At 45.4% G+C, this 230,686-nt stretch carries 209 protein-coding genes, 2 tRNA genes and 1 riboswitch (1 of these 212 cut by a window edge); of the genes, 94 read left to right on the top strand and 117 right to left on the bottom strand.

What is annotated here, in order from left to right:
• A protein-coding gene (locus AC1DCV_RS19145) for an RNA polymerase sigma-70 factor (RefSeq protein WP_477024655.1) crosses the window boundary here: on the bottom strand, window positions 1-183 show its 5' end (the start). The gene continues 378 nt to the left of window position 1, outside the view; 183 of the gene's 561 nt are visible here — the first part of the coding sequence; the start codon lies at window positions 181-183; the stop codon falls past the left edge of the window.
• Window positions 184-539: 356 nt separating this feature from the next.
• Here AC1DCV_RS19145 and AC1DCV_RS19140 point away from each other — a divergent pair, with 356 nt between their 5' ends.
• From AC1DCV_RS19140 to AC1DCV_RS19110, 7 genes are all read left to right on the top strand, one after another.
• Window positions 540-2,957 (top strand): glycoside hydrolase family 3 C-terminal domain-containing protein, encoded by a 2,418-nt coding sequence (locus AC1DCV_RS19140; RefSeq protein WP_477024654.1) that lies wholly within the window; start codon window positions 540-542, stop codon window positions 2,955-2,957.
• 54 nt (window positions 2,958-3,011) lie between these two features.
• The gene (locus AC1DCV_RS19135) at window positions 3,012-4,370 is read left to right on the top strand and encodes an acyl-CoA dehydrogenase family protein (protein ID WP_477024653.1); all 1,359 of its coding nucleotides are present in this window, start codon (window positions 3,012-3,014) and stop codon (window positions 4,368-4,370) included.
• Window positions 4,371-4,448: 78 nt separating this feature from the next.
• A complete protein-coding gene (locus AC1DCV_RS19130; protein WP_477024652.1) occupies window positions 4,449-5,204 on the top strand; it encodes an SGNH/GDSL hydrolase family protein in 756 nt (251 codons plus the stop codon).
• Window positions 5,205-5,621: 417 nt separating this feature from the next.
• Complete coding sequence (locus AC1DCV_RS19125) at window positions 5,622-6,467, top strand: alpha/beta hydrolase (protein WP_477024651.1); 846 nt, start codon at window positions 5,622-5,624, stop codon at window positions 6,465-6,467.
• 82 nt (window positions 6,468-6,549) lie between these two features.
• The gene (locus AC1DCV_RS19120) at window positions 6,550-7,662 is read left to right on the top strand and encodes an SPFH domain-containing protein (RefSeq protein WP_477024650.1); all 1,113 of its coding nucleotides are present in this window, start codon (window positions 6,550-6,552) and stop codon (window positions 7,660-7,662) included.
• An 86-nt stretch (window positions 7,663-7,748) separates the two neighbouring features.
• The gene (locus AC1DCV_RS19115; RefSeq protein WP_477024649.1) at window positions 7,749-8,873 is read left to right on the top strand and encodes a TFIIB-type zinc ribbon-containing protein; all 1,125 of its coding nucleotides are present in this window, start codon (window positions 7,749-7,751) and stop codon (window positions 8,871-8,873) included.
• A gap of 243 nt (window positions 8,874-9,116) precedes the next feature.
• Window positions 9,117-9,689 (top strand): DUF4142 domain-containing protein, encoded by a 573-nt coding sequence (locus AC1DCV_RS19110; protein WP_477024648.1) that lies wholly within the window; start codon window positions 9,117-9,119, stop codon window positions 9,687-9,689.
• A gap of 71 nt (window positions 9,690-9,760) precedes the next feature.
• On the opposite strand, the gene AC1DCV_RS19105 is transcribed toward AC1DCV_RS19110, so the two are convergent.
• The 8 genes from AC1DCV_RS19105 to AC1DCV_RS19070 all read right to left on the bottom strand — a co-directional run bounded on the left by AC1DCV_RS19105 (window position 9,761) and on the right by AC1DCV_RS19070 (window position 14,264).
• On the bottom strand, window positions 9,761-10,171 hold the full coding sequence (locus AC1DCV_RS19105) for a DUF6691 family protein (protein WP_477024647.1): 411 nt from the start codon (window positions 10,169-10,171) through the stop codon (window positions 9,761-9,763).
• Window position 10,172: 1 nt separating this feature from the next.
• Window positions 10,173-10,748 carry a YeeE/YedE family protein gene (locus AC1DCV_RS19100; RefSeq protein ID WP_477024646.1) on the bottom strand — a complete coding sequence of 192 codons (576 nt, stop codon included), beginning with the start codon at window positions 10,746-10,748 and terminating at the stop codon, window positions 10,173-10,175.
• Between the two features lie 174 nt (window positions 10,749-10,922).
• A complete protein-coding gene (locus AC1DCV_RS19095) occupies window positions 10,923-11,195 on the bottom strand; it encodes a GNAT family N-acetyltransferase (protein ID WP_441574999.1) in 273 nt (90 codons plus the stop codon).
• A 10-nt stretch (window positions 11,196-11,205) separates the two neighbouring features.
• A complete protein-coding gene (locus tag AC1DCV_RS19090) occupies window positions 11,206-11,649 on the bottom strand; it encodes a (4Fe-4S)-binding protein (RefSeq protein ID WP_477024645.1) in 444 nt (147 codons plus the stop codon).
• A gap of 2 nt (window positions 11,650-11,651) precedes the next feature.
• On the bottom strand, window positions 11,652-12,053 hold the full coding sequence (locus AC1DCV_RS19085) for an OsmC family protein (protein ID WP_441575001.1): 402 nt from the start codon (window positions 12,051-12,053) through the stop codon (window positions 11,652-11,654).
• Window positions 12,054-12,062: 9 nt separating this feature from the next.
• Window positions 12,063-12,692 carry an alpha/beta hydrolase gene (locus AC1DCV_RS19080; protein WP_477024644.1) on the bottom strand — a complete coding sequence of 210 codons (630 nt, stop codon included), beginning with the start codon at window positions 12,690-12,692 and terminating at the stop codon, window positions 12,063-12,065.
• 1 nt (window position 12,693) lies between these two features.
• Entirely contained in the window at window positions 12,694-13,626 is a 933-nt protein-coding gene (locus tag AC1DCV_RS19075; protein WP_477024643.1) for a ring-cleaving dioxygenase, read from the bottom strand.
• Window positions 13,627-13,730: 104 nt separating this feature from the next.
• The gene (locus tag AC1DCV_RS19070; protein WP_477024642.1) at window positions 13,731-14,264 is read right to left on the bottom strand and encodes a YceI family protein; all 534 of its coding nucleotides are present in this window, start codon (window positions 14,262-14,264) and stop codon (window positions 13,731-13,733) included.
• A gap of 324 nt (window positions 14,265-14,588) precedes the next feature.
• Here AC1DCV_RS19070 and AC1DCV_RS19065 point away from each other — a divergent pair, with 324 nt between their 5' ends.
• The 9 genes from AC1DCV_RS19065 to AC1DCV_RS19025 all read left to right on the top strand — a co-directional run bounded on the left by AC1DCV_RS19065 (window position 14,589) and on the right by AC1DCV_RS19025 (window position 24,992).
• Window positions 14,589-16,043 carry a TolC family protein gene (locus tag AC1DCV_RS19065; RefSeq protein WP_477024641.1) on the top strand — a complete coding sequence of 485 codons (1,455 nt, stop codon included), beginning with the start codon at window positions 14,589-14,591 and terminating at the stop codon, window positions 16,041-16,043.
• Window positions 16,044-16,056: 13 nt separating this feature from the next.
• Window positions 16,057-17,046: an HlyD family secretion protein gene (locus tag AC1DCV_RS19060; RefSeq protein WP_477024640.1), complete on the top strand. Its 990-nt coding sequence runs from the start codon at window positions 16,057-16,059 to the stop codon at window positions 17,044-17,046.
• Window positions 17,043-18,215 carry an ABC transporter permease gene (locus AC1DCV_RS19055; RefSeq protein ID WP_477024639.1) on the top strand — a complete coding sequence of 391 codons (1,173 nt, stop codon included), beginning with the start codon at window positions 17,043-17,045 and terminating at the stop codon, window positions 18,213-18,215. The genes AC1DCV_RS19060 and AC1DCV_RS19055 overlap by 4 nt, the downstream gene beginning before the upstream one ends.
• A complete protein-coding gene (locus AC1DCV_RS19050; protein WP_477024638.1) occupies window positions 18,208-19,383 on the top strand; it encodes an ABC transporter permease in 1,176 nt (391 codons plus the stop codon). The genes AC1DCV_RS19055 and AC1DCV_RS19050 overlap by 8 nt, the downstream gene beginning before the upstream one ends.
• A 3-nt stretch (window positions 19,384-19,386) precedes the next feature.
• Complete coding sequence (locus AC1DCV_RS19045) at window positions 19,387-20,754, top strand: exonuclease domain-containing protein (RefSeq protein ID WP_477024637.1); 1,368 nt, start codon at window positions 19,387-19,389, stop codon at window positions 20,752-20,754.
• Between the two features lie 123 nt (window positions 20,755-20,877).
• Window positions 20,878-21,807 (top strand): phosphoribosylaminoimidazolesuccinocarboxamide synthase, encoded by a 930-nt coding sequence (locus AC1DCV_RS19040; protein WP_477024636.1) that lies wholly within the window; start codon window positions 20,878-20,880, stop codon window positions 21,805-21,807.
• A gap of 59 nt (window positions 21,808-21,866) precedes the next feature.
• Complete coding sequence (locus tag AC1DCV_RS19035; RefSeq protein WP_477024635.1) at window positions 21,867-22,442, top strand: DcrB-related protein; 576 nt, start codon at window positions 21,867-21,869, stop codon at window positions 22,440-22,442.
• 155 nt (window positions 22,443-22,597) lie between these two features.
• Window positions 22,598-24,394, top strand: a complete 1,797-nt coding sequence (locus tag AC1DCV_RS19030; RefSeq protein WP_477024634.1) for an ABC transporter ATP-binding protein — start codon at window positions 22,598-22,600, stop codon at window positions 24,392-24,394.
• Window positions 24,395-24,551: 157 nt separating this feature from the next.
• Window positions 24,552-24,992 carry a DUF3276 family protein gene (locus tag AC1DCV_RS19025; RefSeq protein ID WP_133809646.1) on the top strand — a complete coding sequence of 147 codons (441 nt, stop codon included), beginning with the start codon at window positions 24,552-24,554 and terminating at the stop codon, window positions 24,990-24,992.
• 135 nt (window positions 24,993-25,127) lie between these two features.
• On the opposite strand, the gene pgi is transcribed toward AC1DCV_RS19025, so the two are convergent.
• A complete protein-coding gene (pgi, locus tag AC1DCV_RS19020) occupies window positions 25,128-26,786 on the bottom strand; it encodes a glucose-6-phosphate isomerase (protein ID WP_477024633.1) in 1,659 nt (552 codons plus the stop codon).
• A gap of 44 nt (window positions 26,787-26,830) precedes the next feature.
• Window positions 26,831-27,634 (bottom strand): hypothetical protein, encoded by an 804-nt coding sequence (locus tag AC1DCV_RS19015; RefSeq protein ID WP_477024632.1) that lies wholly within the window; start codon window positions 27,632-27,634, stop codon window positions 26,831-26,833.
• 134 nt (window positions 27,635-27,768) lie between these two features.
• Between AC1DCV_RS19015 and prfB the strand changes: the two genes are divergently transcribed.
• The 3 genes from prfB to AC1DCV_RS19000 all read left to right on the top strand — a co-directional run bounded on the left by prfB (window position 27,769) and on the right by AC1DCV_RS19000 (window position 31,119).
• A protein-coding gene (prfB, locus tag AC1DCV_RS19010) for a peptide chain release factor 2 (RefSeq protein WP_441575015.1) occupies window positions 27,769-28,864 on the top strand; the annotation gives its coding sequence in 2 pieces (ribosomal slippage) (window positions 27,769-27,828 and window positions 27,830-28,864; 1,095 coding nt in all).
• Window positions 28,865-29,024: 160 nt separating this feature from the next.
• Complete coding sequence (gene pruA, locus AC1DCV_RS19005) at window positions 29,025-30,656, top strand: L-glutamate gamma-semialdehyde dehydrogenase (RefSeq protein ID WP_477024631.1); 1,632 nt, start codon at window positions 29,025-29,027, stop codon at window positions 30,654-30,656.
• Window positions 30,657-30,744: 88 nt separating this feature from the next.
• Window positions 30,745-31,119 carry a hypothetical protein gene (locus AC1DCV_RS19000; RefSeq protein ID WP_477024630.1) on the top strand — a complete coding sequence of 125 codons (375 nt, stop codon included), beginning with the start codon at window positions 30,745-30,747 and terminating at the stop codon, window positions 31,117-31,119.
• A gap of 27 nt (window positions 31,120-31,146) precedes the next feature.
• Here the strand turns inward: AC1DCV_RS19000 and AC1DCV_RS18995 are convergent, their stop codons facing one another.
• Window positions 31,147-31,665 (bottom strand): peroxiredoxin, encoded by a 519-nt coding sequence (locus tag AC1DCV_RS18995; RefSeq protein ID WP_477024629.1) that lies wholly within the window; start codon window positions 31,663-31,665, stop codon window positions 31,147-31,149.
• A gap of 203 nt (window positions 31,666-31,868) precedes the next feature.
• Here AC1DCV_RS18995 and pyrR point away from each other — a divergent pair, with 203 nt between their 5' ends.
• Window positions 31,869-32,399, top strand: a complete 531-nt coding sequence (pyrR, locus tag AC1DCV_RS18990; protein ID WP_441575019.1) for a bifunctional pyr operon transcriptional regulator/uracil phosphoribosyltransferase PyrR — start codon at window positions 31,869-31,871, stop codon at window positions 32,397-32,399.
• Window positions 32,400-32,450: 51 nt separating this feature from the next.
• On the top strand, window positions 32,451-33,380 hold the full coding sequence (locus AC1DCV_RS18985; RefSeq protein ID WP_477024628.1) for an aspartate carbamoyltransferase catalytic subunit: 930 nt from the start codon (window positions 32,451-32,453) through the stop codon (window positions 33,378-33,380).
• 173 nt (window positions 33,381-33,553) lie between these two features.
• Here AC1DCV_RS18985 and AC1DCV_RS18980 read toward each other — a convergent pair whose 3' ends face one another.
• The 3 genes from AC1DCV_RS18980 to AC1DCV_RS18970 all read right to left on the bottom strand — a co-directional run bounded on the left by AC1DCV_RS18980 (window position 33,554) and on the right by AC1DCV_RS18970 (window position 38,553).
• Entirely contained in the window at window positions 33,554-36,937 is a 3,384-nt protein-coding gene (locus AC1DCV_RS18980; protein WP_477024627.1) for a SusC/RagA family TonB-linked outer membrane protein, read from the bottom strand.
• Window positions 36,938-36,958: 21 nt separating this feature from the next.
• A complete protein-coding gene (locus tag AC1DCV_RS18975) occupies window positions 36,959-37,939 on the bottom strand; it encodes a FecR family protein (RefSeq protein ID WP_477024626.1) in 981 nt (326 codons plus the stop codon).
• A 71-nt stretch (window positions 37,940-38,010) separates the two neighbouring features.
• Window positions 38,011-38,553, bottom strand: a complete 543-nt coding sequence (locus tag AC1DCV_RS18970; RefSeq protein WP_441575022.1) for an RNA polymerase sigma-70 factor — start codon at window positions 38,551-38,553, stop codon at window positions 38,011-38,013.
• A gap of 255 nt (window positions 38,554-38,808) precedes the next feature.
• Between AC1DCV_RS18970 and AC1DCV_RS18965 the strand changes: the two genes are divergently transcribed.
• From AC1DCV_RS18965 to AC1DCV_RS18925, 9 genes are all read left to right on the top strand, one after another.
• Window positions 38,809-39,363, top strand: coding sequence for a carboxypeptidase-like regulatory domain-containing protein (locus AC1DCV_RS18965; protein WP_477024625.1), 555 nt, complete (start codon window positions 38,809-38,811; stop codon window positions 39,361-39,363).
• Between the two features lie 180 nt (window positions 39,364-39,543).
• Entirely contained in the window at window positions 39,544-39,873 is a 330-nt protein-coding gene (locus AC1DCV_RS18960) for a DMT family protein (RefSeq protein ID WP_106531455.1), read from the top strand.
• Window positions 39,874-40,020: 147 nt separating this feature from the next.
• Window positions 40,021-40,587: an RNA polymerase sigma factor gene (locus AC1DCV_RS18955; RefSeq protein WP_477024624.1), complete on the top strand. Its 567-nt coding sequence runs from the start codon at window positions 40,021-40,023 to the stop codon at window positions 40,585-40,587.
• Window positions 40,588-40,695: 108 nt separating this feature from the next.
• Entirely contained in the window at window positions 40,696-41,724 is a 1,029-nt protein-coding gene (locus AC1DCV_RS18950) for a FecR family protein (RefSeq protein ID WP_477024623.1), read from the top strand.
• A 220-nt stretch (window positions 41,725-41,944) separates the two neighbouring features.
• Window positions 41,945-45,187, top strand: coding sequence for a SusC/RagA family TonB-linked outer membrane protein (locus AC1DCV_RS18945; protein ID WP_477024622.1), 3,243 nt, complete (start codon window positions 41,945-41,947; stop codon window positions 45,185-45,187).
• A 7-nt stretch (window positions 45,188-45,194) separates the two neighbouring features.
• Window positions 45,195-46,640 (top strand): RagB/SusD family nutrient uptake outer membrane protein, encoded by a 1,446-nt coding sequence (locus AC1DCV_RS18940; RefSeq protein ID WP_477024621.1) that lies wholly within the window; start codon window positions 45,195-45,197, stop codon window positions 46,638-46,640.
• A 193-nt stretch (window positions 46,641-46,833) separates the two neighbouring features.
• Complete coding sequence (locus AC1DCV_RS18935) at window positions 46,834-49,314, top strand: PIG-L family deacetylase (RefSeq protein WP_477024620.1); 2,481 nt, start codon at window positions 46,834-46,836, stop codon at window positions 49,312-49,314.
• Between the two features lie 13 nt (window positions 49,315-49,327).
• On the top strand, window positions 49,328-49,504 hold the full coding sequence (locus AC1DCV_RS18930) for a hypothetical protein (RefSeq protein WP_477024619.1): 177 nt from the start codon (window positions 49,328-49,330) through the stop codon (window positions 49,502-49,504).
• 133 nt (window positions 49,505-49,637) lie between these two features.
• Window positions 49,638-51,341: a sodium:solute symporter family protein gene (locus AC1DCV_RS18925; protein ID WP_477024618.1), complete on the top strand. Its 1,704-nt coding sequence runs from the start codon at window positions 49,638-49,640 to the stop codon at window positions 51,339-51,341.
• Window positions 51,342-51,427: 86 nt separating this feature from the next.
• Here the strand turns inward: AC1DCV_RS18925 and AC1DCV_RS18920 are convergent, their stop codons facing one another.
• Genes AC1DCV_RS18920 through AC1DCV_RS18905 form a run of 4 tightly spaced genes read right to left on the bottom strand, consistent with a single transcriptional unit; the run spans window position 51,428 to window position 54,990 of the window.
• Window positions 51,428-52,015, bottom strand: coding sequence for an HAD family hydrolase (locus tag AC1DCV_RS18920; protein ID WP_477024617.1), 588 nt, complete (start codon window positions 52,013-52,015; stop codon window positions 51,428-51,430).
• Complete coding sequence (locus AC1DCV_RS18915) at window positions 52,012-52,743, bottom strand: SDR family oxidoreductase (protein ID WP_477024616.1); 732 nt, start codon at window positions 52,741-52,743, stop codon at window positions 52,012-52,014. The genes AC1DCV_RS18920 and AC1DCV_RS18915 overlap by 4 nt, the downstream gene beginning before the upstream one ends.
• Window positions 52,744-52,771: 28 nt before the next feature.
• On the bottom strand, window positions 52,772-54,103 hold the full coding sequence (locus tag AC1DCV_RS18910; RefSeq protein ID WP_477024615.1) for an FAD-binding oxidoreductase: 1,332 nt from the start codon (window positions 54,101-54,103) through the stop codon (window positions 52,772-52,774).
• Window positions 54,103-54,990, bottom strand: a complete 888-nt coding sequence (locus tag AC1DCV_RS18905) for a decaprenyl-phosphate phosphoribosyltransferase (RefSeq protein WP_477024614.1) — start codon at window positions 54,988-54,990, stop codon at window positions 54,103-54,105. Before AC1DCV_RS18905 ends, AC1DCV_RS18910 begins: the two co-directional genes overlap by 1 nt.
• Window positions 54,991-55,098: 108 nt before the next feature.
• On the opposite strand from AC1DCV_RS18905, the gene AC1DCV_RS18900 reads away from it, so the two are divergent.
• From AC1DCV_RS18900 to AC1DCV_RS18885, 4 genes are all read left to right on the top strand, one after another.
• Complete coding sequence (locus tag AC1DCV_RS18900; RefSeq protein ID WP_477024613.1) at window positions 55,099-56,730, top strand: hypothetical protein; 1,632 nt, start codon at window positions 55,099-55,101, stop codon at window positions 56,728-56,730.
• Between the two features lie 278 nt (window positions 56,731-57,008).
• The gene (locus AC1DCV_RS18895; RefSeq protein WP_477024612.1) at window positions 57,009-57,626 is read left to right on the top strand and encodes a CGNR zinc finger domain-containing protein; all 618 of its coding nucleotides are present in this window, start codon (window positions 57,009-57,011) and stop codon (window positions 57,624-57,626) included.
• The gene (locus tag AC1DCV_RS18890) at window positions 57,619-58,518 is read left to right on the top strand and encodes an EamA family transporter (RefSeq protein ID WP_477024611.1); all 900 of its coding nucleotides are present in this window, start codon (window positions 57,619-57,621) and stop codon (window positions 58,516-58,518) included. Before AC1DCV_RS18895 ends, AC1DCV_RS18890 begins: the two co-directional genes overlap by 8 nt.
• Before the next feature lie 226 nt (window positions 58,519-58,744).
• The gene (locus tag AC1DCV_RS18885) at window positions 58,745-60,931 is read left to right on the top strand and encodes a bifunctional alpha,alpha-trehalose-phosphate synthase (UDP-forming)/trehalose-phosphatase (protein WP_477024610.1); all 2,187 of its coding nucleotides are present in this window, start codon (window positions 58,745-58,747) and stop codon (window positions 60,929-60,931) included.
• A 101-nt stretch (window positions 60,932-61,032) separates the two neighbouring features.
• On the opposite strand, the gene AC1DCV_RS18880 is transcribed toward AC1DCV_RS18885, so the two are convergent.
• The gene (locus tag AC1DCV_RS18880) at window positions 61,033-62,814 is read right to left on the bottom strand and encodes a glycoside hydrolase family 15 protein (protein WP_477024609.1); all 1,782 of its coding nucleotides are present in this window, start codon (window positions 62,812-62,814) and stop codon (window positions 61,033-61,035) included.
• Between the two features lie 168 nt (window positions 62,815-62,982).
• On the opposite strand from AC1DCV_RS18880, the gene glk reads away from it, so the two are divergent.
• The 4 genes from glk (at window position 62,983) to AC1DCV_RS18860 (ending at window position 66,273) form a co-directional block, all read left to right on the top strand.
• Window positions 62,983-64,038, top strand: a complete 1,056-nt coding sequence (gene glk / locus AC1DCV_RS18875) for a glucokinase (RefSeq protein WP_477024608.1) — start codon at window positions 62,983-62,985, stop codon at window positions 64,036-64,038.
• Window positions 64,039-64,050: 12 nt separating this feature from the next.
• A riboswitch (Fluoride riboswitch) is annotated at window positions 64,051-64,122 on the top strand.
• Between the two features lie 43 nt (window positions 64,123-64,165).
• Window positions 64,166-65,452 (top strand): voltage-gated chloride channel family protein, encoded by a 1,287-nt coding sequence (locus AC1DCV_RS18870; RefSeq protein ID WP_477024607.1) that lies wholly within the window; start codon window positions 64,166-64,168, stop codon window positions 65,450-65,452.
• A gap of 50 nt (window positions 65,453-65,502) precedes the next feature.
• On the top strand, window positions 65,503-65,877 hold the full coding sequence (locus AC1DCV_RS18865; protein ID WP_477024606.1) for a VOC family protein: 375 nt from the start codon (window positions 65,503-65,505) through the stop codon (window positions 65,875-65,877).
• Between the two features lie 90 nt (window positions 65,878-65,967).
• Entirely contained in the window at window positions 65,968-66,273 is a 306-nt protein-coding gene (locus AC1DCV_RS18860) for a RidA family protein (RefSeq protein ID WP_477024989.1), read from the top strand.
• 653 nt (window positions 66,274-66,926) lie between these two features.
• Here the strand turns inward: AC1DCV_RS18860 and AC1DCV_RS18855 are convergent.
• The 4 genes from AC1DCV_RS18855 to AC1DCV_RS18840 all read right to left on the bottom strand — a co-directional run bounded on the left by AC1DCV_RS18855 (window position 66,927) and on the right by AC1DCV_RS18840 (window position 72,267).
• Entirely contained in the window at window positions 66,927-67,733 is an 807-nt protein-coding gene (locus tag AC1DCV_RS18855; RefSeq protein WP_477024605.1) for a quinone oxidoreductase family protein, read from the bottom strand.
• Window positions 67,734-68,257: 524 nt separating this feature from the next.
• Window positions 68,258-69,856, bottom strand: coding sequence for an MFS transporter (locus AC1DCV_RS18850; protein ID WP_477024604.1), 1,599 nt, complete (start codon window positions 69,854-69,856; stop codon window positions 68,258-68,260).
• Between the two features lie 2 nt (window positions 69,857-69,858).
• Entirely contained in the window at window positions 69,859-70,929 is a 1,071-nt protein-coding gene (locus AC1DCV_RS18845) for an HlyD family secretion protein (protein WP_477024603.1), read from the bottom strand.
• Window positions 70,930-70,932: 3 nt separating this feature from the next.
• A complete protein-coding gene (locus AC1DCV_RS18840; protein WP_477024602.1) occupies window positions 70,933-72,267 on the bottom strand; it encodes a TolC family protein in 1,335 nt (444 codons plus the stop codon).
• 86 nt (window positions 72,268-72,353) lie between these two features.
• Between AC1DCV_RS18840 and AC1DCV_RS18835 the strand changes: the two genes are divergently transcribed.
• Both AC1DCV_RS18835 and AC1DCV_RS18830 read left to right on the top strand, forming a co-directional pair.
• The gene (locus AC1DCV_RS18835) at window positions 72,354-73,172 is read left to right on the top strand and encodes a helix-turn-helix transcriptional regulator (protein WP_477024601.1); all 819 of its coding nucleotides are present in this window, start codon (window positions 72,354-72,356) and stop codon (window positions 73,170-73,172) included.
• Between the two features lie 72 nt (window positions 73,173-73,244).
• Entirely contained in the window at window positions 73,245-74,768 is a 1,524-nt protein-coding gene (locus AC1DCV_RS18830) for a S10 family peptidase (protein ID WP_477024600.1), read from the top strand.
• Window positions 74,769-74,866: 98 nt separating this feature from the next.
• Here AC1DCV_RS18830 and AC1DCV_RS18825 read toward each other — a convergent pair whose 3' ends face one another.
• The 3 genes from AC1DCV_RS18825 to AC1DCV_RS18815 form a co-directional block, all read right to left on the bottom strand.
• Entirely contained in the window at window positions 74,867-75,637 is a 771-nt protein-coding gene (locus AC1DCV_RS18825; RefSeq protein WP_477024599.1) for a porin family protein, read from the bottom strand.
• 17 nt (window positions 75,638-75,654) lie between these two features.
• Window positions 75,655-76,734, bottom strand: a complete 1,080-nt coding sequence (locus tag AC1DCV_RS18820; RefSeq protein WP_477024598.1) for a PCMD domain-containing protein — start codon at window positions 76,732-76,734, stop codon at window positions 75,655-75,657.
• Window positions 76,735-76,813: 79 nt separating this feature from the next.
• Window positions 76,814-77,890 (bottom strand): PCMD domain-containing protein, encoded by a 1,077-nt coding sequence (locus tag AC1DCV_RS18815; protein ID WP_477024597.1) that lies wholly within the window; start codon window positions 77,888-77,890, stop codon window positions 76,814-76,816.
• Window positions 77,891-77,987: 97 nt separating this feature from the next.
• Between AC1DCV_RS18815 and AC1DCV_RS18810 the strand changes: the two genes are divergently transcribed.
• The 3 genes from AC1DCV_RS18810 to AC1DCV_RS18800 all read left to right on the top strand — a co-directional run bounded on the left by AC1DCV_RS18810 (window position 77,988) and on the right by AC1DCV_RS18800 (window position 80,734).
• Window positions 77,988-78,503 (top strand): FUSC family protein, encoded by a 516-nt coding sequence (locus AC1DCV_RS18810; RefSeq protein WP_477024596.1) that lies wholly within the window; start codon window positions 77,988-77,990, stop codon window positions 78,501-78,503.
• Between the two features lie 56 nt (window positions 78,504-78,559).
• Entirely contained in the window at window positions 78,560-79,393 is an 834-nt protein-coding gene (locus tag AC1DCV_RS18805) for a phosphatase PAP2 family protein (RefSeq protein WP_477024595.1), read from the top strand.
• 852 nt (window positions 79,394-80,245) lie between these two features.
• Window positions 80,246-80,734, top strand: a complete 489-nt coding sequence (locus AC1DCV_RS18800) for a hypothetical protein (RefSeq protein WP_477024594.1) — start codon at window positions 80,246-80,248, stop codon at window positions 80,732-80,734.
• Here AC1DCV_RS18800 and AC1DCV_RS18795 read toward each other — a convergent pair.
• From AC1DCV_RS18795 to AC1DCV_RS18785, 3 genes are read right to left on the bottom strand one after another with little or no spacing between them, the layout of a single operon-like run.
• Entirely contained in the window at window positions 80,723-81,370 is a 648-nt protein-coding gene (locus tag AC1DCV_RS18795; RefSeq protein WP_477024988.1) for a phosphatase PAP2 family protein, read from the bottom strand. The two genes, AC1DCV_RS18800 and AC1DCV_RS18795, sit on opposite strands and share 12 nt — an antisense overlap.
• 7 nt (window positions 81,371-81,377) lie before the next feature.
• Window positions 81,378-81,821 (bottom strand): DinB family protein, encoded by a 444-nt coding sequence (locus AC1DCV_RS18790; RefSeq protein WP_477024593.1) that lies wholly within the window; start codon window positions 81,819-81,821, stop codon window positions 81,378-81,380.
• 28 nt (window positions 81,822-81,849) lie between these two features.
• A complete protein-coding gene (locus AC1DCV_RS18785; RefSeq protein WP_477024592.1) occupies window positions 81,850-82,302 on the bottom strand; it encodes a MarR family winged helix-turn-helix transcriptional regulator in 453 nt (150 codons plus the stop codon).
• 137 nt (window positions 82,303-82,439) lie between these two features.
• On the opposite strand from AC1DCV_RS18785, the gene AC1DCV_RS18780 reads away from it, so the two are divergent.
• Window positions 82,440-83,270 (top strand): ion transporter, encoded by an 831-nt coding sequence (locus tag AC1DCV_RS18780; protein ID WP_477024591.1) that lies wholly within the window; start codon window positions 82,440-82,442, stop codon window positions 83,268-83,270.
• Between the two features lie 4 nt (window positions 83,271-83,274).
• On the opposite strand, the gene AC1DCV_RS18775 is transcribed toward AC1DCV_RS18780, so the two are convergent.
• Window positions 83,275-83,697 (bottom strand): hypothetical protein, encoded by a 423-nt coding sequence (locus AC1DCV_RS18775; RefSeq protein ID WP_477024590.1) that lies wholly within the window; start codon window positions 83,695-83,697, stop codon window positions 83,275-83,277.
• A gap of 35 nt (window positions 83,698-83,732) precedes the next feature.
• Here AC1DCV_RS18775 and pncB point away from each other — a divergent pair, with 35 nt between their 5' ends.
• Window positions 83,733-84,899, top strand: a complete 1,167-nt coding sequence (gene pncB / locus AC1DCV_RS18770; protein WP_477024589.1) for a nicotinate phosphoribosyltransferase — start codon at window positions 83,733-83,735, stop codon at window positions 84,897-84,899.
• A gap of 94 nt (window positions 84,900-84,993) precedes the next feature.
• Here the strand turns inward: pncB and ypfJ are convergent, their stop codons facing one another.
• Window positions 84,994-85,860 carry a KPN_02809 family neutral zinc metallopeptidase gene (gene ypfJ / locus AC1DCV_RS18765; protein WP_441575070.1) on the bottom strand — a complete coding sequence of 289 codons (867 nt, stop codon included), beginning with the start codon at window positions 85,858-85,860 and terminating at the stop codon, window positions 84,994-84,996.
• Between the two features lie 149 nt (window positions 85,861-86,009).
• Between ypfJ and AC1DCV_RS18760 the strand changes: the two genes are divergently transcribed.
• Genes AC1DCV_RS18760 through AC1DCV_RS18745 form a run of 4 tightly spaced genes read left to right on the top strand, consistent with a single transcriptional unit; the run spans window position 86,010 to window position 90,719 of the window.
• Window positions 86,010-87,020: an NADP-dependent oxidoreductase gene (locus tag AC1DCV_RS18760; protein ID WP_477024588.1), complete on the top strand. Its 1,011-nt coding sequence runs from the start codon at window positions 86,010-86,012 to the stop codon at window positions 87,018-87,020.
• 8 nt (window positions 87,021-87,028) lie between these two features.
• On the top strand, window positions 87,029-87,877 hold the full coding sequence (gene fdhD, locus AC1DCV_RS18755; protein WP_477024587.1) for a formate dehydrogenase accessory sulfurtransferase FdhD: 849 nt from the start codon (window positions 87,029-87,031) through the stop codon (window positions 87,875-87,877).
• Entirely contained in the window at window positions 87,870-90,164 is a 2,295-nt protein-coding gene (locus AC1DCV_RS18750; protein ID WP_477024586.1) for an FdhF/YdeP family oxidoreductase, read from the top strand. The genes fdhD and AC1DCV_RS18750 overlap by 8 nt, the downstream gene beginning before the upstream one ends.
• Window positions 90,165-90,167: 3 nt before the next feature.
• A complete protein-coding gene (locus AC1DCV_RS18745; protein ID WP_477024585.1) occupies window positions 90,168-90,719 on the top strand; it encodes a putative glycolipid-binding domain-containing protein in 552 nt (183 codons plus the stop codon).
• Here the strand turns inward: AC1DCV_RS18745 and AC1DCV_RS18740 are convergent.
• Window positions 90,716-91,780, bottom strand: coding sequence for an NAD(P)H-dependent flavin oxidoreductase (locus tag AC1DCV_RS18740; RefSeq protein WP_477024584.1), 1,065 nt, complete (start codon window positions 91,778-91,780; stop codon window positions 90,716-90,718). The genes AC1DCV_RS18745 and AC1DCV_RS18740 overlap by 4 nt on opposite strands.
• Window positions 91,781-91,819: 39 nt before the next feature.
• Window positions 91,820-93,736 (bottom strand): hypothetical protein, encoded by a 1,917-nt coding sequence (locus AC1DCV_RS18735; protein ID WP_477024583.1) that lies wholly within the window; start codon window positions 93,734-93,736, stop codon window positions 91,820-91,822.
• A gap of 155 nt (window positions 93,737-93,891) precedes the next feature.
• On the opposite strand from AC1DCV_RS18735, the gene AC1DCV_RS18730 reads away from it, so the two are divergent.
• Window positions 93,892-94,053, top strand: coding sequence for a DUF1328 domain-containing protein (locus tag AC1DCV_RS18730; RefSeq protein ID WP_477024582.1), 162 nt, complete (start codon window positions 93,892-93,894; stop codon window positions 94,051-94,053).
• A gap of 262 nt (window positions 94,054-94,315) precedes the next feature.
• Here AC1DCV_RS18730 and AC1DCV_RS18725 read toward each other — a convergent pair whose 3' ends face one another.
• Window positions 94,316-95,074, bottom strand: a complete 759-nt coding sequence (locus tag AC1DCV_RS18725; RefSeq protein ID WP_477024581.1) for a DUF695 domain-containing protein — start codon at window positions 95,072-95,074, stop codon at window positions 94,316-94,318.
• A 348-nt stretch (window positions 95,075-95,422) separates the two neighbouring features.
• Between AC1DCV_RS18725 and AC1DCV_RS18720 the strand changes: the two genes are divergently transcribed.
• Both AC1DCV_RS18720 and AC1DCV_RS18715 read left to right on the top strand, forming a co-directional pair.
• Complete coding sequence (locus AC1DCV_RS18720; RefSeq protein WP_477024580.1) at window positions 95,423-97,912, top strand: TonB-dependent receptor; 2,490 nt, start codon at window positions 95,423-95,425, stop codon at window positions 97,910-97,912.
• A gap of 30 nt (window positions 97,913-97,942) precedes the next feature.
• Window positions 97,943-98,416: an acyl-CoA thioesterase gene (locus AC1DCV_RS18715; RefSeq protein WP_477024579.1), complete on the top strand. Its 474-nt coding sequence runs from the start codon at window positions 97,943-97,945 to the stop codon at window positions 98,414-98,416.
• 165 nt (window positions 98,417-98,581) lie between these two features.
• Here AC1DCV_RS18715 and AC1DCV_RS18710 read toward each other — a convergent pair whose 3' ends face one another.
• The 3 genes from AC1DCV_RS18710 to AC1DCV_RS18700 all read right to left on the bottom strand — a co-directional run bounded on the left by AC1DCV_RS18710 (window position 98,582) and on the right by AC1DCV_RS18700 (window position 101,010).
• Window positions 98,582-100,354, bottom strand: coding sequence for an ABC transporter ATP-binding protein (locus AC1DCV_RS18710; protein WP_477024578.1), 1,773 nt, complete (start codon window positions 100,352-100,354; stop codon window positions 98,582-98,584).
• Window positions 100,355-100,495: 141 nt separating this feature from the next.
• Window positions 100,496-100,738, bottom strand: coding sequence for a hypothetical protein (locus tag AC1DCV_RS18705; RefSeq protein ID WP_477024577.1), 243 nt, complete (start codon window positions 100,736-100,738; stop codon window positions 100,496-100,498).
• Between the two features lie 74 nt (window positions 100,739-100,812).
• Complete coding sequence (locus AC1DCV_RS18700) at window positions 100,813-101,010, bottom strand: hypothetical protein (RefSeq protein WP_477024576.1); 198 nt, start codon at window positions 101,008-101,010, stop codon at window positions 100,813-100,815.
• Window positions 101,011-101,142: 132 nt separating this feature from the next.
• On the opposite strand from AC1DCV_RS18700, the gene AC1DCV_RS18695 reads away from it, so the two are divergent.
• The 3 genes from AC1DCV_RS18695 to nfi are packed head-to-tail and all read left to right on the top strand — an operon-like array spanning window position 101,143 to window position 103,753.
• Window positions 101,143-101,808, top strand: a complete 666-nt coding sequence (locus AC1DCV_RS18695) for an MgtC/SapB family protein (RefSeq protein WP_477024575.1) — start codon at window positions 101,143-101,145, stop codon at window positions 101,806-101,808.
• A gap of 22 nt (window positions 101,809-101,830) precedes the next feature.
• Window positions 101,831-103,039, top strand: a complete 1,209-nt coding sequence (locus AC1DCV_RS18690) for a DUF763 domain-containing protein (protein WP_477024574.1) — start codon at window positions 101,831-101,833, stop codon at window positions 103,037-103,039.
• Window positions 103,040-103,063: 24 nt separating this feature from the next.
• Window positions 103,064-103,753 (top strand): deoxyribonuclease V, encoded by a 690-nt coding sequence (nfi, locus tag AC1DCV_RS18685; protein WP_477024573.1) that lies wholly within the window; start codon window positions 103,064-103,066, stop codon window positions 103,751-103,753.
• 1 nt (window position 103,754) lies between these two features.
• On the opposite strand, the gene AC1DCV_RS18680 is transcribed toward nfi, so the two are convergent.
• The 5 genes from AC1DCV_RS18680 to AC1DCV_RS18660 form a co-directional block, all read right to left on the bottom strand.
• Complete coding sequence (locus AC1DCV_RS18680) at window positions 103,755-105,383, bottom strand: hypothetical protein (protein ID WP_477024572.1); 1,629 nt, start codon at window positions 105,381-105,383, stop codon at window positions 103,755-103,757.
• Window positions 105,384-105,513: 130 nt separating this feature from the next.
• Window positions 105,514-106,692 carry an efflux RND transporter periplasmic adaptor subunit gene (locus AC1DCV_RS18675; RefSeq protein ID WP_477024571.1) on the bottom strand — a complete coding sequence of 393 codons (1,179 nt, stop codon included), beginning with the start codon at window positions 106,690-106,692 and terminating at the stop codon, window positions 105,514-105,516.
• A gap of 73 nt (window positions 106,693-106,765) precedes the next feature.
• Complete coding sequence (locus tag AC1DCV_RS18670; RefSeq protein WP_477024570.1) at window positions 106,766-107,998, bottom strand: TolC family protein; 1,233 nt, start codon at window positions 107,996-107,998, stop codon at window positions 106,766-106,768.
• Window positions 107,995-111,126, bottom strand: coding sequence for an efflux RND transporter permease subunit (locus AC1DCV_RS18665; RefSeq protein WP_477024569.1), 3,132 nt, complete (start codon window positions 111,124-111,126; stop codon window positions 107,995-107,997). The genes AC1DCV_RS18670 and AC1DCV_RS18665 overlap by 4 nt, the downstream gene beginning before the upstream one ends.
• A gap of 98 nt (window positions 111,127-111,224) precedes the next feature.
• Window positions 111,225-111,539 carry a DUF6660 family protein gene (locus AC1DCV_RS18660; protein WP_477024568.1) on the bottom strand — a complete coding sequence of 105 codons (315 nt, stop codon included), beginning with the start codon at window positions 111,537-111,539 and terminating at the stop codon, window positions 111,225-111,227.
• Window positions 111,540-111,642: 103 nt separating this feature from the next.
• Between AC1DCV_RS18660 and AC1DCV_RS18655 the strand changes: the two genes are divergently transcribed.
• From AC1DCV_RS18655 to AC1DCV_RS18640, 4 genes are all read left to right on the top strand, one after another.
• Window positions 111,643-112,338 (top strand): LytR/AlgR family response regulator transcription factor, encoded by a 696-nt coding sequence (locus AC1DCV_RS18655; protein WP_477024567.1) that lies wholly within the window; start codon window positions 111,643-111,645, stop codon window positions 112,336-112,338.
• A gap of 127 nt (window positions 112,339-112,465) precedes the next feature.
• A complete protein-coding gene (locus AC1DCV_RS18650) occupies window positions 112,466-112,660 on the top strand; it encodes a hypothetical protein (RefSeq protein WP_477024566.1) in 195 nt (64 codons plus the stop codon).
• A 144-nt stretch (window positions 112,661-112,804) separates the two neighbouring features.
• On the top strand, window positions 112,805-115,009 hold the full coding sequence (locus AC1DCV_RS18645; RefSeq protein ID WP_477024565.1) for a hybrid sensor histidine kinase/response regulator: 2,205 nt from the start codon (window positions 112,805-112,807) through the stop codon (window positions 115,007-115,009).
• Between the two features lie 155 nt (window positions 115,010-115,164).
• Complete coding sequence (locus AC1DCV_RS18640; protein ID WP_441575095.1) at window positions 115,165-115,362, top strand: hypothetical protein; 198 nt, start codon at window positions 115,165-115,167, stop codon at window positions 115,360-115,362.
• A gap of 148 nt (window positions 115,363-115,510) precedes the next feature.
• Here the strand turns inward: AC1DCV_RS18640 and AC1DCV_RS18635 are convergent, their stop codons facing one another.
• Both AC1DCV_RS18635 and gyrA read right to left on the bottom strand, forming a co-directional pair.
• The gene (locus AC1DCV_RS18635; protein ID WP_441575096.1) at window positions 115,511-116,764 is read right to left on the bottom strand and encodes a tetratricopeptide repeat protein; all 1,254 of its coding nucleotides are present in this window, start codon (window positions 116,762-116,764) and stop codon (window positions 115,511-115,513) included.
• A gap of 160 nt (window positions 116,765-116,924) precedes the next feature.
• Complete coding sequence (gyrA, locus tag AC1DCV_RS18630) at window positions 116,925-119,531, bottom strand: DNA gyrase subunit A (RefSeq protein ID WP_477024564.1); 2,607 nt, start codon at window positions 119,529-119,531, stop codon at window positions 116,925-116,927.
• 422 nt (window positions 119,532-119,953) lie between these two features.
• Between gyrA and AC1DCV_RS18625 the strand changes: the two genes are divergently transcribed.
• Window positions 119,954-121,276: a saccharopine dehydrogenase C-terminal domain-containing protein gene (locus tag AC1DCV_RS18625; RefSeq protein WP_477024563.1), complete on the top strand. Its 1,323-nt coding sequence runs from the start codon at window positions 119,954-119,956 to the stop codon at window positions 121,274-121,276.
• Window positions 121,277-121,473: 197 nt separating this feature from the next.
• Here AC1DCV_RS18625 and AC1DCV_RS18620 read toward each other — a convergent pair whose 3' ends face one another.
• The 7 genes from AC1DCV_RS18620 to pdhA form a co-directional block, all read right to left on the bottom strand.
• A complete protein-coding gene (locus AC1DCV_RS18620) occupies window positions 121,474-122,151 on the bottom strand; it encodes an SIR2 family NAD-dependent protein deacylase (RefSeq protein ID WP_441575099.1) in 678 nt (225 codons plus the stop codon).
• Between the two features lie 10 nt (window positions 122,152-122,161).
• Entirely contained in the window at window positions 122,162-123,082 is a 921-nt protein-coding gene (locus tag AC1DCV_RS18615; protein ID WP_477024562.1) for a DUF4349 domain-containing protein, read from the bottom strand.
• A 140-nt stretch (window positions 123,083-123,222) separates the two neighbouring features.
• Window positions 123,223-123,636: an EVE domain-containing protein gene (locus AC1DCV_RS18610; RefSeq protein WP_477024561.1), complete on the bottom strand. Its 414-nt coding sequence runs from the start codon at window positions 123,634-123,636 to the stop codon at window positions 123,223-123,225.
• A 34-nt stretch (window positions 123,637-123,670) separates the two neighbouring features.
• A complete protein-coding gene (locus AC1DCV_RS18605; RefSeq protein ID WP_477024560.1) occupies window positions 123,671-124,390 on the bottom strand; it encodes a (Fe-S)-binding protein in 720 nt (239 codons plus the stop codon).
• A 96-nt stretch (window positions 124,391-124,486) separates the two neighbouring features.
• Window positions 124,487-124,987, bottom strand: coding sequence for a 6,7-dimethyl-8-ribityllumazine synthase (gene ribH / locus AC1DCV_RS18600; protein ID WP_441575103.1), 501 nt, complete (start codon window positions 124,985-124,987; stop codon window positions 124,487-124,489).
• 65 nt (window positions 124,988-125,052) lie between these two features.
• Window positions 125,053-125,754, bottom strand: coding sequence for a tetratricopeptide repeat protein (locus AC1DCV_RS18595; protein ID WP_477024559.1), 702 nt, complete (start codon window positions 125,752-125,754; stop codon window positions 125,053-125,055).
• A gap of 157 nt (window positions 125,755-125,911) precedes the next feature.
• Entirely contained in the window at window positions 125,912-126,904 is a 993-nt protein-coding gene (gene pdhA / locus AC1DCV_RS18590; RefSeq protein ID WP_441575105.1) for a pyruvate dehydrogenase (acetyl-transferring) E1 component subunit alpha, read from the bottom strand.
• Window positions 126,905-127,132: 228 nt separating this feature from the next.
• On the opposite strand from pdhA, the gene recF reads away from it, so the two are divergent.
• Window positions 127,133-128,212, top strand: a complete 1,080-nt coding sequence (recF, locus tag AC1DCV_RS18585; RefSeq protein ID WP_477024558.1) for a DNA replication/repair protein RecF — start codon at window positions 127,133-127,135, stop codon at window positions 128,210-128,212.
• A gap of 19 nt (window positions 128,213-128,231) precedes the next feature.
• Window positions 128,232-128,519, top strand: a complete 288-nt coding sequence (locus tag AC1DCV_RS18580; RefSeq protein WP_441575107.1) for a DciA family protein — start codon at window positions 128,232-128,234, stop codon at window positions 128,517-128,519.
• 7 nt (window positions 128,520-128,526) lie between these two features.
• On the opposite strand, the gene AC1DCV_RS18575 is transcribed toward AC1DCV_RS18580, so the two are convergent.
• The 6 genes from AC1DCV_RS18575 to AC1DCV_RS18550 form a co-directional block, all read right to left on the bottom strand.
• Entirely contained in the window at window positions 128,527-129,036 is a 510-nt protein-coding gene (locus tag AC1DCV_RS18575) for a DUF4252 domain-containing protein (RefSeq protein ID WP_477024557.1), read from the bottom strand.
• A gap of 15 nt (window positions 129,037-129,051) precedes the next feature.
• Entirely contained in the window at window positions 129,052-129,573 is a 522-nt protein-coding gene (locus AC1DCV_RS18570) for a DUF4252 domain-containing protein (protein ID WP_477024556.1), read from the bottom strand.
• A 35-nt stretch (window positions 129,574-129,608) separates the two neighbouring features.
• Window positions 129,609-130,079: a hypothetical protein gene (locus AC1DCV_RS18565; protein ID WP_477024555.1), complete on the bottom strand. Its 471-nt coding sequence runs from the start codon at window positions 130,077-130,079 to the stop codon at window positions 129,609-129,611.
• Window positions 130,069-130,584: an RNA polymerase sigma factor gene (locus AC1DCV_RS18560; RefSeq protein WP_477024554.1), complete on the bottom strand. Its 516-nt coding sequence runs from the start codon at window positions 130,582-130,584 to the stop codon at window positions 130,069-130,071. The genes AC1DCV_RS18565 and AC1DCV_RS18560 overlap by 11 nt, the downstream gene beginning before the upstream one ends.
• 92 nt (window positions 130,585-130,676) lie before the next feature.
• Window positions 130,677-131,732 (bottom strand): ABC transporter permease, encoded by a 1,056-nt coding sequence (locus AC1DCV_RS18555; protein ID WP_477024553.1) that lies wholly within the window; start codon window positions 131,730-131,732, stop codon window positions 130,677-130,679.
• Between the two features lie 169 nt (window positions 131,733-131,901).
• Window positions 131,902-132,981 (bottom strand): BT_3928 family protein, encoded by a 1,080-nt coding sequence (locus tag AC1DCV_RS18550; RefSeq protein WP_477024552.1) that lies wholly within the window; start codon window positions 132,979-132,981, stop codon window positions 131,902-131,904.
• A gap of 259 nt (window positions 132,982-133,240) precedes the next feature.
• Between AC1DCV_RS18550 and folP the strand changes: the two genes are divergently transcribed.
• Both folP and AC1DCV_RS18540 read left to right on the top strand, forming a co-directional pair.
• Complete coding sequence (gene folP / locus AC1DCV_RS18545) at window positions 133,241-134,101, top strand: dihydropteroate synthase (protein WP_477024551.1); 861 nt, start codon at window positions 133,241-133,243, stop codon at window positions 134,099-134,101.
• A gap of 24 nt (window positions 134,102-134,125) precedes the next feature.
• Window positions 134,126-134,938: a diadenylate cyclase gene (locus AC1DCV_RS18540; protein ID WP_133809738.1), complete on the top strand. Its 813-nt coding sequence runs from the start codon at window positions 134,126-134,128 to the stop codon at window positions 134,936-134,938.
• Between the two features lie 706 nt (window positions 134,939-135,644).
• Here the strand turns inward: AC1DCV_RS18540 and AC1DCV_RS18535 are convergent.
• Window positions 135,645-136,538 (bottom strand): FKBP-type peptidyl-prolyl cis-trans isomerase, encoded by an 894-nt coding sequence (locus tag AC1DCV_RS18535; RefSeq protein WP_477024550.1) that lies wholly within the window; start codon window positions 136,536-136,538, stop codon window positions 135,645-135,647.
• 36 nt (window positions 136,539-136,574) lie between these two features.
• A complete protein-coding gene (locus AC1DCV_RS18530) occupies window positions 136,575-137,579 on the bottom strand; it encodes a DHH family phosphoesterase (protein ID WP_477024549.1) in 1,005 nt (334 codons plus the stop codon).
• Window positions 137,580-137,744: 165 nt separating this feature from the next.
• Between AC1DCV_RS18530 and AC1DCV_RS18525 the strand changes: the two genes are divergently transcribed.
• Both AC1DCV_RS18525 and xerD read left to right on the top strand, forming a co-directional pair.
• Window positions 137,745-138,161 (top strand): nucleoside-diphosphate kinase, encoded by a 417-nt coding sequence (locus tag AC1DCV_RS18525; RefSeq protein ID WP_079471943.1) that lies wholly within the window; start codon window positions 137,745-137,747, stop codon window positions 138,159-138,161.
• A 402-nt stretch (window positions 138,162-138,563) separates the two neighbouring features.
• Window positions 138,564-139,463 carry a site-specific tyrosine recombinase XerD gene (gene xerD, locus AC1DCV_RS18520; protein ID WP_477024548.1) on the top strand — a complete coding sequence of 300 codons (900 nt, stop codon included), beginning with the start codon at window positions 138,564-138,566 and terminating at the stop codon, window positions 139,461-139,463.
• A 133-nt stretch (window positions 139,464-139,596) separates the two neighbouring features.
• Here xerD and AC1DCV_RS18515 read toward each other — a convergent pair whose 3' ends face one another.
• Window positions 139,597-140,493 (bottom strand): hypothetical protein, encoded by an 897-nt coding sequence (locus tag AC1DCV_RS18515; protein WP_477024547.1) that lies wholly within the window; start codon window positions 140,491-140,493, stop codon window positions 139,597-139,599.
• A gap of 421 nt (window positions 140,494-140,914) precedes the next feature.
• On the opposite strand from AC1DCV_RS18515, the gene AC1DCV_RS18510 reads away from it, so the two are divergent.
• Window positions 140,915-143,356: an ABC transporter permease gene (locus AC1DCV_RS18510; protein WP_477024546.1), complete on the top strand. Its 2,442-nt coding sequence runs from the start codon at window positions 140,915-140,917 to the stop codon at window positions 143,354-143,356.
• Window positions 143,357-143,599: 243 nt separating this feature from the next.
• Here AC1DCV_RS18510 and AC1DCV_RS18505 read toward each other — a convergent pair whose 3' ends face one another.
• Window positions 143,600-143,815, bottom strand: a complete 216-nt coding sequence (locus AC1DCV_RS18505; RefSeq protein ID WP_477024545.1) for a helix-turn-helix transcriptional regulator — start codon at window positions 143,813-143,815, stop codon at window positions 143,600-143,602.
• Between the two features lie 674 nt (window positions 143,816-144,489).
• Here AC1DCV_RS18505 and AC1DCV_RS18500 point away from each other — a divergent pair.
• The 5 genes from AC1DCV_RS18500 (at window position 144,490) to AC1DCV_RS18480 (ending at window position 148,815) form a co-directional block, all read left to right on the top strand.
• Complete coding sequence (locus AC1DCV_RS18500) at window positions 144,490-144,897, top strand: hypothetical protein (protein WP_477024544.1); 408 nt, start codon at window positions 144,490-144,492, stop codon at window positions 144,895-144,897.
• A gap of 367 nt (window positions 144,898-145,264) precedes the next feature.
• Entirely contained in the window at window positions 145,265-145,672 is a 408-nt protein-coding gene (locus AC1DCV_RS18495) for a hypothetical protein (protein ID WP_441575123.1), read from the top strand.
• A gap of 694 nt (window positions 145,673-146,366) precedes the next feature.
• A complete protein-coding gene (locus AC1DCV_RS18490; RefSeq protein ID WP_477024543.1) occupies window positions 146,367-147,176 on the top strand; it encodes a sensor histidine kinase in 810 nt (269 codons plus the stop codon).
• A gap of 109 nt (window positions 147,177-147,285) precedes the next feature.
• Window positions 147,286-147,942, top strand: coding sequence for a response regulator (locus AC1DCV_RS18485; RefSeq protein ID WP_477024542.1), 657 nt, complete (start codon window positions 147,286-147,288; stop codon window positions 147,940-147,942).
• 21 nt (window positions 147,943-147,963) lie between these two features.
• Window positions 147,964-148,815: a DUF2911 domain-containing protein gene (locus AC1DCV_RS18480; RefSeq protein WP_477024541.1), complete on the top strand. Its 852-nt coding sequence runs from the start codon at window positions 147,964-147,966 to the stop codon at window positions 148,813-148,815.
• Between the two features lie 77 nt (window positions 148,816-148,892).
• Here the strand turns inward: AC1DCV_RS18480 and AC1DCV_RS18475 are convergent, their stop codons facing one another.
• The 3 genes from AC1DCV_RS18475 to AC1DCV_RS18465 all read right to left on the bottom strand — a co-directional run bounded on the left by AC1DCV_RS18475 (window position 148,893) and on the right by AC1DCV_RS18465 (window position 152,333).
• A complete protein-coding gene (locus AC1DCV_RS18475) occupies window positions 148,893-149,585 on the bottom strand; it encodes an Imm43 family immunity protein (protein ID WP_477024540.1) in 693 nt (230 codons plus the stop codon).
• A 213-nt stretch (window positions 149,586-149,798) separates the two neighbouring features.
• Window positions 149,799-150,578: an acyl-CoA desaturase gene (locus AC1DCV_RS18470; RefSeq protein ID WP_477024539.1), complete on the bottom strand. Its 780-nt coding sequence runs from the start codon at window positions 150,576-150,578 to the stop codon at window positions 149,799-149,801.
• 111 nt (window positions 150,579-150,689) lie between these two features.
• Window positions 150,690-152,333 carry an ABC transporter substrate-binding protein gene (locus AC1DCV_RS18465; protein WP_477024538.1) on the bottom strand — a complete coding sequence of 548 codons (1,644 nt, stop codon included), beginning with the start codon at window positions 152,331-152,333 and terminating at the stop codon, window positions 150,690-150,692.
• 45 nt (window positions 152,334-152,378) lie between these two features.
• On the opposite strand from AC1DCV_RS18465, the gene AC1DCV_RS18460 reads away from it, so the two are divergent.
• Entirely contained in the window at window positions 152,379-154,013 is a 1,635-nt protein-coding gene (locus AC1DCV_RS18460) for a M1 family metallopeptidase (protein WP_477024537.1), read from the top strand.
• Window positions 154,014-154,129: 116 nt separating this feature from the next.
• On the opposite strand, the gene AC1DCV_RS18455 is transcribed toward AC1DCV_RS18460, so the two are convergent.
• Window positions 154,130-154,789 (bottom strand): NADPH-dependent F420 reductase, encoded by a 660-nt coding sequence (locus AC1DCV_RS18455; RefSeq protein ID WP_477024536.1) that lies wholly within the window; start codon window positions 154,787-154,789, stop codon window positions 154,130-154,132.
• Window positions 154,790-154,958: 169 nt separating this feature from the next.
• Window positions 154,959-155,711 (bottom strand): menaquinone biosynthetic enzyme MqnA/MqnD family protein, encoded by a 753-nt coding sequence (locus tag AC1DCV_RS18450; RefSeq protein WP_477024535.1) that lies wholly within the window; start codon window positions 155,709-155,711, stop codon window positions 154,959-154,961.
• A 142-nt stretch (window positions 155,712-155,853) separates the two neighbouring features.
• Here AC1DCV_RS18450 and purB point away from each other — a divergent pair, with 142 nt between their 5' ends.
• Complete coding sequence (purB, locus tag AC1DCV_RS18445) at window positions 155,854-157,191, top strand: adenylosuccinate lyase (RefSeq protein ID WP_477024534.1); 1,338 nt, start codon at window positions 155,854-155,856, stop codon at window positions 157,189-157,191.
• Between the two features lie 48 nt (window positions 157,192-157,239).
• On the opposite strand, the gene AC1DCV_RS18440 is transcribed toward purB, so the two are convergent.
• Together AC1DCV_RS18440 and AC1DCV_RS18435 are read right to left on the bottom strand one after the other, a co-directional pair.
• Window positions 157,240-157,872, bottom strand: a complete 633-nt coding sequence (locus tag AC1DCV_RS18440; RefSeq protein WP_477024533.1) for a response regulator — start codon at window positions 157,870-157,872, stop codon at window positions 157,240-157,242.
• Window positions 157,859-159,778 carry a tetratricopeptide repeat-containing sensor histidine kinase gene (locus AC1DCV_RS18435; protein WP_477024532.1) on the bottom strand — a complete coding sequence of 640 codons (1,920 nt, stop codon included), beginning with the start codon at window positions 159,776-159,778 and terminating at the stop codon, window positions 157,859-157,861. The genes AC1DCV_RS18440 and AC1DCV_RS18435 overlap by 14 nt, the downstream gene beginning before the upstream one ends.
• A 251-nt stretch (window positions 159,779-160,029) precedes the next feature.
• Here AC1DCV_RS18435 and AC1DCV_RS18430 point away from each other — a divergent pair, with 251 nt between their 5' ends.
• The gene (locus AC1DCV_RS18430) at window positions 160,030-160,458 is read left to right on the top strand and encodes a hypothetical protein (protein WP_477024531.1); all 429 of its coding nucleotides are present in this window, start codon (window positions 160,030-160,032) and stop codon (window positions 160,456-160,458) included.
• A gap of 87 nt (window positions 160,459-160,545) precedes the next feature.
• Window positions 160,546-161,529 carry a TolB family protein gene (locus tag AC1DCV_RS18425; protein WP_477024530.1) on the top strand — a complete coding sequence of 328 codons (984 nt, stop codon included), beginning with the start codon at window positions 160,546-160,548 and terminating at the stop codon, window positions 161,527-161,529.
• 584 nt (window positions 161,530-162,113) lie between these two features.
• Here AC1DCV_RS18425 and AC1DCV_RS18420 read toward each other — a convergent pair.
• The gene (locus AC1DCV_RS18420; protein WP_477024529.1) at window positions 162,114-162,464 is read right to left on the bottom strand and encodes a YraN family protein; all 351 of its coding nucleotides are present in this window, start codon (window positions 162,462-162,464) and stop codon (window positions 162,114-162,116) included.
• 156 nt (window positions 162,465-162,620) lie between these two features.
• Here AC1DCV_RS18420 and manA point away from each other — a divergent pair, with 156 nt between their 5' ends.
• The gene (gene manA / locus AC1DCV_RS18415) at window positions 162,621-163,829 is read left to right on the top strand and encodes a mannose-6-phosphate isomerase, class I (protein WP_477024528.1); all 1,209 of its coding nucleotides are present in this window, start codon (window positions 162,621-162,623) and stop codon (window positions 163,827-163,829) included.
• An 89-nt stretch (window positions 163,830-163,918) separates the two neighbouring features.
• Here the strand turns inward: manA and AC1DCV_RS18410 are convergent, their stop codons facing one another.
• The gene (locus AC1DCV_RS18410) at window positions 163,919-164,869 is read right to left on the bottom strand and encodes an NADP-dependent oxidoreductase (RefSeq protein WP_477024527.1); all 951 of its coding nucleotides are present in this window, start codon (window positions 164,867-164,869) and stop codon (window positions 163,919-163,921) included.
• 372 nt (window positions 164,870-165,241) lie between these two features.
• Between AC1DCV_RS18410 and AC1DCV_RS18405 the strand changes: the two genes are divergently transcribed.
• Window positions 165,242-166,042 carry a hypothetical protein gene (locus AC1DCV_RS18405; RefSeq protein WP_477024526.1) on the top strand — a complete coding sequence of 267 codons (801 nt, stop codon included), beginning with the start codon at window positions 165,242-165,244 and terminating at the stop codon, window positions 166,040-166,042.
• 163 nt (window positions 166,043-166,205) lie between these two features.
• Here the strand turns inward: AC1DCV_RS18405 and AC1DCV_RS18400 are convergent, their stop codons facing one another.
• From AC1DCV_RS18400 to AC1DCV_RS18385, 4 genes are read right to left on the bottom strand one after another with little or no spacing between them, the layout of a single operon-like run.
• Window positions 166,206-168,809, bottom strand: coding sequence for a polynucleotide kinase-phosphatase (locus AC1DCV_RS18400; RefSeq protein WP_477024525.1), 2,604 nt, complete (start codon window positions 168,807-168,809; stop codon window positions 166,206-166,208).
• Window positions 168,790-169,869 (bottom strand): DNA polymerase beta superfamily protein, encoded by a 1,080-nt coding sequence (locus AC1DCV_RS18395; protein ID WP_477024524.1) that lies wholly within the window; start codon window positions 169,867-169,869, stop codon window positions 168,790-168,792. The genes AC1DCV_RS18400 and AC1DCV_RS18395 overlap by 20 nt, the downstream gene beginning before the upstream one ends.
• Window positions 169,859-170,620, bottom strand: a complete 762-nt coding sequence (locus AC1DCV_RS18390) for a nucleotidyltransferase domain-containing protein (RefSeq protein ID WP_477024523.1) — start codon at window positions 170,618-170,620, stop codon at window positions 169,859-169,861. The genes AC1DCV_RS18395 and AC1DCV_RS18390 overlap by 11 nt, the downstream gene beginning before the upstream one ends.
• Before the next feature lie 3 nt (window positions 170,621-170,623).
• On the bottom strand, window positions 170,624-171,991 hold the full coding sequence (locus tag AC1DCV_RS18385; protein ID WP_477024522.1) for a 3' terminal RNA ribose 2'-O-methyltransferase Hen1: 1,368 nt from the start codon (window positions 171,989-171,991) through the stop codon (window positions 170,624-170,626).
• A gap of 261 nt (window positions 171,992-172,252) precedes the next feature.
• Here AC1DCV_RS18385 and AC1DCV_RS18380 point away from each other — a divergent pair, with 261 nt between their 5' ends.
• Window positions 172,253-173,167, top strand: coding sequence for an O-acetylhomoserine aminocarboxypropyltransferase/cysteine synthase family protein (locus AC1DCV_RS18380; protein ID WP_477024521.1), 915 nt, complete (start codon window positions 172,253-172,255; stop codon window positions 173,165-173,167).
• Window positions 173,083-173,562 carry a PLP-dependent transferase gene (locus tag AC1DCV_RS18375; RefSeq protein ID WP_477024987.1) on the top strand — a complete coding sequence of 160 codons (480 nt, stop codon included), beginning with the start codon at window positions 173,083-173,085 and terminating at the stop codon, window positions 173,560-173,562. Before AC1DCV_RS18380 ends, AC1DCV_RS18375 begins: the two co-directional genes overlap by 85 nt.
• A gap of 79 nt (window positions 173,563-173,641) precedes the next feature.
• On the opposite strand, the gene AC1DCV_RS18370 is transcribed toward AC1DCV_RS18375, so the two are convergent.
• The 11 genes from AC1DCV_RS18370 to lepA all read right to left on the bottom strand — a co-directional run bounded on the left by AC1DCV_RS18370 (window position 173,642) and on the right by lepA (window position 184,657).
• Window positions 173,642-176,113, bottom strand: a complete 2,472-nt coding sequence (locus AC1DCV_RS18370; RefSeq protein ID WP_477024520.1) for an AsmA family protein — start codon at window positions 176,111-176,113, stop codon at window positions 173,642-173,644.
• 44 nt (window positions 176,114-176,157) lie between these two features.
• Complete coding sequence (locus tag AC1DCV_RS18365; protein ID WP_477024519.1) at window positions 176,158-176,862, bottom strand: hypothetical protein; 705 nt, start codon at window positions 176,860-176,862, stop codon at window positions 176,158-176,160.
• A gap of 9 nt (window positions 176,863-176,871) precedes the next feature.
• On the bottom strand, window positions 176,872-177,651 hold the full coding sequence (locus AC1DCV_RS18360) for an urease accessory protein UreD (protein WP_477024518.1): 780 nt from the start codon (window positions 177,649-177,651) through the stop codon (window positions 176,872-176,874).
• Window positions 177,648-178,283, bottom strand: a complete 636-nt coding sequence (ureG, locus tag AC1DCV_RS18355) for an urease accessory protein UreG (protein ID WP_477024517.1) — start codon at window positions 178,281-178,283, stop codon at window positions 177,648-177,650. Before ureG ends, AC1DCV_RS18360 begins: the two co-directional genes overlap by 4 nt.
• Window positions 178,284-178,329: 46 nt before the next feature.
• Window positions 178,330-179,010, bottom strand: coding sequence for an urease accessory protein UreF (locus AC1DCV_RS18350; RefSeq protein ID WP_477024516.1), 681 nt, complete (start codon window positions 179,008-179,010; stop codon window positions 178,330-178,332).
• Between the two features lie 38 nt (window positions 179,011-179,048).
• Window positions 179,049-179,552, bottom strand: coding sequence for an urease accessory protein UreE (gene ureE, locus AC1DCV_RS18345; RefSeq protein WP_477024515.1), 504 nt, complete (start codon window positions 179,550-179,552; stop codon window positions 179,049-179,051).
• Between the two features lie 12 nt (window positions 179,553-179,564).
• Complete coding sequence (ureC, locus tag AC1DCV_RS18340; protein ID WP_477024514.1) at window positions 179,565-181,286, bottom strand: urease subunit alpha; 1,722 nt, start codon at window positions 181,284-181,286, stop codon at window positions 179,565-179,567.
• Complete coding sequence (gene ureB, locus AC1DCV_RS18335; RefSeq protein WP_477024513.1) at window positions 181,283-181,657, bottom strand: urease subunit beta; 375 nt, start codon at window positions 181,655-181,657, stop codon at window positions 181,283-181,285. Before ureB ends, ureC begins: the two co-directional genes overlap by 4 nt.
• A gap of 18 nt (window positions 181,658-181,675) precedes the next feature.
• The gene (ureA, locus tag AC1DCV_RS18330) at window positions 181,676-181,978 is read right to left on the bottom strand and encodes an urease subunit gamma (protein ID WP_133809771.1); all 303 of its coding nucleotides are present in this window, start codon (window positions 181,976-181,978) and stop codon (window positions 181,676-181,678) included.
• 225 nt (window positions 181,979-182,203) lie between these two features.
• Entirely contained in the window at window positions 182,204-182,758 is a 555-nt protein-coding gene (locus AC1DCV_RS18325; protein WP_477024512.1) for a thioredoxin family protein, read from the bottom strand.
• 105 nt (window positions 182,759-182,863) lie between these two features.
• A complete protein-coding gene (lepA, locus tag AC1DCV_RS18320; RefSeq protein ID WP_477024511.1) occupies window positions 182,864-184,657 on the bottom strand; it encodes a translation elongation factor 4 in 1,794 nt (597 codons plus the stop codon).
• Window positions 184,658-184,907: 250 nt separating this feature from the next.
• Between lepA and AC1DCV_RS18315 the strand changes: the two genes are divergently transcribed.
• The 3 genes from AC1DCV_RS18315 (at window position 184,908) to AC1DCV_RS18305 (ending at window position 187,203) form a co-directional block, all read left to right on the top strand.
• On the top strand, window positions 184,908-185,165 hold the full coding sequence (locus AC1DCV_RS18315; RefSeq protein WP_477024510.1) for an acyl-CoA-binding protein: 258 nt from the start codon (window positions 184,908-184,910) through the stop codon (window positions 185,163-185,165).
• Window positions 185,166-185,308: 143 nt separating this feature from the next.
• A complete protein-coding gene (gene rocD, locus AC1DCV_RS18310) occupies window positions 185,309-186,547 on the top strand; it encodes an ornithine--oxo-acid transaminase (protein ID WP_477024509.1) in 1,239 nt (412 codons plus the stop codon).
• 11 nt (window positions 186,548-186,558) lie between these two features.
• Complete coding sequence (locus AC1DCV_RS18305) at window positions 186,559-187,203, top strand: VIT1/CCC1 transporter family protein (RefSeq protein ID WP_477024508.1); 645 nt, start codon at window positions 186,559-186,561, stop codon at window positions 187,201-187,203.
• Between the two features lie 108 nt (window positions 187,204-187,311).
• Here the strand turns inward: AC1DCV_RS18305 and AC1DCV_RS18300 are convergent, their stop codons facing one another.
• The gene (locus AC1DCV_RS18300; protein WP_477024507.1) at window positions 187,312-187,710 is read right to left on the bottom strand and encodes a hypothetical protein; all 399 of its coding nucleotides are present in this window, start codon (window positions 187,708-187,710) and stop codon (window positions 187,312-187,314) included.
• A gap of 126 nt (window positions 187,711-187,836) precedes the next feature.
• A complete protein-coding gene (locus tag AC1DCV_RS18295) occupies window positions 187,837-189,999 on the bottom strand; it encodes a S9 family peptidase (protein ID WP_477024506.1) in 2,163 nt (720 codons plus the stop codon).
• 274 nt (window positions 190,000-190,273) lie between these two features.
• Between AC1DCV_RS18295 and AC1DCV_RS18290 the strand changes: the two genes are divergently transcribed.
• The 3 genes from AC1DCV_RS18290 to AC1DCV_RS18280 all read left to right on the top strand — a co-directional run bounded on the left by AC1DCV_RS18290 (window position 190,274) and on the right by AC1DCV_RS18280 (window position 191,916).
• Window positions 190,274-190,531, top strand: coding sequence for a hypothetical protein (locus AC1DCV_RS18290; protein ID WP_477024505.1), 258 nt, complete (start codon window positions 190,274-190,276; stop codon window positions 190,529-190,531).
• 69 nt (window positions 190,532-190,600) lie between these two features.
• Complete coding sequence (locus AC1DCV_RS18285) at window positions 190,601-191,215, top strand: trimeric intracellular cation channel family protein (RefSeq protein WP_477024504.1); 615 nt, start codon at window positions 190,601-190,603, stop codon at window positions 191,213-191,215.
• Between the two features lie 53 nt (window positions 191,216-191,268).
• Window positions 191,269-191,916 carry a MarC family protein gene (locus tag AC1DCV_RS18280; protein WP_441578454.1) on the top strand — a complete coding sequence of 216 codons (648 nt, stop codon included), beginning with the start codon at window positions 191,269-191,271 and terminating at the stop codon, window positions 191,914-191,916.
• A gap of 370 nt (window positions 191,917-192,286) precedes the next feature.
• Here AC1DCV_RS18280 and AC1DCV_RS18275 read toward each other — a convergent pair whose 3' ends face one another.
• From AC1DCV_RS18275 to AC1DCV_RS18235, 9 genes are all read right to left on the bottom strand, one after another.
• A complete protein-coding gene (locus AC1DCV_RS18275; RefSeq protein WP_477024503.1) occupies window positions 192,287-192,481 on the bottom strand; it encodes a hypothetical protein in 195 nt (64 codons plus the stop codon).
• 42 nt (window positions 192,482-192,523) lie between these two features.
• Window positions 192,524-193,609 carry an efflux RND transporter periplasmic adaptor subunit gene (locus AC1DCV_RS18270; RefSeq protein ID WP_477024502.1) on the bottom strand — a complete coding sequence of 362 codons (1,086 nt, stop codon included), beginning with the start codon at window positions 193,607-193,609 and terminating at the stop codon, window positions 192,524-192,526.
• Between the two features lie 11 nt (window positions 193,610-193,620).
• On the bottom strand, window positions 193,621-196,827 hold the full coding sequence (locus AC1DCV_RS18265) for an efflux RND transporter permease subunit (protein WP_477024501.1): 3,207 nt from the start codon (window positions 196,825-196,827) through the stop codon (window positions 193,621-193,623).
• 11 nt (window positions 196,828-196,838) lie between these two features.
• Window positions 196,839-198,236 (bottom strand): TolC family protein, encoded by a 1,398-nt coding sequence (locus tag AC1DCV_RS18260; protein WP_477024500.1) that lies wholly within the window; start codon window positions 198,234-198,236, stop codon window positions 196,839-196,841.
• Window positions 198,237-198,284: 48 nt separating this feature from the next.
• Entirely contained in the window at window positions 198,285-198,641 is a 357-nt protein-coding gene (locus AC1DCV_RS18255) for a hypothetical protein (RefSeq protein WP_477024499.1), read from the bottom strand.
• An 88-nt stretch (window positions 198,642-198,729) separates the two neighbouring features.
• Entirely contained in the window at window positions 198,730-199,548 is an 819-nt protein-coding gene (locus AC1DCV_RS18250) for a DUF6630 family protein (RefSeq protein ID WP_477024498.1), read from the bottom strand.
• A 243-nt stretch (window positions 199,549-199,791) separates the two neighbouring features.
• Window positions 199,792-200,826, bottom strand: coding sequence for an outer membrane beta-barrel protein (locus AC1DCV_RS18245; RefSeq protein WP_477024497.1), 1,035 nt, complete (start codon window positions 200,824-200,826; stop codon window positions 199,792-199,794).
• Between the two features lie 81 nt (window positions 200,827-200,907).
• Entirely contained in the window at window positions 200,908-202,092 is a 1,185-nt protein-coding gene (locus tag AC1DCV_RS18240) for a BamA/TamA family outer membrane protein (RefSeq protein ID WP_477024496.1), read from the bottom strand.
• An 82-nt stretch (window positions 202,093-202,174) separates the two neighbouring features.
• A complete protein-coding gene (locus tag AC1DCV_RS18235) occupies window positions 202,175-202,453 on the bottom strand; it encodes an Rdx family protein (protein ID WP_477024495.1) in 279 nt (92 codons plus the stop codon).
• Window positions 202,454-202,734: 281 nt separating this feature from the next.
• Here AC1DCV_RS18235 and AC1DCV_RS18230 point away from each other — a divergent pair, with 281 nt between their 5' ends.
• Window positions 202,735-204,705, top strand: coding sequence for a tetratricopeptide repeat-containing sensor histidine kinase (locus tag AC1DCV_RS18230; RefSeq protein ID WP_477024494.1), 1,971 nt, complete (start codon window positions 202,735-202,737; stop codon window positions 204,703-204,705).
• Here the strand turns inward: AC1DCV_RS18230 and AC1DCV_RS18225 are convergent, their stop codons facing one another.
• On the bottom strand, window positions 204,706-205,170 hold the full coding sequence (locus tag AC1DCV_RS18225) for an Lrp/AsnC family transcriptional regulator (RefSeq protein WP_133809790.1): 465 nt from the start codon (window positions 205,168-205,170) through the stop codon (window positions 204,706-204,708). It abuts the gene before it with no gap.
• Between the two features lie 166 nt (window positions 205,171-205,336).
• Between AC1DCV_RS18225 and AC1DCV_RS18220 the strand changes: the two genes are divergently transcribed.
• Window positions 205,337-206,467: a histidine decarboxylase gene (locus tag AC1DCV_RS18220; protein WP_477024493.1), complete on the top strand. Its 1,131-nt coding sequence runs from the start codon at window positions 205,337-205,339 to the stop codon at window positions 206,465-206,467.
• Here the strand turns inward: AC1DCV_RS18220 and AC1DCV_RS18215 are convergent.
• The 3 genes from AC1DCV_RS18215 to AC1DCV_RS18205 all read right to left on the bottom strand — a co-directional run bounded on the left by AC1DCV_RS18215 (window position 206,464) and on the right by AC1DCV_RS18205 (window position 208,207).
• On the bottom strand, window positions 206,464-207,345 hold the full coding sequence (locus tag AC1DCV_RS18215) for a mechanosensitive ion channel family protein (RefSeq protein ID WP_477024492.1): 882 nt from the start codon (window positions 207,343-207,345) through the stop codon (window positions 206,464-206,466). The genes AC1DCV_RS18220 and AC1DCV_RS18215 overlap by 4 nt on opposite strands.
• A 65-nt stretch (window positions 207,346-207,410) precedes the next feature.
• On the bottom strand, window positions 207,411-207,665 hold the full coding sequence (locus tag AC1DCV_RS18210; protein ID WP_477024491.1) for a hypothetical protein: 255 nt from the start codon (window positions 207,663-207,665) through the stop codon (window positions 207,411-207,413).
• Window positions 207,666-207,772: 107 nt separating this feature from the next.
• A complete protein-coding gene (locus AC1DCV_RS18205; protein ID WP_477024490.1) occupies window positions 207,773-208,207 on the bottom strand; it encodes a DUF6496 domain-containing protein in 435 nt (144 codons plus the stop codon).
• A 293-nt stretch (window positions 208,208-208,500) separates the two neighbouring features.
• Between AC1DCV_RS18205 and AC1DCV_RS18200 the strand changes: the two genes are divergently transcribed.
• From AC1DCV_RS18200 to AC1DCV_RS18185, 4 genes are all read left to right on the top strand, one after another.
• On the top strand, window positions 208,501-208,821 hold the full coding sequence (locus AC1DCV_RS18200) for a KGG domain-containing protein (RefSeq protein ID WP_477024489.1): 321 nt from the start codon (window positions 208,501-208,503) through the stop codon (window positions 208,819-208,821).
• Window positions 208,822-208,935: 114 nt separating this feature from the next.
• The gene (locus AC1DCV_RS18195; RefSeq protein WP_477024488.1) at window positions 208,936-209,319 is read left to right on the top strand and encodes a ribosomal maturation YjgA family protein; all 384 of its coding nucleotides are present in this window, start codon (window positions 208,936-208,938) and stop codon (window positions 209,317-209,319) included.
• A gap of 34 nt (window positions 209,320-209,353) precedes the next feature.
• Window positions 209,354-209,716 (top strand): DUF1304 domain-containing protein, encoded by a 363-nt coding sequence (locus tag AC1DCV_RS18190; protein WP_477024487.1) that lies wholly within the window; start codon window positions 209,354-209,356, stop codon window positions 209,714-209,716.
• 10 nt (window positions 209,717-209,726) lie between these two features.
• Window positions 209,727-210,140 carry a hypothetical protein gene (locus AC1DCV_RS18185; protein WP_441578436.1) on the top strand — a complete coding sequence of 138 codons (414 nt, stop codon included), beginning with the start codon at window positions 209,727-209,729 and terminating at the stop codon, window positions 210,138-210,140.
• A 1-nt stretch (window position 210,141) separates the two neighbouring features.
• On the opposite strand, the gene soxC is transcribed toward AC1DCV_RS18185, so the two are convergent.
• From soxC to AC1DCV_RS18155, 6 genes are read right to left on the bottom strand one after another with little or no spacing between them, the layout of a single operon-like run.
• Window positions 210,142-211,419 carry a sulfite dehydrogenase gene (soxC, locus tag AC1DCV_RS18180; protein WP_477024486.1) on the bottom strand — a complete coding sequence of 426 codons (1,278 nt, stop codon included), beginning with the start codon at window positions 211,417-211,419 and terminating at the stop codon, window positions 210,142-210,144.
• A gap of 6 nt (window positions 211,420-211,425) precedes the next feature.
• Window positions 211,426-211,992 (bottom strand): c-type cytochrome, encoded by a 567-nt coding sequence (locus AC1DCV_RS18175; RefSeq protein WP_477024485.1) that lies wholly within the window; start codon window positions 211,990-211,992, stop codon window positions 211,426-211,428.
• 8 nt (window positions 211,993-212,000) lie between these two features.
• Window positions 212,001-213,662: a hypothetical protein gene (locus AC1DCV_RS18170; protein ID WP_477024484.1), complete on the bottom strand. Its 1,662-nt coding sequence runs from the start codon at window positions 213,660-213,662 to the stop codon at window positions 212,001-212,003.
• 10 nt (window positions 213,663-213,672) lie between these two features.
• Window positions 213,673-215,058, bottom strand: a complete 1,386-nt coding sequence (locus tag AC1DCV_RS18165) for a DoxX family protein (protein ID WP_477024483.1) — start codon at window positions 215,056-215,058, stop codon at window positions 213,673-213,675.
• Window positions 215,048-216,412: a RagB/SusD family nutrient uptake outer membrane protein gene (locus AC1DCV_RS18160; RefSeq protein WP_477024482.1), complete on the bottom strand. Its 1,365-nt coding sequence runs from the start codon at window positions 216,410-216,412 to the stop codon at window positions 215,048-215,050. Before AC1DCV_RS18160 ends, AC1DCV_RS18165 begins: the two co-directional genes overlap by 11 nt.
• An 18-nt stretch (window positions 216,413-216,430) precedes the next feature.
• Window positions 216,431-219,562 carry a SusC/RagA family TonB-linked outer membrane protein gene (locus AC1DCV_RS18155; protein WP_477024481.1) on the bottom strand — a complete coding sequence of 1,044 codons (3,132 nt, stop codon included), beginning with the start codon at window positions 219,560-219,562 and terminating at the stop codon, window positions 216,431-216,433.
• A 416-nt stretch (window positions 219,563-219,978) separates the two neighbouring features.
• On the opposite strand from AC1DCV_RS18155, the gene tkt reads away from it, so the two are divergent.
• Window positions 219,979-222,051 carry a transketolase gene (gene tkt / locus AC1DCV_RS18150; protein ID WP_477024480.1) on the top strand — a complete coding sequence of 691 codons (2,073 nt, stop codon included), beginning with the start codon at window positions 219,979-219,981 and terminating at the stop codon, window positions 222,049-222,051.
• Between the two features lie 9 nt (window positions 222,052-222,060).
• Complete coding sequence (locus AC1DCV_RS18145; RefSeq protein ID WP_477024479.1) at window positions 222,061-222,810, top strand: HAD-IIB family hydrolase; 750 nt, start codon at window positions 222,061-222,063, stop codon at window positions 222,808-222,810.
• Here the strand turns inward: AC1DCV_RS18145 and AC1DCV_RS18140 are convergent.
• The 10 genes from AC1DCV_RS18140 to AC1DCV_RS18095 form a co-directional block, all read right to left on the bottom strand.
• Entirely contained in the window at window positions 222,795-223,802 is a 1,008-nt protein-coding gene (locus AC1DCV_RS18140) for a glycoside hydrolase family 130 protein (protein WP_477024478.1), read from the bottom strand. The two genes, AC1DCV_RS18145 and AC1DCV_RS18140, sit on opposite strands and share 16 nt — an antisense overlap.
• A 29-nt stretch (window positions 223,803-223,831) precedes the next feature.
• Window positions 223,832-224,464: an FEKKY domain-containing protein gene (locus AC1DCV_RS18135; RefSeq protein WP_477024477.1), complete on the bottom strand. Its 633-nt coding sequence runs from the start codon at window positions 224,462-224,464 to the stop codon at window positions 223,832-223,834.
• A 448-nt stretch (window positions 224,465-224,912) separates the two neighbouring features.
• Window positions 224,913-224,989 (bottom strand) — tRNA-Arg (locus tag AC1DCV_RS18130).
• Between the two features lie 144 nt (window positions 224,990-225,133).
• Window positions 225,134-225,207: transfer RNA gene (locus tag AC1DCV_RS18125), tRNA-Arg, on the bottom strand.
• A 199-nt stretch (window positions 225,208-225,406) separates the two neighbouring features.
• The gene (locus tag AC1DCV_RS18120; RefSeq protein ID WP_477024476.1) at window positions 225,407-226,525 is read right to left on the bottom strand and encodes an acyltransferase family protein; all 1,119 of its coding nucleotides are present in this window, start codon (window positions 226,523-226,525) and stop codon (window positions 225,407-225,409) included.
• Between the two features lie 68 nt (window positions 226,526-226,593).
• Complete coding sequence (locus tag AC1DCV_RS18115; RefSeq protein ID WP_477024475.1) at window positions 226,594-227,685, bottom strand: DegT/DnrJ/EryC1/StrS family aminotransferase; 1,092 nt, start codon at window positions 227,683-227,685, stop codon at window positions 226,594-226,596.
• Window positions 227,672-228,043, bottom strand: coding sequence for a sugar 3,4-ketoisomerase (locus AC1DCV_RS18110; protein ID WP_477024474.1), 372 nt, complete (start codon window positions 228,041-228,043; stop codon window positions 227,672-227,674). Before AC1DCV_RS18110 ends, AC1DCV_RS18115 begins: the two co-directional genes overlap by 14 nt.
• Window positions 228,036-228,884 (bottom strand): beta-1,6-N-acetylglucosaminyltransferase, encoded by an 849-nt coding sequence (locus AC1DCV_RS18105; RefSeq protein WP_477024473.1) that lies wholly within the window; start codon window positions 228,882-228,884, stop codon window positions 228,036-228,038. The genes AC1DCV_RS18110 and AC1DCV_RS18105 overlap by 8 nt, the downstream gene beginning before the upstream one ends.
• A 149-nt stretch (window positions 228,885-229,033) precedes the next feature.
• Complete coding sequence (locus AC1DCV_RS18100; protein WP_477024472.1) at window positions 229,034-230,362, bottom strand: PQQ-dependent sugar dehydrogenase; 1,329 nt, start codon at window positions 230,360-230,362, stop codon at window positions 229,034-229,036.
• A gap of 109 nt (window positions 230,363-230,471) precedes the next feature.
• Window positions 230,472-230,686, bottom strand: a 215-nt coding sequence (locus AC1DCV_RS18095; protein WP_477024471.1) for a hypothetical protein, incomplete at its 5' end; no start/stop codon positions are given.

Here is a 230,686-nt window from a genome sequence, read left to right as displayed (position 1 = left end):
TGCTTTTATATTAGGTATACCTATCAGCTCCTGGTGTTTTTCCCATAGCTTGATAAAAGTTTCCTGTACCACATCTTCCGCCGCAGCATCGTCCTTTAGGAAGCTATAGGCATAGTTACATAAGTCATTATACTGTGAATGAAATAATTCTTTATATGCCTGGTAAGAAGGTGATGTAATCATTTAACCTTCACGATATTTTAAATATATGAAATGATCGCTGCGAAAGTAACTATCTTTTTGAAAATTACGAATTCGTAATTCGTAATTCCAAATTCGTAATTTTTTTTTGAAAAAAGATAGAGGGAAATGCATTTCCCTGCGTTATCAGAACATAACAGCCATGCCTATATGTTTGTGGAAGTTCTCGTTTTTTTTAGTTGTGTTTTTTTTAAAACCAGGGTTGCATGAGGTTCTATGCAACCCTTTTTTATGCCCCTGTATCATTTTAGCCGATCCTGATATTGTTTGAAATTATTTTTGCAATCCATTGCAATGACGTGTAATTTGGGCGTTGTTACTTAAAAACAACGCCTGGAATGCACATATACCGGACTAAACACCTTTCCACGGGTATACTACTGGCTGCACTTTCTGTGTCAGTAGCCACCGCTCAGCAACCAGCTTCCATCTACCATGATGGCTGGATCGACTTTAATAAAAATGGTCAGAAAGATATTTTTGAAGATGCCCGACAACCTATAGACCAACGGATACAGGATCTGCTGTCGCAGATGACTATAGAAGAGAAGACTTGTCAGATGGCCACCCTATACGGTTATGGCCGTGTACTGAAAGATGAAATGCCCACCCCGGCATGGAAACTACAGGTTTGGAAAGATGGTATCGCCAATATTGACGAGGAGTTAAATAGTCTGCCATATAACAAAAAAGCACAATCCGAGTATTCCTTTCCCTACAGTAAACATGCTACCGCCATCAATACAGTGCAACGCTGGTTTATTGAAGAAACCCGCCTGGGCATCCCGGTAGACTTTACCAACGAAGGGATACACGGATTATGTCATGACCGTGCTACACCACTGTGTGCACCCATTGGGATTGGCAGCACCTGGAATAAGGAACTGGTCAGCCGTGCCGGACACATCGTGGGCAGAGAGGCTAAACTGCTTGGCTATACGAATGTTTATGTACCTATACTGGACCCTGCCCGTGATCCACGCTGGGGTAGAGTCGTGGAATGTTACGGGGAAGATCCTTTCCTGATAGCAGAACTGGGTAAACAAATGACGCTGGGTGTGCAGCAGGAAGGCGTAGCCGCTACCCTGAAACATTTTGCCGTGTACAGCGTCCCTAAAGGTGGTCGTGACGGAGAAGCCCGTACCGATCCACATGTGGCCCCCCGCGAAATGCACCAGATATACCTGTACCCGTTTCGCCGCGTGATCACAGAAGCCCATCCTATGGGCGTAATGAGCAGTTACAATGACTGGGACGGTGTGCCCATCACAGGTAGCTATTACTTTTTAACACAACTGCTGCGACAAGTATATGGCTTCACCGGTTATGTAGTATCGGACAGCGAAGCCGTGGAATATCTTTTCAGCAAACACCATGTGGCGGCAGACTATAAAGATGCGGTAAGACAATCGGTGGAAGCTGGTTTGAACGTGCGCACCAACTTCACTCCGCCGGAACAATTCATTATGCCCCTGCGCGAACTGGTAAAGGAAGGGAAGGTGTCAATGAAAACCATCGATAGCCGCGTAGCCGATGTGCTAAGGGTGAAATTCCGCCTGGGCTTATTTGATCATCCTTATGCAGATGCAAAACTGGCGGACAAAGGCGTACATACCGCTGCCGATGAGGCCTTTGCGCTGCAATTGAACAGGGAGTCGCTGGTATTGTTGAAAAATGAACAACAAACGCTACCCCTCGATAAACAGAAGATCCACCGTATCCTCGTTACAGGTCCGCTGGCAGCAGCCACCACGCATGCTGTGAGCCGCTACGGTCCTTCTAATAATAAAGTAACCTCTGTACTCGAAGGGATCACACAATATGCGGGTAAGCATATCACCGTTCAATATGCCAAAGGCTGCGATGTTATTAATCCGGGCTGGCCTGGCACAGAGCTGGTGCCCACACCGCTGGACTCCACAGAAAAAGCCGGTATAGCCGATGCTGTTAGTAAGGCTGCCAATGCAGACGTCATCATAGCCGTAGTGGGAGAAGATGAAAAGAGAGTAGGAGAAAGCCTTTCCCGTACCGACTTATCATTGCCAGGCAGACAACTGCAATTGCTACAGGCGCTGCACGCCACCGGTAAACCGGTGATTGCCGTGCTGATCAACGGACAGCCGCTTACCATCAACTGGGAACAACAAAATCTTCCTGCTATCCTGGAAGCCTGGTTCCCCGGCCCACAGGGAGGTACTGCCATTGCAGAAACACTCTTCGGCGACTATAATCCTGGTGGACGCCTGTCTGTGACCTTCCCGAAATCAACCGGACAAATCGAACTGAACTTTCCCTTTAAGCCCGGATCCCATGCTGGTCAACCATCTTCAGGGAATAACGGTTACGGTAATACGAGCGTAAATGGCGCCCTGTTTCCTTTCGGATTTGGACTCAGCTATACTTCATTTACCTACAGCAACCTGGTGGTAACACCCGCAAAACAAGCTGCCCAGGGCGATATACATATCAGCGTGGATATCACTAATACGGGTAAACGAAAAGGGGATGAGGTGGTACAGCTCTATCTGAAAGATAAAGTCAGCAGTGTGACTACCTATGTGATGCAGCTCCGTGGCTTTGAAAGGGTAGGGCTCGAACCAGGAGAAAAGAAGACGGTGTCATTCATATTGCGCCCGGATGATCTGGCTATCCTGGATCGTAATATGAACCGGACTGTGGAACCTGGTGAGTTTGAAGTATGGATGGGCGCGTCTTCGGAGGATATCAGGCTAAAGCAGGGTTTCCTAATAGAGTAGTGGGAGTAAGACAAACTCCCTGTGATTCCGTATTTTTATATAAAACCATGCAAGATGTCCGGAACTTTCTCAAAGCTGAAAAACGCTTATCATCTGTTGAAGAGTATTGATTTTGCGATGCTGGCGAAACTCTCCGAAAAAGTGGACCTGCCCAAAGTAATGGAATCCGTAGCACATATGGATGATGCGCAGTTGAACGGGCTGATGAAAATGCTCCGCAGTCGCGGTGCTAAAAAAGCATTGCCGCCTGTTGAAGGCGACTTTTATGATCTGGGAAGCAAGCTGAATGCAGAAGACCGGGCATTGCAGCTAAAGGTGAGGGCTTTCATGGAAAAGGAAATAAAGCCCATTGTGAATGAGTACTGGCTGAAAGCAGAATTTCCATTTGAGATCATTCCTAAATTCAGGGAGCTGAATATCTGTGGTGTTACTTATGAAGGATATGGTTGTCCTAACCGGTCTTTCCTGATGGAAGGGATTATTGCGATGGAAATGGCCAGGATAGACGCTTCTGTGGCCACCTTTTTTGGGGTGCAGAGCGGACTGGCCATGGGATCAATTTATATGCTGGGCTCTGAAGCGCAGAAACAGGAGTGGCTGCCCGGTATGCAGCAACTGACTACGATAGGCGCGTTTGGCTTAACAGAACCAGAAGTAGGCTCCGGTACAGCCGGAGGATTAACGACTACGGCTAAACGAACAGGTGATACCTGGGTGCTGAACGGACAAAAGAAATGGATTGGCAACGCCACCTTTGCAGATGTGATCGTGATATGGGCACGTGACGTGGATGATAACCAGGTGAAAGGCTTTCTGCTGCGGAAAGATACACCTGGCTTCAGCGTGGAAAAGATCCATGATAAGATGGCCCTGCGTATTGTGCAAAACGGACTGATTACCTTAGCAGACTGTCAGATTGCGGAGGCAGACCGTCTGCAGCACGCCAACTCTTTTAAAGATACCGCCAAGGTACTGCGCATGACCCGCGCCGGTGTTGCCTGGGAAGCCGTAGGTTGTGCCCGAGGCGCCTATGAAAATGCGCTGGCGTATACCCGTACCCGTGAGCAATTTGGAAAACCGATTGCCGCATTTCAATTGATACAGGGGCACCTGGTAGAAATGTTATCCAATCTCACTGCCATGCAAACTATGGTCTACCGTCTCTCTGAAATTCAGGATGCCGGCGCATTAAAAGATGAACATGCCTCTCTGGCAAAAGTATTCTGTACCATGCGTACCCGTGATGTGGTCAGTCGCGCCCGCGAAGTGATGGGAGGTAACGGCATATTGCTGGAATACAATGTAGCCCGTTTTGTGGCTGATGCGGAAGCCATTTACTCCTATGAAGGCACCAAAGAAATTAATTCCCTGATAGTGGGAAGGGCCATTACCGGATTTAGTGCTTTTGTCTGAAAAATATAAATTCTTTTTTATAGTTTAACGGCACAATTGCGGATAATGCCGCAGTGCATCACTTAATTAAGATCCGTTATGAATTCATCTAACCGTCGTAATTTTCTCAGAAACATATCGCTGGGAAGTATTGCCGCCATCAGCATTCCTGGTATTGTGTCAGCAGCGGTATCCGCAGAAAAACACAAAAAGATCACACTTAAAAAAGAAGGGGTGGTGTTATTTCAGGGCGACTCTATTACTGATGCGGGGCGTAAAAGAGATAATGACCAGCCCAATACCGGTGCCGCATTAGGCGGAGGTTATGCACTGATGGCCGCATCTGACCTGTTACTTAAGAATGMCGATAAAAATCTGAAAGTATACAACAAGGGGATCAGCGGAAATAAAGTATTTCAGCTGGCCGACCGCTGGGATATCGACTGTCTGGTTATTAAGCCGGATGTACTCAGTATCCTTGTGGGCGTAAATGATTTCTGGCATACGCTGAATGGTAACTACAAAGGCACGGTCCAGACCTACAAAGAAGATTACGATAAATTACTGACGCGTACCAAAGAGCAATTGCCGGATGTACAGTTGATCATTGGAGAGCCTTTTGCGGTAACTGGTGTGAAAGCCGTAGACGAAAAATGGTATCCTGCATTTGATGAGTACCGTGCAGCAGCCCGTGCTTTGGCCGACAAATACCAGGCTATCTTCATCCCTTATCAATCCGTTTTTGATAAAGCACAGAAATCCGCTCCGGGAGCTTACTGGACCGGTGATGGCGTACATCCGAGCGTAGCCGGCGCCCAGCTGATGGCCGAAGCCTGGCTGCAATGTGTAAAATAAATATATGATCACCCTTGCAGGTGTGTAATAAATAACGACTATTTATTTTCAGCACCGGGCGCGGAAGCCCGGTGCAATTATTCTTCCTCCGCAGCCTGTTTCCCATATTTGTCCGGTCGAACATTGATTTTTATACATTACTACTACTTCTCGCATACTTCTCCGATACTTAGGACTCGTCTATGCATCGTATTACCATTACTGTCCTACTACACTCTTACTACTGTCCTACTACTCTCTTACTACTCTCTTACTACTCTTTCACTACTCTTTCACCGCACTATGTGCCTTCCTGGTGTCTGAAGTTATACAGATCCTGTTGGTTTGACTGGCACCACAACTTCCTGTTAAGGAAGGGGGGCTTTTATCTGGGCATAACATTTATTACATTTGTTTTTATCACATGAAATTCCAGTTATGAAACAATTAGGTATCTTATTCATTATGTTAGGACTTAATACCGCTATCAGCGCACAACAGCAAACCATTCATCTGTGGCCGGGAACAGTACCGGGAGAACCTGCTGCCAAACAGATGGCGCAGGTAACAGCAGATGGCAGCAACAATGTAAAACGGTTGACGGATGTAACTGATCCTTTACTGGAAGTGTTTCCAGCGCCTGCAAATAATAATAATGGGGTAGGCGTTATCATTTGCCCAGGCGGCGGCTACAACATCCTCGCTATTAACCTGGAAGGGTACGAAATTGCTGCGTGGCTGAATAAACTGGGTTATACTGCGTTTGTTTTGCAATACCGGGTGCCTAAGAAAGAAGCCGGTGCGCTCCAGGATGCGCAACGGGCTATCCGGGTAGTGCGCAGTCGTGCTGCGGAATGGAGGTTGCAGCCTGACAAGATAGGTTTAATGGGCTTTTCTGCAGGTGGTAGTCTCACCGCCAGAGCTGCCACACTATATAACGTAAATGCTTACACGCCGTTTGACAAAGCCGATAGTTTGTCCGCCCGGCCTGCATTTGGCATCCTCATATACCCGGCTTACCTGGATAAGGGGGAAAACAGAACCCTGACACCGGAGCTGAAACCAGACAGCCAGACACCTCCCATGTTCCTTTTTGCTACAGCCGATGATTCCTATGGCAATAGTGCCCTGGTAATGGCGGGCGCCCTCCGCGATGCCAAAGCCGCCGCAGAACTTCATTTTTACGCCAAAGGTGGCCATGGATACGGTTTACGTCCGGGTAACCCTGCAGCAGAGGTATGGCCTGGTCTCCTGGAAAAATGGCTGAAAACAACCGTGAAGTAAGTTTTGGGAAATTATAACTTTTCAGAAGTAGCTTTTCGAATAAATAATTCTCTAAATTTGACGGACTATAAAACCTGTTACTATGGGAATTTTTGATAAGCTCAGGAACGAATTTATTGATATTATTGAGTGGACAGACTCGTCCACGGATACAATTGTGTGGAAGTTTCCCCGCTACCAGAATGAAATAAAAATGAACGCCAAACTTACCGTGAGGGAGTCGCAGGTGGCTGTTTTTATGAATGAAGGTAAGATTGCAGACGTTTTTCAGCCCGGAATGTATACACTTACTACTCAGAATATGCCTATACTGAGTACATTACAGGGATGGAAATACGGCTTTAACAGCCCTTTTAAAGCAGATGTGTTCTTTGTGAGCATGCGTCAGTTTACTAACCAGAAATGGGGAACCAAGAACCCGGTAATGCTCCGCGATGCAGAGTTCGGGCCATTGAGAATCCGGGCTTTTGGTAGTTATGCTTTCCGCGTAAAAGATGCAGGCGCCTTTCTGAAAGAAGTAGCTGCTACCAACCCCGAATTTACCGTGGAAGGGATCAACGAGCAGTTACGTAACCTGGCGGTGTCCCGCGGTATGGAAGCCATTGCTGAAGCCAAAATCCCAGTACTGGACCTGGCAGCTAACTACGAAGAGGTATCTACTGCCATCACTGGTAAAATTGGTACTGAGTTTAATGAGCTGGGGCTGGAGCTGACCAAGTTCCTCATTGAAAATATCTCCCTGCCACCTGAAGTAGAAGCCGCACTGGATAAGCGCAGCAGCATCGGCATTGTAGGGAATTTGGGCGCATATTCTCAGTTCCAGGCAGCAAATGCTATGGAGAAGGCAGCGGAAAATCCTTCCGGTGGCGGACTCGCAGCGGCCGGACTAGGCGCCGGCATGGGCGCAGCCATGATGGGACAGGTAGGTAATATCTTCCAGAATAATAATCAACAACAGGCAAACGCCGGTGGTGGTGCACCTCCACCATTGCCAACCGCTGCTCCTTTCTTTGTTGCAGTAGATGGTAAACAAAGTGGTCCTTTTGACCAGGAACAACTCCGTCAACTGGCAGCAGCAGGCAACCTGAATGCACAAACACTGGTGTGGAAAACCGGTATGGCCGCCTGGTCTGCCGCTGGCACCGTACCTGAACTGGCACCGGTATTAGCTACCGTACCTCCACCATTACCATAAAAAAACTAATGATCCGGTGATGAAGTGATGGATTGTTTTGAAAAAAGTAATCCATCACCTCCCTAACCCGGGACCAAAATATTCCTATGTCTTTTGAGGAAAAAACAAGCGAAACAGTTAACTCGCTAAAATGCCAGAACTGTGGATCGATCCTGCATTATGCACCAGGTACCAACAGCCTGAAATGCGAATACTGCGGCACCGTGAATCAGATCGAAGAGGAAACACTGCCTGCGGCTATTCAACCTGTCAACTATGATCAGTTTATTGCATCACAGCAAAACCATACTGAAGCTACCCAACAGGCCGTAGTGGTGAAATGTGTAAGCTGCGGCGCCTCCACTACCATGTTGCCCAATGTAACGGCAGATTCCTGTCCGTTCTGCGCTTCCCCACTGGTGATAGATACCACTCAAACCACCGCCATTCTGCAACCGCATTATGTATTGCCATTCGCAGTGAAAGACAGCGAAGCATTACAATATTTCCGGACCTGGATGAGTAAACTCTGGTTTGCTCCTTCAGACATGGTAAAGAAGGTGAAAGATGGCTCTTCCCAACAATTGAAAGGTATCTACATCCCTCACTGGAGCTATGATACGGATACAGACACTGAGTATACCGGACAACGCGGTGAATATTACTACACCACCGAAAGCTATACCACAGAGGAAGATGGGAAAACGGTAACCCGGACGAGAGAGGTACGGCATACTGCCTGGTATCCCGCTTCCGGTCGCGTGAATAACAACTTCCGTGATGTATTGGTATCAGCCAGTCCTTCTTTACCGCTTAAAATGGCGGAGATCCTGGAACCCTGGCTACTGGATCAGCTTAAAAAGTATGATGGCCGTTATCTGAGCGGCTTCCGCGCAGAGCTCTATCAAACTGATGCTGAACAGGCACTGGTTATCGCCAAGAAAAGAATGGATCCCGTTATCAGGGAAGAAATCCGGGACGATATTGGCGGTGATGAACAGAGTATCGATAACTACGATGTGGATTACAATAACCTCGGCTTAAAATACCTGTTACTTCCCGTTTGGATCAGCGCCTACCGTTACAATGGAAAGCTGTACCATTTTGTAGTAAATGCCTGCACCGGTGAAGTAACCGGCGATCGTCCATATAGCTGGATAAAGATTGTCGGCCTTATCCTGGGTATTATTTTAGCGATCGTTGTTATATACTCGTTAGCGCAGTCGAAATAATCAATCATCTCTCGTTACAGATAGCTGGTTATTCAGTTTTCATTCAAATGAAAGCTGAATAACCAGTTTTTTTTCGCGCTCTGGGGAAAACAATCTACATCATTTTGTGTCCGCTATTTTTTCAGCTATCCTCAAAACCCTTTGCCTCATTACGTTTAAGAGGCATCCCATCTTCCGGGTACCGTTTTTGCAAAGTTAACCCTGTAAATAAGCACACCTATTACAAACCCAAAACAATAAGCAATGAAGAAGTTAGTGATTTTATCAGCAACATTTTTAGCAGTATGGATGACGCAGTCATGCGGCGATAGTGCTAAGAATCCACAATCGGAAAAGCCGGTAGACAGCGCACAGAGTATTAATGAAACAGTGAAGCCTGTAGATGAAAAATCATCCCAGTTCGCAGTGGATGCAGCTAATGCTGGTATGAAAGAAGTTGCTATGGGGAAACTGGCACAAGAGAAAGCACAGAGCGAAAGAGTGAAAGCCTTTGGTACCATGATGGTCAACGATCATACCAAAGCAGGTGATGAACTGAAAGCGCTGGCGCAAAAGAAGAATATCACGTTGCCGGCTGAATTATCTACCGATGATAAAAAGCATATCGATGATATGTCTAAGAAAACAGGAAAGGACTTCGACAAGCACTACATAGATATGATGGTAGACGGCCACGAAAATGTAGTAAGTGAATTTGAAAAGGCATCCGATAATGTAACAGACGATGAGCTGAAAACATGGGCCCGTAATACGTTGCCTACTTTAAAGGCACACCTGGACTCTGCAAAAGCAATTAAAGACAGTTGGAAAAAATAAACTGAAGAATATTAGTGAATCCAGAGAATTGCAATCATAGCTTCAAGGGCCAGCTCCTTGAAGCTTTCTTTTTAATGAGGTAATTTTGATTTCAACGCACCATATACCCAGGTGCCCGCAATCGCGCTCAATAAAGTAATCGCTACTACTGTAAAACCAGTGCCGATCTGTGCGAAGAGTGGTCCCGGACAAGCCCCGGTGATAGCCCATCCCAGTCCGAATATCAGGCCACCGAAAACCTGCCCTTTGTTAAATGTTTTTGGTGCTACCATGATAGGATCACCAGCAATTGTTTTTATATTGAATCGTTTAATCAGTTGCAGCGAAATAATACCCGTTATCACCGCTGTACCAATAACACCATACATATGAAAAGAAGTCAGCTGAAACATTTCCTGTATCCGGAACCAGCTGATCACCTGCGCTTTCACCAGCACTATACCAAAGAAAATACCTGCTATCAGAAATTTTATATTCTTCATCTTAATTAAAGCATTTAAAGATAAAAGGGATCAATACATTGGCGCTGAAAAATCCTCCGGCCATAAAGCAGCAGGTGGCTACCAGCGAAGGCCATTGCAGATTAGACATACCCATAATAGAATGCCCTGAAGTACAACCACCGGCATAACGGGTACCAAAGCCTACCAGGAAGCCACCGAATACAAAGAAGATCAATCCTTTCCAGGTAAACAGATTGGACCAGCTGAATATTTCCGGCGGCAGGAGGGCACTATAGTCGTGCACACCGTAAGTGGCCAGCCGTTCCTGTGTGGCGGTAGCTATCTGTATGTCATTGCCATCCTGCAGGAAATGCCCCGCCAGGAAACCACCCAGTACTATACCTGCTACAAAAAAGAGATTCCAGGATTCCTTTTTCCAGTCGTATTTGAAAAATGAAATATTGGCAGGGAAACAGGCAGCGCAGATGTGCCGCAGCGATGAAGAAATACCAAAGGCCTTATTGCCCAGTATCAGCAGTACCGGCACCGTAAGCCCTATTAACAGCCCCGACACCGACCAATGCCAGGGTTGCTGGATAAACTTTAATAATTGCATAGAGATGAATTAAGGTATGAAAGTACGAATTATGAATGATGCATTTGTGGGTAGATAGTAAATGGAAAATGTATTCCCGTTTACTATCTACCCACAAATCCCTAACTGCTAACTGCTAAAAGCTATCTCCCCACAAATCCCTAAAAGCTGGCAGCTAACAGCTAACAGCTATTCCTACAGCAGATCATTATACTCCGGATGTCTTTTCATATAGGCATTTACGTAAGGACAATAAGGCTTTACCTTCAGGTGATTTTCCCTTGCATATTCCAGTACATATTTAGCCAGTTGCCCGGCAATACCTTTGCCCTCCAGTTCCGGAGGTACTTCAGTGTGAACATAGGCGATACCACCCGGAAACAGTGTATAGGCAATCAGTGCAGTATGTCCATCCACCACCGTTTCAAACTGATGTTTGGCAGTATTGTTTTGAATAGTGAGCTCCATATCGGGTGCTTTAAGATTTGTCAGAGAAATTGATTTTAGTGTGGGTGCCATCGCAGTAAGGTTTGTTGGAAGATCCTCCACAACGGCAAAAAGCGGTGACTTTGTTTTTATGTGTTTCTTTGCCGTTGGCATCTCTCACCACAATATTACCATACACCAGTAGTGGGCCGTTGGGCGTGGGCTCCACGATGCTTTCCGCAGAAATTTGTGGTTCCGTGCCTCCCTGCGCGGCTACTTCCGCATTCATGAAATAGGTAAGCGCACCAGAAGGGCAATGCTTTATCTGCGTAACAATTTGTTCTGTAGTGGCAGCTGCTGCATCGATCCAGGGTTTCTGGTTTGGGTTAAATACTGCCGGAAGACCGTGAAAGCAAACCTCTGAATGGATACATACATTTGGCTTCCATACAATTGTAACGGCGCCATTGGTGTAGTGTTTGGTAATGTCTTTCATGGTTAAACAGCTTTTGTATTCACTATAATAGGATTGCTCAGTATTTTATGAACAGGGCAGGAGTGGGCTATCTGTAATAGCCTGGCCAGCTGTTCTTCAGTCAGGTTGCCGGTAAAGTGAACTTCCATATCTATCACCGTTGTGAGTGGATCCGGTTTCCCTTCACTATTAAATCGCAGCTCAACTTCCACATTATCCAGCGGCCATTTTTTCCGGTTAGCATACATCTTTACCGTTACTGCGGTGCAGGCGCCCAAACTGCTCAATAACAGTTCTCCGGGTTGAGGACCGGTGTCACCGCCACCTGCTTCTTCTGGTTCGTCTGCCAGCCAGCGATGATCCCTTGCTTCTATTGATACCTGGTAGGGATGCCCGGATAAATTTATTTTAACTTCCTGATCCATGTGTTTTTTTTACTGAAAATGATTGGCCATCCATTCGGCGGCTAATGTAATATCCTGGTGTACCAGGTTATGGCCCGTATTGATATCGTAGGAGCTTACCTGGAATCCATTTGCGCTTAACAGTGCTGCATAGGCTGCTGTAGCGGCCGGGTCTACCATACCGTCTTCTGCGCCGGAACTCATGAACACGGGCTGCTGCCGCTGCGTTTCAAAAGAGTCTTCCAGGCCACTGAGTGGCTGCATAGGGCGAAATAGCACCGCACCGGCCAGCAACTCAGGATATAAAATAAGTGCGGCGCCGGCAATGTTGGCGCCGTTGGAATAGCCCACTGCAATTAGTTTGTTGATATCAAAACCTTCTGTTGCAGCCAACTCTTTCAGAAAATGCACCATCTCATGTGTTCTGAAATGTACATCTTCTTCATCAAATACGCCCAGGCCTAAACGACGAAAGAAACGGGGCATACCATTTTCTTCTACATTGCCTCTCAGACTCACTACGTTGAATCCTTTTCCCAGCGATCCGGCCAGCGGTAACAAATCACGCTCATCTCCGCCGGTACCGTGTAATAACAGCAACGTATAGGCGGACTCGTTACCAACCGGCTGGTATACATATTGCATTGGTCTGAAATCCATATTAATCCAGTTTAATCAGTCTTTTTACAATCTCTTCCCGCTGTGCTTCATACTGAGGTGGCAGCATCAGGTGAGTACCCAGTTCTGCTACTGGTTCATCTACCGTGAACCCCGGCACGTCTGTGGCCAGCTCAAATAAAACACCGCCTGGTTCTCTGAAATAAACAGAACGGAAATATTTGCGATCCAGCTGCGGCGTGGCATCTAAACCACGTGCCTCCAGTAATTCCCGGTAATGCATTTGCATGGCATCATCTTTCATCCGGAAGGCAATATGATGTACACTTCCACCCGCTACATGACCACGGGGTTCGCCTTTGGCTTCTACCAGATCGATATAGTTGGCTGTATCACCGGCAGGGCTGGCGAAACGGTAACGGTTGGTGTGGTTTTTTTCAAGTTTATATCCAAATACAGATACCAGCAGATCGGCGGTAGGCTGCACGTCCTCCAGCGTGAGCGTTGCATGGTGGAAGCCACGTGTAGCATTTTCTTCATCTACTTCGGTAGTCACCCAGGGCTGTCTGTTATCTGGTTTTTCCGGTACTGTTAATTCTACTTTCAAACCATCAGGATCTATAAAAGTCAGGTATATTTCCCCGAATTTGGAAGAAGGTTTATTGTAAATAATATTCTCTTTCTCCAGTCTTTTTAGCCAGAAATCAATACTGCCTTCCGGTATAGAATACCCTATTTCAGTGGCCATATGTGTACCCCTGCGTCCTGCCGTAATATCTTCCCAGGGGAAAAAAGTAAGGATAGTACCGGGAGTACCGGTTTCATCTCCATAATAAAAATGATAAGTATGCGGGTCATCAAAATTCACGGTCTTCTTGACAAAACGCAAGCCCATTACCCGGGTATAAAAATCATAGTTTTTTTTAGCATTGCCGGAGATAGCAGTAATGTGATGGAGTCCTGTTATTTCGTTCATAATTCCTCGTTTTTGGAGCTTTTAGCTATTAGCTTTTAGCTGTTAGTAAATGCAGCGGTGAGCATGTTATGTTAATCTTTGCTGCATTTACTAACAGCTAACAGCTATTTTTTAATCAACTGCACTTCGCAGTATATCTTCACATCGTCGCCCACCAGTACGCCGCCTGTTTCAGTGGCTGCATTCCAGTTAAGGCCAAAATCTTTACGGTTAATTTTTCCATTGATGGTAAAACCCGCTTTGGTATTGCCCCAGGGATCTTTTACCACGCCACCGAATTCTACGGCCAGCTTGATGTTTTTGGTGACATCACGGATAGTCAGATCTCCATATAATTCATAAGAGCCATCATTGTCCACATTTTCATACTTAGTAGCTTCGAATGTGATATTCCGGTATTTATTTACATCAAAGAAATCCGGCGCACGAAGGTGCTTATCACGGTCGGCACTACCAGTAGAAATAGAATCTACATCTATCGTTACTTTCACCTTTGCCGTCATAAAATCCTCTTCTTCCGTTTCTGCTTCCACCGTAAAGTTGTGGAACTTACCATTGATGTTGGTGATCATCAGGTGGCGGATTTTGAATCCAAGTTCACTGTGGTCAGCATCTATTGCCCATTGTTGTTTTGCCATAAGTAAATGTAGTTTTAAAATGATTCAATGAAAATTATTGTTGCCTCTAAAGTCGCTGCAGGGCTATATCTTAACAAGCATCTATACTTATTGTTCAATGTTTTTGTAATACAAATATCGGGTGATAATGTCAGGGTTTAAATGGATCAAATACTGTAATTGATGTACTATTTACAGCAGTCGCTAAAGATAAGGATTTTAAGGTAAGTACTTTATTATCAAATTATGTATAATTTTTTTCAAATACTTCAAACATTATTCATGAAATATTGTTTTGAGGTGTTAAGGTCATTTTGGCGACCTGCCTGATGAAAAGAAAACCGTATGAGATATTACTTGTTTTTATTGCCTTTACTGACCGTACTGTATGTACAGGCACAGCAAAATGGGCAACAGCTGACTTTAAAGCAATGTTATCAACTCGCAAAGCAGGGAAATACTTTAGTCCAGCAGGCACAACGCTCCCTGCAGGCCCGGGAATATACGCTGCAGGCTGAAAACAGGTTATACTATCCGAAAGTAGATTTACTTGCAGGATATAATTACCTGGGTAAACCACTGGAGATAAATCTGCAACAGGTTAAAGACGGCGTGGTAAACGGTTCTTCCGCTCAGAGTGTAAATACTGCCAATACCGTTTTTCAGCAGGTCACCGGGCAACCCCTTCCACAAAGCGTTAAAGATGTTATCTATAATGCTACCAAAGGAATCATCAATACATTCTATCCGGATTATAATCCTGAGCTCACCAAACAATCTTATTTTACCGCTGCCCTGGCACTCCGGCAGCCGATATACCTTGGCGGAAAAATTGCCGCCGCCCAGCAGCTGGCACGTACACAGGTAGCTGCCGGACAATTTAATCAGCAGGTAGTGGAGAAAGGATTGTATTTCGCCATCAGTGCGCAGTACCTCCGCATCCTTTACCTGAATACCATCATGGCACATGAGGAGGTGATTGTGGAATCATTTAAGAAAAACAGGGACTACGCTACCTCCCTGAAAGATAACCAGATATTGCCGCCCTACCTGCTCAACTGGGCCAGGGTAGCCTATGTACAGGCCACTAACCGCTATAGTAACCTGGGACTTGAAAAAGAGAATGCCCTCCTGGAGATGAACAACCTGCTGGGGCAACCACTGGAAACCCCCATCTTCATTGACGATACGCTGCAATATGAATTGAAACCAGTCACCGAATCAGGCCAGCTGGAGCAACTACGTAACAATCCCACTTACCGCCTGGTAGAAAACAAAACAGACCTGGCCAATGTAGGGTTGAAAGCTTCCCGCTCGCTGGCATTACCCAACATATTTGCGATTGGCAGTTTGAATCTTTATCAGAAAGATTTACCTGTTACCATCCCACCATGGCTGATTGGCGTGGAAATGCAATGGAACCTCTTCGATGGATTCCAGAAGTTCAAACGTACAAAGGCGTCTAAAATGCTGGTGGAAGAAGCCCAACTGGCGGCAGCCAATATTAAAACAACACTGGAGCTGAGGTTGCGTATCGCCATGAATAAAATGAAGGCGCTGCAAAATGATGTGGCTTCACTCGATAGTGCCAGGCAACAGGCACATACCACCACGACCCTGGTAACGGACCGGATGCAGAACCAGTTGTCATCCGTAAAAGATGTAAACGATGCACTCCTGCAGGAAGAAGAAATGCAGAAGATCTATTATACCGCCGTGATGGGCTATTACCTGGCACTGGCAGAATACTGGAATGTAATTGGTACACCGGAACAATTTGCTACTTACGTTGACAGATAAACAGATATAATTCATGAGAGCTGTATTAAAAAATTACTGGGCCCTGTTAATTCCCATTGCCATATTAATTATAGCACTGATCTTTTTTGTAAAGAAGCCTGCTGCGCCGGATAAATCAGTGATAGGTATGGTAGACGCAGATTATGTAGATGTAGCGGCGGAATTTCCCGGAAGACTGGATAGCCTGTTGGTAAAGCAGGGGGACACCATCCGTAAAGGACAACTACTGGGTGTGCTCAGATCTACCGAAATAAATGCGATCCGTAACCAGGCGGAAGCTGCCATAGATGCCGCCAAAGGACAACTTACCCTGCTGCAGAAAGGTGCCAGGCCGGAAGCCATCAAAGCAGCGGACAACCTGTATAACATTACCCAGCAACAATATGAGCTGATGCAGAAAACATATCAGCGTATGCAGAACCTTTTTAATGATGATGTCATTTCCGGACAGGAAAAGGACCTGGTATATTTTAAACTGCAGGCCGCCAAAAAGGAAATGGAGACAGCCAAGCTAAATATGGATATGCTGCAACAGGGCAGCAGGCCCGAACTCATCACCACAGCGGCTGCCATCGTGCGACAGGCAGAGCAGGGCTATGAACTCACCAAAGCATTATCGGATAACACTTATATCCACGCGCCCTCAGATGGGATCATTACCTCCATGGTGATAGAAGAAGGAGAAATCGTTTCCATCGGTTATCCGCTGATGACCATACAGAAACCTGCCACTTATCATATTACCTATAACATCCGGCAGGATGATATGAAAGAATTTCCCATCGGCACTAAATTTAAGATGCGGGTACCGGGCTGTGAACCGGAAAGCTTTGACGCGGAAGTGTCCAAGGTATCACCATCCCTTACATTCGCTAACTGGGTACCGGTAAAAGATCAGGGCAAGTTTGAACTGCGTACTTTCACCGTTGACCTGAAACCCATCAATCAAGCCGATATCAGGGGACTGCGCCCAGGTATGACGGCCTCTATGATTCTGCCATGATGCTGCGTTCCATTATTAATATCACGATCAGGGAATGGAAGCGCATACTTACCCTCCCGGAGCATTACCTGGTATTGCTGGTATTACCGGCATTGGTATGCTTTCTATACGGATATATCTACCACAACCAGTTTGCCCGTGAGATGCCTGTCGCCATCTGGGATGAAGCCAACTCGCCCTTATCGCGCAAGTTTAGTTTCCTGCTGGAACAAACGGAAAGTATTCACATCACGCAACAGGTACATAATGAAGCTACCATTGAGGAAATGATGCAGCGGGGTGTGATTCAGGGAGCTATTCACTTCCCTGCCCGGATGGATGATCATATCAAGAGCCGGCAACCGGTATACATCACTCTGTATACTAACACTGCCGCGGTGGTAACGGGTAAGCTGATTTATAAAGATGCCGCGAAAGTATTGATCACCGCCGGTTCCGGGGTGACGTTGCAAAAATTTATGAAAACGGGTATGCCGGCAGGAAAGGCCATGGCGCTGGTACAACCCATCAAACTCAATTCCTATCTGCTCTATAATCCGCAATTCAGCTACCTGCAGTACCTGGTACCCGGTCTCATTGCGGTAGCACTGCAAATGATGATGATCATGGTGACGGTACTGGCCATCAACCTGGAAGGCCAGAGAGGTACGTTTGGGGAGCTGAAGGAAGTAGCCAACGGGTCCGCGTCTAATATCCTGTTGGGAAAAGGACTCGCATTTTTAAGTGTAAGCTGGTTGCATTATATCCTGGTCACCTGTATTGTGTATCCTGTTTTTGCCAGTGGGCGGATTGGTGGGTCCTGGGCGCTTTTCACCATCTTTACTCTCCTCATCCTGGGATGTATCAGTATAGGGTTTATGGTGTCTGCTATTGTCAGTGATGTAATGGTGTCCTGTGATCTTGGCCTGTTCTATACTTCCCCGGCTTTCGTATTCAGCGGGTTTACTTTTCCCCGCTGGGCCATGCCCTGGTACGACCAGTACTATGCCTGGCTGATGCCTTTTACCCCGTTTCTCGACGGATTTTTTAAAGTGTACTTTATGCAATTACCGTTGCATTACGTGCATAAGGAAATAGGGCAGTTGCTGATCTATATTATTGTCACATTCCCGGTGGCGCTGTTGTTTCTGCAGCGCAGATTGAATAAACTCCAATTGCAGCATGCGTGATTTTTTTCGTCATATTACCCGGTTGTTCCTGCGGGAAGTGAAGCTGGTAGCCAAAGACCATAGCCTGTTACTCACTTTGCTGATAGCTCCGCTCCTGTATGCATTTTTCTATGGCAGTATATATAGTTATAAGGTAGAAGAAAAAGTATTACTGGCCGTAGCAGATGATGATAAAAGTGAGTTGTCGCGCACTTTTCTGCAGCAGCTCACTAAAATGCAGATTGTAGAAGTGGTGGGGGCATTAGATTTAAAGGATGCCCAGGAGAAAATGTATTACGGGGAATGCCAGGGCTTTCTCTATATTCCTAATGGGGTGCAAAAGAAAGTACTGGCTTTGCAACAGGGAGATATTGTACTGGCCGTAAATGCTGCGCGGTTCCTGCCTTCCAGCGAACTGGCCGGCGCCATTACCACATTGGCACTCACAGTAGGGGCGGGCGTGCGATTAAAATACAATGAAAGGCAGGGACTGAATTCGCAAATGGCGATGCGGGAAACCCAGCCGGTGAATCTCGACTACCGCCCTATGTATAATCCCCGGTCCAGCTACGGAGCTTTCCTGTTGCCCGGTTTGCTGGCGCTGATCCTGCAACAGACTTTACTTATCGGCCTGGCGGAAAGCATGGCGCTTGATAAAGAGCGGTTGCAGATTCCCCAAATGGTAGGCGCCGGTGGAGGTGGGTTGTCTGCCACCCTCTGGGGCAAAGGACTTTTTTACATGATCCTTTTTTGTTGCTACGCCTTTTTCTTTATGACAGTTAATTATAGCACACTGGATATCCCTTTCCGGGGTCATGCCTTCGATGTGGCCGTAGTATTTTTCATCTTCTTTTTCACACTCATACCGCTGGGAATATGGCTGGGTAGCATGTTTCCGAGTCAGCTGATGGCCGCACAGATGATGGTTTTTTCTACCTACCCGGTATTTCTTATTGCCGGCTATGCCTGGCCTTATGAATCGTTGCCGGTGCCGTTGCAATGGCTCTCGTCTATGGTACCTACAACTCCGTTCCTCCGGGTGTACCAGTCTATAGTACAAACCGGCGGTACCCTGGCCGATAATATGCCGTCTGTACTGCATTTGCTGGGGCTATGCACTTTTTATACGTTGCTGGCGCTGCTGGGATTAAGACGTTTGAATAAGCAACAACAATCCCTATCTTTGTAACGGATGTATGCAATTGTAGATATAGAAACGACAGGCGGCCATGCCAGCGCCAATGGTATTACGGAAATCGCCGTTTTCCTGTATGACGGGAAGGAAATCACGCAGCATTACCAAACCCTGGTAAACCCCGGTATCCCCATTCCTTATTACATAGAATCACTGACTGGTATCAGTAATAGTATGGTAGCGGAGGCGCCGCCCTTTGAGGCGATTGCACCCCTGTTATATGATTTGCTGAAAGACCGGATCTTTGTGGCACATAATGTAAACTTCGACTACTCCTTTATAAAGCACCAGCTGGGCAACGCAGGCTACGACCTGCAATGCAAAAAGCTGTGTACGGTAAGACTGGGACGTAAAATATTTCCCGGTCTGAAATCCTATAGTCTCGGCAACATCTGCCGGCACTTTAGTATTCCGGTCAATGGCCGTCACCGTGCCGGTGGAGATGCAGAAGCCACCACACAGCTCTTCGGGCTGCTGCTGGCCAACGACAAAGAAAAGGTGATCGCCGCTGCCTTAAAGGTTGGATCCAAGGAACAGTTCCTGCCACCTAATCTGCCACCGGAACAGGTGAAGTCCCTGCCAGACCGACCGGGCGTATACTATTTCCATGACCAGAAAGGAAAGATCGTATATGTGGGCAAAGCCAAAGATCTGAAGAAGCGCGTCAATAGCCATTTTACAGGTAATAGCACCAGCCGGCAACGACAGAACTTTCTACGTGTTATTCATAGCATTACCCACCAGGAAACAGCTACGGAGCTAATGGCCTGTATATTGGAGTCGGTAGAGATCAAGCGCCTGTGGCCTGTTTTTAACTATTCCCAGAAAAGAGTAGAGTTCAGATACGGGTTCTACCTGTTCGAAGACCAGCAAGGTTACCTGAGACTGGCCATAGAAAAGAAACGGAAGTACTCACATCCGGTGCACAGCTTTAACCTGTTAATAGACGGACACCGGCTGTTACGCTCGCTCATCAAAGAATTCGAGCTATGCCCCAAATTGTGTTTCCTGCAGAAAGGCAATGGCACCTGTGCCGGCATTACCGCCGCTACCTGTAAGGGCGCCTGTGAAAAAACAGAAGCCCCGGCCACCTATAATGAACGTATGAAAGCGGCTATCGCCTTCTTACAGGAACAACAACCGTCTGTGATCATTGTAGACAAGGGCCGCCACAGCAACGAGAAAAGCTGCATCCTCATGGAGAAAGGCCGCTTTTACGGAATGGGCTATGTGCCTGCAGAAGTGAATACCGCCGAAGTAGAACAGCTCCGGGAATACCTGACCCCATACGCCGAAAATGAGGTGATCATCAGTCTGCTCAGACCATATGCCAGCAACAGCCGGCAGCTGGCGGGCATGAGCTAAATGATCTGTTTTACCGGCGACAGGAAAAAAAATTCTGTAATCGCAAAAAATCATGTGAATCCTGATTACTTTTGCAACTCGTAACCGTGATTTTCATCTTTAATTATTAATATTTTTTTATTCATGTTAGAGTCAAGTTTCAAATTGCCAGGTCAAACTGCCTTTTACAAAGGAAAAGTACGCGATGTTTACACCATTGAAGACAGGCTGATGGTAATGGTAGTAAGTGATCGTATCTCTGCATTTGATGTAGTATTGCCCCGCCCGATTCCATTCAAAGGTCAGGTGTTGAACCAGGTAGCCGCCATTATGCTGGAAGCTACTAAGGACATCGTTCCTAACTGGGTAAAATCATCACCACTGCCAAATGTAACGATCGGACTGAAATGTGAAACTTTCCCGGTGGAAATGGTGGTACGTGGAAACCTTACCGGCCACGCCTGGAGAACTTACAAATCCGGCGAGCGTGTACTGTGTGGTGTTACCATGCCGGAAGGACTGAAGGAAAACGACTTCTTCCCAACACCAATCATTACCCCAACTACCAAAGCGCACGAAGGACATGATGAAGATATTTCCCGTGAAGAAATCATTGCGCAGGGATTGGTAAGCAAAGAAGACTACGAGCAACTGGAAAAGTATACCCTTGCATTGTTTGAAAGAGGTAAGGAAATGGCCAAAGCACGTGGACTGATCCTGGTAGATACCAAATACGAATTTGGTAAAATCGGTGATACCATCTATGTGATTGATGAAATTCATACACCAGATTCTTCCCGTTACTTCTATGCCGAAGGCTACGAAGAAAACCAGAAAAATGGTGCACAGCAGAAACAGCTCAGCAAAGAGTTTGTTCGCGAGTGGCTGATGGCAAATGGTTTCCAGGGTAAAGACGGACAACAGGTACCGGTAATGACAGATGAATTTGTAAGCAGCGTAAGTGAGCGTTACATTGAACTGTTTGAAAATATTACTGGTCAGAAATTTGTGAAAGAAGAAGTAGCGGCTGCGGATGCAGAATCCAGAATAATAGCTGCACTGAAAAGTTTATAATCATTTAATCGCTCCGGTGTTGCGTGAATGCCGGAGCGATTTTATCCCTTATGTGCACGATGAAACTACAATTACTCTCCGCGGCATTTTGTTTGTTAAGCATTACCGCTTGTAACAATGGCACCAAATCTCCCAAAGAATTAAGCTCCGCTGAAATACTGGAACACGCTGGAAAAGCTCCAGGCATGAATGCCGGCAACGGCACCTTCACCGTGCAAACACCTGAAGGCTGGACCAAGAAAGATACGGTGATCAGCCGGGTAGAATATACCTTCATGATGGCGCCATTGCAGCCAGGCAACGCATTTCAGGCCAATGTAAATATCATTACCCAGGAGCTGAAAAGTGGCTCTACGCTGGATAAATACATGGCTACCACCCAACAGGAAATGCAAAACTACTTCGACAACTACCAAAAGCTCGACGATGGAGAACGCACCGTGACCGATGTGAAAGCGAAATGGATGAAATGCCAGTATGTTCACAAGGAAACGGGAACAAAACTGAATATAGTCGTAACGATACTGGTAAAGAATAATATTGCTTACGCCATTACGCTGACTACCCTTGCCGATGAACTTGAAAAATATGCGCCACAACTGGATGGAATACTGAATTCCTTCGCAGCGAAATAAGCGAAGAGCTTAAGGCAGAAAGCAAAAAGCTATTGTAGCGAAGACTTAAGCGTATTGGTATATAATCGCTTCTATCTTGGCTACAATAGCTTTTTGCTTTCTGCCTTCCGCTTTCTGCTACTTATACCTTAATTTTGTTCCTAAAGCATTCACCATTGAAACACCTTGCTGCACTTAATAAATATTTTCTCTCTAATAAATGGCGACTGATCCTGGGATTGTTGTTTACGGCGATATCCATTGTGTTCAGCGTTTTTCAGCCTATTATGGTCAGACAGATTTTTGATCTGCTCTCCCACAATATTGATGAATACAGACTGTTGAGCGATACACCGCTGAAAGGTGCGTTCCGGGCGGATTTTACCCATGTACTGGCATTTTATGGCGTCAGTATTCTGATCTTTGCATTACTCAGTGGATTCTTTCTTTTTCTGCAAAGACAAACACTGATCGTGATGAGCCGCCATATAGAGTACGACCTGAAGAACGAAGTATATCAGCACTATCAGAAGCTGGACCTGAATTTTTTCAAGATGCATCGTACCGGTGACCTGATGAGCCGTATTACGGAAGACGTATCACGTGTACGCATGTACGTAGGACCGGCTATCATGTATGCTTCCCGTACCTTGTTTCTCATTGTGATCATTGTGTACCTGATGCTGGAAGTAAATCCTTTACTGACGCTATACACCTTGTCACCGCTGCCTTTGCTGGCATTGACCATCTACTACGTTAACCGGATCATTCACCGGAAAAGCGAAAGGATACAGTCACAGTTGTCTAATATCACTTCCATTGCACAGGAATCATACAGCGGCATCCGGGTGATAAAATCCTACATACAGGAAGATGCCAGTGCGAAACATTTTGAAGAAGCCAGCGAAGCGTATAAAGACAGCTCTATTAGTCTCGCGAAGACGGATGCCCTGTTTCAGCCTACCATGGCCTTAATGATTGGTTTAAGCGTTATACTCACCATTTTCATTGGTGGTATCCAGGTGATTCATGGCAACATCACTGTGGGCAACCTGGCAGAGTTTGTGATTTATGTGAACATGCTGATGTTTCCCTTCTTCTCCATTGGAATGGTGGCGTCTATGATACAACGTGCGGCTGCCTCACAGCAACGTATAAACGAATTTTTACAGATGGAGCCGGTTATTAAGGATGCGCCCAATGCCAAAGCTGCGAAGCTGCAGGGAGGAGTACGACTGGAAAATGTAACCTTTACTTATCCGCATACCGGTATTACCGCCATCAGTAATTTCAATCTGCACATTGCACCCGGGCAGAAAGTGGCGATTATCGGGCGGACAGGTTCAGGCAAGAGTACGCTGGCCCAATTGCTCATCCGTATGTACGATCCGCAGAAAGGAAAGGTAATGGTAGATGAGCATGATGTACGTTACCTGGAACTGTCTAGCCTGCGTGGTCAGGTCAGTTATGTACCACAGGACGTGTTCCTGTTTTCCGACAGCATTGCCAATAACATTCGGTTCGGAGATCCTTCTGCTAATTTGCAGACCGTACAAACGGCCGCCAGACAGGCATCTGTAGAAAAGGATATTCTCGGTTTCAATGAAGGGTTTGATACGGAAATAGGAGAGCGGGGTGTAACACTCAGCGGCGGACAGAAGCAGCGTATTTCCATCGCCCGCGCCCTCATCAAGGATCCGCATATTCTCATCTTTGATGATTGTTTGTCTGCCGTAGATGCACGTACTGAAAAAGAGATCATAGGCAACCTGTACGCCTATCTGAAAAATAAAACTGCTATCATCATTACCCACCGCATCTTTGCGTTATTTGAATTCGATAAAATCATTGTGCTGGATGAAGGAAAGATAGTAGAAGAAGGTACGCATAATGATTTATTATCATTGAATGGATATTACGCAGAGTTATACGCGCGCCAGCAATCCGGAGAAGACGAAAGCGTAACTGAATAACAATCATGTTCTTGTATATCCCCTACGGAGGCCGGTTACACGCGGCTTTTATGATTTTTCAAAATCATTTAAAAATATTTTGATATTTGTAAAACAATAGTATATTTGTCTCTTATTGTAACAGGATTTGATTCGTTAACACTTAAATCTATCAACTGTGGCGTACGAAAACAACAATCAACAGGAAAGAAACAATGATAGCATCTTTTCTAAACGATTGAAAGCGGGCAAAAGAAGAACGTACTTCTTTGATGTAAAGACCACTCGGGGAAACGACTATTTTCTTACTATAACAGAAAGTAAGAAACGTTTTAATGACAACGGTTATGACAGGCACAAAGTATTCCTGTACAAGGAAGACTTTAACAAGTTCCTGAACGCACTAACCGAAACCATCAACTATGTTAAGACTGAGTTGATGCCCGATTTCGACTTTGATGCCTACAACCATGATTATGTGCAGGAAGAACAGGACGAAACAGAAGCAGATGGATCTGAAGTACGCGCTTCAGCCGCTGTGGAAGAAGAAGTTGTTCCTGTTGAGGCGTCAGTAGCCGCCCCGGCTTCACATAGCTCAGATGAGGTAGACAAATGGTAAGATTTTTTACTTAAATTTTTTACTTAAAAATAATAGGCAACCCCCGGATTTCTCCGGGGGTTTTTCTTTGTAGTATAAAGAAAAAAAGGGGAAGGCTTTCGCTTTCCCCTTTCTCTTTATGTATGGTACAAAGTTCTATGCTTTGGTCCGCATCCCTTTCCAGGCATTGATCAAACCATTGGTACTCGCATCATGATTTAACACAATGTCATTATTCTCCAGCTCCGGCAGTATTTTGCTGGCTAATTGTTTACCCAGTTCAACACCCCATTGATCAAAGCTATAGATATTCCAGATCACGCCCTGCACGAAGATCTTATGTTCGTATAGGGCTATCAGTGAGCCCAATGAGCGGGGAGTAATTTTCTTTAGCAGGAATGAGTTGGTAGGACGGTTGCCACTGAATATTTTTGAAGGTAATATCTTGGCAATTTCATCTGCCGGTACATTATCCTTTTCCAGTTTGGCACGTACTTCCGCTTCGGTTTGGCCGTTCATCAGTGCTTCCGTTTGTGCAAAGAAGTTGGACAACAGTTTAACATGATGATCACCGATAGGGTTATGACTGATAGCCGGTGCGATAAAGTCGCAGGGGATCAGGCGTGTACCCTGGTGAATGAGTTGGTAGAAGGCATGTTGTCCGTTGGTACCTGGTTCACCCCATACAATAGGGCCGGTTTCATAACTAACGGGCTTGCCTGAACGATCTGCTGATTTACCGTTGCTTTCCATATTTCCCTGCTGGAAATACGCAGCAAAGCGGTGCATGTACTGGTCGTAAGGAAGGATTGCTTCTGTAGCGCTGCCAAAGAAGTTACCATACCAGATACCTATCAGCGCCATGATGGCGGGAATATTCTGTTCCAGTGGTGTACGGGAGAAGTGATTATCTGCCGCATGTGCACCATCCAGTAATTCGGTGAAGTTTTCGAAGCCAATAGTCAGCGCTATAGACAAGCCAATAGCGGACCAGAGGGAGTAACGGCCACCTACCCAATCCCAGAATTCAAACATGTTGGTTGGATCAATACCAAAAGCAGTTACTGCTTTTTCGTTGGTAGATAATGCCGCAAAATGTTTGGCTACAAACTTTTCGTCTTTTGCATGTTCCAGGAACCAGCTGCGCGCAGTATGTGCGTTAGTCATGGTTTCCTGTGTGGTAAAGGTTTTGGAGGCTATCAGAAACAGCGTTTCATCCGGTGTTATTTTCTTCAACGTTTCAGCAATGTGGGTGCCGTCTACGTTTGAAACAAAGTAAGTCTGAATATTTGGTTTCCAGTAAGGCTTCAGTGCCTCTGTTACCATTACCGGGCCGAGGTCGGAGCCACCGATACCGATGTTTACAATATAACGTATAGGCTTGCCCGTATATCCTTTCCATTCACCGGAATGTATCTGGCGGCAGATGTGATCCATTTTGTTCAGTACTGCTTTTACATCCGGCATTACATCGCGGCCATCCAGTAAAACGGGTTTATCCGAAGTGTTACGCAAAGCAGTATGCAGTACAGCACGGTTTTCCGTTACATTGATTTTCTCTGCACCAAACATAGCTTTGATAGCATCCGCTACGCCGCATTCTTCGGCGAGGCTTAACAGCAGGCTGCGTGTATCTTCAGTGATGATATTCTTGGAATAATCAAAAAGGATGTCTTCAAATTGTAGAGAGAACTCACCGAAGCGTTCTTTATTTTCCATAAACAAGGCGCGCATATGCACCTTTTTCATTTCTTCGGCGTGCTTCTTTAAAGCATCCCACGATTTAGTGGTAGTTGGATTGGTAGATGGAAACATAGTATTGTATATATTAAATGCGCATCAAAAATAATCTTTTAGTATCAGGATTTCTGTTTCCTGTAGAATTGCCAGGAAATTGTTATAGCAATAATTCCAATGGCAATGATGCAGGTATGGATAATAGAATTCTCATCCATCACGTCTGCCGCTTTTCTTTTTACCAGGATGCCATAAAATGCCCATACACTAACAAGCGCGTAAACAATATTGTTGCGTAGTAGTATCATGGCCATACTGGCGAGTGTGCCTATGCCTATCATGATAATCGTCCATATAATCTGGTTGTGCAGGTTGCCTTCCCAGCCGGCATACACCAGCAGCGTGGTCAGGTTGGCGATAGTGGCAATAGCGATCCATCCAAGGTAAAGACTGAAAGGAAAATGAATGAATATTTTTTCGGGCAGGGTAGCAGGGGTGGTACCTATACCAAAGTTCAGCTGGATAATCACCAGAGAGATCAGCAGCATCAACATAATAACCATACTCACAGGTATCAGGTGATAGTGCCACGCAAATAGCCAGCAGGCATTGGTTACTGATGAAATGAGAAACCAGTCTTTCATTTTTTGCATCAGTCGTGAGAGTGCTTCAGGATGTTTATCAGAGAATGCCAGCCATAGTTGATAAATAATAAATGCAAGTAGTGAAAGATAGATAATGCTCCATATAAAAAACGTGAAACCTGCCGGTACAAAAAGGTTGGGATATTCCTCCGAGATCTGTGCAGTAGTTTTGCCGTTAATGGGAAGTGCCACTGCCAGTACGTTTGCAGCTATCGTTATAATATACCCTAGTGTGTTGAATATGGATTTATTTTTGAAGTGGAGGGTTTCATGGCTTACCATAATAAATAGGTACTTTTTATAATATTAGCGACATGGTTACCATGTTGTCACGCAAATATTATGCTAAAATGGACAATAAAACAAAGTTCTGAGACATTAGCAGATATCTATATTTTTACATACATTTGCCAGCTATGACAGCTGAGCAACTTAAAGCTATGAGGGACCGTTTATATGTCCTGGGAGGTTTTCTTTAACGTACCTGACCGATTAGCTAAAATTGAAAACGACAAACAACTAAGCCTGGCGCCCGGATTCTGGGATGACAACGTCAGAGCCACTTCGATTCTGAAGGAAATTAAGGTAAACAAATATTGGGTTGACCTTTACGATCATGTAAACGCTGCTATCGATGATAGTGCCGTATTGAATGATTTTTTCAAAGAAGGAGAAGCTTCCGAGGAAGAAGTAGAACAGGCCTATGGTGCTGCTGTAGCGGCATTGGATGATCTGGAATTTAAATCTACTTTGAACCAGCCGGAAGATGAAATGCCTGCAGTATTAACCATTAACTCTGGTGCAGGCGGCACGGAAAGCCAGGATTGGGCTGAAATGCTGCTGCGTATGTACCGCATGTATGGTGAAAAACAAGGTTGGAAAGTATCAGAAATTGATACACAATATGGTGATGGTGCCGGGATTAAATCCGCTACACTGGAGTTTGATGGTGACTTTGCTTACGGTCACCTGAAAGCAGAAAGCGGTGTACATCGTTTGGTACGTATTTCACCATTTGATTCCAATGCCCGCCGGCACACGTCTTTTGCCTCCGTATATGTGTATCCGTTAGTAGACAATACTATCGAGATTGCTGTCAACCCCGCAGACCTGGAATGGGAGTTTTACCGTTCAGGTGGTAAGGGCGGACAGAACGTAAACAAGGTAGAAACAGCCGTACGTTTGAAGCACGTTCCTTCAGGTATCATCATCGAATGTCAGCAGGCACGTACACAGGGAGAGAACCGTGAAAAGGCACTCACCATGTTAAAGTCACGCCTGTATGAAGAAGAGATCCGTAAAAGAGAAGAGCTGAAAAATGCAGCCAACGCCAACAAGCGCAAAATCGAATGGGGCTCACAGATCAGGTCATACGTATTCCATCCGTATAAAATGATCAAAGACCACCGTACAGATTTTGAAGTAGGTAACGTAGGTCCTGTTATGGACGGCGAACTGAACGGATTTGTCAAAGCATATCTGATGATGCAGAAGGAAGAGGACAATAATTAATAAGTATCTACTAATAATTAATAAGCGCGTAGGCATTGTAACCATTAATTTTGCAGCGGAAACAAAACACGTAATCATTTGTTTATTTGGTTGTTTGTTGCCTGGATGTTTCATTCAGCAGACAAATAACCAAATAAACGAATATTAAAATCAGGTTACAATGAATACAGGATACTTTGAGTACGCAGCGCCAGCTAATGAGCCTGTGTTGTCTTATGCGCCCGGTTCCGCTGAGAGAATTGCACTAAAGAAACAATTAGCCGCATTTAAGGGAGAAGTAGCTGATATACCAATGTACATCGGCGGTAAAGAAGTTCGTACAGGTAATACCGTAGACCTGCGTCCCCCGCATGAAACCAAACACAAATTAGGTCAATTCCATATGGGTGATGCCACTCACGTGAAATCCGCCATCGCAGCAGCTTTGGAAGCACGTGAAAAATGGGCTGATATGGATTGGGAACAACGTGCCGGCATCTTCCTGCGTGCCGCAGAACTCCTCGCCACCAAATACCGCTACCACATCAACGCTGCTACTATGCTCGGACAAAGCAAGAATGCTTACCAGGCTGAAATAGACAGTGCTTGTGAACTGATCGACTTCCTTCGTTATAATGTACACTTCCTGAGCGAGATTTACCGTCAGCAGCCGGTATGTGCGCCTGGTATCCATAACAGGGTAGAATACCGTCCACTGGAAGGTTTCGTACTGGCCGTAACACCGTTTAACTTTACCGCTATTGCCGGTAACCTTCCTGCCTCTGCTGCCATGTGCGGCAACGTGGTAGTATGGAAACCCGCCAATACCCAGGTATTTGCTGCACAGGTATTCATGAAGGTAATGATCGAAGCAGGTTTACCTGATGGCGTTATCAACCTGGTATACGCCGGCGGCCCGCTTATCGGCGAGATCTGCTTTGCAGATCCTCACTTCGCAGGTATCCATTTCACCGGTTCTACAGGTGTATTCCAGACCATGTGGAAGACCATCGGCGAAAACATCCATAAATACAAAACTTATCCGCGCATCGTGGGTGAAACAGGTGGTAAAGATTTCGTGCTCATTCACAAATCAGCCGATGTAGATATTGCCGTTACGGCTTTAGCCCGCGGCGCATTCGAATACCAGGGCCAGAAATGTTCTGCTGCCTCCCGTGCATACATACCAAACAATCTTGCTGACGATATAAAATCAAAATTAGTAGCTGAACTGAAAACCATGAAAATGGGGACTACAGAAGATTTCAGCAACTTTATCAACGCAGTGATCGATGAACGTTCTTTCGATAAAATCGCGAAGTACATCGATAATGCGAAACAAGATCCTGCAGCGAAAATCATTGCAGGCGGTAACTACAATAAATCAGAAGGTTACTTTATTGAACCTACTGTCATTGAAACCACCGATCCTAAGTATGTAACCATGTGTGAGGAAATCTTCGGACCAGTGCTGACTATCCATGTATACGAAGCAGATAAATTCGAAGAGATCATGCAGATCGTAGATACCACTTCCGAATACGCATTAACCGGTGCTATCATTGCACAGGATCGTTATGCAGTGGAACTGGCTACCCGCAAACTGGTTAACAGTGCAGGTAACTTCTACATCAATGACAAGCCAACCGGCGCCGTAGTAGGACAGCAGCCATTCGGCGGTGCCCGCGCATCCGGTACCAACGATAAAGCAGGTTCTATGTTGAACCTCTACCGTTGGTTGAGTGCAAGAAGCATCAAAGAAACTTTTGTACCAGCTACCGATTACCGGTATCCGTTCCTGAAAGAAGCTTAGTAAATGTTCATGATTTATATGAAGGCGGTGGATCTATATCCATCGCCTTTTTTGTACCTTGCAGCCTCAATTGACAATCACGGAAATTATGCAGGCAGATATCATTAAAACGTACTTCACTGAACATCATAAACAACGCCGGGTAGCGGACCTGGAGCAACGTCTCCTCGCCGACGGGACTCCAGACCCGGAAGCCAGCATCGCTGCTGCCAAAGGATTTGATGAATATTTCAGGAAGCAAATGCGTACCACCGGCGTCAAAGCAGGTATCTTTCTCGTAGTTGCCTTCATCATGCTGATCCGCGTAATTACCCTCACCAACCGTGAAGAAGGCAGCTTTATGCAGGTATCTTTTTCCCTTGCCCTGGTAGCTTTTGCGCTGGTGCGCGGATTGATATGGGGCATTCAGCTATTTGCGCTGAAAGAAGAGATCAGCACGTTTAAAGACTTAAGACGTTTATAGTATCTCAACTTCCCGGATAGCCTGGCACTATTGCATTTTCTGCAAGGCAGCCAGTGACTCCGTTACATGTTTTTCTCCATCACGCATTGAGTTAAACTCATGTACCACCACGCCTTTCTTATCTACTATATAAGTAACACGACCCGGAATCACAAAAGTTTTAGGCACACCAAATAATTTGCGCACTTCATTTTTAGGATCGCTCAACAGGGTGAAAGGAAGGTTATGATGCGTGGCAAAGCTTTTATGAGAAGCTACATCATCAGAACTGATACCTATTACCATGGCACCGTATTTCTGAAAATCCTGGAAGGAGTCACGGAATGAACATGCTTCTTTGGTACATACACTGGTTTCATCTTTTGGATAAAAATAAATGACCAGGGGCTGTTTACCCAGCACGGTATTGATATCAAAAGTTTTTCCATTCTGATCCTGTAAGGAGAAGGCGGGTATTTTATCTCCTGTTTTAATTTGCGCCTGGGAATTGGTGCCCCAGAGCTGGAAGAAAGCGGCCATAGTTATAATTGACTTAATAAGTTTCATATCTGAATATTGATACCGCTAAAGTACGAAGAGAAGGGGAGTCCGGCATCTTCTTTTCTTACACTATCTGTTATTTAAAATTAATATATAATATAAGAATAGTATCAAAAAGGAAATATTCCATTGTTTATCAAGCTTTTCTCATATTCAGCTTTTTATCTGTTGCATTTAATCATTATTTTTGGCGCCTAAAACGTTGTGTTTTGAAAACCATACTAAACGGCAAGCAGATGGCTATCACGATAGACAGGCTTTGTCACCAGTTGATAGAAAATCATTTACAGTTTGAACAAACCGTGCTGATTGGACTGCAGCCGAGGGGAATTTATTTAGCCGGCAGAATTCATCAGACCTTGTTGAAATTGGTACCAGGTGCGCATATCGACTACGGTAAACTGGATATTACTTTTTACCGGGACGACTTTAATCAAAGCAAAACGTTGCATGTACCCAGTGAAACGAGTATTGATTTTTCCGTAGAAAATAAAAAGGTGGTGTTGATAGATGATGTGTTGTATACAGGTCGCACGATCCGCTCTGCCCTGGATGCAATGCTGGATTTCGGCCGGCCTGCCTCTGTGGAGCTGCTCACGTTGATCGACAGACGTTTCAGCAGACAGCTACCCATTCAGCCCGACTATACCGGACGTACCATTGATGCCCTCATTTCCCAGAAAGTAAGGGTATTATGGAACGAAAGAGATGGTAATGACGAAGTAATTCTAATTGACTAAAATGAATCCGGATTTCAGAATTCAGATTTCACCCTTTATATTTGCACATTAATGTCACTTTCTGTAAAACACTTACTCGGAATTCGCGATCTGCAGCGCCAGGATATAGAGCTTATTTTTCAAACAGCCGACCAGTTTAAGGAGGTTTTACAAAGGCCTATTAAAAAGGTTCCTACGCTACGCGATACAACAATTGTTAATTTATTTTTTGAGAATTCTACCCGCACACGTATCTCTTTTGAGTTAGCGGAAAAGCGTCTGGGTGCAGATACCGTTAATTTCTCTGCCTCCGGATCTTCTGTATCCAAAGGAGAAACGCTGATAGACACCGTCAATAACATCCTGTCCATGAAAGTGGATATGGTGGTGATGCGACACTCTGCCAGCGGTGCGCCGCATTTCCTGGCCAAGCACATCCATGTGCCGATCCTCAATGCAGGCGATGGTATTAATGAACATCCCACGCAGGCATTGCTGGATGCTTTCTCTATCCGCGAAAGACTGGGTAGTGTAGAAGGCAAAAAGGTAGCCATCTGTGGCGATATCATGCACTCCAGGGTAGCGCTCTCCAACATCTACTGCCTCAAGAAACTGGGCGCAGAAGTAACCGTGGTAGGTCCGCCCACGCTGATCCCCAAATACATGGCCGCCGCACTCGGTGTAAACGTTAGCTACAACATCCGCGAAGCGTTGCAATGGTGCGATGTAGCCAATGTGTTGCGTATTCAGCTGGAAAGACAAAACACACCTTTGTTCTCTTCCCTCCGGGAATACTCCCTGGCTTACGGTGTAAACCGCCAGCTGCTGGATAGTCTGAATAAAGAAATTGTCATTATGCACCCCGGACCCATTAACCGTGGTGTGGAAATAAATTCTGATGTGGCAGACTCTGGTCAGTCCATCATCCTGGACCAGGTAGAAAATGGCGTGGCTATTCGTATGGCAGCGTTGTATTTGCTGGCAGGTAAGAAGACCGAATAGTATTTTGTCTTTGTCCAGGATTATAATGATTACACTGATTTTTATTTTGAGTTATAAAAGTAAAAGATGAGGGGAAATATAAGCAGATAATCGCTTATGTCTCCCCTCATCTTCTATCTTCAAAAAAAGGAATCAGTGTAATCATTATAATCCCGGACAAAGATAAAATCCGCTTAAAAACTTACCCCCAGCCCGATTGTATAGGAGCGAAAAAACGGATATACATTCCCGTTATACCCACCTGCCTGTTCCGGATCATAATATTTTATCTTCATCTTCGTCGTTTCCCATAAGTCCTGCCCTGAGAAATAAATACGCAAACTGCTTACGCGGATTTTCTGTAGCCACTCTTTCGGTATGGTATAACCCAGTTGAAGGTTTTTAAGCCTGATATAAGCCCCATTCATTACCCAGTGGGAAGATGGCACCGTATTATGTTGATCGTTGAGATATAAGCGTGGAAAGAGTGCATCAGGATGTTCCGGTGTCCAATAGTCCTGGTTAATATCCCAGGGTTGCTGCGACGTACCGGTAAACGGTATATTATAACGGGGATCGGGCATTACTTTGCGGTTAGACACCCCCTGGAAGAAAACAGAAAAATCAAATCCTTTCCAGGCAAACCCGGCATCTATACCATAGGAAAACTGCGGATCCGTACTGCCCAGGTATACCAGGTCGGCGTTATCTATTTTGTTATCACCGTTGATATCTTTATAACGGAGGTCACCGGGACCCGTTTGCGCGCTCTGGTAGGCATGTTGCTGTACATCGCCGGCTGTCTGGAAATAACCGTCGGACTGGTAGCCGAACAGTGAAGAGTAAGGATAACCGGCTATTCCCTGGTTCCAGCCTGCCTGAGGGGCAACGTTGTCATTACGCAATACTTTATTCTGGCTGTTAAACAAATTGGCGTTGATATACCAGGTAAATGGTCCACGGTCATCTCTCCAGCCTGCATTAATTTCCCAGCCCCAGGTTTTCATTTCTCCCCGGTGGAAGGCCATGGGCCACGCGCCTTCTGTAGAAGCAGTCAGCACCGGGATTTGCATATCCCTGTTTCGTTTAACAAAATAATCTGCAGCCAATGTTAGCCGGCCACGGAAAAGCGTGGCATCCCATCCGTAGTTATTTGTAGAGATATTTTCCCAGCCATGTGCCTGTATAACCGGATTCTTATAAACGAATGGAAGCATACGCCAGGAGTTATTAAAAGTAAAGGTCTGTAACCGCTCGTCATTAGGGATGCTGTTCCAGCTGTTCACATTCCCCAGTCTGCCCCAGGACCATCTCAGTTTAAACTCGTTAAAAAAGGGAAGCGCACGATTGAACCAGGTTTCATTATTTAAGCGCCATCCCGCAGAAAAAGAAGGGAATGCCTGCCATTGTTTGCCACCCTGAAAGGAGGTACTGTATTGTGTTAAACGGGCGCCTATCAGGTTTGCTTCGAGCAGGTAACGATTATCGTAATTGTAATTCAGCTTGCCGAAGAAAGATTGCAGAGAACCGGTGGCAGCTAATAACTGCGTGTATTCGGGAGCGTTAGTAAAATTGTTGTTGCTGATATCGGCTGGCGCAACATTGTATGAGGCATCCGTATGCTGTGTTGTTTTATAGGTCTCCTGCGTATAGCCCCCCAACAGATGAACATTGTGTTTTTCTTTTTTAACATCATAGTCGGCCAACACCTGCAGGTTACCGCCTTTGGCTACCAGCCTGCTTTTCTGGAGCAGGTTATCGGGTTGTACCAGGAAAGCCGTATCTACACGATTCCATAAAGCAATCGTATTTCTTCCGAGATTATCCTGCAGCGTGTGTTGCTGCGGGCTATAAATAACCCGCAGGGTAAGGCCTTTGGCAAGACTATCGGCCCGCAGGGTAAATACGGCATCGGCGTAGTTGTTTTTTTCATCCCGCTCGCCACCATCTGCCAGTACCGGGTAGGTAGGTGCTGCACCATAGGCATAATGATTAGTATTGGGCACGTATACCGGTACATTACCAGGTCCGCGGTAAAGCCCGGCCAGTAAGCCTTTGGGGCCTTCTACTGCCTGCGAGGGAGAAAAGGTATTTGTTTGTGCGTAGGATAAACGTGTTTCCAGGCTGAAGTGTTTATTGAAACGATTGTTCATGCTAGCGCGTGCGTTCACGCGGTGGGTTCTGTCGGGGCCAACAGCGAAAAGCCCTTGTCTGCCGAAATAACCTACAGATGCGGCAAACTGGTTGGAACTATCCCCTCCTTTAACCGACACATTATAATTCTGAATAGCCGTTTTACTTTTTGTGAGTACGGGTATAGGATCAAAATTGTAGTAGTATTTATAATTATCCGGATGCTGGTAATCTATTGCATAATGGTTGCCGGATTGCATCAGCGCAATTTCAGCGGGATCCCATGGGGCTGACTCACCGGCATTTACAGCGGCTTCGTTTTGCATGGTGGCGGCTTTCCAGGATGGCAAACGGTTGGGTAAACGAATAGGTGTTTCAAATCCGGCGAGGGTATTGAAATCAACTTTGAGTTTACCGGGTTTGCCGGTGCGGGTGGTCACCAGCACTACGCCACCAGCGCCGCGAGCGCCATAAATGGAGGCGGCTGAAGCATCTTTCAGGATAGACACTGATTCAATGTCATCCGGATTTAATACGGCTAGGGAACCAGGTACACCGTCTACTATAATAGGGGTATTGCCAGAAGCTGAGCTCACACCCCTTACCTGGATATTGAATCCTTCGCGTCCGGGTTGTCCGTTGCTGCGGGTCACTACCAGGCCGGTGGCAGTGCCTTGTAATGCAGCCATCACGTTGGCTACGGGTCTGCTTCTGAGGCGTACACCATCTACCTGTGCAATGGAGCCGGTGATATTGGCCCGTTTTTGTAAGCCGTATCCCAATACGACCAACTCATTGAGTTTTCGAAGATCGGGTTGCAGGAGGACGGAAATATTTCTGCGTTCGCGGACATAAATTTCTTTTGTTTCAAAGCCAATCAGGGACACTTGTAACGCGGCCTGACCATTGACGACCTCCAGTTTAAACGTACCATTCTCTGAGGTGGCCGTACCGTTGGTGCTGCCTTTCTCCCGGATAGATACTCCGCTCAGTGGTTGCATACCATCGCTGACAGTGCCCGTAATGGTCCATTTGTTACTGTCGGAATTTCTATTATTAGGAGGTGTGATGTCTAATGCGGCAGTGTTAAGGGGGATGACGATGATCTGCCCGTCTTTTATTTCTACTTTATATTTGGCAGAAGGGAAGATACTGGGTAGTACTTCCTGCAAGGTAGCATTATGCACATGTAAGCTAACGCCGTGGCGGGTTTCCAGTTCTTCTGAAGATATAGCAAAAGTGTATTTGGTTTGTTTTTCTATTTCCCGGATTACTGTTTTGAGACTGGCATTGCTAAACTGGAGGGAAATTCTTTTGGGTTGGGCAACAGGATTCTGAGCCATAGCTACAGCATTGGCCAATACCAGGATAACAACGAAAATAAAATCAGGCACGCACCCAAACCTGGTATTGGAGCAACGCGCCTGTAGCAATAAATGCTGCATAAGCAAGAGGTCAGGCGCGTATTAGTAGATGTCTACCAGGTCGTTTTTATGCGTAATATTAATTTGCAGGGTTTTTCTCATAATGTCCAGTACCTCATCCAGCGACATATTCGGGAAGGTAGCCAGCAGCTTTTTATCAGCCAGTTGCTGATTGCTGATCTTTATCTGCACATTATAAAAATCTTCCAATGACGCCGCTACTTCATTCAGCGGGGTATCATCGAAGGTCAGGGTCCGGGTTTTCCAGGCCAGGATGTTATTATTCTTTTTGTGTATGCGGGTGTCAATTGTATTGCCATTATGCTTCAGAGAGGCTTCTACACCGGGGGTGAGAATAACTTTTTTCTCTGTGCCTTTGTAGGCAGCACTTACTTTTCCGGACTGCACGAATACTTTTACGCCACTGTTGGCGGCTTTCACGTTAAAGGCGGTACCCAGTACCTGTACTTCTACTTCAGGGGCATTTACAATGAAGGGGAGTGCATCATTCTTTGTCACATCAAAAAAAGCTTCTCCCTTATCTATTTTAATCAGTCTGTTTTCCTTTCCAAATCCGCGCGCATAGCGTATTTGCGTATGTGCGTTCAGATACATCATAGAACCGTCCGGCAGGCGCAGGCTATCCTGTTGTTGTGTGGTGGCATATGTTTTATAACCACCAGGTCCGAGCCAGGTCCATGTGCCGGCTATAACCAGTACTGCAGCGGCTGCCCACCAGTATCTCCGGTTCATTTTAATGACACGGGTGTTGGTGATGGCCGGAGATGTAGTAGATACCGGCACCTTGTCCAGCGTGGCGTTGAGCTCCTGCCATTTTCCATGTGTATCGAAAGTGGAGGCGGCAGGGAGCGGATCGCCATGCCACATCGCTTTCATATCCAGGAAAATATCCAGGTTACCAGCGTCCTGTTGAATCCATTCGTTGAGCAATTTTTTGGACTGCTCATTTTCCGGATCCTCCAGGTAACGGACTACTATATCTATGTCAGTTTGATTATTCATGGCTACTTATTAGTAATACAACCAGGGAACGTTATACCATTAAGCGGTAAGAAAAAAAATTTTGGCTGGGATCATGATTTATTAATCAGATCCACCCGTAATCGTTTTAAAGCTGTGGTAAGATGGGCGTATACCGTATTAATAGAGATGTTTAATTGTTCTGCGATTTCGGCCGGTGACAATCCTTTAAGACGGCTCATTTCAAAAACACGGCGACATTGATCCGGTAATTTCTCGAGCGCGGTACGATATTGTGCTTCCAGTTCTTTATGTTCCAGCAGGGAGTGATTATTTGCTGCCTGGTTGGCATGGAGCATTTGTTCTTTAGTATACACTTCCTGGCGTTGTTCTTTTTTTATACGGTTTAAACAGGTGTTCACCGTAGCTCTCGCCAGGTAATGATTAATAGGGGCTCTTTCATCCAGATTTTCCGCACCTTTCCACAAATTGAGGAAAACATCCTGTACCATATCGTTAGCATCATCTTCGTTCTTCACATACCTCACAGCAATATTATACATAGAAGGGGCGAACTGTTTATAAACAGCTTCAAATACATCTTTGTTTCTGCTCCGGATGCCTTTTACTATTTCGTCATTACTCAATTGCAACATGCTTTTGATCTTTTGTATTTGTTTCCGTAGTGCGAAGATAATTTTTAAAATTACTAATTACGAACGCTTACCTGTTTCCCGCTCCGTATTCTTTTTTTCACTTTAACATTTCTTTGACTAATGGTAAGTGAATATCTGGATGTATTGTTAGTATACGGCAGCCAACGATGAGGGCATATATCAAAAACCATGCACATCTATCAGGGCCGGATAAAAGTCATCATTAAATATTAACCATACAAAAAATTGAATGCCATGAAAAAATCAATTGTAGGAATGCTCGCATTAGCAACAATGGTAGTAGGAATGTCCGCTTTTAAAAGTGCAGACGTAGCCGCAGTAAAGTCAGTAGACAGCACCGCCGCAATGGTGGATTCAATCGCAGGCGTAGACTCTCTTGTTCGCCTGGACTCCATGAAAGTTTATGGACTCGATTCTTTGCAGAGTGTAGATTCTTTACAAAGTCTTGACTCCTTAAAAGGTACAGACTCATTAATGAGATTTGATTCCTTACAACGTGTAGATTCTTTACAAGGTCTCGATACACTGAAAAGTGTAGCCGTAGAAGGTGGTTCTATCACCGGTAAAATTACACCTGCTGACGGTGCTACTGAAGTAGAAGCCGTAAATGGTGCAGATAAGCTGAAAGGCGCTATCTCCCAGGGTGCATTTACCATCCCTGCTGCAAAAGCCGGTGCTTATACTATTACCATTCTCGGTAAAAGCCCATACAAAAATGCCGTGATCAAAGATGTAAAAGTAGAAGACGGAAAGGCTACTGACCTGGGCGAAATTAAACTGGAGCAATAGTCTGAATTAAAATTGAAATAGCAACCAACAACACAACATCATGCAATGTGGAAACCCATTTTGTTTGATCCAGGGGGACCCGATACGGTCCCTCTTTTTTTGCCCCGTAACGAAATCTGAAAATGATTTTTGGGATCTTGGGCAGACGCATCTATATTAGATGCTGATAAAAATCGATTCATGCGTACCATCATCCTTCTCACCATTTCCAATACTTTTATGACTTTTGCCTGGTATGGCCACCTTAAACACCAGGACGTAGCCCTCTGGAAGGTGATCCTCATCAGCTGGGGCATCGCTTTCTTTGAGTACTGCTTCATGGTGCCGGCCAACCGCTATGGCGCCCAGGAAGGGTTCAGCGGCTTCCAACTGAAAACCATACAGGAAGTCATCACCCTTACCGTTTTCAGCATTTTTGCAGTCACCTTTCTGAAAGAACCCCTCCGCTGGAACTACCTGGTGTCCTTTTTCTTCCTGATAGGAGCAGTTTATTTTATGTTTAAAAAGTAGGGAGGAGAAATGACTGCCATCTCAATGCAGCAGCGTCCGCTATATTGGCCAGATAATACATTACATAAAAAAAGATGTAAAACAATATTAATTTAATATTAATCCGTATTATCTTTAGGGATCAACTTTCAACCAAAAACGAAATCATTGAGGGAAGAAGCTAATATACAGCTACTGGTGGAACGGGTGGCATCTTTAGGGGATGAGCAGGCTTACAAAGCGTTGTTCAGGTTGTTTTACAAACCATTGAGTCAGTTTGCCTATTCCATCATCAAATCCTGGGAGTCTGCAGAAGAAATCGCATCAGATGTATTTATGAACGTCTGGAATCACAGGGAGCGGTTACTTCAGGTAGAGAACCTCCGGGTATACCTCTATGTTTCCACTAAAAATATTGCCCTCAATTATCTAAATAAAGCCGCACGTACCCAACATTTCAGTCTGGACGAACTGGCCGTGGATTTCAGCGTAAGCTACGCTACCCCGGAACAGATCTTCATTTCCGGTGAAATGGTTAAAAGAATAGAAGCGGCCGTGAATGGCCTCCCTCCAAAAAGAAAAATGATCTTTAAGCTCATCCGGGAAGATGGTCTGAAGTATAAAGAGGTAGCCCAAATCCTCGATATCTCTGTGAATACCATTGATGTACACATGGCCCAGGCTCTCAAAAAAATCAGCGAGGTCATTAACCTCTCCTTTATCAAAACAAAATAATTTTAATTTTTTTTTAGATGGAGTAGTAGATTTTCAAAATTTACTTGTCCTTCTATATAATCATGCTTTTGTATCATACACATGGAACAGGAAAGAATATGGCTTTTGATGGGAAGAAAGGTATCGGGCGAAGCCACGATGGGAGAGTTGCGTGAGCTGGAAGAGCTGTTGCAGAAGGATCCGGACCTGAGATATAAACTTTCCGTTTTAAGCAGCTGGCCACAACCAGCCAATAGTGAAGAATGGGATCATAAAATAGATAATGCCCTGGAAAGGCATCTTCATAAAATGGAGATGACGCTTCCATCGGCAGAACTGCCCGTAAAAAGAGAAGGCAGGAATATCCGCAAAGTCGTATCCGTATTATCGGTACTGGTACTGTTACTGGGAAGCTATTGCGTTTACCTGCTAGCAAGCAAAGCCCCGCTGAAAGGCGACAAGAAGGCGATGGCCGCTATTTTTACCCGTGATGGTTCCCGCTCTAAAGCACAACTACCGGATGGGACAGAAGTATGGCTCAATGGAGGCAGCCGTTTAACCTATAATCCTGATATGAACAACCTGGACGACCGGGAAGTGACGCTGGAAGGGGAAGCTTTTTTTGATGTTGCAAAGAATGCCGGGAAACCATTTTATATCCATACCACTAAGATGGGCATAAAAGTATTGGGTACTTCTTTTAACGTCAAAGCCTATACGCAGGATCAGACAACGGAAGCTACTCTTATCACTGGTGCGGTGGAAGTAACCCTGAATGATGGACTGGAACGGAATGTGAAATTGTTGCCGAATCAAAAAATTATCCTGCAGCACAGCAACGGAAGCAAATTAACCAAACCCAACCTGGTAGCAGGTTATAGAGTAGAAACGATTCGCAGTAATCAACCCGATAGCATGGTGGTGGAAACCGCCTGGCGTGATAATTTCCTCATATTTGATAACGATAAGTTCGATGATATTGCCCTTAAAATGGAACGCTGGTATGGAATTAAGATACATCTCGGCGACAGTTTAAAGAGCTACCATTTTACAGGCACATTTAAAGATGAATCGTTTCCGGAAGTATTGGAAGCGCTGAAGGTTACAACAACATTTCATTTCCGGATAGTGAGTAATGAAGTATTTATTACCCAATAAGGGGTAGAAAAAAAACTAAAAATCGATACCGCTCATATAAAAAAAGGGCAAATGCTGCAAACATTTACCCCCTTTGTTGAGATCAAACGGCAGTTAGCTTCACTTGGCAATGTAGTCCTGTCGTAGTTTTATGACCTTTTACAACCTAAATGTATGGAAAAAATTCATACATTATGCAATCCTTTTGCGTCTAAAAACATTGGGAAAAGTTGTATTGATAATGAAACTGGTGTCCTTTATTATTCTTATTACCTGTTTGCAAATAGCAGGAGATGCCTTCGGTCAACAGGACCGTCGCATCTCTATCAAAGCTGAATCATTGCCATTGACCAAGCTGCTAAAGCTGATTGAAAAGAAAAGCGGTTACCGTTTTGTGTACCGCAATGATTTGATCCCGGCTAGCAGCAAGGTTTCTATTGATGTGAATAATGCTTTGACAGAAGATATTTTACGAAAGATATTGAAGAATACCGGTCTCACTTTTAAGCAGCTTTCTGCTAACCTGGTCGCCATAGCGCCGGAAGACAAAGTGATCACAGGGATCAATATCAACGGAACGGTAACAGATGTTTTCGGACATCCGCTGCCAGGTGTGAGTTTGCGTATTGCGGGCCTTAACAAAGGCACCACTACAGATGAGAATGGTCTATTCCATATGGAAGTACCTTCTTTCGCTACATTGATCTGTTCATTCATAGGCTATGAAGAACAAAAAGTGCAGGTAAGTAACAATACGCACTTCAACATTGTGCTGAAAGACGACTCCAAAGGATTGAATGAAGTGGTGGTAGTCGCTTATAGTGTGCAAACAAGAAGTTCTTTGACAGGATCAGCTACTATGGTAAATGCTTCATTGTATGATAAAGCACCCCGTAGCAGCTTCCAGGAAAGCTTACAAGGCAATGTAACCGGCTTACAATCTACCAACGGTTCCGGTCAACCCGGCTCCGTACCGAGTATTCATATTCGTGGTATAGGTTCCATTACAGCAGGTAGCTCGCCGCTCTACGTAGTAGACGGCGTACCCGTTGTAACGGATAATCTTACAGATTACAATGTTAATTCCCTGGCAGGAATCAACAGCGCAGATATCGCCTCCATCTCTATTTTGAAAGATGCCGCATCTGCCTCGATCTATGGCTCCCGCGCTGCCAACGGGGTAATTTTAATTACCACCAAAACCGGCAGCCAGGGCAGAACAAAGATCAGTGCCTCCATACAAAGAGGTAGCAACCAACTCACCATTCCGCAGGCAAACTATCCGCTCAATACAAAAGAGATGATGGCGCTGTTGCGGGAAGGTTGGATCAACAAGGCAGATGGCACCGGGGAAGCAGGCTTCCAGCAGGAAATCCGCGCACGTGGTGTGGACACAACTGTAAATACCAACTGGATCGATGTGCTGACCCGCCATGGAAGCTATACACAGGCGAATCTGTCTGCCGCAGGCGGAAGTAATAAAACAAAATTTTACGTCTCCGGAGGGTTATATGATTCTAAATCAGCCCTGAAAGGAGTGGACTATAAACGTATGACAGGTAAGCTGAATCTGAGTAACCAGGCCACCAATCGTTTATCGTTTGATGTAAACCTGTCTTTATCCTACCAGCGTGCAAATGCAGTAGCAGATATGGGACTCATGGGAAACCCTGTACGTTCATTAGTCCGGATACAGCCCTGGCTGAAGGTTTACAACAATGATGGCAGCTATGATTTTAGTTATAATAATAGCTTTAACCCGGTAGCTGTGATGAATGGGAACTCCCGGACAGGCAGCACATATGGCTTGCTGGGAGGCGCCGCCGCTAAATACGCATTTACAGATTTCCTTTCTTTTGAAACAAAAATCAGCCTTGACCTGAACTATGCCCGCAGCAATTTATTTTTTGCACCGGGCTTTGCAGATGGCAGAAATACCAATGGCTGGGTATCGGTAAATAATAGTTTATGGAACAACTGGGTATCTACTAATATCCTGCGTTTCAACAGACGTTGGGGTTATCATGGCATCAGTACTTTCATCGGTTATGAAGCACAAAAAACCACCAACACCAGCAATGCTTCTGAAGCATCTAACCTGCTTCCGGGAATGGAGTCACTGGCGGATGCATCAAAACCGGAAAAAGTAACTTCTGTGTCTAATGCCAATTCTTTAACAGGCGTGTTCCTGAACAACAGCTACGATTACAAACAAAAATATTATTTCACTGCCTCTATCAGAAGAGATGCCTCTTCCAGGTTTGGCAGTCAAAAGAGAAGCGCCGCATTCTGGTCACTGGGAACTGCCTGGAACATTTACAGGGAGCCCTTTTTGCAGAATATATCCGGCATCAACGAATTAAAAATAAGAGCGAGCTACGGCAGCAACGGAAACCAGGCTATTGATAACTATGCATCTTTATCGCTGTATAGTCCCGGTAATGATTATAATGGGAAACCGGGGTACGTGCTCACGCAATACCCCAATGCTTTCCTTACCTGGGAACAGAACAGGCCATTCAACATAGGACTCGATTTCGCGGTGTTGAAGAATCGCTTATCTGGTACCATTGAATACTATAACAGGACTACCTCACGGTTACTGTTGAATGTACCGGTATCTTCTGCTAATGGTATTACCACCGTTTTCAGGAATAACGGAGAGATGAAAAACAGCGGCATGGAGATAGCACTTTCTTCCCGCAATATCATCGCTAAAAATGAACATGAATTTTCATGGCGTACAGATGCCAATTTCTCTACGCTGAAAAATACAATTACCAGGCTGGATAACCAGATCACCTACCTTAACTACAGAAGGGAAGTAGGCAGGGATTTCTACCAGTTTTACCTGGTTGGATTTGCAGGAGCAGATCCGCAAACCGGAGAAGCGCTCTGGTATAAAGATGCTTCTAAAACCAGTACCACTAAGTCTTACGGCGAAGCACAACGATTTTATCAGGGTAGTGCCTTACCCCAATTTTATGGTGGTATCACCAACTTTTTCAGCTATAAGGGCTTTGAACTGAGCTTCCAGTTCTTCTATAACTGGGGAAATAAAGTGTTCGATAACTGGGGCCCCTTCACGGAATCAGATGGTAGCGGCGGATTTGGCGGCGGTGCAAAAATGTCTCGTCTTACTTACGAAAATCGCTGGCAACATCCGGGAGATATCACCTCTGTGCCAAAAGTAGTCTTTGGCGGTACACAGTCGGGGCTTAGCAACCAGGTATCTTCCCGCTTCCTCTACGATGGCAGCTTTATCCGGCTCAGAGATCTGATGCTGGCCTATAGCCTGCCACAAACCTGGCTAAAGAAAGCCAGTATCAACGAAGTGAAGGTATATGTACGCGGTAATAATTTATGGACGTACGTAAAAGATAAACGTCTCACAATGGATCCGGAAGTACCGGTAACAGGAGATTACGATCAAAGACCGCCAGTATTCAAAACATTTTTGGTTGGACTGGATGTAAATTTTTAAAGTATTCATGCAGAAGAAATATACATATGGTATCATGCTGTTGCTGACAGGTTTGTTAGGTGCCTGTAGCAAAGACTTTCTGGAATTAAAACCGGACCAGTCTACCGAAACCGGTCGTGCTATCAAAGATCTTCCCGGTCTGCAGGCAGCCATCAGCGGTGTGTATTCGCTGATGCAGAGTGCAAACTATTATGGACGCACCATGCCACTGCTCCCGGATCTGAGGGCTGATAATAGTTTTGTCAGTGTGATCAATACCAACCGCTATCGCAACCAGGACCAGTATATCGTTACCGCTAATGACGTGTATACGACTGACTCCTGGAATCAATTATACAGTGTGGTAGCGAATGCGAATATGGTCATTTCTAAAGGACCGGCTATTTCGCTGCTACCATCGGCAGCAGATAGTATCGAAGCAAAACAGATAGTGGCAGAAGCATATGCAATAAGGGCACAGGTATTTTTTGATCTGTCCCGCATGTATGCACAACCTTATAATTTTACGGCAAACGCTTCACATATGGGGATTCCCATTGTAACGATCACGAATGTTGACTCTGTGCAGGCGCCCTCCCGCAGTAGTATGAAAGATACTTATGCGCAGATTATCAACGACCTGAGAACCGCCATCCGCAAATTTGAAGAAAGTAACAGTACTGCTTTCTCCTCAGCAAGACTTAATGTGTATTCCGCAAAAGCACTGTTGGCGAGGGTATTATTGTACAAAGAAGATTGGGAGGACGCAGCGGCGCTAGCCAATGCGGTGATCAAAAGCAATAGATATTCGCTGCTGACCGGCGATAAACTGGTCAGTGATTTTAAAATTACAGGTAACGGCGAAACGATTTTTGAAATCATCAATACCCCGGTAGACAATCCCGGCACAGATGGGCTGGGCTATATGTTCAACCAGGACGGCTATGGAGATGTACTGGCAACAAATAATGTATTTAATATTTATACTTCCGGCGATGTACGGCGGAATTTTCTGAAGAAAAGTAAACGCGCAGGCAATGGCGGAGAAAGCCCCGCCAATGTGATTTCGAAGTACAGTGATGTAACTACTTTCTCAGAAGGCATAAAAGTGATGCGGCTGGCAGAATTGTACCTGATCCGTGCAGAAGCACTGGCTCACCTTGGAAAAGCACCGGAAGCGCAGGCTGATCTGAATGTAGTGGCACAACGTGCCGATCGAAACGCCTTACCGGTAACCGTTACCGGGCAAGCACTCCTGGATGCTATACTGTTGGAAAGACGCAAGGAGCTTGCTTTTGAAGGACATCGCTTATTTGATTTAATACGAACAAAACAATCATTCACCAAATACCTGGCGAGTGACAAAACAATACAGGTGGCCTGGCCCAGTACAAAAGTGATACTGCCCATCCCACAGAGAGAACTGGATGCTAACCCCAATATTCGCAACCAGCAGAACGAAGGGTACAATTAAATCTAAACCGCCTTTGTTAATAATTGGTTTTTGCTTTAAGCTGGTTGGTTTTTGCTTATGAAGAAATAAAGTCCCGGTGGTCCAACCGGGACTTTTATTTTTTAGAGATGATTTCCGCCACTCAACCAATTTATCCTTTCCTCCCACCAATTAATTACTACTTTTGGCAATCTGTAAATTCACGTACCACCAAATGTTTATAAGACGTTACACCGCCCTGGTTATAATTTTATTGACAGCAATGGGTTTGCCTGCTATGGCACAACCTTCTCCCGTATGGAATGCTGCTGACATTAAACTTCAACTGAAAAAGCTAGATACGCTCGGTAGCGTATTGTATATTGCCGCCCATCCCGATGACGAAAATACCCGTCTGTTAGGCTATCTGGCGAAAGAGAAATTGTACCGTACCGGCTACCTGTCGCTGACCCGTGGTGATGGCGGACAAAATCTTGTTGGTAACGAACAGTCCGAATTGCTGGGATTGATCCGCACCCAGGAACTGCTGGCCGCCCGCCGCATCGATGGGGCTGAGCAGTTCTTTACCCGTGCACAGGACTTTGGCTTCTCCAAAAATCCACAGGAAACATTTACTATCTGGGACCGGGAAAGGATTTTGGGAGATGTAGTATATATGATCCGCAAATTTCAACCGGACGTGATCATCTGCCGTTTCCCGGCGGATAGTCGTGCCGGTCACGGTCATCATACTGCTTCGGCCATGCTGGCGGAGGAAGCTTACACCGCCGCAGCAGATCCCAAACGCTTTCCGGAACAACTCGCACTGGTGAAACCCTGGCAAGCCAAACGCATCCTGTGGAACACCTTTAACTTCGGCAATGTCAACACTACGGCAGACGACCAGTTCAAAATGGACGTAGGCACCTTTAACCCATTGCTCGGTAAAGGCTTCGGTGAAATAGCCGCCGAAAGCCGCTCCCAGCACAAAAGCCAGGGATTTGGCGTGCCGGCCTCCCGCGGCAGCTCCCAGGAATATTTTCTCACGATAAAAGGGAATACGCCTAAAAACAGCCTGCTCGATGATGTAAATACCAGTTGGTCAAGGATTCCAGGTGGTAACAAAGTAGGAGCGCTGGTGGATGCCGCACTCGCAGCCTACAACATGGAAGATCCTACCGCCTCCGTTCCGGCATTGCTGGAAATACGCCGTGCTATCCAGGTATTACCCGATGGCTACTGGCGCAATCTGAAGCTAAAAGAAACAGAACAACTCATATACGCTTGCGCAGGTTTGTGGGCAGAAGCCTACAGCACTTCTCCCACTGTAGTGCCGGGCAATAACATGGAAGCCACTGTGCAACTGATCAACAGAGGCAATGTTAAAGTAATCCTGCAACAGATCGACCTGCCAGGTAAACCTAACGCCTCCGGTAAACAGGACCTGGTATTCAATAAATTTACCAGCATTTCCCAAATCCTGCCAGTGCCGGCTAATACACCGGAATCGCAGCCCTACTGGCTGGCGGATGCACATCCTGTGGGCATGTACATCATTAAAGATCCTTTACTGGTGGGTAATCCCGAAAATGTACCCGTGCTGCAGGCACAAATTCACCTGCGCATCGGTGACCAGGACTTTACCATCAGCCGCCCATTACAATACAAATACACCGATCCGGTTAAAGGAGAGATCTACCAGCCACTGGTCATTGCACCTCCGGTAGTAGCTGACCTCAACAGCCAGGTATATATATTTACCGATACCAAACCTCAAGCTGTACCGGTGAAAATAAAAGCAATGGCAGATAATGTGAAAGGTACTGTACATCTGCAATTACCTGCCGGCTTCACTGCCGCCAACAATAGTATTGCCTATACGCTCGCTCAGAAAGGGGATGAAGTAGAGCTGCGTTTTAATATTAATCCTGTTAAGGGAGTGAGTGATAATCACGTAGATACGTTCACGGTAGTAATGGAGTGTAACGGTAAAGAATACACGCAAAGCTTGCAACAGATCCGCTATGACCATATTCCGCTCATTACTTTATTTCCTGCAGCGCAGGCCCGGTTGGTATCTGTGAACCTGAAACATAACGGCAACCGCCTGGGATATATTCCCGGCGCCGGTGATATGGTGGCAGCCTCGCTTCGCCAGGTAGGTTACGATGTAACTGAGCTGGGAGAAAAAGATATCATGAGCGGCAACCTGCAACAATATGATGCGATTATTGCCGGTGTGCGTGCATATAACGTAAACGCACGTATGAAATACTGGCAGCCTAAGCTGATGGAGTACGTAAATAAAGGTGGCAAGCTGGTTATCCAGTATAATGTAAACGGGCCACTGGTCATCAATGATATGGGACCTTATCCATTCGGGCTTTCCCGCGACAGGGTCACAGATGAAAATGCCCCTGTGCATTTCATCGATCCAAAAGATCCCGTATTCCATTATCCCAATGAAATTACCACTGCTGATTTCAATGGCTGGGTTCAGGAAAGGGGATTGTATTACACGGTAAACGCTGATAAGGCTTATGATAAGCTCTTTACCATGAATGATAAAGGAGAATCTCCACTGGATGGTTCTACATTGGTGGCACATTATGGTAAAGGAAGCTATGTATATACCGGCTTATCATTTTTCAGGCAGTTGCCTGCTGGTGTTCCAGGTGCATACCGGTTATTTGTAAACCTGATTTCTGTTAAATAGGGATTGAACGAAAATGAGCAATAAACACCAACAACATCGGCCCAGATTGAGAATAGCGGCTATCTTCTGTATTATACTCGGCTTGCTGATAGGCTTTACTATCAAACGGGTACAGGTAGGTTTAGTGATAGGAATTGCACTGGGACTGTTGACAGGAAGTATGTGGAGTAAAAGTAATTCAAACGATTAATGTCTATGGCAGCTGACAACCTGCATGAAGAGAAACCGCCGATTTTTCCTACATGGAATTATTGGTACGTACTGGTAATAGCCTGGTTGGTGTTACTGATCGTACTCTTCTACTTATTCACCAAAACCTTTTCATGAGCCCTTTAGATTGGATTGTACTGATAAGTACACTCACAATAATTATATTTTATGGTGTCTGGAAAAGCCGTGGCCAGCGAAACATGGAAAGCTATTTCCTGGATAACCAGTCTATGCCCTGGTATATTGTACTGTTGTCTATCATCGGTACCCAGGCCAGCGCCATTACCTTCATATCTGCACCAGGTCAGGCTTATACAGACGGGATGCGGTTTGTCCAGTACTATTTCGGGCTGCCTTTGGCCATGGTTGTGCTTTGTATCACTTTTGTACCCATCTTTCACCGGCTAAAAGTATATACTGCTTACGAGTTCCTGGAAAAGCGGTTTGATCTGAAAACACGTACGCTGACATCCTCGCTCTTCCTGATACAACGTGGTTTATCTACCGGTATCAGTATCTGCGCGCCCTCCATTATCTTATCTTCTTTGCTCGGCTGGAACCTTTACTGGACGAATATGATTATGGGTGGCTTGCTCATCATCTATACCGTAGTGGGAGGCACCCGGGCGGTAGCCTATACGCAAACCTTTCAGCTGGTGATTATTTTCGGGGGCATGTTCCTCGCAGGCTGGATGGTAGTACATCTGCTGCCGGAGAATATCGGTTTCAAGCAGGCGTTACAGGTATCCGGAAAAATGGATAAACTGAATGTGATTGTTACAAAATTTAACTGGAAAGACAAATACAATATATGGAGTGGGATCATCGGGGGATTTTTTCTCGCCTTGTCCTATTTTGGTACGGACCAATCCCAGGTAGGCCGTTACCTGACTGCCAAGTCGGTGAAGGAAAGCAGGTTGGGGTTGCTGATGAACGGCCTGGTGAAAGTACCCATGCAGTTTCTGATTCTGTTGATTGGCGCCCTGGTGTTTGTGTTTTATCTGTACTTCAAAGCGCCGATCTTCTTTAATGAAGCACAGTTGGCCAGGGTGCACAAAACAGAACAGGGGCCGGCACTGGTAAAACTCGAGGATAGGTACAGTGAGTTAGGGCAGTTGAAGCAGCAGCAGGTAAGACAATTGGCTGCTGCATTGGAAACGGACAACAGCGCACAGGTAGCCATCGCCAAAAAGGCGCTGCAACAAACAGATGATAAATCGCAACAGATAAGAACAGAGGCATTGTCGCTGATCAAAGCATCTGATCCCACTGCAGATACGAACGATACCAATTATATATTCCTGCATTTTGTGGTGAACAGTTTGCCGAAAGGTCTGGTAGGTTTGCTGATAGCTATTATCTTCCTGGCTGCCTGGGGGAGTATTGCTGCTGCACTGAATTCGCTGGCTTCCACCACGGTGATCGACGTGTACAAACGGTTGTATAATGAGCATGCCTCAGAAGATCACTATCTCAAAATGTCTAAACTCTGGACCTTGATATGGGGCGTGTTTTGTATTGTGGTAGCGCAGTTTGCAGGCAGCCTGGGTAGTTTGATAGAAGTAGTAAACGTGCTGGGATCCTGGTTTTATGGGGTTACCCTGGGGATTTTCATGGTAGCTTTTTACTTAAAGAAGGTAGGAGGAACTGCTACTTTCTGGTCAGCTATCATTGCGGAAATCGCGGTGTTGGTTATTTATTGGACGGGCAGCGTTTCATTTCTCTGGCTGAATGCCATTGGTTGCCTGCTGGTGGTTATACTGGCATTGCTCTTTCATTATGTTTTTCCGCCTGCGGCGAGACAGGAACCTAATTAAGTAATTTCCAATATAAGATCATAAAAAAAGCCATTGAAGTAGCAACTACTTCAATGGCTTTTTAGTATTACGTATACTGCGTAATTTTACTGAAAGGGCTTAAAGTGGGCATATTGGGCCAGCGCCAGCATAGGGCGATCGCCTTCACTGTCGCCGTAGGCGTATATCTCCCGGAAGTTTTCCAGCCGGTATGCCTGATGGATACGATTTACCTTTTCTTCTCCATTACAGTTGATACCCTGAATCTTACCCGTGATCTGTTTGTTTTTTACTTCCAGCCGGGTACCCAAACATACAATGTTTTCCTTTCGACACCAGGGCGCTACCCAGTCCTGCGCAGAGGCGGTAACAACCACTACATGATGTCCCTGCTGCTGATGTTTTCGTATAGCCGTTAACGCAAGGGGCCGGATAAGGGAAGGCAAACGTTCCCGACAAAAGTCTTCGCAGCCTGCGGCAAAATCCGAGGCAGACATCTCTCCAAAAAAATAATCCAACACCTGCTCCTTCATTTCCTGTGCCGGCGTCATTTTCAATTTGAACCGCAGCAATGCCGGCAGCAGTTGTACTATACCGGCATACATGGCAGCCCTGCCCCTGTGGAAACGGATGATTTCCCAGAGGGTGTCCTTGTTGGTAATGGTACCGTCAAAGTCAAAAAAGGCAATCGTCACAGTGAAAGTTTTTTGAAAATACCTTCTGGTATTAATTTGATAATGAGCATAATGTATTTCCAATGCCACTTTACATACAACACATTTTTTCTTTTCTTCATTGCATTAAATATTGCATCGGCTACTGCTTCCGGCTGCGCAGTGAGCAGGGGAGGAAGTGTCAGATGCTGTGTCATGCGGGTATTTACAAAGCCAGGTTGTACGCTCATCACGTGTACGCCAGTACGAAAAAGTCGGTTACGCAGTCCACTGAGGTAAGCAGTAAAACCGGCTTTCGCGCTACCATATATATAGTTGCTTTGCCGGCCTCTTTCACCCGCTACGGAGCTGATACCAATAATGAGGCCCTGCTTTTTTTCTGCATAGCTTTCTGCCACTACATTTAATATAGAGACAGCGCCAGTATAGTTGGTATTAATAATAGCAGCGGATTCCACCCAATTTTGTTGGGCTTTCTCCTGATCCCCCAGGTAGCCAAATACACAAATGGTAATATCTGGCTGCACCGGCAGACTGGTATAGAAACCAGTATGAGCGTTAAAGTCGTTGGCATCAAATGTATGTGCAGTGGCAGTAATGCCATAACGTACCTGCAAGTCCTGTTGCTGCAGTTGTAGCGCAGCCATCTGACGACCTGCTAATTGAATATCATATTTCTCGGACGCAAATTTTCTGGCAATGGCTACTGCCATGTCCGAACCTGCGCCTAGTAGTAAAACTGTTGGCATGAGAGGTGTTTGGTTAATCAGAGGAAAACTATTTTATCAATGACAATCTTTCGGATTGCAGGGATTCAAACCGGGCCTCGCTGTTGTACTGTTTTACAATATCGGCAAACCTGCCCGCATTCGGATAGCTGTTCCAATATATTTCGGGCTTCATCCTGGCATCTTTAGACAGGTATAAACGGCCTCCATATTGCAGTACAATTTTATCCAGTTCATCCAGGAATTCAAAGAGTCCCTTGCGGATAGGGAAGTCCAACGCAAGCGTATAGCCCTCCATCGGAAAGGAAATAAGGCTATCCTGTTTGCCAAACACTTTGAGTACAGCCAGAAAAGATCCCCAACCTTTGTCACTGATCCTTTTGAGAATAGCTATCAGACCATCTTTTTGTTCCAACGATACTACAAACTGATACTGTACAAATCCGGCTTTGCCATAACCGCGGTTCCAGTGCAGGATGGCGTCCAGTGGATAGAAGAAGGGCTCATAAGGGATTACCTTGTGCATCACCTTTTTATAATTCTTTCCGTAGTATAACCAGTTGAAAGCCTTCACAGTAAAAGTATTCAGTGCGAAGGAAGGCAGATTAAAGGGGAGTGTCAGCTTTCGTTTAACCGGCAGGGTGAGTGGCGCCTTCTTTTGCTGTTCACTCAGTTCTTCCGGGGTGGCATGTTCGCCTACTATCAGGATACTCCGGCCAAAGGAATCCCCTTTCTGCAGACAATCAATCCAGGCCATGGAGTAGGTGTAGTGTTTATATTCGTCAAACAGGCGGATTACTTCTTCCAGGTTCCTGGCTTTCAGCTGCGTTTGTTTGATGTAAGCAGTTTCCACTTTTTTAAGACTGAATTTTACCCGGGTAATCACCCCGGTCAGGCCCATGCCTCCGCAGGTAGCCCAGAACAAATCATCATGGGTGCCCGCTGCGCAGCAGATCGTTTCACCGGAGGCGGTTAATACGTCCATATCAATGATGTGGCCAGAGAAGGCGCCATCGACATGGTGATTTTTGCCATGTACATCGGAAGCCACGGCGCCACCTACAGTAATATACTTGGTACCGGGGGTAACAGGTAAGAACCATCCTTTAGGGACAATGATAGCCAGTATCTGGTCCAGTGTTACACCAGCTTGTAAATCAATAATGCCATTTGTCGCATCGAAAGAAAGCATCTTATCATACTTCAGCATGGAAATACTATGCTGGCCTAAAGAGGCATCACCATAACACCGACCGTTGCCCCTGGCAATCATGTGGGAGTGCGCTACCACATATTTGCGGAGCTGATCTTCCTGTGTAAATACGCTTTCTTCACTGGCAACAGCGGGGTAGTTTCCCCAGTTCGCTAACCGTTTTTGCATTATTCAAAAAATGTTTTATCTGTCGGTAAATAAATTAATACATAAAAACTAAGTACCCACAGGAGTATGGTCAATTGAATAAAACGGTCTTTATATAGGATTTTGGTGGGAGAACCTGTATTGTTCTCCACGTAGGTTACTTGCAAATATCGTAATAATCCGCCAATTACAAAGAGGGTAGTGTAATATAGCCGGTAAGTATGAAACCGGGCTTGAGTTTCAGGCGAAATGGTATACATTAGATAACATACGATGATCACTGCAGAAACGAGTGCCAGCATTACATTCAGGAAATCCATATTGTATCCGCTGACAGCCTTCCTCATTTCTTTACCGGAATCCAGTTTAATCAGGATGTCATCTCTGCGTTTCGCGATAGCCATAAAGAGTGCCAATAGGAAGATCATAATCATCAACCACTCAGACATGGCTACATCGGCCGCAACACCACCTGATTTTACCCGTAACACAAATCCGGTAGACAGGATCATGATGTCCAGTATAGATATATTCTTTAAACCGAAGCAATAGAGCAGATTGAGGACGAAGTAAATGCCCAGCACAAATGCGAACTTGACACCCAGAAAAGTGGCAATGCCAGCTCCACCCAGCACACATAATGCAAAAAGGAGAAGGGCGGTTGATTTGGATATGGCGCCGGAAGCCAGCGGGCGCTTACATTTAACCGGATGCTGTTTATCCGCCTCAATATCTTTGTAATCATTAATAATATAAATGCTGCTCGCGATGAGACTGAAGGCAATAAAGCCTATCAGTAAATGCAGCAACTTGGCAGTGTTGAATATTTCTCCTGCAAAAAAAAGTGGAATGAACAGGAATGCATTTTTTACCCAATGTTTTGGCCTAAGTAATTTGATGTATTTCATGGGGAACTAAAAAGTTGATTCTGACGGGTCAAGATACAATTTATTCGATTACTTTTGCCCCCATTCATATTAGCGGATTATTACAATTACAGCAAATCCCAATCTTCTATGTCAATTTATTCCCTGAAAGGTCGCAAATGGACCATTACCGAAAGTTTAATTATTGTTTTGCTGGCGCTCGTGCCATTATTTGTTACATTTCCATACCGCGTGAATATTTTCCTTTCCTGGGAAGGAGCTTATCGCATCTCTTCAGGTCAGATTCCATTTAAGGATTTTGGATCGCCATTGGGTTATGGATTCTGGATCATCCCTGCACTCTTCTTTAAAATTTTCGGGCCAGAGATGGTTTCCCTGGTCAAAGCTCAGGTACTTATTAATATCATGGCAGGTTTTGCTTTCCGTTCCATCCTTAAAAGTTTGGACATACGGCCGGGAATCAGGTTGCTCTCCCTGTTGGTGTTTGTATTGTCTTATTCCTTCTTCAATTTCTGGCCCTGGTACAATCATACCGTGATCGTGTTTGAGCTAATAGGGATCAGTTTCCTGTTTAAATCTTTCTTTTCTGATAATCGTACCCGTAGTTACCTATGGATGGCGGCAGCGGCGCTTTTTATCTTCCTGTCAGTTTTTACCAAACAAGACGGAGGAGGTATGGCCTTTATGCTTTGCCTGTTGTTCCTGGCATATAACTGTTACCAGACCCGCCGCTGGGTGGACTTCCCCATCTTTATTGGGATGTTTGGACTGGTAGCGGTATTCTTTATTGTTCCACTGATGCCGGGATTCGGCTATTGGTTTAACCACGGACAACCCCCGCATAGCTCACGGTTAGCCCTAAACGATTTTACGGATGAAATTTTCGGTAACTCCAATTGGATCAAGGCATATGTGGTGTTAGTGGTGTTTTGTATTGTTGCCAAAGTGAAACAATGGAATACCTGGTTACAACGGCGCCGGGAAGTATTATTTGTGTTACTGACATTGGGTATTTTAGGAGAAGCAGCTATTTTCCAGGTAACCAGTTACACCCCGCCAGACAATAACATCTTTTTCCACAGTTTCGCTTTTGCTTTCGTGGCCACTTATTTATGTGAGCTGCTACATGTGTATGTAGACAGTCCCAGGTCATTGCTCGTAGGGACCTTGCTGGTGCTGTTCTGGTGGTCAGGTACCTGGTGGAAGTATATTGGACGTTTTACTGACCGTCTTTTTCCTGCACAGGAAATGGTGGATGCCCATAATCCGAATCATGAAAATGTAGTAAACAGGCGAAACTATATGATCAATGAAGACACAACGGATGTTCCGGTTTCATCCTGGATATTTTCAGATCTGAAGCCTTTCCGTAAAATATATATGCCACCTTCCACTGTAAAAGGGATGGATCGGATCATGGCTTTACCCGTAGTAAAGGACAATAAGTCAGATTTAAAGGTGCTGAATATGTCCGAGTTGACGCCCTTGGCAGTAGTAATTCCTTACAAACCGGAAACCGGACCGGACTGTCCGTTATGGTATCATTTGGGAGTAGGGATGTTTAACAGGCAGTTGGCGATCTATAAACAGAAGGTACAGGATCACCATTATGACCTCATTTTATTTGAATATGCGCCAGGCTTAAATAACTTTTTCCCTTTCGCACTGAGAGATGAATTGAAGTTGCATTACCACCAGGTAGATAGTTTTCTTGCACCAAGAAGGCCGACAAATGCAATTATTGAAGTATACGTTAAATAAATAATGTATCTTTAACAAGACATTTCCTGAATCAGGGAACGTTTCTCATTTCCAGATATTAAAATACTATCAAAAGTCTATAAAAAGCAGCCCTTCGGTGGGCTGTTTTTGTTTTTGTAAATGATTGATTTTTATTTAGTTAATAAACAAATGTTTAAGCATTGTTTTAGGTATGTAAAACAAGGTTTTACACACCCTTTTTTATTAACCAGTAAAATAAGTTTTGCCGGTTAATAAATAAATTTACCTTTGTTGGGAGGACTTAAAAAGAAGGAGATATGTCTGTTCCCAAATCCATTTCTACACTCAGGCTCGATGGCGGAATTTTGTGCCTTGATTTCGTCAATACGGTTGACAACCGCAAGAAACAAACGACCTGTGACTACCTTTCGGGATTCAAAGAATTACTGCAATGGTATACACACACCAGGGCTTTATCTCCTAAAATTATTCATACCCTGGAACGGCTTGCAAAAGACTATCCGCAAAAAGCAGCGATTGTTTTTGAAAAAAGTCTGTTGTTGCGGGAATTGTTGCACCGGCTATTTACTGACATGATTGCAGGCAAAAATCCAGCGGCGAGTGACCTGGTGCAGTTCAATACTTACCTTGGGGAAGCATATGCTAACATAGAAATCAGTTGGTCAGCAGGCGCCGGAAAGTTACAGTTTAATGCACCAGCACTGGAGCAGGTATATTGGTGGTTGGTAAAATCGGCAGTAGAATTATATACAGGAGACAAACCCGCACAGATAAAAGAATGCCCCGCCTGTGGATGGCTCTTTCTCGATAAGAGTCGTAACGGCTCCCGAAAATGGTGCAGTATGAGTACCTGTGGAGATGTAGATAAAGTAACCCGGAATTATCAGCGTACTAAAAGAAAGAAAAATGGATAAGAAGACAGGCAGTTTATCATCCAAGATGATCCTATGCCTTTTAGCCGTATATATTATTTGGGGTTCCACCTACCTCGGTATGAAGATCGCCACCAAAGTGGTGCCTCCGTTCTTTCTGTCATCTATGCGCTTTTTGGTTGCAGGTTCCCTGTTGCTGGTCATAGGATGCCTGCGGGAAAAGACGTGGCCCAACCGTCAGCAGTTTTTATCTGCCTGCTTCGTGGGCATTGCCCTTATTGGTATCGGTAATACAACCGTCGCCCTGGCAGTACATCATATGCCCTCCGGACTAGTAGCACTCATGGTAGCTGCCATGCCTGCCTGGATCATGGGAATGGACTGGGCCTTTTTCAGTAAACAGCGTCCCTCCGGATTAACATTGCTGGGTATTGCCATCGGCTTTGGAGGTCTTTTCCTATTGTTTAATCCCTTTGCACATCATGAGGCCCGCACCTTTCCTTTATGGCCGGTGGCAGTAGTGGTGGCAGGTAATATCTGCTGGGCGGCAGGTACCTTATTTGTGCAACGCTTACCCATGCCTACGCAAATTACCAGTACCGCTATTCAAATGCTGGCAGGAGGCGTTTTCTCTTTCTTTGTCAGCCTGATCTTTGAACCCGGCGCCATCAATACCCTGCCCGCCATGACGACGGAAGCCTGGCAGGCTTATGTTTACCTGGTACTCATCGGCTCCCTGGTAGGATATACCTCCTATAGCTGGCTGTCTAAAAATGCGCCACCTGGACTCACCGCCACTTATGCCTATGTAAATCCTATTGTCGCCTTATTTCTCGGCTGGGCTATCGGCAATGAAGCGATTACTGGGATGGTGGGACTATCTGCAGCCATCGTTATCAGCGGTGTTGTGATGATGACCCTGGGTCGTAAATAAGCTTTTTACTTTCTGTTCCCCTTGATAATGATTATATTGTGGTTTCACACTTGTACAGGTATAGCCCTTATCCCTCTCGGGATAAACCCTGTTGAAGAACCATAGCCATTGTAGCAGCATTGTATTTATTTATATATGTAGGTTCCGCTCTTTTGGGTGCATTTTTTGTTTTTGTTGGTGCTATTCCGATTGGACGTAATTAGATAATAGATTATATAAACTGACTATGCGAAAGACCATTATTGTATCGAACAGGCTACCAGTAAAGATTTCAGAAACAAACGGTGATTATACGCTACAGCCCAGCGAAGGCGGCCTGGCAACAGGTTTGGGATCTATTTACAGAGAAGGTAATAATATCTGGATAGGCTGGCCGGGACAGGAAATCACCGATCCGAAGGAACAGGAAAAAATGACGAAGCAGTTGCGTAAAATGAACCTGATGCCGGTTTACCTGACACAGGATGAAATTAACAACTTTTACGAGGGCTTTTCAAATGAAACATTGTGGCCTGTTTTCCACTATATGGCCGTATATGCACACTATGAACAGGAACATTGGGATTCCTATTACCAGGTAAATAAAAAATTCAGAGATATCATTATGAAGGTAGCAGAACCCGGAGACATTATCTGGGTACACGACTATCAACTGTTATTATTACCAGGAATGATCAGGGCCGAAATGCCGGAGATCTCCATCGGTTTCTTTCAACATATCCCATTTCCATCTTACGAATTATTCCGCCTGATCCCCTGGCGCACAGAGATACTGGAAGGTATGCTGGGCGCAGACCTGATGGGCTTCCATACTTTTGATGATACCCGTCATTTCCTGAATGCGGCCAGCCGCCTGCTGCCTGTCAACACTTCCGCGAATGTGGTGTCTTATAATGACAGGGCCATTGTGGTGGAAACATTTCCAATGGGCATTGATTTTAATAAGTATGCCGACATGGGCAAAGACCCTGATGTATTGCTACAGATGCAGCAACTGAAGGAAAATTTCCAGGCAGAGGACCGGTTAATATTATCTATTGACCGCCTTGATTACAGCAAAGGGATCCTGCAGCGACTGGAAGCATTTGAATTGCTATTACAACTGCACCCGGAATACATTGGTAAAGTAGTGCTGTATATGATTGTTGTGCCCTCCCGTGATACCGTGTCACAATATAAGGAGCTGCGTGATCAGATAGATAAATATGTAGGGAATGTCAATGCCCGCTTCCGTACCCTGGCCTGGCATCCTATCCAGTATTTCTATCGTTCGTTCCCGTTGGAAACCTTATCGGCCCTCTATAATTTTGCAGACATCTGCCTCGTAACACCTATGCGAGATGGTATGAACCTGGTGAGCAAAGAGTATGTAGCCAGTCGTAATAACAACGATGGAGTCTTGATTTTGAGTGAGATGGCTGGTGCATCTAAAGAATTAATAGACGCCATCATCGTAAATCCTAATAACATTGGCGCCATTACCCGTGCTATCGTAGATGCACTTAACATGCCGCTCCCAGAGCAGCAACGCCGCATGAAACAAATGCGATCCATAGTTGCCAAGTTCAATATTAATCACTGGGTAAAATTGTTCATGACACGGCTGGATGAAGTAAATGAAATGCAAAAGAATATGCTGGCCCGCCGCGTGAACCAGGAAACGGCCGTATTAATAAGGCAGCAATACTTCAGTACTAAAAAGCGGATCATCTTCCTGGACTACGATGGTACACTGGTGGGTTTTCAACCCAACATCGATATGGCATCGCCGGATCCGGATCTGTACCAACTGCTCCGGGAGCTGGCCAGCATACCAGGTAACGACCTGGTAATGATCAGTGGCAGAAACCATGAAACATTAGGGGAGTGGTTCGGTCATCTGAAACTGGACCTCATCGCGGAACATGGCGCCTGGCAGAAAACCAAGGAAGGAGAGTGGTACCAGCTGCCGGGTTTAACGGACAAGTGGAAGAAGGAAATACAGCCTATCATGGAATTGGCTACAGACCGTACTCCGGGCTCTTTTATAGAAGAGAAAAGCTATTCTCTCGTATGGCATTACCGCAAAGTAGAATCCGGCCTGGGCGAACTACGCGCTAATGAACTGATGAATACCCTTCGCTATTACACTGTGGAAAAAGGACTTCAGGTATTGCCCGGCGATAAAGTGATTGAAGTAAAAAACGTAGAGATCAACAAAGGTAAAGCAGCACTCAGCTGGCTGAATCATAAAAAGTACGATTTCATTATGGCTATGGGAGATGATGTAACGGATGAAGATATCTTTAAAGCCCTTCCGCCAAAAGCCATTACTATTAAAGTCGGCAGCCAGGTATCCGCCGCCCAGTATTACTTAAGAAGTTATCATGAGGTAAGACACCTGTTGAGGACCCTGAGAAACAGGGAAGCGTAAATAGCTTTTAGCCATTAGCTTTTAGCTTTTAGCAAAATGCAGCGGAGATAGACATATATTATGTTCTCCGCTGCATTTTGCTAAAAGCTAAAAGCTAAAAGCTATAAAAATATCGGCATATCCAGTTTCATTGATATTCTGTAGGCGGCATTCATCAAACCTACATGGCTATACGCTTGTGGGAAGTTACCCCACTGACTGCCGGTTTCGGCTTCTACGTCTTCACTAAAAAGCAATAGGTGGTTGGAATATTGCAGCAGCTTACCGAATTCGCGCTGGGCATCATCCAAACGGCCCACACAGGCAAGCGCTTCTACATACCAGAACGCACATACGAGAAATGTAGTTTTAGGTTTACCAAAATCGTCGGAGTGACGATAACGGTAAAACAAGCCTTCCGGAGTTTTGAGTTCTTTCTCCAGTGCAATGAGGTGATCACGAGCACGTTCGGAAGCCGGATCCAGGTAGTTCATCATGATCAGTTGTAACGTGCTGGCATCCAAGTGTTGGCTGCCGGCAGCATTAGTATATACTTTTCTTACCGGATCATAGCAGCTTTCAATATGTTCGGCAGCACGATTTTTGAGTTCCACTGCCTTTTGCAGGAGAGGCTCATTGCCGATGGTCCGGGCCATCTTCTCTGCTGCGGCGCAGCCTGCCCATTGGAAGAGATTCGTATAGCAATGAATGTTAGCCATGTTTCTGAACTCCCAGATGCCTGCATCTTTTTCATCGATTGTTTTTTCAATCTTCTTCAACAGCAGTTCTATCCAGCGGTCGGAATCTTTTCTCTCTGAAAAAACAAAACGATGATCTGTATATAAAGGAAGCATCGATATCAGTACTTGCCCATATATATCATTCTGAATATGCTCATAGGCCTGGTTGCCGATTCGTACGGGCTTATTACCCAGGTAACCATCCAGATGGGGGAGGATGGTTTCGGATAAAGTCTTTTGACCGGTGATGCCGTACAATGGCTGGTAACGGAAATCGCCGGAGAAGGAGATATCTGTTATATAACCAAAGTAGCGTTCCATTTCTTCAAAATGCCCGATATGGTTTAAGGCCGTGATCACATAATAGGTATCACGCATCCAGCAGTAACGATAGTCCCAGTTGCGCCCACTTTCCGGGAATTCCGGTAAGCTGGTGGTGCTGGCAGCAATAATAGCGCCGGTATCTTCATACTGGTGTATTTTCAACGTTAACGCCGACCGGATAACATATGGTTGAAAGTAGTTGGCAATAGAAGAGTGTTTGATCCAGGTTCTCCAATAGGAAATGGTTTCCCGGAGGAACCGTTCTGCCGTACTCGCCAATGGGGCTTCCAGCGGATGCCCATAGGTAAGAATGAGGTAACGGGTATCATTCAGCACAAAATATTCTTCTTCAAAAAGATAACTGACAGCGATATTGGTGGTAAGACGGATGTTTTCATCACAGCCGCCAAATTCAATATGACTGCTGCCCCGTAGCCGTTTCAGTTTCTCGGCGCCATAATCACAAACAGGCTCACATTTTACCCGGATGCGTGGCGAGCCCTCCAGCGGTTCTATTTTCCGGATAAGCATCAGCGGTTTAAAGAAGCGTTCGTACTGCAGGAAACGAGGGGAGAAGTCGGTAATGCGATAGCTACCTTCAGTTGTCGTAATTTCAGTACAGAGTACATTTGTATTTTCAAGGTAGTATTGATGAGAAGCGTAATCGGCCTCAGGGAGGATGGAGAATTCGCCCCCTTTCTTTTTATCCAGCAGTCCGCCGAAAACGAAGGAGCTATCCATGCGGGGCCAGCAAAGCCAATCAATATTAGTATTCCTGTTTACATGCGCCAGAAAAGCGCAGTTGCCAATAATTCCTGTCTGATAAGTATGTCTTTCCATGAGGCCTGCGATTTGTTAGAATTACACTTTACACTTAAAATTGTTCATCCCGGAACAAAAGCTGTTCCAAGAATGCCCTGCTGGATTTCTATCTTCATTTATTAACAAAACATATCATTCTGAAGTCTTACCAGAATCCCTTATTTTTAAGTATAAAGTTCCACAACGATGCAAACATTGAAAAAGCAGCATTACCTGCCACAGTTTATTGCGCCAACCCATGGTGGGGATACCAAAACCTATCTGCTGGCTGGTGATCTGGGCGGTACCAAAACAAATCTTGCGCTGTTCAGTACTGTTGACGGGGAGTTGGATATGATACGGGAGCAGAAATATGCGTCCCGTGATTATGCTAATTTTTCTGAGATCATCCAGCACTTTATCAGTGAAAGCAGGGACACGCCACCGCAGCGTATATGCATTGGCGTAGCAGGTCCGGTAGTAAAAGGAAAAGTGGAGCTGACTAATTTATCCAGGGAGCTGAGTGAAGATGAAATCAGGCAGAGCACCGGGATCACGGCAGTAGCCCTGATCAATGACCTGGAAGCTACCGCTTACGGATTGGCGACCCTGGCACCGCAACAACTGACAACACTTCACCGTGGCGCATCTGAGCATACTGGCAATATAGCCATCATTGCACCGGGTACAGGTTTGGGTATGGCCGGACTCTACTGGGACGGGGAGCATCATCATCCATTTCCTACAGAAGGCGGACATACCGATTTTGCACCGAGAACAGATCTTGACATTTTGTTGCTGAGATACCTGCAGGAGAAATATGATGTGGTGAGCTGGGAACGGGTAATCAGTGGGCCTGGACTGTATGATATCTACCAGTTTTTAAGAGATATAAAAGGAATGGAAGAACCTGCGGAACTACGGGCTGCTATGAATGCGGGAGATCCTTCGGCAGAAATAAGTAAAGCGGCTATTGCAGGCAGAATACCGGTATGTGTGAAAACAATGGAGTTGTTTGTACGTTACCTGGCCCGTGAATCCTGCAACCTGGTATTGAAAATGAAAGCCACTGGCGGATTGTTTCTTGGTGGGGGAATTCCGCCCAAGATAGCGGTCCTGCTGGAAACCGGAGAATTCTATCATCATTATATGCAGGGAGATCGGATGGCGGAGTTATTGGCGAGTGTACCCATTCATATYGTCAATAATGATAAGTCAGCGCTATGGGGCGCAGCATTTTATGCTGGATTATTAAAAGATTAAAGTTATTTTTGCGACATAACAGGAAATGGTGTCTTCCTGACCCAAACCGTCAGCCCAGAGCTGTCTGATGGCGCCTACAAATATTAGAATGGTATGTACTACCATTTAACACTGCTATTTGTAGGATATGAATAAACTGAAAACTTCGTTGGAGCAATTGACAGTGGCTTATCAGCTGCTGCGCTGGACTGTATTGGTAACTCCCGTTGCTATCGTGGTCGGATCATTGGTGGCATTATTTCTTTGGTTGCTGGACCTGGTAACGCACATACGCTGGGAGCATGAGTGGTTATTATTTGGATTGCCGCTGGCTGGCCTCCTGATTTACTGGTTATACCGCCTTGGCGGCAAACAGGCTGATAAGGGCAACAACCTTATCATGGAAGAGATTCATCAACCCGGAGGTGGCGTGCCTGCCCGTATGGCTCCATTGGTATTACTGACCACCATTATTACTCATTTATTTGGAGGTTCCGCCGGACGTGAAGGAACAGCAGTACAGATCGGCGGTAGTATGGCCGGACTGATCGGGAAGAAACTGGGACTATCGCCTGCGGATATACGAATTTTACTGATGACGGGAATCGCGGCTGGTTTCGGGGCAGTATTTGGTACACCTCTTACCGGGGCGGTGTTTGCGTTGGAGGTACTGGCAATAGGTGTGATGCGTTATGAGGCATTGGTACCTTGTTTGATTGCTTCAGTTTTTGCAGACATCGTATGCAGTGCCTGGGGCATTCATCACACACATTACGGCATTACCTATATTGGCCAACCTTTCATGGAGGCGATGCCCTTTATTCACTTGGATCTCTGGTTGTTAGGGAAAGTAATTGTTTGCGGCGTAGCCTTTGGGCTGAGTAGTTTTTTGTTCTCGAAACTCATGCATAGCATTAAATATAACGCTAACGCATATATTAAAATACCCTGGTTGATTCCTGTTGTCGGTGGTGTAGTCATCATATTATTGAGTTATGTGGCTGGTACAATGGATTACCTGGGTTTAGGTGTCAGCAGTAAATCACCGGATGGTATCAGCATATTGGCTGCATTTGACGCAAATAGCAGCGTAAACGATTGGAGTTGGCTCTGGAAGCTGGTTTTCACGGCAATTACACTTGGAATGGGATTCAAAGGGGGAGAGGTCACGCCTCTTTTTTTCATAGGTGCAGCATTGGGGCATACGCTGGCTTTGCTGTTAGGCGCTCCTGTAGACCTTTTTGCGGGACTTGGATTCATTGCTGTTTTTGCAGGCGCTACAAATACCCCGATTGCCTGTACGTTAATGGGGGTTGAATTATTTGGCACCACGCACGTTCTATATTTTGCTATCGCTTGCTTCACCGCTTATTATTTCAGCGGACATTCAGGCATCTACGGTGCACAGCGACTGGAAGTGAGGAAGTTGCGCTAACAATTTTGTTAGTATCTTTTTCTTTTCCATACTGCTTTTACCTTTGGTGTATGACGAACATTACAGGTATGCATCATATCGCCATACGGGCTAAAGACTACAAAGCAACGATAAAATTTTATGAAGCCCTGGGGCTAACCTTGTATCACAACTGGGTTTTACCGGAATTCAATATCGAGTACGCCGCGCTGCTGAACATACCAGGTACGGCTTCTTATATAGAAGTATTTGATAAGGACGCCAATGTAGCTACTCAGGGACGCAAGGCTACCGCAGGAGAAACACCGGTAGCAGGTGCGCTATTACATTTTGCACTTACCGTAAAAGACGCCACCCTGGCTTATAATGAGGCAATTGCTTTAGGAGCATCCAGCTGTGTTCCGCCATCAGTGCTGTTTCTGGGGGAACCACCGCTTACGGATTGATTCTGTGTGGGTTTCGCTGCTGATATTTCCTTTTATTTTGTAGGATAAAATCAAAAGAATGGAAAAAGGAACAAGTGCTCCACAACTCATATATCCGGGCAAGGCGGCGAAACGGTTGACGGCAACCTAGTGAATGATTTCCGGACACAATTAAAACAGGCTTTCAGTAATCTGGCAACGGCATTAGCTTCTCAGGGATTAACCTTCCAGGATGTAGTAAAACAAACCACGCTGGTGGTTGACCATAATGAAGACAAATTAAAAGCGCTCGGCGAAGAAACCTCGCTGATCTGGACAGACAAAAAGTTTCCTGTCAACACATTAATTCCGGTACCGCGCCTGGCACTGGATGGAATGCTGATCGAAATTGAAATGCTGGCGGTAAAACGTTCGTAGGAATCATCCGGGAACGCCAGTGCCTGATCATTATTTAATCCGTTTAAAATGGGAGTGAGTATTTCACAGCCATTTTAAACGGATTTTTTCATGTTTAAGCAAGGCGCTGAGAATGAAATAAACCGGGGGACACCCCGGATATTTATTTTTACGTAAACCTCAGCGTGTTCAATTTCAATGAATTATATCGATTTAGAGAGGCACTCTAATAGAATCAACTTTCATCGATGAGCACCAACAAAAACTCAAGGATCGTCCCAGTAGATTAAAAACAATTAAGATCATTTAAATTGAATCTTGTTATTCCTATAATTTATATTATGTTAAATATAAAACATTCTCTTTAGATATCATTAATTAATAAGCTCAGATCCTACCCGGCGAGTGCTTGTTGAATTTTGACGTTTTACCCACAACAAATCAGCCGTCTGATAAATGGATGATTGGTGTTCGCCCTTCAGCTAAACCATATCATCCATTCTCAGCGTGTGCAATTTAAAATTCTATGATTGTTGGCGATTAAATTTCCGCCAGGCCGATGTTAGATAATCTGTGGCCCCTACCGACCTGACGAAGTGTCCGAAGGTTTAAGAAATTCGAATCTCTCTCTCGTTTATTTTTTTTGAAAATTAAGTTCGCCCGGGAATTCAATATTAAATCGTTACCACCAACCGCCGCCCGTCCGGAATATCTAAATTCCAAAGCTCAGCGATATCCTCCATTTTAACGGTGATCGTTTCTACTTTAAGCTTTCCTTCGGCTGCCAATACAAACATTTCAGGAAGTATTTCTTTAAACAGATCGGTCACTTGCTGTTTTGACCAGGCGCCAAGCCCGGATCCTGTTAACTGGAGATCCACGCTACGCAGGTTTGCGGCTGACAGTTGAATGAGATCCCCGGTTACCGCACCCACAGAAACATACCTTACTTTATTGGTGAAAGAACCATCTCCTTTTAAACACGCAAATATCATCTCCGCCGTGTGTCCCCAGAGATAATCAATGATCACATCAATCGGCGTTTGTGTGTGAAAACCTGTGGCGCCATTGATGAGTACTACATCACCCGGTTGAATGGCCGCTTTAAACCGTAACCCCATTGCAGCCCCTATCACGGCATTGGGTATAGCCGCCGCAGTGGCGTCATCCAGGCCATCAGGCAATCTGACAACCCGGTCTTTATCGATAACCGCTTTTTCTGCCAGCATGCCGCTTATGCCCATGGCGTATACTTTGGTTCCGTCTTCCAATAAGCAAACACCATCACCACCAATCACCTTGCCGCCTTCCCCGGGCACATCACTGGAGTAATGCTTTCCAGCAGCGCGCCCTTTATCAAAGTGTTTAATGGCGACTGCCTTCACACGCACTAATAATTCATTATTTTTTTGAGCGGTTGGCTCGGGAAAATCAACATACTGAGGCAATGCTCCTTCGGGATACATAACTGCTGCTTTCATTTTTTTCTTTTTGTTACAACAAAAGTAGATCAGGATGTACCACCCGAACGATAACATATGTTATCAAGTTCAGAAATGCAATTTGCCTTTTGCCAATTTGTTTTTAATCCGGCTCAGGTGCACCGTACTCACGCCCAGGTAAGACGCAATATAATGTTGTGGAACCCGCTGAATAATATGCGGCCTTTCGCTCAGTAATTTTTGATACCGCTGTTCTGGAGTATCACGTATAAAAGAAACAAATTCATTGATATAATGTGTTTGCCTCTGGGCGGAAACCTGCAGGAGCATTTGTACAAAGTCAGGCTCACGACTCAACTCCTCCATCAATTGGGTCACATATTGCCTGGGGAGCAAATAAATAACTGAGGGTGCTATGGTTTCAATCGCAAACTGGCTCGGCGCGCTGTTGACGAAACTTTCGAAAGAAGTCAGCCCTTCATTTCATTGATATGCTAAGATAAGCATCTCAACATTCAAAGAATAAGCGCTGGGATAAAATAAAATTCTCCTGAGCCCCTTCCTTATACTGTAGCTGCCGCCGGCTGTTTGGCTTTCACGTTAATGACTGTACGATTTATAATATACGGCGTCATCACAATCAGTAACATCAATACCAATATCAGGATGGCCACCAACTCGTAGTAGTCCATTGCATATTTTAAAAATGCCTGTTTCTGAATAGCTTTGTCCAATAGTCCCGGCGCCAGTTTCGCCGCCTGATCTGCCATCAGCCCCCGCGCTTGTAAGGCTGACTGGTAAGTATGCAGGCGCTCCGCCAATCCGTTGTCCACTCCTGATATGCCATCACTCAACCGCATCGCATGCGTTTTGGTAAAGTACAGGGAGAAATAATTAATCAACGCGGTACTCGTGGCGAAAAAAGTAAATCGTATAAATACCCCGGCTGTAGAAGCAGATACACTGATACTCTCCGGTACAGACGAGATGATAAACAGTACGATAGGCGTTAGCAACATGCCTGCCCCCCAGCCCTGGATGATCAGTGGGAATATAAAAGTAGACTGGTCGGCCTCAGAAGCAAACAGAAAGTACATAGAACAATGAAACACCAGCAACCCGAAAAAGCCTACCAACCAGATGAATTGTAGCGGTCTTTTCCTGATCACCAACCGCGCTGAGATAACGGCGCCAATCACAATCCCCACCAGGTTGTACGACAATAACTCATAGGTGTGTAGCGGATCCATTCCCAAAACCGTAGAGAAAAAGCTGGTCGTTACATTAAACGATCCCCGGATCAGGTAAAGCCCGCCCAATAAGAGAATACCAAATAGAAATGCTCTCGATTTAAATACATCCATATTAATAAAAGGCCGCTTACGATGCAACTGCCTTACCACAAAAGTGGCGGCCAGGAATACTACACCGATCATGCATCCCACTATCCTGGCATCCTGCAGCCAGTAATATTGCTGCCCGTAAATCAGGATATATCCCAGCATAATCAACATGGGCGCATATAGAAAGAAACTGGTCCAATCCAGCTGGTATAGCGGCATGCGGCGTACCAGGTGCACTTTGTTCATTAACAGGAGTAGTAATACCGCCCCAGGAACAAATGCATAAATGATCATTTTATACAACACGTTATATTCAAAATCATCTACCAGCGGTGCGGTCACCAATGAGGTCAATGAGCCTGAACAGAGGATCATTCCATAAAAGATGGCGTATCCTACTTCCCTTGCGTGTTCTGACTGCAGCCTGCTGAACAGCAGGGTTAAACAAATGCTGGTTACACCACAGTTCAGTATTCCCTGCAGAAAACGACAGATGAAAAGAACGGGAATCTCCCGGGTGTGATAGCACCAGTAAGTCACCATTACCTGTAGTACCAGGCAGATCAAAAAATATTCTTTTGTAGCAATGCGACTGAAAAAACGTTTCTCTAATGGCGTAAAAGCCACTAAGGACGCGTAATACACCAGCATAGAAAATTGTATATCCTGCGGTTCTGCTCCATAAAATCCCGTAGCTGCGTTCACGTTAGCTGTAGACAAAGCAAACAACATCACCGTGGGAAACAATACCAGGAAGATAGTCAGTCTGATCAGCCATTCGGGCACCCATGAGCGGAATATCTGTTTACCTTGCCCCATGATTATTTACGTTCTTTTACAATAGATACATTCACATTCATACCGGCAGATAATAATTTCAATTCCTCAGGTGTACCATCCAGTCGGATACGCACCGGAATACGCTGCGCAATTTTTACGAAGTTACCAGTAGCATTATCTGGCGGCAACAACGAAAAGCGGCTGCCAGTGGCGCCTGACAGCGATTCAATTTTGCCGGTCAGTTTCTTCCCGGGAAAAGCATCCACGGCTATTTGCGCAGTTTCGCCCACCGCCATGTGACGGATCTGCGTTTCTTTAAAGTTGGCGACCACCCATTTACCGGCTTCCCAGTCTACGATATATGCCAGTACTTGTCCTGCCTGCACAAGCTGCTTAGGTTGAATCGTGCGGCGACCCATTTTACCATTGTAAGGGGCGGTGATAATGGTATAAGAAACGTTGAGATCATTCTTTATCACTACAGCCATTCGCCGCTTGATTTCTGCTTCCAGGGCGCTCTGCTGCACTTTGGCATCGTTGATCTTTGCCAGGGAAGCCTGATAGGCATCTATGGCAGTGCTGTAATCTGAACGGGCTATCGCCAGTGCTGCCTCTACCCTTTCCAGTTGTTGTTTGGTGGCAGATTCTACATCAAATAACTTTTTGTACCGATCATATTCCTGTTCCTGGTGTGTCAATTTTGCTTTGGCAGCGGCAATCTGTGACTGATATACTTTCGATGACTGAGCGGTGGTGCTGACATTACTTTCCAGTATGCCCACCTGTGCTTTCGCATTTAACAGGGAGGCTTCTGCTTCCTGTTGTTGTGCAGCATACTCGCTGTTATCAATGATAATCAGTGTGTCACCTTTTTTTACTTCCTGATTTTCTTCATACCGGATCTCTGCTATATAGCCCGTCACCTTTGCTACTACCGGGTTAATGTATTCATCCACCTGGGCGTCATTGGTTTCTTCAAATTTCATTTGATGGAGTAACGTTCTTATTCCCCAGATAGCCAGGCACACCACTACAATAGATGCGATGATCGTGGTGATACGTGAAATGAGTCTGTCAGTTCTATTGGTTTTCGTGTTGGTATTCGTCTTCATATATTAAAGGTTGCCTGTTGCTTTCAGTAGTTGATAGTATTGTAATTGTGCGGTGACTTGCGCCGTGGTAAGGTCAAAGCGGGATTGCAGCAATTGCGTTTCTGCATCCAGCAGGTCGGTCAATAAAGACAGCTGATTAAAATAGGTATTATTGACAATCCGGAAATTCTCTTTGGCCTGTGTGATATTATCATTAGCAACGCTTATGCGGGTAAGCGCTTCGGTGTAGCGCAGGTAGGCAGCTTTCACTTCCTGCCTTACCTGGTCCTTCGTATCCGCGTGTTCAATTTCCTGGCGCTCCAGGTTTATCTTTGCTTCCTGTTTCTTGTGTTTGTTCTGATAAAATGCAGAGATGGGAACTCCCGCTTTGACGCCTACCTGCCCTAATCCGTACAGGGCGATAGAATAAGGATAAAAGAGGATCTGTGGGTACGTATAGGCGTACTCGGCATATAGTCCTACTTTAGGAAGGATGTTACTTTTCACATCCTTCAGTTTCAATTCACTCAGCGCCGTTTCCTTTTCTGAAATCTTAAATGCAAAGGAATGTTCGTAAGCATCTGCCACATAATCTTCGTAGGTACGTGCAGGTGTTTGGGGAGCAATCAGGGTGTCTATCGAGAGCTGGTTCTCTATGCTGTCGGCCTGACCTATCATAATATTCAGCCGCTGGTTGGCGATGGCGATGCCATTCCTTATTTCCAGCAGTGTCATCTTTTGTTTGGACAACTTCAGTTCTGCGCGGAGCAGGTCACTTTTAAGAACTACGCCATTCCTATGCAGCTGCCGGATCTCTTCCAGTTCTTTCTCTCTTTCATGGATATCCTGCAACATTACTTTTTCATACATCCGTCCCCGGTAGATGTCCAGGTAAAGAGCGGCCGCTTTATAGCGGATTTCAGTGGTAGAAAGGTTTTGCTGCTCTTTCGCCAGTTCGGCTTCTGTTTGCCTGACTTTGATTTCCCGGTTGGTTTTGCCACCGTTGTATACATTGAGATAAGCATCTGCACCAAACTGGTAATAGCCGTGTACAACAGGATACTGTGTGGGCGCGTTAAGCAGGCCGTCTTCGTAGATGGCCAGATTGGAAACACGGGCATACACGCCATTTGCTTTTACTTCCGGTAAGCGCTCATCTTTGGCTGCTTTGGTGCGTTCGTCCATACTTTGTACACGGAGGTATTGCATTTGCAACTGGCGGTTGTAGACATCTGCTTTTTTCCATACATCCGTTAACGTTAGGGTATTCTTCTCAGGGTCCTGACTAAAGACTGTTTGGGTGCTGAATAGTGTGATAAACACCGCTCCTGCCAGCCACTTATTAGTAATTGTAGACATATCTATTGTGATGAAGATGCAAAGTTCCAACCCTATTGGTTAATTTATTTTCTATAAATTGCCATAAAATTGTTAGATCCGGCCAAATGAAAGATATTAATCCACAACTCATATTGGAAGATGTTGATGCCATCCCGGAATCCGCATATGTATGGCACTGGAAAACGGAGCATCATTTTTCCTACCATAAGCATAACAAAGGACAGCTGACGTATGTTGAGGGCGGGGTGGCTTTTTTATACACAAAAGATAAAACCTACTTCCTTCCTGCCCGCCATTATATGTGGGTGCCTGCAGGTGTGGAACATTACTTCCAGCACAGGTATCCGGCCAATTATGTACGCACGGTTTACTTTTTCAGTGAACCCGGAGATCAGGACGATCCTTTCTATACGAAAACAGGTATTTATCCAGTCAGCAATCTGTTACTGGAAATGATTCTTCATACTGCTTCCTGGGATGGTGATGTGTTGCCCGATGACAAGCGCTTTATATTCATTAAAGCCATGAAGAACATGCTGCCGGAAATCAGCTCCGTGCCATTGCCCATTACATTACCTACCACTGACAATCCACGGCTGAAGCCTGTTTTAAAATACATACAGGAAAATCTCGGAGAGCCATTATCGCTGGAAAGTGTAGGACACGAATTCAGCTACAGTGAACGTACGCTGACACGGTTATTCCGCTCCACCATGGATATTTCCTTCTTTCAATACCTGAAACTGGCCAGGATGATTAAAGCCATGGGCTACCTCCTGGAAACGGAGAAAACCATCAACGAAATCGCCTGGGATACCGGGTATAACAGCGTTTCCGCCTTCAGCAATACCTTCTATAAACTGGTGGGGAAAAGACCCAGTGACTTTCAACCAAAGGGAAACCGTCCATCCCAAAGTGTTTGAATTTATCGGGCTTTTACACAATCTTTAAAGTCAATCAAGATCTGCTTCATGAACTTAATGAGAAAGCCAATCATGCTACCCTTGCTAATGGCGGGCATGGTGAGCCTGACAACTGTACAGGCCCAACAAAAAAAGAGTCTGCCGGCACCTTCCTTAAAAGAAGATCTGCCATCACATTGGTCGGTGACGCTTAATCCGGATACTACCGTTACTACCTATCACGATGTAACAGTGAAGGGCAAGAAGATTCCGTATAAAGCGATTGCCGGCACGCAGCCCGTTTGGGACCAGGACGGCAAAGTATTGGCAGGGCTCTTCTACACCTATTACGAAAGAACTGATGTGAAAGACCGCAATACAAGGCCGTTGGTCATCTCTTTCAATGGCGGACCAGGTACGCCCTCCGTATGGATGCAAATCGCCTATACCGGCCCCCGGTTGCTGAACATTGATGAGGAAGGGTATCCTGTACAACCTTATGGCATACACGAAAATCCTGAGTCCATTCTTGATATTGCGGATATCATTTATATAGATCCCGCCAACACCGGTTTCTCCAGGGTACTTGGGAAGGACGTGCCCAGGGAAAAGTTCTTTGGTGTTAATGCAGACATCCGGTATCTCGCTGAGTGGATCAATACTTTCGTGTCCCGGCAGAACAGATGGGCATCTCCCAAATACCTGATAGGCGAAAGCTATGGTACCACCCGTGTATCCGGACTGGCACTGGAATTACAGAATGCACAATGGATGTATCTGAACGGCGTTATCCTGGTCTCCCCCACTGAACTTGGAATTAAGCGCAACGGGCCTGTGGACGCTGCTTTGCGGCTCCCCTATTTTACCGCTACCGCCTGGTATCACAAAGCCTTACCAGCCGATCTGCAACAGAAAGACCTGACCGCTGTTTTACCGGAGGTAGAAGCATTTACCATTCATGAACTGATCCCTGCTATCAGTCAGGGTGGATTTCTGGAAGAACAGCAACGTAAAAATATAGCCGCTAAAATGGCCCGCTACTCCGGCTTATCGGAGAAAGTAATCCTGCAGCATAACCTGAATGTGCCTCCCAGCTTTTTCTGGAAAGAGTTACTGAGAGATAAAGGATATACGGTAGGTAGATTGGATTCCCGCTACAGGGGTATCGATCGGGAAGATGCGGGGAACGGTCCGGACTATAATGCAGAGCTTACCTCCTGGCTACACGCGTTTACGCCTGCTATTAATATTTATCTCAGGGAAGAGTTGAAATTCCATACTGATTTGAAGTACATGATGTTTGGCCCGGTGCATCCATGGGATAACAACGGCGACAATACCGGTGAAAACCTGCGCGATGCGATGGCGGCTAATCCTTACCTTCATGTAATGATCCAATCCGGCTATTATGATGGCGCCTGTGATTACTTCAACGCGAAATACAGTATGTGGCAAATGGATCCGGGTGGGCGTTTGAAAGACCGTCTTTCCTGGCGTGGCTACCGCAGTGGTCATATGATGTACCTGCGCAAAGATGATCTGGCAACAGGTAATGATGATATCCGGGCATTTATAAATGCCTCTCTGCCTAAAACAGGACAGGCGGCGAAGTACTGAACCGGCTTTTAGCATTTAGCGTTTAGGCATTAGCGTAGATCAAACGCTAATGCCTAAACGCTAAATGGGGTTAGTCGCAATACTTTAACAGAAAGTCCTTATATTTTATACGCCACTCCCAGTGTGAAGTAGATATTATATAAAGGGAAAGACATACCCTTGAAATCACTTGGGAAGATAGGACGCAGGCCCCAGTCCAGGTTACCATTGATACTGAGTTTTTTACCAACCCGATAGGACGCACCGCCCTGTAAACCAGCATCGAAAGACCGCACTTCTGTACCAAAATCAAAGGTAGCTTCTGAGATGATCACCTTTTCACCTGTAGGGCCTCCATTGCGGATATAGCCATCAGAAACAGTTCCATGGAAATTAGAACTGAATAACCAGGCTACGTAACCACCCAGGTTAAAGCGCCATTTGTCGTTTGGTGTAAAGACAGCACTTATTGGAAAAGATACATATGCATTACGTACAATGGTTTTATTTTTACCACTGAAATCGCCTTCAAAACGACCTCCATCACTGGTGGTGATGATAGTAGGAAAATACTGTACTACATCTTTCGTACCCATTCCTTTGTAATCGAGTTTAACGGCTACTGCAGCGCCCCATTTACGGGTAGCGCGGTAAGATAATTCATAACCCAATGAAGGGCTGAATTCCGGCCAGAAGCCTTCTATTTTGCGAATCGTATTGGGAAAGCCCACCGGCGCAGTTCCTCCGAAATTAAATCCTGCCAGGATACGATGTTCCAGCATCGGTTTAAATCCACTGTTCTTCGTTTGTTCGTTTCCGTTATCCTGTGCAAATAAGGTAGTAGCTGCCATCAGCATCCCCAGCATCAGTCCTGATATTTTTATATTCATATGCTCAGATATAGTCTTTATTCGTGTACAATTTCCAAATTATCCAATACCAGTTTGCTGCCCACAGCACCTCTGTAATGGTCACCTTCCGCGCTGGAAGAGGCGATGATCGCCAACATCAATGGCTCACCCGGAATGACCGATTTACCCGCAACAGGTGTGAACGAAATATCGAAATGAGTCCAGTTGTTCTTTGCGGTTCCATCTCCTAATATAGCGGTGGCGATCACCCTGTCGGAAGTAAGGATATTGGTCGCGTCCAGCCTGGTGGTACCACTGTATAATACCGCGTAGATGGAGCATTTATCGATTTGTCCCGGCACCGGATTCGCCTCTTTATCTATGAACTGGGCACCTGGCTGGTACTTATAATTCCCGGTAAAGCTTTTAGGCATGATGCCCCTGTAAGGTTGTCCGAATTGGGTACACTTCAGCGGATTTTCCATCAGGTAGTCGGTTACGAAATTGCCGAGGAACATAGATCCGGCAAACAGGTGAATACCCATCCATCCGGACAGTGCATTACCTGGCATGGTTTCCATTTCTGCTGCGTACTTACCTTCAAAAGCATTGGTGCTGACATGCAAAGGGAAATCATTGATTTCTGTTACGCCTGTGATGGCGATCCCAATATTACCGGAAGCCCAGATATTACGGCCATCTTCGGCCAATGGGTTTACATATTTCCAGGAGCCACCGGATGGAGCCACCAACGTATCCCATCTTTCAAAACCAAATTTCCAGATACCTGTCTGCACTACCTCTACGGTATATGCTCTTTCCGTTCCTGTTGCAGAAGTAACTACATACTTTTTAATCCCGGTATTGTCAAACCGCAGTGTATCGCCGGATGCAGGTGACACATGGCCACCGGCACTCACCTTGATCACAGGCGCAATTCCTTTTTCAAAAGCTTCCTCTGTCAGATACAAGCGGATTTGAGATTTTGTCTGATCAATAAAAACATCTCCTGTCAATTGATTCTGTGCTACAGTGAAAGTTTCGATGTCTGCTTCAGGATTGAGAGGCGCATCCTTAATACACGACTGTAGCAGGCCCACCGAGGCCGCTATGCAACATAGTTTCCGTACATTCATTTTCCGTTCGATTTGTTAAAACTTCGCAAAGGTACGAAAGATGAATGTAGGCACCACATCAATAGCTGTCATGAAAGATTTATTGCGGAACTATCTTCACGCTATCCAGCACCAAACGACTGCCTATAGCGCCTTTATAAGTATCCCCATCTTTACTCGAAGAAGCTACAATCGCCATCATCATTTTATCATTGCCTGTGTATGATTGTAATTCTACAAACGGAACATCAAATTTTGTCCAGGCTCCCCTGGGGCCACCATCAGGTATAGTAGCACGGGCAAGGATCCTGTCTGACGTGTTAATGTTAGTGGCATCAAGACGAACGGTTCCTCTGTACAGTACCGCGTAAATCGAACAGCTATCTTTCATGCCCGCAATAATATTCCCGGCTTTATCCTGGTATTTTTCTCCCGGCTGATATTTATAATAACCTGTAAAACGGGAAGGCTTACCCAGGTAGGGCTGTCCGAATTGCGTAGCTTTCAACGGCGCCACAAATGCATTTGTGGGATCAAATACACCAAGAAAAAGAGAACCCGCAAATAATTTAATACCTACCAGGTTTGATAATGCCGTACCACCGCGTGTTACTAATTCCGCAGCATATTTTCCGTGATAAGCATCTGTGGTAGCCCGCAACGGATATTCCAGCGGATCTTTCTTTACACCGGATAACGCCACCCCGGGATTACCGGATGACCATAACATATTGGTATCCGCTATACTACTATCTATTTCTACCACATACTGATACTTATCTTTTTCATTCACCAGCCAATGCTCAAAATCCCATGCAAATACGCCTAAGTTGGCGACTACAATTGTATATGTTTTCTTATTGGCACCATTCGCAGAAGTAACTACATATTGCCTCGTACCTGTTCCATTAAATTTCAGCGAGTCGCCTGATGCAGGCACCACAGATGCTCCAGAAGAAACAGTAATCGTTGGAGCTACGCCACTATCAAAAGCTTCCGGTGTGAGCGACAAAACAATTCTGGCATTTGCCTGATCTATGAAAACGTCTCCGGTTAAATATTTGCGGTCTATCTTAAAAGTTTCAATATCTGCTTCCGGGTTGATGGGGGCATCTTTTATACAGGCGTGAAACGATGACATCAGTGTGGCCAGGTAGCATAGTTTCCTTATATTCATTCGCTTATTGGTTGAATAATTACAACACCCCCTAACGGTCAAAAGTTCATTTTTATTTCCTTCGCTGCATATTTCCATAAATTATTATCATTGCAACATGGTTGATCAACAGCGAATAAAGCGGCTATTAATTTATGCGGCGAAATGCGTAACAGGTGTGCTGGTAGTACTTGGCCTGTCATGGGCCTTTAATTATAAAGACATCATATGGGTATTAATTTCTGTGATGCTGGTGTTGTCTCCCGATGGATCTGATGCAGTAACGTTAGCGGTTACACGGATTAAAGCCAATGTAGTAGGTGGCATTTCCGGCTTCCTTTTAATCCTGTTGCATCCCAATATGATCCTGATGATGTGTACGGCTGTTTTCATTACAGTGATCATCTGTAACCTGCTCAACCTTGAAGCGGCCACCCGCACTGCGCTCGCAGCTACCATTATTGTGATGACACATGAAGCAGGGGCGCATGTATGGGATACCGCAGTAGAAAGAGTGCTGTCTGTACTGGCCGGTTGCCTCCTGGGATTACTCATTACATTTATCTTCCATAACAAGTATACGAAGCAAACAGCGGAAATGATCCTGCCTAAAGCGGATCGGGGTGGTGAATAGGGATTCAGAATTCCTCCAGAATTAGCCTATACATTTGGCTGATTAAGGAGTGATGCATGAAGAAAATGATATTCTCAGCAGGACTGGCATTGAGCGCCATTACCTGCTCCAGTAACGTAGCAATAGCCCAGGATACCGATTCCCTGCCTTCCGGAAAAGATTCCATTCGTATGGTAACGGCCATCCCTAAATACCCGCTTACCCACACCCGGACATCCGGATTTCACGTAACGGTAGCTGGAATTGCTGTTCCCGCAGCGATGATAGGCTATGGCTTAATTGCCCTGAATAATCCAACCCTCCGGGATCTCAACGCCACCACTAAAGCAGAACTGAAAGAGGATCATCCCACCTTCCGGACACATATCGACAACTACCTGCAATATGCGCCCGTAGCCGCAGTATATATACTGAATGCTGCTGGTGTACATGGTAAGCACAATTTGCGCGACCGGACCATTATCCTGGGTATTTCCGCTATCCTGACCGCTGGTACCGTAGAAGGTGTGAAACACTGGTCGCATGAGGAACGCCCCGATGGATCCGATTTCCTCTCCTTCCCTTCCGGCCATACCGCAACTGCTTTTGCCGCAGCGGAATTCCTCCGGCAGGAATATAAGGACGTGTCGCCCTGGTATGGGGTAGCCGGCTATCTGGCAGCTACTACCACAGGAGCCCTTAGAATGTACAATAATAAACACTGGCTGAGCGACGTAGTGGCTGGTGCTGGTGTGGGTATATTAAGCACCAAAGCGGCTTACTGGATGTATCCCTGGATACAACGGACACTATTTAAAGACAACTCCCGGAAAGCCGACAAGGTAATCATGCCGTTCTATAATCCCCAGTTTCACAGCGCCGGACTTAGTTTTATCTTCTTCCCACGGTAATCCCGGATCAGGTTGAAAAGTGCATTAGAACACCCATCATATAGTCAGCATTACCTTTTCCTTATGTAGGCACCGTCGAGGCTATGCCTGACACCCGCTTTGTACCTATAGTAACAGTGCAGTAAAGGTGGACTTGATGCGGGGGTGAGCTGCGGATGTTATGCCTGACACCGGCTATATACCTACAGTAACAGTGCAGTAAAGGTGGACTTGATGCGGGGGTGAGCTGCGGATGTTATGCCTGACACCGGCTATATACTTACAGTAACAGTGCAGCAGAGGTGGACTTGATGCGGGGGTGAGTGCCCGATATATAACCGGGATGAAATTGAATCAAAAGTCGGAAATGGCCATAGCAGGGCTGCTTCAGTACCAGACTGTAACTTTATTTCCAACTTGATCCGTCATCTACCAATCATGATAAAAATATTTCATACCGGCAACCGGATGAGGTTATTGACATGCAAATGTCCTGCTAACGTATATTAAAAAAAATTGGGGAGTATTAAGCGAAGAATAGATGGGGGTTAACCCCTAAAGCTGACCTGGTTACAAACACCTGTTTTTGGCAATGGGGCAAAGTTGCAGGATTCTATCGAGAAATTTTGTGATTTAATTGTTAACGTCAAAAAAAAATACCCATTTTTACGAAAAGCTACCTTAAAGAGGTAATATAATCTTACTTTCTTTAACGTTGGGTTTACAATTCCATGAATGATTCCCGTTATTTTAGCACTATCAAAATGATAATTAAAATCCCGCTGACCCGCTGTAGCCTAGTTATGATTTAACAAATCCCGTCCTCAAAAGCCATTAATTATGTATGTTCCGGTAATTATTTTCTTTTTTTTCATGATGTGGTATATCCATTTCAGAACCCAAAGCTTCCGCAGTGCTAATTTTAAGGAAAAAAAACTAAAGCCTGTTGCAGGGGAAGATGCCATGCAGGCCGCCAGGATAGTAGGTGTTTCCAACAGTGTTTTCAGTGTCTCCAAATATTTACGGAGTGTTAAAAACCTGTCAGACAAAAGATTTATGACAGTAGCCATTGACCAGGTCATCACTACTACGATGGGCACCACCCATCAGGCACGCCTGATTGAAAACCTGGCTCCCGGGGAGGAAAGACGCCTTGGCCACACGGATAATGTAAGGGAAGGCAAATACCAGATCTATATCGGCTATGAAATATTGTGGGCAAGATATACGCCTACACCTGTATGGTATAAGGAAAGAACACCCGAACCAACAAACCCTGCCAGGCTATACAACGACATGCTGAAACAACACCAGGATTCCCTTATACAGGAAATAGAACAGAAAAAAGATTTACTGTCCTGATAGTTGCGCTTCTTTACGGCCGAAGAAACTAAGCCATACCATCGTAAAAAATACACCCACCAGAGATCCGGCAGTTACATCTTCCAGGAAATGCTGGCTCATGTACATACGGGAGTAAGCCACCAGCATTGCCAACACAAGATAAAGCAGCCCCAGGTATCTGTTTTTGGCATAGTAGGCCAGCACCGTTGCCGCGGTGAATGCACATACACTGTGTCCGGAAGGGAAACTTCTGAAATTATCAAGTACAACAACGCCGGGTACAAAATAGATGTCATGTAACCGACCTGTAAAATAGCGGTGCGGGCGGGGAAAGCCTACCAGTGCTTTAATCGTGAAACTAATTGTAGCGGTAAACAGGTAGGCCGTAGCCATAACAGCGCCCATACGTTTCCGGATCAGTAACAATAACAGGGAAATCAATACGGCGGCAGATGTACTTCCCAGTTCTGTAATATAGGGAAACAGGAAATCTCCTGCCGGCGTATGCAACCCGTTGATAAAAAAGTAGGTGTCTACCCGGTTAGTGAGCAACAAACGGATAAAGAGCACTACAAATACAACGGCTGCATATGGCCATATAAAGTATTTCAGCTGCTGAGATACTTTGATAAATTTCTGCAGAAAAGCATTCATCAAATAACTACTGGGTTAAACGGCGGTGATAATTAATCTGCCCGAGATGATAACTAAGATGTGTACTCAGATGCACCAGGAAATGCCCGGTGGTCATGGAGTCAAACAACACCTTTTCAGGGTAAATTTTTTCCAGGTCTTCCTCTGTTAAACCGGCTATAACGGTGAGGATTATACGCCGTGTGCTGCTGATCAATACCAGCAAGTCTTCTGTTGGCACGTTCCTGTCGCTGAATTCCAGCTCCCTGTTACGTACATACCCCGTTTTTCCCAGCACGGCACCCACAAAATGTTGCAGATTACCACATAAGTGTAAACACAGATTGCCTGCAGCATTGGTGATACCAGGAGGAACCCGCCATATAGCTGCTGAGGTTTCATACGCGGCGATCTCCTGTTCCAGTTTACTGAGATCCCGCTCAAATAAATTAATTAATATACCGGTAAGCATAATCTAAAGATAGGAAAAGCTTTGATGATCATCTCTTAATATTATTATAAATACATTCCAATACTCCCTGCACCTGCTGCAGTTCATTCCTGGAAATCCCCGTCTCCGCCATCTCTACTACAGATAACGCCAACGGGTATACTTTTTCCTTTAATTTCTTACCGGCCGCAGTCAACCAAATCCGTTTACTCCGCCCGTCTGTTTCGTCAGCGGTACGTTTCACCAGGTTCCGCTTTTCAAGGTTGTCCAATAGCTTGGTAAGACTGGCTTTATCTTTGTCTGTTTTATCAGCCAGTTCCTGTTGACGGCTCCCATCCTGCTCGCCCCACAGGTAACGCAAAATAAAATACATGTCGGGCGTAATATCCAGTCCGGCCTGCATAAAAACATTCAGTAATCTCAGCCGGTAGGCAGTATGTGTTCTAATAACCGCGCTCGCAATGTTCATACGCAGTTTCGCACTGATATCTGGTTTCGCCATAATATGGTTAAAGGATTAAACAATTCATCATGCATGGAGTATACAAAGTTAAAAAACGGTTGCACCCTCAGCTAATTAATAATTTTTCACTAAACATAAATAAACAAGTTTTTGTTTAAACATCATAACTCAGCAGGATGACTAACGATTCAAAGCGGCAACTAAGTCCCTTTCAGGAGAAGTGGCACAGCATCATCTTTGAGGCTGACACTACTGCCGGAAGGGTATTTGACATCATACTGCTCATCGCCATACTTATCAGCGTAGTAGTGGTAATGATGGAAAGTGTAGTACCACTGCAGGCACGATACGGTGATCTTTTTCATTTACTGGAATGGGTATTCACCATCATCTTCACCATTGAATACCTGTTCAGGATATGGTGTAGTTACAGGCCCAGAGCCTATATGAGCAGTTTTTACGGCATAGTGGATTTACTGTGTATCCTGCCAACTTATGTGGAAGCTTTTTATGGTGGCGCCCATTTCCTGCTCACCATCCGTATCCTGCGCCTGATGCGTATTTTCAGGATATTTAAACTGGTACCGTTTCTCAATGAAAGCAAACAATTATCGCTGGCACTGGAAAAAAGTAAAAGAAAAATATTTGTGTTCCTGTTCTTTATTGGATTGTTAACCGTTGTACTGGGCGCTGTCATGTATGTTATAGAATCCGAACATAATTCCGGCTTCACCAGCATTCCTGTGAGTGTATACTGGGCAGTAGTAACCCTTACCACCGTTGGTTATGGAGATATAGCCCCCATCACCCCGCTGGGACAAACATTTTCAGCCATCATCATGATTATGGGATATGCTATTATTGCAGTACCTACCGGCATAGTTACGGTAGAAATGAGCAGAATACGTAACAAAGAAGAAGTAGATCACAGAATTTGTCCGCATTGTATGCGTGAAGGGCACGACACCAATGCGGACTATTGTAAATATTGCGGTACTAAACTCTAAGCGGTTATTTCACACTGAAAAGCGGTTGTACATCCAATATGGCTTTCTGGTAAGCGAGATCAAAATCTTCCCATTTACCGGTAAGTCCAAAACGATACTTCTTACCGTCAATCAGGTCAAATTCGGCTACCTTCTTGTTGAATCCTTGTTTACCTCTTTGGAAATTGGTAATATCAGATAGTTGAAATTCATCGGTTTTTTTGTTCCTTGTGAGCAACCAACCAATAATGCCGAATGCCAAATACATCAGTATGGGTTTTGTTTCAAACACAATCCTTTCGTTGGTGAGGCATATGGCGCCTTGTTTGGCCTGCCAGGTACTTTTGAGATAAACGGCGTTTACTTTGTACAGTACGGTTTCATGTGGGTTAAGGGGCCACTTTACTTTAATATTCTGCATGGTAACTAACAATATGATTAAAGACAAAAATATAATTTTATTGTGAATCTAAACAGCAAATAATGATTCTGACATCTATCCTCGATAATGACTTTTATAAATTCACCATGCAACATGGTGTTATAAAATTATTCCCGAAGGCCCGTGCCCGTTATACTTTTATTAACCGCGGTAAGCATTCCTTTCCTCCCGGTTTTGCAGAAGCATTAAGAGCGGCAGTGGATAATATGCAACACCTGCAGCTGACTGCCGAAGAAAAGCAATACCTCGCAGTTACCTGCCCTTACCTGGACCCTACCTACCTGGACTTCCTGCAGGGCTATCGCTATAATCCCGCAGAAGTGCATATTACACAACATGGAGAAGAACTGGAGGTACATGCAGATGGTTACTGGTATAGAACCATTTTATGGGAAGTGCCGTTGATGTCTCTTATCTGCGAACTGTATTACCAGCTAACCGGACAACAACGGGTAGCCGATGAAGAAGTGATCCGGATTACCCGTGAAAAAATTGAGAAATACAAACAAATGGGTATTACTATTGCCGATTTCGGCACACGACGGAGACATTCGCTGGCCGTGCATAAACTGGTAGTTAAAACGCTGCGGGACTATGGGCAGGGTTGTTTTATCGGCAGCAGTAATATTCACCTGTCTATGCGCAACGGTGTAAAGCCGGTGGGTACACATGCGCACGAATGGTTTATGTTCCATGCCGCCAAATACGGTTTTAAGATGGCGAATATGCTCGGACTGGAAAATTGGGTACAGGTATACCGGGGCGACCTGGGTATTGCCTTATCCGACACATATACCACGCCTGTTTTCTTCGAGCAGTTCGACAAAAAATTCGCCAAACTGTTTGATGGCGTGCGTCACGACAGTGGAGACCCGATCCTGTTTGCAGACCGCACCATCACCCATTATAAAGGAAAGGGAGTAGATCCGCTCACCAAAACCATTATTTTCTCAGACGGCCTGGACTATGAAAAGGTAGCCAACATCGCCAACTATTGCCGGGGGAAAATAGGCATGTCATTCGGTATTGGCACCAATTTCACCAATGATGTGGGGTTACCGGCCCTGAATATTGTGATTAAAATGTATGAAGCCCTACCGGAAGATGCGCCCAGATGGACGCCGGTAGTAAAGTTATCAGATGTGAGCGGGAAATATACCGGGGACGAAAAAATGATTGAACAGGCGATTGAGACGCTGCAGGCATAAAGCAAAAGGCATAAAGCAAAAAGCCATTGAAGCGAAGATATTAGCGGAATCCCTGTTTATCTTCGCTTCAATGGCTTTTTGCTTTATGCATTTCTTACCAGCTCCCCAATCCAATACCGGTATCCCCCTGGGAAACATCCCCGGATTCAAAACCTTTTTTAAACCAGAACATCCGTTGTGCGGAAGTGCCGTGTGTAAAGGCATCTGGTACGACCTGCCCGGTGCTCGCCTGTTGCAGACGGTCATCCCCTACGGCGCTGGCAGCATTCAAACCGGATTCAATATCACCCGGATCCAGGAATGGCTTGATCTGGTTGGCACGGTAAGCCCATACCCCGGCGAGGAAATCGGCCTGCAGTTCCAGCATCACGGACAACTTATTATATTCCTTCTCACTCAACCGGGAGCGCATCGCCTGCATTCTTCCGCTGATTCCCAACAGATTCTGTACGTGATGGCCCACCTCGTGTGCGATAACATATGCTTTGGCAAAGTCGCCTTTTACACCGAATTGTTGTTCCAGTTCGTTAAAGAACGAAACATCCAGGTATACCCGATGATCTGCAGGACAGTAAAACGGTCCCATGGCAGATTCCGCGAAACCACAACCGGATTCGGTACCTTTTTCAAAAGACACCATGCGGGGTACTTCATAAGTCTTGTTCTTTTGCTGGAACTCCAACTTCCAGACCCTTTCCGTACTGCGCAACACTTTGGAAGACATCACCTCAAAGGGCGATGCATTTTCTTTAGTGAGCTTTTCGGCAGTACCGCCCTGCCCCTCTCCGGAGCCCTGTACCTGTTGTACCGCCTGCATTACCTGTTGAGGGTCCTGTTTAAAGAGCATCGCCAGCACTATAATGATAATGCCGCCAATACCACCGCCGATACCAATGTTGCGCATGCCGCCACCGGAACGTTTCTCGACGTTGTCGCTCATTTCTTCATCATCAAGACGCATAAATAGATTTTAAAATTAAGTGGTGAAGTTTCTCAACCCGAATGTACATTTTTCATATGTATTCACCCACTTTTCCCTTCTCCTAAACAAAAGCATTTTTTGCCTGTTAATTATTCATTGCTTTTCTTTACGTCTAAATACCTCTGTGTATGAAAATAAAACAAATCCTGCTCGCTGCCCGCCCCAAAGGATTACCCCAGGCTGCTGATTTCAAAACAGTGGAAACTACCCTCCCGGAACTTATGCCTGGTGAGGTATTGGTAAAACCGCTCTATTTTTCAGTAGACCCGTATATGCGTGGCCGTATGAACGATGCCAAATCATATATCCCTCCGTTCCAGGTGGGCGAACCCATTGAAAGCGGTGGTGTAGCAGAAGTAGCCGAAAGCAAAGATGACCGCTTCAAAGCTGGCGAAACAGTGATGAGTAGCGGGCCACGTCCTTTTCTGCCCTGGGCAACCGCCGCTATTTTCCCGGCTGATCATCTCCGGAAAATAGATAACAGTATTCCCCTCACCTACTACCTTGGACTATTGGGTGTTCCCGGTTTAACCGCTTACTTTGGTATGGCGGATATAGGTAAGCCCAAAGCAGGAGAAACGGTGGTGGTTTCCGGTGCTGCCGGCGCCGTGGGCATTATAGTAGGGCAAATAGCCAAAATAATGGGATGCCGCGCAGTAGGCATTGCCGGCGGAACAGAGAAAATCAAACTGCTGACAGATACCTTTGGCTTTGATGCGGCCATTGACTATAAAGGCAATGCAGACATGGACGCCGCCGTAGCTGCGGCTTGTCCAAATGGCGTAGATATCTACTTTGATAACGTAGGCGGAGATATTTCAGATGCTGTTATCAGGCATCTCAACTTCTTTGCACGGGTACCCCTATGCGGTCAGATTGCATTGTATAATACAACAGAAGTACCGGTAGGTCCTCGTATCCAGCCTATTATGGTTACCCGTAGCATATTGATGCAAGGCTTCACTATTGGTAACTATGCCACCCGTTTCGGGGAAGGAGTAAAACAACTATCTGAATGGGTGAAGGCGGGCAAGATAAAATACACGGAAACCGTAGAAGAAGGATTTGATCGGCTACCCGATGCACTATTGGGATTATTTTCAGGCAAGAACAGTGGTAAGATGGTAGTGAAAGTGTAATTTTGAGTATGACAAATGCAATTGTTCATACCCGCGTTAGAAAAGTAGCCGTAGAAAGTATCACCGACACAAGTGATACACTGGCTGCAGAAGAACCACTCGAAATAAGACTGGTGCATGGACCTTCTCATAACCGCCGGCAGCAAAACATATCCGTCACCATGCGTACGCCCGGGGAAGATATGGAACTGGCTGCCGGCTTTCTCTTTACAGAAGGCATAATTTCCGGTCAGGAAGATATCCAGGAAATAATTTTGTCGGAAGATAAGGAAGACCATATTGCTACCGTACACCTGAAACCTGGCGTAGCTGCGCAATTAGGCAATACTGCCCGCAACTTTACGACTACTGCCGCCTGCGGCGTTTGCGGCAAAACGGCCATCTCCGCTATTCATACAGCCGTTTCCGTTAATGACAACGATATTCGTTTTTCTGCAGACAGCTTATTCGGTCTCCCTGCCCTGTTAAGAAATGAACAGGCGCTATTTGATACCACCGGCGGATTGCATGCTGCCGCGCTCTTCGATACCAACGGTCAACTGCTGATACTGCGGGAAGATATAGGCCGCCATAATGCGGTAGATAAAATTATAGGTGCTGCCATGGCGCAGCATTTAATGCCTTTAAAAAATCACTTACTGTTATTAAGTGGCCGCGCCGGATTTGAGCTGATTCAAAAAGCAGCGATGGCGAAAATCCCTGTAATAGCCGCCATAGGCGCTCCTTCCAGCATGGCCGTAAAAATGGCGGCGCAATGGAACATCACCTTGTTGGGCTTCTTAAAAGAACAACGGTTCAATATTTACAGCGGCCCGGAAAGAATTGATTTCAAATTAAATATCACCACTCATGGATAGTGCAGAAAATCCGGTACGGTTTACCGGTATTAAACTGGGACCTCCGAAAACAGTAGCGGCGGGCATTCCTGCCGTGGTATCCAGCATGCGGCATATCCTGGAAGAAATGAATGCCTTCCGTGGTATGAAAGCCTTACTGGAACTGAATCAGAAAGATGGATTTGACTGCCCGGGCTGTGCCTGGCCTGATCCGGATGATGAAAGATCCGGCATTGCAGAATACTGCGAAAATGGCGCTAAAGCCGTAGCCGAAGAGGCTACTACCAAAAAGCTAACACCCGACTTCTTCGCGCAATATAGTATCGATGAACTGGGATTATTAACGGATTATGAGATAGGCAAAAAAGGCAGGATTGCTCAACCCATGTACCTGGCACCAGATGCCACTCATTATGCACCCATCTCCTGGGAAGATGCCTATCAATTGATTGCCCGGCATCTTCATCAGCTGGCTTCGCCGGATGAAGCCATTTTTTATACCTCCGGCAGAACCAGTAATGAAGCGGCTTTCCTGTACCAGCTCATGGTAAGGGAATACGGTACCAACAACCTCCCCGACTGTTCCAACATGTGTCATGAATCCAGCGGTGTAGCCCTGGGTGAATCTCTCGGAATTGGTAAAGGATCTGTGACACTGGAAGATATTTACGAAGCAGAGGTGATTATTATCCTGGGACAAAATCCAGGTACCAATCATCCCCGCATGCTTACCGCGTTACAGAAGGCAAAGGCAAACGGCGCTACCATCATTTCCGTTAACCCGTTACGGGAAACCGGCCTGCTGAATTTCTTAAATCCACAAACCGTAAAAGGGGTACTGAATATAAAAACGCACCTGACAGATATTTTCCTTCAGGTAAAGATCAACGGTGACATGGCCTTGCTGAAAGCCCTGGCGCTGTTGCTGTTACAGCAGGAAGAACGCGCACCGGGCACCGTATTTGATCAGCCGTTTATTGGCGCCAATACACAGGGATTTGATGCTTATATCGCGCACCTGAAAACACAACAGCTGTCGCAACTGATGACAGATAGTGGCGTCGAACCGGAACTGATACAACAGGCGGCACAGGCACTTTTTCATAAAAAGAAGATCATTGCCTGTTGGGCCATGGGGCTCACCCAGCATAAAAACGCAGTGGACACCATCCGGGAAGTGGTTAACCTCTTACTGCTGAAAGGCAGTATAGGCAAGCCTGGCGCCGGCACCTGCCCGGTACGTGGCCATAGCAATGTACAGGGCGACAGGACCATGGGCATATACGAGCAACCCTCTGCTGCTTTGCTCGAAAAGATTCAATCTGTTTACGGTTTTCAGCCCCCTCAGCAGCATGGCTATGATGTGGTAAAAGCCATTAATGCCATGCACCGTGGCGATGCAAAAGTATTTATGGCCATGGGCGGCAACTTCCTCTCCGCCACACCGGACACCCTGTACACTGCGCAGGCACTGCGCAATTGCGACCTTACCGTACACGTATCTACGAAATTAAACCGCAGTCATGTAGTGCATGGTAAAGAGGCACTTATACTGCCCTGCCTGGGACGCAGCGATAAAGATATGCAGCAAAACGAGCAACAGTTTGTTACCTGCGAAAACTCCATGGGCGTGATACAGATGTCCAAAGGCAATCTGCAGCCGGTATCTTCCGCCTTAAAAAGTGAACCGGCGATTGTCTGTGAACTGGCGACGGCCTTGTTTGGCGAGGAATCACCTGTTCCCTGGGCAACGTATGCCCTTCACTACGATGCCATACGTGATGCTATCGAAAAAGTGATTCCCGGCTTCGATGATTATAATAAAAGAGTAAGACATCCCGGCGGTTTCTATCTTCCAAATGGCGCACGCAAAGGACAGTTCAATACCTCTACCGGAAAAGCTAATTTCAACGTAGCGGCGGTACTGACAACGCCATTGGCCATCGATGAATACATGATGATGACCATCCGTAGCCACGACCAGTTCAATACAACGATCTACGGTTTAGATGACCGCTATCGGGGTGTATACCACGAAAGACGCGTAATATTTATGAATCCTGCGGATATCGCTGCAGCGGGCTTTCATCCGGGAGACATCGTAGATTTATATAACTATCACGGTCAAACGGAACGTGTAGCTTATGGCTTCATTATTGTATCATTTGACATACCGGAAAAGTGCACAGCTACTTACTTTCCGGAAACGAATGTGCTGGTGCCGGTAGACAGTGTGGCTGCAAAAAGCAATACGCCGACATCCAAACTCGTGATCATTAAAATAAAATCTTCGAATATAAAAAATTAGCGCATGCAACCCATCATATGGCAGGCGATACAATGGCCGGCTACGGAATATTTCACCCTGCAGGACAACGCACAGGGCAAGCTGGCTTCCGGCTGCATCAACGGAGTTAGAGAGGAACAACCATTTTGTATTCATTATGAAATAGCGATTACCCCAACCTGGCAGGTCTCATCTTTTTATATCCGGCAAAACGGCTTATCACCTACAGAGCTTCGGCTTACGTCTGACCTCCATGGTCATTGGTTTGATAAAGACAATAACCATATTGATGCTTTTGATAACTGCATCGATATTGATATTTCACTTACACCGTTTACCAATACCTTACCTGTAAAACGACTGCAGCTTGAAACCACCGAAAGCGTGCTGCTGGACATTCTCTATATCAAATTGCCTGAGTTTGAATTACAGAAAGTACAACAGCGCTACACAAGACTTGGCCAACAGGAATACCAATACGATAATGTAACTACTGACTTCAAGGCAGACCTGCCTTTCGATGAAAACGGTATTGTGAAAGATTATCCGGGGATCTTTAAACGTATCTATTACTAAGGCAGCAACAATTCCGTTTCCCGCACCAGTTCTGCAAAAATATCTGTCGTACTCCAGGCCCTGGCTTTGCCGGCCGCCTGTCCTGCCCACATATTTATAAACGCCGTATTATCCAGCTCCCTGGCCAGTTTGCGAATGGGCTGCGTGAGCACGTTCTGATAAGGATATCCACTGATAGGCAGGCCTGAGGCCTCTACTTCTGTAATGAAGGTGTTTCGGACTCCTCTGGCCCAACGACCGGAGAATGCGCGTGTAAGTAGTGTATCCGTATCCGTTATACCAGCCAGGGCGGCTTTATGCGCGGGTGTAGCGGCACTTTCGTGGGCACGTAGATAAATACTGCCGGTTTGTACGGCCGCAGCACCCAACATTTTTGCAGCAGCAACTCCCCTTCCATCCATAATACCTCCGGCAGCAATAACGGGCATGCGTACACGATCAATCACCTGTGGTACCAGCGCCATTGTACCGGTCTTTGGCAACTCCCCGGGCAGGAAAGAACCACGGTGACCACCCGCTTCTATCCCCTGGGCAATGATGGCATCTGCCCCCGCGGTTTTCAGGGCAATTGCTTCTTCCACGCTGGTGGCCGTTCCCATGAGCCAGATTTTATGCTCCTTCAACAACGCAAATCCTTCAGCATCCGGCATTCCAAAAGTAAAGCTCACGTATTTAACACCCGCAGCTATCAGCGCAGGCAGCTGCACTTTCCATGAATAATAGGGCACCTTGTCAAAGTTCACTGGTGGCGCTGCCAAACCATTGGCCCCACAAAGGAACTGGAGGAAATCCTGCATGTCATCAAAAACTTTCCGGTCATGCCAGGAGGCAGGTTCGTAGGTAAACAGGTTGACAGCAAACGGTTGCTGCGTAAGTGCTTTTACCTCGCGGATCAATGCGGTCACTTTTTCCGGAGGCAAACCTCCCACCGGCAAAGACCCCAGGCCACCACTATTGCTCACAGCTGCTACCATTGCAGGAGTCGTGATACCCAGCATTGGTGCCTGTATCAATGGATAAGTAATACCCAACAGGCGGGTTAATTCATTCTTCCATTCCATGACCAACAATTTAGTACTATAAAAATACGGAAGTTTCGCTTACCGGAAATTCAGGACAGTAGGTGCCCGCAATGCAGAAACATCGAAACGGAAATCCACGATGGTGGTGATTTCCAGCATCAGTTTCTTCATAGGATCCGGTGCATTCGGATAGTAGTAACCGGATACTTTAATCGTATTCAGAGAGAGGTTTTCGTTACGTACCCTGAAACCACCGCCTATACCAAGATACATGGGATTTCTCAGCAGGTCATCGTTATTATTGGTAAGCACAGACGCCTGCAGGGCCGTGAAGAAATTAAATTTGAAACCGAGTAGTTTAAGCGGGCTATAATATACCGTTTCTGAACCCAGGTTTAGTCGTTGGAAACCATTCAGGGTAGTGTTCTTGTAGCCCCATATGCCGTATTCCATATTGATGTTAAGCGGCTTATTAAAGAATGGATTAGGAGTACCCAGATAATCAACATTAAAAAACTGCCGGAAACGTGCTTTGCGGAGATTGATCAAACGACTATAATACTCCAGCCTGGCGTGTATAACAGCATCTTCTGTTGTGGATTTCAACCAATAAGTACCCAATCCCACGGTGGTATTAAAAAGCCCATAATGCCTGGTGGTCCAGAATTTCTGTGCTTCCAATCCTGTATATAGCCGCCTGCGGCCCTTCCAGCTTTCCCAGCCGCTGGTGCCGCTGATATTGTAACCAAGGGGAATATCCTCCGTACGGCCAAAACCAAAGAAATAGTGTGCTTTGAAATAATCAATCCGATATGCCTGTAACTCCAGGAGATAAAGACGATGATCGTTATAAAGGGGATCGTCTTTATACCTCAGCTGATCCGGCTTTCGCTGGAAAGCTAAATTGTAGTGCCTGGCCAGCACGGCGAAGTTGGGCTTACTGCCGATGGTGCCATCATGTTTATAGTGATTAATGAAGTTATAACCAATCCAACCATCTATGATAGTGTAGTTATAATCCCTGAAAATGCTGTCTCCTTCTGAAGGTATAGCTCCCCTGATATTGATAGACCAGTTTTTAGACATGGCGAAACCTCCTACCAGCTTGGCTGCATTGCGGTACAGGGGTCTGTTTAAATTAATAAAGACGGCACCTTCAAAGGAATTGGTGTCCAGCTGGGCATAATTGTTCAGGGTAGTATACCCTACGGTCATGTCGACGAAGGATCCGAGAAAATTATATTTTGTGTAGCGTACTTCGGTATTCCAGGTAGGAGAATAATCTGAACGCCATTGCATGCCTACTTTAAGGCCCTGGCCTGCCCCGAACAGATCGTTGTTGGACACACTTGCCCGGATATCTTTTGCGCTGAATTGTGACAGATCAACGCCATATTCAAAGAGGTCTTTTGTTACGACTTCCACATCCAGGGAGTCTCCATCCATGTTTCGGATATACAAGCGGGCATCCTGGATAAAAGGTCTGTTACGAAGATAGCGTTCATTATCTGCCATCTCAAAAGGATCCAGCATTTGATTCTCCCTGAAAAACAATGATTGCCTGATTACCCATTCTCTGGAGTCATAATGCAGGCGGTTGGCCAGGTGAATTAATTTCATGCTGGTGGAGAAGGTGGTATCATTGATGTTGCTGGGACCAAATACTTTTACCTTCCTATAGTAGATATTTCTGATCACTTTGCCCGCAAAGGGGGTAAAATATGCCTCACTTTTAATAATAGTACTGTCATTATTGTTGGAGCGCACAGGTTCATCCTGCCTGGTAATACGCTTAATCAGTGTTTGGCGGTACTCCTTGTTGCGCATGGAATCGCGGTATTCACCGATTTTTTTAAACAGGCCACTACCTTTATGCGGGATCGTATCCCCTGAATGCGGGGACTGTAGTCCTTCTGCAGATACCAATGCAGGAAAATGCAGGCTAATAAGCCAGCAGAAGACAGTTATTGTAGGCCATATTTTAAAATAATTCATCAAGGCTAGCAGCAGTCAACAATTATATTGAAAAAAACTGGAATTGCAACTACTGCAAATATTGTTCTTGCGGAATGATAATTGTATAAAAAATTGAACGAATGACTTGTAAGAAAGTTACAGATACCAATTGTTCACCATAAAAGCATCTACTTATGTTACGCTGGGCACTCATCTTTTTTATCGTAGCCATCATTGCCGCCGTATTTGGGTTTGGTGGTATTGCAGCAGGTGCGGCCTCTATTGCCAAGATCCTGTTCTTTATTTTCCTAGTGTTGTTTGCAATTTCTTTACTGGCAGGAATGCTGAGAAAATAGTTTTAACAGCTTTTAGCAGTTAGCTTTTAGCTTTTAGCAAATGTTATGTTGGATAACAGCTTTTAGCAGTTAGCTTTTAGCTTTTAGCAAATGTTATGTTGGATAACAGCTTTTAGCAGTTAGCTTTTAGCTTTTAGCAAATGTTATGTTGGACAACAGCTTTTAGCAGTTAGCTTTTAGCTTTTAGCAAATGTTATGTTGAGGATCATATGCCGATGTCCAACATAACATTTGCTAAAAGCTAAAAGCTAACTGCTAAAAGCTATTTCATTATACTGGTTTCCCAGCCATCATATTCTGCATTTACTTGTTGTGCCAGTTCCCAAAGACTCATCACTACACTATCTATCGTTGCCTCGCTGGCTTTGTCCGGGCGGGAAATACATAGTTTATAAGGAAACTCCGGGTTATCGGTTTTATCTTCTCTGGCGAGTGTAAAGCCATTTTCTTTAATATGTTCCCAGTAGGCGATCTTATCTTCCTCTGTTCTGAAATGAATCCAGTGTTCAATTGGACGTTCTTTTTCAGAAGCATCACCATGCTGCCGGAGCATACGTAAAACTTTCCTGTTTTGTATACGTTGAAATTCGTATACGTCAGGAAAGAGGAAATCGAAATATAACTCCCAGTTATTATCTTCCTTCACACCGTAATCATACCTGTAATCCGGGAAACTAATCATTGCATCTGCAATGAATTTATCATGCAGCAATGTAGTACCCGCATAGAAGTAAAAGTCGCGTACACCATTGGAAAAAGTACGGCCTACAAAATGCGCATCCAGCCTGGTTTGCAACTGCTCTACCAAACTGTCCTCAATTTCACCCATGATGGCAAATTCATCGTTCTGCGGGAATCCGTCCTCACGTGGATTGTTAAGATATACTGTTATATATATGGCATTCGGCTTTTCCTTTAATGGCGCAAATCGTCTCAGATCAAGGTCAAGGCCTATTACTGCTGGACTTTCTTCAATATGGCACGTATAAATATCCCAGTCCGGGCGGTAATCCTTATGCATATAAAAAAATTAAAATAACGCAACAGCTGGCTGTAAAGATACGTTGCTCTCCGTTACAACGGAAAAGATAAACTTGTATTGAACCCTTTTTTATCCACAAAATTTAGCGTATGCTTTACGTTGGCCTCCATACAATTACGCCGGATATAAGGAGGGCTTAACACTAATTAACACTTGGGGTATTTTTACCCATTCTTTCGGCAACCTGCTACCACAAAGAATCCTGCTCAATTCTGTAGTTGAAACAGCGGACTGCAAAGGGTTCCATTCGACCTTTCATCCCAAAAACGGGTGTTTCCTCATTCATAAAAACTAATTTTACAGGGCTATAAATTGTTGGAAGCTATTATGAGAAAAATTGTATCGTTATTTACAGGCTGGCTATTGTTATGTTGTTTTACCGCTATGGCGCAACAGCCCGGAGGGAAGGCTGCCTCCACCAGCACCGGTGTTATTTATGGTAAACTCCTGGATGCACAAACCGGCAAACCTATTGAGTACGCATCTGTGGCATTGTTACGTCCGGATTCTTCCGTGCAGACAGGAATGCTCTCCAAAACAAACGGAGATTTCAGTTTCGAAAATATTGCCCTCAGCAAATATATCCTCAAGTTTAATTTTATCGGATATGAAACGATTTATAAAGTCGCTGCCCTTTCTGCCAAAACCGGCAGCATTGATATCGGTAATGTAAAGCTGAAAGCAAATGTAAAATCACTGGCTGCAGTAAATGTAGTAGGCGAAAGACCTGCCTTTACCATGGCGATAGATAAAAGGGTATTTAATGTAGATAAAAACCTATCGAGCATTGGTGGTACTGCCACAGATGTATTAAAACAGGTACCTTCTGTAAACGTGGACATTGACGGCAACGTTACTGTTCGCAATGGTACACCTACCATCTTTATTGATGGCCGCCCTTCTACCCTCACGCTGGATCAGATCCCTGCAGATGCTATTCAGAATATTGAAGTAGTCACGAATCCCTCTGCCAAATATGACGCAGAAGGTATGAGCGGTATATTAAACATCGTGCTGAAAAAAAATAAAAAAGCGGGCATTAACGGTGTAATCAGCGCGGGTGCCACCTCCCTCGGCAGCACCAATGGTGGCATTGATTTCAACCTGCGTCAGGAGAAATTTAATTTCTTCATCAACTACAATGTCCGCAACCGTAAATCACCGATGACCAGCCGCCTGTATAGAAAAAATATAGGCGCTGATACCACTACCTACACCGAACAACTGGAAGACGGTGACTTCTATCGCAAATTTCAGACTGGCCGCATAGGATTCGATTGGTTCATTGATAACCGCAATACCATTACTGTTTCAGAGAATATTACCGGTGGTAACTTTAATAAATACAATGAGCAAACAGTGAATGAACTGGATGCCAAACAACAGAAAGTGCGTTATGGAACCGGTATCGACAATACATTGAACGGCTTCCGTAACTACACCACCCAGCTGGGATACAAACATACTTTTGCCAGAGAAGGTGAAGAACTGACCGCCGATTTCACTTATAACTATGCCACAGGCGATAATAGTTCTAACTATTCACTGCAATATTTCGACTTGTCCGGCAAGCCGATCTATGATCCGAAGAAGCCTGAATTACGCAATGGCAGCGGCGAAGGAAAAACGACCTATCTTACCGCACAGTTGGATTATGTGAGACCACTGACTGAAAAATCCAAAATTGAAATGGGATTGCGCAGCAACACCCGCAAGTTTGATAATTTCACGAATACCTACGGACAGAACTATCCTTCCGGTACATTCATCCTGGACTCAGCCCTCTCCAATAACTATCATTACCAGGAACAGATCAATGCAGGCTACATAAGCTATACCGGCGCCAAAGATAATTTCGGCTACCAGGTGGGCTTAAGAGCAGAGCAGTCCAACTACGATGGTGAAACAAGACTGGGACAAAAATCTTCCTATAAGATCAGTTACCCGGTAAGCTTCTTCCCCAGCATTTTCCTCTCTCAGAAATTCAAGGGGGATAACGAAGTACAACTGAATTACAGCCGCCGTATACGCCGGCCCTGGTTCAGAGACCTGCTGCCAACGATTGACTATAGCGGCCAAAGTGCCAGCACCGGCAATCCGGATCTGAAGCCTGAATTCACCAATTCCTTTGAGCTGTCATACCTGAAAGATTTTGCGCATAAGCACAACCTGCTGGTATCTTTATACTATCGTAATACCACCAATGCCATCACAGATTTTTATGTAGATACCACCCTTAATCTGAACGGACAGGTGCAGCATGTATTACTCCAGTACCCTATCAACGCCAGCACAAGGAACTCCTACGGAGCAGAATTTACCCTGAGAAGTCAGCTGACGAAGAGCTGGGATCTGACTACCAACATCAACCTCGCTCAGACAAAGATCGATGCCACCAGCAATGGTAATAACTTATCCAATCAGGGAATTACCTGGTTCGGTAAATTAAACAGCAATACTAAACTGCCATGGAACCTCACGTTCCAGGTAAGTGCGGAATATGAGTCCAAACAAATTATGCCACAGGGAGAAAGAGAGCCGAAATGGTCTGCAGATGCGGCGATCAAAAAAGATATGCTGAAAAACAAAGCACTGTCTATTTCGCTTGGTATCAGTGACATTTTCAATACCGACCGAAATCTTTCTTATACTACCACCCCTTTTTCAGAGCAGGAAAACTACCGTAAACGCCTTACCCGTGAGCTGAAACTGAATGCTACCTGGCGTTTCGGCAAAATGGACACCAACCTGTTCAAAAGGAAGAATAACAAGTCCAAAGAAAACAATGGTGAAATGGGCGGAGGTGATAATTTTTAATTCGTAATTTGTAGTCCGTAAACAACACTTATGGATTCTATTTATCACACTATCACCCTACGTTTCCTGGCCGAGCCATCAGACGTAAACTTCGGCGGAAAGGTACATGGAGGCTCCGTTATGAAGTGGATTGACCAGGCAGGTTATACCTGTGCGGCCAACTGGAGCGGACAGTATGCTGTTACGATTTATGTGGGAGGTATTCGTTTTTTTAAGCCTATTTCTATTGGGGACCTGGTAGAAATCAATGCTAAAATTATTTATACCGGCAACACCAGCATGCATATTTCCATTGATGTATTTGCCGGCAATCCGCGACAACAGCAGAAAACAAAAACGACTCACTGCGTGATGGTTTTTGCAGCCGTAGATGATACCGGTAAAACGGTGCCAGTGCCTAAGTGGATCCCGCAAACCGCCAGTGAAATCAGCATGGAAGGCTATGCGAAAAAGCTAATGGATTTACGTAAAGATATTGATGAAGAAATGAAGCCGTATATGTGAGGAATAGCTGTTAGCCATTAGCTGTTAGCTTTTAGTAAATGCAGCGGAGAGGAAGATATATTTTAATAGGAGAAGCCCTTCCGGTATACGGAAGGGCTTCTTTGTTGATATTATATAATTTTATCCGCTGCATTTGCTAAAAGCTAACAGCTAATGGCTAAAAGCTTAACTCGCAAACTGCATATCGCTCAGTGTTCTGTACAATCCATCCAGTCCTATCAATTCGCTGTGTGTACCTTCTTCTACGATATGCCCCTTGTCCAGCACAATAATTTTATCGGCTTGTCTTACGGTGGCGAGTCTATGTGCGATAACGATAGAGGTGCGTCCTTCCATCAATTTATCTAATGCATCCTGCACGAGTTTTTCTGATTCGGAGTCCAGTGCAGATGTAGCTTCGTCCAGGATCAGGATACGGGGATTCTTCAATACTGCTCTCGCTATGGCGATGCGTTGCCGCTGTCCGCCGGAAAGTTGTATGCCTCTTTCCCCCACTACTGTGTTTAGTCCTAACGGGAACCGCTGTATGAATTCCCAGGCATTGGCCTGTCTCGCTGCTGCTTCCATTTCCTCAAAGCTGGCACCAGGTTTACCATAGGCGATATTTTCAGCAATCGTACCACCAAAAAGGAATACATCCTGCGGCACCACTGCCATTTGTGAACGCAGCTGTGATAAAGGGAAAGATGTACTTTCTTTACCATCGAACAGGATGCTGCCGCTTACCGGATCGTACAGGCGTAACAGTAAGGATACAATGGTGCTTTTACCGGCGCCACTAGGTCCTACCAATGCAACCTTCTGATCAGCATATACATCAAATGATACGTTATTCATGATGGAAAGATCCGGACGGGAAGGATAATGAAAAGAGATATTGCGGAAACTGATTTGCCCATCCAGCTGATTTTCCCGTGCAATTTCCGTTACCGGTGTGATGGGTTCTGCTGGTTCATCAAGTATTTCCAGCAAATGTTCTGTTGCCCCGATGCTCTTTTGCAGGTTGGTATATACCTCCGCCAGGCCAGCAATAGAGCCGCCTATGAAAAGAGAATACAGCACAAAAGATAACAGGGAAGATGTGGGCATGCCAATGGCTACCCCTCTCCAGATCACTGCTACCAGCGCACCAAAAATGCCCATGATGATAAAAGAAGAAAAAGCGCCACGATACTTACCACTTTTTATCCCAATGGTGGCGGCTTCATTGGTTCGTAGCCGATAACGGGCTATTTCAAAAAATTCGTTAGCGAATGCTTTTACATTCAGGATTCCCTGCAGCGTTTCTTCTACTACGGTATTGGAGGCAGCTACCTTTTCCTGTACTTCTTTGGAAAAACGGCGGATGAATTTTCCAAAAAATACGGCGCCTACCATCATTACTGGTAAAATGGCCAGCATAAAGGCGGTCAGCTGAGGAGAGGTAATCAATAATATGACTACGCCTCCAATGATGATAATCATTTGCCGGATAAATTCAGCCAGGGTGGTGGTGAATGTTTCCTGCAACAGGGAAATATCAGATGAGATGCGGCTGCTCAGCTCTCCCACCCTTCTTTCCAGGAAAAATTTCATTGGCAGCCGGATCAGGTGACTGTAAATGGTTTGGCGGAGTGTGGCCAGCGTTTTCTCTGTTACATTTACAAATAATACAATACGAAAAAAGGAGAAAATGGCTTGCCCTATCAGTACGGCAATCATCATGACGCCGGCCTTATTCATGCCATTAATCAGATGCGTATTACTGCCAGGATCTACCAGGTTGCCCAATAATTTCRGAAAAGCTAGTCCGGCCAGGCTGGAAATAAAGAGAAAAAGCAGGCCCAGTGCAAATTCTGGCCAGTAGGGTTTAACATAACGAAACAGGCGGAATGTTTTTTTCAGGGACGCCACTTTAATGGGCTTTTTGGGTGACGTGGCTGTAAGGTCGTTTTGCATTTCGGATATAAGTCTTTGTTAATAGAGGTAGACGAAGTGTATCCAAATATATTGCAAAAAGCGGTATAAAATTTATAACGCCTCCGGTGTTTGTTTCTCTTTTTGCAGAAAAACAAACGCCGGAGGCGTCATGCTGCGAATTTAACGCCGCGGTCTGTTTTTGGAAGAGTCCCCGGCACCAGTGCCGAAACGGGATGAATCTTCCCCGGGATTGATAGCCCCGGGTGGTGCTTGCGCTGCCGGAACGGTGTCTGGATTTATCAGGCCTGCTGTATCTTCAACAGTGACCGTTGAATCTGATGCCGGCTTATTGCCGTTGCCGCATGCTCCAAGGAATAACGCTACTACTCCTGCCAGCATGAACATGTTCGTGACTTTTTTCATAATACCGTTGTTTAAGGGTGAAGTAAATCAGGTTTGTATAGTTAACAAAGTCACACCTTAAACAGGATCATTGGTTATAACCGGGCGGTATCGGGCCTGGTCCTGGTGGTATCAACGGGAATCACACTGGTGCTATCAACTTTAGGGATAGACACCGCAGCAGAATCAGCTTCCCTGCCGGCTTCTTTAGAGCCGCTACAGGCAAAAAGAAAAATGCTGAGCATTCCGGCTATACATAATACCACACAAGTCTTGTAAAAAAAGGGTTCCATTATGAAATAAATTTATGGTTAGTAACTGTAGCCATAACACTCGTCAGGACAAACAGTTTAAATGGCTGTCACTTTTTCTTACAGGAAAGAATTGTGCCAACGCGTACATTTGTAATAATATATTTTCACCGTATGAAGCATGTTTTGCAGGTCATAGAAGAAGATCAGATCCTGAAAGTGCTGATAGCACTGGTTATGGGAGCATTACTGGGACTGGAAAGAGAATATAAACGCAAGGCCGCAGGGATGCGTACCATGACGTTGATATGTATGAGCAGTGCGGTATTCACGATACTTTCTGCGGAACTGGGATTCCCCAATTCTCCGGATCGTGTAGCCTCCAACATCCTTACAGGCGTGGGTTTCATCGGTGCAGGTGTAATTTTTAAAGGAGATTATACGATCGATGGTATTACCACTGCGGCCGCTATCTGGATCGCTGCCGCGATAGGGATGGCGGTTGGTATGAGCCAGTACTGGCTGGCTATAGCCGCGCTGGTGGGCTCGTTGATCGTACTGGTGACACTTGAAATAGTGGAACGAAAAATTGCGGAAGTAAATGATAAGCGTCTCTACACACTTTACTTTTATGAAGAGAAATTTCCACACATGGATGTTGACAATATCCTACAGGGCTTCCACCTGAAATATAGAAAACTGATGGTAGTGCGGAAGGAAAATATCATAGAAGTAAATTACGTTGTGCGGGGCCACCGCAGCAAAATGGAAAAGTTAGATGAGTTTTTGCTACAGAATGCAAATATCTTTCAGTACCAGGTGCAGGCGAATCCATCGTAACCATCTTCTTAATTAATTTGATATGCCATCACATGCAGATCTGCCTTTACACTATGGACAGGTACCACCCTGGCTGGCAAAGCGCATGAGCCTTTTGGGCGGCGCCATTGTAGAGGCCATTGTGACCGACTACGGTAAAGGGGAAGTGATAAAGCGGCTTAGCGATCCCTGTTGGTTTCAGGCACTGGGTTGTGTGTTGGGTATGGACTGGCACTCTTCAGGAATAACCACCAGCGTAATGGGCGCTTTAAAGAAAGCCATTAATCCCCGCTCGGCTGAACTGGGTATTTATATCTGTGGTGGCAAAGGTCGCCACAGCAAACAAACGCCGGCGGAACTGACTGCCATTGCACATAAAACCGGCCTGCCGGGAGATCAACTGGTATATAGCAGTAAGCTCACCGCCAAAGTAGACAATACCGCCATCCAGGACGGCTTCCAGTTATACCTGCATTCTTTTATCCTCTCTGATGAAGGCGAATGGGCTGTGGTACAACAGGGAATGAATGATGCCAGCAGTATGGCCAGGCGTTACCACTGGCATTCTTCTGCCTTTAAGTCGTTTACAGAAGCACCTCATACTTTTATCTACGGACGTAACCAGGGACAGATCCTGAACCTGACCGATCTGCAGGCCAACGTTACCAAATCAGGTATTCTCCAACTGACAAAGGAAAAGCCCGTACACCTGTTGCCGGAGATACGCAACCTGTTGATGCCTTCTCACCACGATGTGAGAGCAGAAAATGTGAACCTGAAAAGACTGGGCAGTGTACTTGCACTGGCGCATGATACCCATCCTGCCGACTTTGAAGCCCTGTTGATGCTGGAAGGCGTAGGTCCGAGGACGTTACAGTCACTCACGCTGGTAAGCGAAGTAATACACGGCACTCCCTCCCGGTTTGAAGACCCGGCCCGGTTTTCGTTTGCCCATGGAGGTAAGGATGGTCATCCCTTCCCGGTACCTACCAGGATATACGATGAAACCATTCATACGCTCAAAGAAGCTCTGCATAAGGCTAAAATAGGTGAGTCGGATAAGAAGGATGCCATACGCAAACTGTCTGCCCTCTCCCAGCAAATAGAAAAGGACTTTGAGCCTAATACCAATTTTGATAACGTCATAGAACAGGAACGACAAGACTCCTGGCGATACGGCGGCAGAACTGTTTTTGGGAAAGCTGTAAAACCAGCCCCGCCAAAGAACGGTGATCAGCTGAAGCTTTTCTGAATGGAATCATAAACAGCGGAATTCATGATCAACTATAATGAGCTAACGGTACCAGAAGCCACCCGTATTCAGCGGGAAATGCAATCTGAAATCCAGATCATTCCCTATCAAGGTCCGGTAAATTACATAGCAGGCGCTGATATTTCGTTTAATAAATTCAGCACCACCGTATATGCGGGCATTGTATTACTAAAGTTTCCATCGCTTACGCCCGTTGGTTATAGCCTCGTAAAAAAGGAAGTATTGTTTCCTTATGTACCTGGCTTCCTTGCTTTCCGGGAAGTGCCCGCCCTGCTGGATGCCTGGGAGCAGCTTCCTGTAAAACCAGATATTCTAGTAGTAGATGGTCATGGTATTGCGCATCCGCGGCGCATGGGCATTGCCACACATTTTGGTGTACTGACCAACCAGCCCACGATAGGCAGTGCCAAGAAAAAGCTGTTCGGTAATTATGAAGAACCTGCACCGGAGAAAGGCAGCCATACACCACTCACAGATAAACAGGGGCAGGTATTGGGTCATGTACTGCGCAGCAAAAATAAAGTCAAACCGATTTTTGTATCTCCGGGTCACCTGACGGATGTTGCCGGTAGCCTCGATATCTTACAACAATGCATTCAAGGGTACCGGCTGCCAGAACCTACGCGCCTGGCGCATAATGCGGTGAATCAGTTCAGGCTGGGAGAAATTCCAGCAGGGTGGACTGAGCTATAACTTAGAATTTTATCCAGGCAATGTTTGCTTTCTTATCCAATCCTTTACGGGAAATCAATACCGTAGCATATACGCCGTTTTGTGCATCGTAATCTGCTGCGCCCATCATACATGCATATCCTTTTGTTACTTCAGGAGCGCCAAACAAAAACATTCTTTCCATCTTTCCTTTATAGAAACGGTAGCAAACGAAATTAGCGTCTGTAGCGAATTTCAACGGCTTACGTACTTTGTCGGAGCCACCGGTATCCAGGTATTGCAGGTAATCATTGAATAATACAAAAGAAACATCCGGGCGCGGAATATAATCGTAGGAGAGCCAGGTGTTGGTATTGAGCGCTGCAATTTTGTTGCGGAACATCCATTCACTTTTAGTGCGGCGTTGCAACTGGAAGGGCTCACAGATGCCTGTAATCACCTGGTATTTGGAAACAGCCATGGTGGTATTTTCTCTCCCAATAGTGTCCAGCAGGGCAATACCAATATCTCCCAGGTTAGTATGGAGTTTATTGATCTGCGAATTCCCTTGCTTAAAGAAAGAGAGGTTTTCCATTAACAAAGTACTGMTGCCATCTTCGTTTAGTAGTAACCGTTGTGGTGTTCCTTTGTAGGGATCTTTATACCCCAGGTTCACTTCCACATTGCGGGCCAGTTCCGGAAATACCAGTTGTACATGCTTCTTTAACTTGCCGGTAGCCGCCTGAAAAGTATTCATGATAATACCGCTGCCACCTTCCTTTTGCTTTGCGGGTATATACAATACCATGCGTACCTGCCCCACTGCCGGTGCTGCCTGAATATAACCACCTACATTACCTGCGCCGGCGGTATAATCCAACACATGGTGGGCGAACGTAGCCGAATCTGCCGACAGCATGGAAAAGAGTACCTTGGGACCTGCATCCCCTTCTGCACGTTTAGCATTGAATGCTACGGTACCAAGGTATACCTTCGCTTTACCCGCTACCGCCATACTGATATAACTGAAATAGTTATACGAAGTATCTGCTATGTAAAACCAACCCTTATTTATGATGTCATGCGTGGGTGAAAAATGCAGGATTTGTATGCGTTCATGAATGCTGTCATTTTTTTGAATAGCAGCCCCGGAAAATAACGCCACGGCGTAATAGTCGCTGTTAGGATCTTTCTCTACAAAAATATCATGCGATGCCAGGTTATCTTCTACAAACACGCTGCGATGCTGAATAGATGGCAATTCCCCGAGTTTATCCTCCCGCAATAATTTACCTGTTTCGCTATCCAGTACCAACCGGTATAACACCGGGTTATATTTTACCAGTTGTTGCAGGAAGATGACCGGCTGCCCGTTTATTTCATAAATACCATCTATTTCCGTGGACTCCAGATCGCTGCTGTTCCATTGTTGTGTATGGAGTGTATCCGTTACCGTTAATTCATGCGCCGCATTATACACTGATACCGACAGCCCCTCTTTTTTTGAAAAATGCAGGTAGAAGGTATTACCATTCTTTAACTGCATCAGTTTATCCCAACCATCTCCCGGCTCCCCGAAATCGGGCCCTAGTGTTACAACAGGTACCTGGGCAAATGCCAGGGTACTGAAAAGTAATGCCCCTAAAAGGGCCGGCCATCTTAAATAACTCATTGCTTTATTAATTAATAATTTCAAATATATGAAATTATTTAAATTCTAAAGCATTGGAACGTTATGGTGGAATCCGGGTTAAAGTCTTCAGGCAGCTGTAGCCGCCTGAAGATCATCTTATAAAAAATGTCTAATGGCCTTCATGCTCTCCACTGTTCTTTAGCTTGGCCAGCAGATCGTATGCACCCGTCACTACGATATCAGCATCCGGCGCATCTTTGGGAAAGGTCACCTCTGTGTATCCCTGTTCACTGTTGCCCTTTTGCACTTCCACCATGTTAAAATGGAAACTACTATCTGTGGCTGGCTTTTTCATAAACACATACGCCTTGTTTTCAAAATTAACAACGGCTGCATCGGGCAACGCTTTCACGTTGCCGGCGCCGGTTTCAATCATGGCCTGTAAATAGGTGCCCGGCAGCAATTGTGTGTCTTCCTGCTCCAGGTGGCAATGTACCCTTACCGTTCTTTCCGGGCTGATTTCGCGGCCTATCAGGTGCACGGTGGCCGTACGCTGGCTAGTTTCATTCGCCAAGGTAAAACGCACCAGCTGCCCGAGTTTCAGCTTTGGAATATCTTTTTCAAATACGGTTAGCTCGGCATGCAAATGCTCTGTATTCACAATACGAAACAGGATATCCGCCGGCGTTACAAACTGTCCCAGGTTAACATTTACCTGTGTAACGTACCCACTGATAGGCGTAGTGATGTTTACGGTGCGCTGTATATTCCCTTTTTCCAAAGAAGCGAGATTGATGTTCAACACCGCCAATTTCTGTTTCAGCCCATTCTCTTTAGCCTGCAGGGTTTGCCAGGTGGCCTTGGCCTGTTGCAGCGTTTTCAGGGCGTTTACGTTTTCCCTGGCCAACTCCTGCTGACGCTCATATTCTTTCGTGGCATATTCCAGCTGACTTCTTACTTCCAGGTAGTCCTGTTGCATTTGTATGTAGTCGAGGTTTTCCAGGACGGCTATTACCTGTCCCTGCTTTACCCGCATCCCTTGCAGTAAACTCGTTTGTTTTACAAAACCACCCATCGGTACCGCAATGCTTACCTGCTGCTGCGGAGGCACATCCAGCAGTCCGTTTACTTTTACAGCGCCGCTGATCTGCCGGTTTTCCGGTTTACCATAGGCGATGCCCACTGTTTTAAATTGCTCGGCGGTGAGTTCTACTACTCCGGCTTCTTCTTCATGGTCGTGGGCCTCCGTAGCTTTATTGGCGTCCGGCTTATTACCGCAGGAAACCACCAACACGGCAGCAGCCATTGCTATAACAGGAAGAAGGATATATTTTTTTAATTGTTGCATGATGAATCGTTTTATGAATGTGACTGCCGGCCGGTTAAGACGAGGTAGCCGGTTTATTACTAACAGCGCTACATTACGGTTGTCCTGCCAGGAAAGCCATATATAACTCCGCCTGTTTTACATCGTTGCGCACCAGCAAATAGCCCTGCTGGGCTGCCAGCGCATGTTCCAGGTTCAGGAAGTATTCTGCATAACCAATGTCGCCGCTACTGTATGATTTCTCGGATTGCTTCAATAACAATTCTACATTGGGCAACGAGGTACGCTGGTAAAACTCCAGGCTGTTGCGGTTTTTAATAAACTGTTGAACGGCCTGTTCGTATTGCGATTGCAACTGAATCACGTTATTATCGTAATGCAGGCTAGCGGCTTGTTGCTGCTTTTCTTCCGCCCTCACTTTTGCTTTGAGGGGTCCCATCCAGAGTGGTAACGCCAGTCCTACCTGGAATCCCTGGAACCGGTTACTATTAGTAGCCAGCGGCGATCCGGAGGCATTTAACGGGTTACCTATAAATGACTGGTTAAAATAGCCCACCGTGATATCCGGCAGTATGGCGGCTTTGAATACCTTCTGCTGTTTCTCTGCAATATTGATTTGTTGTTTCAGGTATTGCAGTTGCGGATTCGCCGCTACGGCCATGGAGTCACTGCTCAGAGGCATATTGGCTTCCGGGATCACAGACTCTGAAATAGTCACTGGTGCGGTGGTACCCAACAGGGCCTGCAGGCGCGCGGTATATATCTTAATATCCGCTTCATTTTGCCGCAGGGAATTACGCACTTCATTTAACCTGCCTTCTGCTGCTGTTTTTTCCAGCATCCTGCTTTCGCCGGTTCTGTAGCGCAGATCAGCGCTGCGGGCAAAATTGGTAAACAGGCTATCCTGGTGAATGATCAGCGCCCTCACTTCCTGCAGGTACAGCAATTGTACATATATCTGTTTCACCTGGTAAATGAGTTCATTTTTTGTAGCAGCCTTCAGCCAAACAGCTTTCTCTACCTGGGCATTATTCAGTTGCTTTTTTGCGCCAAATAAAGACGGAAAGGGAATCGTCTGGGAAACACTATAGTTGTTATCATTGGATACATAACTATTCGTTTGCCCATATTGCAGACTCAATTCCGTTTTGGGAAGTTCTGCACTGGTACCTACCAGTTTCCGGTAATAATCGATAGACGCGTCTGCCGATTTGAGTCCTTTGTTTTGCTGCAAGGCCTGTTGTACAGCGGTTTCCATGGTGAGTGGCTGCGTTTGCGCCAATACCGAAAATGGAAACATTAAAAAGATGAATATCCTGATGCTCATAATTTTTGTTTTGAAAAGCCTTTTTCAAAATAGATGTATAAACAGGGTAATACCAATAGTGTCAGCAATGTGGAAGTAATCAATCCTCCGATCACTACGGTAGCTAACGGCCGTTGTACTTCCGCGCCTGCGCTGGTGGCCAGCGCCATTGGCAAAAATCCAAGCGACGCAACAAATGCTGTCATCAGCACAGGACGTAAGCGTGTAGCCGTTCCATTTAGTACTATACTATTCAGATCACGAAGGCCTGATTGTTTTAAACGGTTAAATTCTCCTATCAGCACGATACCATTCAATACCGCTACGCCAAACAGGGCAATGAATCCTACGCCGGCAGAGATACTGAAAGGCAGTCCTCTTATTAACAGGGCGAACACCCCTCCTATGGCCGACATGGGGATGGCGGTGAAAATCAGCAACGACTGTTTTACAGAACGGAAAGTGAAATACAACAGTCCGAAAATGAGTAACAACGCAATGGGCACAGCCACGGATAAACGCTGATTGGCTTCTTTCAGGTTTTCAAACTGACCGCCGTATCGTATAAAATAGCCGGCCGGTAATTTCACTTCTTTATCTATTGCTTTTTCAATGTCGGTAACAACGCTGGCAATATCACGTCCGCGTACGTTGAAGCCTACAATGGTGCGGCGTTTGGCATCTTCCCGTTGCACCTGGTTAGGCCCGATCGTCATACTTACGTTGGCCACTTCTGCCAGCGGTACCTGGTTGCCCGAGGGAGTAGTAATGTATAGGTTTTGTACATCCGCCAGGCTCTGACGGCTCTGTTGATCGAGCCGGAGTACCAGGTCGAAACGCTTCTCGCCTTCATATACCAGTCCGGCGCTTTGTCCGGCGAAGGCAGTGTTGATTGCCTGGTTAATAGTGGCAATATCCAGTCCGTAACGGGCTATCTTATCCCGATCAGCTGTTACCACTATTTGTGGCAGACCGCCTGTTTGTTCTACGTAAAGGTCTTTGGCGCCGGCAGTGCGGTTTACAATGCCGCCAATCTTATCAGCCAGCCCGGCCAGCGTGGCCAGGTCTTCCCCGAAGATCTTGATCCCAACATCCTGTCTCACGCCGGAGATCAGTTCATTAAACCGAAGCTGTATAGGCTGACTAAAGCCGAAGCTGACGCCTGGTATAGCTTCCAGCGCTTCCTGCATTTTGTTGGCCAGCTCTTCGCGGCTGCGGGCACTGGTCCATTCCTTTTTAGGTTTCAATAAAATGGTCAGATCGCAGGCCTCCATGGGCATTGGATCCGTGGGGATTTCCGCGGCGCCTATTTTGCCGATCACCTCTTTTACTTCCGGAAATTGCGTCATCAATATACCGGAAGCCAGACTTACTTTGTCAATGGTTTCGGACAATGAACTCCCGGTGAGTAATCGGGTTTCCACGGCGAAGTCGCCCTCTTCCAGGGTAGGAATAAATTCTCCCCCCATCTTGCCAAATAAAAATAATGCTATTACAAAAAGCAGGATGGCAGTTCCCGTTACCAGGGCTTTTGCCCGTAGTGCCCCCTTTATAACGGGATCGTATATACGCTGAAAGAAGCGCATCATACGATCTGAGATCGTGATTTTATTATCCAGGTTTTTGCTTAATAGTAAGGCCGAAATCATCGGCACATAGGTGAGTGATAGTATAAACGCACCCAGGATGGCAAAAGAAACTGTTTGCGCCATCGGGCGGAACATCTTCCCTTCAATACCGGTAAGTGCCAGGATAGGCAGGTAAACGATCAGGATGATGATTTCACCAAAAGCAGCGGTGCTGCGTATTTTGCTGGCAGCGTCATATACTTCCGTATCCATTTCCGCCTGCGATAACCGCAGCAGACCTTCAGATCTATTTCTACCGGCCAGGTGGTGTAAAGTGGCTTCCACAATGATCACCGCCCCATCTACAATGAGCCCGAAGTCGATCGCTCCCAGGCTCATGAGGTTACCGGACACCCCAAACAGGTACATCATGGAAATGGCAAACAACATGGATAAAGGAATCACCGAGGCTACAATCAGCCCGGCGCGCAGGTTACCGAGGAACAGCACCAATACAAAAATAACGATCAGCGCCCCTTCTATGAGGTTCTTCTGTACCGTCCCTACTGCCCTGCCAACAAACTCGCTGCGGTCCAGGAAAGGCTCTACTACTACACCCGGAGGCAATGTCTTCTGGATCTGTGCAATCCGGGCTTTTACCGCCCTTACCACCTCATTGGAGTTTTTCCCTTTCAGCATCATCACGATGCCACCTACGGCTTCACCGCTGGCATTGCGGGTCAATGCCCCGTAACGTACAGCATCACCTATCTGTACTGTCGCCACATCTCGTACCAGCACGGGCAGGCCGTTCGGGATATTCTTCACCACAATCTTCTCTATATCCGCCAGGTTACCAATCAGGCCTTCGCTGCGAATAAAATAAGCATTAGGCTTTTTATCTATATATGCACCGCCTGTATTCTGGTTATTTCTTTCCAATGCATTAAACACATCTGCAATACTCAGCTGGTAACTGCGCAGTTTATCAGGATTCAGGGTTACCTGGTATTGCTTCAGCAAACCACCAAAGCTGTTGACTTCCGCCACACCGGGTGTACCCAGCAGCTGTCGTCTTACGTACCAATCCTGAACAGTACGCAGTTCACGTGCATTAAACTTGTCTTCATATCCTTTCTGAGGATGCAGTACATACTGATATACTTCTCCCAGTCCACTGGAGATGGGTGACATCTCCGGTGTTCCTATTCCTGGTGGGATATTGGTTTTAGCTTCTCCGAGCTTTTCGTTTACCTGTTGCCGTGCCCAATAAATATCTACATCGTCATGAAATACGATAGTCACCACAGACAATCCAAACCTGGATATAGAGCGGACTTCCGCCAGTTCGGGAATAACCGCCATGGTTTGTTCTATCGGAAAGGTAATGAGCCTTTCTACTTCCTGTGCAGCGAGCGAAGGTGACTGTGTGATCACCTGTACCTGGTTATTGGTGATATCAGGCACCGCATCTACGGGTAGGCGTAACAGTGAGTAGGTACCACAAGCCACCAGCACGAGTGTAAGGATACCAATAACTAATTTGTTCCTCACAGAGAAACGAATGATCTTATCCAGCATGATTGATTCAATAAGTAATAAAATGATGTACCTGAACCATATCTGTACCCTTTAAAGGCACTGATACGCTCATAGCAAAAACATCCCATAAAACATTATTAAACCAGCTGTGGGGGCTGCCAGATATTATCTGAAGAAGAAGGGAGCGGATTAACCGGCAAAACAGGATAATCAAGGATTACCTGCTGCATGTAGAAATAAACGATCACGGGAGTAACAGGGGTTACCTGCACATTACAACAACTGCATACACATAAAGGAGAGCAGAAGTCTGGTTGTGATTCATGGTTATGTGAAGGGGTCAGCAGTGCATAAGACACTCCCGGGCTACTGCTCACCGCATTGTTATCCGTGCATGGGATGCAGGACAACAGCAGTATATAACAGCTTAATATATAAAGTAGCCACTTCATGATTACAAATGTAAAAATTAAAAGTATAAGTCTCCCGGAAAAAACTGCATCGTAGTTGCGGCTGAGATGATTTTATATTATGATTTGTCCTTAAATTAGCCGCATGAATTGCCTGATAGTAGATGATAATAAGCTGGCCCGGACCGCCATGAAGCAACTGGCCAGCCATGTAGAGCATCTTCACGTTGTTGGCGAGTGCAGCAGCGCGATGGAAGCTTATAATCTTTTACAGAAAGAGAAAATAGATCTCCTCCTGCTGGACATAGAAATGCCCGGCATGAGCGGATTGGAGTTAACCCGTAACCTGGGTAAAAAACGTCCAGTGATCATTTTTACCACGGTAAAAAAAGAATACGCGGTAGAAGCATTTGAGCTGAACGTAGCCGATTACCTTATCAAGCCGGTACAACCTGCCCGTTTTATACAGTCTATTGAAAAGGCCAAAGAAATTTTTGACAGCAATAACCGGGAACTGCAGGTATCTGATACGGAGTTTGTTTTTATACGTGATAATGGCATATTAAAAAGAATACGTACGGAAGATATTCTTTTCCTGGAAGCGATGGGTGACTATGTTAAACTAAATACCCCTCAGAAATTTCACGCTATACACACTACTTTGAAAGCACTGGAAGAAAAGCTCCCTACCGGTAAGTTTATGCGTGTACACCGCTCTTATATCGTAGCGCTTGACAAAATTGAGTCCATAGAAGACGGTACTATCCTCATTCAGAAGAATGCTATACCCATAGCGGATGCATACCGCTCTGCGCTGAATAATAAACTGAATCTCCTGTAGCTCAACGACACTTTATCCTTTTTGACCGATAGCTGCTGCCTGTTGGGCCATAAGTTATGCAACTGCCTTTGAAGTGGATGTATCTTTAGGTCGTCAAACAATTGATCACTAACTAAAATATACAACCATGAAAAAGTTTGGTATTATCATCGCTGCAGCTATGTTGTTTATCAGTGCATCATCTTTTGCACAAGCAATAACACCTAAAAAAGAAGTTAAGAAAGAAGCGACAGCGAAAGCTCCTGCTCATAAAAAGCATGCAAAGCATCATCATAAAGCAGCCAAACCAGCTGCTGCTCCTGCTGCACCGAAAGCGAAATAATTACAATTCATTATTGATTTTTTCTATTATTTAGCCTCAGAGTAATTGTGCTCTGAGGCTAAATAACTAGAGAACTAAGGAATAATTTCCTACTTTTAATGAACTGGCGTTCCTATATCAGCGTTTACTATGTACTAAACTGTCATGCAGCCAAAAAGAATCAAATATTACCTCCTCGGCCTGTTCATTTCCGGAATGGTGTTATTTGTTGTGCTGCAGTTTAATTCTTCCAACAATATCCGCAAGCTGATCAAAGGCAATGAGCAACTACTGCAGGAGCTGAATGTAAAAAATGAGCTGCAGAAGTTGCAAACCAATATGGCCAAAACCGATAGCAAAGTGCGCGGGGCGGTCATTTCCCAGGATACTACCCACATCACCGGCATCGAAGCTGAAATTGCCATCATCAAAGCCGACCTCAAAGAGATTAATAAAATCATCAAAAACGATAGTACAGAAAAGCTCCTCACCCAGCTCAATTACCTGGTGGATGAGAAGAACAACTTTAACCTGATGGTATTGGATACCTTTTACAGCAATGGCAAATGGGCCGCTGAAAAGATGATCAATAATCAGAAAGGAAAACGGCTCGGAGAAGCCATTACCAGCATTATCCGGCAACTGGATACTACCCGGCAATCAGAGGTAAACCGCACTACTCACCTGATTGACAGCAGCGGGCAAAAAGCACAAAGCTGGGGAACCGTGCTGGTATTCTTTGCCTGCTTAACCAGCTTACTGGCATTCCTTTATATTACCAGCCGTATCCACCGGCAGGAACAACTCATAGAAGCCCTGGATGAATCACAGCAACAGGAGAAAAGGCTGGCAGCAGTAAAAGACCAGTTCCTCGCTAATATGAGCCATGAAATCCGTACGCCCATGAATGCTGTGCTGGGCTTTACTCATCTGTTAAAAGCGCAGCCGCTCAACGATAAGTCAAAAGAATATGTAGGCGTTATTGAAAATGCCGGGCAAAGTTTGCTCGAGATCATCAATGATATACTGGATATCTCTAAAATAGAATCCGGTATGATGCGCATAGAAGCCACTGCTTTTAGCCTGCGCAGTGTGTTACATGGTGTGAACACCATGTTCAAACCCAAGGCAGAAGAAAAGCAACTGCAGTTGTCCGTTACCATTGATGAAGAAGTACCGGATATTTTATATGGAGATGTGATGCGGCTGACACAGGTGCTCATAAACCTTACGAGCAATGCGGTTAAATTCACCAACGAAGGTGAAGTGCGCATTCACGTAACAAAGGTATGGTCGGAAGAAAAGGCTGTTCGTATATTGTTTACCGTTAGTGATACCGGCATTGGCATAGATGCCTCTAAACTACATAGTATATTCGATCGCTTTAACCAGGCAGAAGCCTCTACCACACGCAAGTTCGGAGGAACAGGATTGGGGTTAACCATTGTAAAACAACTGATAGAACTGCAGAATGGTTTTATTTCCGTGGAAAGTAAAGCCGGTGAAGGCGCTACTTTCAAAGTAGAATTACCTTATACTTTGGGAGAATCGCTTTCTGAAGAAGGTAATACTTATTTTAGCGAGAATGATCAGTTACCGTTGCATCCGGATGTACGTTTGCTGGTGGCAGAAGATAATAAAATGAACCAGAACCTGCTTCGTCATCTGCTGAGTAGCTGGCAGTTGCAATATAAGATTGTCAATAATGGCAAAGAGGTATTACAGGCGCTGGATAAACAACATTACGACCTGGTGCTGATGGATATACAAATGCCTGAAATGGACGGCTATTCTGCCGTACAGGCGATCCGCAATGAGTTGCACTCCACGATTCCGGTGATTGCTATGACAGCACATGCCATGGCTGGAGAACGGGAAAAATGTTTACAGATGGGCATGAATGAGTATATTTCAAAGCCTATTATTGAAGAGGAACTCTATAAAATGATCCAGGTATACATTGGCAAATTGCCGCCCCGGGAATTGCCGGCAGCCTGGTATCATCCGCATGAAAATGGTAACGCTCCGCAACAGCTGATTAACATGCACTACCTCCACGATCTTTCCAAGGGCAATCTGCACTTCGAAAAAACGATGCTGGAGCAATTCATTGCACAACTGCCTGAAGAGCTGTCTCTTCTGAAAAAAGCAGTGGTAGCAGAAGACATTACCGCGATCCGTGCCAACGCTCATAACTTAAAAACAACCGTTTCATTTATAGGGCTGGAAGCACATCTCTATCCTATACTGGAGCCACTGGAAAAACTGCAGGAAAATAACTACCATCCCAATGTAGTAGCCGGGCAGTTCAATACCCTGAAACAACTGTGTATACAGGCCGTACAGGAAGCGATCAATATTTTATTATAGTTCGCAGCGTACATTACCGTACATTTTTCCTTGTTCAACGACAGTAATTCCCTTTTCACCGAAACCTAGCCTAAAAGCCTTCTCTCCTGCTGTATTTTTACTGTAGAAATTTTAACAACACATTCATCATCTAATCATTTTAAAAGACAATTATCATGAAAAAAAGCCTGATCGCCGCTGTAGTAGTAATGAGCATTTCTGCTGCTTCTTTCGCACAAGCACCAGCTGCTAAACCAGCTAAGAAAGAAAAAGCTAAAACTGAAGCTGCAAAGCCTGCTGCTGATTCTACTAAAAAAGCTGCAAAACCTGCTAAGAAAGCTGAAGCAAAACCTGCTGCTGCTAAGAAAGCATAATTTAAGCTATAAAGCGTTTGAGTTAATAAGTCCCGTCTACCTCAGGTTGACGGGATTTTTTTGTGCCCTCAGGTTGCTGAAAAAGGAGCATAAAAAAAGAGTCCACCGCGAGGTGGACTCTTTTCAATGATATGTATAGTAGCTGCTATTATTTCAAACCGTCCAGTTTCTTTTTCACTTCTTCTACTTTAGCAGTGTTGTTTTTGATTGCATAGATCTTCTGTAAAGCATATAAGCAGCTTTCGTAGGTTTGTTTGTCGCTTTGATCCAGGCTGCTGGCTTTAGCGGTAAAACCTGCATCAGCTTTTTCAAAGAAAGGTAATGCCTGGTTCATCAGACCTTCCACTTTACCTTGTAATTCTTTTGCTTTAGGAGAAGATTGTTGTTTGCTATCCAGACCGTTCAGTTCTTTGTTAAAAACAACAGCTCGGTTAAAATACAGAGCACCTAACTGGAAGTTAGCGGTAGCATCTGCGGCATTCATTTCGATCGCTTTTTTGTAAGCTGCTTCCGCTTTACCGATCAGTTCTTCGTAATTAGCTGGTTTAGGAGCGTCATTACCTTTATCATCACGGGGATTAGCCAGGTTGTCTACACGGATAGCGTAGTCCAGTACTGCAGCTTCATCGCTTGGGTTGTCAGCAATTTTCTTTTCCAGCATACCGAGTAATTCGTTTGTCTTACCGGTTTTGCTGTAGAAAGCCATTTCCATGTCGTTAAAGCGTTTATCCTTAGGGAATAAAACTTTAGCTTGTTCAATGGTTTTCAGCCAGTTTGCCTGATCGCCTTTTTCTTCGTAGAGCTGACCCAGGATTACATAGAGTGCTGGTTCACCTTTGAATTGCAGATCTGCTGCTTTTTTCAGGTAAGTGAAAGCGTCATCTTTTTTACCTGCCTGGTTAGCAGCGTAACCAACGTAAAAAGTCAGGGCAGTATCTGTAGGAATGGAACCACCTAAATTTTTACCATTGTAGAATTCAGCTACTTCGAAAGCTTTTTTGAAGTTGATCAGAGAGGAATCCCATTTCTGTTCGTTCAGGTTAGCATAACCAGCATTAGCAATGGTAGCGTATACATTGAACAAAGGCTGGTTCATTTCCAGAACTGCCTCTTTCATTTTAGGATCTATTTCCAATGCTTTCTTGAAAGCGGCAAAAGCATCTCCGGCTAAAGCGGAGTTCTTTTGTTTGGTGCCCATTGCTTCGAGGATTTTACCATCTACCAGCCAGGTTTTAGCTTCGTTTTTGGTTTTATCGTTCTGTAATGCTGCGTCAATGTCCGCTTTGGCTTTTTCCAGATCTTGCTTCTTCAGGTTCTCATCCGCACTGCTAACTTTTGCCCGTTGCGCCATAACCGATACACCGGCCGTGCAAAAGAGAAGAGATACCAATAATTTTTTCATGCTTTTGTTTTTTTTAGTTGCTGATTACAATAAGAGTATGGTGCTCTAATAAATAATAATACAACCAGCAATCCCGTTACCACTAAGAGCTGGCTGTATTTTTTATCAGGAACAGGCAACAGTTCTTCCTAAAGGAGCTGTTGCCTGTTTTTTAACTAAGTTATTCGTTTGTTGGTGCTGCTTCGCCGGCGGTTTCTTCCGGAGGAGCATCATTGCTTTCAGCAGTTGGCGTCTCGTCAGTGGCTACAGCTGGTGTTTCGCTACCCTCTACACCTTCTTCATCAGGGATGGCTTCTACTACTTCCTGTTCGTCCAGACGTGCTACGGCAGCAATTTCATCGCTGTCATCCAGGCGGATCAATCTAACACCTTGTGTGGCGCGACCTGCTTCGCGGATATCTGCAACGGCCATACGAATGGTGATACCTGATTTACAAGTGATCATCAGATCGTGTTTCTCTGTTACATCGAGTATTGCGATCAGATTACCGGTTTTTTCAGTGATGTTAATGGTTTTCACCCCTTTACCACCGCGGTTGGTAATACGATACTCTTCAATATTGGTACGTTTACCGAAACCTTTCTCGGAAACCACCAGGATTGTTTTCTGATCGTCGTCTTTATTAACACAAACCATACCAACCACTTCATCGTTCTCGCTGTCTACCTCAATTCCTCTTACACCGATAGCGCCACGACCTGTGTCACGTACGGTTGCTTCAGGGAATCTGATAGCGCGTCCACTCTGAATGGCCATCATGATCTGGCTGTCACCGGTGGTCAGTTTAGCTTCCAGCAGTTCATCGCCTTCATTGATGGTAATAGCATTTACACCGTTCTGACGAGGGCGGGAGAATTCTTCCACCATGGTCTTCTTGATGATACCCTTCTTGGTACAAAGTACAATATAATGGTTATTGATAAAATCTTTGTCGCCCAGGTCTTTGATATCAATGATGGCGCGGATTTTATCATCGCCTGGTAATTGAATCATATTCTGGATGGCACGTCCTTTACCGCTCTTTTCTCCGTCCGGAATTTCGTAAACCTTCAGCCAGTAGCAGCGGCCTTTTTCCGTGAAGAACAACATGGTATGGTGCGTAGAGGCCACAAACAGGTGTTCTATATAATCCTCATCACGTGTTTTTCCGCCGATGGCGCCACGTCCGCCGCGTTTCTGCTGACGGTAATCGTAAGCAGAGGTGCGTTTGATATAACCCAGGTGAGAAATGGTAATTACCACGTCTTCTTCTGCGATGATATCTTCAATTCTCATTTCGCTGGCGAGGTACTGAATCTCTGTTTTACGTTCGTCACCGAATTTCTTTTTCACTTCTTCCAGTTCTTCGCGGATGATTTTCATACGTAATCCTTCATCGTCCAGTACTTCTTTCAGATAAGTGATCAGCTTCATGATATCATCGTATTCAGCACGGATCTTGTCGCGTTCCATACCGGTCAGACGTTGTAAACGCAGTTCCAGTATAGCTTTGGACTGTAATTCAGACAAACCGAATTCGCTCATCAGGCCATCTTTCGCGATTTCCGGTGTAGCAGCCGCGCGGATCAGGGCAATTACCTGATCCAGGTGATCCAGTGCGATGAGGTAACCAGCGAGGATATGCGCTTTTTCTTCTGCTTTACGCAGGTCAAAGCGGGTTCTCCTGATCACTACTTCATGACGGAAGTCGATGAACTCACCGATCATATCTTTCAGGTTCAGGATACGTGGACGGCCTTTTACCAGCGCCACGTTATTGATACCGTAAGATGTCTGCAGTTCGGAATATTTAAATAACTGGTTGATGATCACATTAGAGATAGCTTCTCTTTTCAGATCAATTACCAGGCGCATTCCTTCACGGTCACTTTCGTCACGTACATCGGAAATGCCTTCAATAATTTTATCATTTACCAGCTGCGCAATTTTCTGATGCAGAACGGCCTTGTTGATCTGGTAAGGCAATTCATAAATGATCAGTTTTTCGCGGCCGTTTTTAGCCGTTTCTGAGGTAATTTTACCTCTTACCACTACTCTGCCCCTTCCGGTTTCAAATCCCTGCTTAACGCCCTCAAAACCATAAATAACACCGCCTGTTGGGAAGTCAGGTGCTTTTACGTGTTTAATCAGTTCCTCAATGGTGATCTCTTTGTTTTCGATATAGGCGATGGCACCATCCACTACCTCGTTGAGGTTATGGGGCATAATATTGGTGGCCATACCTACGGCGATACCGGAGGCACCGTTTACGAGCAGGTTTGGAATACGGGTTGGCAGTACAGTAGGTTCTTCGAGGGTATCATCGAAGTTGTTGGTAAAGTCTACCGTTTCTTTTTCAATGTCTTCCAGCATGGCCTCTGCGATCTTCTGCAGACGGATCTCCGTGTAACGCATCGCTGCCGGCATGTCTCCATCTACCGAACCGAAGTTACCCTGACCATCCACCATTGGATAACGCATGCTCCAGGGCTGCGCCAGACGTACAATGGTGTCATAAATGGAAGCATCACCATGTGGGTGATATTTACCCATTACCTCACCCACAATACGCGCTGATTTCTTGTAGGCTTTGTTACTGTGATTCCCCAGTTCATTCATTCCGAATAAAACGCGGCGGTGCACAGGCTTCAAACCATCTCTCACATCGGGTAAGGCGCGGCCTACGATCACGGACATAGAGTAATCTATGTAGGCCGTTTTCATTTGCTCCTCGATATTTATCTGGACAATTCTCCCTTCCTGATGATTTTCCGTATGCTCTGTCATTTTGTGTGTTGATTTACAGTTTTTTCTGCTCAAAACAGATAAAGGCAAATATAGCCATTTCAGCCCTTATTACGAGCTAAATATCAGAAAATGTGAATAAAAAGGGCTATAGGGATAAACGATTATATTGCAATATCGATATATGATTGATTTAAACAATGAATGACAACCATTTATAGGTGCTTTATGTTATAGGTAAATAACCCTGTTTTTGATTTATCTGCAATATGTTAAGCTGCTTTAATATATTAGAATATAAATATTGGCAAAGTATTTGTTTCTAACCAACTGATAATCAATATGTCGAATCAACGGAAAACATATATATAAGAAGAATAAATCCGAATTTGCCTTTAAATTCGAACATTAGTATCAAAAGAGCTGTTATTCCCCTGATTCTTAATCACTTTCTAAAGAAGACTATGAAGAACATACTGTTGTTTGGCGCCGGAAAATCGGCCACCAGTCTGATCGACTATCTGTTAACAAATGCGCCGAGACAAAAATGGCATTTAACCGTAGCTGATCACGACCTGTCGCTTATTAAGTCCAAAACAGGAAAATCTTATTATGCAACGCCTACGGCGCTTGATATTAAAGACCATAACGCCAGACTGCAACTCATCCGGGAAACGGATCTGGTTATTTCCTTATTACCGGCCCAACTACATATACTGGTAGCAAAAGATTGCCTGGAAGCGAAGAAAAACCTGCTCACCGCTTCCTACATTGATCCTGAAGTACGTAAGCTACAGGATGAAATAGAAAAAGCTGGTTTGCTTTTTATGTACGAAATGGGCCTGGATCCAGGCATCGACCATATGTCCGCCATGAAACTCATTCATTCTATTGAGAAAAAAGGCGGCCAGATATTTTCCTTTAAATCGTACTGTGGCGGCCTTATTTCGCCGGACAGTAACGATAATCCATGGCAGTACAAAGTGTCATGGAATGCCCGGAACATCGTGCTGGCAGGCAGTTCCGGGGCTACTTACAAAGAAAAAGGAAAGGTAAAGGAACTGAATCATGAACAGCTGTTTGACCACACCAAAACCATACAGGTCCCGGGTTTGGGCAAGCTGGCCTTCTACCCTAACCGCGACTCCCTCGGCTACATGGCGGCCTACAAGCTGGAAGAACTGGCCACATTTATGCGTGCCACCCTCCGCTACCCCGACTTCTGCGAAGGCTGGAATGCCCTGATAAAGCTGGGCTTGACGGAAGACACCACTAAAATTGCCACCGGGCAATTAACCTATTCCAGCTGGGCCAGCGCCCTGGTGACAGAGCAACCAGGCACCGCGGAAGAGAATATCGCCCAGTATCTTGGCGTCAGTACAAAGTCCAAAGTCATCCGCCAGCTAAAATTTCTGGGATTATTAAGCACAGATGTCATAAATTTAGGTGAGCAAACCAATGCGGACATCCTCCAGTTCCTTGTGGAGAACAAACTGAAAATGGAACCGGCAGACAAGGACATGATTGTAATGATGCATGAAATTGAATTCGAGCGCCGTAACATGGCCACCAGGATGCACAGTTACATGATCGCCCAGGGCGAAGACAACATACACACAGCAATGGCCAAAACAGTGGGCCTCCCACTGGGTATCATGGCAAAACTCATACTACAGGATAAAGTAACGCTAACAGGTTTACAGATACCGGTCATGCCGGAAATTTACAACCCCGTTTTAAAAGAATTAGAAGAGTACGATATCAGATTTGAGGAAAGCTTTGAATAAAGCTAACATTATTGTTTTCCTATGATGGACTCTATCGGGCACCAAGGACTTGTGATACCTCCCCAGAGCGGGGAGGTTTTTTATTAGTTGAAAGCTTAAGGCAAAAAGCCATTGAAGCGGATGATCTGTGCGGATATTATCTCCGCTTAAATCAATCGCTTCAATGGCTTTTTGCTTTCACCTTTATGCTTTATGCCTTAGAGCAATTGTATCAGTTCTGCCACGCCTTCTGTAGCGGGTTTCTCAATAGTAAACTGATTCGGCATGGATTCAAATGATGGGATCTTACGGTCAATGATATACGTAGGTGTTCTGAACTTCACATACTGCAGCAGATTAGCCGCCGGATATACCTGCAGAGAGGTTCCGATGACTACAAAAATATCTGCCGCCTGTACTTCCATTACGGCTTTTTCAATCATCGTCACTGCTTCTCCGAACCATACGATGTGTGGGCGCAGCTGTCCGCCGTCTTCTGCCAGGTCTCCCATTTTAATATCGTCCCGGATATCGTAGATTACGTGATCATTATTGACACTACGCATCTTGAATATTTCCCCGTGCAAATGCAGCACATTAGTAGATCCACCACGTTCGTGCAGGTCGTCAATATTCTGGGTAATAATCCGCACATCGAATTTTTCTTCGAGTTTTGCAAGCCCTGTGTGGGCTGCATTGGGCTGTGCCGCCTGTACATCTTTGCGGCGGCCATTGTAGAAATCCTGTACCAGGGCAGGATTTTGTTGCCAGCCTTTTGGTGAGGCTACTTCGTATACATTATAGCCTTCCCATAATCCGTCTGAGTCGCGGAAGGTTCGGAGCCCGCTTTCTGCGCTGATGCCGGCTCCGGTCAGCACCACCAATCTTGGTTTCATGTTGATTCGTTTATAGATTTACGTTAGTTGGGGTTTGGGCAATGGCCCTTTTTAATTTCCATTTCCTTATTCCTCGTCTTATAAAAATAAAGATAAAAACAATACCAAGTAACAAAGGCCATGCACTTAATACGCCCAGTGAGAAAGCTAAAAAGCTGTTCCAGCCCTCTGCAAATGATAACCAGGAACGTTTGAAAAATCCCGGCGCCTGCGGATCTGTATTGGCAAAGGTCTGATAATAGGTAAGGTGAATTCCGCTATACGCGACATGATGATCCATGTATTGGAGACGGCCTTTCGCGGATTCAATTTCTTCCCGTATACTTTTCAACTGCGCCTCCACAGCCAGTATTTCCTCTACTTTTTTTGCCTGCTGCAATATCTGCAGGTAACGTTGTTCCACAGCCATACGTGCTTTCATACGCGCATCCAGGTCTACATATTCTGCCGTCACATCGGTAGATGTCATACTTTTTTCCTCTACCCGTGTGGCGCCACCAGCCAGTGCTTCCATACATTTATCAAATGTGGCGGAGGGCACTTTTATTTCCAGTTCATTACGCCATTCCATGCTGTTATTTGTCTGGCTTTCATTAGCGATATAGCCGCCGTATTTTTTAACGGTATCGGCTACACGATTCCGGCATGCGTCAAAATCGGAAGTAGAAAAACGGAGGATCCCGTTTTTTATAATTTTCTGGGAGATGGGTAACGGGTCGCTGTTATCCGGAGCATCAAGGGCAGTGGGAGACGTCTCATCTTCCTTCGCTGATTCCGATAAAAACCCTTTCGCTGCTGCCTGTTCTTCCGGCAAAGTTGCAGCAGGAGCCGGCGCTACTAATAATTGTTTCGCAACCGAAGAGCTGTTGCTGCTACAAGCAGATAATATTAATATAGCGGTGCTGAGTGTCAGGAAAATGGAATGTTTCATATGACGCAATTTCCTGTATGATGTTCACGCGCTGCAAATTCCATAACCAATAAAAAAAACCTTCCCTCCTTTCTTAAAACACCGAAGGTTATCTTCCGGTAAGAAAGATAACCTTCGCGTTTATAATCTCTGTAAAATATTTACTTTTTCATACCACCCATTTCCATAATGGCTTCAAACTCCTCCGGTTTCACATCGCATACAGACAGGCGTCCCTGGCGGATCAGCGACAGATCAGCCAGTCTCTTTTCTGCTTTCATTTGTGCAAGCGTAACGAATTTTTTGAAGGGTTTCAGTGGCTTCAGTTCCACTACTACCCAATTAGGATCAGGTGTGGTAGGATCCTGGTAAAACTCTTTAGACACGGTAGCCAGACCAACGATTTCCATTCCTTCATTACTATGATAGAACAGTACCTGGTCGCCCTTTTTCATGCCTTTAAGATTGTTGCGCGCCTGGTAGTTACGTACCCCATCCCAGAAAGTAACTTTATCTTTTACAAACTGGTCCCAGGAGTACTTAAACGGTTCAGACTTCACCAGCCAATAGTTCATATTGTATAAAATTTTCGGATTTTAATATGGCGATCTACCAGCCGCTGGCCAGTACATCTGCAATGTGCATTACTTTGATATTGGAGCCATGCTTACGGATATAACCATCCAGGTGCATCAGGCAGGACAGGTCAGTAGAAATCAGGTAGTCTGCACCGCTGGTCAGGGCGTTGTTGACCTTCTGTTCTCCCATACCCATAGAAATCGGTTCAAACTTCACGGCAAACGTACCGCCAAATCCGCAACACACTTCGCTGTCGTTCATCTCTTTCAGTTCCAGCCCTTTTACTTTTTCGAGCAGTTTGCGTGGACCTTCTTTGATGCCGCATTCCCGGAGTGCACCACAGGCATCATGATAGGTACCTACCCCGTTGAGGGTGGCGCCGAGATCAGTTACATGCAATACATCTGTGAGGAATTCTGTAAACTCGTAGAGGTTCTTTTTAAGTAGTTTCACATCGTTATGTGCGGCAGAATTATCGAATAATTTGCCATAGTAATTACGTACAAAACCGGTGCAGGAACCGCTGGGAGCAACAATGTAGTCGAAGGTTTTAAAATCCTTTACAAACTTGGTAGCGATTGTACGACATTCATCCTGATACCCCGCATTGTAGGCGGGTTGGCCGCAACAGGTTTGTTCCGTGTTATACATCACATTACATCCCAGTTTCTCCAGCACTTTCACCATATTAAAAGCGGTTTCAGGAAACAACTGGTCTACAAAACACGGTATAAATAACTGTACATTCATCTATATAGCTTTTAGCTGTTAGCCGTTAGTCTGCAGCTAACCTTTGTTGTTTAGCTGTTAGCTACTGGCTGTTAGCTATCCTTTTTCGTTTAGCTGCTAGCTCTTAGCTAACTTTCTTTGCAATGCAATCATCTTCAAAGCAGTGATGGCAGCCTCTTCTCCTTTGTGGCCGTGCGCTCCTCCGAGCCTGTCCAACGCCTGTTGTTCGTTATCTACCGTCAATATTCCAAATATAACAGGAACAGGTAACTGAAGGTTCAATTGAAGAATACCTTCTGTTACAGCTTTACACACATAATCAAAATGAGGTGTTTCGCCACGGATCACGCAACCGAAAGCAATAATAGCGCCAGGCTGTTTGCCGGTGCCTTTGGTAGCTTCCCAGTATTGTTTACAGGCGTAAGGTAATTCGAAAGCACCAGGTACGAGTACTTTATCTGTTTTGGTGATTCGATACTGGTTCAGGGCTTTATCGCAACCTGCTACCAGTTCGTTCACAATGGCATCGTTCCATTCGGTATACACCATAACAACACTGGCATCCTCCAGGTTGAGAATGCCAGCGTCATTTAGTAAGCTCTTATTATGCTCGGACATATTCTTTTAGCTTTTGGCCATTAGCAGTTAGCTGTTAGCTAAACCCAACAGCTAACTGCCACTAGCTAGTTCTTTACATCACCCAGTCTAGCCAGGTACTTGTCCATTTCACGACCTTCGTTGGTCTGTGGAAACTTCTCTTTAATTTCTTTATAGATGGTGATTGCATCCTGGGATTTACCAGCTTTTTCCAGGGCCAGACCGGCACGGAACAGGTAAACAGGAGCAGTCAGTTCGTTATCATTGTAATGACCAGCTTTTTTGTAAGATTCAATACCGTCATCTGTTTTGTTCAGTTCCATGTAAGCGTCACCGATCAAACCGTAAGCAGTAGGCTGGAGCAACAGATCGTTGGAGCTAAAGGATTTCAGCATGTCGATACCTTTCTGGAAATCACCCAGGCGGATATAGCAAACACCTGCACTGTATTTAGCCAGGTTACCGGCTTGTGTGCTACCGTATTTTTCAGCTACCTGTAAAAAACCATAATTATTACCATCACCATTCAGTGCCAGTTTGAATGAATCTACTGCGAAGTAGTTTTGCGCATGAAAAACCATTTCCTGTGCTTTGTTTTCATTCGGCTGTTTAACAAAACGGTTATAGGCGAAGAAACCGCCTACCACTGCTACTACTGCGATTACTGCAATAGAAATAACGTTTTTGTTTTTATAGAAGAAGTCTTCTGCTTTGTGCATGGATTTCTCCAGGTCAAAATCATTTTTTGTAGGTTGAGGCACGGTGGCTTTATCTTTAGTTTCTGCCATTGTAAGGTGTAATTGTGATTGCTTGGTTATTTAATAGGTAACGAAAAAGCTTTTAGCAGTTAGCTTTTAGCTTTTAGGAAATGCAGCGAAGATTAATATATGATATATGATGGTCTTTGCTGCATTTCCTAAAAGCTAAAAGCTAATGGCTAACTGCTTAGTCAACGATGAAAGGATAATCTTCCTGAACGTAAACGTCTTTCAACAATTCATCATCGTCAGGCCATGGAGATTCTTCTGCGAAAGTTACGCACTCTTCAACTTCCACTTTCACGCGTTCGTTGATGGCTTCGATTTCAGCTTCAGTAGCCCATTTATTTTTCTGAATTACTTTCAGCACTTCGTTGATTGGATCTTTCTCCTTGTACTCTTCCAGTTCTTCTTTAGTACGATATTTAGCCGGATCGCTCATGGAGTGACCGCGGTAACGGTAAGTCTTGATTTCCAGCAAGGTTGGACCGCCTTTTTCACGGCTGCGTTTCACAGCTCTTTCGATACCGTCGTGCACCGCTTCGCAACTCATACCGTCGATAGAATCGGCAGGCATTTCGTAAGCGTCAGCCAACTTATAGATATCCAGTACGTTGGAGGTACGTTCTACAGAAGTACCCATGGCGTACATGTTATTTTCACAAATGAAAATTACCGGGAGTTTCCAGGTCATCGCCATATTAAAGGTTTCATGCAGGATACCCTGACGGGCAGCGCCATCACCAAAGAAACACAACACTACGTTGTCTGTTCCTTTGTATTGCTCTGCAAGCGCCAGTCCGGCACCTGTACCTATCTGAGCTCCAACAATACCATGGCCACCGAAGAACCCATGTTCTTTGGAGAAAAAGTGCATACTGCCTCCCTTTCCTTTCGAACAACCGGTTGCTTTACCATACAGTTCTGCCATACAAGCTTTAGCGGAAATTCCTTTCGCAATTGCCAGCGCATGATCACGATAAGCAGTGATGAATTTATCCTCCGGCTTGGTAGCTGTCATCGCACCAGCAGCAATTGCTTCCTGTCCTATGTACAAATGACAAAAGCCACGGATCTTCTGCATCCCATACAATTGGCCTGTCTTTTCTTCAAAGCGGCGCAGCAAAAGCATCAATTCATACCAGTACAGATATGTCTCTTTGGTGAATTTCGTCTTCACGTMTGTTTTAGTTTGCACTCTTTCTAAATTTGTTCGCAAATATAACAGGAAAATCCTAAAATATAAATATCAATTCTAATTCCCATTAAATTATGCAAATTCATCAATTTCAAACAGTTTTGCATTTATTTGCACGGGAATCTCAGGGAACTTCCCATTAGTGCGGTTTTTTATCACTTATACAATTGAGAATTTTCGCATATTATTAATTACGAATAACTTTTTTCTTTGCTTTATATTAATAAAATATCACTCGTTCAGTTCAAAAATTACACGCAGGAGACCTTTTCCTTCCAGCACCGGATCGTGGGGATTACCGGCAGAAACGGCGCCGGCAAGACTAACCTGCTCGACGCCATCTACTATTTGTGCTTTACCCGCAGCTATTTTACCAGCAGCGAAAGCCAGAATACCCAATACCAAACCAACGGATTCCGCCTCGAAGGCTACCTTGAAAAGAATAAACAGCCGGAAAAGATCATTTGCACGGTCAAAGACGGCAGGAAAGAGATCACCCTGAACGATGATAAGTACGACCGCTTCTCCCGGCATATCGGCCAGTTTCCGGCCGTAATGATTGCCCCAGATGATGCTGAGATCATCCTGGGTGGCAGCGAGGAAAGACGCAAATGGCTCGATAGCCTCTTGTCCCAACTGTATCCCGAGTACCTCGACCACCTCATCATCTACCAAAAAATACTCTTACAACGGAATACCCTCCTGAAAAATATGGCGGCCACCGGACAAAACCAGGATAGCCTGCTCGATGTATTCGATCTGCAACTGGTAATGCACGGCGTGCCCGTATACGAAACCAGGAAGGCTTTCCTCCAAACCTTTATCCCGAAAGTCCAGGAACTGTATGATTATATTTCCGGTACGCATGAAGTGGTGAATATACAATACCAGTGTACCCTGCAGGAGGAAGACTACGCTGCACAGCTGAATACCGCCCGTTACCGTGATATGCAGCTGCAACGCACCACCACCGGCATTCACAGAGATGACCTGCTCTTTTTACTGAATGATCATCTCATGAAAACCAGCGCCTCCCAGGGACAACGTAAAAGCTTTTTATTCGCGCTCAAACTGGCACAGTTTGAAGTGATCCGTCAAAATAAAAAGTTCCCTCCGCTCCTGCTGCTCGATGATGTATTTGAAAAGCTTGACCAGGAGCGCGTTACCCGCCTAATTGCATTGGTGGCCAGCGATAGTTATGGTCAGGTGTTTATTACAGATACGCACGCAGACCGCCTGCAACAAGCCTTTGCGGGAACTACCGCTGAAATACAGCTGATAAAGATCTAAATTTTAGTACCTTCGCACCATGCGCCACGGAACTACCAGTATCGGAGATGCCCTTCGGGAATTTATGAACAAAAGCAGGATGAAACCCCGTCTCATGGAGGTGCGCATCCAGGATAACTGGGAGAAGCTAATGGGTAAAACCATTGCCCGCTACACACAGAGTATCCAGCTGATCGATAATAAATTGATCGTAACTACAACAGTGGCGCCACTAAAACAGGAATTGACTTATTCTAAAGACAAGATCATCAAGCTGGTGAATGAAATGCTCGGAGAGAACATTGTAAAAGAGGTGATGATCAGGTAAACAGGGATCAGTTGGAGGCAAACTGACGAATCAGGCTGTTAACTTCGGAGATTTTCATGGTGGTTTGCAGATTTACAATCACGAAATCTGACGCGTCCTGGATCAACATCACCACATTACCCAGCTCATCATCTTTTCCTTTGTTGAGTATATGCACCAGGCTTCCCTTATCTCTTACTTCCATCAGCATATCAAAATGCTCATTGCGTTCCAGGTTGCTTTTTAAATCCGCAATCTCGTCTCCGCTTACCGTACTACCGTTCACGTTAGAGATGGTATATATTTTTACACGACGTACATTATTCAAAGCACGCTTCACACTTTTGGCATCGGCGTCATCGTCGGCAAATGACAGGCACCAACCCGCCAGTTTCATGCTGAAACCGCCCAGAGACACGGTGTGTACTTCTGCATTCGCCCGGTGTTTGTTGCGGAATTCACGCAGGCATCTGTCTTGTGCAGTAACTGCTGAAGCAGACAATAAAAAACAACCGGCAGCAATAATGAATGATTTCATGGGAGTTTTTTTGAATTATTTCTTCTTGATGTTTTTCAGCTTATCCATTCCCTGGATGTTGACAGATCCGGCAATGAGCGAAATTTCGTTGAGGTCAATATCGCCCACCAGGCTCATGGCCATGAACTCATTGGAGCTGCCTACCAGCATAATCAGTTCGCTGATAGCCCCTTTAGCGTTTTCCTTGACCATAAATTTCAGGTCACTGTCTTTATCCCGCAGTGTCATCAGCTCTTCGAAATCGCTGCTGAGAAAAGCGGCTGCTTCCTTGTACAGGCGTGGACCTTCGCGGGTATCTTCTTTAGCAAGGATCCGCAGTCCTTTCAATTTCTGAATTACTTTCATCATGTTTTTGGCATCTGCATCGCCCGTTTCTACTTTGGCGAACATGCTGAACATTTTGGGTGTAATACTGACCAGCGTAAAGCTCCTGTCACTTTCGTACTTCTGGAAAAACCGGTCTATGACGCTCCCCTGCTGTGCAGAGAGGTGGAAACTGGCAAAGACCGCCATCAATAATAATAGGTATCGTTTCATCTTTCTATATTTAGTATCGGTTTTTGAATGGCTGATTAATCTTTTCCTTCTACAATGGCCGTAGCCTCATTGAAATAAGAGAGCTTCTGCATTTTGGACGTCCCTTTGTTCAGGTTTTTCGCCAGCAGCTGTAATGCTTTCTTGGTTTCTGCCAGTGCGCGCTGCGGATCATTCATTTCCTGCTGCTTCAGGGCAATGATCGCTTCCTGCTGCCGGTGGCCCTGTTGCTGAAGCGCATAGCCGATGCCAACGGCTACCAGCAATACTGCTGCATACTTCATCCAGTGGCGGAACGGCGACAGCTTCACTACTTTTGCCGGGGGCGCTTCCCATACTTTTGTTGCCTCCACATGAAAGTACTGGAACATAGGAGCCGCCTCCTGCAACGCTTCCGGTAAATCAGGGTGAGGAGTACTGAAAAATTCACGCAACMCCGCTTCTTCTTCCAGGGAAGTTTCCCCTTCCCAATACTTCTCCAGCAATGCACTGATCCTGTTATAATCCATATACCTGCAGATTTTGTAGTTTCTCCCGAACCGTTTTACGGGCCCGGTGCAAATTCACTTTAACATCATTCATATCTATATCCAGTATGTCGGCAATCTCCTGGTAGGAATGCCCGTCTATGTCCCGCAGTTGCAGGATGGTACGGTATTTTTCCGGCAGGGCATTGATCGCCACATGCACTTTTTGCATTACATCGTTCTGTTCCGCAGCTGCATGCGGACTTTGCTGTTGTACAGCAGGCAGCTCTCCTGCCCTGTCCAGGTCGTCAGACATACGGTACTTCCTGGACTTGATTTTGTCCAGCGCCAGGTTGCGGGTAATACGCATGCACCAGGCTTCCATATTCTGTAGCTCCACCATCTTCTCCTGCATACCCCATACTTTCATAAGGGCATCCTGGGTGATATCCTGCGCGTCTTCCTCATTACCTAACAGGCGGAATGCAAAGCGGTAAAGCTTTTGCCTGACTGGGACCACCTGTGTAAGAAATCGTTCTAATGACATGCAGAATAGTGCGTTTGAAAAGAAGACGACTGTAAAAAGCGGATGTTACAAAAAGTTGAAAAAATTTTTAGTGTAGGGAGATGTCCTTTGCGTTAATCCAGTTTAATTCTCGGATCTATGAGCGTGTAGAGCAGATCCGCCAGCAGGTTTACGAGCACGAAGATGCCTGCGGTGAGTAAGATAGCCCCCATTACAACGGGGAAGTCGAATTTGTCGAGGGCATCTACGGTGACTTTACCGATGCCTTTCCAGCCAAAAATGTATTCTACGAAGAAGGCGCCTGCCAGCAGTTCGGCAAACCAGCCTGTGATAGCGGTGATAACGGGGTTGAGTGCATTGGGCAGCGCATGGCGCCAGATGACCCTGGATTTGGAGAGCCCTTTGGCGTAGGCGGTGCGGATATAGTCCTGGTGGAGTACATCCAGCATGGCACTGCGGGTGAGCTGCACAATAATTGCCAGCGGACGGATGCCCAGGGTAATGGCCGGCAACACCAGGTTGCGCAGGTTGAGTACCCGGCCTTTGAAAGGATCTACATCAAACAGACTGCCGCTCATATGCAGCCCGGTATAATCACTGAGTACAAAGCCAAAGAGATAAGCCAGTACAATACCTGCAAAAAAGGATGGAGCGGAAATACCGGCTACGCTGGCAAATACAGCGCCGGTATCCATCCAGGTGTTTTGCTTTACGGCAGAGAGCACGCCCATGGCGATGCCGGTGATGGTAGCAAACAACATGGCGGCTACCGCCAACAGCAAAGTGCCAGGCAAGGCTTCCATTAAAATATCCCATACCTGCTTTTTGCCCTGGTATGAGCGTCTGAGGTAAGGTGTTTTCAGCACCAGTATTTTCTCTTTTGATATATGCGCTACCGTTATGTAGTGCAGATTCTCCTTTGCCTGTTCGGGTGTATGCACCCCTATCGGCAACAGGTCATTCAGATAATATAGAAACTGCACCCCGACCGGCTGATCGAGATGCAGTTCCTTGCGTACGTTTTCCAGCGAGGCCACGTCTGCCCGCTGTCCCAGGGTAAGCCTGGCCGGATCGCCAGGCAATACATTGAACAAGAAGAACACCAGCACCACTACGCCGAGTAGTACCAATATACCATAACCTGTTTTGCGAAGCAGAAAACGAAGCATAGATAGCTGTTGGCTTTTAGCTTTTAGCTGTTAGCAGTTAGTCTTTAGCGATTGGCCTTTAGCGATTGGCCTTTAGCGATTGGCTATTAGCTGCTAGTAAATGTACTAAAAATCAACAGGTGATCTTCGCTGCATTTACTAACAGCTAAAAGCTAATGGCTAAAAGCTGTTACGGAATATCATTATAGTGCCATTTGCCTTTGATGGTACCTTTATCCAGCAGTATCAGGCAGGGATTACTTCTGCCGGCTGTTTTAATGGCTACACCATCCATTTGTACAAACGGAAACTCCAGGCCATGTTGTTGTTTAAAGGCAGCTATTTCTTCTTTGGTGGAAGCTGTCACTCCATATATTAATATACCCTGATTTTTCCACTTGTCTTGCAGCACTTTCATTTTCACGTCCCAGCCGCTACCAGCCTTCTGTACATTTTGTACGAGGAAGAGGTATACGGGTTTGGTTTCTGCTAAAATGGCCTGGGTTTGATTTACCCCATCCTGATCGGTGAGGATGAAATCTTTAATGGCTGGTTCTGCATTTCCTTTCTTCACCAGTTTATCTTTACGGTCTACAAACTTCCAGGTGCTGTCTGACCATGGGTAGTTGTCTGCTGTAAATTCTTTCTTCTGACCATCCTTTTCATAAATAAACATCATTTCGTACACGTCCGGAGTAGCGCCTGGAGGCAGTTTCATTTTCTCCGGAATATTATTACCTACTTTATAAGGCAGGCAGTCAACAAAAGGCAGGTGTTTTAAAGTATACCATTGAATACCAAAAGACAGGATCGTTGCTATCACCAGGGCAATACCTGCTCCCTTGACAGGTTGTATTTGTTTGCGGTAGAAGAAAATCACGAGGATCATCACTAACAGGGCCACATCTTTCCAGAATGTTTCTACTGCGGTGAGCTTGATACAGTCGCCGAAACAGCCGCATTCACGGATGGTGCCGCTGAACAGTGCGTAACCGGTGAGGAAGGTAAAGAAGATGATGAGCAGTAACAGCAGCACAGAGAAGATACGCATGCGGTATCCTACCAGCACGGCCACCCCTGCAATGATTTCGAAGGCATTCATCAATATGGAGTATGCCAGGGAATAGGGAGAAAGAAATGTCAGATGCAACACTTCAAAAAATTCCTCCATTTTATAGCTGAGCCCTAACGGGTCATTGGCCTTAATAAGACCGGAGAAAATGAATAACACCCCAACGATTATACGCAACAGGTTAAGGATAATCTTCATAAAATAGTTTAATGGTTAATGTGATCCGTGAAGATAAGGACAATCATGATTTACCTTTCTTTAAAATTGATGAGCGCAACATTTTGTTGACACCGCTGGTAAATCTGTTGCTGAATTAAAGCACTAAATCCCTAAATTCGGAAATGATTGATTTTCCTTCTTAGATTTGCAGGCAAAATAAAGAATTTCGGGTAAAAGGCCAGAACTATATGAAAATCAGGCAACAGGCGCCTGCATGCTAACTACTTAACGCATTCAAATGAAACCAGACCATATCCAAATATTATCCTCACCAGCTATTAATTGCAGGGGACAATTATTGTCGCTGTCTACGCCGGCGGTGATGGGTATTATTAATGTAACCACAGATTCTTTTTATGAAGGCAACCGTATGCATGAGTTGCACCAGGTGATGGAAAAGGCGAAGCAGCACCTGGAAGAAGGCGCTACCATCCTGGATCTGGGTGCACAAAGCACACGTCCCGGTGCAGATGTGATTGGTGCAGAAGAAGAACTACATCGTTTATTACCAGCTATTCACGCTATACTCAACCGTTATCCGACTGCTATTATTTCTATAGATACCTGGTATGCCGCCGTAGCTGAAAAAGCAGTACATGCCGGTGCCGCTATTATTAATGATGTGAGTGCAGGTGATATGGATGCCAACATGATTCCGGTTGTTGGGCAGTTGCAGGTACCTTATATTGCGATGCACATGCAGGGCAAGCCTGCTACCATGCAGCAGCGTCCTCAATATGAAAATGTAGTGACCGAGGTGCTGGACTATCTGAAACAAAAGCTGGCGGAGTGCCGCGCAGCGGGCATCAAAGACTTTATTGCGGATCCCGGCTTTGGCTTCGGGAAAACCATTGAACATAATTATGCCCTGCTGAAAGAGCTGCATCTGTTTAAAGACATCCTGGGAGTTCCGGTGCTGACAGGCATTTCCCGCAAGTCGATGATTTATAAGCTACTGGACATTACGCCGGTGGAGGCATTGAATGGCACAACAGTATTGAATACCATTGCCCTTCAACAGGGCACGCATATATTAAGGGTACATGACGTTAAAGCCGCTGTAGAAGCGGTAAGGATTATGGAGAAAATGAAAGGCTAATTAAATCTTGCTATTTTTACAACTATGAAGGAAGTAATACAATTTTATGGAGTTGAGTTTCGCTGGCTGAATGTTTTGGACCTGCTGATTGTTGTTTTTTTAATCATTCAATTATATCGTTTATTAAAAGGTAGTCTTGCTTTCAATATTTTCGTTGGGTTGTTGATGGTATATGCAGCCTATTTCCTGGTCAGGGCTTTACAGATGCCTATTCTGACCATTATCCTGCAGAACTTTATTAATGTGGGTATCATCGCCATCATTATTATTTTTCAGCCGGAGATCCGGAAGTTTTTGCTGGTATTGGGAAAGAAGACACCACTGAGCAAGGATAGTTTTTTGACCAAGTTATTCCTGCCTGATAAGTTTAAGAGTTATAAGGAAGAAGAAAATATTATCAATGAACTCATTGTTGCGGTAAGCAGAATGCAGAGTACTTCCACCGGTGCGTTGATGGTAATTGCCACTACCTATCGTTTAAAATTCGATTCGGCGTCCAGTATTCCTATTGATGGCAACGTGAGTGCCAAGCTGATAGAAAGCATTTTTGAAAAGCACAGTCCCCTGCATGATGGTGCATTGATTATAGTAGGTAATAAGATCCTGGCGGCCAAAGTGATATTGCCGGTGTCCGAAAATCCGAATCTGCCTACACGTATCGGCTTACGTCACCGTTCGGCAGTAGGCATCACCGAGCATAGTGATAACCTGGCCATTATCGTGTCTGAGGAAAGAGGTACCGTTTCCTACGCCATGGACGGGGTGCTGACACAGGATGTATCTCTGGAAGATCTGAAAGTGAAGTTATATGAAGTGCTGATTGACGGATATGCATGATGAAACAGCTGTTAGCTGTTAGCTTTTAGCTGTTAGCAAATGCAGCGGAGATTGRCAGGGAAGATTAATAACCTCATAATATAAAGGAGATCAGGTATTGTACCTGGTCTCCTTTTATACTTAAATATCTCCGCTGCATTTACTAACAGCTAAAAGCTAATAGCTAATAGCTACGGCGATCGACAGGGAAGATTAACAACCCCCATAAAAGAGAAAGGAGACCAGGTACAATACCTGATCTCCTTTCTTTTTATACTTAAATATCTCCGCTGCATTTACTAACAGCTAATAGCTAATAGCTAATAGCTACGGCGATCGACAGGGAGATTAACAACCCTCATAAAAGAGAAAGGAGACCAGGTACAATACCTGATCTCCTTTCTTTTTATACTTAAATATCTCCGCTGCATTTACTAACAGCTAAAAGCTAATAGCTAACAGCTACGGCGATCGACAGCGAAATTAACAACCTCATAAAAGAGAAAGGAGATCAGGTACAATACCTGATCTCCTTTTATACTTAAATATCTCCGCTGCATTTACTAACAGCTAATAGCTAATAGCTACGGCGATCGACAGGGAAGATTAACAACCTCATAAAAGAGAAAGGAGACCAGGTGCAATACCAGATCTCCTTTCTTTTTATACTTAAATATCTCCGCTGCATTTACTAACAGCTAACAGCTAATAGCTAACAGCTGTTTCACTATTTCCCTGGTGCTGGAGCTGGCGTCGGCATTGCTGGAGCTGCTGCTTCAGGACCACCTGCTTTAATGTCTACCAGTTGTACGTCAAATACCAGGATAGAGTTACCAGGAATTACTGGAGGACTGCCCTGTAAGCCGTAAGCTAAGCCAGAAGGAATCACCAGTGTTGCTTTGGAACCTTTTTTCAGGCCGCTTAAACCAGCATCCCAACCTCTGATCACGAAACCACGACCGATAGGGAATTTAATTGGTTCTAAAGGCATACCTGGGCGCATAGTTGAATCCTGGCTGGAATCAAATACTTTACCGGTGGTCAGTTTACCAGTGTAGTGTACATAAACGGTATCACCTGGGTTAGGTGTAGCGCCGGTACCTTCCTGGTTAACGGCTACGTATACGCCTGCAGCGTTTTTAGTAGCTTTGATTTTGTTTTTGTCGAGGTACTCAGTGATGAGTTTCTCGTCTTTTTCTCTCTGGGCAGCAGCAGAGTATATACCTTCTACAGCGAAAGTGATTTTCAGCTTGTCACCTTTTTTACCAAACGGAGGACGCTCCTGAGCTGGTAATGAATCCCAGGGAATGATAAAAGTAGCGCTATCGCCTGCGTGCAGGAGCGCAATACCTTCCATCAGGTCAAACTTGTTTGAAGGCTTCTGTAACACTACCGGAACGGCAGCTCCAACCATTTTACGGGACTCGCCCAACAGGGAATCATTGATGCGTTGGGTTACATTCAGAAGGGCAGTATCACCCAATTTCAGTTGTGCTCCGCTGCCAGATTTGTGAACGATATACTCAATACCGCTCGGTGTTTTTTTAACACCCGTTCCGCAACTGGCTATCAGAAAGCCTAAAGCTGCAGTTGCAACTAATAACTGATTGTTTTTTTTCATTTGTTTGTATTAGTAGGTTGAAATACTTTATTTAATTTATTGCAGCAGATCCTCGTTTTCCTCGACAGCTTTAATGAAACGGTCAACGGTTTTTTCTAAAGGATCTACGCTGCGGCCGCCGGAAGCGTTAAAGTGTCCACCACCATCGAAGTATTTGCGGGCGAAAGTATTCACATCGAAATCTCCTTTGGAGCGGAAAGACAATTTAACTTCTGAGTTTCTGTCAATGATCAGTGCAGCCATTTTAATGCCCTGTATGGATAACAGGAAATTTACCAGGCCTTCCGTATCCCCTGTTTGCAGGTCAAACCTTTTCAGGTCGGAATAAGGAATGGCCAGCATGGCGGTGTTGTATTCATAGAATACTTCCATGCGGTTCAGCAGACTATGTCCGAGGAAGCGCAGGCGGTTTTCCAGGAAATTGTCGTAGATCGCCTGATGTATTACCTCGTGGCGCAGGCCTCTGTCCATCAGATCGGCCACCATGCGGTGCACGGCAGCAGAAGTAGATGCAAAGCGGAAAGAACCTGTATCAGTAACAGTACCGGCATAGATGCACTGTGCAATTTCGAGGTTAATATACTGCTCATCTCCCAATTTATATATAGTTTCATAAACTAATTGGGCAGTTGAGCTGGCTTTGGTATCACTAATGCCGTATTCGAAATTGGGCTGAGGCTCCAGGTGATGGTCTATAAGGATTTTGATACAATCCAGTTTTTCCAGGTGAGGCGCCAGATTTTTGGTGCGGTACAAAGCGTTGAAATCCAGGCAAAACAGGAGTTCTATGCCTTTCAGTGCCTCGATAGCCCGGTCCATGGAAGATTCGTAGTCAATAACCAAATCAGCTCCTGGCATCCATTTCAGGAAATCCGGAAAGTTAGTGGGTGATATTACAGTTACCTGGTGTCCTTTCTGCACTAAGTAGTGGTACATTGCTAAGGAAGATCCCATGGCATCCGCATCTGGCTTCTGATGCATCGTGATGACCACTTTCTTAGGGCTTTCCAGCAAAGGCTTAATTTCCTCGATCGGCTTCATTAAAAAACTGTAATGTTAAGAGTTGATTTCCAATCACAACAAGTGGTTGAAACAGAAAACGAAGTGCGAAGATCTTTATTTGAGCCAGAATTTCAAAATTTTTTACCACTAAAGAAAATGTAATTACTTTTGCGGCCTAATCTGTAATTCGGAATTAAACATTATATGAGCAACAGAACATTTACTATGATCAAGCCTGATGCAGTAGCAAACGGGCACATTGGCGGCATTTTAAACATGATCAACGCTGCAGGTTTCCGCATCGTAGCCATGAAAATGACGCAGTTATCTACTGCTAAAGCAGGTGAGTTTTATGCAGTACATGCGGAAAGACCTTTTTACGGTGAACTGGTAGAATTCATGAGCAGCGGCCATATCGTAGCGGCTATCCTGGAGAAAGACAACGCCGTAGAAGATTTTCGTAAACTGATTGGTGCTACCAATCCTGCTAATGCAGAAGAAGGTACCATCCGTAAAAAATACGCAGAGTCTATCGGCCGTAACGCAGTTCACGGTTCCGACTCTGATGAGAACGCTGCAATTGAAGGCAACTTCTTCTTCAGCGGTCTGGAAAAATTCTAGTACTACAACGCACATTCATTGCAAAAAGGGCTGGCACTTCAAAACGCCAGCCCTTTTTATTTTTATTCTATCTAATTTATTCATTTTTAATTATTTACAACCAATCACCTAAAGCAATCTACTCAACAAACATCACTGCCTGCCAAATCGGCGTAAACACATGATTTTTAATGAAAATGTGATGCTTAAATATGCCTCTAAAACAGGCTTTTTTCATGCAAAATCATCATAATTTTTATCTCCTTAAAAAATTCATTATCAGATATTTATAATTACCCAACGAAAGCCAGACTTTAAACAAACGCCCCTCTCCTCTTTTTGACCCAAAAAAACTGGTATAATATTACCATTTCGGGTAGCCGTTCACGTTGTTTCCCCTAAAACGTTTTAACTTGCCCTTCTATGTGGCAATCATTCCGGAAACTGTTTAAAGGGTATTTAAGATTAGAGCGGTCCATGTCCGACCACTCCGTAGAAGCATATGTGCGTGATGTAGAAAAGCTGGAGCAATACCTGATGTCTGTCGGAAAAGATAAACTCCGCCCCCAGGATGTGACCCTGGAAGACCTGCAAGGTTGCGTACAATGGATTGCCAAACTGGGAATGACCGCTACCTCTCAGGCCAGAACGATTTCGGGATTGAAAGCATTTTATAAATTCCTGTTGCTGGAAGACATGGCCAAGGAAGATCCTACCCAACTACTGGAAGCACCCAAAGTGTTACGTAAACTACCAGACGTACTCACCTTTGAAGAGATAGAACAAATCATTGCCCAGATATCCCTGGACACGGCCGAAGGACATCGCAACAAAGCGATCCTGGAAACAATGTACAGCTGCGGACTGCGTGTGAGTGAAGTCATCAACTTACAGATTACCCAGCTGCATATGGACGTAGGATTTATCCGCGTAATAGGTAAAGGCAATAAAGAAAGGATGGTGCCCATTGGCAAAGACGCCGTGCGCCAGATAGATATTTACAGGAGAAATGTTCGTATACAGTTGCCCGTTAAATATGGAGAAGAAGACACCCTCTTTCTGAACCGCCGGGGCGGCGCCCTGAGCCGGGTCATGATTTTCCTGGTGATTAAGGAACTGACGAAGAAAGCGGGCATTCATAAAAACGTGTCGCCACATACCTTCCGGCACTCTTTTGCTACCCACCTGGTGGAAGGCGGCGCCGACCTGCGTGCCGTACAGGAAATGCTGGGACATGAAAGCATTACCACAACAGAAATTTACACGCACCTGGACCGGGAGTATTTAAGAGATACACTCCTGCGTTTTCATCCGAGGTTCTAAGGGCTATAAAAAGAAACAGCTACCCGGGGAAAGGTAGCTGCTCTTTTGCCATTAAGATGGGTCAACATTCGGGGAACGTCGTATTGATGACGGAGTTGACTAACAGATGGAAGACTTCGAACTTTCTTTTCTTTTACAATAAGCTGTAGTGGGTTAGCAAACGATCGGTATCACTCTTCTTTTTTCGTGGGCCCGTTAGCGTGATCATATCACTTAACCAGCTACCGATTTGACGGGACGCCCTTTTGACTCTCGAACGCTTATAAATTATATTCAGGTTGCTACAGGGGGCTATATCCCGGCGGTCTCTGGATTGAGACATCCTTTCATCTTCTGCCCACAGCAGTTGTTCATTTTTATAAATCTTAAAATATACATCTGGTCCCAGGTTTTTCCGGTCCGGTATAATCGACTTCATCAGCCCTGACCGCACATGTTGCCGGGAGAAATGAAGGAAATACCGGCCCACCTCATCTGTTTTCGTCTGTCCGATTACCTGACCGGTTTGCGCATTATATGCTTCTACTTTCAAATGAGGCTGTCCTGCCGCTCCCAGATGGGGCTTTACCACTCCTGTAATTACCCATGCCCCTGCATTAGCATAAATGTTATGCCAGATGGTGGCAGGTATTACGTAAGCATAGGCACCTACATAACCATTGCTATTTCGTTTCCAGTGCAACACAATACTGCTCAGATGAAAGTTGCGCGACTGCTGGCTACCATTTTTACCGGGTAACTGATCCAGGCAAAGGTCCAGTTCCAGTGGTTCGGTAAAAAGATGTACTTCGTCCCAGCTAAGACTAAAGTTTCCTTTTTCATCCAGCGTAGTGTGAGCCAGTAACCTGTCGGCCTTCATCAGCACTTCTTTGGCAGACAAAGGCTTCATGTCATTAAAAATGCCTGATGCCTGATTCTCTGTCCGGTTCCTTATATCCGGCAGATAAATACGAATGCGTGCATTTGCCAGCGGCTCAATACAATCATTACAAATAAGTGCAGAGATGTTTCCGATTAATAGGTAACTCATAATTTTATTTTTTTAACGAAAAAAAAAAGGGGTTAACGAGCATCACCTGATGAATTGTTTCTGCATATACTAAATCAAAGACAAACAAGGTAGAAAGGCCAATTACTATTAAACTTTTCTGAGGACAATAGATTACTAAGCCAGTTGACAATACAAAGATTAGGAAGTTTAGAAGAGGAGTCAAGCGTTTAACAACTGAAAAAAATGAATACGTATAAGTACGCATATCAGCATGAGAGTTACGTGGCGAGATTGATTGGCAAAATGTTATGAAGGAAAATGGGGAATGCAATCGCCCATATCCGGACTGTTCGTGTTCGGATACGGACAACAAAGCAGCTTTGCTCATCTGATTATCAGATGGATATGAAAAGGCATGTTTTTGGGCAATGTAGTTACCTGCAAAAAGCCAATTGAAAGCATGCTTAGAAACTACCTGAAAATCGCCTGGAGAAATCTGCTGAGAAACAGGACCTTCTCCTTTATCAACATCACCGGTCTGGCAGTAGGACTTGGCTGCTTTCTGCTGATTGCACTGTATGTGCTGGACGAACTGAGCTTCGACCGTTACTACAATAAAACAGAAAATATCTATCGTATTAACGGGGATGCCCGTTGGGGCGGTCAGGAGCTTCACGTCGCCGAAACTTCGGATATGATGGGCCCCATCCTTAAAGAGGATTATCCACAGGTGGAGGAATACACGAGAATTTATTCGCACAGCGGTGACGTAAAACTGATCAGGAAAGACAATGAGTATATCACAGAAACACGTACCGCTTATGTTGATTCCACCTTCTTCAATGTCTTTGCATTCCCGGCCCTGGAAGGCAATACCCTGACTGCATTGAATGTTCCCCATACCGTGGTGATAACGGCATCCACTGCGGCCCGCTATTTCGGATCGGCCGGCAGCGCCATCGGCAAAATGCTCGAAGTGCAGGAAGGCGGCAAGGACATACCTTATAAAGTGAGCGCCGTGATAGCCGATATTCCCGGCAATACCCATTTCCATTTTGACCTGCTGTTCTCTATGAAAAGCCTGGATTACAAATGGGGACAACTGGGCAACGCCAATTTCCACACCTACCTCGTTCTCAGGCCTGGCACCAACTATAAGGCTTTTGAAAAAAAGTTTCCCGACTATATTAATAAACATCTAATCCCCATCATGAAGGATTTCCAGATCTACAGCATGGCAGACCTGGAAAAATCGGGGAACCGGTTTAGCTTTTCGCTCATTCCTGTAACACAAATACATCTGTATTCCGACAGGCAGGGTGGAGAAGAACTCAGCCCGCCCGGCAGTGTGCAATATGTTGCCATTTTTTCTGCCGTGGCCCTGTTCATCCTGCTCATTGCCTGTGTCAACTTCATGAACCTGACAACGGCCCGATCTATCGGCAGGGCACGGGAAGTAGGCGTCCGTAAAGTATTGGGGACCGATCGCAGAGAACTGGTGATGCAGTTCCTCATTGAATCTATCCTGATGGTATTCCTGTCCTTATTAATCGGCATCGGTATCACCTTTCTGGCGTTGCCATTTTTCAATTCACTGTCCGGCAAAACAATGACCCTGGCAAGTCTTTTTTCTCCGGTGATCCTGCCACTCATGATCGCATTGCCTTTTGCAGTAGGACTGTTGGCGGGAAGCTATCCGGCTTTCTTCCTCTCCGGTTTTAAGCCTATCGAAGTATTGAAAGGCCGGCTTAAAGCAGGAACAAAAAGTGGAGGGCTTCGGAGTGCACTGGTCATCGTCCAGTTTACCATTTCAATTGTGCTGATCATAGGGACAATCGTTGTATTCAGGCAACTGCATTACATTCAGACACGCGACCTTGGGTTTAACAAGGAGCAGGTGTTGATTGTGGATGGTGCTGATGCGCTGGGCAGTAACGCGGATGCATTTAAGAAGGAAGTGACGCAATTGTCTGGTGTAAAAGCCGGAACACTGAGTGCCTTTCTACCGGTATCCAAATCGGCCCGTAATGTATATAACATCTTCAAAGACCCTGTCCAAACTGCATCCAACAGTTTCAATATAGCCACCTGGGCGATTGACGATGGGTACTTTTCTACAATAGGTATCAAAGTGCTAAAGGGAAGGAATTTTTCTCCCGGTTTCAGAACGGATTCCTCCTCGGTGATCATCAACGAAGCCGCTGCCAGGATTTTAGGCTATGCCGATCCGATAGGAAAGAATGTATATACCTTCAATGACGCCGGAAAGCCAACCGCTTATCCGATCGTTGGCGTGGTGAAGGATTTTAATTTTGAAACCCTGCACCACGAGGTGGGTCCTCTTATGTTCACCTTGCAGAGAAGCACAGGGCTTGCCTCTTTTAAAGTGAATACCTCCGTCATCGCCCCGCTGATCACACAGGTCAGGAACAAATGGGCAGCGCTGGCACCTGGTGCACCTTTCAGCTTCCGGTTCCTCGATGATTCTTTTAACGAGATGTATCAATCCGAGCAACAGGTTGGAAAGATTGCCACTATCTTTTCGGTTTTAGCGATATTGATCTCCTGCCTGGGTATGTTCGGCTTGGCAACATTTGTTGCGGAACAAAGAACAAAAGAGATGGGAATCCGCAAAGTACTGGGCGCAAGTGTACAAGGGATCGTTGGTTTGCTTTCGGCAGATTTTATAAAGCTGGTGGTCATCGCCTTCTTCATCGCCACCCCTTTGGCCTGGTGGATCATGAATAAATGGTTGCAGGACTTTGTTTACCGGGTAAATTTCAGTTGGTGGATCATCCCCGCATCGGGTCTGGCTGCCTTGCTGATTGCGCTGGTCACGGTAAGCTTTCAGGCGATTCGCGCAGCGGTGGCCAATCCTGTCAGGAGCCTCAGAATGGAATAAATTTTATCGGATAGCTACTTCAGGACGAGACAACCTGTATAGCCAGGTCAGGACGAGACACATAGTGCGGTGAAAGAGTAGTGAAAGAGTAGTAAGAGTGTAGTAAAAGAGTAATCTAACAGTAGTAAGAGTGCGGTGGAACAGTAGTAGAAGTATAGTGGGAATGTAATAGATAGACGAGCCCTAAGTACCGGAGAAGTACCGGAGAAGTAATCAGAGTACCATCCGAGGGGGTAATTCCCTCTACCCGTTTTTCTTCGTACTAATCAGCAATTCCCGTACATCTACATCCAATGCCTCCGCAATAGCAAACAGAGATTCTATTCCCGGCTGCACGCTGTTTGTACACCACTTGGAAACCGTTCCTACAGTTACCTCTAGCCTCTCCGCCAGCCAGTTATTTGTCCGTCTTTTTTCTACAATAACTATCTTAATCCTATTATATATCTTCTTAGCCATATAATGTATGCTTCCAGAATTATTTATAGCAAAATAAGAATTATTTATGAATTGAATAACTACAATATAGATATTATTATAATTTATATTAGTACTATTAAAACCAATTTTAGTGAAATTACAACCAAATTGATATCTTTATTCAAACATCATCCATATGCAACCCCACGCACGCAATATACGCTTTCACGCAAAACCCTTTACGCCTGACAGATGAAGAACTCCTCCATCCGGAAGCTGTTTTGAAAAACTTCTTCGAGCTATTCGGTCCGGGTGAAACCAGCTATATTCTTTCTTCAGTACAAACCGAAGCGCTGACTAATCCTGATAGCCCTTACCATTCTGTAAAAGAGCGAATGAAAGTCCTCTCCTGTTTTACAGAATTACATCGGGTTATAGAAGCGGCGTTTGTTATCTCCCAAAAAAAATAAATTTTCAAATTCCATACTACCGTCATCATTGATAATATAAAAGAATGCGTAGAATTACGCATTCTGCGGTTAGGCTTACGTAATTACTTCACCTTCAACCAGTAGCTAAAATCAACAAAACGCAATAGCACGCTGAATCAGCGCCGATGATAATATATCTACGTTTTTTAGTTTACATCTTAATGCCTGCTTGTATATGTGATAATTTATAATAATTTTACTCCAAACTAAAACTTACCCACAATGAGCGATTCTTACAAGAGGCCTATCCCATCGGATGCAGGCGGTTTCATTTCGCTTGACGAAATGAACGAACTCACCAAAAATCATGATGATGATCATGTAAACCAAAAATCCTTTGGTACTCATGTTAAGGCTATGTGCTATGGCAAAGACAAAGTATTGGAATTGTTGGATCAACCGGGCGCAGTAGCCTTAAGGATATACTACGGAATAAAAGTAGATACAGATGGAGATGGAAGAAAAGAAAGGAAAATGATTCTTGTAGCAGTAAACGAAGCAGGTGATGATATTCTGCCAACACCTATTACTGAAACAGATAAGACTGTCGCTGTTGCCAAAACTCTGGAGGCGAAAATATTAGATTCTGGTGTTCCATGCCCTGAATATTGTTCCGGGAAATTACCTTAACACCACCTTCAGTCGTATTTTAAAACACGCCATAATATAATATTATCAATCTTGTTGTTTGCAGCCAGGTACACAAACGCCTGCATATGCTTATTATTAATGGCGTTAAATAATGGTGAACTCCATTAACCAAAAAACCATTTGATGTTTTTTGATAAAATAAAAGAATGCGTACTTCTACGCATTCTACGGATAAGTCTACGTAATCAATTCACCTTTATCCATTAGCTAAAATAGACAAAACACAATAGCACACTGAATCAGCGCCGATGATAATATATCTACGTTTTTTAATTTACATCTTAACGCCTGCTTGTATATGTGATAATTTATAATAATTTTACCCCCAAACTAAAACTTACCCACAATGAGCGATTCTTACAAGAGGCCTATTCCATCGGATGCTGGCGGTTTCATTTCGCTTGATGAAATGAACGAACTCACCAAAAATCATGATGATGATCATGTAAACCAAAAATCCTTTGGTACTCATGTTAAGGCTATGTGCTATGGCAAAGACAAAGTATTGGAATTGTTGGATCAACCGGGCGCAGTAGCCTTAAGGATATATTACGGAATAAAAATAGATACTGATGGAGATGGAATAAAAGAAAAGAAAATGATTCTCGTAGCAGTAAACGAAGAAGGTGATGATATTCTGCCAACACCTATTACTGAAACAGATAAGACTATCGCTGTTGCCAAAACTTTGCAGGCGAAAATATTAGATTCTGGCGTTCCATGCCCTGAATATTGTTCCGGGAAAAGGCCGTAATTATAAAGCAATCAAGTGAATATAACATTCTTCTGGATTATCTACTATTGCATGATGGGGGTCGAATTTTTGGTTCTGATCCCCTTCATCCTGCAATATAAATTACTTGATAAGGCATCAAAGTGCATGTTTTATTACATATTGAGTTGTACCGTTTTTGCCGGAGGATCTTATATTCTTCAGAAGTTTTATGGCAATAACATGTGGTTTTTCAACTTAATGTACTTTATCCAATTTGTTATCCTATCCGTATTTTATTACATCTCCATTAAAAACCCCACCGTACGCACCATTGTTCGATATATGCCGCTTTTAATCCTGGCAATATTTGTTTTTGATTTATTCTTTATTGAAGGGGTGCGGGCTTTCAACTCTATTTCATCAGGAGTAAAGAACCTGGTTTTACTTGTTTATGGTGTTTACTACTTCCTCCAGATGATTAAGGATAAGGAGCTGATTGAAAAAGCCATTTATATTGATTCGCTACCCGTCTTCTGGTATAGTGCCGCAATATTCATTTTCTCCTGTACCGAATTTCTCTTCTGTATCAGTTATAATCATCTACAGGCATTGCAAACTTCAGGAGTTGCCAGAATGGGAATGACGATAACAATATTTACTATCAATTATATTGTTGGCATAATATCCATGATTCTTCTTTATATTGGTCTCTCAAAGAATAAAAAACTGAGATATGCAGACAGTTGATATTATTGTAATTGGCACTACAGTAATGTTAATGCTTGGAGTAATTGTGATCATATTAGTGATGTTGCAACAGAAACAGGTAATCCAACATAAGCTTGTCATTCGTGATAAAGACCTCCAACTCCAACGTGAACGACTCGTCGCCGTACTCCAGGGCCAGGAGCAGGAACGTAAACGTATTGCAGAAGACCTTCATGATGAGGTGGGTGCCCAACTCTCTGTACTAAAACTTAATCTCGGCGGGCTTCAACCCCTGCTGAAAACAGGTAATGGCGAAACAGAACGCCTGAAAGAAACCAAAGACTTTGCGGACATCATTATCCAGCAACTGCGGTTCATTTCCCAGAGCCTCCACCCCCAGGCACTGGAAAACCTTGGCCTGGCGCATGCATTGGACTCGTTCTGTAACCTGATGAACAAAAATAAACAGGTAAATATAACGTTCAAAACCGCCGGCAACGGGCAAACGGTAGACAGGGAAAAAGCATTAAACGTATACCGCGTGGTGCAGGAACTGCTGAATAATATCCTGAAACATGCCGAGGCGACCGAAGTACTGATCACTTACCAAACTACTCCTTCCCTGTTAACCATTAACGTGGAAGACAATGGTAACGGAGCATTACTCCCGTCCCTGGCCGATTCCCGTAAGAAAACCGGCAGCCTGGGGCTTAAAAATATTGAAAGCCGTCTTAATATTATCGGTGGAAATATTACCTTCACTTCCAGAACACCACAAGGAACTATTGCTTCGATTAGTGTAGAGAATTATCAGGCGCCCACACAGAATAGTTGATACTTATGTTGTTTTATTACTAAATTGCCGTCCGGTTGTGTTTGTAACGGCATGACTTATAGTAATTTATTCTCAATAAAATAATAGCAAATCTTCTAACTGTCCATTTATGGCACACATAAAAGTGGCCATTGCGGATGATCATAAGATCTTTCGCAGTGGGGTGATAAACACTCTGATTCCATACGAAAATATCCGCTTCATATTTGAAGCCGACGACGGGCTGCATCTTTTACAGATGATGGAATCACAACAACCGGATGTGATCCTCATGGATCTCAAAATGCCTAACATGGATGGCATTGAAGCCACCGTCAAAGTAAAAGAAAAATATCCTGACGTAAAGATCATCATACTCACCATGTATGAAGATGACAACTTTATTGTCCATCTCGTGGAAAACGGCGCTAACGCCTATTTACTCAAAAATGCAGAACCGGAAGAAATCTATGAAGCCATCTGTACTACTTACGAAAAAGGATTTTATTTCAATGAAAATGTAAACCTGGCGCTGCTTAAAAAGGTATTACATAAAAACAAGCAACAGTTTAAGCCTACACTCAAAAACGAAATACAACTGAACGACCGGGAACAGGAAGTACTGAAGTTGATCTGTAATGAACTCACCACCCAGGAGATTTCTGAACAGATTTTTCTGAGTCCCCGTACTGTAGAAGGCATCCGTCAAAAATTATTAGAAAAAATCAACGTTAAAAACAGCGTTGGACTGGTACTGTACGCATTCCGAAACGGATTAATAGAATAGATTTTAAATACCCACCTAATCATGAGAACTATCAGAACCTTTGCTGCTACAGCTGGCGCTATGCTATTGCTGTATGCCGGCACTACCCTTGCACAGGGAATTAAAATGCCTGCGCCAAGCCCTACTCAAACGATCAAACAGGACTTTGCTTTATCCAACATAGAGCTGAGCTACTCCCGTCCGCTGAAAAACGGCAGGGTGATCATGGGCGACCTGGTGCCTTACGGCAAAGTATGGAGAACCGGCGCTAACAGTGCTACGACCATTACTTTCGGAGAAGATGTAAAATTTGGCGGCGTACCTGTGAAAGCAGGTAAATACGGCTTGCTCACCATCCCCGGTGCTCAGTCCTGGACCGTGATCCTGACCAGCAGCCTGGATGTAACCAGCCCGTCTGCTTACAAACAAGAAAATGATATCGCCCGCGTACAGGTAAAACCTGTAGCAGCTCCTTTCAGCCAGGAAAGCTTTACTATCGGCCTTGAAAACGTACGTTCCAACTCCGTAGTACTGACCCTCAGCTGGGATAAAACAAAAGTACCAGTAGTTATTGGTGCTGATATCGATGATAAAATCACTGCACAGATCAACGATGCGATGCAGTCTGCCGACAAAAAGCCTTACTACCAGGCAGCAGTATATTACTATGAAAGTGGTAAAGACCTCACCAAAGCAGTAGAGTGGATCAACGAAGCTGCTACACAAAGCCCTGACGCATTTTGGGTATGGTACCAGAAAGCACGTATCAACGCAAAAGCGAAGAACGTGAAAGTAGCAAAAGAAGCTGCACAGAAATCAATCGAACTGGCTACCACCGCTAAGAACGATGACTATGTAACGCTGAACAAAAAGTTACTGGCTACTTTAAAATAAGCTGATCACCATCTGCCCGAAACAGGTAGATGAATAAAGTATATGTCCCGGTTATCGAATGATAACCGGGACTTTTTTTAACCTTCCTGAATTTTGTCCTCCACTCTCTGGGAGATCCGGTATCCGGGAAAGTCCATCAGATCAATATCTACGGTTGGCGGCAAATGTAATCCCAAAAGATGCTCCTGCCTGGCTTTCATCAAAAAATGTTCTGATGCGAGTAGTCTCGCTGGCAATTGATTTGGCCGGAATAAATCATATCCATCTGTTTTTTGAGCATCGACAAGATACTTGTATATATATTTTAATTGGGGATCCTTTCTTTCCTCATCCTGATAAATAATACCTCCATCTGCTGCTCTCTCCAGTCTGTATTCAGAAGTATGTAAATCAATGGCATCCAGCTCAGTGCAAATGGCGCATACAAAATATGATTTATGGGTAATTCTTATAGTCTTCTGTTTGCTGCCAGTAACAAAGGCATTCAACTTTGCAAATGAATAGTCAATCTTCAGCCCGGTCAGCATCTTAAGAAAATCATCAGACACTATTTTAATATCCTTGTGTTGATCAAAGAAATCGAAATTGATATTGCTTTCATTGAAAATAATATCCTGCCCCTCTACTAATCGCAACGATGCACTATCACCGCTCAATAGCTTTTTGTCAAGTCCTGGCGTTTCATCAACAATCGGAAATCTCGTTTCCAGCCATATCGGTAATCCACTCCCTTTGATTTCGTTTCCTTTGTATTTCAGATAAAAATGCATGTGCCTGGCGTTTTGGGTAATGATAGATCATCCTATAATTAGTATCAGCACCTACAAAGCATATAGCCTGTGCGCTAAAGGTAGGACATTTTACAGCTTTGTTTTATCGTTCTGATTCTTCGGGAAGTCCGGTACATACCTTCATAAAAAATGCCTCACCATTACGGCAAGGCACTTTCTATTATTGTAACAGATTGATTGTACGGTGTACTATTATGCAGCTTTCGCTTTCTTCAGCTGTGCAGGCGTAATCATGGCTGGTTTCAGCTTGATGATACCTACAAAGTTCAGCAGCTTCATTACCTGGTAGCTTGGATCAAACTCATACCACTTCTTAGCGAAGTTAGGGCTGTCCTTAAATTTGTGGTGGTTGTTCTGGAACAGCTCTCCCATCAGTATAATACCCCATGGAGAAGTATTTCTGGAGTGATCACTGTTGTCAAAATTCTGGTAACCATATTTATGACCACACCAGTTCACGATAGCGCCTTGTACAGGTCCCATCAGGAAATGGATAGGCAACAGAAAATAAAGATACCACATGCCAGCCGGAACAAATACTACGTAAAAAGCTACATAGATAGCCATCCAGGCGAAACGGGTAATGTTGCTGTCGCCGAATTTATCCATAGCATCCCATTCTGGTAATGGCTCTGCAGTGAATTTAGGATCAACGCTGCTGGTACGGGTAGCAAAACCATTATAGAGTTTGCGGGTCTGTACCATCATACCCCAAACATCTTTAAAGAAGTGTGGAGAATGCGGATCGTGCTCGGTATCGCTGAATTCATGGTGCATGCGGTGCATAACGCCATAAGCTCTTGGAATCAGGTATGATGAACCCTGGAAAAACCAGGTACTGAAATAAAAGAAACGTTCCCAGAACTTGCTGGTAGTATACATCTGGTGAGATGCATACCTGTGTAAATAGAATGTGTGAAAGAACAATGAAAAGAACCAATGCACACAAAAGAATATCAGGATCGCCGTCATTTCTATAAAATGTAAAGTGACAAATAAGGGGCAAAGGTAAGATAAATAGCCGGGAAAAATGCCAAAGAAGACCGCCCTATGGTCACCAAAATGTTAAAATAATTTTAAATTTTATTTTTTCTTTACCCAACGTAACTCCAACAGGTTCATGCCGTTACCGGGAAATCCCGATACATTTGGCTGCACCAGCCGCACCACTTCGTCATAGAACAAAGGCACTACGGCCGCGTCCGAAATAATCATGTTATCCATGGCCTGGTACTGTGTGTAACGGATGCTGTCGTTGTTTTCTTCCAGCGACTTTTCATATAATATATCAAATGCCGGGTTCTGATAACGGGTATAATTAGGCGGGGCCGGATTCTTACTGTAAAACATGGCCAGGTAACTTTCCGCATCCGGGTAATCTGCGATCCAGCTACCGCGGAAAAACAACGCCTGTGATTTAGCCGTTTGCTCCATCAGCAAGCCTTTCTGTATCACCTCCACCTGTATACGAATGCCGGTTTCCTGCAATTGGTTGGCCACATAGTTGGCCAGGTCCGCATAAATAGGAATAGACAGTAACTTAATCACCGGCAGCCCCTGTCCATCAGGATAACCGGCTTCCCGTAGCAGCTGTCTGCTCATAGCCGGATTATAAGGATAGCCTCTTACTTTGGCGCTATCAAAAGACGGAAGTCCTGCTGGCACAAAACCCGCCATGGCAGCGGAGCCAATGCCGTTACGCAGATAGGTCATCATTTTCGTACGGTCGATACCGTAGTTAATGGCCTGTCGTATTTTCTTTAAGCGCGTAGGCGATGTTTTCACCAGCGCATTTTCGGGGTCTGTCAGGAAGCCCAGGTATTCTGTATTCAGATAAGGATGCTTGTTCAATACCATCTTTCCCTCCCACTCCTTCCGGAGCTTGCCCTGCTTAGTCAGCACTTCATCTTTAAAAGAGGCGTCAATATCATTCATGAAATCCAGTTGCCCCTGTCGGAACAACAGGAACTCGGAGGCCTTGCTGTCCAGGAAGCCTACCTGCACGGCTTCCATATAAGGCAAACGATGCCCGGTGCTGTCTTTTTCGAAATAGTCAGGATTGCGGTGCAACACCAGCGCCTGACCTTCGTCCCAGAGGAAAAAGCGGAATGGCCCGGTGCCACAGGGATGATTGCGGAAGTCCTTTCCATATTTTTCGATGGCTTCATGTGGCACTATAGAGCAGTATTGCATGCTCAGGATGCCCAGCACCGGGTGAAAAGGACGATATAACGTTAATTCAAAAGTAGAGTCATTGAGCGCCCGGAAGCCACTGTCGGCGCTGAGTTTACCGTTAAAGATCCAGGCGCCCGGCGAAGCGGTTACCGGGTCCATAATACGATGCAGACTGTACACTACGTCCTGCGCAGTCATGCGCCGGCCTTTGCCCCCGGGAAAAATATCGCTGTCGTGGAAGTATACGTCTGTTCTCAGGTCAAAGGTATAGGTACGGTGATCCGCTGATACGCGCCATTGCTTCGCCAGCGAAGGCCGTATCACCAGGTTGCTGTCTGGTTCCACGAGGGTATTGTACAACTGTTTTACCGCCCATATCACCTCCTGGCTTTTGGCAAAAGCCGGATCAAGGGAAGCAATGGCGTTGGTACTATTGTACCGGAACACGGACAAACGCTGTTTCTCCGGGCTACCGCACGCCCCTGACAACAGGCTACAGAACCCTATAAAGCACCATCTGATGATAACCGCCTGACAATAACAACTTTTCATTTGGCAGTAAATTAATATCTTTCAGTCTAAAATATACGAATAAATATGCGCGGCATACCAATGCTTTGTATAGCCCTGATGGCAACCCTTACCGCAGCGGCACAGCAAAAATTCAGCAGGGCGGACACGCTGAGAGGCAGCATTACTCCTCCACGCGCCTGGTGGGATGTGATCAACTACGACCTGCATGTACAGGTAAATACCGATGACAGCACCTTCCAGGGCTTTAACACCATTACCTACAAGGTGCTGAAACCAGATACCCTCATGCAGATAGATCTGCAGTTCCCCATGGTGATAGACAGTGTAATACAGGATAAAAAATCCCTGTCGTTTACCCGTGACAGTAATGCCTGGTTTATAAAAATAAAAACGCCACAGGTAACAGATAAAAAGAAACAGATCACCATTTTTTACAGCGGTAAACCACACCGCGCAAAGAATGCGCCCTGGGATGGCGGCATCGTATGGTCTAAAGATGAAAAGGGCCGCCCGTGGATAGCCACGGCAGTACAGGGCTTGGGCGCCAGCGTATGGTGGCCGAATAAAGATACCCAAAGCGATGAACCGGAAAACATGACCATTAACGTAACCGTACCTGCGGAGCTGACAGACGTTTCCAACGGACGCCTGAAGAAAACCATCGACAACCCCGATGGCACCCACTCCTTCATATGGTATGTGAGCAACCCGATTAACAACTATGATGTAGCGCTGAACATAGGTAATTATACAGAGATAAAAGACAGCTACTCCGGCGAAGGCGGCAAGCTGGATCTGGGCTACTGGGTACTGGATTATAACGAAGAAAAAGCCAGGGAACATTTCAAAGTAGTAAAGCCTATGCTGAAATGCTTTGAATACTGGTTTGGGAAATATCCTTTTTATAAAGACAGCTACAAGCTGGTAGAGACCCCGTTCCTGGGCATGGAGCATCAGAGCGCGGTGGCCTATGGCAACAAATTCCAGATGGGCTATAAAGGCACTGACCTTTCCGGCACTGGCTGGGGGCTGAAATGGGATTTCCTGGTTATACATGAAAGCGGTCATGAATGGTTTGGTAACAGCATCACCAGCAAAGACCTGGCGGATATGTGGATTCATGAATCCTTTACCAACTACTCTGAAACCTTATTTACAGAATGTGCGTATGGACCTAAAGCCGCGCAGGAATATGTACAGGGCATCCGTAAAAATGTCAAGAATGATGAGCCTATCATAGCGCCCTATGGCGTGAATGCAGAAGGCAGCGGTGACATGTATTATAAGGGCGCCAACATGATCCATAATATCCGTCAGATCATGGAAAACGATGAAGCTTTCCGGCAGATGCTGAGAGGCATGAACAAAACGTTCTACCATCAAACCGTTACCACGCAACAGGTAGAAGAGTATATGAGCCAGGCAGTGGGTATGAATCTGAATAAAATATTTGATCAATACCTGCGCCACACTACTATTCCAACACTGGAATACCGTTTCGCAGGGCAGCAACTGCAATACCGCTGGGTGACTGATGTAAAGGACTTTAATATGCCGGTAAGAGTGAAGTTGAGCGATAATGGTTATAAGCTGATCTATCCTGGTACATTATGGCATAGCTCCAATATTACGCTGAGTGATCATAAGAATTTTGAAGTAGACAAGAATTTCTTCATAAAAATAAGAGAAGCGAAGTAAGCTTTTAGCAGTTAGCTTTTAGCTTTTAGCAAAATGCAGMGAAGACGTAAGCAGTATATGCCGGTCTTCGCTGCATTTTGCTAAAAGCTAAAAGCTAACTGCTAAAAGCTTACTCGCTATTTCTTAAGCAACTTAAATGCGTGGGCGGTGCTATCATTTAAAAAGCCGTAGGCGGCCCATAAAATAGAGAGTGGTTCTATGCTCCGGCTCATTTCTATATTGCCCATATCCGCTACATCATTCCATCCTATCTGGTGCAGGAGGTTAATGACTTGTCTTTTTGCATCGGCGTTATTACCGGCGATAAACATGGTAGGTGAGCCTTCCTGGAATTCGGGGAGGAGCATTCTTTCATGACCAATACAGCTGAGCGCCTTTACTACATTAGCATCTGGCGGCAACCAGGCCTGTATTTGTTCTCCTGCAGAATTATTATGGCCGATGGTAAAAGTGAGTCTTCCGCTTTCATCGGGACCTTTGCCATCAAGTGGATTGGTTACATCTACCACTGTTTTGGTTTTGAAATTCCAGATGCCTGCTGCTTCAATGGCTTTTTTGGTACCTATCCAGCTGGTGCAGATCAGGAGTAGTTCCCCGAATTCTGCCGCCTGCCTGAAAGTTCCTACCATCGCTTGTTTACCTTGTTTCTTTATCCATTGCTGCAATGATTCTTTGGAAGGATTACGGGTGCCGATAGTAACATGATGCCCTGTTTGAATAAGACCTTTGCCAAGGGTTAGCCCTACCGGACCGCTTCCCAGGATACCGATTTTCATGAGCGTAGATTAATATTAAGCAGATGATGGTGCGAAACATGAAGATACTTAAAAAAGCAGAAAGGATAAAGCTTAAAGCAAAAAGCTACTACCCCACAGATAAAAGCGATCAATGATGTTTTCCGCTTATATCTGTGTAGTAGTAGCCTGATATCTTATCTACTCTGTATTATCCCTGCTGCTCTTCCTGCAAATATCCCAGGAACTTCTGCATCCCCTGCCGTTTGGCGGGGGTGAAAGGATAGCTGATGTTATGGATATAGTAAGTAGTCAGATCGTAGATGTCGTAAGGGTTTTCGGCTACCACGGCAGGAATATTTTTAATGCCGATACTGGTGGCCTCGTTAAATTCCTTTGTAAACTCGGCTGGCAGCGGTTTATTGCTGATCCAGGCGGCAAATACAAATGGCAAACTGGTAAATCGTACCCAATTTTCGGCAAGGTCATATATATATGGCGATACTTTGCGTTGTGCCAAAGCACGGTCGCCGATCACCAGTCCTGCGTCTGTTCCTTTGATTTTATCCTGGTAATCGCCGCTGGTGTCAACAAATTCCATGTCCAGCTTCCAATACTCACGTACCAATACCTTGAGCAAGGCAACAGAAGTCCGGCTCTGGTAGTCCAGGTAAATGCGTTTAATCTCATTTAAGGGTACATCGCTATACAAACAAACAGATGCCACAGGTCCTTCGGCACCAATACAATAATCTGCTATAATATGATACTCCTTTAATTTAGGGATAATTGCAACTGGCACCAATGCCACGTCTACATCTCCATCTATCAGCTGCTGGGCTATTTTAGCCGGATAATCCATCGATAATTCCATCATCTCCATCACCGGATGATTCCTGAATCCATACAATAAAGGCTTCGTATTCAAATAACTTACAGCCGCAACTTTTACTTTCCGTTCCAATTTCAGTAATTTTGAAGCTGCAAAAGTAACTAAATCCCGGTTAACAAGTTCCAAATGAATAATTGTCATCCTGTAAATCAGGGTTCAGAGAGAACTTGTAGCCCACTAAACATGTTAATTGTAATACTGGAATACATACATTATGCAACTACAACCATTAACTGCCATTTCTCCGCTGGACGGGCGCTATCGCAAGCAACTGGACGAGCTGGCCAATTATTTTTCTGAATTTGCGTTGATCCGTTACCGTGTGATGGTAGAGGTGGAATATTTTATTGCGCTCTCTGAGCAAAAGCTGTTTACCCTGCCCAAAGCCAAGTTCCCTGCCCTGCGTAAAATTTACCAGGAATTCACCATCGAGAACGCGCAACTGATCAAAGACACAGAAAAAATTACCAACCACGATGTGAAGGCAGTGGAATATTTTCTGAAGAATGAAATGAAAAACCTCGGTTTGGAAGACAAACTGGAATGGGTGCATTTCGGTCTTACTTCACAGGACGTCAACAATACCGCTACCCCCCTCCTTTGGAAAGATGCAGTAGAACATGTGTACATGCCCGCGTTGGCCAATATGATCCTGGAGCTGAAAAAACTCGGTCTCGGCTGGATGAAAGTGCCTATGCTGGCCCGTACCCACGGACAGCCCGCTTCTCCTACCATTCTTGGTAAAGAAATACTGGTGTTCGTAGAGCGCCTGGAAGGACAGGTAAACCTGCTGGGACAAATTCCTTTTGCTGCAAAATTTGGCGGTGCTACCGGTAACTTCAATGCCCACCACGTAGCTTTCCCTAAAATCAACTGGGAAAAATTCGGCGAAAAATTCGTGAATACCACACTGGGCCTGCAACGTATGAAATATACCACGCAGATTGAGCATTACGATAACATCTCCGCTCAGTTTGATGCACTGAAACGTATCAATACCATCCTGCTGGACTTCTGCCGCGATATCTGGACGTACATCTCCATGGATTACTTCAAACAGAAGATTAAAAAGAATGAAGTAGGATCTTCTGCGATGCCGCATAAAGTAAATCCTATTGACTTTGAAAATGCAGAAGGTAACCTGGGCCTGGCTAATGCACTGTTTGAACACCTGAGTGCTAAACTGCCCGTATCCCGCCTGCAGCGCGATCTAACCGATTCTACAGTATTACGTAACCTGGGTGTACCATTTGGTCATACCCTGCTGGCAACTAAGTCTATCCAGAAAGGATTAGGTAAACTGATCCTGAACGAAGCCAAGTTACATGCCGATCTGGAAAACAACTGGGCCGTAGTAGCAGAAGCCATTCAGACCGTTTTACGCCGTGAAAACTATCCACAGCCATACGAAGCCCTGAAAGAGCTGACCCGTGGCGGTGAACAGATCACCCAGAAGAGCATGCACAAATTTGTGGATGGCCTGAAAATCAGCGCTGCCCTCAAAAAAGAACTGAAAGCCATCACTCCACACAACTATACCGGTTTGTGGTAATCGTATAAAAAATTAAAAGAGGCCATCACAAAAGTGATGGCCTCTTTGCTATAGTACTCCCAGTTCTGTTGCCTTTCGTACCAGTGAGGCTGAATTATTGACTTCAAACTTTTGCATCAGGTTTCTCCGATGTGTTTCAACGGTTTGCCGGCTTATAAAAAGCTGGCTGGCAATGTTGCCGGTGGTTACTCCCTGGCTGACCAATTGCAGGATTTCCTTTTCTCTTGTTGTAAGACGTGGTGTACTGCTTTCTTCAGCAGTTGCTGCAAACAGTATTTTCTGTAATTCGGATTGCATTACAAACTGACCATTCATTACCTGAAAAATAGCGGTGACCAGGTCCTGTTTAGCAATATTTTTGAGCAGATATCCGTCTGCACCATTCGTCAACATTCCCTCCACAATGTTTTTCTCTGTGTGATTGGAAAGTGCGATGACCTTTGTGGCTCCGTATACTTTTTTTACAATCCTGCAGAATTCCGTCCCCTGCATTATGGGCAGACTGATATCCAGTAATATCAGGTCAACAATGTTGCTCTTCAGAAATGTCAGCCCATCCTCAGCATTGGTAAATACGCCATCAAGGCTTATTCCCGGCGTATTTTTCAGGATAGTACCAAGGCCTTCGAGAATAATGGAATGATCTTCAATAATGATAATAGACAGGTTATCTTTTTTCATCTGTATTCAGTTCGATGTTTACAATGGTCCCTTTCCCTGGTCCTCCGGAGATATCCATCTTCCCCTTTAAAAAATCTACGCGGCTTCTTATGTTTTCAAGGCCCTGACCTTTTCCCGTAGACTGATCTTTCTGCAGGTATCCCCGGCCGTTATCTTCTATTGTAAGATACAAAGTATGTTCATCCTGGCTGCATTGCAAGAAGGCTTCGGTGGCAGCCGAGTGTTTGACTACATTGGCCAGCAGCTCCTGTGCAATACGGTAAATGATCAACTGAACCGGCATGGAAATGTCCCTGCGTAGATTCATGAATTTGTAATAGATGTGTAGCCGGTCATTTGTTGCAGATGCACAAAGCTCTGTCAGCGCCATTTCAAGACCGGCATGTAAAAGCGCTTTGGGCGTCATATTGCGGGCAATACGCCGCAGCTCAGTGACTGAATTGTCCAGTTGCCCGATCACGCGGTCTATTTCGGCAGAGGTATTGTCCTGTAAGGCATGCGTCAGATTGATCTTCACGCCGGCCAGCATACCTCCCAGGCCGTCGTGCAGATCCCGGGCGAGCCGTATCCGTTCTTTTTCTTCTCCGGCCAACAGCGCACGGGCCACGTCAATTTGTTGCTGCTGCTGCAGGGATTGCAACGCCTGCTTTGCCTTGGCCTTGTGTAGCCGGTATAAGATCAAAAAGAAGATAACAGCACCCAGCAAACCTACAATGCTCGCCCACATGATCAAACGTTGATTTTTTGCTTTACCTGTTGCCAGCAGCAGTTCCTTCTCCTGTTGTACATAATTATAACGGGTTTCCAGATCCGTTATCTTCAGCCTGGTCTCCTTCTCATAAATGCTGTCTGCAAGGTTGCTGTACCGTGTCATCCAGTCGTAGGCGGCGCTCTTATTACCCAACTCCGATTCTATATAGGCCAGGTCATGGAAAATTTGTTTTTTATCCTGATCTAATGTGGCGTACCCTTCATTCAGTAGCTTTAAGAGGATCTTTTTTACCGCTGCCGGATCATGCCTGTAATCATACAACCTTGCTTTCTGGTAAAGCAGCATATGAACGTCATGCCGGCTTTTCAGTGTTTCCGCAACAGCAAGCCCTTTATCAATACTTACCTCTGCCTTGTCCCAATCCTTCCGCTTAATGTAATACATGCCTTCTGTGGTATAGTAGTAGGGAGCATACAATGATTGCGCATGTCCGGCAAGTAAATGAGCGCCACTGTCGAGACAATTTTTTGCGGCGGGCAAATCATTGATGCGCATATATATCCTGGCCAGGTTGGTATAATTATCGACCTGTCGCAGATCTGCAGGGGCAACGCGTCTGAATATGCTGATAGATTTATTCAGGTAGTAAATAGTTTTATTATTGTCTTCAAGGTTCATGAAAGGAAGGGCAACGTTGGTATATCCCTCCGCAATGCGAATACTGTCGCCCGCTTTCGCGGCCAGTGGGATCGTTTTGTTTAACATCCATTCAATAAACTGCTTATTGTCGCCATTCCATTGTGCAATGACTGCTTTGTTGCTCCAGGACCGGCTTTGATAGAGCCAGGATATCTGCGTGGGGTAAAGTTCAAAAAAGCTGATCGCACTGTCAAATGCTTCCAGTGCTTTGGGCCGGTCATAGTCCATGCGGATCCTGCCCAGGTAAAAATACCCTATACCCTGGTAGAAAGGATATTTCTCTGAAAGGTGCAATCCTTTTTGCAGATAAGGTAAGGCTTTGGCGGTATCCTGTGAAGACCATTCATCACCCAATTGGTATAACAGCATCGCTTTGGTAGTATCTGTCCCGGCGGTCGCCAGCAATTTCGTTAAACTGTCTGTTATGGCAGTACTTTGTGCCATCAGGCAAACGGCGTACAACTGGGCGGCGATCCATAAAGCAATTTTTTTCATATCAAAAGCAAAACGGGGACAACTTTTCAATAGATACAACCCGGGCTGTCATATCCTTTTATCTTAACAAAAATAGGGTTTATCCCCAGGACGGTCAATACCTGAAATCCCTATTTCGCTCTAAGGGTTTTACCTGGTMAAAAATGACGGTTTTTACCGATTGTTTCCGTGGGCGTTTTGCCTCAACTTAGCTATAATTTTTAGTGAGGCGAATGAAACAAAACCTACAACTATAAAGTAAATACTCTAACATGCGAATGATAAAAATAAATATCCTGTTGCTTTTATTGTTACTGCTAAACGGGATTGCGTATGCCCAAAGTGATGCTTCGAGAAACCATAAGGTATTTGTGACATCTGCCAACAAAAGCGAACATGCTGCCGATGTTAATGATGAATTGGTGAAGCAGTTGAAAGACTGGAACTACTGGGTAGTAACAGATAAAAAAAACGATGCGGATCTGCTCCTGTATGTAAACATACAAACCCATCGTGGTATGACAGCCTGGTCGTGGGGAGGCGTAACTGTGCGTGCATCAGCATCCCTGCAAAACCTTGCTGGTGAAGATCTCTGGACGTCAAAGGAGTATAAGGCCCCCCCTAACGGAACAAATGGTTTTAATACCGCGCGTGCTACTGCCGGAAAAATTATAAAAGAAATGCAGAAAAGATTTCGCTGAACAGGCCAGTCCGCCTTTATCTGAAAATGGAATATTACTATAGCTGGTTTACCCAAAAATTGTATAACCCGAGTAAAAATTCTGACCATGCGTATGTTCTCTCTTTTTACGACTGCCACAATAGGTTTGAGCCTGATGCTCTGTTCCTGTAAAAAGAACAGTGATGCGGGGCCGGGTGGTGGCAATAATGGAAACTATAACTACGGTCCTGGAAATATCTATATCAAACAGGGAACCGAAGGCATTACCCGGCTTAATATGTCTACCGGCATATTATCAAATGTGATGGCCAACTGGATAGGAGCCGGATGGGATATCAGTTGGGACGGTACAACGGGTGTTAAGGAAACAACGCCTGCTGGCCCGGTTACAAAATATATACTGTTCAATACAGGTAATGGTGCTACGATCAGGGAAATAAATTATGAAGCCACCAATGAGGCAAATGGTGGCCTGCCTTATTTTTCGCCGGATGGTACCCGGCTGGCATTGAGGCCCACTTTAGACGAAGGTCTTGTCATACTGGACAGGAATGGTAATGTATTAAGGCATATCAGCGGTTATGGCAGTGATCATACTTTTGAATACCTGGACCCCGTTAACTGGGCCGCCGATGGAACGATCCTGTTTAAAAAAGGTAGCAGTCTTTATCGCACTACGGCGGATTTCAGCCGGGCTTCAAAGGTAAAAGGTATTCCGTTCACCGATTGGCGGGGAGAAGCTGCTGCAAGTCCGGACGGCAAAAAAATAGCCCTGAGTGCAGGGGGCCACATCTGGCTGATGAATACGGATGGAAGCGACTTTCACCAGGTAACCGAAAGTGATCAGGAGGAAGTGAGTCCCGGGTTCTCACCCGACAGTAAGTGGATAGCTATAAAAGCCAATTCACGGGCAGGCGTCCCGGGGTCGGGCACCACAGCAGAACATTTATGCATTTTTCCGGCAGATGGCCAGGTGTACAAGGTTTATCCCGGGGAGGACAAGCGTGTGCTCCAGGTGGCGGTGAAAGGACAGCCAGCCGATTCCCGCGGACTGGGCATGACTATCGTAGGGGATTTTGTATGGCGGTAATATTCTCTCCCGGTGCTACCGCCCCGATTTAAACAAAAGAGGTTGTATCAAATGATACAACCTCTTTTTAAAATGTTGACTCCCGAAAGCAATTCTCTGCGATCAATGCGTTAGTAGCCGTGAGGCCCTGGTTTAACAAACGCTATACTGTGTATTAATTTTTATTCCCGCTGCACTTCATTTGTTACTGGTATCGCCGGCATTTCATCTTCTGTTCCCGAAATAAATAAACCCGCTACATTGGTGGTCAGCACCAGTGCATTAATTCCTTCAGAGAAAAATGATTTGCTTGAATGCTACCGGAATACCGGGGGTATATAACAACTCAGGGGGTAGTTTCTAAAAGCTGTGCAAAGATATAAAAGTATGATAGTATTACAGAATAAATACAAGCATTTTTTTGTTAATAACTGGTTAACGTTAAAACGGGGAAAAGTAGATGCATTTTGCGTTTGCGCGAATTTTGTCCCCGGGCAGGATGATACTGATTCTGATGATTAGGGATTTTTACTTTTGATGATATCATTTAAAAGATAACGGTAATCACCAAAATCAGTATCATCCTGCCCAGGACAAAAAAACGCTTAGAACACATCTCTCAGATGCATCAGTTCATATGCATCTCCCAAAAAAGTAATAGCAATAATATCAAACCGGATAGCCACCGGATGTAAATGGTAATGCAACAAATAATCGTCGGCTACGCTCCGGATATGTTCTTCCTTACGAAAATTAACGGCTTCTTCCGGCCAGCCAAAGCGCGCGCTGCTTCTTGTTTTTACTTCAATAAAATAAATGATGTGCTCTTTAGTCGCGATGATATCAATTTCCCGGCGCCCGGATTTCCAGTTGAGATGCAGCAACGTGCAGTGCCGGCAAACATATGCCTGCGCAATGGCCTCGCCCCGCTGCCCCAGGGTTAAATGGTTCAGCATATGATATGGTTTAGGTTAAACAAACAATCTGTGAAATTAATCACCGGAAATATTTACTTTTCTGAGGGAAGATAAATATTCCACTTAACACCTATTTTTGCAGGCATATAAAATTATCAATTCTCTGCTATTTAACAAGTAAACAGATAACCATATATGAACTTATTCAGACTGGAAGGAAAAGTACAGCATTATGCATGGGGCGGATTTAAATACATTCCTGAACTGTTAGGCATTGCGCCAACGGATCAACCCAGTGCGGAATACTGGATGGGTGCGCATCCGAGTGCCCCTTCCCTCATTACTACTGCTGGCGGAACATTGCCACTGAATCAGCTGATACAGCAGGATCCAGCCAATATCACCGGCCCGGCAGTATGGGAAAAATTCAAAGAGCTGCCTTTTCTTTTTAAGATACTGGATGTAAAAGATATGTTGTCCATTCAGGTACATCCTACGAAAAGTGAAGCAGAGAAAGGCTTTGCGAGAGAAAATGCAGAAGGCATTCCCTTAAATGCACCTAACCGTAATTATAAAGATGATAACCATAAGCCGGAGATTATGGTGGCATTGAGTGAGTTTTATCTCCTGCACGGTTTCCTGCCACATGCACAACTGCAGCAGKTATTAACCTCCACGCCTGAGTTTACCTCACTGGTAAGTATATACGAAAAAGAAGGTTACTATGGTCTCTATAAAAATGTAATGGAAATGCCGCAGTCGCTGGTGAACATCATTCTCCGCCCGCTGACAGACCGCATGATTCCTGACTATAAAGCGAATCGCTTAGCTAAAACAAATCCTGGTTTCTGGGCAGCACGCGCTGTATTAAATGATCCGGGCAGCATCGACAAAATTGATCGTGGTATCTTCTCTATCTACTTCTTTAACATCATGCAGGTACAAGCCGGTGATGCAGTATTCCAGGATGCAGGCATTCCACACGCTTACCTGGAAGGCCAGAACGTAGAGCTGATGGCTAATTCAGACAATGTGCTGCGTGGCGGTCTTACCCCTAAACATGTGGATGTACCGGAACTACTGAAGCATACCCGCTTTGAAGGTGTAGTACCTAACATCATTAAAGGAAATGTGAGTGCAGATGGACTGGAAAGAATTTATCCTTCTCCGGCACCTGATTTTGAAGTAAGCAAAATAGATATTCCGGCAGGAAAGGTATACCAACATACCGCCAAAGCGGCGGAAATACTGATTGTAATAAGCGGTACCGCCACCGTAAAAGGAGATGATACCCTGGCCTTACAAAAAGGCCAATGCGTATTTACCGCATATAATGCATCTTATGAAATCAGCACCGATAGCGGCGTTGAGCTGTTTAAAGCCACGGTAGCTACTAGCCATTAGCTTTTAGCTTTTAGTAAATGCAGCGAAGATCAACAAATGATATTCTCCGCTGCATTTACTAAAAGCTAAAAGCTAACGGCTAAAAGCTGTTATAGTACTATAACTGTTTTTCCTTTTCCTTTTGCCTGACGGCTTAATGCTACTGCTGCAGGTGCATCTTCCAGCTTAATTTTATTTTCCACCGGAATGATTAATACACCTCTGTCTATTACCAACGACAAGGTGTCCAGAGAGGCGGCACTGCCCTGGGTTTCAAAATTGCCTCCGTGAATCTTTCTTGACTTCAACGCTTCTTCATCTGCCACAAATACGGTGGTTAGTGCGCCCGCGCCTGATTTCAACAGGTCCAGGTTGGCGGTAAAGCCGGCGCCATCGCTTACCAGGTCTATCAGGCCATCTATCCCATCGGGATATTTAGCTTTCACCTGGGTAGTTAATGGTGCTTCGTGGTAATTAACCGTATCTGCTGCCCCCAGCTTTTTCATACGTTCTGCAGATTCGGCATCAGGTACTGTGGCGATCACTGCGATCCCTTGTGCCGCAGCCAGTTGGGTGGCAAAAGAGCCTACACCGCCGGTAGCGCCATTAATGAGCAGGATATCTCCCTCCTGCAGGTCCAGTTTGTCCAGGAGTTGCTGGGCAGTCATGCCTGCTGTGGGCACTGCTGCTGCTTCTATGGCAGAAATACTGGCAGGTGCATGAGTTATCCCTGATTTCTCCGGCACAATCGCATATTCAGCATAGGAGCCTTCACCGATAGGTGCATGAATAAACTGTCCGTATACTTTGTCGCCCTTCTTAAACCGGGTAACGCCCTCTCCTACTTCTTCCACTGTACCGGCGCCATCAACGCCCATGATCAGTGGGAACTGATGTGGCATTTTTCCGTCGTCCATAATACCATCAATCATTTTCCAGTCGAAGGGGTTCATGCCGGCAGCGGCTACCTTGATCAGGACAGTGCCTGGTCTCACAGTGGGTTTCGGCAGATCCATTACAACGGGAATGTCTTTGAATTTTGATACGGCTACGGCTTTCATAGTTATGTTTTTAAATCAGTATTGTCCGATTAAAATAAATCAATAAGGCATAAAAAAGGGAGCTAAGTCCCCGGTAGCTTCTATGTTTGGGTTCTCACACCTTAAACGTAGATGCCTGAATAAAGATAGAAAATTTCCCGGACAGCCGGTTCTTCTCTCAAATATTATCAGTGAACCGGTTACCGCCATAATTCCCCGCCGGCTCACCCACTTCCGCCATCGGCTAAACAGCATTTCTTCCATTCCCTTTTGTATTGGAATTTTAATCCGGCATAATCATCACTCAACTGTTCACAAAGATGCAAAACTGCTGGCTGCATCATATTATCATCATCCAAAAAAAACAATTATTACCATTCAAAATATAATATCATGAAGATTAAATTCCTTCTTCCGTGTACCCTGCTCCTATCGGCCTTTATCATGGCAGGCTGCAGTAAGGACAAAAACAGTCCGGCGCCTCCCGATACTAACTGCCGCATTGCGACCATTGCAACAAAGTCCGGCAATGTAACTATCACCTATACGCTGAGCTATGACAACGATGGCAGGGTAAGTAAAATCAGTGCAAATGACTTTTCCGAGACCCACATCCATTTCAACTATGCACCGGGTTTACTTACACGCAATGAATACTCCGACCACTGGAACGGGCAATTAACGAGCGAGATGCGGGCAGAACTAAACAGTATGGGGCTGCCTGTTAATGTGATCCAAAAGCGATACGACTACACCCCAACCGGCCAACCGCTCAAGCTTTCTTCTACCCTTACCAATACTTATGAATATAATGGACAGGGTGAGCTGCAACTGACTATCATGAAAACTGAGTACGTGGCTATGCCAGCCAATAATTCCACCCTGACCACTACCTACACCTGGTCCAATGGCAATATCATAAAGGAGGAAGCAACAGGTGGCCTGGTGACAAATTATGATTATTATACTGATAAGCCTGTTCAAAAAGGAGATGCAGTAGGTGTTAATAGCATAATAAACATTGGTATCAATCCGGTTAAAAATAAGAACCTGGTCAAGTCAGCCTCTAATGCCTCACTAGTCCTTAATATAAACTATGAATATGATGAAACGGGAAAGATCAAAACGGTAGCGATTTCGGGTAACACGGTAGCAAATAACCGCGAGCAGCGATACCAGTATTCTTGTAATTGATCCTACTACGTATTAATTGCTCAGTTATTGATGGTGATGATAAGAAAGAAATTTAAAAATCGGGTGTAAGCCATATCTGGTATGGCTCACACCCGAACAAATATATTTCTAACCGGACAGCAATACTTTTAAATGTAGAAAGATGTTTAACAGTGATTGCTTTTTATAACCGGGGATCTACCGGTTCACTCTCTAACGCTAAAATACCAAATACGCATTGATGCACTAGCTGTAAAGGATCTTTATTTACAAACCTTTCGAGTCCTTCCAGTCCCAGCGCGAATTCGCGCAATGCCAGCGAACGTTTGCCGGTCAGCTTGCGATTGCGCAGGCGTTCCAGGTTTTCGGCGGCATCGTATTCAGGACCATAGATGATACGCAGGTATTCTGCTCCACGGATCTTGATAGCTGGCTGTATAAGGCCTTTATCGCCTTTGCTGAGGAAGGTATATGGCTTTATGACCATTCCTTCACCACCGGCAGCAGTTAGCTCTTTCCACCAGTCGATGGCTCCCTGCTCACTTTCTGCATTTCCTATTTCCACTAAGAGATAAGGAGTAGCCAGGAGTATTTGTTCATCGCCTGCACAAATATTTTTTATGGCAGACATATGCCATTCATGGTCTTTATCAAACCACGTTTTCCCTTCTGTAGCCATGATATGAAACGGCGCCAGCTTATAGTCGTCCAGTGAGTTCACGGACCAGCAGTACTGTCTGTAGGCTTTCACATAATTGGTGGTTTGCTCCAGGCGTTGTGTATATTTCTCCAGCAATGCCTCTGCAGGTGCACCATTACTGATGGCCTGCTGTAAAGCCGTTACTACCGCCGGCAATGCTTTGCCCGCAGCGGTACCTACCGCTGCATATTGCGTTTGCAACAGGGCCTGTGCCTTGGCACTCCAGGGCATCAGCTCTGCATCCAGGCATACCCAGTCTGTATCAAAGGTTTCATAGAACCCAGTACTGATCAGGGCTGCATTGATACGTGCAATGAAATCCTGTTCGGTTTGTTTGTCAGTAAAGAAAGAACGGCCCGTCCTGGTATAGATCACGCCATTACCTTCCCCGGTAACACCGAACCGGCGCTCCGCCACCGCTTCATCTCTGCAAACAATTACCACAGCGCGGGAGCCCATATGTTTCTCTTCACAGATTACCTTCTCCACGCCTGCTTCTTTGTAGTACTGTAATCCTTCCGCAGGATGTTCCAAAAAGCCTTGTGCCTGGCTGGTTTCAGCCGGCGACATAGTAGGTGGCAAATAGATCAGCCACTTGGGATTAATCGTAAAACGACTCATCACTTCCAGCGCAGCAATATTGTTTTCTTCACGGATGGTGATATTATTGCTATAACGGGTTTGCAGGATTTGCTTGCCGGTAAAGTCTTCTATGTTCAAAACACTATCATACTGCTGCTGTACGCTCAGCACACTGTCGGCGCTGTAGCCGATAGGTCTTGCCGGTACGGCGTATTGTTCCAGCGCTGGTACCGATACCAGCTCTCTTTCCGGATAACGCAAGGCGGTGAGTGAAGCACCAAATACGCAACCGGTATCAATGTCGATGGTGTTATTCAGCCACTGTGCAGCAGGTACGGGTGTATGTCCGTATACTACCATGGCGCGGCCTTTATATTCCAGGGCCCAGTTATAACGCACCGGTAGTCCGAATTCATCTGTTTCGCCGGTAGTTTCACCGTATAAACAAAATTCTCTTACTGCGCCGGAGCCACGCCCCTGCATACTTTCCTTTAAGCCGGCGTGCGCCACAACCAGTTTACCATCATCAAGTACATAGTGACTGATGAGGCCATCAATAAATGATTTTACAGATTCCAGGAACTCTGGAGTTTCGCTGGTCAGCTGTGCTACCGTTTGTTCCAGGCCATGTCTGAGCTGCACATTTTTTCCATTCAGGTACCGCAGCAACTTGGCATCGTGGTTCCCCGGCACACATAGTGCGAGACCATTGCTGACCATATTCATTACCAAACGCAGTACCTGCGGGGACTTGGGCCCACGGTCTACCAGGTCGCCCACGAAAACGGGTTTGCGAAAACGCGTATATCCTTCGGCGTTAGTAGTCATGGGAGCGCTGATCAACGATGCATTTTCTCTGTCTACCTGGTAACCCAGTACTTCCAATAAGTTGCACAGCTCATCGTAGCATCCGTGTACATCTCCGATGATATCGAAAGGTCCGTGTTCGTCTTTCTTATTATTATAGAGCGGGCTACGGGTAATAGTTTCCAGCAGCGCCACATCTTCCGGTGAGCGCATTTCAAAAATCTGGCGGAAGCCTTCCTCCCGCAAATCACGAAGCCCACGCTTCAACTGGCTGATCTGCTGCGGAATCACGTGTGTGCCAAAATTGCGATCGCTACGCAATGTATTGCGCTCCTGGCATACCTGCTCCGGTATGTTCAACACGATAGCTACCGGCAGCACATGATATTCTCTGGCCAGCCGCACCCATTCCCTGCGGGATTCGGGTTGTACGTTGGTGGCATCAATCACTGTAAGCAAACCTAACTTTAAGCGTTTGGCTGCAATGAACCGCACCAACTCAAAAGCATCTGTCGACACAGTCTGGTTGTTTTCATCATCGCTGATTAAGCCGCGGCAAACATCAGATGAAATAATTTCTGTCGGCTTAAAAAACTGACGGGCAAACGTAGACTTACCGGCGCCGGAAGGGCCGATTAATAATACCAATGATAATTCTGGTATAGAGATATGTGATAATTTAGTATTTCTTCGGGACATAAAATTCGTCTCTTATTCTTCTTAACAGCGCTTCTGCCAGCTCGGGGTCCGGGTGTTCCGGCAGGTCTGACGCAGCATACAGCTGTTGCATGTGATGTAATTTCTGGGTAGCCATGTCCACCAGGGTATCATAACTGAATTCACCGTTACGGATACGCAGGAGGAAATCGCGGTCGTGCCTATGCACACGTACTTCTTTATATAAGGCTATTTCTTCTGCCATGGTTAACAAACGGAAAGTATGCATCATGTGCTTACTATCGTAGTCGGCGCCCAGCTCTTTGTTATGATTATAACGCGCGTCATTGCGGAGTGCTACCCATTCGTGATAGGCGGCGAAGTCCTTGCAATACACCGTATAGCCATCTTTGTTAAACTGCATAATTGCCAGAGGACCTTCTCCTTTAGGGACGGCGCTCAACTGCACATCGTTGGCATCTGCTCCGGAGAAAATACCTTTAAAGGCGGTCTCCTTATCAAACTGTCCGATATGGTATAAGGCATATATATCCCGGAAATGATCGATGCGCGATAGCCCACAGTCTTCCTGCTGCAATTGTTTTTCGTTTAGCCAATCGCGTAACGGTACACTCTGTCCACCAACAATGACGTAGCAAAATTCAAAAACGGATTTCCTTTCTGCGGGGTACGACTGGTTGATCTTTTTATTTAATMCCTTCGCCTTCTTCATCTGCGTGTTCGCGAAACCGGCAAAGGTTTCCATGCATAAGCGGGATAGAAAGTCCGCCGGCTTTATCAGGTCCATCAATGGGTGACGGAACAATTGATTGCCGGCAGTAGTACTTAACAGTTCCAGTATGTTGGGATTATTTTTCTCCAGCAATTCCAGGAAACGCTTTATTTCAAAGTATACTTCATCGTTGCTCTGGTTGGCTACCTGCGGAGTATAGGTCAAGCCGTATAACTCCTGTTGCGGCAATATGAACACGCCTTTGATGTCGGTATCTGAAGTAGGCACCTGCAGGTTATACGCTCTGCTGCCGCTGATGCATTCCAGCAGGATATACTGCCTGTTTTGTTGCAGTGCTTCAAAAGTCATAGGCAATATATTTCCGGAATAGTACGTCCAGTTCGGCGGTGTCATTCCTTACGGCAGGTAACTCAGCTGATAATTGTTTGCATTGTTCCAGGGTGCCGGCGATCCATTGATGCAATGTCAATACAGGAGCAATAGTAGTATGCTCATCGGCATTCACTTTTACTTCCAGCAAATGATCTATTTCCTTTTGAATCGCTTCATCGGTGATTAATGTACGCAGGGTGGCAAACTCCATGGGGGGCACGCCTTTACCGGCCAGTATCCACTGACATGCCAGCATAGGCCGCAACACGTAAAAGTACTTTTTCACTTTCACCACGTCTCCTTCCAGTTCATTGGTGAACGTGTTATATGCCATAGACAGGTAGTGATGACAACCCGATCTTGGTGAAAAATATTTTTCCATCAAACCTGTGAGGGTTTGTTTAAAGTCGGTTTCTTCCTGGTAAACAATGGGCGACTGCAACCATTCATACAGGGGCGCATTGGATTTCAGGAACAGCTGTAATCCTTTACGGATATCCCATCCGCTTACGTCCAGCACTTCGTCTACCGGAGGTTCAATCACGTCCCGTTGTTCGGTGATACTCAGGTAGGTATCTTTATGCCGCGTGTAAATAAAGCGGATATCAAAGTCGCTGTCGGGCGATGGAAAGCCCCAGGCACGGCTGCCGGACTCACATGCGTAAAGTATTTTAACCTGGTGTGATTTTTCCAGTTCTTTTATTTTCTGTAGTATTACGTCTTCCATAAATTATCTTTTAAAAAGGGCCAGTTGGCTGGGACCACCTAATACTTCATCTGTTTCTCCCAAAGGCCTATAAGTTACAATATAACCAAATTGTGCGGCTACCCCGTTACCCCATGCTTCAAATTCGGCTCTTGTCCACTCAAAACGGTGGTCATTATGCCGGAAATTCCCGCTGCTAAGGGCTTCATACAGGATGTTATATTCTGCGTTTACCGTGGTAATAATCACATATTGTGGCCGCGCGTATTCAAAAACCACTTTTTCCAGGGCATTCAGGCGGGGCAGGTCCAGGTGCTCAATAACCTCTACCAGCACCCCGGCATCAAAGCCTGATAAGCGTTTATCCCTATACGTTAGAGAGCCCTGTATCAGTTGTATGCGGTTTTTCTGCATTTCAGGCAGTCGGTCGAGCTTCAGTTTCGCCTGGGCTATCTCCAGCGAATGATAGCTGACATCCATGCCCAGTATGTTTTTGAAGGCAGATTTCTCCATGAGCAAACGTAACAGTTTGCCTTCACCACAACCCATATCTGCCACCGAGGACACATTCAGTTCCAGGAGCAGGTCTCTTACCGTTTGGAGCCTGACATCATGCAGGCGTACTTTCTCTTTGGGCTGTTTTACTTCCTCCGGAAGTACTTCGTCCTTCATGATCATGCCCAACGCTTCTTTTGCCAGTGGCCCGATATTCCGGAGATAGCGGCGGGTAATCAGTTCCTTCGCCGGATGGGTATCCAGCCAGCCCTGCCCCTTTTCCATGAGCTTTTCAATTTCATGTCCGCCTACGAAATAGTGCTTATCGTTATCGCAAACCGGGATCAGGATATATAACTGGCTCAGAATTGTTTTCAGTGGCAGCGTATGCTGCAGCGTTACATTGTAGTAGCGGCTCTGCCCCCATTCCGGGAACTGTTCATCCAGCACATAGGATTCCAGCGATATTTTATAACCCAGGGGTTCAAAAAATTGTCGTAATAAATGTTCTCCACCTTTTACAGGCAATACCGACAAGGTAATTTCAAAAGGAATCGCTTCGTCTGTCAGGTGCGGCTTGTCTTTGCAACGGCCATTCATCGCAGAAGAATAAGCTTGTGCAATAGCAGCGCTCATGAAAGACGAGGCCACATAAGGGCGGTCATTCACGTATTGTTCCAGCGCGAAATCATTGCGGGACCCGTTACGGCGAACCAGTCTTACCGGATCAATATCGAGCAGTAAAGCGGCTGTGCAGGAATCATCGGTGGCTTCGGGATAAAAAATGTGCGCACTACCGGCGGTCAGTTCAACAGTTTGTACTTTAGCGGGATGTTTGTGCAGCAGATAGCCAAGGTCTGTGGCGGGGTAACGTTTAGTCGTAATAGTTAATAACATCGGTCAACTGTGCTTCTTCACGGAAGCACTCTTTTTATAAATTATGAATCGAAGATATTATTTTTTAGCATATGCCACAAATTTCCGGTGGATAAAATCGTTGTCATTCATCTTATCTACCTGCAGCCATTCCTTTATTTAAACAACAAATTATCGTTTAATCTCTATACCTTCTCCCGCTACCACATAAAAATATTTTGTTTTTACGATTAGTCTACTATATTTGTAGACTTTTATTTTCCACCTTTAAATCTTCCGGTTATGTCCGATAAGCCATTACATTTTGACACACTCCAGGTACACGCAGGCTACCAGCCAGAAGGCACTACACATGCAGCAGCAGTGCCTATTTACCAAACCTCCTCTTTTACTTTCGACAGTGCAGAACATGCCACAGATCTATTCCAGCTGAAGCAGTTTGGTAACATCTACACCCGTATCATGAATCCGACTACGGACGTATTTGAAAAAAGAGTGGCAGCACTGGAAGGTGGTGTAGCTGCACTCGCAGTGGGTTCCGGACAGGCCGCGCAGTTCATTGCCCTGCATAATATATTGTTACCGGGAGATAACTTCGTAACGTCTTCTTACCTGTATGGTGGCACCTTTAACCAATTCAAAGTAAGCTTCAAGCGTATTGGTGTGGAGGCCCGTTTTGCGGATCTTGATAACCCTGAAAGCTTTGAAGCGCTGATAGATGAAAATACCAAAGCCATTTATGTGGAAACGATCGGTAATCCCGGATTTTCCATTCCTGACTTTGAAAAAATAAGCGCCATTGCGCGTAAACATGACTTGCCTTTGGTGGTAGACAATACTTTTGGTGCTGCCGGCTACTTAGCCCGTCCGCTGGAGCATGGCGCCAACGTGGTAGTAGAATCAGCTACCAAATGGATCGGTGGACATGGCACCAGCATAGGCGGTATCATTGTAGATGGTGGCAACTATAACTGGGGTAATGGTAAATTCAAACAGTTCAGCGAACCGGATGAAGCATACCATGGCATGAAGTTCTGGGAGGTATTTGGTGACCAGAGTCCATTTGGCAACATTGCCTACATCATCCGTGCACGGGTGGCAGGTTTACGTAGCTGGGGCCTGCCCTGGCGCCGCAGAACTCCTTCCTGTTCCTGCAGGGACTGGAAACGCTGTCGCTCCGCGTACAACGCACCGTAGACAATGCGCTGGCACTGGCACAGTGGTTACAGCAGCATCCACAGGTAGAATCCGTCAACTATCCTGGTTTACCGGATAATAAATACCATGCACTGGCGCAAAAATACCTGCAAAATGGCTTTGGTGGCGTATTAAGCTTTAAGATCAAAGGTGGTAAAGAAACAGCAGATAAATTCGTACAGTCGTTGAAGTTAATTTATCACCTGGCGAATGTAGGAGATTCAAAAACCCTCATCATCCACCCGGCTACGACTACGCACCAGCAGTTGAGTGAGGAAGAACAAAAGAAAGCAGGTGTTGCTCCAGGCGTATTACGCATTTCACTGGGAATAGAACATATCGGAGATATCCAGAGTGACATCGCACAGGCATTTGAAACAGCTTTTAGCAGTTAGCTTTTAGCTTTTAGAAAATGCAGCGAAGATCAGCATATTATGTTCTTCGCTGCATTTTCTAAAAGCTAAAAGCTAACTGCTAAAAGCTCGTATCGATATCCGCTGCATCGCCGCTCACGTCCTTGTCTTTATCTCCTTTCCCAAGTTTGATCTTTACCTTCCCATCCTTTTCCGATACTGCACGCAGATGAATGACAATTCCTTTTTTACTGCGCCTGCGTTTTTCTTCTTTATCAGTAATAGCAGAATCTTTAGCCGGGTTACGTAAGGGAATATCCAGATTAATATTAGTCGGCGCATCTATACCATATACGCCTTGTACATCTATATTAATGGCACTGGAGGCGATCCGCATGGGCGGAATAATGATTTTATTTCCCTGCACCTGGAAAGTATTATTCAGGTTTTCAAATGTAATGCTGTCGAGATGCCTTTTGCGGAAAGCAAAGTTGCCGATATCGGCCAATGGGCCAAAGTTGACGAGTGCACCATTCTTCAGGCTAAAGTTAATGGTGCCATACAGAGAGTTCTTTCCCAACGAGCCATTATCCAGTACATTCCCTTTCAGGTTTACTTTTGCTGATACATTCCCTTTCAGATTACTGGAGGTAAGAGAAGTAAGCCCGAAGTTATTAAACGCATAAAACAGTTGCCCGATATGCACATTGTTTACAGTAGCATTCATGTTGAAGTTATTGTTAACTCCCTGCTGCGCCATCGTTCCGGTCAGCTGCATATTTCCTCCTGCATGGTCCAGGGCAATCTGTTTTAACAGGATACCCGAATTCGTTAGTTCGAGGGCGGCCTTTACATTTTGCGCCGTAAAGCGCTGATAAGTTACCTTGTCCAGTTGAACATTCATGGTTACATCGCTGGAGGCCAATACTACGTCCAGTTGTCGCGATACGCGCCCCATTTTGGCCTTCTGCTGGCTCTTGGAAGGCTTGGCCTTCTGTCGTGGTGCAAGGAAGCTTTTGAACTCGTTGAGGTCCACCAACTGACTGCGTATATTCCAGGTCAACGCTATTTTCTCCGGCGTAGTAAAATAGAGGTTCAAAAGGTTCTTTACCACACCATCCATTTGCAGATTACTCTTATCCGTTTGTACGTGTATGTTTTCCAGCAACAGATCCTGCCCGGTGAAACGCAGGGTGGCGTTGGCATCATGAAAGGATAAATTACGGGGCGTATAAGTGAACGCTCCTTGTTTCACCGTTACCACACCCTGCAGCGAGGAAGGGGTGTTATCATCCGCCAGCACCGGCCCGGTATAATACAGGTCAGCGTTGGCTTCCCCTGCCTTAAATACAATCGGTGCATCTGTTGAAGCCTCATTCAGATTAGCTAATGGGAATTCCGAACGGAAATGTCCGTGTAACAATGGCTGTTTCAAATTCACCACCCGGATGGTGTCTGCTTTAAGGGGAATACCAGATAGCGAGGCACTCAGCTGGAAAATATTAACAGCAGAATTTTCATCGGTATGTCCCTGTCCGGGTAATACTTCATTATTAAATCTTCCGGTGAAATTACAATTGCTCCACTCTCCCATGCTGCTCACCAATACGTTGTTGGTCGTTTTCCAGGTAATCACCACTTTGGGCGTGTCCCGGAATTTCATATGCCCGTCCAGGTTAGCCTCTGCATCCAGTGGTTTTGTCAGGGTAATGCTACTCAGTTTTGTATTGATATTGGGAGGCAGCCAGCTGGCGGCATCTTTCAAAAGCACCTGGTTAGCATTGATCTTTAACTGAAAGGGCGGCGGCTTCTCTCCAAAACCAAACTGCCCTGCAATCAGTAACGGATGGTCATCTATCCGGATCTCCTGTTGCGGTATGGTGAGTATTTTTGTGCGCTTATTGAAGATGACCGAAAGATTCAATTGCATTTTTTTATCCTTCAGATAGCTTCCTTTGTTGGTATTGAAGGCGAAGCTTTTCGACATAATATCCGATAGCATGGTGAACTGTATACTACTGTCTGTCGCCTTCATCTTCCCGTCCAGCTGGCGAATGTCCAGGTCGAATAACTTAAACTTCTGCTGGTTGTCTATCACGAAGTTGATATTCCTGAGTGTCAGCTGCTCCACATTGGCATCTTTGGAACTGTTGCTTTTCTTTTTCTCTGAAGATGGCCGTTGCAAGACGTAAGTATTGGAATACCCGGCCGTATCGGTATACAGGTAAATTTTACCGTCCTGCAGGGTTACTTCATTCACATCTACGTGCTTGCGTAACAGTGATAACGTATTCACCCGTACGAAGATATAATTTACATCCAGCAAGGCATGGTGATGTTGTTGCCAGAGGCTATCCTGCAGCACTACTTTTTTCAGGCCGATAGATACGTTGGGAAAGCTCTTCCACAGAGAGGGCTCCATGTCCTCAATGGTGATACTGCCATTCAGGCGGTCGTTCAGTTGCCCGGTAATCTGTTTGAGGAAAGTGGCTTTATTGGCACGTATGTACCAGGTCATACCCAGGAATAACAACAACAGTAGGGCTATCAATACACCGCCGGTAATAAGGATGATCCTGAGCCATTTTCGCATGTGGTAAAGGTTTATTTGCTATAACAGATGATCTGTTAAACAGTTCACCAACCCATAAAAACCATGCCTGCTCCGCAAACGGTAACTGCGGCCCCGCTGATCGCCGCCATATACCGCTCTGTGGCTACCGGTTTCATCAAAGAAAAACCATAGTAACCTAATAAAACCATGACGATCATGGTAAGAATGGTGAACGTTGTAAACGTAGCTATCAACATAATAATGCCAGGTACTGATTGTTGCGCAGCCGGATAAAACAACAAGGGTAATAATGGCTCTGATGGCCCCATAACAAATATAACAAACAAGATCCACGGGGTAACCCGGATCCTTTTCTGTGGCGCCACATACGCCTCATTATGACGATGTTGATACACATACATGTCGCCATCGTCGTACACATCAAAATGTTTATGCGGCCGGTTCGCAACAGCCTTATAGATTCCCCATATGAGGTAAAAAAGCCCCAATATCAGCAACGCCCATCCCGCAATGCCACCCCGCACTTCTGTTATCGCGGTGAAGCGCGACAACTGCCAGCCTAATACTACACCAATCATCCCTATAACCAGGGAACTCATGACATGTCCCAGCCCGCAGAGGGCCGTCCAGCCAATGGTTTTAGCGATGGACCATTTCCGGGTACGGGAAAAAACGATGAAGGGCACATAATGATCCGGCCCCGATGCGGTATGCAGACAACTGATGGTAACTGCGGTTAATAATAAACTGTTATCGATAAATGTCATGCGATTTTTTTATGCAGATAAAAGCCTGGCCAGCTGCTGCTGGCATTCATACAGTTGTTCCCCGCTGTGACCGAGGAGTCTTACCATTACGCCGCTACCCTGTGTGCGTGTTACTCCTGCCAGCATCCGGGGCTGTTCTTCCAGGTAACGGTGAAGGCTGTCCGCGGTTTCATTCATGGCGGCATTTTCATGGGTATCAAAAAACAGGAAGGTAGCCTGGTGGGTATATCCTTCCATCCAGCCCATAGCGGTAAAGTCAGTAAGACCAGGCTGCATCAGCAGATTATCCCGCAATAGCAGCCGCTCACCGGCATATACCTGGGTAATGCTGTGTAGTTTGGTAAACATAAATACCTCGCCGTTCAGTTTACGGCCACAGGTAATAATCTCGCCCCATATCAACCGGCAATTGCCTGCCAGGTGAATATTCGTGTAGCCGGTATAGGTAGCCCTTTCATGGGGCACCAGCGGATGTGGCAAAAAGGTAAAGGTACTACCGGTTTGCAGCCGTACCGTCGTCTCCTGTCTGGCGCCGGTTTCCATATTAAACAGCCGCTGATAGGCCTGGGTTTGCAGGTGCAGGGCGGTTCCAGCCGCCACGGTAATATCGAGCCGGTAATGATCTTTGTCCAGCATGCCGGGGGAAGAACTCATCATCATGAGGCGCAATACCGGGTCGCTGCGCTCTTCCCGTATGTTGGCAATTTTAAAAGGCCGCGTACAATAGCATTCTTTCAGGTAAGTACCTGCCTCTCTTTTACCCGTCAATATCTTCAGTTCACTTATCATGTCAGGAGGTTCGGTGCAGCTACGTCTTCGAGTAAAGCAAATCGTTTAATCCAGTTGATCACGTCTTCCAGTCCTTTGCCACTCATCAGGTCTGTGAACACGAAAGGTTGTCCCTGCCTCATTTTGCGGGCATCGCGTTCCATAACGCCGAGGTCCGCATGCACATAAGGCGCCAGGTCAATTTTATTGATGACGAGCAAATTAGAGCGGGTAATACCCGGCCCTCCTTTGCGGGGGATTTTATCTCCCTCTGCCACATCAATCACAAAGATGGTGACATCTGCCAGGTCAGGGCTAAAAGTGGCGGAGAGGTTATCGCCACCGCTTTCTATAAAAATGATTTCAATGTCTGGAAAGCGGCGCACCATTTCTTCCACGGCTTCCAGGTTCATGCTGGCATCTTCCCGGATGGCCGTATGCGGGCAGCCACCAGTTTCTACACCGATGATCTTTTCCGGTGGCAACAGACTGTTCTGCGTCAGAAATTCGGCGTCTTCTTTTGTATAAATATCGTTGGTGATCACCGCCACATGATAATCTTGGGCCATCTGCCTGGTGAGTCGTTCTATGAGCGCTGTTTTGCCGGAACCTACCGGGCCAGCCACTCCTATCTTGATGTATTCTCTGGTCATTGATGTAGAATTAAAAATTACGACATATACAAACACTTCTTACCTGCTACGACATATACAAACGGCTATACAACCGTTCGTGCTGCATGCTGCGGATATCGAATCCGGCGTTGCAAAGGCCCAGCAAGGTTTTGTCGGGCTGCATGGTAGCAGTGGTCAGCTCCTGCAACAACGGTTGCAAATCAAAGATGATATCCTGTCCATCCATTTGCCCTAACGGCACCAGCTTAACGCAATTCGTTACCATGGCTGCTGCTGCATTGTAATAAAAAGCATACAAGGCAGCGGAAAGCGGGATGCCTAACAGGCAGGCATAAACGCCAAATACGAGGCAGTAATGCGTACCGGTTCCTGCTGTTGCCTCATATTGCGTCATCAACGGATCTGTATACCTGCGGCTGAAAATGCGGGTGAGCCGGGCACCCAGCTTGTGGCTGGCTTCCCGGAGCTCCCGTGGCGCCTTCACCGCAGAGCACAGCTCCTGAAGCTCCAGCAATGCAGCGATGTTTTGTGCCGCCGCCGCCGTGTAAGCAAGACTCATAAAAGCAGCATCGTTATACTGCAAATTGTTCTGCAGCATATTGCGGACAAAAGCTGCTGCAGTCGTACGGTTGTTGACCAAACCCTGTTGCACAAATGTTTCCAGGCCGGCGGAATGCGTATAGCTGCCAATAGGTAGCGTACTGTCTGCCAGGTGCAATAAGCTGCCGAGATAATGCTGTTCCATATATTTCAATTGCACGTTTTGCTGCTGATGAGGAATAGTTATTTCGATGCCAGTTCCAGGATCTTTTCAAAAAACGAAGGGCCGCCGTTACCATGGGCATGTGGCTGCACATTGGTACGCAGTATATGCAACAGCTGCCGCTTTTCCTTTACCACCGGGTATCCTGCGGTATGTAGCCAGCGAAATAAAGGCTCGTCTGCCGGAATCAGCAACTGCTCTCCTTCCAGGAAAAGCGGTAAATGCTTATTCCCGATTTCGTAACAAACCCTGGCCATTTCTGCCATGTTACGCGGACTGATTACGATGGCATCGCAGGGAAGAATATTCACTACAATCATCAGGTCATCGTCCTGGTAAAGAATATCGTGCTGCTGCAGCTGCTGCCCTTCCTTTGTAAATTTCAGCGCTACTTCACGGCCGCCGGCAGTGTGTTTGCGCTGAATACGCCGGGTGGTTTCAAACCACTCCAGCGGCAGCAGATCTGTTTCTTTACTGCTACGTGTATGCGTAGCCGTGTTTCCTATGATTTCTCTTACCAACATATCGTCCGCTTCTTAAAATAAAAAATAACGCTGTGCCATAGCCAGTTCTTTCAGTGGCTCACAGGTGATCTTTTCGCCGTCTACCCGTACTTCGTAAGTTTCAGGATTCACGGTGATATCCGGTGTTTTGTCGTTATGGATCAGGTCTTTCTTGGAAATGTTGCGGCAGTTGCGTACCGGCAACAGTTGTTTCTGCAAACCATATTCTTCCTTGATACCCTTCTCTAGCGACAACGCAGATACGAAAAGCACGCAGGTATTCAGCAGGGCTTTTCCGTGGGCGCCAAACATATGGCGGTATACTACCGGTTGCGGCGTAGGAATGGAAGCATTGGGATCCCCCATCCTGCTGGCATTGATCATCCCCCCTTTAATGATCATCTCTGGTTTTACGCCAAAGAAAGCGGGCTTCCATAACACCAGGTCGGCCATCTTACCGGGTTCCAGGGAACCTACGTGTGCTGAAATGCCATGGGCAATAGCCGGGTTGATGGTGTATTTGGCGATATATCTTTTCACCCGGAAATTATCGTTGTCGTGATTTTTATCTTCTTCAAGGAAGCTGCGTTGCTTCTTCATTTTGTCGGCCGTTTGCCAGGTACGTATCACTACTTCGCCTATACGTCCCATGGCCTGTGAGTCGGAGCTCATGATGCTGAATACGCCCATATCGTGCAGGATATCCTCTGCAGCAATGGTTTCCGGACGAATACGGGAATCGGCAAAGGCCACATCTTCCGGTACTTTCTTATCCAGGTGATGACATACCATCAGCATATCCAGGTGTTCATCAATCGTGTTCACCGTATAAGGACGGGTAGGATTGGTAGACGCGGGCAATACGTTGGGGAAAGATGCGGCGCGGATAATATCCGGTGCATGGCCGCCCCCGGCGCCTTCCGTGTGGAAGGTATGAATCACCCGGCCATTGATGGCGTTGAGCGTATCTTCCAGGAATCCTGCTTCATTGAGGGTATCGGTATGTATGGCTATCTGCACATCCAGTTCATCGGCCACTTTGAGGGCAGCGTCAATTACGGCTGGAGTGGAGCCCCAGTCTTCATGTATTTTCAATCCCAAGGCACCGGCAGCAATTTGTTCTACCATCGGTGCTGTGGTGGCGCAATTGCCTTTACCAAAAAATCCCAGGTTCACGGGGTAGGCTTCTGCTGCCTGCAGCATGCGCTGGATATTCCATTTGCCGGGGGTTACGGTGGTTGCGCTGGTGCCGTCTGCCGGTCCAGTACCACCGCCTATAAGGGTGGTTACACCGCTGAAAAGGGCATGATCTATCTGCTGTGGACAGATAAAGTGAATATGTGTATCAATACCACCAGCGGTAGCAATCAGGTTGGCGCCGTTGTGAATTTCTGTAGACGCGCCAATGATTAGCTCTGGGTGGACTCCATCCATAGTGTCCGGGTTGCCTGCCTGTCCAATGGCGACTATTTTACCGTCTTTAATACCGATGTCGCCCTTTACAATGCCCCAGTGATCAATGACGATCACGTTGGTGATGACAAAATCGAGTACACCTTCGCTACGCAGTGCAGTGGCGGATTGCGCCATGCCATCTCTTACACTTTTCCCTCCACCAAATTTGCTCTCATCCCCGTATACGTTGTAGTCTTTTTCTATTTCAATGATCAGGTCTGTATCTGCCAGCCGCACGCGATCGCCGGTGGTAGGACCATACATGTTTACATATTTTGTTTTGCTGATATGCAGACTCATAATTGTTCGGATTTAAAGTTCAGCAATGCGGCCTTTGCAATGGCAGCGGCCTTTACGGCCGGATCAGTGGTATCGCCATTGACGAGGTTGTTTATACCTATCACCCGTTTATGGCCACCCAGTTCCACCAGCTCTACTTCTTTGGCTTCTCCGGGCTCAAACCTCACTGCGTTGCCGGAAGGAATGTTCAGGCGCATACCAAATGCTGCTTCACGGGGAAATGACATCATGCGGTTGACTTCAAAAAAATGGCAGTGGGAGCCGATCTGTACGGGCCTGTCGCCGGTATTGACTACGCTTACCTTTACCGTTTTCCGGCCAGCGTTAGCGATGATATCTTCTTTCTTTAAAAAATATTCTCCTGGGATCATTGCGGGAAAATTTAATGGTTAGCGGATAGGATCATGTACAGTGACCAGTTTGGTACCATCCGGAAAAGTGGCTTCGATCTGTACTTCGTGGATCATTTCCGGAATGCCTTCCATCACGTCTTCACGGGTAAGAATAGTAGCGCCGTAGTGCATCAGCTCTGCTACAGTTTTCCCATCGCGGGCAGCCTCCATGAGGTGACTGCTGATCAGTGCAATTGCTTCCGGATAGTTGAGGCGCAGTCCTCTTGCCTTTCTTTTTTCGGCCAGCTCACCAGCCAGGTGCAGTAATAGTTTCTCGGTTTCCCGTGCAGTCAGGTGCATATGAATAGATTGTTGTAAAAAATGGTTGACCGGAGATTGGTTGGTGTATGAAAGGAATGGTAAAGTACGAATTTTCCGGATTACCCGAAAATTACTGTGCAGGGATGCTGACGTGGAAGATTTATAATGGCAAGAGGGTCATGGGGAGTAGGTTTCCGGCAGCAGACAGGTAATAATAGTAACACATCCTGCTATAGTATTACCTGCCTGCTGTGGAAAATATATTTAATGTGCAGCTTGCGGCGCTATCTTAGCGAACCGGGTACGTACCGCTTCCAGTTCTCCACGTTTCATTTTAGATGTTTTTTCCAGCAGGCCTACAAAGTAGTCGACTTCTTCTTTCTGCGCAGGACAACCTACATTCTGCAGTTTACCGGTGGCATCTTTCATCCGGCTATCCGCGATCAGTGTACCATCGGCATTTAATATCAGCCAAAAAGGAATGCCTTCCTGATCGCCGTGATATTTAGCCAGCAACTCCGCACCACCGGGGTTTTCCTGTGCTTTGTTGGCGCCATTTTCCAATACCGTAATGTGGCGGATTTCATAATTGTCCACGAATGCCTTTTTAATGCTGGCATCATTCATAGCTGTATCCATTTTATGGCACCAGCCACACCAGGACGCATGAAACAGCACAAATACTTTCTTGTGGCTTTTGGTGGCCTGTGTGCAGGCTTCTTTTACAATCTCGTCTGCAGCAGGAGGCGTTTGCTGTGCCTTTGCGGAGAAAGATAACACAGTACATACAACTGTTAATGTAAGAACTAAAGAACGCATGGGTGATTGGTTTTGATCAAAAATATGTCTTAAAAAACATTAGCGAAGACAAAAGCAAATATATATGCTTTCATCTTCGCTAATAAAATATAATTAAGAACGGTATTAATCATCCAGTTTCAACACCGCCAGGAATGCTTCCTGTGGTATTTCTACGTTACCGATCTGGCGCATACGTTTTTTACCTTCTTTCTGTTTCTCAAGTAATTTACGTTTACGGGAGATATCACCACCATAACATTTCGCGGTCACATCTTTACGCATGGCGCTGATGTTTTCACGGGCTACGATTTTAGCACCGATAGCCGCCTGAATAGCAATGAGGAATTGCTGACGTGGCAACAGTTCTTTCAGTTTCTCGGTGAGCTTACGGCCAAATTCCTGTGCACGGCTTCTATGGATCAGGGCACTCAGCGCATCCACCTTTTCATTATTAAGGAGGATATCCATTTTCACGATATCACTGTCACGGAAACCGATCGGTGAATAATCGAAGGAAGCGTAACCACGGGTCTGGCTTTTCAGCTTATCGTAAAAGTCGAATACGATTTCTGTCAGCGGTATTTCAAATATCAGCTCTACGCGGGTGGTGGTGAGGTAGCTCTGGTTAAGGAGGTTACCACGTTTACCCAGGCAAAGGGTCATGATGTTCCCGATATATTCGGGCTTGGTAATGATCTGTGCACGGATGAAAGGCTCCTCAATCCTGTCCAGTTTGGTAGGATCGGGCATTTCACTCGGGTTATTTACAATCAGTATCCCATCCCGGGTAGTATGTGCAATGAAGCTTACGTTGGGAACGGTGGTAATTACGGTTTGATTAAACTCTCTTTCCAGTCGTTCCTGGATAATTTCCATGTGCAGCATGCCCAGGAATCCGCAACGGAAGCCGAAGCCCAGTGCCTGTGAGGTTTCCAGCTCATAGGTCAGGGAGGCGTCATTCAGCTGCAGCTTATCCATACACTCGCGCAGTTCCTCGAAATCTTCGGTGTTTACCGGGTAAATACCGGCAAATACCATTGGTTTTACTTCCTGGAAACCGTTGATCCCGGCTTCACAAGGGTTATTGGACAGGGTGATGGTATCACCCACTTTCACTTCTTTGGCACTTTTGATACCGGTTATAATATATCCCACATCGCCGGTAAAGACTTCCTTCCTCGGTGCCAGTCCCAGTTTCAGGATACCTACTTCATCAGCAAAGTATTCTTCTCCACTGTTGAAGAAGCGGATTTTGTCGCCTTTCTTAATGGTACCGTTGAAAACGCGGAAATAAGCGATAATACCGCGGAAAGAGTTGAATACGCTGTCGAAGATAAGTGCCTGCAGCGGTGCATCGTTGCTGCCTTTCGGAGCAGGAATGCGTGTTACAATGGCTTCGAGAATATCTTCGATACCAATACCTGTTTTGCCGGAGGCCAGCAGGATATCTTCTCCTTTTACGCCGATCAGTTCAATAATCTGGTCTTTTACTTCTTCGATCATGGCGCCCTGCATATCAATTTTATTGATAACGGGGATAATTTCCAGGTCGTTTTCCAGTGCCAGGTAGAGATTAGAGATCGTTTGCGCCTGAATACCCTGTGCGGCATCTACCAGCAACAGTGCGCCTTCACAGGCGGCCAGTGCACGGGATACCTCATAGGAGAAATCTACGTGACCCGGGGTGTCGATCAGGTTAAAAATATATTGTTCACCGTTTTTAGCGGTGTAGTCCATCTGAATCGCGTGACTCTTAATGGTGATACCTTTTTCACGTTCAAGATCCATGTCATCCAGCACCTGCGCCTGCATATCACGGTCGGAAATAGTATGTGTAAACTCCAGTAAACGGTCTGCCAGGGTACTCTTACCATGGTCAATATGGGCAATGATACAAAAATTGCGAATATTCTTCATATGATATTTTGCTGTTCCGTAGGCCTATTGCAAAGTACTACATTAAACCTTATTCAGCCGGCAAAGGTATTGAAATTAGTTCATTAGTTAATGCGTTTAGTGATTATGTTTTGTTGTTTGGTTTTTAAAGAGATAGGAATGATCCCGATGGCTTTTTTTGATATATTAACTTTTAATGCTCAACTTTATAGACATAAGGGAAAAATGAGGGCTCAAACCCGTATTGTTAAATCTTAAAATTCACCGGAACATGGAACTTACCAATCAATTCGAACAGGCAGTAGCGGACAGTAAAACGCTGACGGAAAAACCCTCCAATGAAATTTTGTTGCAGTTATATGGTTTGTACAAACAAAGTACTTCCGGCGATGCCGATTCAGAGGGACCTTCCAATCCATTTGATTTTGTGGCAAAAGCAAAACATAGTGCATGGGAAGAGTTAAAGGGCAAAACAAAAGAAGCCGCCATGCAGGAATATGTGGACCTTGTAAAAAAACTTAAAGGATAGAAATAGCTTTTAGCCATTAGCTTTTAGCTTTTAGAAAATGCAGCAAAGATTAATTTATGTTCATCATTCGCTGCATTTTCTAAAAGCTAAAAGCTAATGGCTAAGAGCTTCTTTTCACCTTTTTCCCGTACTTTTGGGTTATTATGATTCCATCCTACACGATAAGCGAAAAGTCTCAACATTACCTGGCGCTGGAAGAACAGTATGGTGCCCACAACTATCATCCGTTACCGGTTGTACTGGATCGGGGTGAAGGTGTTTTTTTATGGGATGTGGACGGCAAACGTTACTATGATTTTTTATCAGGATATTCTGCAGTAAACCAGGGACATTGTCACCCGAAGATTATTGCCACACTTATAGAACAGGCCCAAAAACTCACGCTCACCTCCCGTGCATTTCACAATGACTTGCTGGGAGAATATGCGCAATACATCACCTCTTATTTCGGATATGATAAGGTATTGCCTATGAACACGGGCGTGGAAGCGGTGGAAACAGCGCTGAAGCTATGCCGCCACTGGGCATATATCGTAAAAGGTATTCCTGAAAACAAGGCGAAAATTATTGTTTGTAATAATAACTTCCACGGACGTACGCTGAATGTGATCTCTTTTAGTACTGATCCTTCTGCACGCAATAACTTTGGTCCTTTTATGCCAGGGTATGAAGTGATTCCTTACAACAGCTTAACTGCACTGGAACAGGCGTTACAGGATAAAAATGTAGCGGGCTTCCTGGTAGAACCTATTCAGGGTGAAGCGGGCGTCATGGTACCGGATGAAGGGTATCTGGCTAAAGCGCGGCAGTATTGCCAGGATGCCAACGTATTATTTATTGCAGATGAAATTCAGACAGGGCTGGCCCGTACCGGTAAGATGCTGGCCTGCGATCATGAAAATGTTCGTCCCGACATCTTAATTCTTGGCAAAGCCTTGTCTGGCGGTACGTTGCCGGTAAGCGCCGTGCTGGCGGACGATGAAATTATGCTGACCATAAAACCAGGCGAACATGGTTCCACTTATGGCGGTAACCCGTTGGCATGTAAGGTGGCCATCACCTCCCTGCAAATATTAAAAGACGAAAAAATGGCTGAAAATGCAGCCGCCATGGGTCAGTTACTACGTAACGGCCTGCAGGAACTGCATTCTTCCTATATTACTACTATACGCGGAAAAGGATTATTGAATGCGATCATTATTCAGCATAAAGATCCGGAAGCCGCGTGGGACCTGTGTTTAACGTTAAAAGAAAATGGCCTGCTGGCTAAGCCAACGCATGGAGATAAAATACGGTTTGCACCACCGTTGACCATTAACGCCGGTCAGATTTCGGATTGCGTGCAAATCATCAAAAGAAGTCTTGAACAGGCTTTCAGTTAGTTAATTGTAGTATGACGTCATCCCATAAAGCCATCCGGAGTTCCGGATGGAAAACAGACTTTTTAATCGGTTTTCCCGACGGGCTTTTCCTGTTGTTCTTTGCAACGCAGGTAATACAGGTATTCCCGATTGAAGTACAGCGTTTTTATACCCTGCATATCTGCATCTGGCTGATAGGTGGACTCCTCGTGATGTTCAGCGCCTTTCAGGCCAATAAAGGTGACGCAGAACACGACAGCGCACTGCTGTCTGATAAAGAAAGAACCAAGCTGCAACATCTCGACATCAATGCAAGAACAATTGCACATATTGAAGAAGAGATGGAAAAAGATGCCCACACCTGGGAGCAGATCCTGGAACAGGAAAAAGTAACCGAAACTACGTTCAGCCGTTCACGTGCTATACAACATGCTTTGCTTACCGGCTTCTTTTTTTTATTGGGAGGATCGATGTCACTGGGACCTTATCTTTCCAATGAAAATTTTCCGGCCGCCTCACAAACCAGTATCATGCTGGTTTTCCTGGGGTTAACGGTCTTCAGTTTTATCAAAGCAAKAATAACGGCGCAACGTCCGCTACCCGTTATTTTACGTTATTGGTTAATGGGAGCTGGTATATTGGCGGGGGTATGGATACTGCATAAAACAATCTTCTAAAAAGAGCGAAAAGCATAAAGGATAAAGCAAAAAGCTATTGAGGCGAATGATCAAGGCGAATATTATTCCGCTTTAGTCATTCGCCTCAATAGCTTTTTGCTTTATCCTTTATGCTTTTCGCTTTGTGCTTTCAGGCGATTTAGCAAAGAGTACACAAGCTAATGCTACCAAAGCAGCACCCATCGATACATACAATGCCACACCCGGATGAGGGCACTCTCCTATCTCACAACGCGAATACAGGATCATATTCCTGAAAGTCCACGCCACCAGGAACCCTACAATAAACAGGTTAATCCTCGACACCCACTTATTTTTGATAACAAATATAACAATCGCCAATACAGACAGGATGATGCTCAATTTACCAGGTTCTCCATAACTGGAGCCCGTACCATCCATGCCAGTGAAGGTCAGATGCCGGCTTTCTATAAAAGACCATGGCAAAAAAGCGCATACAATTACCAGCAATACTGCCAGTATACCAATAATACCCGTCCTGGACATACTTTTCTATTTAGGGATGCAAAGGTAAGTGAGAAATGGGAAGAATTACGAATTAGGAATTAYGGATTTGTGAGTAGACGTCTCGCTGTGTCTCCCCCCAAATCCGTAATTTCTAATTCGTAATTCCTATTTTCCTCCTGGCAGACAATGTGTCCGCAAATAATTTGTATATAAAGTAGACAGATGCTCGAAAGTACCTTGCCCCTCAGAGATGCTGTGGGTGCGGTTAGGATAAGCCATGAACTGGAACTGCTTATTATATTTGATCAGTTCATTCAGCAGCATTTCCGCATTCTGATAATGCACATTGTCGTCACCGGTACCATGAATATACAGCAGGTTGCCTTTCAGATTGCGCGCATAAGTAATGGGAGAACCCTTTACAAAATCTTCGCGGTTTTCTTCCGGCAGGCCCATATAGCGTTCCTGGTATATGTTATCATAGGTCAGCTGATTGCCTACTGCGGCAATAGCAATACCGGTTTTATAAATTTCAGGATACTGGAACATCAGGTTCAGCGTCATAGAGCCGCCACCGCTCCAGCCCCATACAGCCGTACGTTCCGGATCAATAAACGGATATTTCTGCATCAGCGCTTTTGCACCCATGGCCTGGTCACGGGCATTGATTAAACCAACTTTGCGGTACACACATTTACGCCAGGTGCGGCCTTTAGGCAAAGGTGTGCCGCGGTTATCGAGTGTAACGTAAAGGTATCCATCCGCCGCCATATCGCCATCATAGAGGAAGTTACGACCCGCTCCAATTGCGTCCAGCGAGGTAGCACCGGCAGGTTCTCCATATACATAAAATACAACCGGGTACTTTTTAGCCGGATCAAAATTAGCAGGCTTGCTCATCCAGCCGTCCATGGTAACGCCATCAACAGTGGTGACACGGAAAAACTCCGGTTTGTTAGGTGCAGCAGCCGATTTAGTAATGGCATTCAGCACAGCATTGCTGCTGCTCTTATGTGCAGGCAGTTGTAAGTTTTCACTTACAGGATAAGTATAGGCGTTACTAAAATCATGAATTGCCCAGGCGCCGTAAGGAGAAATCTTATACTCATGGCTGCCCGGCTCATTAGCAGGTGTAATGCGCTCTGCCTTGCCACCGCTTAACGCCACCTTATAAAGGTATTGCTGGGTAGGGTTTTCGGGAGAAGCTAAAAAATAGATCACGTTATTGGCTTCATCTATTTTAGCGATGCTGATCACATCATAGTTGCCTGGTGTCAGCAACGTAGCCTTGCCATCTTCTGTATTAATATTATACAGATGACGCCAGCCGTCCTGCTCACTTACCCAGATAAATGATTTGTTGCCACGGATAAAATCCCAACCGGCAATATTATCATCATCCCAGCGTGATTTCACGTCTATCCAGGCGCTGTCTGTTTCTTCATACAGCGATCGCACTTTACCGGTGACAGCATCACACAGCATCACTTTGCTATCGTTTTGCTTACGGTTCAGTTGCTGAATGATCAGGGTATTTTTACCTGGCACCCATTCCATGCGTGGAATATAGTGCTGCTGGTTATCGCCGGGTACCTGCATCCAGGTAGTTTTAGCAGTTTGGATGTCTGCCACACCTATACGGCAGGCAGAAGGACTTTCTCCGGCTTTAGGATACTCTACAGGAACAGTGAACGAATAGATAGAATCCGTGTTGTCGATCATGAGAAAATCGCGGATCTTGGTGGCGTCAATCTGCCAGTAGGCAATGCTTTTGCCATCAGGGCTCCAGCGGAAACCATCGCGGCATCCGAATTCTTCTTCATAAGCCCAGTCAAAAGTTCCGTTGATGAAACGGCGGGTACCATCGGTGGTGATGGGGGTTACTGTGCCGCTCTGCAGGTCTTCCACGAAGATGTTATGCCCGCTTACATAAGCAACTTTGCTCCCATCCGGAGAAAGCTTGGCGAACATCAGGGAGGAAGCGGGCTGGCTTTTGCCCAGCTGTTGCAGCTTTCCGGTGGCTACATCCAACACCCAGTAATCACCGCGGGTTTCGTAACGCCATACTTTTTTTGAATTGGTGTACAGCAGTAATTTTTTTTCATCTGCCGAAAAATAAAAATCCTTCAACGCAAGTCCCTTGTAAGTGGATGCGGGGATCTTAATGGTTGCTGGTTCACCGGTCAGTGGGTTAGATTCGATACCTGCGGGCGTAGCCTTGTAGTAAGACTGTCCGTCACGGCTCCATCTCATGCCTTTTCCGGGCTGCGCCTGCATAGGGAGACAGTACAGCGCAATTAAAACGAGAAGTAGTGTAAGTTTCTTCATTATGTAAGAATAATGTGCAATGGTAGCCAAATTATAAAAGAAAAAAAATGAACAATATGGGAATGGTAGTGTTGATGTGCCGGGCGGTTAACTTTTGAAGATATCATATATTTTATTTTTTTTCTGGGTTTGTGGATAAAAATCACCCTTTAGTTGGAAATTATCAATTTCTTTTTTTCTATTTTTATGTCAGAATTAATAATTAAATAATGAAAACCAACCGGTTAGTGAGAGATAACCGGTGTATTTAAATCCTACAGAAAAACCATAAGTTATGATACAGATTACCTTATCTTATAAAAACCGCGAGTACCTGCAATTCGAGGACAGCTCTCTGGCACAGATTGCAGAAACCACCCGAAAACTCCTTTGTGCATTACTGGAAGATATCTATGATCTTGTTACCAAAGAAACCGGACGTTTTCTCATTTACCTGGATCATCATCCTAAAATAGAAGTGGAAGGATTCAGCCGCGACCTGAGCGACCAGATCGAACGTACCTTACGTGGTGAATCAGCTTATGATTATTAAATTGTAGCAGATTTTCATCCGGGTAATTTAAAGTATCCTTATCTTAGATTTTAAATCAAGACAAGGAGAATGCAGCTCACCTTTATTCAGGTATTAGAATTACTAGGCACCTTTGCATTTGCTGTTTCGGGCGCAACAGCAGCTATCAATAAATCGTACGATGTCATTGGCTTACTGGCGCTGGCTTTCATTACAGCGATTGGTGGCGGAACTGTACGCGATCTGCTGATCGGTGCCACCCCTGTTGCCTGGATGACAGATGAATTAAGCAATACAGCAATTATAGCAGCAGCCATTATTGCTGCATTGTTTTTTTCGTACGTAAAAAAACTTAACCGGCTACTCAGCACTTTCGATGCTATTGGTTTGGGCATGTTCACAATTACCGGCATCAACAAAGGGGTGGCGTTTGGCTTACCTATGCCGGTATGTGTGGCGCTGGGGGTTATCACCGGCACATTCGGCGGCCTGCTGCGTGATGTGATCTGTGGTGAACAACCTATTCTTTTTACCCGGGAAATATATGCAGCAGCTTCCTTAGCTGGCGGCATCCTCTACCTGGTAGCCGGACACTATACCGGGCTATCCGGCGATATTTCACAGAGTATAGCCATTGCCGTTATAGTCTCCATCCGGTTGGTGACTTTCAGAAATAACTGGCAGCTACCGCGCCTGCGGGCATAAGGAGCGCATTGTCTTTTATTTTGCCGGTAAATAAAATTTATTATATTGCTGATATGATGGCATTATTTGATAATTACATTGCGTTTGCTACAACGGTATTCATGGGGTTACTGGCAATAGTAAATCCTATTTCTGCCATCCCGGTGTTTATGGAGCTCACCTCCAACATGGATAAGAAAGCCAAACGTAATATTGCTACCAAATCTGTATTTATTGCCTTTTGTATTATTCTTGTTTTCAGCGTTGCTGGTAAACTGATCTTCCACGTATTTGGTATCACATTGGCGGCTTTACGTGTTACCGGCGGTATACTGGTATTTGTGATCGGGTATGAAATGGTGCGGGGAGAAAAAGAAAATAAATCTGAAAATCCCAAACTGGGATCTCAACCGGTAAAGGCTGATCAGGGCATCAGCGTAGCCATCACCCCATTGGCCATGCCGCTACTGGCAGGACCTGGCGCTATTACCACCTCTATGAGCTATTCTGCTGCTAAAGATCTCACACACCTCGCCATTGTAATAGGCATTTATGCATTTATATGTTATATCACCTATCTTCTCTTCATTGCAGGCGAACGCATTGTAAAGGTGATCGGTACCAATGTCATGATGGTGATTACCAAAATGATGGGGTTAATCCTGGCGGTTATTGGCGTTCAGATGCTCGCACTGGGCCTTCGCGAGCTTTTTAATTTTTAGCCTGTTTTTCAAAACAATTTTAAATCATTCCGTGTTATTATTCTGGAGGCATTTCAGGAGCGTATTTACATAGAATAAACAAGTATAGCAATTAGCCATCATCCGCATAGCGTTAGCCCGCTATGATAGTCGACAGCAACAACAGACAAAATCCAAAAACCATTTCAGCCTGTCAGGAATTGCGCGCGTATTACGTGCAGCATTGCCATGCCCGCTTAAATTTTTTTTAGTTGAACAACAGGTAAATCCGTTATTGATTACTAGGTGGATGTTATTTGTTCTCTTTTTTTAATAAGAACATAAAAAAATCAATATAGACGGAACAGTTAGCAGAAAAGCCGTCCCGATTCTTCGGGACGGCCGTTTTTTTTTAACTTTTCTTTTTKCGCTTAGCGTCTGCGATATCTTTCTTATCATATTCATCTTCATCATACCCTTCCAGCACATTATTGCCATCATCATTCCTTTCCTTCTTTGCACCGCCCTTTGCAGGAGCGATCTCTTCATTCTTACGCTTCGTCATCTTCTGATCGCGCTTTTCGGAGGTGGTTTTCTTTATCGTCATAAGTTATGATTTACAGGAAGGGTATCAAAAAAACTGCCGGAACTAAGGAATCCGCACACCGTCTTTTATTTCATCGGTCGCATTTACGATTACCTGATCATCCGTCTGCAGTTGGCCAAATACTTCAGTAGAGTCGTTATAATGGTTACCTTCCTCTATATCAACCCATTTTGTATGGTGATCTTTCACGGCGATCACATACTTCTTCTCTGTAGACATCACAATAGCACTGGAGGGTACCAGCATGGCCTGTGCGGAGCCATTCAACGGCAGCAACACCTCCGTATACATCCCTGCTTTGAGTAAATGATGCGCGTTCTGTACATCTATTTCTACAGCCTCAGAACGAAACTTATCATTCAGGGTCCCGGCCTGTCTCGCAATCGTTCCCTCGAAATGTTGTCCCGGAATGGCATTTACATCAAAAGTAACTACTGACTGTTGTGACAGCTGTGCGCTATATACTTCTGGTATCTGCAATATCAATCTCAGCTTGTCTTCCTGTTCCAGCATCAGCATAGGCTTATCATCTACCTTTGTGTCCGGTCCCACCAATGCACCGGGATGAATATTACGCTCGGTAATAACCCCATCAAAAGGTGCGGTCACCGTCAGGTAGCTGCGGTTCACTTCCTGGGCCCGGAAATTAGCCTGTTCACTGTTCATGAGCGCACTATCCGCCAGCATACGGGATTTGGATAGTTCCAGATCATGCGCAGAAATAGTACCCGGCTCCGCACTCACCGCCAGCGTACGTTCGTAATTGTCTTTGCTGGAGGCAAACATAGCCGCTGCCTGGATATACTTTGACTGTGCCGCGTAATATTGCTGCGCCACTTCCGGCGCTTCCAGTACCAGCAGCACCTGTCCTTTCTTTACTTTAGTACCTCTGTCTACCAAAATACTTTTTACAAACCCATTGATCCTGGGATAAATACTTACTTTCTGAAAAGCCGCCAGGGCTCCCGGCAAACGGATATTGCCTGCCAGCGGGCGCTGTACCACCGGCGCCAATATATAATGATGATCTGTAGTTGCCGCTTTCTTTTCCGGCGTGGCAGCAGAATTGCAGGCTGCCAGTCCTGTGATCACGCTCAATGCCGATAAATAATATTTATAATGCTTCATAATTTTATTTTTTATTTTAAATCATCGGATTCTGATGGCATCAATGAAGGAGACGCGTAGCCTGCTTTACGCTGCATCAGCGCATACACCTGTGGTAATATGAGTAAGGCCGCCAATGTAGAGGCGATCAACCCTCCTATTACGGCACGCCCCAGCGGGGCCGTCTGATCTCCGGCTTCTCCCAAACCGCTGGCCATAGGGATCATTCCCGCCACCATCGCCAGACTCGTCATCAGGATAGGACGCAAACGGATACCCGCACTTACGATGGCGGCTTTGCGTGCATCCCTGTACTCTCCTCTTAATTTTTCAGCATTCGTCACAATCAGGATGGCATTGGCCACGGATACACCGGTAGACATGATCATGCCCATGTAAGACTGCAGATTGAGCGTGGCGCCCGTCAGCAATAATGCGATCAATGCGCCCGCAATTACGGCAGGTATTGTAGTAAGCACCACCAACGATAATTTAAACGACTGATAGTTAGCTGCCAGCAATAAAAAAATCACCACCACGGCTATCATCAGCCCGTTCTGTAAACTGCCTAATGTTTCTACCAACAGGCTGGAAGCACCTTTTAGCTCTGTAATCAATCCTTTGGGTGGTGTACCTGTTTCCCTGATCGCTTTTTGCACTGCCGCGGTAGCAGTACCCAGATCTTTACCGGAAATATTCGCACTAACGGTCACGAACCTACGAGGACCGGCACGATCAAATTCTCCCGGCATTTCCGTGGTGGAAAAAGTAGCTACATCTGCCAAAACCGGTCGGGGCTGGCCCTTTACCAAGGGTATTTCTTTCAGGTCGTTGATCGCTGTCATGTTGTATTCAGGCACCTGCACCTGTACCTGGTAAGTGTAGGCCACCTTTTCATCCAGCCATTGATTTTTTTCTGTAAAGCGGCTGGAAGAAGTAGATGCTGTAACAGAACGTGCCACCTGGTAAATATTCAATCCCATTTGCGCCAGTTTTAGCCGGTCTATCTGAATGCTGATTACCGGGAAATGCAACGGCTGCGCAATCTGTACATCACGCAGAAAAGGCACTTCTTTCAGATGATTTACCAGCTGTTCAGCATAGGTGGCGATCTGCTTCATATCCTTGCCTGCCACCCGCACTTCAATAGGCGTAGCAGCGCCCTGGCTCATAATCTTTTCCGTGAGATCTATGGGCTCAAAGGACAACCGCATCTCCGGAATTTTTGCCTTTATGTTCTCTCTGAGCTGATCTTTCAGCTTTTCAATATCTACTTTATAGTCTTCTTCCAGGTTTACCTGCAACACCGCTTCATGTGTACCGCTGTTAAAAATATACAGGTTACTGGTACCATAGCTACTCGGAATCAGGCCTACATAAGCAGAGCTGATAGCCACGTGTCCGTTGACCGTACTGTCAACGATACTTAATACCTGGTGCAGCCCTTCTTCCGTGCGCTCTAAACGGGTACCATCCGGCATGCGCAGGCGCAGCTGAAACTGGCCGGCATTCACATGCGGCATCAGGTCCTTCCCTATCCATACATAGCAACCTCCTGCCAGCAGCAGGGAACCAACGATATAAACGGTAACGGCTAAACGGGATCTGTTCATCCCTTTTTCGAGGATACCCATAAAGCCCAGTTTGAACCGTTCAAAGCCGGTGGCTTTCTCCGGATGTTGCTGTTCCTCGCGCAGGTGATCATTGACTTCTTTCACTTCTTCTGTATCCAGCGCCAGGCCTGCGTGTGCATGCTGATATTTATCGGCTTTCAGCCACCAGTTGGCAATTACCGGCACCAGCGTTTGTGCCGCAAAGAAGGAGGCAATCATGGCGAAACCTATAGATAATGACAATGGCAGGAACATCGCCCGGGGAACACCGGTCATAATAAAAGACGGCGCAAATACCGCCAGGATGCACAACAGGATCAGCACCAGCGGGAACGCAATTTCCTCACAGGCATCATAAATAGCCTGTCGCTTGGATTTACCCATTTCCAGGTGCTGGTGAATATTTTCGATCGTGACCGTGGCCTGATCCACGAGGATGCCGATGGCCAATGCCAGTCCGCTCAGCGTCATAATATTGATGGTTTGCCCGGACAGCTTCAGTCCCATCACCGCACACAACACCGCTACCGGAATGGTCACTACCACTACGAGGCAACTGCGCAGATCACGCAGGAATAACAATACCATTAAGCCGGTGAGCAGCGCACCCAGTGCGCCTTCCGTTATAAGACTTTTCACCGCATTGATCACAAATACCGACTGATCAAATTCATACGACACCTTTACATCATCCGGCAACAGGCTTTGCATTTCCGGTATTTTTGATTTCAATGTTTTCACTACCTCCCAGGTAGAAGCATCGGCAGTTTTCACCACCGGAATATATACAGACCGTTTGCCGTTTACCAGCGCATAGTCTACCGTAACATCCGTGGCATCCGCTACCCTGGCTACATCGCGGATAAACACATTGTCATTGCCATTGGTAACAATGGGAATATCACCAAAGTCCGCCACCTGTTTTTCCAGTGAATTGATCGTGGTCACAAACATGGTGTTGTTGATGCGGATATTGCCCGAAGGTGTCATCACATTATTTTTAGCAATAGCTTCCACCACTTCATCTGCACTTAAATTAAAGCTGCGCAGTTTCTGTGGATCTACATTCACCACTACAGAGCGGGAGTTGGCGCCGAAAGGTGGTGGCGCCGACAAACCCGGTACCGAAGCAAACATAGGCCTGATACGGGTAGCGGCCAGATCATAAATTTCCTTTAACGATTTTGTAGGACTGCTGAATACCAGCTCTCCTACCGGCAATGAAGAGGCATCGAAGCGCATTACCTGTGGTGGCAATGCACCGGGAGGGAAAAACTTCATGGCCCGGTTCACCTGTAATGCTACCTGTGCCGAGGCTTCCGCCATATCCGTATTTTCATAAAAGCTGAGCTTTAGTAACGTTAACCCCTGTATGTTTTTAGTAGTGATATTCTTTACGCCATTCACATACAGGAACTGGTCCTGCAACCTGGTGGCAAAAAAACCTTCCATCTGTTGAGGCGACATTCCCCCGTATGGCTCTATCACATAGATAGTAGGCAGATTGAGTTTGGGAAATATGTCGATGGGAATACTCAATATAGACAGCAATGAAAAGAGCAACAACCCGCCGGTGATCACCACCACGGCAATGGGCTTTTTCAGTGCCGAAGAAACGAATGACATAGTAAATACGTTTAGTTCAGATCAGGTAAAAATTGTGAAATACTGTTGCCTGCATAGGCAGCGCGAAACAGTGCTTTCCACGCAGCATCGCGGGTTTGCACCAGGTCTGTTTCTGCACGGTTCAATACAAATAAGGCAGTGGTTACGTCAATAATATTGGTAAGTCCTCCTTTGTACAATGCCATTTTTTGCCTGGCTGCCGCCTGTGCTGCGGCCAGTTGCAAAGGCAGTTCCTGCAGCTTATCTCTCGATGCCTGAATATCTGACTGTGCCTGTAGCAATAAGCCATTCAGTGTGATCCGCGTGGTTTCCAGCTGTTGCTGCGCCACCTCTGACCGGTATTGCTGTACGGCTACTTTTTCGTGTGTACGTTTCAGGTCTGTAAGATTGTACGTGATACCCAATCCCAGCAGATAGTTGTACCTGCTGTATCCCAGGCCACTCCACAAATTTTTATCGTATACATCATTAAATGATCCGCTGGAACCCCGCATCCATCCGGCTGCCATCAGGTTTACCCTGGGCAGGCGTGATTTGCGGATCACCTGTTCTGCAGCACGTTGCTGCCGGTAAACTGCATTGTAATATTCCAGCATCGGGTGACTGCTGATACTGTCCGGAGCGGCCACGCCCAGTAAGGATAGCAGCCGGGCGTTGTTCACCGTATCGGGTTGTATCAGTGCAGTGTCGAGTCCTGTGAAAGTGGAGAGCTGAATACGTACCTGGTTATATTTATTTTTTATATCCAGCAGGTTTAATCTTGCTTTGGATAATTCTGCCGCAGCAACGGCACTGTCTACCCCGGGTTTAAGACCGTGTAAAACGGTAGCTGTTACGGCTCTCAGTACTTCCGCATTGCGCTGGATATTATCGTTGGCAATTTTCTGCAACGCCTGCAGCCGCAGAAATTCCAGGTAGTTTTCTATAACGGCCACTGTTAGCTGGTTAGCCGTATTGTTTAAATCGGTTTGCTGCACTTTGAGTGATTGTGCAGCTTCCTTTTGCTCACTGTTGTATGCGCCAAAGTTGTATACCTCCCATGTCATGGCTGCCATGGCGATGTTGCCGCTCATGATGGCGTTATTGTTTTCTGCACGGATACCACCGGAGGTAGAAGGAATCATTCCCATGGTAAAATACGATCCGTATATGCTGTTATCTGTGCCCGCGTCTAGTTGCTCATGCAGTTTTATCGCCGGGTACCAATTGTGTTTAGTGTCTGTAAGACTTGCCTGGCCAGCCTTTACCTGGGCCTGCTTCGCCTTTAATGCCGGGTAATGCGAAAGTGTGAGCGCAATGGCCCGGTGCAGCGAAAAGCTATCCGCTGCAGATTGTGCGAACAAAGAAGTGAAGGGAAAAATACATAGCAACCACCAACACCACTTCTTCGCGATCATATGTAAGTTCATAAGTCGCTGAAAAAAGAATGAAATAAAAGAAAATGATAAAACGGGTTATCAGGCGGTAGGCGGGCCTCTCCAGCTTCTCAGCGGTATGGGAACGCTGAGGTAAGGGTTAAAATAAAATCCGCGCTGGATTTTATCTACATAAATAAATCGTGTGGTAACAGCTGATAAGAGTGGCGGACAAACTTTTTCATGTCCGTAGCTATCGTTGATACCAACAGGCCGGCGTTTAAACCGGTTAATGGTAGTTCTGAAACCGGGTGCCTTCATGGCCACTTTAAAAGCAGCGGCCCGGGCTTCATGAATACTATTAGCGACAGATTTTTGTACAGGTACACTGTGTCCCTGCACAACCGGCAGGATCATTACAGTGATCAGTACAAAAAATAATTGTCTTAATAATTTCATGTGGTATATCCTTACGAATTCACTAAGATATTGATTACCGGCTGGGATAGCAAGAATGACCCCGGTATTTTAACCAAATTTTAATGTGCTAGAAAAAACAAACGAGGCAAAGTTCTTCCATTTTCAGAAGTGCGTTGGCCAGTCGGAAATCCTGCATATCAAGGCAGGTGAAGGATTGGTATTCATCGAGGCCGGGACCTACTGCTACTATTTTCAGGTCGTAGGCATCTATTTGTCCATTTACAAAATCCAGTACTTCTTTTGCAAAATCTTCTCCGGCAATGATCTCTTCGTAAGTGGCCGGATCAGGGGCTTCCAGGACAATACCTGCCTGCAGCAGGGGGCCGAGTTCGTTGAGTGTGGGAATACCGGTTGTTGAAAATTCCTGCCATTCAAACTCCACTACGTTGCCGGTGGCAGATAATGCGGCGTGCAGTTCTTCCCAGATGGCTAGTACATTGGGGGATACAATTTCCGGTAAACGGCTGATTAGCTCTTCTGCATCATCTTCTTTAAAAATATCGAGGTACAGCTGTTCCAGTAGTTCACGGACATTGGTCATGCCGTTTAATTTTTCCAGTAACTTCAGTTCCTGTATCAGTGTGGTCCAGCGAAGCATCAGTTCTTCCTCATCTTCCTCATTCATCTCATCTGTGATCAGTACTGCCTTATCCTGAAGCTTGTAATTATCGAGGCGACTTTTCCGGATATGCAATCCGGGAGCGTCGAAAGAAAGTTCATAGGAGGCGTAATTCAGGAAGGCGGTGCCGATGAGGACCTTATCCTTAAATATTTCATGTACTACGCTTTCTTTGGTGTCTATGTGCGAGTAACCACTATCTTTCCCATAGGTTTGTGTTAACCAGGTAAATTCTTCACGTGAAATATCAGGCATTTGAACTGGCATAAAATTTAATCCGATGAGCAACAAAAGTAGTTAAATTAGGAACTGGAAGTACCGGCGAAATGCTTCTATGAAAAAATATTATGGGCCAAACGGGGAATCAGGAAAATACTGGCGACGATTGCAATACCATTGCAGCCTGCTGCGGGTAACAGTAATGATCTTCAATTAAGCAACGGAATAACAGCTGCGGATTTTTCTCACTTCCATCATCAGGAGCAGGAAAAAATCCGCAGCTGCACATTTTTATAGCCGGAATTTCAATCCTACATTCAGGCCAAGTCCACCTATATTAATATATGACTTCAGGTCATTGGAAGGCTTATTATTATCTTTATAAATAACCTTGGTTCCCTGTTGATTGATGGGTGTATTAGAGTTCTGATCTAATGTAGTTTCGTACACGGTGTTCTTTTCTGCGGTACTGAGATCATTGAGCGTCCGGGGTGGTCTGGCGTCGCCCAGCACAGCACCGGTGGAACCGTTGATAAATTGAGTGGTTTCATTATACTTTGTAATTTCCTTTTCCTTGCTCCTCACCGGTACATTCCTGTATTCTGCTTCCACAAAAACATCAAACCTGGAGGCTACCATGAAAGATACGCCCAGTGCGCCCTGGAAGCCTACCGTTACATTAGGTTTTATTTCTTCTTTACGATTGATCGTAGTCAATATCTGTGTACCTGCAGGTACGGGTGCACCAGGAGGAACTGCCGATACCTGGGTGGCATCTGTTTCAATATACAGGCGGCCCCATAGCGGCACTACCACACCAAAACGTACATATGGATTTACTTTTTCCAGACCAGGGCTCACAACCAGGCTGGGGGCAAAATCCACGGCATTGACATAACCATGTGATTCCACGCTGCCCAGTGATTTGCTGGTACCAACCAAGGTGGTTTGCTGCCGGGTCATCAGATTTTTCTTGCTGTGAAAATAATTAAAGGTTCCTTCTACCGACAGGTATTTGTTGATGTTGTAACCAACAGATAAACCGCCTCTGAAACCTTCTCCGTAGGACCCCGTCAGTACTTTACGGCTGATGGTGTCCAAAGGATTTGCTTTGGTTGGGTTAAACTCTGTGTGCAGATCCTGTGGTGGATAAGGGCCTACATTAGGAAACTGACCTGGGGATACACTGAAAAAATACCCACCGGCAATCTTAAGATACCATTTTGAATGCGAAGAAGTCTGGGTGTTGGAAATGTCCTGGGCCTGGGTAGTAACTGTTACAGCCATCAACAACGCGGCTGCACCAAACAGGAGTGTTTTTTTCATATGCAATGGTTTTGGTGTGTTGTATTAATCTATTGAAAGTTAACAAATTATTAGCAAATAACCATCACCAAAACCATTTAGCTAGAACGCTTCTGCCAGCGAAAGATATAACCCTTTTTGCCTTGATTCCCCATTACGCTTTTCACCAACGGCATAGTCTATACGAATAGTGAGTTTCGCGTTTTCATCATAGAAGTACCGGATCCCCGCACCATAGCTTGGCTTAAATCCATCAAAATGAAAATCACGGTTGGAGAACACGGTACCTGTACCGGCAAAGGCCGCCAATGCAAATTTGGGTTTAATATCTACAAACCAGATATGAATACGCATCTTGGGATCTACGAGATAACGATACTCTGCCTGACCCGCCAGGTAGTTCTGGTTACGATATCTACCGGTATAATATCCCCGCATAATATTGTCATTACCCATTTCCGGTAATAAGTAAAATGGCAGGTCATTTCCCTGCAGGCTATTAAAAATACCATTAAAGCCCAGGGTGCTTTTTCGGGAGAAGGCAATAAAATGAGTTCCCTGCGCTTCCACTTTAAAGAGCGGTTGTTTACTCAGGAAAGAAGGTGCGTAAGCCACATTGAGCTTCAGCCACCAACCATGACGGGTATAGTTTTCATTGTCACGGTTATCATAAATACCGGTCAGGCCGAGAAAGGTAACATAACCACCGTCCTTATCTGTGAGGGGCATGGTCGTATAAATACCTTTGTTGTCACTGCTGCTGTAAGTATCGTGCTGATACAATATAGACGCCCCCGCATAAAAATGACCGGTGATGCGCCGCTCCCCTTCCAGCTGTACTTTGTAGCGGATATTACTTACCAGTGAACGGGTGTTATAATGAGTAGTATCGCCAATACCAAAAAAGTAAAGCGGATAATTATGATAACGGAGATTCCCTTTAAAATGCCAGAGATTCCCTCTTGTCCAGATATTTGTTTTGAGATCTATTTTAAACTGCTTTTCCGTGGTGACCGCGGGAATCAGGTTCAGGGTGGAGTTACGCGTACTTAAATCAGGGTTCCTGTTATCCGTATAAAAGGAATATAACATGGCCGCTCCTATCTCCAGTCCTTTTTCCTGCGAATAACCCAGCACCGGTAACGGAAAGAAACTGCGTTTACGGAAGGCTAAGCTATCGTGTATACCTTCCCGTGAGGGACCTGTATGAGCAGCGCTATCCTGTTGAGCCTTTACACCTGTTGCTAATAAAACTAATAAAGCCGTGATATGGAGGTTTTTACACATAGGCTGCAAATGTAAAGAAATTAGCGAAGGGGATCGTCTTCGGCCATTGTCTTTTTCCGGATTAAGACGTCCCCTCCCACCATTACGGCTTATCGGAATGCCCGAGACTTTTTTCCGGGTTCACCTGGTCCCGCACCAGCTGCTTCAGGAATTTGATTTCGGGAAAATGCCCGGCTTCTTTGCGGTCAAATAATACGGTGTCATTGAGCCGTATAATAAAGGTCCCCCCTGTTTCACTGGGACAAAGGGTTACGCCACCCAGATCTTCTGTGAAAGTGGTTAATAATTCCTGGGCCATATAGGCTGATCTTAATAACCAACCACATTTAGGGCAGTATTCTATCGTAATAACCGGTTTCATTGGCATTATTATTTTAAGCGTCAGACACGACAAATTAAAAAAAATAAAAATTTCCGGAAAGATACGACCCTGTTTGGTTTATAGGGATATAACACTAAATACACCGACCGTTAAAGCACTTTTTATCCCAACTTACTTTGAATCGTGGCACATTATCTTTAATTTTAACCTATATTAAAGTGGACCGTCCCCGAATCGCTCCACCCTTGTCACAGCCAACATTATACACTATGCTGCCGGCCAGTCCTTTGAATAAATGTATTTTAATCCCACTTTACTTCATGTTGCTGTCCCCTGCGGTAGCAGCGCAACACGATATGAGTGATTCTTTACTGACATCCCTTCAATCCCATATAAAAAGAGATACTGCAAGAGTCAAGCTGCTGAACCAGATTGCCAGGATCTACTTCACCAAAGATGCTACATTGGCCGCCCGCTACGGAGAAGAAGCCCTGTTAATCAGCGACAGTCTTAAATACACCAATGGAAAAATATGGGCCCTGCGTAACCTCGCCCTCGTGGAAAATACAAAAGGTCACCTGGATCAACAAATGCAACTGACCCTCAATGCACTTAAACTGGCAGAAACCATCGGCGAGCCTTACATGCTCGGCGTACTCAATAATGATGTAGGCAATATTTTCACAGAGCTGAATAGCCCCCGTGATGCCCTCGCGTATCTGAAAATATCGCTGGCAATCAAATTAAAAAGAAACGAAAAAACAGAGATCGGGAAAACCCTCAACAATATCGGGTCTGCCTATATCGCACTGAAAATGCATGATTCCGCCATGTACTTTCTGCAGAAAGCGGAAAAGATTAAACTGGAACTCAACGACCAGCGCGGACTTGCCTATACCTATGAAAACATGGGTATCATTTCCATGGTGCAGCAAAACTATAATGACGCCTTGCGCTATCACCTGCTGTCTGCCGCCTATTATAAAGAAGCAGATAATCTACCGGGAGTGGTGAAAGCCAGTCTGAACCTCGCCGAAGTACAAACAATGCTGGGCGACCTTAAGGGCGCAGACAAAAACCTGGACAATGCCAAAGCCCTGAATGATAAACTGGGGAACGTTAAAAATGAAATGATCTACTATAAAATCCGCTATGAACTGGATTCTGCCAGGAAAGATTATGTAGCGGCCTTTAATCATTTCAGGGAATACAGCAACCGGAACATCGACTATTTCAATGCAGAAAAGGGCCGGCAGATTTCCCGCTCCGAGGAAAGATATGAATCGGAAAAAAAACAGCGCGAAAACATTGTGCTGAAGAAAGAACAACATACACACCTGGCCACTATACAGCAACAACGTGTGCTGGTATTGTCCGCAGCCGCCCTGTTCCTCGCCCTGCTGCTCATTACAGTGATGGTATACCGCCTGTATAAAAGGCAACAGGAACTATACCTGGAACTCAATAACAAGAACCGGGAAGTCTCTATGCAGAACCGCATTATCCTGGAACAGAACGCCACGCTGGAAAACCTGAACCAGGTAAAGGATAAAATATTTTCCGTGATCTCCCACGATCTTCGCTCACCACTGGCGATCCTGGAAGGACTGCTCTTCCTGCTGAAAGATGAAAAAATTGATGCCAACCAGTTCCGGATGTATACCGACGAACTATGGCGCGATGTAAAAAACACGGCCTACATGATGGATAATATGCTGCAATGGGCGAGCAATCAAATGAAAGGTATTGGCGTAAAAGCCGATGACTTTGATGTAACGCTGCTGCTAAGCCGTGAATTTGATTTGCTGCAAACCCTTGCCAGGCAAAAGGAAGTGAAGCTATCGCACGAGCTGAATAAAAGTATGATGGTATATGCTGATCCGGATATGATCCGGCTTGTACTACGTAACCTGATTAACAATGCCATCAAGTTTACCCCCGCTGGCGGTGAGGTCATGATCACCGCGCAGTGCAACAAAGAAACAGCTGAAATCACTGTGAAAGACAATGGTACCGGTATTCCACTGGAGAATCAGCACCGTATCTTCTCCAATATCTACTACTCTACTACCGGCACCCAAAATGAAAAAGGCTGCGGGTTGGGTCTGCACCTGTCCAAAGATTTTGTGGAACGGAACCACGGACAAATCTGGTTTAACAGTATGCCAGGCAGTGGCAGCAGCTTTTCCTTTACCCTCCCGCTATCAGAGGATCATGAAATAAATCCCCGTGCCTATACCGTAGTCGTACAGGACCATCCCCTGAATGGTGTAAGCGTACTAAGACGCTGATCAGCCCAGTCCAAAGGCCGTAGTGTGCTTGATTTCCGTCATCACGAAGGAACTGTGTACCTGTCCGATGTTTTCGATAGCTGCCAGCTTATTGGTTAAAAAGTGCTGATAGCTGCGCATATCATCCACCACTACTTTCAGCAGGTAATCGTAGGTTCCTGCCACATGATAGCATTCCATCACCTCTTCCATTTTTGCGATGGCCGTTTCAAATTTTTTAATCAGTGGCTGCGAATGCAGTTGCAGTGATACATTACAGAAGGCCATCAGGGTTTTACCTACTTTGTCGCCATGCAACAGCGTTACGTAGCTTTTAATCACCCCACTCTTTTCTATCTTCTTCAGCCGCTCGTAAGTAGGGGTAACGGACAGCCCTATACGGTGCGCGATCTCCTTGGTATTTAACCGGGCATCGTTTTGTAACACCTGTAATATCCTGCGGTCTGTTTTATCCAGTGTATCCATGGCAGTTATATTTATCTTTAAAAAGATATCCGGTCTTTTTAAAGCAGTTTAATTCAACTATTAACTACACAATAATAGTATATATTTTCTATTCTAACCACACTTCCAGTTTAATTCAATTAGCATATCATACATTCGCAGGATCATACACCTGTAATAAACGATTATGAAAGAGTACCGGTTAGCGCCGGCTGATAAAGCGGCGCTGGATGAACTGTTAGCGCAGGTACAATCCCGTACCAAAGATTTCCTGGGGTATCCTGTATCTAAAGATTTTGATTATAGTCCTTTACTGCCTTTTCTGCAATACCCGCTTAACAACCTGGGTGATCCCTTTGTACCTGCTACCTATGCAGTAGGTTCCAGGGAGATGGAAAAGCAGGTGGTATCATTTTTTGCGGACCTGTTCCGCGCTCCCGAAGATGACTGGTGGGGATATGTGACCAATGGCGGTTCTGAGGGCAATTTATATGGTTTATATCTTGCGCGGGAGCTTTATCCCAAAGGGATGGTATATTATTCCGAGGCAACACACTACAGTGTGCAAAAGAACCTGCACCTGCTGAATATGCCTGGTATTATTATCCGCACTTTGCCTAACGGGGAAATTGATTACGATGACCTGGAAAATACGATGCGTATGAACAGGCATCTGCCGGTAATTATGCTGGCCAATATAGGTACTACTATGACCGAAGCCAGGGATGATGTAAGGCGCATTAAAGGCATCCTTAAAAACCTGGCTATCCGGCATCATTATATTCATGTTGATGGCGCTTTATCCGGCAGTTACAGTGCCTTCCTGGAACCCCGGCCTGCATTTGATTTTGCAGATGGGGCAGATAGTATTGCCATCAGCGGGCATAAATTTATTGGCGCCCCCATTCCCTGCGGAGTGGTGATTGCCAGAAAATCCAATCGCGACAGAATAGCCCGGTCTGTGGCGTATATCGGTAGTATGGATACTACCATCACCGGTTCAAGAAACGGCCATAGTCCATTGTTCTTATGGTACGCAATCAAGAGCCTGGGATCTGCCGGATTAAAGGAAAGGGCCAGGCATAGCTTAGCTGTAGCTGCCTACGCGGTGGAACGTTTGAACGAAAACGGTATCCCTGCATGGCGTAACCCCAATGCTATTACGGTGGTGTTTCCGGATCCTCCCGGAAGCATTCGCCGTAAGTGGCAACTGGCTTCAGAAAATGGCTGCTCGCACATTATCTGTATGCCCAATGTAAGTAAGGAACAGGTAGATGAATTCATTGACACGCTCATAGCAGCCATGGTAGTTGCTTAACCAACTCCTTCTGCAATGGCCATGATTTCTGTGTTGAGGGCGCGCCTGATCTGGCGCTCCGTTTCCTTGTTGGCAAGGGGCATCAGCAACTGCACTTTAAATTGTACAAAGTCTTTCTTGATTTCTATTGTTTTCAGCGAAAAACTTCCAGGGGTAAAGCTGCGGGAATACTCTTCCACAGAGTTTCTCAGCCGCTCTTCCAGTCCGCGGATAGTAAAAGGATGTTTATGATCCAGTTCAAACTCCAATGTCAGCTTTTTGATATTTTGTTTGGACTGGTTTAATACAATAGATGTAAAGACCACCGAATTGGGAATAATCACGATATCATCATCCTCGTTCTGTAATACCACATTGATGAGCGTAATATCCATCACCTTTCCTTTGTAATCTCCTATCCGCACATGATCTCCGAGTGACAACTGATCTGAAAACATGATGATCAGTCCATTGATCATATTGGTGATATAATCTTTTGTAAGCAGGGCAATCGCCGCCGCCACGATGGTGATGCTGGTAATGAACTGCAGTGGATTTACACCAAAGAAAAAGGTAATGGCCAGCAGCAGGAACAGGGTATTTAATACGGAAGATATCCTGTTGATGCCCAGGATAAAGTTGTCTTTTTCAATAGGCTTGCTGCGATTGCGACGGGTATACCATGATAAGATGAGCAGCCAGGCGAGGGAAATAACCAGGTTGGCGCCCAGGAAAAAAGAGAGCGCGTTGGTTAACTTAAACAACCAGACAAATTTGTTATAAACAGCAGGATGTTCAATGTTGAAATATACAATGCCAAGGTATACCAGCAGTTTCACCAGGAATATGATCCGCTCCCTGCGATTGGTATTTTTATAGGTTTTATCGGTTACCATCATAGCTATTCACGCTCGCTTTGATTGCGAAGGTACAACCGTGATTTGATTTGTGAAGCAACCGGGGGTTATTTCATTTTATCCAGGATATCTTCCCAGATGATACGGGCGATCTGCTCTGATTCCACGGTACGGAGGCTTCCTTCCAGGGTGTCTTTGTGATCGGTGGTAAAACGTTGGGTATGGGGTTCAAATTCTTCCAGTACATGTTCGCTTACATCAGGAATGACTTGAAATGCAGTTGCCAAAGCTCCCCCATCGATCGTGATGATCAATCCATAAGGTTTACCTTTTATGATCACCGTAATACTATGCTTTTCCATATAAAAAATGCCGCAAGTGATATACCATAAATAAAGACCGGTGCTGTGTAGTGACCGGTCTTTATGTATATATTGGAAGAGTGAAAACGATCCAAAAAACACGCTATTCAAGCCATAGCAGCTGACTTTTTACGGGCAGCTGACTTTCTCTTTGGTGCTGCTTTTTTAGCAGTGGCCTTTTTGGCAGTCGCCTTTTTGGTCGTTGTTTTCCTTCCCGTAGCTTTTGGGACAGTGGTTCTTTTAGCCGTTGTTTTTTTGGCGGTTGCCTTCTTAGCAGTAGCTCTTTTTGTTGTTGTTTTCTTCGCCGTTGTTTTTTTCGCTGCCACCTTTTTAGCAGGTGCTTTTTTGGTGGTTGTTTTTTTAGCTGCCGCTTTCTTAGGCACTTTGGCGCCTTCTTCTCTCGCTTCAGACAAGCCTATTGCAATGGCTTGTTTAGGATTCGTAACTTTCTTATTGCTTCTTCCACTTTTTAATTTGCCCTCGTGCATTTCATGCATAGTCTTTTTGACTTTACGCTGCGATTCTTCTGAATACTTTGCCATGACAAAAAATTTAGATGGGTTGAGAAAAAGAAATAACGATGATATGAAAACAAAATATAAGCCACGGAAAATGAGGGATTTCGTGCGAATAAAATGGGGAAGGGTACTCGAAAGTGTGTTAAAAATTCTATGGATTGTGGAATGTATTGCCCTATTTCCTTTTCAGCTATCGGCGAATACGGCCTCTGGTGGTGAAAACAGGTGGTGGCACATATCTTGATCCCCGGTAAAGGGAATATTTTAACTACTATCACTATTGTTAAACTACTATCACTATAAAAAACTTCAGGATTATGGAAGACATCAGATTTCAACATGCCACGCCAGTAACCCATGTACAGGAGAAAAATCCGGAACAAAAAAATAAGCATAGTAAACGCGGATTTGCTTCTATGGACCCTGAACAGCAACGTGCCATATCAAGAGAAGGTGGAAAAGCAGCGCACCAACAAGGTGTAGCCCATAAATTCACTTCCGAGGAAGCACGTGCAGCAGGCAAAAAAGGCGGTGAAGCCGTGAGCAAGAATCGTGAACACATGGCCGCAATTGGCCGTAAAGGTGGTACTAACCGCGGAAAAAAGAAAAATAACGTTGAAACCGATAACCAGCAATAACCCGATGGGGTTATTGCTTTTTTTATCCCGAATGGCTGGTTCTTCTGCCATTCTTCTTTCCAGTGGCCATACATATAGGAATATCTTTCTTATATTTATCGCTTTTTATATTCTATGGTAGCAAAAAGGCGCTGGATCTATCTCCTCCTCATTTTATTGAATATCCCTTTAGGACTTGCCACCAGGTGGGCTCCCCAATATTTTCCTGAAATCATACGCATATACGGAGGCGATGTATTTTCCGCCACCTGTATCTTCTTTGGTATACGATTCCTTTACCCCGTTACCCCGCTGTGGAAAATCAGCATCAGCAATTTTATAATATGTATGCTTATTGAGGTACAGCAGCTGTACCAGGCCGAATGGGCGGTAAAATTCCGTAATACCCCTGCCGGCATTCTCCTCGGACATGGCTTCCTCTGGAGTGACTGCGTATGTTATGCAGTAGGTACCCTACTCGCTTTCGCTTTTGCATGGCTACTTGAAAAGATAATTTGATTATATTTAGCTGGTATCATTTAACAATTCCATTATGCAGATAATCATTAAGATCGGGATCGCATTGGTAATGCTGGAACACCTGTACATTTTGTGGTTCGAAATGTTTGCGTGGACAACAAGAGGCCCTAAAATATTCAGACAGTTTCCGAAGGATCTTTTTCCGCCTACCAAATCACTAGCCGCTAACCAGGGGTTGTACAATGGCTTCCTGGCTGCCGGATTGGCCTGGACTTTTTTCATTTCAGACCCGCTGTGGGCAGGAAGAGTAGCCATATTCTTTTTAAGCTGCGTAATAGTAGCCGGTTTGTATGGAGCGCTGACAGCAGACAAAAAGATTTTTTTTGTACAGGCATTACCTGCACTGATCACACTATTACTGATATTATTTTCTTAAGACCCTTTACATGATACAGGAGTCAGACATCAGGATAGGAAACTACGTATCCTACTTTGATTATAACATGGAAGAAACAGCCTTTGTGGTAGAAGGCATTTTGCAGGGATATGTCTATAATTCCGGGCTGCCGCTCAGTAAACTACGCTGTGAAAAAGTCAACCCGGTAATACTGGATATTTACCTGTTATCCAGGTTTGGCTTCATTAAAGGAGATCCTGACTACGGAGAAGATGAGAACGTATACTCCCTGAAATATAACCGGCTCCATAGTGTACATGTGCGGAGTGAAAATGACGTATTTCAGCCACTTACCGATGCGGCAGAAGGCCTGGTAGCTTACGGCCGGCCCATAGTACATGTTCACCAGCTGCAAAATCTTTTTCAGGCCATCACCCGTGACGACCTGACATTATTTGAATAACTTATTTCCACTTTTCCGGTTTGAATACTACAGTCCCATCGCCCTTTAAAACCCAGGCGGTGACGGGGTTTACATGGTAACCTCCCATATCAGCGCCCCTGGCTTGTATGAGCTGTTTCATAGTAGGCTGACGATAACCGGTATCATCTACAGCCAGGCTCATAATTTCTGTGGGCTTTCCATCCCAGTACCAGAGATAACGAAAATAGGTATGCGCTTTATCCAGCACAGGCTCCTGTAATGTGGCTTTTACCCAGTGCTTCCCGGCATCTGTGCTGACTTCTACCCTATCAATTTTCCCCCGGCCACTCCAGGCAATGCCTCTTATTTCTATCCAGCCCTTTTCTACCTGCTGTGGAAAAGAGGGATAGGTAATGATAGACCTGGCATCCATGTCAAAGCTAAACTGCCGGATCTTATGATCACGGATAGTTTCCGTGTATTTGGATGTCTCTTCCCGGGTCATGAAAGGCTGGTCAGATAACTCGATGCGCCGGATCCATTTTACATTGGTGTTTCCCTCCCATCCCGGCAAAAACAGGCGGGCAGGATAGCCTTGCTCCGGACGGATGGCCTCTCCATTCTGACCATAAGCAATCATCGCATCTTTCCATCCTTTCTGTACAGGAATACTGCGGGTCATCACAGCCGCATCAGAGCCTTCTGCCAGAAACCAGGTAGCTTTGGGGCTCACACCTACCTCGCGGAATAAGGTAGACAGCATCACACCTGTCCACTCACTCTGACTGGTCAACCCACATATTTCCTGCGCTGTCATGGTTTCTTTACCTGATCTGAAGTTGCCCGAGCATTCTATAAAGGCAATACGGGAAACGGCCGGAAAACGTTTTAAATCCCGCAGGGTAAATATCATCGGGCGTTCCACCATACCATGAATGAGTAATTCATATTTATCCGGATGAATCAATGGTACGCCGGCATGGCTTCTTTCAAAATGAAGATCTGATGGCGTAATGATACCGTACAAGTCCTGCAACGGTGTCCGGGATGAAATATCGGATGGCTTTTTTACGGGTTGCTCAAAAGGAGAACGGGTACCAAGTTTTCCGGGTAACGTGCCGGTAATTTTAGTAGGATCCGCATAAGCACTATCCGCAGAATCTGGAATTCCTGTCTTACTGGTAGTTGCCTGGGGCCCTGGTGCACGCTGTATACCGGAGGCACCCATTAAAGCCGCAGCAGCGGAAACTGCGGCGGCTCTCAATATCGTTCGTCTGGGTATCTTTTTGCCGTTGTTGTCTTTATCTTCCAATGTCATAGCTATTCATTTTACTTCATTACCTCCGCGGCGGTCATCATCCACGTAATATTTTTTCGCAGGCATCACTATTTGCGGCAGATTCCGGGCATTTAACTGCAGCGTGCTATCAATGACCTCATTGCGGTATAAGAGGAAAGCCGTGAGGCTGTATACCTCTTCATTGGTGAGAGAGCCCGGCGCATTGAAAGGCATGGCACGGCGGATATAATCGAATACCGTTGTGGCATAAGGCCAGTAATTCCCAATGGTTTTCACGCGGGTAGTATCGCCAATGGGCGCCACGAGGCGATTGGGTGTTGGTTCTGCGCCGGTTTCCCCATGACAGGCCGCACATTTTGCGATATAAATACGTTGACCTATCACCGCATCACCGCTGCCCGCAGGCAATCCTTTGCCATCCGGTGCAATGGAAATATTCAGGGAGTCTAACTGCGCGGCAGTGGCAGTATGACCAAATCCGAAATGCGATGGCCAGCCGGTATCCGGTGGCCGGGTGTTGGTATGGCAAGCGAGCATACCCAACACCACTACGGCTGCCACCCGGTAACAACAGGAGCGTTTAATGATCATATCTCTCCCTAATATTTTCCTGCATTTAATGTGCTGGGCGTTAACGCATATTTTTTATCTACGCGATCCAGCACTACATAAATATTGTTTTTGTTTTCATCTACACCCGTCAGTATAACATGCGCCCCATTATCTGTTGCATACTTTACAATGAAACGTTTACGGTTTTCAGTGGCAGGAGTAGCTGCATAATCTTTTGCCCTGCGGGCAGATAATGCCAGCGGATCTATTTTCAGCGCTTCATCACCAATATTTCTCAACGCCTCTGCGGGTATCCAGCTATCTTTTACTTTAGCCTGCTGTTTACGGACGGCCTTTTCTGCGGCTTCATCAACAGGTGCGCCACCATCTCCACCAACGCCGGCCGTACGGTTACGCCTGTCGGGAATGGGTTTGTATTTGTCTTCCAGGTAAAGTACTTTATTGACTTCATCTGCATAGTAGTGGAAAGCACGCTGCCCACCCGCCAATCCGGTTATTTCAAAAGTCCGGTTCACATCCCGCTGCGGATCGCCACCACCATTGGAAAGATCCAGCGGATGCGGCGTATTTACCCGGTACGTGAAAGTAGACCAGTTCTCAAAAGTAGCTTCCTGCCAACGGGTGGAATCCAGTGGTGAATAAGGAATCACCTGGTCATTTAACCGGAATTCCGTTACCTGGTAGTTGCCCCGCAATTGCTTTACACCTGCTACTGCCGGCTGTTTATAAGGATCATACAGGAAATTGATGAGCTGCAGGTAAAATAATACACCCAGGAAAAGGAAGATGGTAGCAGACTTCAGACTAACACGCGTATAGCGTAACCACTTCTGTGAAAAAGAAGGATAATAATTTACGGGGACGGTAAAACGTTCCTGTACCAGCAAACGATAAATTTTAGGTACATCGTTGACCAGCAACAAAGCTGCCAGCATTACAAAATAACTGCTGTATACATGTACCCCGCCATCATAGGCAAAGTTGACATATACAATATCTCCCAAAGCACCTAACAACAAAACAGCACCAAGGGTAGTTGTTTTCCGGAAAAATAATAAAGTACCTGCCGTTATTTCCACTACGCCGGCAAACACCTGGTACCAGGGCACTATCCCTACCGACAACCAGTATATTTTTTGTGCGGTAAGGTCACCGAAGTTGGTATTTAAAATACCGAGAGAAGGATAAGGCATCTGTACCGGTAATAGCTTGGTAAATCCAAAACCAATGATACCAGTACCAGCTCTATACCTAACGACTACACGCAGCCAGTACCAGGCGGTGTAATATTCTTTCCGGGGCAACTTACGTGCCTTTACAAGGCCGGTCCATATCAGCCCGCCGGCTGTAGCTATCAGTGCAGTGGTAATCCAGTTGGCATATCCTAACAACTGGCTACCGAAAATAGTGCTGCCCAAAAAGTTAATACCAGAGCCAAACCGCGCAATATCATACAGATCGCGGTAATTCAGGTGAAACCAATCGAGTTGCACCAGTTGTTTGTACCACTCTATGCTGTTAGGAATAGAGACAGCAATAAAAAATATAAATGCAATGCGGAATAAAATCAGTTGATATTCCTTCCAGGCTGGTAGTTGCACCAAAGGMGCTTCAATGGCAGGCGGCACCTGGGAATCGCTTTCCCTGATCACGGTTTCATCTGCTAATGTTGGAGTGATATGAGACATGATAATCAGTTTAAAGTTTTAATTTTCTGTTTCTTCCACTTCCTTTCGCGGCTTCTTCGAGCAGGTAAGTCTTCTTCACTTTTTCCAGTACCACATAGATGGAATCCCTGCTGTAAGTAATTCCGCTGAGTATCACCCGGTCTTTATCCGGACGGCTGTAATGCAGCGACAATGTTTCCGCTGATAATTGCGGATGCCTGTTTTGCAACGTGAGCAGCCCCTGTACCGTATCTGCGGTATAGCTGTAGTAATGCCGGCCACTGGTGCCTTCAATTTCGTATAACCGTTCCGCGTTATTACGTAATACCAGGTGCTGATTATTGGAATCTATCGGCGCCGGCTTGTTGGTGCGGATGCTGATGGTATTCCATTTTTCAAACACTACATTATTCCAGCGCAGGGAATCAGTTAAAGAGTAAGCCAGTGTATCACCATTCACTACAAAAGTAGCTACATTGTATAGTCCACTGATAGCCGGCAACCCTTTGCTGCCAGGATATTGATAAGGGTCATTTTTTGCACCGGCACCGGTTTTGATACCATACACCACAATGAAGTACAACAGGAATACGGTTTTCAACGCCAGCCTGCTGTATCTTTTTGCGCCATCAAATACAGGCTTGAAGGTAGCTGCGGCAGTAGGCTGTTGTAAAATAAGCAGCCTTATAATTCTTTGCAGATCAAAGCTCAGGATCGCCAGCGCATAGGTAATGAGCAACAGGCTGTATACCTGCTCCCCACCATCATAGGCCAGGTTGGATACGAAAATGTTGCCACAGAAAATGAGGAAAATGAAAGCGCCAATAGATGCTGTCTTCCTGAAAAGTAATAACACGCCAATAATAACTTCTACCAACCCCAGAAATAGTTCATACGAAGGAACAATACCCAGACTGAGAGAGAATAATTTCCAGCGGGTAAACGCTCCGTAAGGCGTATTCAGACTGCTGATAGACGGATAAGGTGCTTGCAGCGCAAAGATTTTAAGAAAGCCATACGCAATTACCGCCAATGCCAGCCGGTAACGCAGCAATACCCGCAACCAGTAAAAGGCGGCATCATATGCGCGGGTGCGATTGCGATCTATATAGGTCCTGATACCTGCACCCACAACAGCAATGGCCAGTAAAATTGTCCAGTCCTTATAGCTCGCAGGGGCCGCACTAAACCGTGTTGTATAATTGGCCAGGTTAAAAATATCCTCATAATGAAGATGAAAAAGACGGGTAGAAAAAAGATAGCTGTAAAATTTCCAGTCGAGCGGCAACGCCTGCAACAGGAAATAAATAAAAAATACCCTGAACCCAATCTTCTCGTAGTCTTTCCAGGCGGGTGTTTCGCCGATAGTGACATTACTCATTGTTGATTGTTGTAAGGTGATAAGATCAGTAACCATCGTTTTGCTTCAGATTGCCTTTCGATAATGCGATTTCGTTAGCTGGTATCGGAAACAGATATAATTGTGGATTGGTAATATTCAACACCGTAGCGGCGCGACCGGTACGGACCAGGTCGAACCAGCGATGCGGTTCGAGGGCAAATTCCACTCTTCTTTCATTTTCAATGGCCAGTAGTAACGATTCTTTACCAGCTGCCGTAGTGGGCAATAATCCCGCCCTGTCACGTATCAGGTCCAGGTCTGTTTTGGCGGGCAGTAGTTTTTCCTGCTGTGCCGCTGCTTCTGCGCGGATCAGGTATAACTCTGCAATCCGGATAATATAGGCCGGATCAGTAGCCGGGCTCCGATAGTAAAGATTGCCGTACCATAATCCGGCAGAAGTTTTTGCGATCAGTGCATTGCGGTTGCCACCAATAGCAGGATCATTCAACAGTGTCACCAAAGCATCCGATGGCGCCCACTGCCGGGTACCGCCGTTTGCCGGTGGCTGCCAGTTGGCACGATGCCCGCTCAGATAAGTAGCGCTATACGATAATTCAAATACAGACTCCCGCGTAGCAATGGCGCTGGCAGGGAAAAAGAAGGCGCTGTAAGGTTTTTGCAACGCGTAATTTTTTGTATTACTGATTACTTTGGAAGCGTAAAATTCTGCCTGTGCCCAATTGGATTGGTACAGGTAATAGCGTGCCTTCAATGCCCATACCGTTTCGCGGTTAGCGCGTACGGGATTGGGTTGTGCATTGTCTGGCGGTGGCAGCAACAGGGAGTCCGCCGCATTCAGATCACTTAGCACCTGCTGATATACCTGCGCAGTGGTGCTGCCTTTAAGACCCACTTTATCGTCAGCACCCAGTGTAGGTCTTAACGTTATCTGCACATTTCCCCAGGTACGGGCCAGATCAAAATAATTCAGTGCACGGATAAAATATGCTTCGCCGATCACCTGGTTCCTGTCCGCCGTAGTAAAGGCGGCATCAGCCACCACCGGCACTTTCGCGATTACATTATTAGCACCATTGATTGTGGCGTAAATAGCAGACCATACACTTTGCAGGTTGCCGTTATCTGCGGATATTTTATGGGTAATGAATTGCTGAATAACAGACTGGGAGCCGGTCCACTGCACATTATCACCTGGCAGGTATCCAAAAGTCTGGAACAGTGAGCCATAATAATTATCGGCGGCCAATTTGCGGTATACGCCACGCAATGCTGTACTGGCAGATGTTTTATCAATGATGGTCTGTTCATCAGACACGGAATCTCTTGGTTGTACGTCCAGGAATTTTTTGCAGGACATGGTCGCCAGCGAGAAAAAGAATACCGATATATAATTCCGATATGTTTTCATAAAGGATGATTAAGAAAATTAAAGAGTTACGTTTAAGCCAAACTGTACACTACGCGGTTGCGGTGGTGTGCCTAGATCCAGTCCCTGTACGGTTTGTATACCGGTTACATTTGATTCGGGATCCAGCCCGGTATATTTGGTCAGCAACCAGAGGTTACTACCGATAAAGTATACACGCAGCTGCTGAATACGCAATCTTTCGCTGATAGACTTTGGAACAGTGTAACCAAATGTGAGTGATTTAAGACGGAGGAAAGAACCATCTTCCAGGAAGCGGCTGTTCTGATCCACGGTGTAGTTCAGACCGTAAGCGGTGAGGCGGGGTACATCTGTTTTGTCACCCGGCTTTTGCCAGCGGTTCAACTGATCTGCAAACAATACGCGGTTGGCATCTCTCGTGCCACCACCCTCTCCGAAAAACCGGTTGAGGTTATATACATCGTTGCCATATTGAAATGACAGCAGGATGCTCAGGTCAAAACCTTTATAGGTGAAGGTATTGCTGAAGCCACCGTAAAACTTGGGCATGGCGTTACCCATTACCTGCCGGGCAGATACTGGCAGTTTGCCGTCTTTGGCGCCTTCGAAAATAACATTACCGGTTTGCGAATCTACGCCCAGCTGTTTATATAACCAGAAAGAATACATCGGAGATCCTTCTTTCATGATAATCCAGTCGCGGTTATACTGGTATACCGGTGTAGGCAGCTTTTCAATACGGTTGGCATTACCGGCAATATTCAAACTGCTGCTCCAGGTAAATGAACGGGTGGTAATGTTGGTGGTATTCAATCCAATTTCATAGCCTTTATTACTGATTTCTCCTGCGTTACTATACACCGAGGAGAAGCCCGTTGCGCCGGCTGATGGCAGCAACAGCAATACATCGCTGGTGTACTTGGAATACACATCTGCGGTCAGGTTAATGCGGCCGTTGAATAATCCCAGGTCTACGCCAATGTTGGCCTGACTGGTTTTTTCCCAGCGCAGATCTTTGTTGGGCAACTGCAACGGCGCCGTGCCCGGCTGATCACCGCTGCTGTTATCCGGATATCCTGCGCCACCGGACCATAAGCCTTTGGCGGCGAAATCGCTGATGCCGGATTGATTACCCGTAATGCCATAGCTGGCCCTCAGTTTCAGATCGCTGATACTATTAACTGTTTTCAGGAAATTTTCTTCTTTCAACCGCCAGGAGGCGCTCACAGAAGGGAAATAGCCCCATTTATAGTTATCACCGAATTTAGAAGAACCATCAGCGCGGATGCTGGCTTCTACATAATATTTGCCGGCATAGTTATAATCTATCCTGGAAAAGAAAGAGGTCAGGGTACTCCTGGTCCATGTTTGCGCGGCGGTGCGGGTGGCAGCAGCAGAAATATATTTATAGGAATTGTTCGGGAAACCGGAGCCCTGCGCAGAGGTCAATGTTTCCGTATTGCTTTGCAGCGTGTTTCCTATGAGTACACCGAAGAAATGTTTTTCACCGGCATGTTTGCGCCACGACAATGTTTGTTCATTGATCCAGGAAGTATTCTGTGTGATGGCGGAAGTAGCCAGACCGTTAGTGGGACTGGCGCCGAGTTGTGTGAGGTTGTTCCAGTATTCGGATTCGTTATAGTTGTTATAATCGATACTGAAATTACTGTGAAACTTCAGATCCGGCAACAAGGTCGCGTCCAGGTACAGGTTACCGATGTAGCGCAAGCTTGTCGTATGTACGTCATAGTTATTAATCAGTACCTGTACGTTATCGAAGCCGGCCCAGCGGGCGGGTGAACCATCGGGATTTGTTTCAGGAAGATAGGTAGGTGTATGTAATGCTGCCTGTAACAATCCTCCCTGCGGGCCATCGCCTGCGCGGCCCTGGCTGCGGAAGCTACGGAAGAAGCTGTTGCTGGACCCGATTGTTACGTGATCATTAATACGCTGATCTATGTTCAGTTTAAAACTGGCGCGTTCAAATGAAATGGGTTTGAGGATCGCTTCCTGTTTCGTATAGCCGCCACCGAAGTAATACTTCGTTTCACGGTTGCCACCTGAAAGAGACAGGTTATAATTCTGCAGCGGCGCTGTCTGAAAAATTTCATCCAGGCGGTCGTACGTATGCTGATCCTGCGGCAAGCCTCTCGGAGCAGGTGTTTGAGTGGGATTGTCTGTTAATGGGCGGAAAGGCAGATAACTGTATTTTTTGACGCCAGCCTGATCATTGGCGGCGGTGGCATCTGCCAGTGAATTTTTATAGAATTCGTTCACCAGTTCTGCATGTTGCGGGCCCGTGGTGAGGTCCCATAGTTTAGGGGCCCAGGCCACACCCGTAGAAACGTCTGCGATTACTTTCGCCTTGCTGTTATAGTTGCCGCGGCGGGTGGTAACGATTACCACACCGTTGGCGCCCCTGGAGCCATAAATGGCCGTGGCGCTGGCGTCTTTCAACACTTCTATATTTTCAATATCAGCAGGATTAATATCTGCCAGCGGAGAAGAAAGACGGCCACCGGAATTCACGGTTTGCAGACTGGAATTATTCATAAATACACCGTCTATGATATAGAGCGGGTTATTATCTGCATTGATGGAAGTGGTACCGCGTACCCGGATAAATATCCCATCGCCGGGTACACCGGTATTGGAATTGATTTGTACGCCGGATGCCCTGCCCTGCAACTGTGCATCAAAACTGGCTACCGGAACCGTTACCACATCGCTGCCTTTTACGGAGGAAATGGCGCTGGTCAGGTCCCTTCTTCTCTGGGTACCATAACCTACTACTACCACGTCATTCAGCTGGGTGCTGAGCTCTTCCAGCAGGATATTGCCGGCATTGGATTTCTCTGCGTACACCTCCCTTAGTTTATAGCCCAGGGAAGAAATCTGGTAGATGACCGGCACTTTCTGGCCGGTTAAAAATGAGAACTCTCCATTAGCGCTGCTCTGCACTTCGTGCGTGGTGCCTTTAATGTGCACCAGTGCCCCTCCTATTGGCAATTGCGATTTGGCATCAATAATTCTTCCGGAAAGAGAAATGTTGTTCTGAACAACGGCTTTGTGCACAGGTTTTGTAGTGTCGGCACTATGGGAAGTCCGCTCCTGTGACCATGCGCTAGCCGCCAGCAGCAGCCCGCAGCTGCATGCAATAGCAATTTTCATTATCTTTACTTTGGTATGAAAAAATGAGGCCGGTGATAGTATGTAAATACAATCACTGAAAAATGTCTCCAACAGCCTTGATTACCAGCCGGAACTGCGCCAACAGTTCCGGCCTTTTTATTTTTAATGGTTGCACCCTAACATCGGGTGTCGATAAATTCCACGCAGCAAAATTTCCTCATTAAGTGTAATGATGTGTCCATGGTGAATATATTTTGAAAGATATACAGGGTATGTCAACAGGTGGATGAATGCCCCCTAAAGCGGACCCGGAAAGCCGTCAGAGTACAATAATACAATATTTTTCTAAAAGTCTATAATTTCAGTAGACTAATTAAAAAATATTATGGCAACCTTATGAGCATGATGTTTGTTGACCTATGTGTGATCTTTTTCACACCTAAAAAGGAGTCTCCATGAGTACCAACACTTCTCTCGTTCCAAATCCTGCCACACTGGATGAATTATGTATCAATACTATTCGTTTTCTTTCTGTGGATGCCGTGCAGAAAGCAGATAGTGGTCACCCCGGGCTGCCCTTAGGCGCTGCGGCCATGGCTTATGTGCTGTGGACAAGATTTCTGCGTCACAATCCATCCGACCCCGACTGGTTTAACCGGGATAGATTTGTGTTATCTGCCGGTCATGGTTCCATGTTGTTGTACAGTTTGCTGCATCTGACCGGGTACGACTTATCCATGGAAGAGATTAAACAGTTTCGTCAGTGGGGAAGTAAAACACCGGGGCATCCGGAACGCGGCGTAGTACCAGGCGTAGAAGTAACAACAGGTCCACTGGGACAGGGATTTGCCAACGGCGTTGGGATCGCCATGGCCGAAGCCTATCTTGCTGCGCGGTATAACCGTCCCGGCGATGCCGTGATAGATCATTATACCTATGCCCTCGTCAGTGATGGTGACCTGATGGAAGGTGTAGCTTCAGAAGCCGCTTCGCTGGCAGGACACCTCCGCTTAGGCAAACTGATTTATTTATACGATGACAACCGTATCACGTTGGCCTCAGCCACACCGGTTACCTTCACAGAGGATCATGCGATGCGGTTCCAGTCGTACGGCTGGCATACACAAAAAGTAGCAGACGGTAACGACCTCGAAGCCATAGATCAGGCCATACGGGCGGCGCAGGAAGTAACCGACCGTCCTTCTATTATACTCGTACGTACGCATATTGGTTATGGCTCTCCTAAACAGGATAGCACCTCCGCACATGGTTCTCCGCTGGGACCTGAGGATGTAAAGCTGACCAAAGAAAAGTTGGGCTGGCCGTTAACACCGGATTTCCTGGTGCCCTCCGAAGCCAGTGATCATTTCCGTAGAGCCGTTGACGTTGGTAAGCAACAGGCTGCCAAATGGGAAGAGCAAATGATCATCTATGCACAAAAATACCCGGATCTTGCAAAGGAGCTACGGTCATTGATACACGATATTCTGCCGGCAGACTGGGACAAAGATATCAAGCCGTTTCCTGCCGATGCCAAAGGGCTGGCTACCCGGGCAGCTTCCGGTAAAATCATACAGGCATTCTTTCCGCACCTCCCCGGATTTATAGGCGGCTCCGCCGATCTGAATACCTCTACCAACACCGAATTAAAAGATGCCGGGAACTTTGAAAGTCCGCTGATGAAGGAAGGAGATCTACAGGGCGCTGCCGGCGGTGTATGGGGGTATGAAGGCAGGAATATACAATACGGCGTCCGTGAACATGCTATGGGCGCTATTTCCAATGGCATGGCGGCACATGGAGGTATCATCCCCTACTGTGCTACTTTCCTCACCTTTTCAGATTACATGCGTCCATCAATACGACTGGCAGCATTGTCTGAGTTGAAAGTGATTTATGTGTTTACGCACGACAGCATTGCCATGGGAGAAGATGGTCCTACGCATCAGCCGGTGGAATTGCTGGCCGCCTTACGGGCCATTCCTGAACTGGTAGTGATCCGTCCCGGTGATGCCAACGAAACCATTACTGCATGGCAAATGGCGATACTGTTGCCGGATAAACCCATAGCGTTGATTCTCTCCCGGCAAAACATGCCCACGCTGGATCGCAATAAATATGCGTCCGCAGACGGGTTACGTTTTGGTGGGTACATTCTTTCAGATGCTGCAAATGCAGCGCCGGAGCTGATCCTCATCGCTACCGGATCAGAAGTAGATCTCGCAATAGCCGCACAGGAAAAACTGAAATCCCGTATAGCCGTTCGCGTTGTATCCATGCCTAGCTGGGAATTATTCGAAGCGCAAACACCGGAGTACCGCGAACAGGTATTGCCTGCTGCCGTAAGCGCCAGAATATCTGTTGAAGCAGGGATTTCGCAGGGATGGCATCGTTATACGGGTGATAAAGGTATCAACATTGCGATTGACCGGTTCGGCGCATCTGCACCAGGTCCGGTCATGCTKCGTGAATTTGGTTTCACCGTTGACAACATCTGTGAGCAGGCATTGACATTGCTGAAAAAATAATTGCGCTTCATGAAAAAACTCGTGGTCTTTGACCTGGATGGTACCCTGGCCGAAAGTAAATCTGCCATAGATGATGAAATGAGTACCCTACTTTATGCGCTCCTACGGGTGGCCAGGGTCGCCATTATTTCCGGTGGCGCCTGGCCCCAGTTTGAGAAACAGGTATTGGCCCATCTGCCCACAGATGAACGCCTGCAACACTTATCTATTCTGCCTACCTGCGGCACACAGTTCTATGAATACACCAGCGAATGGAAGCAGTTGTATGCAGAGAATTTCACGCCTGAAGAGAAAAAGAAAATTATTGACGCACTGAGTAGCGTTGTAGATAAACTAGGCTATACCCCGCTACAGGTATGGGGTTCACAGGTAGAAGACCGTGGCAGTCAGATTACTTTTTCCGCGTTGGGGCAGGAAGCTCCTTTAGAAGAAAAGAAAAAATGGGATCCTGATTTTGCCAAAAGACAACAGATGAAAGCCTTACTGTTTAATATCATCCCGGAGTTTGCGATCAACCTGGGCGGCACCACTTCTGTGGATATTACCAAACCCGGCATAGACAAGGCTTACGGCATCCATAAGCTGAGAGACATTTTGCATATTTCCATTGCAGAAATGCTTTTTGCCGGGGATGCTATTTTTCCCGGCGGCAACGACTATCCCGCTAAAACCGCCGGGGTAGATTGTATCAAGGTACGCGACCCGGATGAAACCAAGCGGGTAATAGAAACCATTGTTGCCTGCTATGCTGTTTTATGAGCCAGCAATTCGTTGAGTAACTCGGTTAAACTAACGCTACCAGCCGCAATCACCTCATCGCCGGCGCCATAGTAAATATACAGGGTATCGTCAAATACGGCGGTGCCTGTAGGAAAACAAACATTATCTACATCTCCCCTGATCTCCCATGCCCGCTCAGGTACCAGAATCGGATGCGGTAACCTGGCAATTTCTTTCATGGGATTATCCAGGTCCAGCAAAGCAGCACAACCTACATACACATAGCCATGCTTTGTTTCGTGCACACCATGATAGATCAGTAACCAACCATACTCCGTTTCTATCGGCGGAGCCCCCGCTCCTACATAACTTACTTCATGTGCATACTTTGATGTAAGCAGGATATGATCTTTAAAATGCAGAAAATAATCTTCCCAGAAAGCGGGCGTTAGTTCCGACAGTTCATTGATCGCCACCAGCTGCACATCGGGTTTTATACGATGCAGGAAATACAGCTTACCGTTAATTCTCCTGGGAAAGAAAAGTACATCCTTGTCCCATAATTTGGGATTGAAGTCGTTATAGAGCGTGTATTTATCACTGAGTGTGGTATTTGTAGACGCCAGTTTCTTAAACTCCGGAAAATCCATCTGGGCCACGATCAGTCCCTCTTTCTTAAAGTTGATACCGTCTGTAGAGGTGGCCAGCGCGCCACAGGCATTTGCCCCGTCAAAGGCGGTATAGGTAAGATAATACAGATCATCTATTTTCACTACCCGCGGATCTTCCAGCCCTTTGGCCTCATAGTCATGTTCCGGAAAGAGGATGGGCTTATTCATGCGTTCCGACACGGTTAACGGGTCGCTGAGTTTACAAAAACCAATACTGGAATGATTCCCCTGCTGAACCGCCCGATAGTAGAAAAGCACCTGATCTCCATTTCTGATAGTAGCTGGGTTTAACACACCTTCGTTTTCAAATTCCAGTGCTGTTTGTTTTAACAACACGCCGTCTTTTTTGATCCGTATCATAATTCCTGGTTTCCGGTTGGGTAAAATAATTATCGCCGGCTGAGTATGGATACTTTGCTCTGAGGATAATCTACTAACAACTTGTAAAAGATAGTATTTTTTGCTGAGCCGGAAACCAATACGTGATAAACACCTTTTTTGCGGGTGGCGGACCAGGTATAGTGGAGGCTGTCGCCGGACGCTCTTAAACTCCGCTCCTTCTGCCGGATATAATCCTGGGAAGCAACCAAATCTGAGGCTCTTTCTGGTGTGGCAAATAAGGCATCTATCTCCCGGTTAAATCTTTCACGCCAGTCCTTCCCGTACTTCCCGATTATTTTCTTTTCGGCTTCCTCATTTACCCGTTTGGCACTATCCATCAGCTGTTGTTCGATAACACAACCGCCTATATCATACAATTCAATGCCCCATTTAGCAGCCACCTGCTCCTCAAAAGGTATTCTCTCAAAATAAGGTAGCCCATAGGTTAGCAGGCGGATCTTTTCTTTTTGTTTAGACTGCGCCAAAGCATTATTAGAAACCGCACTCAACAGCATAATGACTAACAGTGTTCTCATATAAGAAATTAAATTTTGTTCAATACCAGCCAGTAATTCAATATCTCTTTCCACGCTACAGCCTGGTACTGAAGCAGCGCTGCTATGGCCGGTTCTGACCTCCATCCTTCCCCTGATTCGGTTGTACATCCGGAGGTTATCCCCGCATCAAGTCCACATCAAGTCCACCTCAGCTGCGGTGCTTCTATAGGTACTTAGCAGGTCTCAAGCATAGAATCGACGATGTCAACATAGTGAAGAGGTAATGTTGACTATAATGATGGGAGGCCTTAATGCACTATAAAATCCCTTCTAAAATATCCCTGACACCCGATTTCGGGCAGCTGCCAGGCTTAGATCTGTAGCGTTCTTCCTCTATAGATTGACTAAATTTTACGCTTAAAATTTACACTATCCCCCGGGTTTTCAACCTGATCCTTAATTTTCCTTCACAAAGTATATTATAACTATAACACATACAAATTAATCAACCTACTAGAAAAGGCCGGGAAGAGAGGAAACATGGGGGCATAAAAAAAGGACGAACCGATGTAACTCGTGTTCGTCCTTTAGTTGGTGACCTCATCTGGATTCAAACCAGAAACCTTTTGATTCGTAGTCAAATGCTCTATTCAGTTGAGCTATGAAGCCGTATTTCCCTTTCGGGATTGCAAATGTAGAACAATTTTTTATTCTAACAAATTATTTTTCAACTTTTTATACCTGATAGCTTTTCTTCAGGTTTTTTATTTTTACAGAAAATGCGGCAAGTGTTGCAGCATTTTCTGTTTTTTGTGACCTCATCTGGATTCAAACCAGAAACCTTTTGATTCGTAGTCAAATGCTCTATTCAGTTGAGCTATGAAGCCGTATTTCCCGTTTGGGATTGCAAATGTAGGAATTGTTTTAAATTAAACAAAAAAAACTTGAAATATTTTTTGACAGACTACCGTCAATGGATATACGCAATAGATGAATGGGGCGTTGGCCGGGGAAAGCGGGATATTTCGTGCATCCGCTTCCGTTAGTACCACCCTACCGGTTTAATGATGACACGTACTACGTTGCTTAAATTTTAATGATGATATTTCTCCGGTACATAATCGCCACCGGCACCAGGATTACCAGAACCAACAGTATGGCAGCGCCCAGAGAAGCATGGTAAGGCGACAACCAGCTAACGAAAACGGTCTGATAGAACCATTCATGCAGATTAGTGTCCTTTACCGGAATATAACCCAGGAGCTTGGGAACAAGACCCGATAATACAAAAGCCGTAATCGCGTTGCGGCCAAATGCCACAAACGGTGCCAGGTAGCGTTGATGTCCCTGCACATCAATCAGCCAATAACTCGCCGCCAGCGCCATGGTAGCCAGTCCGCCGGTATACAGCACGAAAGAACCCGTCCACAGCGATTTATTAATAGGAAAAAACGGATCCCATATCAGCGCCAGCACTACACTTCCAAAACCGTACACAAACATCCAGGACACTTTCACTGCATCGTCTTTGTCTTTCCTCCGCAACCAGGCCCCCACGAGCATACCGAATATACCGGTACCAATAGCAGGAATGGTACTTAAAATACCTTCCGGATCCCAGGTTTTGGATCCTGACCACAGGTGCGCCGGTGTGAAGACTAACCTGTCCAACCAGGCGCCCAGATTGGTTTCCGGCTCCAGGTTCGGCGCTCCTATTCCCGGTACAGGGATACCCGTCATCATCACCCAATAGGCCAGCAATAATACGGCTGCCGTCCAGATCTGCGTACGCCGGCTTGTTTTAATAAACAAGATAGCGCAGATACTAAACACGACCCCTATACGTGGCAATACCCCCGGAAATCGCAGGTGTGCAAAGTTGAATTTTGGGAAGAGGTTCAGGAACCAGCCCAATGCAATGATGGTGGCCCCCCGTCGCAAGGCTTGCCAAATGAGTGCCCGGTGTTGCCCGGGGTCCTCTTTACGGCTCCCCAAAGCATAGGGAATGGCTACCCCTGCAATAAACAGGAAAAATGGAAAAATCAAATCTGTAGGCGTACAGCCGTTCCATTTAGAATGTTCTAAAGGAGCATATACATAACTCCAGTTACCAGGATTATTCACCAGTATCATGGCGGCTACCGTGAGACCACGAAAAAAATCCAGGGATAATAATCTTTGTTTTACGGCTATCGTCTGCATCATTTGTTTTTTACTTGCTGATTATTCAGCACCGCATATCTGCTTCTATAAATATAAAAAAAACGGGGGGCTTACAAAAGGAACTTATTCAACACTGATGCAACATGCAAAATATCCTCTTCCGTATGAATAAAAGAACAGGGAAGGCTTAACGTCTGCTGATGAATTTTTGCAGAAATGGGATAATCATATCCGGTTAAATGGCCTTTTAATGCCAGTTGATCATGTGGAGCTACCGGGTAGTGGATTTCTGTGATAATATCATTGTCTGATAAATACTGTTTTAATTTATCTCTTTCCGGATGCAGGATATTGTAAATATKGTACACGTTGTAAAAAGCCGCATCCTCCCTGGGCTTTATGAAGCCATTATCTAAATGGGCAGTATAAATAGCGGCCAGCTTTCTTTTATGCTCATTAATTTCGTTAAGATGGGGAAGTTTCACTCTTAAAAAAGCGGCTTGCAGTTCATCCATTCTCGAATTATATCCAATCAGACTATTATAATATTTTTTTCCTGAGCCGTAATTTCTTAATTGCCGGAGCCTCAGATAATCATTTTCTGATTTACAGAGAATGGCGCCCGCGTCACCGAGCGCACCCAGATTTTTTGTGGGATAGAAGCTAAATGCGGCGAAGTCGCCGAATGTTCCTGCAAGCTTATTCTTATATCTTGCACCATGCGCCTGGGCACAATCTTCAATTACTTTAAGCTGATGATCACGGGCAATTGCCATGACAGGCCCCATTTCACAACATTGTCCGTATAGATGGACCACCATGATGGCGACCGTTTTTCTGGTAAGCGAATGCAGGATAGCCTGAGGGTCTATATTATAGGTGCTGCTATCCGGTTCCACTAAAACCGGCACTAAACCACAATGTATGATCGAAAGAATTGTTGCGATATAGGTGTTGGAAGGCACGATCACTTCGTCTCCGCTTTTAAAACCACAGCACTTTAGTGAAAGAATAAGTGCATCCAGGCCGTTAGCCACGCCTACTGCATATTTCTCCTGATGATAGTCTGCAAACTCCTGTTCAAATAAAGCCACCTCTTCTCCCAGAATATACCAGCCTTTATCGAGAAAAAGCGCAAACTTCTTTTTCAATTCTTCTTCAAAAGGTTGATTGAGTTTTTTCAGATTTTCATAAAGTATCATACGGCTCATATATATAATCGGTAGGATCAAATGTGGTAGATGCAAGTACTAATAGAATCGCATCGGAGGAGAAATTATGAATCACATGCCAATCCTCAGGCATTAACAATAAACATTTTTCAGGGCTGTCCAGATCAAACAGCTCTGTTATTTTATTGTTGTTGGTAGTTATTTTGCAGGAGCCTTTGATGCAGATAGCTGCCTGGTAGGTTTTATGGTGCCGGTGTCCTCCCCGATCCGAATTATCCACCGAATAGATATAAAACAATCTTTTGATTTCAAATGGGATGACATTATCCAGCACAGTTAGAATACCTCTACTGTCTTTAAACGTTTTTATCTTAATCAGATTAGCCATTCGTTAACTGTTCGTCAATCATATCAAGCACCTTAGGACTATTCGCCATGTCGAATTTTCTTGCAAAAAGCATATCGGATTTCATCATATTCCCGGCATCGCTTTCGTCTAATATTTTCGGTCGTGCCCCACCAGCCGACCAGTCGATATAGCGGTAATTATTATTAACGACTTTATCTTTATACACTGAATTCAGTAGAATCGTCTGAAAAACAAACTCGTCACTTCCCCAGCAAAAAGAAAAGAAATGCAGTAGTTTTGGGTCATTGCTGACTTTATTAACTACATATAAGGCAGCTTCCGGACTTAACATCCAATACATTGATTTACCATATGGATGCAGTCCATAAGGCAATCGTCTTTTCGGAAGTATTTTATTGATCAGATATTCCAGTCTGTGTTTTCCAATGAAGTTGTAATCGCTGAGATAGTATTTCTCCATTCTGATAAGCCCCTCTTTCCAGTCTTTTTCTATATCACGATAGCTCAAAAATTCTTTCCCAATATTGTGAGTAAAGAAATCATTAATAAAGGTAGTTGATTTGATCGGATAATCCTGCCCACTTAAGAAGTTGATAAAATCATATTGAACACCGCTGCCGACAATTTCTTTAATGCAGTCAAAAGTTGCAAGTACGGTGCTGAATCCAGCCCATTGTACCTTCCTCCTGTTTTCGATGAAATAAACATTGGATAATGCCTTCAGGAATAGATACGGCTTGATGTCATATTTTTTGTCTACGCAAATATAAAAGTCGAAATTTTTGTGGGACAATCTTTTGATCATCCTTTCTGTTTGTCCGGGATCAGTGTATGTTAAGATGAGATGGGCAATACGCATTTTTCTTACAGGGTTAAATAGTAAATTGATTACTTCGATTAACTAACATCTGTAAAATCCAACATACGATCGAATGGATGCTGAAACGTAAGGGATAGCAGCTAATCTTAAACGAAAAGGAAAGAAATTAAAACTACCCTTTTCAACTGCTATTTAATTGCAACGCGCCAAATCGTATTTGATGCATCATCTGCGACCAGCAGCGCCCCATCTTTTGCAACAGCCACACCAACAGGACGACCATGTACCTTGCTCCTGGATTCATCAGCAATGAAACCTGTCAGAAAATCCTCTGCCTTCCCCGCCGGACGACCATCACGGAAAGGCACAAAGATCACCTTATAACCTGATAGATAAGTACGGTTCCATGAGCCGTGCTGACCTATAAACGCTCCATTTCTGTATTTTTCAGGAAATACACTGCTCCGGTAAAAAACCAGGCCAAGAGAAGCTGTATGGGCCATTAACGCGAAATCAGGAACCACCGCCGTTTTCACCAGTTCTTTTGCCTGGCCCCTGAAGCCAGGATCTTCATGCTGACCAAAATAAGCGTACGGCCAACCATAAAAAGCGCCTTCTTTTACACTGGTAAAATAATCCGGCACCAGGTCATCCCCCAGCTGATCACGTTCATTCACAACCGTCCAGAGTGTATGCGTACCCGGAGCCCAGTCCATTCCCACCGGATTACGTAATCCACTGGCATACACCTTTACATTTGTACCATCCGGATTTACTTCCAGAATGTTGGCCCGGCCTTTCTCATTAGCCATACCGTGTTCAGCAGCATTAGTCCCGGAACCAACGGAAACATACAGTTTAGTCCCTTCTTCATTCCTGATCACATTCCTGGTCCAATGATTATTATAGCCCCCTGCAGGCAAAGGCAGGATTTTCTTTCCTTCAGATGTACAGCTTGTCATTCCTGTTTTATAAGGATATTGCATCAGTCCATCTGTATTGGCTACATAAAAGGCATCATTCAACACCAGCATGCCTAACGGCTGATTAAGTCTTTTCAGGAAGGTATATCGTTCATCAGGATGTCCATCGTTGTTGGTATCACGGAACATCGTAATCCGGTTAGCGGTGATGTTGTTATTTTCTGATTTAGCTTTACCGCTCGCTGCATTGATCACTTCCTGCGTAAATCTTTTGATAGCATGCGACTCGGCGACAAAAACATCACCATTGGGTGCCACATAAATCCACCTGGGGTTCTCCAGGCCGTCGGCAAACCTGGTCACCTCAAAACCCTCCGGCGCAACAGGTTTGCTATCGTTTGGCCAGCCGATTACATTACTGAAGTTAGTCACAGATTTGGTGGCACCTGGCGCCGGAAGCGTATCCGGAGGAGTATTGTTTTTCATGGCCACAGAATCTTCCGCCGGATGAGAAGATGTTGTTTGGGCGCCATGACACCCACCCGAAACAACCATTACCAGGGCAAGTCTTACGAACAGAAAGGACCTTTCCATAAATTGTCAATTATACATGCAAATAATCACCATGTTTTTAATACTATCAAAGTCAGAAGAACAATTCCTTCATTAAATAATTCCTCTCTGAATTTAAGCCAATTATCCATTAATACCAAGTATCATCCGCTATTTCAACAATCCCCGGGATCAATTTCGGATCAAGTTGAAAATTTGGGGGATCGTGTAAAAAATAGTTGCTTTGCATCAGATTAGCCAACGAAACACGTGGATCAGAACTTTCGCAAACTAGTAGAGATGCTGTTGCCAGCAGGGGTTTTAGAGTATTTTGACTTAATTGATTCAAGTCAGAATAAAGAGGGT

Source organism: Chitinophaga sp. 10T418, from assembly GCF_056394125.1.
Note: the sequence above shows the minus strand (reverse complement) of the source record. Positions and strands in the feature narration are given on the sequence as shown.

Excerpts from the sequence above, each read along its gene's own strand:
- AC1DCV_RS19140 (WP_477024654.1), top strand. The coding sequence starts at position 540 with ATGCACATATACCGGACTAAACACCTTTCCACGGGTATACTACTGGCT.
- AC1DCV_RS19135 (WP_477024653.1), top strand. The coding sequence starts at position 3,012 with ATGTCCGGAACTTTCTCAAAGCTGAAAAACGCTTATCATCTGTTGAAG.
- AC1DCV_RS19125 (WP_477024651.1), top strand. The coding sequence starts at position 5,622 with ATGAAACAATTAGGTATCTTATTCATTATGTTAGGACTTAATACCGCT.
- AC1DCV_RS19120 (WP_477024650.1), top strand. The coding sequence starts at position 6,550 with ATGGGAATTTTTGATAAGCTCAGGAACGAATTTATTGATATTATTGAG.
- AC1DCV_RS19115 (WP_477024649.1), top strand. The coding sequence starts at position 7,749 with ATGTCTTTTGAGGAAAAAACAAGCGAAACAGTTAACTCGCTAAAATGC.
- AC1DCV_RS19110 (WP_477024648.1), top strand. The coding sequence starts at position 9,117 with ATGAAGAAGTTAGTGATTTTATCAGCAACATTTTTAGCAGTATGGATG.
- AC1DCV_RS19105 (WP_477024647.1), bottom strand. The coding sequence starts at position 10,171 with ATGAAGAATATAAAATTTCTGATAGCAGGTATTTTCTTTGGTATAGTG.
- AC1DCV_RS19100 (WP_477024646.1), bottom strand. The coding sequence starts at position 10,748 with ATGCAATTATTAAAGTTTATCCAGCAACCCTGGCATTGGTCGGTGTCG.
- AC1DCV_RS19095 (WP_441574999.1), bottom strand. The coding sequence starts at position 11,195 with ATGGAGCTCACTATTCAAAACAATACTGCCAAACATCAGTTTGAAACG.
- AC1DCV_RS19090 (WP_477024645.1), bottom strand. The coding sequence starts at position 11,649 with ATGAAAGACATTACCAAACACTACACCAATGGCGCCGTTACAATTGTA.
- AC1DCV_RS19085 (WP_441575001.1), bottom strand. The coding sequence starts at position 12,053 with ATGGATCAGGAAGTTAAAATAAATTTATCCGGGCATCCCTACCAGGTA.
- AC1DCV_RS19080 (WP_477024644.1), bottom strand. The coding sequence starts at position 12,692 with ATGGATTTCAGACCAATGCAATATGTATACCAGCCGGTTGGTAACGAG.
- AC1DCV_RS19075 (WP_477024643.1), bottom strand. The coding sequence starts at position 13,626 with ATGAACGAAATAACAGGACTCCATCACATTACTGCTATCTCCGGCAAT.
- AC1DCV_RS19070 (WP_477024642.1), bottom strand. The coding sequence starts at position 14,264 with ATGGCAAAACAACAATGGGCAATAGATGCTGACCACAGTGAACTTGGA.
- AC1DCV_RS19065 (WP_477024641.1), top strand. The coding sequence starts at position 14,589 with ATGAGATATTACTTGTTTTTATTGCCTTTACTGACCGTACTGTATGTA.
- AC1DCV_RS19060 (WP_477024640.1), top strand. The coding sequence starts at position 16,057 with ATGAGAGCTGTATTAAAAAATTACTGGGCCCTGTTAATTCCCATTGCC.
- AC1DCV_RS19055 (WP_477024639.1), top strand. The coding sequence starts at position 17,043 with ATGATGCTGCGTTCCATTATTAATATCACGATCAGGGAATGGAAGCGC.
- AC1DCV_RS19050 (WP_477024638.1), top strand. The coding sequence starts at position 18,208 with ATGCGTGATTTTTTTCGTCATATTACCCGGTTGTTCCTGCGGGAAGTG.
- AC1DCV_RS19045 (WP_477024637.1), top strand. The coding sequence starts at position 19,387 with ATGTATGCAATTGTAGATATAGAAACGACAGGCGGCCATGCCAGCGCC.
- AC1DCV_RS19040 (WP_477024636.1), top strand. The coding sequence starts at position 20,878 with ATGTTAGAGTCAAGTTTCAAATTGCCAGGTCAAACTGCCTTTTACAAA.
- AC1DCV_RS19035 (WP_477024635.1), top strand. The coding sequence starts at position 21,867 with ATGAAACTACAATTACTCTCCGCGGCATTTTGTTTGTTAAGCATTACC.
- pgi (WP_477024633.1), bottom strand. The coding sequence starts at position 26,786 with ATGTTTCCATCTACCAATCCAACTACCACTAAATCGTGGGATGCTTTA.
- AC1DCV_RS19015 (WP_477024632.1), bottom strand. The coding sequence starts at position 27,634 with ATGGTAAGCCATGAAACCCTCCACTTCAAAAATAAATCCATATTCAAC.
- pruA (WP_477024631.1), top strand. The coding sequence starts at position 29,025 with ATGAATACAGGATACTTTGAGTACGCAGCGCCAGCTAATGAGCCTGTG.
- AC1DCV_RS19000 (WP_477024630.1), top strand. The coding sequence starts at position 30,745 with ATGCAGGCAGATATCATTAAAACGTACTTCACTGAACATCATAAACAA.
- AC1DCV_RS18995 (WP_477024629.1), bottom strand. The coding sequence starts at position 31,665 with ATGAAACTTATTAAGTCAATTATAACTATGGCCGCTTTCTTCCAGCTC.
- AC1DCV_RS18985 (WP_477024628.1), top strand. The coding sequence starts at position 32,451 with ATGTCACTTTCTGTAAAACACTTACTCGGAATTCGCGATCTGCAGCGC.
- AC1DCV_RS18980 (WP_477024627.1), bottom strand. The coding sequence starts at position 36,937 with ATGCAGCATTTATTGCTACAGGCGCGTTGCTCCAATACCAGGTTTGGG.
- AC1DCV_RS18975 (WP_477024626.1), bottom strand. The coding sequence starts at position 37,939 with ATGAATAATCAAACTGACATAGATATAGTAGTCCGTTACCTGGAGGAT.
- AC1DCV_RS18970 (WP_441575022.1), bottom strand. The coding sequence starts at position 38,553 with ATGTTGCAATTGAGTAATGACGAAATAGTAAAAGGCATCCGGAGCAGA.
- AC1DCV_RS18965 (WP_477024625.1), top strand. The coding sequence starts at position 38,809 with ATGAAAAAATCAATTGTAGGAATGCTCGCATTAGCAACAATGGTAGTA.
- AC1DCV_RS18960 (WP_106531455.1), top strand. The coding sequence starts at position 39,544 with ATGCGTACCATCATCCTTCTCACCATTTCCAATACTTTTATGACTTTT.
- AC1DCV_RS18950 (WP_477024623.1), top strand. The coding sequence starts at position 40,696 with ATGGGAAGAAAGGTATCGGGCGAAGCCACGATGGGAGAGTTGCGTGAG.
- AC1DCV_RS18945 (WP_477024622.1), top strand. The coding sequence starts at position 41,945 with ATGAAACTGGTGTCCTTTATTATTCTTATTACCTGTTTGCAAATAGCA.
- AC1DCV_RS18940 (WP_477024621.1), top strand. The coding sequence starts at position 45,195 with ATGCAGAAGAAATATACATATGGTATCATGCTGTTGCTGACAGGTTTG.
- AC1DCV_RS18935 (WP_477024620.1), top strand. The coding sequence starts at position 46,834 with ATGTTTATAAGACGTTACACCGCCCTGGTTATAATTTTATTGACAGCA.
- AC1DCV_RS18930 (WP_477024619.1), top strand. The coding sequence starts at position 49,328 with ATGAGCAATAAACACCAACAACATCGGCCCAGATTGAGAATAGCGGCT.
- AC1DCV_RS18925 (WP_477024618.1), top strand. The coding sequence starts at position 49,638 with ATGAGCCCTTTAGATTGGATTGTACTGATAAGTACACTCACAATAATT.
- AC1DCV_RS18915 (WP_477024616.1), bottom strand. The coding sequence starts at position 52,743 with ATGCCAACAGTTTTACTACTAGGCGCAGGTTCGGACATGGCAGTAGCC.
- AC1DCV_RS18910 (WP_477024615.1), bottom strand. The coding sequence starts at position 54,103 with ATGCAAAAACGGTTAGCGAACTGGGGAAACTACCCCGCTGTTGCCAGT.
- AC1DCV_RS18905 (WP_477024614.1), bottom strand. The coding sequence starts at position 54,990 with ATGAAATACATCAAATTACTTAGGCCAAAACATTGGGTAAAAAATGCA.
- AC1DCV_RS18900 (WP_477024613.1), top strand. The coding sequence starts at position 55,099 with ATGTCAATTTATTCCCTGAAAGGTCGCAAATGGACCATTACCGAAAGT.
- AC1DCV_RS18895 (WP_477024612.1), top strand. The coding sequence starts at position 57,009 with ATGTCTGTTCCCAAATCCATTTCTACACTCAGGCTCGATGGCGGAATT.
- AC1DCV_RS18890 (WP_477024611.1), top strand. The coding sequence starts at position 57,619 with ATGGATAAGAAGACAGGCAGTTTATCATCCAAGATGATCCTATGCCTT.
- AC1DCV_RS18885 (WP_477024610.1), top strand. The coding sequence starts at position 58,745 with ATGCGAAAGACCATTATTGTATCGAACAGGCTACCAGTAAAGATTTCA.
- AC1DCV_RS18880 (WP_477024609.1), bottom strand. The coding sequence starts at position 62,814 with ATGGAAAGACATACTTATCAGACAGGAATTATTGGCAACTGCGCTTTT.
- AC1DCV_RS18870 (WP_477024607.1), top strand. The coding sequence starts at position 64,166 with ATGAATAAACTGAAAACTTCGTTGGAGCAATTGACAGTGGCTTATCAG.
- AC1DCV_RS18865 (WP_477024606.1), top strand. The coding sequence starts at position 65,503 with ATGACGAACATTACAGGTATGCATCATATCGCCATACGGGCTAAAGAC.
- AC1DCV_RS18855 (WP_477024605.1), bottom strand. The coding sequence starts at position 67,733 with ATGAAAGCAGCAGTTATGTATCCCGAAGGAGCATTGCCTCAGTATGTT.
- AC1DCV_RS18850 (WP_477024604.1), bottom strand. The coding sequence starts at position 69,856 with ATGGGGCAAGGTAAACAGATATTCCGCTCATGGGTGCCCGAATGGCTG.
- AC1DCV_RS18845 (WP_477024603.1), bottom strand. The coding sequence starts at position 70,929 with ATGAAGACGAATACCAACACGAAAACCAATAGAACTGACAGACTCATT.
- AC1DCV_RS18840 (WP_477024602.1), bottom strand. The coding sequence starts at position 72,267 with ATGTCTACAATTACTAATAAGTGGCTGGCAGGAGCGGTGTTTATCACA.
- AC1DCV_RS18835 (WP_477024601.1), top strand. The coding sequence starts at position 72,354 with ATGAAAGATATTAATCCACAACTCATATTGGAAGATGTTGATGCCATC.
- AC1DCV_RS18830 (WP_477024600.1), top strand. The coding sequence starts at position 73,245 with ATGCTACCCTTGCTAATGGCGGGCATGGTGAGCCTGACAACTGTACAG.
- AC1DCV_RS18825 (WP_477024599.1), bottom strand. The coding sequence starts at position 75,637 with ATGAATATAAAAATATCAGGACTGATGCTGGGGATGCTGATGGCAGCT.
- AC1DCV_RS18820 (WP_477024598.1), bottom strand. The coding sequence starts at position 76,734 with ATGAATGTACGGAAACTATGTTGCATAGCGGCCTCGGTGGGCCTGCTA.
- AC1DCV_RS18815 (WP_477024597.1), bottom strand. The coding sequence starts at position 77,890 with ATGAATATAAGGAAACTATGCTACCTGGCCACACTGATGTCATCGTTT.
- AC1DCV_RS18810 (WP_477024596.1), top strand. The coding sequence starts at position 77,988 with ATGGTTGATCAACAGCGAATAAAGCGGCTATTAATTTATGCGGCGAAA.
- AC1DCV_RS18805 (WP_477024595.1), top strand. The coding sequence starts at position 78,560 with ATGAAGAAAATGATATTCTCAGCAGGACTGGCATTGAGCGCCATTACC.
- AC1DCV_RS18800 (WP_477024594.1), top strand. The coding sequence starts at position 80,246 with ATGATGTGGTATATCCATTTCAGAACCCAAAGCTTCCGCAGTGCTAAT.
- AC1DCV_RS18795 (WP_477024988.1), bottom strand. The coding sequence starts at position 81,370 with ATGAATGCTTTTCTGCAGAAATTTATCAAAGTATCTCAGCAGCTGAAA.
- AC1DCV_RS18790 (WP_477024593.1), bottom strand. The coding sequence starts at position 81,821 with ATGCTTACCGGTATATTAATTAATTTATTTGAGCGGGATCTCAGTAAA.
- AC1DCV_RS18785 (WP_477024592.1), bottom strand. The coding sequence starts at position 82,302 with ATGGCGAAACCAGATATCAGTGCGAAACTGCGTATGAACATTGCGAGC.
- AC1DCV_RS18780 (WP_477024591.1), top strand. The coding sequence starts at position 82,440 with ATGACTAACGATTCAAAGCGGCAACTAAGTCCCTTTCAGGAGAAGTGG.
- pncB (WP_477024589.1), top strand. The coding sequence starts at position 83,733 with ATGATTCTGACATCTATCCTCGATAATGACTTTTATAAATTCACCATG.
- ypfJ (WP_441575070.1), bottom strand. The coding sequence starts at position 85,860 with ATGCGTCTTGATGATGAAGAAATGAGCGACAACGTCGAGAAACGTTCC.
- AC1DCV_RS18760 (WP_477024588.1), top strand. The coding sequence starts at position 86,010 with ATGAAAATAAAACAAATCCTGCTCGCTGCCCGCCCCAAAGGATTACCC.
- fdhD (WP_477024587.1), top strand. The coding sequence starts at position 87,029 with ATGACAAATGCAATTGTTCATACCCGCGTTAGAAAAGTAGCCGTAGAA.
- AC1DCV_RS18750 (WP_477024586.1), top strand. The coding sequence starts at position 87,870 with ATGGATAGTGCAGAAAATCCGGTACGGTTTACCGGTATTAAACTGGGA.
- AC1DCV_RS18745 (WP_477024585.1), top strand. The coding sequence starts at position 90,168 with ATGCAACCCATCATATGGCAGGCGATACAATGGCCGGCTACGGAATAT.
- AC1DCV_RS18740 (WP_477024584.1), bottom strand. The coding sequence starts at position 91,780 with ATGGAATGGAAGAATGAATTAACCCGCCTGTTGGGTATTACTTATCCA.
- AC1DCV_RS18735 (WP_477024583.1), bottom strand. The coding sequence starts at position 93,736 with ATGAATTATTTTAAAATATGGCCTACAATAACTGTCTTCTGCTGGCTT.
- AC1DCV_RS18730 (WP_477024582.1), top strand. The coding sequence starts at position 93,892 with ATGTTACGCTGGGCACTCATCTTTTTTATCGTAGCCATCATTGCCGCC.
- AC1DCV_RS18725 (WP_477024581.1), bottom strand. The coding sequence starts at position 95,074 with ATGCATAAGGATTACCGCCCGGACTGGGATATTTATACGTGCCATATT.
- AC1DCV_RS18720 (WP_477024580.1), top strand. The coding sequence starts at position 95,423 with ATGAGAAAAATTGTATCGTTATTTACAGGCTGGCTATTGTTATGTTGT.
- AC1DCV_RS18715 (WP_477024579.1), top strand. The coding sequence starts at position 97,943 with ATGGATTCTATTTATCACACTATCACCCTACGTTTCCTGGCCGAGCCA.
- AC1DCV_RS18705 (WP_477024577.1), bottom strand. The coding sequence starts at position 100,738 with ATGAAAAAAGTCACGAACATGTTCATGCTGGCAGGAGTAGTAGCGTTA.
- AC1DCV_RS18700 (WP_477024576.1), bottom strand. The coding sequence starts at position 101,010 with ATGGAACCCTTTTTTTACAAGACTTGTGTGGTATTATGTATAGCCGGA.
- AC1DCV_RS18695 (WP_477024575.1), top strand. The coding sequence starts at position 101,143 with ATGAAGCATGTTTTGCAGGTCATAGAAGAAGATCAGATCCTGAAAGTG.
- AC1DCV_RS18690 (WP_477024574.1), top strand. The coding sequence starts at position 101,831 with ATGCCATCACATGCAGATCTGCCTTTACACTATGGACAGGTACCACCC.
- nfi (WP_477024573.1), top strand. The coding sequence starts at position 103,064 with ATGATCAACTATAATGAGCTAACGGTACCAGAAGCCACCCGTATTCAG.
- AC1DCV_RS18675 (WP_477024571.1), bottom strand. The coding sequence starts at position 106,692 with ATGCAACAATTAAAAAAATATATCCTTCTTCCTGTTATAGCAATGGCT.
- AC1DCV_RS18670 (WP_477024570.1), bottom strand. The coding sequence starts at position 107,998 with ATGAGCATCAGGATATTCATCTTTTTAATGTTTCCATTTTCGGTATTG.
- AC1DCV_RS18665 (WP_477024569.1), bottom strand. The coding sequence starts at position 111,126 with ATGCTGGATAAGATCATTCGTTTCTCTGTGAGGAACAAATTAGTTATT.
- AC1DCV_RS18660 (WP_477024568.1), bottom strand. The coding sequence starts at position 111,539 with ATGAAGTGGCTACTTTATATATTAAGCTGTTATATACTGCTGTTGTCC.
- AC1DCV_RS18655 (WP_477024567.1), top strand. The coding sequence starts at position 111,643 with ATGAATTGCCTGATAGTAGATGATAATAAGCTGGCCCGGACCGCCATG.
- AC1DCV_RS18650 (WP_477024566.1), top strand. The coding sequence starts at position 112,466 with ATGAAAAAGTTTGGTATTATCATCGCTGCAGCTATGTTGTTTATCAGT.
- AC1DCV_RS18645 (WP_477024565.1), top strand. The coding sequence starts at position 112,805 with ATGCAGCCAAAAAGAATCAAATATTACCTCCTCGGCCTGTTCATTTCC.
- AC1DCV_RS18640 (WP_441575095.1), top strand. The coding sequence starts at position 115,165 with ATGAAAAAAAGCCTGATCGCCGCTGTAGTAGTAATGAGCATTTCTGCT.
- AC1DCV_RS18635 (WP_441575096.1), bottom strand. The coding sequence starts at position 116,764 with ATGAAAAAATTATTGGTATCTCTTCTCTTTTGCACGGCCGGTGTATCG.
- gyrA (WP_477024564.1), bottom strand. The coding sequence starts at position 119,531 with ATGACAGAGCATACGGAAAATCATCAGGAAGGGAGAATTGTCCAGATA.
- AC1DCV_RS18625 (WP_477024563.1), top strand. The coding sequence starts at position 119,954 with ATGAAGAACATACTGTTGTTTGGCGCCGGAAAATCGGCCACCAGTCTG.
- AC1DCV_RS18620 (WP_441575099.1), bottom strand. The coding sequence starts at position 122,151 with ATGAAACCAAGATTGGTGGTGCTGACCGGAGCCGGCATCAGCGCAGAA.
- AC1DCV_RS18615 (WP_477024562.1), bottom strand. The coding sequence starts at position 123,082 with ATGAAACATTCCATTTTCCTGACACTCAGCACCGCTATATTAATATTA.
- AC1DCV_RS18610 (WP_477024561.1), bottom strand. The coding sequence starts at position 123,636 with ATGAACTATTGGCTGGTGAAGTCTGAACCGTTTAAGTACTCCTGGGAC.
- AC1DCV_RS18605 (WP_477024560.1), bottom strand. The coding sequence starts at position 124,390 with ATGAATGTACAGTTATTTATACCGTGTTTTGTAGACCAGTTGTTTCCT.
- ribH (WP_441575103.1), bottom strand. The coding sequence starts at position 124,987 with ATGTCCGAGCATAATAAGAGCTTACTAAATGACGCTGGCATTCTCAAC.
- AC1DCV_RS18595 (WP_477024559.1), bottom strand. The coding sequence starts at position 125,754 with ATGGCAGAAACTAAAGATAAAGCCACCGTGCCTCAACCTACAAAAAAT.
- AC1DCV_RS18580 (WP_441575107.1), top strand. The coding sequence starts at position 128,232 with ATGCGCCACGGAACTACCAGTATCGGAGATGCCCTTCGGGAATTTATG.
- AC1DCV_RS18575 (WP_477024557.1), bottom strand. The coding sequence starts at position 129,036 with ATGAAATCATTCATTATTGCTGCCGGTTGTTTTTTATTGTCTGCTTCA.
- AC1DCV_RS18570 (WP_477024556.1), bottom strand. The coding sequence starts at position 129,573 with ATGAAACGATACCTATTATTATTGATGGCGGTCTTTGCCAGTTTCCAC.
- AC1DCV_RS18560 (WP_477024554.1), bottom strand. The coding sequence starts at position 130,584 with ATGTCATTAGAACGATTTCTTACACAGGTGGTCCCAGTCAGGCAAAAG.
- AC1DCV_RS18555 (WP_477024553.1), bottom strand. The coding sequence starts at position 131,732 with ATGCTTCGTTTTCTGCTTCGCAAAACAGGTTATGGTATATTGGTACTA.
- AC1DCV_RS18550 (WP_477024552.1), bottom strand. The coding sequence starts at position 132,981 with ATGAAGATTATCCTTAACCTGTTGCGTATAATCGTTGGGGTGTTATTC.
- folP (WP_477024551.1), top strand. The coding sequence starts at position 133,241 with ATGAAACCAGACCATATCCAAATATTATCCTCACCAGCTATTAATTGC.
- AC1DCV_RS18540 (WP_133809738.1), top strand. The coding sequence starts at position 134,126 with ATGAAGGAAGTAATACAATTTTATGGAGTTGAGTTTCGCTGGCTGAAT.
- AC1DCV_RS18535 (WP_477024550.1), bottom strand. The coding sequence starts at position 136,538 with ATGAAAAAAAACAATCAGTTATTAGTTGCAACTGCAGCTTTAGGCTTT.
- AC1DCV_RS18530 (WP_477024549.1), bottom strand. The coding sequence starts at position 137,579 with ATGAAGCCGATCGAGGAAATTAAGCCTTTGCTGGAAAGCCCTAAGAAA.
- AC1DCV_RS18525 (WP_079471943.1), top strand. The coding sequence starts at position 137,745 with ATGAGCAACAGAACATTTACTATGATCAAGCCTGATGCAGTAGCAAAC.
- xerD (WP_477024548.1), top strand. The coding sequence starts at position 138,564 with ATGTGGCAATCATTCCGGAAACTGTTTAAAGGGTATTTAAGATTAGAG.
- AC1DCV_RS18515 (WP_477024547.1), bottom strand. The coding sequence starts at position 140,493 with ATGAGTTACCTATTAATCGGAAACATCTCTGCACTTATTTGTAATGAT.
- AC1DCV_RS18510 (WP_477024546.1), top strand. The coding sequence starts at position 140,915 with ATGCTTAGAAACTACCTGAAAATCGCCTGGAGAAATCTGCTGAGAAAC.
- AC1DCV_RS18505 (WP_477024545.1), bottom strand. The coding sequence starts at position 143,815 with ATGGCTAAGAAGATATATAATAGGATTAAGATAGTTATTGTAGAAAAA.
- AC1DCV_RS18500 (WP_477024544.1), top strand. The coding sequence starts at position 144,490 with ATGAGCGATTCTTACAAGAGGCCTATCCCATCGGATGCAGGCGGTTTC.
- AC1DCV_RS18495 (WP_441575123.1), top strand. The coding sequence starts at position 145,265 with ATGAGCGATTCTTACAAGAGGCCTATTCCATCGGATGCTGGCGGTTTC.
- AC1DCV_RS18490 (WP_477024543.1), top strand. The coding sequence starts at position 146,367 with ATGCAGACAGTTGATATTATTGTAATTGGCACTACAGTAATGTTAATG.
- AC1DCV_RS18485 (WP_477024542.1), top strand. The coding sequence starts at position 147,286 with ATGGCACACATAAAAGTGGCCATTGCGGATGATCATAAGATCTTTCGC.
- AC1DCV_RS18480 (WP_477024541.1), top strand. The coding sequence starts at position 147,964 with ATGAGAACTATCAGAACCTTTGCTGCTACAGCTGGCGCTATGCTATTG.
- AC1DCV_RS18475 (WP_477024540.1), bottom strand. The coding sequence starts at position 149,585 with ATGCATTTTTATCTGAAATACAAAGGAAACGAAATCAAAGGGAGTGGA.
- AC1DCV_RS18470 (WP_477024539.1), bottom strand. The coding sequence starts at position 150,578 with ATGACGGCGATCCTGATATTCTTTTGTGTGCATTGGTTCTTTTCATTG.
- AC1DCV_RS18465 (WP_477024538.1), bottom strand. The coding sequence starts at position 152,333 with ATGAAAAGTTGTTATTGTCAGGCGGTTATCATCAGATGGTGCTTTATA.
- AC1DCV_RS18460 (WP_477024537.1), top strand. The coding sequence starts at position 152,379 with ATGCGCGGCATACCAATGCTTTGTATAGCCCTGATGGCAACCCTTACC.
- AC1DCV_RS18455 (WP_477024536.1), bottom strand. The coding sequence starts at position 154,789 with ATGAAAATCGGTATCCTGGGAAGCGGTCCGGTAGGGCTAACCCTTGGC.
- purB (WP_477024534.1), top strand. The coding sequence starts at position 155,854 with ATGCAACTACAACCATTAACTGCCATTTCTCCGCTGGACGGGCGCTAT.
- AC1DCV_RS18440 (WP_477024533.1), bottom strand. The coding sequence starts at position 157,872 with ATGAAAAAAGATAACCTGTCTATTATCATTATTGAAGATCATTCCATT.
- AC1DCV_RS18435 (WP_477024532.1), bottom strand. The coding sequence starts at position 159,778 with ATGAAAAAAATTGCTTTATGGATCGCCGCCCAGTTGTACGCCGTTTGC.
- AC1DCV_RS18430 (WP_477024531.1), top strand. The coding sequence starts at position 160,030 with ATGCGAATGATAAAAATAAATATCCTGTTGCTTTTATTGTTACTGCTA.
- AC1DCV_RS18425 (WP_477024530.1), top strand. The coding sequence starts at position 160,546 with ATGCGTATGTTCTCTCTTTTTACGACTGCCACAATAGGTTTGAGCCTG.
- AC1DCV_RS18420 (WP_477024529.1), bottom strand. The coding sequence starts at position 162,464 with ATGCTGAACCATTTAACCCTGGGGCAGCGGGGCGAGGCCATTGCGCAG.
- AC1DCV_RS18410 (WP_477024527.1), bottom strand. The coding sequence starts at position 164,869 with ATGAAAGCCGTAGCCGTATCAAAATTCAAAGACATTCCCGTTGTAATG.
- AC1DCV_RS18405 (WP_477024526.1), top strand. The coding sequence starts at position 165,242 with ATGAAGATTAAATTCCTTCTTCCGTGTACCCTGCTCCTATCGGCCTTT.
- AC1DCV_RS18400 (WP_477024525.1), bottom strand. The coding sequence starts at position 168,809 with ATGTCCCGAAGAAATACTAAATTATCACATATCTCTATACCAGAATTA.
- AC1DCV_RS18390 (WP_477024523.1), bottom strand. The coding sequence starts at position 170,620 with ATGGAAGACGTAATACTACAGAAAATAAAAGAACTGGAAAAATCACAC.
- AC1DCV_RS18385 (WP_477024522.1), bottom strand. The coding sequence starts at position 171,991 with ATGTTATTAACTATTACGACTAAACGTTACCCCGCCACAGACCTTGGC.
- AC1DCV_RS18380 (WP_477024521.1), top strand. The coding sequence starts at position 172,253 with ATGTCCGATAAGCCATTACATTTTGACACACTCCAGGTACACGCAGGC.
- AC1DCV_RS18370 (WP_477024520.1), bottom strand. The coding sequence starts at position 176,113 with ATGCGAAAATGGCTCAGGATCATCCTTATTACCGGCGGTGTATTGATA.
- AC1DCV_RS18365 (WP_477024519.1), bottom strand. The coding sequence starts at position 176,862 with ATGACATTTATCGATAACAGTTTATTATTAACCGCAGTTACCATCAGT.
- AC1DCV_RS18360 (WP_477024518.1), bottom strand. The coding sequence starts at position 177,651 with ATGATAAGTGAACTGAAGATATTGACGGGTAAAAGAGAGGCAGGTACT.
- ureG (WP_477024517.1), bottom strand. The coding sequence starts at position 178,283 with ATGACCAGAGAATACATCAAGATAGGAGTGGCTGGCCCGGTAGGTTCC.
- AC1DCV_RS18350 (WP_477024516.1), bottom strand. The coding sequence starts at position 179,010 with ATGGAACAGCATTATCTCGGCAGCTTATTGCACCTGGCAGACAGTACG.
- ureE (WP_477024515.1), bottom strand. The coding sequence starts at position 179,552 with ATGTTGGTAAGAGAAATCATAGGAAACACGGCTACGCATACACGTAGC.
- ureC (WP_477024514.1), bottom strand. The coding sequence starts at position 181,286 with ATGAGTCTGCATATCAGCAAAACAAAATATGTAAACATGTATGGTCCT.
- ureB (WP_477024513.1), bottom strand. The coding sequence starts at position 181,657 with ATGATCCCAGGAGAATATTTTTTAAAGAAAGAAGATATCATCGCTAAC.
- ureA (WP_133809771.1), bottom strand. The coding sequence starts at position 181,978 with ATGCACCTGACTGCACGGGAAACCGAGAAACTATTACTGCACCTGGCT.
- AC1DCV_RS18325 (WP_477024512.1), bottom strand. The coding sequence starts at position 182,758 with ATGCGTTCTTTAGTTCTTACATTAACAGTTGTATGTACTGTGTTATCT.
- lepA (WP_477024511.1), bottom strand. The coding sequence starts at position 184,657 with ATGAAGAATATTCGCAATTTTTGTATCATTGCCCATATTGACCATGGT.
- AC1DCV_RS18315 (WP_477024510.1), top strand. The coding sequence starts at position 184,908 with ATGGAACTTACCAATCAATTCGAACAGGCAGTAGCGGACAGTAAAACG.
- rocD (WP_477024509.1), top strand. The coding sequence starts at position 185,309 with ATGATTCCATCCTACACGATAAGCGAAAAGTCTCAACATTACCTGGCG.
- AC1DCV_RS18300 (WP_477024507.1), bottom strand. The coding sequence starts at position 187,710 with ATGTCCAGGACGGGTATTATTGGTATACTGGCAGTATTGCTGGTAATT.
- AC1DCV_RS18295 (WP_477024506.1), bottom strand. The coding sequence starts at position 189,999 with ATGAAGAAACTTACACTACTTCTCGTTTTAATTGCGCTGTACTGTCTC.
- AC1DCV_RS18290 (WP_477024505.1), top strand. The coding sequence starts at position 190,274 with ATGATACAGATTACCTTATCTTATAAAAACCGCGAGTACCTGCAATTC.
- AC1DCV_RS18285 (WP_477024504.1), top strand. The coding sequence starts at position 190,601 with ATGCAGCTCACCTTTATTCAGGTATTAGAATTACTAGGCACCTTTGCA.
- AC1DCV_RS18280 (WP_441578454.1), top strand. The coding sequence starts at position 191,269 with ATGATGGCATTATTTGATAATTACATTGCGTTTGCTACAACGGTATTC.
- AC1DCV_RS18270 (WP_477024502.1), bottom strand. The coding sequence starts at position 193,609 with ATGAAGCATTATAAATATTATTTATCGGCATTGAGCGTGATCACAGGA.
- AC1DCV_RS18265 (WP_477024501.1), bottom strand. The coding sequence starts at position 196,827 with ATGTCATTCGTTTCTTCGGCACTGAAAAAGCCCATTGCCGTGGTGGTG.
- AC1DCV_RS18260 (WP_477024500.1), bottom strand. The coding sequence starts at position 198,236 with ATGAACTTACATATGATCGCGAAGAAGTGGTGTTGGTGGTTGCTATGT.
- AC1DCV_RS18255 (WP_477024499.1), bottom strand. The coding sequence starts at position 198,641 with ATGAAATTATTAAGACAATTATTTTTTGTACTGATCACTGTAATGATC.
- AC1DCV_RS18250 (WP_477024498.1), bottom strand. The coding sequence starts at position 199,548 with ATGCCAGTTCAAATGCCTGATATTTCACGTGAAGAATTTACCTGGTTA.
- AC1DCV_RS18245 (WP_477024497.1), bottom strand. The coding sequence starts at position 200,826 with ATGAAAAAAACACTCCTGTTTGGTGCAGCCGCGTTGTTGATGGCTGTA.
- AC1DCV_RS18240 (WP_477024496.1), bottom strand. The coding sequence starts at position 202,092 with ATGTGTAAAAACCTCCATATCACGGCTTTATTAGTTTTATTAGCAACA.
- AC1DCV_RS18235 (WP_477024495.1), bottom strand. The coding sequence starts at position 202,453 with ATGAAACCGGTTATTACGATAGAATACTGCCCTAAATGTGGTTGGTTA.
- AC1DCV_RS18230 (WP_477024494.1), top strand. The coding sequence starts at position 202,735 with ATGTTGCTGTCCCCTGCGGTAGCAGCGCAACACGATATGAGTGATTCT.
- AC1DCV_RS18225 (WP_133809790.1), bottom strand. The coding sequence starts at position 205,170 with ATGGATACACTGGATAAAACAGACCGCAGGATATTACAGGTGTTACAA.
- AC1DCV_RS18220 (WP_477024493.1), top strand. The coding sequence starts at position 205,337 with ATGAAAGAGTACCGGTTAGCGCCGGCTGATAAAGCGGCGCTGGATGAA.
- AC1DCV_RS18215 (WP_477024492.1), bottom strand. The coding sequence starts at position 207,345 with ATGATGGTAACCGATAAAACCTATAAAAATACCAATCGCAGGGAGCGG.
- AC1DCV_RS18210 (WP_477024491.1), bottom strand. The coding sequence starts at position 207,665 with ATGGAAAAGCATAGTATTACGGTGATCATAAAAGGTAAACCTTATGGA.
- AC1DCV_RS18205 (WP_477024490.1), bottom strand. The coding sequence starts at position 208,207 with ATGGCAAAGTATTCAGAAGAATCGCAGCGTAAAGTCAAAAAGACTATG.
- AC1DCV_RS18200 (WP_477024489.1), top strand. The coding sequence starts at position 208,501 with ATGGAAGACATCAGATTTCAACATGCCACGCCAGTAACCCATGTACAG.
- AC1DCV_RS18195 (WP_477024488.1), top strand. The coding sequence starts at position 208,936 with ATGGTAGCAAAAAGGCGCTGGATCTATCTCCTCCTCATTTTATTGAAT.
- AC1DCV_RS18190 (WP_477024487.1), top strand. The coding sequence starts at position 209,354 with ATGCAGATAATCATTAAGATCGGGATCGCATTGGTAATGCTGGAACAC.
- AC1DCV_RS18185 (WP_441578436.1), top strand. The coding sequence starts at position 209,727 with ATGATACAGGAGTCAGACATCAGGATAGGAAACTACGTATCCTACTTT.
- soxC (WP_477024486.1), bottom strand. The coding sequence starts at position 211,419 with ATGACATTGGAAGATAAAGACAACAACGGCAAAAAGATACCCAGACGA.
- AC1DCV_RS18175 (WP_477024485.1), bottom strand. The coding sequence starts at position 211,992 with ATGATCATTAAACGCTCCTGTTGTTACCGGGTGGCAGCCGTAGTGGTG.
- AC1DCV_RS18165 (WP_477024483.1), bottom strand. The coding sequence starts at position 215,058 with ATGGTTACTGATCTTATCACCTTACAACAATCAACAATGAGTAATGTC.
- AC1DCV_RS18160 (WP_477024482.1), bottom strand. The coding sequence starts at position 216,412 with ATGAAAACATATCGGAATTATATATCGGTATTCTTTTTCTCGCTGGCG.
- AC1DCV_RS18155 (WP_477024481.1), bottom strand. The coding sequence starts at position 219,562 with ATGAAAATTGCTATTGCATGCAGCTGCGGGCTGCTGCTGGCGGCTAGC.
- AC1DCV_RS18145 (WP_477024479.1), top strand. The coding sequence starts at position 222,061 with ATGAAAAAACTCGTGGTCTTTGACCTGGATGGTACCCTGGCCGAAAGT.
- AC1DCV_RS18140 (WP_477024478.1), bottom strand. The coding sequence starts at position 223,802 with ATGATACGGATCAAAAAAGACGGCGTGTTGTTAAAACAAACAGCACTG.
- AC1DCV_RS18135 (WP_477024477.1), bottom strand. The coding sequence starts at position 224,464 with ATGGAGGTCAGAACCGGCCATAGCAGCGCTGCTTCAGTACCAGGCTGT.
- AC1DCV_RS18120 (WP_477024476.1), bottom strand. The coding sequence starts at position 226,525 with ATGATGCAGACGATAGCCGTAAAACAAAGATTATTATCCCTGGATTTT.
- AC1DCV_RS18110 (WP_477024474.1), bottom strand. The coding sequence starts at position 228,043 with ATGGCTAATCTGATTAAGATAAAAACGTTTAAAGACAGTAGAGGTATT.
- AC1DCV_RS18105 (WP_477024473.1), bottom strand. The coding sequence starts at position 228,884 with ATGCGTATTGCCCATCTCATCTTAACATACACTGATCCCGGACAAACA.
- AC1DCV_RS18100 (WP_477024472.1), bottom strand. The coding sequence starts at position 230,362 with ATGGAAAGGTCCTTTCTGTTCGTAAGACTTGCCCTGGTAATGGTTGTT.